Here is a 230,686-nt window from a genome sequence, read left to right on the forward strand (position 1 = left end):
CCGGGGGTACCGCAGAGTTGTGGTGCGATTACAACGGTCTCATGGTGCGGCAGCCTGTCGAACATGGTCCCTTCTTCACTGGAACCTCACCCGATGGGACAGATCATGACGATGCAGGTAGTTATCCTAGCCGCTGGTATGGGAACACGGCTCGCACGCCCCCACCCCAAGCCGCTGACGGAACTCCGCGACGGGCGCACCATCATGCAGCAGCAGGTGCAGAACATCTCACAGGAGTTCGGCAAGAAGCTGCGGCTCTCTGTGGTCGTGGGCTTCAAACTCGAGATGATCCTCGAGCATGTCCCGGACGCCTCCTTTGTATACAACGAGGCCTTCGACCAGACCAACACGTCCAAGAGCCTGCTCAAGGCCCTCCGGAACTCCGGCAAGGGCGGGGTGCTGTGGATGAATGGCGACGTCGTCTTCGCCCCGGAGATCATGGCGTACCTGCGCCCCTTCATCAAGCAGGACATTTCCTTCGTCTCGGTCGACATGTCCTCCGTCAGCGACGAGGAAGTGAAGTACACCGTCGACGAGAACGGCCACATCGACCAGCTGTCCAAGTCCGTCGAGAACGCTCTCGGTGAAGCCGTAGGTATCAACTACATCTCCTCCAAGGACAAGAAGAAGCTGATCAAGCGCCTGGCGGAGGTCGGGGACCAGGACTACTTCGAGCGCGGTATCGAACTGACGATCAAGAAAGACAGCGTCAGGTACAAGCCCGTCGACATCAGTGAGTTCTATGCGGTCGAGGTCGACTTCGCGGACGACCTCGAGCGGGCCAACGAACAACTCGACGAACTGAGCAACGCCTAGAACCGCTCCGCGTTCGAAAGCTCGACAACACGACGACGAAGGGTCCCCACTCAGGATGCCAAGTTGGACCAACCCGAAAGCCCTAGTGGATCTTCGCAAGACCGCCGAGAACCAGCTGCGTAAGGTGTGGCGCTCGCTGCCTGCCGAGCAGCGCACGCAGCTACGTGAAGCCGTGCATCCCGCCGATGTCGCCAAGGTGACCCGGACAGCGACCACAGCTCCCGCATTGCCGACGGTCAAACCTGTTGTCTCCGTTGTCGTGGTGGTGGAGGGTGCAGACCAGAGCCTCGACGCAACCCTCCGCAGCATCGTCAGCCAGAAGACTGTGCCGCTTGAGGTCCTCGTACTGGACATCACTGGTGAAGCCGGGGTTGCCAGGATCGCGGAAGGTTACGTCAAGCGAGACACCCGCATCCGCTTCCAAGCGGATGCGGGACTTACCGGCCAAGCAGCGAAGCTTGCAGGCGCCGATACGACGAAGGCCCCCTACCTGACGATGATCACCGCAGGCGATGTGCTCGAGAAAGGTTCGATCGACGCCGCGGTAAAAGTCCTGAAAGCCAGCCAGTCGGACTTCGCCGTCGGCACGGTGGGCGTGCAGAAGGCCGCGAAGTTCGTCACTCCAGGCTTCCAGGCTCAACTGCACACGTCTGAAGTGCAGACGCTCGACCTGGACTCGGCTCCCGCCGTACTCCAGGACACTTTCCTCAGCAACAAGGTCTTCACCCGGTCGTTCTGGAAACGGGCACTGGCAACGATTTCTCCCTTGGGTCGGTACTGGCAGCACGAATTGGTCCAGACGGCCTACCTGCGAGCCGCAACGTTTGACCTCCTCCCCCACAAATACTGCAACGCCGTGAGCGATACTGCGGCAATATCTCTTGCGCGTGAGGTCATCTGCAGGCGGGATACGCTGCAGGATCGTCTCGACCGCACCATTTCGCTCGAGAGGGCCTACCGGGAGTCGGCGACACCGGTCGCATACCGGGCCTGGCTCACACATGAATTGGCCTACGCGCTTTTCCCGTACTACGAGGTGGTCCCTCGGACCGACGACGTCTTCTGGACGCTCATCCGCACGAGCATCCAGGGCTTCACGCCGACCGCCACCATCGCCTGGGACGAGGTCCGCCTGCACAACCGGCTGATCCTGTCCGCCGTTCTCTCCGACAGCCGTCAGGACGTAGTCCGCATCTGCGTGTCACGCAGCGACCTCGGATCGAGCTTCGGAACCGTATTCACCGACGGCACGCTCCACGCCGCCCCGCCCTACCTCGCCGAGCTTGATACCCGTCCCGACGCCGCGCTCCTCGTTTGCCAGCCCGTGGACCTCCGTGTGGTCAGCGTTCTCAATGAGCACGAATGGCTCGACGACGGCACGCTGCGTATCGGCGGCTTCGCCTACATCTCGTCGATCGACCCGGACACCGGGGCGTTCGAGATCGAAGCGAGCCTTGTGGACGAGCACGGATCCGAGGTGGCCCCCCTCATCCTCGAACGGCACACGGACCCGCGGATCGACTGGGACGCGAACGACAATTGGACGAGCTATGCGTCCAGCGGGTTCCAGACCGTCATCGACCCTGCGTGGCTGCTGAATTCCGACCAGGAGAACATCAATACCTGGTCCGTGAAACTGGTGCTCCGGGCGTATGACCGTGAGCTGGAGGCTCGAATCACGAAACGTGATCTCACCGGCGCAACCGGCCGGCTGGCCGTGGGACCGATGATGGGCGACGAGCGCCTCGCCGTTGAGGTAAACGGGGCGTCGGGACTCACCCTGGTTCGCGTCCGTCCCATGTACACGACCTCAAGCATGAGCCTCGACGGGCGCACACTCACCATGACCGTCCAGGCACATTCGGCACCACTCGCCGCGAAGATCACCATCGAATGCACGAAGCTGGGCCTTAGCCGCACGGCGACATGTACGGACGTCCGTGGTAACACTGCGGACTACAGCATAACCATTCCCCGTCTTGGCCCGGACGCATCCCCAAGGGTCGAACACCAGTGGCAGGTGCGGTTGGAGAGCGGATTCAAGACGGCGCAGCCTATCGCTTGGGAACAGGACACCGTGGCCCTGGAAGAAGCGATCAATCCGGCCAGGCGACTGCGGGCGAAGCTCACGGGGTACGGATTCATTGCTCTCGAAGAGCGGAAATTCAGGATCGAAGCGACCGGATTCAGCCTCTCCGAAGACCGACGCGTCGTGACACTGGAAGGTACTGCGGATTTCGTCACGATCCATGCGCCGAAGTTCGTACTCTCCAGCGGCAAATCCGTCCTCGTGGCGGACGATGTCTCCCTGGACGTTCGGACGAACTACGGCAGCAACCGATTCTCTGCCCGGTTCACGCTTCCAGCCGACCCGTGGTCGGTCGGTGAGGTGATGCCAGAGGCCGGCGCCTACAGCGTCCGCTACATGCCGCTCAAGTCGGAGGACGCGCTGGGGTACTGGATCCCGGTCAGTCGGGGCATGCACGCCAGCCTCCCTGCGAGGATACGTGCGGAAGCAATCGAGATCGGCCTGAGTCGTACTGCGGTCGCAGGAGCACTGACAGTGCACCTCCGCTCGCCCCTGGCACCCGACGAGATCGGGCGGTTCAATCAACAGAAGATTCGGACCGAGGTTGAGGCAGCTCGGCGCCCGCTCCGTGATGCCGTGCTCTACATGTGCTTCGGTGGCAAACGCGCAACGGACAGCACACGACGTATCCTCGAGGAATTCCAGCGCCGAGGCTCGGACCTCGACATGTACTGGGCCATCGCCGACTACTCGGTGCAGGTTCCCGAGGGAACAACACCCGTGCTCATCGGCTCCCGCATCTGGTATCAGTTGCTCTCCGAAGCCCGCACGCTGGTCAACAACAACAATTTCCCGTTCTATTTCCGGAAGCGGGACGGCCAGACCTATATCCAGACCTGGCATGGAACCCCCCTGAAAAAACTGGGCAACGACGTCGCGGCGACAAACTTCTCGCTCTCCTACTGGAACCTCATGTGGCGTGAAGCCACCTACTGGGATGCACTTCTGGCCCAGAATGACTATGCAGCCGAGGTCCTGGCCAATTGCTTCGGGTTCGACGGCCAGGTGATCGTCGAGGGATATCCCCGGAATGACTCGCTGCGTTCGATCGACGCCGACGCCCGGCGAGCCCGCGTCCGGGAGCTGCTGGCAATACCGGAGGGCAAGACGGCGATCCTGTACGCCCCGACCTGGCGAGATGACGCGAAGAACGCGTCGAAGCAGTATGAATTGGTCACCTATCTGGATTTCGAGAAGGCCCAGAAACAACTCGGTGATGACTACGTCCTTCTGTTGCGTGGCCACCACAACATCGCCGGCCAGAGGCAGACAGCAGGCAACAAGTTCGTCATCGACGTGACCGAGTACCCCGAGGTGAACGACCTCTACCTGGCCGCTGACGTCCTCGTCAACGACTACTCGTCGGTGATGTTCGACTTCTGTGTGACGGGTAAGCCGATTATCTTCCTGACGCCCGACATCGCCCAATACCGGGACTCCACTCGGGGCTTCTATTTCGACCTCGAAGAGCAGGCTCCCGGCCCGCTCCTGACGACGACCCCGGAGGTCGTCAATGCGATCAAGTCCCTGCCGTCCATTCAGATGCGTTACGCAGATCGGTATCAGGCTTTTGTGGACACCTATGCGCCGATGTGTGATGGCTCCGCGACTGAGCGTGTAGTCGACTTGCTTCCTCTCGACGCTTTCGCACGGGTGCACACCTCCTAGCAAGCTTGCACAGCAACGCCGACATCCCTTCGCATCAGCCGGATCGAACAACCGATGATCCAAGCCAGTCCACCAGGAGATCCATGACCAACGGCACAGCCCGTCACGATGCCGTCCGTCATCCTGATGACGCACACGACTGGGTTGCAGTCGCACATGCCCTGACGTCCGGCTCCTCCGCCGGCGGGCCGGCAACGGCGGAAGCCCATTTCGAGTTGGGACACGCCCAGTTGCACCTCGGCAATCTCGAAGGTGCCGCGCGGCACATCACGGCGGCTCTGAAGCTCGATCCGTCCGTCGCCCAGTGGCACTACCGGCTGGGGTACATCAGGGAGAAGCAGCTCCTGTTCACCGTCGCCAGGGAGCACTACACGGAAGCTCTCCGCCTACAGCCCGAACATGAACGATGGCAGCACCGCCTCGATTCAGTCGTGGCAGCCGCGGAGCGCCAGCTGGCAGCGGAGCGGGCCGAACTGGCGGAATCGCGAGCGGTCTTCATCGAACGTCGGCGCACCCTGCGCGAGCAGAAGGCTCCGAAGTGGCAGGAGATCGATGTCCTCACCGCCGGAAAGCCTTTCTTCAAGGATGACCCCGAGTGGCTGGGCGCCCTCGCGGATGCGTTCTTCTTCATGAATCGCTTCCAGCAGGCGGCTGAGAACTATGCTGCAGCTGCACGCCTGACACCCGAAAACGCCCAGCTGCATTTCCAAGCTGGTTGGGCTCACGACCTGGCGGGCTCGGAACACCGAGTGGCGCGTCACTTCGAACGTGCGCTCGCAGCCGATGTCGAGCTGGAGTCGCCCCGTTACGGTATCGGTGTCTTCTTCCAAAAGAAGGGCCAATGGCAGCTTGCCGCCACCCATTACGAGAGCGTCTTCCGTGCTCGGCCCGACGACGCGGAGCTCGCGTATCGCTGGGGTTTCGCGCTTCAACGCTGCTACGACTGGGCGGGCGGCGCCGACGCCATCAGGATCGCGATCGGACTGAATCCGAACCAAGCGCAGTGGCACTACCGACTGGGGTTCTCGTTCGAGCGGAACGAACACTGGGCAGAGGCCGCTGATGCTTACTCCTTCGCACTCAGCCTATCCCCGGCGAGGAACGAATACTGGTCCTACCGTCTCGGCTATGTTCTAAACAAGGCCCGACGATTCAAGGAGGCATGCGCGGCCTTCACCGGAAATGCGACGTCTGCAGAAGGCGCGCTACTCGAGCCACACCGGGAGACACAGGTCGCTCCCTCCGAGTACGTCAGGAATCTCCTCACGGACGGGCTGCTTGCGGCGCGGGCGGCCCAGACGGCTCAGCAGTGTTCGCAGCTCGCGCAGTACGCAATGGATCGGGGGGCCCCCGATATAGCCGCCGCGGCGTACGAGGCCGCCGTCCACCGATCCGAAGTCCACGTACCCAGCCTGTACACCGCACTGGGGTCGGCCCTGTACCAGCTCGGTTTCTTCGAGCGCGCAACGGCTGCCTTCCTAGAGGCACGCCTGCTAAAGCGGCCTCACGGAGTGAACACCACCAAGTACCTCAAGGATCCACGCCTCAAGCAGTCCATGTTCTACGTCGAGTACCTGGAGACGCTCGCCATCCGGGACGACGTCATACTCTACGAGAGCAGTCAGGGTAGCTCGATAGGCTGTAACCCCCTGAACATCCTGCGGAGCACCCTTCGCGACGAGCGTTTCGCCGACAAGACCCATGTCCTAGTGATCAACGACCGGTCGCGCATTCCGGTGGAACTGCGCGGCCTTCCCAATGTGATCTTCACCGCGCGGGACAGCGATCTGTACCTCAGGTATCTCGCGTCCGCCAAGTACCTGATCAACAACAACACCTTCCCGCCCTATTTCTGCCGCCGTCCGGAGCAGCAATACCTGAACACGTGGCACGGGACGCCGATGAAGTCACTGGGGCGGGACATAAAGGGCGGCTTCATGGACCATCGCAATGCCACCCGTAACTTCCTGCATACGACGCATTTGCTCGCACCGAACGAGTTCACCGCCCAGATCCTCCTCGACAAGTACGAGATAGCCGGGCTGTTCGATGGCGCTGTGGCAGTCACGGGTTACCCACGGGTGGACGCAACCATCGCTTCCGCGTCCGTCGCCGGCGCGAAGCTTCGCGCCCGACTCCGGATCAGTCCTTCGGAGAAAGTCGTCTTCTACGCACCCACGTGGCGGGGATCACTAGCGGACAGGCAGATCGACAACGAGAAGCTTGTGGACGACCTCCGGATCATGGCCTCCACCGACGCTCATTTCCTCTTCCGTGGCCATCCGGTCACCGAGGCATTGCTCGACAACGCGGGTGTAGAGGGATATCTCGTCCCGTCCGACATCGACACAAACGATCTCTTGTCCATCGTCGATGTCCTGATCACCGACTACTCGAGTGTCGCCTTCGACTTCATGGCGACCGGAAAACCCATCATCTACTACGCCTACGATCTGGAGGAATATCAGGAAACCCGAGGGCTGTGTCTCGACATCACGTCGCTGCCAGGGACGATCTGCAGACAAGCACCGGAGGTCAGAGCGGTGATCGAGCAGGCGCTCGCCTCGCCCTCCGAGAACGATCTGTGCCCTGCGGAATATGTCGGTCTCGAGTGCGGTCAGTCATCGCAACGCGCTATCGAGTTTTTTTTCTTCCAGTCCTCCAAGTGGGAGATGCAGCGCGAGGCGAGAACCCGTCGGACGATGTTGATGTACCAGGGATCTTTCATCCCGAACGGCATCACCTCCTCGTACCTGAACCTCGCATCGCATCTCGACCCTGCTGACGTGGAGGTTTTCGTCGCGCTGGAGCCGTCGTCCGTCTCGTCCGATGAACGGCGGATGGAGAGATTTGGACAGAACCCGGAGCACGTCCGTATTCTTCCACGCGTAGGAGGCCAGCTGATCAGCGCCGAAGAACGCTGGATTATCGACAAGTTCAACGCGCAGGGAGACCTCCACACGGATGAGCAATGGAGCATCTACCACGCTGCATTCGCGCGTGAGTTTCGACGCATGTTCGGTACCGCCCACTTCGACGCGCTGGTCTGTTTCGAAGGATATGCCCGCTTCTGGGCTGCTCTCTTCGCAGCGGGACCGTCCGAGTCCACGACGAAGTCGATCTTCCTGCACAATGACATGCACAGCGAGTGGCTCCACCGCTTCCGGTACCTCGAGTCGATGTTCCGGTTGTACCCCCGCTATGACTCGCTGATTTCCGTCACCGAAAGTGTCGCGGAGGAGAACAGGAAACAGCTGTCGGACCGGTTCAATCTTGATCCGCGTAAGTTCGAGCACAGCAACAACCTCGTGAATGCCGACGCGACCGTTGCGCTATCGCAGGAACCAGTACCCGATGACATCGAAGAGTGGGTCGGCGAGTGCCCGACGGTCTTCGTCACAGCTGGGCGCCTCTCCCCCGAGAAGGACCACGCAAAACTACTCCAAAGCTTCGCCGTTCTCACTGAGCACCATGACGACGCGAAACTGATCATCCTCGGTGACGGGCCCTTGCGGAACCGTCTGGAGAGGCAGATAGTGGCACTCGGACTGTCGTCAAAGGTACTTCTCGCAGGACTCCGGCTGAATCCCTTCCCGGTCATCCGTAGAGGCGACTGCTTCGTTTTCTCATCGAACTACGAGGGACAAGGCCTGGCTGTGCTGGAGGCCCTCATACTGGGGAAGCCAGTTATTTCGACCGACGTCGTCGGTCCCCGGAGCATATTGCAGGATGGTTACGGACTGCTCGTCGAGAACTCTGTCGAAGGATTGAGAGAGGGCCTGACTATGTTCCTCGAGGACTGGCCGATCTATAAGCCCTTTGACTACTCGTCCTACGAGTTCGAAGCACTCCGGAAATTCACCAGCATCGCGCTTCGCGAGTATCAGAAGGAGCTCATTTGAGCGAGTTGAGCCTCACCCTCGATTCTTCATCAACGGATATGCTCGCCGAGCTGGAGGGAATGGCTGAAACCGTCAGCTACGCAGAAGTGGCACACGGTTCCGTCGGACTCGAAGGAGAGTCGCTCCTGCAGATAGCCCGCCGGGTGGAGGATGCAAAAGACATTCTCGTACGCTTTGCCATGGCCGGATTTTACGTGTATCGCAAAACGGAGAGCAGCACACGTCTCGTCAGGGACCACACCATCGGCAAACTATGGCATCGGGTCAAGGAGGGGGACTACTCGGTGAACTCTGAGGGACTAATTTACTCCTACACCCCTGCCCCGTGCCCGACCCCCATTCCCAAGCTCTTGGTGATCTTTTCGTCCATGAGTACTAGCATCTACGACACAAGCATGATGCGCTATTTCGAACAGAATTTCAGGTCTGCTCAGAAGTACATTCCCCAGGACGCTGGCGTACTGCGAATAGCGGATATCGGCGGTGTGGTTGGGGCATTCTATCTGAACACCTATAGGAATCCGGACAATGTGAGAAGGATTCAGCGACTTCTCAGCGACGTAATGATCCAGTATGCCGTCCCCACAGCTAATGTCGTCTTGTACGGTGCTTCCAAAGGAGGCACTGCCGCCCTCTTCCACGGCATGACAGGCGGCTATAAATTCATCTCGGTAGATCCGATCGTTTCCGATGACTACTACGTCCATCAATTTCGTGACTCCCACTTCACACGGGGGGGAATTTTCGAGCGGACGAAGGATGAAGTATTCGAAGAGTTGCTATCGAATAAGTTTCAATACACTGCCTTCGGCTCGCGGAACGGAGCCGAAGGGTCGGTCATCTTCTCGGAGCGATCACCACAATACTCGGCGATCGCATCGACGCTGCTGAAGCACCTCGCTCACCGCGTCGCGTTCTTCAACTCGATCAACCCCGGTATCAACGACCATCCTGATGTCAGCCCCAGGACCCTGAACATCGCCACGATGTTAATGAACCAGTTCTTTCTCGATGAACAGCTCACTCCCGGGCTGAGGACCATCGTCTAGTAACCCGTCCCGGCTGCTCCACCACCGCTCCACGGACGTCCAGCCTGCCCTCGAGGCCGTGCAGCCAGATTCCTGCAGCTGCAGCTGGTGTGAACCTTGCCTGGGCTTGTCTCAGTCATCCATTTCTGGGCATGTACCGGACCGAGGACCTGTCCACACGGACTGCTGGAGGACGAAAGCCCTCCATTCGCATCCTTCCTGCGGCGCAGCATTCCCCCTCCGTGGCAGCTGTTCTGGGACTCACTGCCCCTGAGGAGATTGAGGGGGCTTGAGGCCGAGTGACCGATGTCGATCGTCTGGCGCGCATTCACTGCTCTAGGTGAAAGATGGTGTGGCCGGTGGTTCCTGGGAACGAGGGCGAGGAAGACAGGTCGACATGATCGGCGTCGTCCGGCCATCGTTTGAGTCCAGGCAAGGTCAATAAAGCCTCTGAGGGCTCGAACTCCCTTTCGGAGTACGTCTGCGACGGTGTTGAGCAGCTCAGGCTGGAGCTCGAATCGTGAGCCCCTGTCCCAGGTCATCGAAGTGGAACAAAACGCACACGCTTACGAGGTACTGGCGTGCCGTCGCTTCTCGTGCGAGCGGCGCTTCCCACCTTCGGCATATTGGCCTACCTATTGCGCTGGCGACGAGACAGCACGATCCCGCTAACACGTCCACATTCGATGAGCGCACTACCGCTGCCCGCGCGCATCCCCGCCGCCCCGACGGGCCGTGGCTGAACGGCAAAAGTGCTCTGTTGCCCTACGCGGTTACTGCAAGGCAATCGGTATGCCCTTTCACTTGCCCTACTTCAAAGGCTTGCGGGACATCGCGGCCAGGAAGCGCCATGACACCTGTTTTCCGGGGAGGCCGTTGAGGCTTCCAAACAACTTGGCCCAACGTGCCCTTGAGTCTCGGAATCCACTGTGCTCCGCCTAGCGAGCTGGCCCGACGGAGGTTTCCGTCTGCGGTGAGACTTTGCATCTGCTGGCCACGCAAGAGTCCGCCCAGAGCTTTGTCCTCCTTGAAGTAGCGCGCAGTATTCGGGCAGCTTTCCCGCAGGTCAGGGCTCGCGTCGTGCAGCAAGTGGAATGATCTCGTCATGCCCGCTGGGGGCACTACCGTTTCTCCGAGGTCTCATCATGCGTCTACTTTCAAGCACGCTGCCACGGCCCGCGCCGGCAGCCCTCCTGAGATGGAGGATCAGGCGCAGAGCCTGTGCTAACCCTCATACACCAGTACCGTCCACGCTGGGATATTTCGGGCGTCTCATCAGAAGCCATCTGTACAGCACCTGTAGCGGCTGACCACCGTCGTATCGGCCGCGGAGCCTACCCCTGAAGGGGCGGCGTCGATCATCTCCGCTGGCTGAACGACCAACGCTGCCTCACTGCACCCTAGTCCCGAAGTTCCCTGAACGACTCATCCTGCGTACCTCCGGAATACCTAGCCCACGAGGAATCATGAATAGTCCCCTCTCACTCGATACTTTCGTCGCGAAAGCGGCCACCGTCGTATCCGCGTTGCTGATCCTCCTTCTGTTCATCGGGGCACAAAGCAGCGCCGCTGCCCCGCTGGCGCCTGCCACGACGGTCGTTCAGACGACGTCCGCGGCTCCAACTGGACTCGTCTCGCCCTCCCAGGACCTCACGAGCGTGAAGCTCACCTGGGACGCGTGGAACAACGCGCCGCGCTACCGCGTCCAGTTCTCCACGAACCCCGACATGTCCGGCGCCACGTACTACCGGTACGGCACAACGAGTGCGACCGTCACGGGACTCACGAAAGACACTACGTACTACTTCCGGGTTCGGGCGCTCGCGGCCGACAACTCGACGGCCCTCAGCCCGTACTCGAGCGCGATCAAGGTGAGCACAAAGACCGATTCCCCGTTCCCCACGGGCCTGAAGTTCACGGAGCAGAGCGAGTTCGGCATCAAGCTGGCCTGGGACGCATGGAACAACGCGCCGCGCTACCGCATCCAGTTCTCCACGAAACCCGACATGTCCGGCGCCACGTACTACCGCTACTACACCACCACCGCCGACATCCGTGGTCTCACACCTGACACCACCTATTACTTCCGCGTCTCGGCCATCTCCGCCGACGGGACCACCAGCCTCAGCCCCTACTCCAGCGCCATCACCGCCAGAACCGCCCCCGCAGCCCCCACTGCAACCCCCGCACCGACCGGCCTGAAGTTCACGGAGCAAAGCGAATTCGGCATCAAGCTGGCCTGGAACGCCTGGAACAACGCACCTCGCTACCGCATCCAGTACTCCACCAAATCCGACATGTCCGGCGCCACCTACAACCGGTACTACACCACCACCGCCGACATCCGTGGCCTCACACCCAATACCACCTACTACTTCCGCGTCTCGGCCATCTCCGCCGACGGCACCACCAGCCTCAGCCCCTACTCCAGCGCCATCACGGCGAAGACAACGCCGTCAAGCCAACTGGGCCCCATCAGCAATCCCCTCCGAGTGGCCAGCTACAACATCAAGTGCGCCAACTGTTTCGCTGGAGACCCCAACGAGCTTCCCTGGTCAGACCGCCGCGCCTCAGTCGTGACCAGCATCAAGAACCAGCATCCCGACGTCATCGGAGTGCAGGAGGCGTCCCAGGGCTGGCTCAAGGATGATGCCCGGCCGGGAGGCATTTCGCAGTTCGAGGACCTCGCCGAACGACTGAACAGTGCCGGAGCGCCGTACAAGCTCACGAACGTCAAGCGGAACAACTGCGTCAACCACGCGACCCCGACCAACTGTGTCTACCAGTACCAAGGCGCTTCACAGGGAACGAAGCTACTCTTCAATTCCACCACCGTCGACTTGCTGAATGAGGGCTCCTTGGCCCTTCCATCCCTGTCCGGTCAGGACAACGGCCGCTTTGTGGCCTGGGCGACCTTCAGGCAGAAGTCCAGCGGCAAGCGATTCTTCGTAGCCAACACGCACCTGCAGTCCGGAGGTGGCGCAGAGTACCAGGTGCTTCGCGACCAGCAGACCAGGAGCATTCTGGCGGAGATCAAGCTGAGGAATCCGGAGGGCCTTCCCGTTCTCATCACGGGCGACCTCAACTCCCACAAGTGGACGGATCCGGCCAACGTTCCTTACGACGTCCTCACGGCAGCCGGCTACGTGGACCCCCTGGGCAATACGTATGCGACGGACCTGCCAAGCTCCAGCGCAACTGTCGAATCGAGGATTGGCACCTTCTACGACAGTTTCAATGCCTTCAAGCGCTTGGCTAATGCACGGAACGACTACGGCAACGGAACCTACCTCGACTACATCTTCACCTCGAAGATGAGGGTCGCGCAGTGGGAGACCGTGGTGAACGTCGATTCCAGCGGCAATTTCATCGGTGTCATCCCTTCGGACCACAATATGATCCGGGTAGACGTCCAACTGCCGTAGGACCACACTGCTCCGCGGAGAACGCCGATGCGTCCTCCGCGGAGCAGCTATGGCTCAGAACATGCTCACGCTCTCCTCGAGCTTGCGGTCCAAGGCCAAGTGCATTTCTCGACTCCACCGGGCAGTGACGGCAGAATCAGAGAATCGCTCAGCAGTGGCACGCGCTGCCCGGCGCATGGTCCGCAACTCGCCGGCCGGCAGGGATACGATCGTCGCGATACGTTGCGCCACCGCGGCCACATCGCCCGGCGCTACCAGGAAACCGTTCACGCCGTCTTCGATGAGATCAGCCGGGCCGTAGGGGATGTCGTAGGCAATGGGCAGGCAACCTCCGCTCATCGCCTCCAGCAGAACCAGGGGCAGACCTTCGGTGGTACTCGTCAGCAGGGTGAACGAGGCGGACCACAAGTTATGCCGTGCGGTCTCACTGAACCCCGGCAGATGAACTGAAGCCTTTAGCTCCGTCTCGTCGACGAGTTGCTCCAGCCGGCCCCGGTCGGGACCGTCACCAAAGATCGTGAGACTGCATTCTGCTCCCGAATCCCTGGCCATCCGTACGGCCCTGATTGCGTGCTGTACACGTTTCCGTCCGTTCAGGCTCGCAAGCATGACGCCGACTTCGGGGTCGCGATCCTGATCCGGGTCGAACGGCACGAGTTCCGTACTGTTGGGAACTACTCCGGTCGAGGCCAGGGCGCCATACACCTCGTTGACGTCCCTCTTCTGCGCGGCTGTCAGTAAGATCACCGCGTCGAACGAGGACAGGCGCTCAAAAGTGTAGCGACGGACACGGCTCAGTTCCCCGTGCGGCGGCAGCTGACCGGCTGCCATGTGGGAGTTGTGCACCAGGTGCATGGTGATGACATTCGGCCTGCGATACCGCGTGATGAAGTTTGCTGTCGACTTGCTGTCGATGATCATGAAGGTTTCCCGATCAGCGACAACGACATCCAGCCAGAACAGATAAAGAGGCCACATCTGGTTCCAGGACGCCACGTGGCACCCGTCGCCGTCGCAGAGCGAGACAAGCCGGCCCCCCTCCGTGCCGGGTTCGTCCAGGTCCCGGCGGTCGGACACGTACACCGACCCGTCCGCCCTCAGATAGTCGATCTGAAGGACGACAGCGCCCGTCGCGTCGTAGCGTACTCTCCTCCGCGGTTCTCCCGCGAAGAGCTCAGCCTCGCCCTCGCCCGGGGCAATGCGTTGGTACGCGCCCTTCACACGCGGGGCGGATCGGGCTGAACCGAGTGTGGTGTCCGGCAGAGACCGGAGTTCGTCCCATAGATTGCGGAGCCGCATGCCGGGGATCATAGCCCCGCTCGCCTCCAGTTCGCAGGCGATGTCCGGATAGTCCGGCTGATAGTCGAACGTGAGCACGTCGACGTGCTGCCCGCCCTCCGTGACGAAGGCTCTCGACCGCCGGAGCATCGCGCTGGTCATTCCTCCGTAATCGAAGGGTATGCCCCAGGTGACCGCGCAGTGGTACCCGTCGGGTAGGACGTGCTGACGAGTGACCGAGCCGGAATGCAGCATAGTGGTGTGGTGCCTTTCGTGTTGGATCCTGACGTACGCTGCCGTAAGCGATCAGCTGAGAGTCATACTCATACTGCCGTGGCGGGTGGAGTAGACCCGGAGTGACACGGGGTCGCCGTGCAGCGGCATCCTCGTGGTGGCACGGCTGCCGGCACACCTTGCTTCCAGCGTGAAGTCGACCGTACTGGGTCCGAGAGATCGGGTCGCGGCAGGATCAAAGTCGAACAGGAGGCGGTAGGCGCCGTCCACGGTCGCGACTGCTTCGCTCGCCTCGACCCGGAAGAAGTCCTGCTGCTGCCGGGCCCGCACCGTGCAGAAGAAGGTGGGGACGGACGGAAGATCCGTATCGGCCGACGACACCTGCGCCAGGACTTCGATCCGCAGCCGCCCACCGGATCGAACGCAGTAGTCGGACGAAGGGATGGCAACAGTGAAGACGACGGGCGTCCGGTGCTTGCGTTCCCATACCTCCCGCATCACCTCGGCCCATCTCGAAACGACCGAGGAATCCGAGAAATCCTGAGCCCGCTCCAGGGCGGCCGTGCGGAGGGCGAGTTGCTCTTCCTCGGGCAGTGCCAGGAAGGCCTTGATGCAGTCAGCCAGTTTCTCGACATTCCCCTGCTCCACGATGAAGCCGTTCACGCCGGACTCGATGACCGCCGCCGGGCCGTAGGGCATGTCGTACGTGATCGGGACACATCCCGCCGCCATGGACTCGACAAGCACCAGGGCCAGGGCTTCGGACGTGCTCGTCAGGAGTGAGAATGACGCTCGCTGGAATGCCAGGCCGACCTGCTTGCTGTGGCCTCGCAGCCGCACGATGTCCCCGACCTCTAGCTCGCCGATGAGAGCTTCGAGGCTTTCGCGCTGGGAGCCCTCGCCGAAAGAATCGAGCTGTACCGGCAGGTCCGTGGACGTGCGGACGCGATGGACAGCCCGGATCGAGTGGTCAACACGCTTCCGACGATTCAAGGACGCTGCCTGGATGCCCAGCCCTGGTACCCGATGGGCGGTAGGATCCACCGTCCCCCCGATGCTCCGACCATTGGGGATCACGAAGGAATTGCCGACATCCGCATACCGCAGGTGCACGTCGCCCGCCTGCTGCTCGGTCAGGTAGACCACGCCGTCGAAACGGTCCAAATGAGGAAACACCTCCTTCGCTGAAGGCGTCAGCTCGGAGGCGAAACCGCCATTATGCGACATGAGATGAGATTCGTGGATGACATAGAGCAGCACTGCGTTCTCGCGCTTGAAGGTGGCCATGAACCGCGCCGTGTTCTTGTTGTCGACGACGAACCAGGCAGGCGAATTCCCGACGAGGAATTCCAGCCACGCACGGTACAGCCCCCACGATGAGCCGAACCGCCGGATCGGCCGGCCGTCTCCGTCACACAGGATCAACGACCGCCCCCCATGGGTGCCCAACTCACGGGCGTCGTGACGATCCGACAGGAGGAGTGAACCATCCGCGCGGAAGTGATCGACCTGCAACAGGGTCCCGTCCACCGCGTACCGTGCACGACGGGGGTGAGGTCCGTCGAGGTCGACCACGGGCCCCGACCATGATGCAAGCGGGGCGAACTCTTCGAAGGCCTGGTTGAGGTCGGGGCCGTCAAGGTCCTCGACCAGCGACGGCAGGTCCTCCCAAAGGTTCAGGACGGAGGTGCCCTCCGAGAGGAATCCATCCTCCGACAACTGCTCCCGGACCTGTCCGTAATCCCGGAAGTCGTCGAAGGTGAGGATATCTACCGGACGCCCGCCGGACTCGGCGAATGCGCGCGACCTGTGGAGCATCGCGTTGGTCCGCCCTGCGAACTCCGTCGGCAGGCTCCACGTGACCGCGAAGTGTCGCCCCGCCGGCAACACCGGTGCTATCTGCTCTCCGTCTGCTGCTTCAGGCATGTTTTTCCCCCCAGAATCCTCGTGTATCGACAATTACCTTGCCCTCGAGACTCTCGAGTGGAATCTCCCGGAACCGGTCGTGGTCCACCAGCAAGGCCACCAGGTCGGCTGCATCGACAGCGTCCTGCATCTCGCACCACTCCACATTGGCGATTCCCGAGACGACCGAGGGCAGATTCCGCCTGTCCCTCAACGGAGTTGCCACCAGGAGTCGAGCGTGGGGTGCAGCAGCCGCCAGGCGCTGCACGATCTCGACTGCCGGCGACTCCCTGATGTCGTCGATATTCGCCTTGAACGCAAGGCCGAGGCAGGCGACGACCGGCTCGGCCAAACCGTCGATCCCCGCGAGCACCTTGTGCACGACATGCCCGGGCTTGCTGTCGTTGACTTCGCGGGCGGTCCGGATCAGCGTCGAGTTCTCGGGGTCCGCTGCGACGATGAACCAGGGGTCGACGGCAATGCAGTGCCCGCCCACGCCCGGACCCGGGCTGAGGATGTTGACGCGCGGGTGATGGTTCGCCAGGCGGATGAGCTCCCAGACATCGATACTCAAGTTCTCGCTGATGATGCTCAACTCATTGGCGAACGCGATGTTCACGTCCCGGTACGCGTTCTCCACCAACTTGCTCATCTCGGCCGTCGCCGCATCCGTGATGTGGATCTCGCCCTGGCAGAACGTCTGGTAGAGCTGCCGGGCGGCCTCGGCCGCGTGCGGTGTCAGCCCGCCCACGACGCGGTCATTGGTGACGATCTCGATCATGATCCGGCCGGGTAACACCCGTTCCGGACAGTGCGCCAGGTGCACCACGGGCTTACCGTTCGTCCCGTCGAGGCTGAGGTCGGGTCGCAACTCGAGAAGGAAATCGCCGAGGCGCTGGGTGGTACCCGGAGGCGACGTGGATTCGAGGATGATCAGTTCCCCGCCCTCGAGCTGCGGAGCTATTCCTTCCGCCGCCGCATGGATGTAGGACAGGTCCGCGCTCTTGTCCGCCATGAACGGCGTCGGGACAGCGACGATGTAGGCGCGCGCCCGGGGAGTCGTCGTTGCGGCACTGAGTGCTCCCTGGCTCACGGCACCGGCTACGTGGACACCGAGGTCGGGTTCCACGAAGGGGACGAGTCCGTTGTTGACGGCATCGACCGTTCCCTGATTGACGTCCACGCCGACCACCGATAGGCCGGTGGTGGCGAGGACTGCTGCCGTGGGCAGCCCGATATAGCCGAGGCCGACGACGACGACGTCGGCCCGGTCCTGGTTGCCGGGGGTCGGGTCAGATGTCAACGTGCTCATATGGCCTTCCGTAGAACTTGAGATCGCCCGTCGCAAGCAGTTCGGCATCATCGATCTGCCAGGTGTGGCCGGACCCATTGCGCACCTGGACGTAATTGAACCGGTCTGCCGAGTAGATGGTCCCGCCGCCGGCTGACACGTTCCTCAGGAACGCTGTGTCCTCACCGCTTCGAAGGTCGGGGAAGGGATTGTTCCGCAGGAGTTCTGCGTGCGCCACGATGGTGGGGCCCATGACGAAGTCGGTGAAGCGGTGCTCCCGCTCCCCCGATCGCAGGATCACTGCATCGGACGCCGTGAGGTGCATGTAGTGGGCCTGCTTGCCCACCGCGTCCGCGCCCGAATACTCGAGCGCGAACAGCTGGTCGCTGAGGTAGTTCGGGCCGTAATGGTCATCGTCGTCCATCTTGGCCAGCACCTGCCCGTCCGCCGCTGCAACGCAGCGGTTGAGGCAGGCACCGAGAGTGGTCTCGGCCGGTTCGGCGAGGAACACGACGTCGTCGATCCCATATGCCGAGGCCATAGCACGGACTTTCGGCTCCGGAAGCGGAATGCCGTGGGCGAGGAGCACCAGCTGGGCACGGACCCCCGTCTGGCTGCCGATCATACGGCAGATGTGCTTCAGCTGTCCCTGGCGGAGGGTAGGCACGAGTGCCGACAGCGTGGGGCGGTCCACGGGCCGGCTCCTGGCCGGCACCACTGCCGCGACAACGCGTTCAGCGCGGTGGGCATAGGTGTGACCTGTCCAGATACGCCGCTGCGCCAGGTGGGACGTGCGGTCGTTGAGTTCGGAGTTGCGGACGAGGGCACGAACCAGCTGTGTGGCTTCGAGACGCGTCGCGGCGACCGGGACTTCCCCCGGTGCGAAGAACTCGGGTATGGCAGCACTGGGCGCCGAGATCACGGGCGTGCCGGAGGCCGAGATCTCGAAGATACGCCTCGCGCACATGCTCGGTGAGTCCACGACCGAGTTCGCGTTGAGGAACACCTTGTAGGCCTTGTAGGCGGTCAGCATCTGGTCATATCGGAGGCTTCCCACCACGCGGGTACCGAGCGGCGCAGGGAACTGGTACCTGACACCGCCGTTGAGCAACCGGGAGAAGATTTCCAGTCCGTGCTTCATGCCCGGCGAAGCGTCCATCGCCCCGCCCAGCAGGAGCTGCAACTGCTCCCTCCGCTCGGGGTACTTATGGGCGAAGTACGTGCCGGCGAAAGCGACATCCCTCGAGTGCCGCCCGTGCACGGGGCGGACGGGATTGTGGATGGCCGATTGAGCGGCGAAAGGCAGCACAGCGACGCGCTCGTGGCCCAGGTCCTCGCAATAGGACGCCATGCGTCCCTCGTCGGAGGTGAAGACCCAGTCAGCGAGCTTCGCCGCTGCCAGGAAATCCGCGTAGTGGGGCGGGTCCTCCTTGTTCCAGAACACCGTAGGAAGCCCGTGCGCCCGGCACCAGGCCATGAGCTCGCGGAACTCGGGAGCCGGACCGTCCGCACCTCCCAGCTTCCCGCGCCACAGGCGGTTGTTGCCGGACCAGGCGGACTCGACGAAGACGAAGTCGAGGCGCTCATTCTCGCATTGTTCCAGCCAGCGGCGCGGATCGAGGGGCAGGATCGTCCACTCGTAGGCGAAGGCGGATGACGAGAACTCGTCGAGGATGACCCCTACCCGGAGTTCGCTCCTACGGGGGGCCCTGCGGGCGGCGGTCGTTGGCGCGAATGAAAGATGCCTGCGGCTCCCCCGCCCACTCCAGGCTCCCTCTGCCCCGCGCAGTCCACCGGGGATCGATCGATGAAGGTCCGCCCTCTCCCGAGCACTCCAGGCCCGAAGTTGCTTCATCCCACCCCGGCGCAGGTGCCAGAGCCCGCGCCGCAGGCGCGCCACCGCGGCGGCAGTACCGCGGATCATGCCTTCCTGCGCCCCGAGCCCTGGGCTTCCACCTCGGTGACGACCAGCGAGCTTCGGGCTTCCTTGCGCAGCTTCGCCGCAGTGTCGAAGTTCCCCTTGGTGAGCTGGCGCGTGTACTCCAGGTAGGCCTTGGTGACTGAAGCAGGGTCACCGTCCATCAACAGATCACCCTGGTCCAGCCACAGTGTGCGGGTACACATCTCCTTGATGGTGCCGAGGCTGTGGCTCACGAGGAAGACGGACCCCGCTCTGGCGCGGAGCTCGTCCATCCGCTCCTTGCTGCGTTCCCGGAACTGGGCGTCCCCGGTGTTGAGTGCCTCGTCGATCAGGAGTATCTCGGGGTCCACACTGGCGGCGATCGCGAAGCGCAGCCGGGAGGACATCCCGGACGAGTAGGACCGCATGGGGAGGTGGATCGCCTTCTCCAACCCCGACAGGTTGACGATCGACTCGAACTTGTCGTCGATCTCCGCCCGGGTCAACCCCATGGCAAGACACCCCAGGATGATGTTGTGATCGCCCGACAGTTCGGGGACCAGTGCTGCGTTGACCCCGAGCATCACAGGAACGCTCGAGGCGTAGACCGCTCCTCCCGTCGGGTTGCTCTGCCCGCTGATGAGCCGCATGAGCGTGCTCTTCCCCGAGCCGTTGCGCCCGACGATGCCGATCGACTCGCCGTGCTGCGCTACGAGGGACAGGGTGTTCAGGGCATCCACCGCGACGAGCGGGGTCCGGCCGAGCACCTTCCGTGCCAACCCGCCGGCGCCACGACCGCGCGCCGCTTGGTGCTCCTCGGTGGAGGGAACGTGGTAGCGCATGCTGACTTTGTTGACGACCACGGTGGGACGGGTGCCCCGGCTGTCACCGTCCTGCCTATTCGCGTGCATAGGATTCCTCTGCCTTCCAGAAGAACACGATGCCGAGTACCAACAGTCCAAAGGCCCATGCCGAGAGGATCGCCCACGAAGTCCAGGACGGAAGCGTGGCATAGAGTACGCAGTTCCGGACGATATCGAGAACGTTGAACATCGGATTGAGTTTGACGATCGTCAGGAGTGCTTGGTGCTCGATGAAGCGGTCGTAGGAGAAGAACACCGCCGAGGCATACATCCACACGCGCAGCCCGAAGCTCAACAGGTGGGTGATGTCGTTGATGCGCGAGATCATCCGGGCGAGGATCAGTCCCACACCGAGGTTGAAGACCGCCTGGAGAAAGAGCGCAGGAACGATCAGTAGCCATCGCCACGTGATGTCCTCCGACGGAGGGAAGAGCAGGATGAGGATCAGCATGGTGATCAGTACCGGCACCGAGGCGAGGATCTCGCGTACGTTGACCGAGATCGGCAGCGTAGCTCGCGGAAAATTGAACGCCTGGATGACCGCCTTGTTTGCCTGGACGGACCGGGCTCCGTTGGTGATCGCCCTCGCGCTGATCTGGAAAAGGAACACGCCGATGATCAGGTAGCCGATGAAGTTCCCGATGCCCCGGCTGGTGTCGAGCAGCAGACCGAAGATGAGGTAGAAGGTCAGACCGTTGAGGATCGGGTTGAGGATCATCCAGGCACTGCCCAGGCGGTCCCTCCTGTTACCGGTGCTGACCCTGGCGCGCGCGTCGTAGACGATGAAGCCACGATGGCTCCAAATCTGCTTCAGGTATTCGAGGAGGCCGGGCCGAGCACCGATACGCAGCAACCCGGCCGTCGAGACAGGCACCACCCTCACTCCGGCTGGCTCCGGCGTCGCCTGCCCATTCTGCACACCATTCGCCATCAGGATGAATACTCCAAATGCTGGTAGGCGTCGGAGAGCTGCGAGGCGTTGTACGACCAGATGCGCGTCGCCAGTGCTTCTGCACGTCCGCTCTTGCCGAAGTCGACACGTTCCGACCCATCGTCCACCAGGTGCCTGATTGCCTCGGCGAGTTCCTCCAAATTCTCCGGCCCGACCAGGAGGCCGGTGACGCCGTCCCTGACGATCTCACGAAGAGCCGGGAGATCACTGGCGACGACGGCGCGCGCACAGGCCATCGCTTCCACGGGCTTGAGCGGGGTGACCGCGCTGGTCACGTCGAGGTTCATGCGAGGAACCACGAAGATGTCCAGGGCCTGGTGATAGGACCGTGCCTCGTGACGGGGAACACGACCGGTGAAGGTTACCTGCGACGCAATTCCCAGTTCGAGGGCCAGGGACCTCAGGGCGGGGGCAGCGGCACCGTCACCCACGATCAGGCACCGGAGCTCGGGGTGACTCGGAACAAGCAGCGCGACCGCATAGAGGAGCGTGTGCAGTCCCTCGTAGTCGACGAGGCTGCTGACGGTGCCGACGAAGATGCCGTCTTCGGGCAATCCCCGCAGGCGCCGTGCTTCGCCCGGGGACAGGGGCTCCTCCAAATACTCGTCGCCCACCGCGTTGCGGCTGAGCAGGATCTTTTCCTGCGGCACTCCCCTGCGCATAATCCCCTGCTTCATAGCCTCACCCAATGTCACCACGAGGCTGGCTTTGCGCATCACCTGTGCTTCACGATCAGTGAAGAGCTTATAGCGTTCGCTGGCTATCGCATGCGCGGGGCGATTGGAGGCCCAGGTGTCGGCCAGCTGGCCGCGCACTTCATACACCCACGGGATGCCCAGGGCACGCGCGACCTGCTCCACCACTATTCCGTTCGTGAAGGGCGTCGTGGCGTGCAGGATGGCCGGTTTGAGATCCAGCGCGAGCTTCAGGAGTTCCTCCGCCTGCTGCTGCAGGCGCTGGTCGAACCCCGCAGCCATCGGCACCGGGAGCAGGCGGTGGTAGCTCACGCCGTCGAGCACGTCCATGCCTCGGGCAAAGAGCTTTCCGACCTGTACCGGGTACCCCACACGGGTTGCCGCGTGTATGGTCCAACCGGCCTCGGTCTGTGCTTTGAGGAGGGAGTGGGTGCGCTGTGCGTAGCCGCTCCCGGTATGGGGCAGTGAGTTGGTCAAATGGTGGAGGACCGTTCGTCCCGCCGGTGCATAGCCTTCCACTTCGCCGAGAGTCGGCGTCCAGCCCTCGAAGACGCGCAACTCCCCTGCAAGCCGTTCCGCATGCCGGTCCTGTCCTGCCTCCCGGAGGACGCCGACGGCGCCAGTCATATCACCGTCATACCAGTGCCGGCGCGCCCGCAGCCCTGCCGCTGCGGCGCCGGACCCGGCAAGGGTCAGGAGCGCGTCGGCCTCACCGAGCAGGCCTGCAGCGAGCGCAACGTCGGCCAGGCGGCGCGCGCAACCGCTGTTGATGCCGCTGGCGGAGGCTCCGCTGAGGATGGAGCGCACGGTGGAGGTCTTACCGAGGAGGTGAGCGGAAAGCGCCTCGACGACCGGCATGCGGATCCAGGGAACCGCGGATAACCGACCGGTTGCGCCTGCGACCCGACGGACGATGCTGGAAGGAAGCCTGCGGCTGGCCTGGATGGCCAGCAGCACAGGATCATCCTGGAAATGCGTCAGGGCCGTCGACGCGGCGATCCGAAAGTTGCCGATGAGCCGGGTCATCCTCACAGACGGGGTCTTTCCGCCACCTCGGTGAGGAGGTCGATGTATGCCTGGCCGAGGGCTTGCACGTTCGCGTTGTTCTGCACCCAGGTCCTGCCCAGTTCCCCGACCCGCAGCAGCTCCCGATTCTCGGCGAGGGCATGCCACAGTTCCGCAACTGCACCTGCGTTGGACGCCACGACGTGCCCGGCTTCTGCTTCTTCAAGGATGCTACGGGCCTCGCCCTTGACGATTCCCGTGACATGACGGCCGACGGACAGCACCTCGTAGGTCTTGGAAGGAATGGTGGTATCGAAGGACTTCCAGTCATCCCTCAGGCTCACGATGCAGCTGTCGGCGCGCTCGTAGTAATCCATGATTTGCGGGCCGTGAATCGGCGCGTGGAACTCCACCGGAGCATTGAGCTGCCTGGCGAGGGCCATGAGGCCGTTCCGCTCCACACCGTGACCCACAAGCGTCAGGCGCATCTTCGGTCCCACCAGGGCGGCGGCGCGGATGGGAACGTCGAGCCGCTGGCTCTCCCCGTGGTTACCGAGGTAGAGGACCTCAAGGCGGTCCTGCCGATCGGCAGGGGGACGCAACTCGCGTACGGCCGACATGTCGATGCCGTTGGTGACGGTCGCAACGTTCTTGAGGCCGCGTTCGCGGAGCGTGTGGGCGAACCCGTAAGTCACCGTCACCACGAGGTCCGCGCGGTCCTGGATAGCGATGATCACCCGTTCGGCAAGACTTTTCGCGCTTCCGCGAACGATTCGAGCGTCCCGCGCGATATCCGGCCAGGCATCCCGCATGTCGACGACCAGCGGCCGCTGCAGCATGCGCGATACGACAAATCCCGCCCCGAGGATGGGAAGACTCGGCACTGTCACGATGACGACGTCGGGCCGGGGAGCGAAAGTTGCCACCGGAATACTCATGGCGGCCGAGAACAGGTGGTTGACGAGCCGTCCGCTCCGGGTGGTGCGGTGCCACAGGAAGGGCACCCGGCGAATGTACTCGCCGAAGTCACCGCGGTCCATCCGGAACGGGCGGCCCGCTTGGTGCTTGGCGAGGGTTCGCCTGCCGTGCGGAGCGTGCGCGACAGGTGTCACGACATCGACCTCCCAGCCCGTGGACCTGAACGAGCGGACGAGCTGGGTCCACCGGCGCTGCGGCGGGCTGTGTTCAGGGGCGTAGGAGTGCGTAAGGAGCATGACACGCAACCGAGCAACCCCCTAGTGAAGATCGAGACCAGATTATCCCGCTCATCCTAGCCCCCAACACTGCAACGCCTAGTATTTGCGAGCCGTGCCGCCCGACCGCAGCTTCCGGTAATAGACAACACCCAATCCAACCAGCAGGAGGATCATCAGGACGCGCGTAATCGGGTTCGTCCCGATCGTCTGGCGGTTTGAGGCCTGATCGGTGTCTGCAGGGCCCACCACCGACCCATTCGTCTCGGACGGAGTAGGCACTGCCGAAGGACGCGCAGACGCGGCCGACGCTGGCCTCTCCCTGGTCGGCTTCGCGGTCGCCTCCGTTGACGGCGAAAGCGACGGCGACGGCTTCGGCTCGCTTTCCGGCGACGTTGACTCCTCCTGAATATCCTCCACCAGATCCGACACCGAATCCCATCGGAACGATGTGTAGGTAAGCGAGCCGGGGATCACGAGGATGTTCGTTCCCGGCTCGATTAGGTACCCGGTGGGAGGGTGGATGAGCCATCCGGTCACGGGATCGATCTGGAAGCCTGTGACCGGATCGACATCACTTGCAGGTTCTTCCACCGGCGAAGGTTCAGGCGACGGCGTCGGATCAGGAGACGGCGTCGGATCGGGCGCGGGGGCCGGAGCCGGCGCGGGGGCCGGAGCCGGCGCGGGGGCCGGAGCCGGCGCGGGGGCCGGAGCCGGCGCGGGGGCCGGAGCCGGCGCGGGGGCCGGAGCGGGCTTGGGGGCCGGAGCGGGCGGAGTCACTACCGCGGTCGGACGAGTCGTCGGGACGACCACGGGCGGAGTGGGACTTGCCGACGGACTTGGGCCGGGGACCGGTGTGACGACCGGTTGCAGTGGAAAGGTCGTCGCCTCGGCGGGCACGGCCAGAGGCAGGAGAAGGACGGACAACCCGAGAATCGCGGACCAGGTGGTCCGCCGCACGGTTGTTCCCCCGCTCGTCATCCGCCCACCGGGCTTGTGGCCAGGTAGTCGTCCAGGGTGTCGCCCTGCAGCGCGTCGGCAACCTGGGCGACGGCCGCATCATCCCTCACCACGATCGACTGACCGTCCGCCGATGTTCCTGTCCCCAGGCTGGGCAGCGTGAAGAAGTCGATGTCTCCGCCCCGCACCCCGCGAAGCGACACCGCAAGCGAGCCGACCGCCCCGGCGTCGAGGGTCGCGTCCACGGCAACGAACGGCGAGACCTGGTCGACGACCTGATACACCTTCTTGGGATTGGTCAGAGTGTCCGCGGTGAGCACTTCGCTGATGACCGCCTTCACGAACAGCTGCTGGTTCTTCACCCGCTGGTAGTCGCCGTCGCTGAACGCGTAGCGCTCGCGGACGAATTTCAATGCCGACTCACCCTGAAGGGTGATGGGTCCTGCTGCGAAGTACTTGCCCTTGCTGCCCCGCGACTGGAATGCGACAGGATTAACCACCTGGACCCCGCCCAGCGCATTCGTGAGGCCCTTGAAGCCTTCGAAGTCGATACTCGCCACGTGATCGATGCGCGCGCCGAACAGGCCTTCGACGGTCTGGACCACGAGCGGCACACCGCCGAGTGTCATGGCAGCGTTGATCTTCGCTTCGCCGTGGCCCGGAATGTCCGTCCAGGTGTCGCGCATGATCGACATGACCTGGATGTTCTGACGGTCGGCGGGGATGTGCATCAGCATCATGGTGTCCGCACGGCCGTCCGAAGAATCGGTGGACGCCGTGTTGCCCAGTTCTTCCGGCGTCGCCTGCGAGTCACTCCCGAGCAGCAGGATGTTGACCGCACCCTCTGCCTCGGGCGCCACCGTGGGTCGCGATTCTTCCGCGGGAAAGGCCGTCTCGATCGTTTCGGACCCCGCATTGAAGGATCGTGCAAGGGAGAACAGGTACCCGCCGGCGACGAGTGCCGCTACGACGAGAAGCGAACCGAGGACCAGGAAGGTTGTGCGCACCGGGTGCTTGCGACGCCTCGGGGTCACTCGTCCTTCGGCTTCGGTGTCGAAGTCGTAGTCAGTCATCAGGCTCCCAATAGGTGTAAGAGTTTAGTCCATCGTACGGCGCCCAGTTGGTGAAGAGGTGAGGCGGCCGATCTGGTCGCCCACCGTGCTCGGCGAGATACCCTGCCGGCGGGGCGGCTTCGGGACTGCTGCTTCAGGACTGGTGCCGGCCCCGCCGCCGGACGGCGAGGACCGCGACGGCGACGAGCGCGACCGCGAGGATCCCCGCGCCGATCCACGCGGCCGGGGCCGGGGACGACGTCCGTGCCTCCTGTACCGCCTGCGCGGTGCTGCGGGCGGTGGGCGTGCCGGAGCGGCTCGCCGGCGGGGTCGCGGTCGTCAAGGACGTCTCGACCGGGGCCACCGGGGCGGGTGTCTCGCCGGCCGGGGCAGGCGTACCGGAGGGCGACGCGGAGGCGGAGGCCGTTGCCGTCGCCGTGGCCTTTGCAGTCGCAGTCGCCGGTGCCGTCACCGGTGCTGTCGCTGTTGGTGCCGGCATCGGCGCCGTCCCCCCCGGGCCCGGATTCGGAGCGGCGATCTCGCCGTCGACCTCTCCAACCTGGCCCGTGAGGGCGTCGTAGCGCAGGTTCGTGTAAATGAGGGTGTCAGGGAATACGAGGTTTCCGGTTCCGGGCTCGATCAGGTACCCGGTAACAGGGTGGACCAGGAATCCGGTGCGAGCGTTGATGGCGAACCCGGTCTCCGGGTCGATACCCGACGTCGCCGTCGGGTCGCCATCGGGTGGAGCCGGTTCGCCAAAGGTGGCGGCCGGCTGCGGCTGCTGTGCCACCACGGGTTGCTGCTCGGCCGGCGCAGGCAGGACGGGGGCCGGCTCGGATTCGACCGCGGATGCGGCCATCGGTGCGGCGAGGACCGAACCCGCGAGGAGGGCGGCAGCGGCCGCGGACAGAATCCTGGTGCTGGCGGTTGTCGGGGTGCGGCGGTGGGGCGCGTTCATGTGTCCTCGGCTCGGGCTCTCGCCCCCGACGGGCTGGAAGGCGACACGCGGGGTGCGGGTGGAACAGCAGCCTGAGACCGGCTGCGGCTCTCGAATCCTACTGTCAGCGGCCTTCCCCACCCTGCTTTCCAGGGAGGACGACACCGTCGTGTCGCTCCTGTGCACGGGCCACCTACTAGGGTGGAGCCATGCCTGCCCTCCCCCGTGTCGGAACCCGCCTGGTGCCTGCGGCGGTGCTGCTTCTCACGCTGTCCGGCTGTGCCCCGGCAGTGGATGTCGACCCCGCCGCCGATGCCGCGAACGCCCGGTGCGCCGACGTGATGATCGCCCTGCCACCGACGGTCGCCGAGAACGATCAGCGCGAGACGACCAGCCAGGCGACGTCCGCCTGGGGCGATCCCTCGAAAGTGGTCCTGCGGTGCGGGGTGACCGTTCCGGGACCCACCACCGACCCCTGCGTGACCGTGAACGACGTCGACTGGGTGGTCCGCGAGGGGGATCCGGCCTGGACCGCCACCACCTACGGGCGCGACCCTGCCGTCGAGGTCCTCTTCGACCCCGACGAGGTCGCGTCGAGCACGGTCCTCGTGGAACTCGGGGACGCGGTGTCGAGGATCGGGCAGACGCGGGCATGCGTGGGACTGTCCGACGCGACCCCCGCACCCTCGGGCGGCTGACCGTCCCGCCGGCCATGCACCCCAGCACGAACCATCCCGACCGTACCGACCAGCAGGAGGACCCGTGAAGGCCGAGCAAATCTCCGACGTCTGCACCTTCCACGGCGAAGGCCCGTACTGGGACCCACGCCGCAGCGAGCTCCTGCTCGTCGACATGATGGAGGGCGACGTCCTGGTACGCCACGAGGACGGCAGCATCGACCGCCACGACGTGCACCCCCGGCTCGCGGGTGTGATCCGGGGCCGGGAGTCGGGCGGCTACGTGGTCGGGGTCGAGCGGGGATTCCTGTTCGCCGACGACGCCTTCTCGGTTCTCGAGCACGGACCGGAGGCATTCAGCGATGCGGCCGTGCGCATGAACGACGGCGGCTGCGACCCGGCCGGACGCTTCCTCTGCGGATCGATGGGGTGGCAGGGCGGCTTCGGCCTGGGCACCCTCTACTCCCTGGACACGGACCTCTCGGTGTCCACCGTGCTGACCGGCGCCACCATCTCGAACGGCCTCCACTTCTCCCCGGACGGGGGGACCGCGTTCTTCAGCGACACCCCCACGGGGAGGATCGACGCCCTCGGGTACGACGTGGGGAGCGGGCGGTTCACCGATCGCCGCACGTTCGCCGTCGTCGAGCCCGCACTCGGTATGCCCGACGGCATGGCCATCGACGCGGAGGGCGGTATCTGGACCGCGCTCTACGGGGGCGGGGCCGTCGCCCGCTACGACGCCTCGGGCAGGCTCTCCGAGCACATCCCGCTGCCCGTCACGAACGTGACCGCGTGCGCTTTCGGTGGGACGGACCTCGGGACGCTGTTCATCACCACCACGCAGGAGAACATCCCGGCCGGGTCCGAGCCGACGGCGGGGGCTTTGTTCGCCGTCGAGCCCGGAGTCGCCGGCACGCCGCTGCCGATGTTCAGGGGGTAGGTTTCCTCCAGGCTTCCGAGTTCTCGCGACACACGGTAGTTAGTGCATACGCTTCCATCGAACCAGGCACTGAACCGGTCCATCCCCTGCGAGCCCATCCGGAAATCCGCGGGAAATCGACTTCTCAGGCTGCAGGCACAACGGCACCACGATCCTTCTCCCCGACATGGCACAGGAACTGGCCGAGCGGGCCCTGCCGGCTGACAGGCCGGGACATCAGACACAGTCTCCGGACCAACCAGGTACTGCAGGCCTTCGTTTTGGTTGTCGTCACGTGACGACCAGCGTCGACGCGACGCTGGGCACCCCGTTGCTGTCCACTGCGAACAGCATGTAGTTGCCCGGTACGAGGATCCCGGGGTCCGTAGGCAGCCTCAACGACGCCGTATTGCCGGACACCGATGTGGGGGTCAAAGGAATGCGCCGCTGGTCGGTGTTCACGGTGTGGGTGACGGTGCTCATGCGCATCAGGGCGAACGACTTCACCGGTGCACCGGTGGTCACCGCGATGGTGCTGCCGACAGTGGCACTGGTGGGCGCGCTGACGATCCCAGGCCGCGCACGCTCGCTGCCGTCGGCGTTCAGCAGGTACGGCGGCGTGAAGATCTCTCCGTCCAGATGGTTCGTCGTGGTGCAGTTGGTACAAAGCCCTCCACCGCCGACGAAGACCTTCCCGTCCGGGAGCAGCAGGGCAACGCTGTGATAGGTCCGGGGCACCGCCATCGGGGCCAGCATGGTCCACCTGCCGGTGACCGGGTTCCAGATCTCAGGAGACATCCGGGCATCCGTGTCGGTGAACGGAACGGGGGTGGCCTGGCCGCCGACCACGAACACCTGACCGTCGGGCAGGGCGACTCCGTTCGCGAACGACCGCGTAACGGCCATGTCACCGGTCCGCTGCACCCGCACCCCGTTGTTAATGTCGATGGTGTACGCACGCGCCGTCGCAGCGACCTTCTGATAGGCGGTCGCACCGCCCACGGTCAGGATCTTGCCGACGTCGTACATCACCGCATCCCCGTTCATGGCGTCCGCGCTGTCCGACCGCAGCCCGGCCGAGGTGATGCTGCCGTCGCCGGTAGTGGAGATCCAGTTCATCTGCCGGCTCGGACCGGCATGGAAGACGCGCCCTCCGGGGGCGGCGAAGAGCCAGGCGTGATTGTCCGCACGATACGGGCCCTGGGGATCCGCCGTCAGGATGCTGTCGACCCCCACGTTCGGCAGGATTCGCCAGCCGCCGGCGCGGGACCATACCTCCCCGCTCTTCGGGGTGGTTCCCCCGGACCAGGAGCCGCCGATGGCGAAGACCTCGCCCGTGGAGGTGGTCACGTTGCTCTGGTAGCCGCGCGCGATCTTCATGTCCGGTCCCGGCGTCCAGGCATCGGTTGCGGGGTTGTACAGGCTCGTCTTCGAGCTGTTGCTGCCGCCGCTGACCATGATGGTCCCGTCGGCCAGCATAGAGGTGCCCGGGCAGAACATGTCGTGGCCCGTGTTCGAGACCTGGGCCTTTGTCACCTTGCCCGTGGTGAGATCCAGAATGGATGTCTGGGTGTACCCCCTGCTTCCCCCGAAGGTGGTCGCGGAGTAGGCGGACCAGGTCAGCAACCTGTTGCCGGGCAGCAGTGCCGCGGCCGCCGGGACGAGGGGAAAGCTGATGGTGGGGCCCCAGGACCCCGCCGACGGACCGAGGATATTGATCTCCGCGGCACTGCTCCAGGGGCCGCGGTTGCCCGCTTCAGAACTCGCGGTCAGTCGGACGTACCGGGCCACGACCGGGGTGAAGGAGACGGTCTTCTCCGCGCTGGTGTCGGGCCATGTGCCGTTGGCGACCCTGCTCCAGATGATGCCGTCGGAGCTGGCCTCGATCGAGTACGCCCCGATCCGTCCGTTCGCACTGTCGGTCCGCGGACGGTAGCGCAGACCGGCCATGCTTTGCGCCGTCTTCGTGTCGATCGTGATGCTGTGCGGCAGCGGTGCTGCCGGTGCAGGCGACCACCTGCTGTGCCAGATCGTCGCCGTATTGCCGTCCAGGATGTTACCTACACGGCCGTTCGCGCGGGCGGTCTCTTCGTCGCTTGCCGATGCGGTCCAGCCTGTGCGAGGGAGGACCCCTGGGGCGGGCGGCGTTGCACCAGCGAGCAGGTTGATTTCCGCTGCGGTGCTCCAGGGACCGCGGTTCCCCGCCTCTGAGGTCGCGATCAGTCGGACGTAGCGGGCGTTGACGGCGGTGAAGCTCACGGTCTTCTCCGTGGCGGAGTCCGCCAGGGTGCCGTAGGCCACCGGCTTGCTCCAGGTGACAGCATCGGCACTCACCCGGATCTCGAAGCTGCCGATCCGGCCGTTCGAACCCGTCGACCGCGGAAGGTAGCGCAGGCCTCCGATACTCTGCGACGCCTTCGTGTCGATGGTGAGGGAGTGCGGCAGTGGTGCTGCGGGCGCGGGGGAATACCGGCTGTGCCAGATCGTCGTGGCACTGCCGTCGAGCACGTTGACAGCCTTTCCGTCAGTGACTGTGGTCTCCTCGTCACTGGCCGTGACCGTCCACCCGGTCCGTGGCAAAAGGGTGGCGGCCGGCTCCACCAGAGCGGCGGGCAGCACCGCATCGTGGATGTGCAGCCCGGCCGCCGGCACAGCCCCACTCTGCTGGGCCAGTACGGAAGCGTGCGCGTGCAGCGCGGCAGGACCGGAGGGCTGAGGGAACCTAGCCGTCCCACATCCCACGACGAGCAGGAGCGCCATCAGGAGGGCAGGCCAGCGACGAACGCGGGAACGTCGTACCGCGCCCGAACGCACCGGTCCGCCCCGCCGAGCCATATCGTCGGCCGGCGATGGGGCAGCGTCCATGAGGTGGGCTCGCCCTGCGGCGACGACCTTCTCGCCGGGCGACGCGGCGGTGTGACCACCCGACGCACGGATGACGCCGGTGATGAAAGCTTGCGTTCGCGAATCCACAGTGGTGCCGTCCTGTTCCCAGCAAATGCAGCGAAAGACCTGCATTCGACACTAGGAAGACGTGGTGTCGCGAGCACGAGTGGGATACACCGGAGATTTGAGACGGGATACTTCCTTCGGGAGAGAAAGATACCCGGACAGAAGTCGAGGCTACGCACATTGGTGGTTGCGCATACGTACTAAATGCTCAATCGGTGTTCGGCATTCCCCGGACCACCACTGTCAAGCGCCCGGGGAATGCCGAAAGTCCTTCGTCGCCGGTCCGGCCGCGGATGGGGCCGGGGGGACGTCAGAGGATCGGCTTGCCTCCGGTGACCGCGATGCGCGCACCCGAGACGTAGCTGGCCTCGTCGGACGCCAGCAGGACGTAGACGGCCGCGAGTTCGGCGGGCTGACCGGCCCGCTGCAGGGGGACCTGCTGGCCGAAGCTCTCCACCTCGTCCTCGGGCATCGTGGCCGGGATGAGCGGGGTCCAGATGGGACCGGGTGCCACCGAATTCGCCCGGATGCCGCGGTCCGCGAGGAGCTGGGCCATCGACGCCGTCATGTTCGCGATGCCGGCCTTCGTCGCCGAGTAGGGCAGCAGGGTGGGCACGGGGTTGTCGGAATTCACCGAGCTCGAGCCGATGATCGACCCGCCCGGCGGCATGAAGGGCAGAACCGCCTTCGTGAGGTGGAAGAACGCGCTGAGGTTGATGGCCAGGGTGCGGTCCCACTCCTCGTCCGGGATCTCCTCGATGGTCTCGTGCGTCATCTGGAAGGCGGCGTTGCTGACGAGGATGTCCACCTTCCCGAACTCCTGGACGGCCGTGTCGATCACGGCCCGGCACGTCGCAGGATCGGCGAGGTCTCCCGGGAACAGGACAGCCTTCCGCCCGGCCTCCTCCACCCACCGTGCCGTCTCCTGGGCGTCCTCGTCCTCGTTCAGGTAGCTGATGAGGACGTCGGCCCCCTCCCGTGCATAGGCGATGGCGACAGCCCGACCGATGCCGCTGTCACCACCCGTGATGACCGCCTTCTTGCCGGCGAGTCGTCCCGACCCGCGGTAGGACTGCTCGCCGTGGTCCGGGGTGGGCTCCATGGCACCGGTGGTTCCGGGCGGTTCCTGCTGCTGCGCTGGCTGGCTCACTGTTCCTCCTGGTGTCTACGGGCAATTCCACCCGCCGGTTCCTTGCACCCTCACCGTAAGCACGCTTAGTAATTGAAGGGAAGCGGCCGGCCGGTCGGAAAATCCGTTGCGCAAGGAGGACACCCACCGTCCATGCAGTACGCAGCCGAATACATCCTGCCCCTGAAGTGGAACGGCACGGGGCCCGTGACGGAACTGGCGCACTACCTGCGCGATCTCGTCCGCTGGATCGATGTCACCGTGGTCGACGGCTCCGACGAGCCCTCCTTCGACCGGCATTCCCGGGCCTTCCCGCCGGAGGTCCGCCATCTACGGCCCGATCCGGAGCTCGTCCGCCGGGGCGGCAACGGGAAGGTGCACGGCGTGCTGACGGGGCTCGCCGCGGCTCGGCACGAGCTCGTCGTGATCGCGGACGACGACGTCCGGTACCGGCGCCCCGAGCTCCAGGAGGTCCTCGAGCTCCTCGAGGAGTCCGACCTCGTGCGCCCGCAGAACTACTTCGCCCGGCTGCCGTGGCACGCCCGGTGGGACACGGGCCGCACACTGCTCAACAGGGCCTTCTCCTCCGACTATCCGGGCACGCTCGGCGTCCGCCGGAGCACGCTCCTCGCGGCGGGCGGCTACTGCGCCGACGCCCTCTTCGAGAACCTCGAGCTCATCCGCACCGTGAAGGCGGCCGGTGGCGTCGAGGCCCGCGCCGACGACCGCTTCGTGGCACGGCTCCCCTGCTCCTCGCGGCACTTCGGCCGCCAGCGGGTCCGCCAGGCCTATGACAGCTTCGCGCAGCCCGGACGGCTCGCCGTCGAACTCGGCCTGCTGCCCGCGGTCCTCCTGGCCCGACCTGCCCCGCACCACCTCGCGCTGGCGGGACTGGCGGTCGTCGCCGTCGCCGAGGTGGGCCGGCGACGGCGGGGCGGACGGCACGTCTTCGGGCCCACGGCCGCCCTGTGGGCACCGGTCTGGCTCCTCGAACGCGCCGTCTGCAGCTGGCTCGCCGTCGGGAGCAGGGCACGCGGGGGTGTGCGGTACGCCGGCGGCAGGATGCTCCTCGCAGCGCACTCGGAGCGGTACCTGCGCGCGCGGCTCGAGCAGCGCGGCATCGCCGGCGCGGCGCCGGCAGGAGCCACCTCTCCCCCGGCAGCGCCCCCACGCAGGGCACCCCGGGAAAGTAAGTAGACTGATGGCTCATGCTGGCCACGACCGATAGGAACCGACATGGCAGACACACTGGGAAGCCCCACCTCCGAGCCTGAGGGCGGTTTCGAACGGGATCCTGCGGACTGGGTCACCGGCGACGAGCCCATGACCGCCGCGCAGCGCAGCTACCTCGACACGCTGGCACGGGAGGCGGGCGAGGAGATCCCGGCGGACATCACCAAGGCGGAGGCCTCGGAGCACATCGACCGCCTGCAGAACAAGAGCAAGAGGCTCGGCGGCGACTCGTAGCCACCCCTCCTGCAGCATCCTCGGATGCTGCAGGGCGGGGCGCTGCCGCCCCGATGCTTGCTCCGGCAGGATCAGCGCACGGCGGCGAAGTTGAACTCGGTGCAGATGTCCTGGCCGAAGACGAACCGGCGGACGGGTGCCGTGCGGGCCTCCGCCAGCGCATCCGACCCGGAGAACCGGATACCGGGGACGCCGTCGCCCACCAGCACCGGGGCAGTGGTCAGGTACAGCCGGTCGAGCAGGCCGGCCTCCAGGAAGCGCGAGACGGTGTTGCCGCCTCCCTCGACCAGCACCTTCCACAGGTCCCGCGCCTGCAGGATGTCGAGGACGCGGCGCGGCGCGAAATCGTCCGCGGCCAGCCTCACCACCTCCACCGAGGCGGGCAGGGCCGCGGGCACCTCCGCATCGTGCCCAATGATCCAGAGGGTGGGCACGCCGTCGTCGGCCAGGACGCGCGCGCCGACGTCCACCCGCGCCGCGGCGTCGAGCACCACGCGGACGGGGCTGCTGCCCGGAACGTCCTCGACGGCGAGCGAGCAGTCCTCGGTGAGCACGGTGGACGCACCGACGACGACGGCGTCCACGAGGGCGCGCAGCCGCTGGAGGTGCCCGTGGTCGCCGCGGTCCTCGTGGAAGCCGGAGTCGCCGGAGCGCGACGCGATGAACCCGTCCAGGCTCTGGCGCAGCTGCCCGACGACGACCTGTCCTGACGCACCGGCCAGGTAGCCGTACCGGTGCGCGAGCTCCTCCGCCTCGCCCGGCGCGGGCGCTGCAGGGACGACGCCGTCGAGCAGGTCGCTCCACGCGTCGGCCGAGGGGGCCTCGTCGTGCCGCATCCGTGCCCGCTTGGTCGCGAGGTATCCCGCGTTCTCCGAGCGCTCGGACACGGGCAGTCCGCGGCGCTCGACGACCGCGATGCCGAGGTCCTCCAGCGCTTCCTCCTTGGCGGGATTGCCGGAGAGCAGGCGGACGGCGCCGATGCCGAGGTCCTGCAGGATTTCCGCGGCCTGGTCGTAGCGCCGGGCGTCGACGGGAAGCCCGAGGGCGGTGTTCGCATCGACCGTGTCCACGCCCCGGTCCTGCAGGGCGTACGCCTTCAGCTTGTCGAGCAGGCCGATGCCCCGGCCCTCGTGTCCCCGCACATAGACCACGACGCCGCGGCCCTCTTCGGAGATGGCGGCGAGCGCGGCGTCGAGCTGTTCCCCGCAGTCGCAGCGCCAGGACCCGAAGGCGTCGCCCGTGAGGCACTCGCTGTGGACGCGGACCAGCGGAGCTGCATCCTGCGCGGCGTGGACGCCGTCGTGGATCCCCTGCGCGAGCGCGACGTGCTCGGTCCCCTCGCCGTCCCGGTAGCCGATCATGCGGAACGTGCCGTGCCGGGTGGGCAGGACGGTCTCCGCGACCCTCTCGACCGTGGCCGGCACGGAGGCGGACTCAAGCTGGGTGGACTGGGTCATGCATCAACCTTAGGAGCGTGGCGTGACGACGCGAAAACGCGTGTCGTAGGAGTCAACAGGACGGGGGGACCATTTATTGCGGCACCCGGTCCGGACGGCTCACGCCTGCCGCGGCGCGTTCGAGGACCTCGCGGACGGCCAGGACGGCGGGCCGGCGGGCACCGGCACGGCGCGCCGAGGTGAAGATGGACCGGCGCGGGTTTTCGTCGAGGTCGAGCAATTGCACCGGCACGTTGCGGCCGGTCCACACGAGATCCGGCATCAGGGCGACGGCGTTGCCCGACTCGATCAGCCGGATCTGCGCCTGGAGGTCCGCCGTCTCGTACCGGACGTCGGGCTCGAACCCGGCGAGCCGGCATGCCTGCTCCGCCCAGTGCCGGGACGCCGCCCCCCGGGGCTCCATCACCCAGGCCGCTCCCGCCGCCCCGGCGACCGAGGAGATCCCGGCGGCGGGTCCGACCAGTGGGACGGCGAGGCGGATCGCATCCTCCGTCAGCGGCACGTGGTCGAGTTCCGGGTGGCAGGGAGCCGCGTGGCCCGGGTACTGCTCGGCGATCACGAGGTCGAAGTCCCGCGCGAACGTCTCGTACAGGGCCGTCTCGGGCTCCCGCTGCACCATCTCCACCCGGACGTCGGGATAGTCGCGCGTCATGACCGTCAGGGCATCGGGCATGAGCGCCAGGGCAGCCGACTGGAAGACCGCCACCCGGACGGTGCCGGACACCGTGGTCAGGGAGGCCGCCAGGTCGGCTTCCGCCCGCTCCAATGTCTCGAGCAGTTCGGCGGTATGCGCGACCAGCACGTCGGCCTGCGCCGTGAGGACCACCCGCCGGCCGGTCTTCCGCAGCAGCTCCACGCCCACTTCCTTCTCGAGCAGGGCGAGCTGCTGGGACACGGAGGAGGGGCTGTAGCTGAGGGCGGCGGCAACGTCGGCGAGGGTCCCGCGGATCTTGAGTTCGCGGAGCAGGCGCAGCCTGCGCAGATCGAGCACGGGGCCTCCCGGTTCGGTTCTACTGATGAATACCCTTCGGTAATCATCGCTTTTCCTAATCCTACGGCCGGACCGATACTGGACGGGAAGTCGCTGCTTCATCCTGTGACCGGCGGAAGCCGTCGAACCGAAAGCCGTTGCCATGACAACCCAGATCCCGCCCCTCGAGGGCCTCGCCGACACCCCGGCGCTCCAGAACGCGCACCCCACCCCTTACCCGGGGTCGGACCGCGCCCCCCGGTTCTCCGCCGCTCCCGGCGGGACGACGGACATCCCTGCAGGACTGCCGGACGCATCGGTCGCCCTCGTCCGGCGCTGGCTGACCGAGGCATCGAAGGTACCGGTGGACTCCTCGGCCAAGCAGCTCGCGGGCGTCCTCAAGGACCCCAACGGGCTCGCCTTCACGGTGGGCTTCGTCGACGGCGTCATCCGCCCCGAGGACCTCTCGGTGGCAGCCCGCAACCTCGGGGCCATCGCTCCGAAGGTCCCGGGCTTCCTCCCCTGGTACATGCGCTCGGCCGTGAAGGTCGGCGCCGCCGTCGCCCCCGTGCTGCCGCAGGTCGTCATCCCCATCGCCCGCCGCGTCCTCCGGGAGATGGTGGGGCACCTCATCATCGACGCCTCCGACGCGAGGCTCGGGCGGTCCATCAGCAAGATCCGGCGCGAGGGCATCCGGCTCAACGTGAACCTGCTCGGCGAGGCCGTCCTCGGCGAGCACGAGGCCGAACGCCGCCTCGAAGGCACGGTCCGGCTCCTCGAGCGCCCGGACGTCGACTACGTCTCCATCAAGGTGTCCTCCACCGTCGCCCCGCACCCCGCGTGGGCTTTCGAGGAGGCCGTGGAGCACGTCGCCGAGAAGCTCGCACCCCTCTACGCGCTCGCCGCCCGGTCCGAGAAGCCGAAGTTCATCAACCTCGACATGGAGGAGTACAAGGACCTGGACCTCACGATCGCCGTGTTCATGGCGATCCTCGACCGGCCCGAGTTCAGGGACCTCGAGGCAGGGATCGTGCTGCAGGCCTACCTCCCCGACTCCCTCGCAGCGATGATCCGGCTGCAGGAGTGGGCGGCAGCCCGACGCGCCAGGGGTGGTGCCGGCATCAAGGTCCGCGTGGTCAAGGGCGCCAACCTCCCGATGGAACACGTCGAGGCCTCCCTCCACGACTGGCCGCTCGCCACCTGGGGCACGAAGCAGGACTCGGACACGCACTACAAGCGCGTCCTCAACTACGCCCTGCAGCCCGGGCGCGTCGACAACGTGCGCATCGGCGTCGCGGGCCACAACCTCTTCGACCTCGCCTTCGCCTGGCTCCTCGCCGGCGAGCGGGGCGTACGCTCCGGCATCGAGTTCGAGATGCTCCTCGGGATGGCGCAGGGCCAGGCCGAGGCCGTCAAGCGCGACGTCGGGTCGCTGCTGCTCTACACGCCCGTGGTGCACCCGGGCGAGTTCGATGTCGCCATCGCCTACCTGATCCGCCGCCTCGAAGAGGGCGCGAGCCAGGACAACTTCATGTCGGCGGTCTTCGAACTGTCCGAGAACGAGGCTCTGTTCGAGCGCGAGAAGAACCGCTTCCTCGCGTCGCTGGCAGCGCTGGACACCTCCATCCCGGCACCGAACCGCCGGCAGGACCGCACCCTCCCCGAACCGGCCCACCCCGGGTCCGGATTCACCAACACCCCGGACACCGACCCGTCCCTCCCGGCCAACCGGGCCTGGGGCAGGGCGATCCTCGAGCGCGTGGCCACCTCCGAACTGGGCAACGACGTCGTCGCCGCCACCACGCTCACCCGGGCGGAGGACCTCGAGAACACTATCGCCGGCGCGGTCGCCGCAGCGTCCTCCTGGGGTTCCCTGACGGGCGCCGAGCGCGCGGCCGTCCTCCACCGAGCGGGCGACGCGCTGGAGGCACGCCGTGCCGACCTCATGGAAGTCATGGCCGCCGAGACCGGGAAGACCCTCGACCAGGCGGATCCCGAGATCTCCGAAGCCGTGGACTTCGCCCACTACTACGCCGAGCGCGCCCGTGAGCTCGACGACGTGGACGGCGCCTCGTTCTCCCCCGTCCGCCTCACGGTGGTGACACCGCCGTGGAACTTCCCGGTCGCGATCCCCGCGGGATCGACCCTCGCCGCCCTCGCCGCCGGCTCGTCGGTGATCATCAAGCCGGCCTCGCAGGCCCGCCGCTCCGGTTCCGTCATGATCGAGGCACTCTGGGCCGCGGGCGTGCCGCGCGAGGTCCTGCACCTCGTCCAGGTCGAGGAGGGCGACCTCGGGCGCCGGCTCATCTCCGATCCCCGGGTGGACCGCGTGATCCTCACCGGCGGGTACGAGACGGCCGAGCTCTTCCGTTCGTTCCGCACCGATCTGCCGCTGCTCGCCGAGACGTCCGGCAAGAACGCGATCATCGTGACACCGAGTGCGGATCTCGATCTCGCCGCGAAGGACGTCGCGCAGTCCGCCTTCGGCCACGCCGGGCAGAAGTGCTCGGCCGCCTCCCTGGTCATCCTCGTGGGCAGCGTGGGCACGTCGCAGCGCTTCCGCAACCAGCTCCTCGACGCGGTGACCTCGCTGTCCGTCGGGTACCCGTCGGACCCCTCCACGCAGATGGGTCCCGTCATCGAGCCGGCCACCGGCAAGCTCCTCGACGGGCTGACGACCCTCGGGGACGGCGAGTCCTGGCTCGTGGAGCCGCAGCGGCTCGACGATTCGGGCAGGCTGTGGAGCCCCGGCGTGCGCGACGGCGTGAAGCGGGGATCGACGTACCACCTGACGGAGTACTTCGGCCCCATCCTCGGCATCATGACCGCGCCGACGCTCGAGGACGCCATCGTCCTGCAGAACGACATCGACTACGGCCTCACCTCCGGCATCCACTCCCTCGACAGCCGTGAGATCGCCACCTGGATCGACGGCGTGCAGGCCGGCAACCTCTACGTCAACCGGGGTATCACCGGTGCCATCGTGCAACGCCAGCCCTTCGGCGGGTGGAAGAAGTCCGCCGTCGGGGCGGGTACCAAGGCAGGGGGTCCCAACTACCTCGTGGGACTCGGGACCTGGTCCCCCCGGGAATCGGTGGCCCAGGGTGCGCTCCTGCCCGCCGTGGCTCCGCTGCTGTCCGCCGCGCGCTCGGTAGGCCTGGCCGCAGCAGACCTCGCCCGGCTGGGCCGCGCCGCGGCGTCGGACGCCGCGGCCTGGAACGGTGAGTTCGGCCAGGTCAAGGATGTCTCCGGCCTCTCGGCCGAACGCAACCTCTTCCGCTACCTGGCCCACCCCGTGACGGTGCGCCTCGCGGACGGCGCCCCCGTCGCCGATCTCGTCCGTGTCCTCCTCGCGGCGAAGGCGGCCGGCGCCCCGGTAGCGGTCTCGAGTGCCGTGGAGCTCCCGGCGGCGCTCCGTACGGCCGTCCGGGAACAGGCCGAGACCCTCACCATCGAGGACGACGGCGCATGGCTGGCACGGGCCGCAGCGCTTCCCGTGCGGCGTGTCCGGCTCATCGGCGGGGGCATGTCCGCGCTGGCCGCCGCGACCGGCGGACGTCCCGACCTCGCGATCTACGCGCAGCCCGTCACCGAATCGGGCCGGGTGGAGCTGCTCCCGTTCCTGCAGGAGCAGGCCATCAGCATCACGGCGCACCGGTTCGGCACACCCAACGCGCTGACGGAGGGCATCGTCTAGGACCGGCGGCGGAAGGCACCGACGGCACAACGGCCCTCTGGCACAATCGATCCGGAGAGCACCATGCTGCCGCCGGGCGGCCGGAAGGATCGCGCCACCGATGAACAGCCGCAGCACCACCCCGAAGATCCGGGATCCCCAGCTCCGAGCGTGGATCCCGGGTCTTCTGGTGCTCGCGGCCGGCGTCGCCGGTGCCATGGGCCTGGCCAGCGTCCAGACCGTCCTCGGGGCCCTCGTGATCGCCCTGATCCTCGGGATCCTGCTGGGCAATTCCGGCCTCTACACGGCGACACTCCGCACGGGCATCAGCGGTGGGACGAAGCGCCTGCTGCGCGCCGGCGTCGTCCTGCTCGGGCTGCAGCTCGCCCTGCCGGACATCCTCGCCCTGGGCCCGCAGGTCCTCCTGCTCATCGTCGCGTGCGTCGCCGGAAGCTTCTACGCCACGCTCTGGCTCGGTGGGCGCCTCGGGCTGAGCCGGGCCGGTGCGCTCCTGATGGCAGCGGGCTTCTCGATCTGCGGCGCGTCCGCGGTGGCGGGGATGCAGGGCATCGCGGACGCGGACGACGACGAGGTGGCCTCCGCGGTCGCCATGGTCACGCTCTACGGATCCCTCATGATCATCGCCCTGCCCCTGCTGAACACGCTCCTCGGCCTCGACGCGACGGAGTTCGGCGTGTGGTCGGGCCTCGCCGTCCATGAGGTGGCACAGGTGGTGGCCGTCGCCAGTACGGCCGGGGCGACAGCGCTCGCCTCGGCGACCGTCGTCAAGCTGGGGCGGGTCCTGATGCTGGCGCCGGTCGCAGCGGCAGCGGGCCTCGGGGAACGACGACGCGCGGGCCGGCACGGCACGACGACCGCCGCGGACGGGAACGGGCGGGCGGCCGCACCCCTCGTGCCCCTCTTCGTCCTGGGCTTCCTGGCCCTGGTCGTCCTGCGCTCGCTCGGCATCCTGCCTCCGCCGGTCCTGGACGCCGGCCGCACCGTGGGCACCGTCCTGCTGGCCGCCGGGATGTTCGGACTGGGCGCGGGGATCGACGTCCGGCGCCTCCTGCGCACAGGGGGACGGTTCGCCGTGGTCGGCGCAGCCTCGACGCTGCTGCTGGCGGGAGTCTCACTGCTCGGCGTCGTCGTCCTGGCCTAGTCACGCCGGATCGGCAGGCCCTCCCTGCGACGGCAGGCACCTCGGGAATGACTCGACACCTCACCGTGTTGTAGGAATCGATGCATATGCATCTACTAGAGAGGGTGCCAGAATGAAGATCGCAGTTGTCACAGCGGGACTCGGTGTCCCGTCGTCGAGTCGAATGCTCGCCGATGTGTTGTCGGACGCCGTGAAGGGTGAGCTGTCCCGTTCCGGTTCCGCTGTCACCGTCGACGTCCTCGAGCTCCGCGACCACGCAGTGGACATCGCGCACCATCTGGTGAGCGGCTTCGCGCCCCCTGCCCTGGCCGCCGCCATCCGGAAGGTCACGGACGCGGACGCCCTGATCGTCGTCAGTCCTGTGTTCTCGGGGTCCTACAGCGGACTGTTCAAATCCTTCTTCGATGTCATCGACAACACCGCACTGGAGGGCATGCCCGTTCTCCTGGGGGCGACAGGCGGCAGCGCGCGTCACGCCCTGGTTCTCGACCACGCCCTGCGGCCCCTCTTCAGTTACCTGCGGGCACGGGTGGCTCCCACTGCCGTCTATGCGGCGCCCCAGGACTGGGGCGCCGGCACCGACGACGAACCGGCGCTGGAACAGAGATCACGCCGTGCCGCACGGGAACTGGCCGGAATGCTCGCCGGGCAGCCCCCGGCACGCCCTGCCCACCAGATGGAACCGTCCGCACCGTTCGAGGACCTCCTGGCGAGGATCCAGGGACCGACGTCCTGAACCCCCGCGCCACCCGTCTTTGACCCCCTACAACCGCTTTGGAGAAGAATCATGGAAATCGGTGTTTTCACAGTCAGTGACGTCACCCGGAACCCCCTCACCGGCGAGACGCCCACCGAGGGTGAGCGCATCAAGGCCGCCGTCGCCATCGCCAAAAAGGTCGAAGAGATCGGCATGGACGTCTACGCGACCGGCGAGCACCACAACCCGCCCTTCTACGCCAGCTCCCCGACCACCCTCCTCGGCTACATCGCAGCCCAGACCGAGCGCATCACCCTGTCCACCAGCACCACCCTGATCACCACCAACGACCCGGTCAAGATCGCGGAGGACTTCGCCACGCTGCAGCACCTCGCCGACGGTCGCGTGGACCTGATCCTCGGCCGCGGCAACACAGGGCCCGTCTACCCCTGGTTCGGCAAGAACCAGCAGGACAGCCTCGAACTGACCGTCGAGAACTACAACCTGCTGCGCCAGCTGTGGGACAACGACGTCGTGAACTGGGAAGGCAAGTACCGCACACCGCTGCGCAACTTCACCTCGACCCCGCGCCCGCTCGACGGCGTCGCACCGTTCGTCTGGCACGGCTCCATCCGCACGCCGGAGGTCGCGGAGATCGCCGCCTACTTCGGCGACGGGTTCTTCGCCAACAACATCTTCTGGCCGAAGGAGCACTACCAGCAGCTCATCGGCCTCTACCGGGAACGCTATGCCCACTACGGCCACGGCACCGCCGACCAGGCGATCGTGGGACTGGGCGGACAGTTCTACCTGGCGCGGAAGTCACAGGACGCGGTGAAGGAGTTCCGCCCGTTCTTCGACAACGCCCCCGTCTACGGCCACGGGCCGACGATGGAGAGTTTCATGGCCCAGACGCCGCTGACGGTCGGCAGCCCCCAGGAAGTCATCGAGAAGACGCTGTCCTTCCAGGAGTATTTCGGCGACTACCAGCGCCAGCTGTTCCTGATCGACCACGCCGGCCTGCCCCTGAAGACGGTGCTGAACCAGCTCGACCTCTTCGGCGAGCTCGTGCTTCCCGAACTGCGGGTGGAGTTCGCCAAGCGGCGACCCGCCCATGTCCCCGACAGGCCGGTGCACACTCCGCACAGGGTCGGCGCCGTCACGGCCGCCGGGTGACCAGGACCGGGAGGTCCTTGCCGGGTCCCGACCGGCAGGGACTTCCCGGTCAGCGCAAGCCGGTGCCGCGCTCGAGCGCCAGCCCGATCAGTTCGTCGATGAGCTCGGTGTAGCCGAGGCCGGACTTCGCCCACATCTGCGGGTACATGCTGATCGGCGTGAAGCCGGGCATGGTGTTGATCTCGTTGATGACCAGGCGGCCGTCGGGCGTGTAGAAGAAGTCCACGCGGGACAGTCCCTCGCCGCCGATCGCGTCGAAGGCCTCACCCGCGAGCCTGCGGACGCGGTCGATCACGTCCTGCGGGAGGTCCGCCGGGCAGGACAGCTCGGCGGCAGCGCCGTCGACGTACTTCGCCTCGAAGTCGTACCAGGCGTGCTCCCCGGGCTGGATGGCGATCTCGCCGGGCAGCGACGTGCGCGGGCCGTCCAGGCCCCTACCCTGCAGGACCGCCACCTCGATCTCGCGTCCGAGGATCCCGGCCTCGATGACCACCTTGGGATCGAACACGCGCGCGGCCTCGACCGCAGCCCAGATGCCGTCCGCGTCCTCGACCCTGCTGATCCCCATGGAGGACCCCGCGCGGGCCGGCTTGACGAACAGCGGGAATCCGAGCGCTGCGGCGCGCTGGATGCTCTCCTCGGCGCCGGTCCGCCACTGGCGGTCCGTCACCACCACGTACGGGCCCACCTCGAGGCCCGCCGCAGCGAAGACCACCTTCATGTAATGCTTGTCCATCCCGACCGCGGACGCCAGGACCCCGGCCCCGACGTAGCGCATGTCGGCCAGCTCCAGCATGCCCTGCAGAGTACCGTCCTCGCCGAACGGTCCGTGCAGCAGAGGCAGCACGACGTCGACGCCGCCCAGGCTCTCGGGGACGGACCCGGGAGCGGCGACGAGCAGTTCCTGCCCGTCGCTGCCGTCGGCGGCAGTGCCCATCACCACGGCCTGCTCGGTCGCGGTGACCTCGGGCAGCACGTCGGCGCGCAGGGACCACGAGGACGGATCGGCCGAGACGAGGGACCACTGGCCGGACTTGGTGATGCCCACCGGCACGACCTCGTACCGGGTGCGGTCGATCGCCTCGAGGACGCCCGCCGCGGTCACGCAGCTCACGGCGTGCTCGCTGGACCGGCCGCCGAAAAGGACGAGGACGCGGGGTTTGCGGGAGCGGACAGGAGAATCGGTGGTCACGGTGCGGAATCGCCTTCCGGCTTGAGGTTGCGGGCCAGCAGACGCGGCCCCAGGTCGTTGACGGACAGGCGTCCCTGGAGGACGGCCACGACGCTTTCGGTGATGGGCATGTCGACGCCGAGTTTCATGGCGGAATCGAGGACGGCCTGGGCCGACTTGATGCCCTCCGCCGTCTGGTTCATCCTCACCGTCACCTGGTCGAGGGTCAGGCCCTGCCCCAGCAGGTGGCCCGCCGTATGGTTGCGCGAGAGCGCGGAGGAGCAGGTGGCGATCAGGTCGCCCATGCCGGCCAGGCCCGCCATGGTCTCGGGCCTGCCGCCCAGCGCCACGGCGAGACGGGTCGTCTCGGCCAGCCCGCGGGTGATGACGGACGCCTTCGTGTTGTCCCCCATGCGGCGTCCCTCGCAGATGCCGACCGCCAGGGCGATCACGTTCTTCACGATGCCGCCGATCTCCACGCCGATGACATCGGTGGAGGTGTAGGGGCGGAAGTAGGAGGACGTGCACGCCGCCGCGATCCAGGCCGCCGTCCCGTGGTCGGGACACGCGACGACGGACGCCGTCGGCTCCTCGCGTGCTATCTCCATGGCCAGGTTGGGCCCGGAGACGACGGCGATGCGGTCGGCCGGCAGCGCGAGCTCCTCCGCGATCACCTCGCTCATGCGGGCGTCCGTGCCGACCTCGAGGCCCTTCATGAGGGAGACGACGACGGCGTCGGCCGGCAGGAAGGGCCGCCAGGCCGGGAGCTGGGTGCGCAGCGTCTGGGCCGGCACGGCGAGGACCACCAGGTCGCTTCCGGCCAGGACCTCGCTGACGTCCGCGGAGGCGGTCACGTTCCCCGGAAGACGCGTGTCGCCGAGGTACGGGGAGTTCCTGTGGTCAGCCGTGATCTCGGCCGCCACCTCGGGGCGTCGCGACCACAGCATGACCGCTGTGTCGGCTGAGGCGTCGGCGAGGACCTTCGCGAACGTGGTGCCCCAACTGCCGGAGCCGAGGACGGCGATCTTCGCGGGCTGCGCGGCGCGCGGCCCCACTGTCACGATTCCCCTCCGGTCAGTGGTTCCCTGGGGTTCCCGTCGTCGTCCTGCGCCCCGGCGTTACGGCCCATCCGCTTGTGCTCCTTCTCCGCAGGGTCCCACCGCTCGGCGGGGGGTTCCTCGCCCCTCAGCTCCGCCAGCAGTTCCGTGATGGCGTCGAGGATGCGGTCGGTCGCGGCGTCGAGCGTGGTCCTCGTCAGGGGCGCGTCCCTGAACTCGCTGAGGTCCACGGGGTGCCCGACGAGCACGCGGGCGCGCTTGCGCGGAAAGAGGTAGAAGCGCTTGGCATACCGCGGGAAGAGCTCGTGCGCACCCCACTGGGCCATCGGCACCACCGGCGCGCCGGTCTGCAGTGCGAGCCGGGCGGCACCGGTACGGCCCTTCATGGGCCACATGTCGGGGTCGCGCGTGAGGGTGCCCTCGGGGTAGATGATGATGCCGCCGCCGTCGGCGAGGGCCTCGCGAGCGGCTTCGAGCGAGCGGTTCGCTCCGGCCGAGGTGCGCTCCACGGGCACCTGCTTGATGGTGCGCAGGATCCAGCCGATCACCGGCACCTTGAACAGCGACGCCTTCGCGAGGAAATGCGGCATGACGCCCTGGTTGTACAGGAAGTGCCCGACCACGACCGGGTCGATCTCGGTGACGTGGTTGGGGCAGACGATCATGCCCATCCCCACGGGCAGCCTCTCCTGCCCGTGCCATTCCTTGCCCATCAGCCCGTTCATGGCCGGCCTCACCCAGAGGGCGAGGAACGTGAACATGGCGCGTGAGTCCCGTGACTCCCCCATGTGCCGGACCGCCTAGGAGAGTGCCACGGCGGCAGCCGGGGCGTCCTCCGTGATGTCGAAGTCGGCGCCCAGTCCCTCGAGCTTGTCCTGGAAGCGCTCGTAGCCGCGGTTGATCAGCTCGATTCCGGTGACCCGCGAGACGCCGTCTGCAGCGAGTGCCGCGATCAGGTGGCTGAAGCCGCCGCGCAGGTCGGGGATGTCGATGTCCGCACCGCGCAGCTGCGTCGGGCCGGAGATGACGGCCGAGTGCAGGAAGTTGCGCTGTCCGAAGCGGCAGGGCACGCTGCCGAGGCACTCGCGGTGCACCTGGATGTTGGCGCCCATCCGGACCAGTGCTTCCGTGAAGCCGAACCGGTTCTCGTAGACGGTCTCGTGGACGATCGATACGCCCGAAGCCTGCGTGAGAGCGACGACGAGGGGCTGCTGCCAGTCGGTCATGAAGCCGGGGTGGACGTCGGTCTCGAGGACCAGTGGCTTCAGGAGGCCGCCGGGGTGGTAGAAGCGGATGCCCTCGTCGTCGACGTCGAAGGCGCCCCCGATCTTCCGGTAGGTGTTGAGGAAGGCGGTGAGGTCGAGCTGCCGGGCGCCCTCCACGTAGATGTCACCCTTGGTGACCAGCGCCGCCGAGGCCCAGGACGCGGTCTCGTTGCGGTCGGAGATGGCCTTGTGGTTGTAGCCGGTGAGGGTCTTGACGCCCTCGATGCGGATCACGCGGTCGGTCTGCACCGTGATGATGGCGCCCATCTTCTGCAGGACGGCGATGAGGTCCATGATCTCGGGCTCGACGGCGGCACCGGAGAGCTCGGTGATGCCTTCCGCGCGGATGGCGGTGAGAAGTACCTGCTCGGTGGCTCCGACGCTCGGGTACGGAAGGGTGAGCTTCGCGCCGTGCAGGCCCTTCGGGGCCGAGATGGAGATGCCGCCGGGCCGCTTGTCGACGACCGCGCCGAAGTTGCGGAGGACCTCGAGGTGGTAGTCGATCGGGCGGTCGCCGATCTTGCAGCCGCCGAGGTCGGGGATGAAGGCCTCACCGATGCTGTGCATCAGGGGTCCGCAGAGAAGGATCGGGATGCGGGAATCCCCGGCATGGGCGTCGATGTCCTTGAAGCGGGCCATCTTGGCGTCGCTCGGGTCCATTGTGAGGTCACCGGTGACCGGGTCCTTGGTCACCGTGACGCCGTGCAACTGCAGCAGGCTGGTGACGACGTCGACGTCCTTGATCTCCGGGACGTTGCGCAGGACCGAAGGGGTGTTCCCCAGCAGTGCGGCGACCATCGCCTTCGGAACCAGGTTCTTCGCACCGCGGACGGATACCTTGCCGGCCAACGGAAGTCCGCCACGAATGGTCAGAACGCTACCCATGAATACCATTTTCCTTCTATGTTGAAACCCCACGGACGCCGAAATGCTCGTTCCAAGCATAGGAGCACAGCGGAGCAGACAGAAATACAAGGGTACGTCCAGCGTCCCCTGTTTGCTGTTAGCAACCCGTCAGGGCACGCCGGCATTCCTCGCAGGCGCCCGGGGAGTCCGTGACATGCATTACTGCCGGCGGCGCCGTCGCGGCGCGGGTAGCGCGTCAGGTGCGGACGGGCAGCGTGGTGGGCTTGTAGGACGGGCGGCTCGCCTCGAAGGCCGTGATGTGCTCTTCCTGCCGCAGCGTCAGGCCGATGTCGTCCAGTCCCTCGAGCAGGCGCCAGCGCGTGTAGTCGTCGATCTGGAAGGGGGCGCTGACCGAGCCGCACTGCACCGTCCGCGATTCGAGGTCGACCGTGACCGTGGTACCCGGCTCGTTCTCGAGGATCTTCCAGATGAGCTCGATGTCGTCCTGCGCCACCTGGGCGGCGACGAGCCCCTGCTTGCCGGAGTTGCCTCGGAAGATGTCGGCGAAGCGCGAGGACAGGACGGCCTTGAAGCCGTAGTCCTTCAGCGCCCAGACGGCGTGTTCCCGGGATGAGCCGGTCCCGAAGTCCGGCCCCGCGACGAGGACCGAGCCGCGGGAGTAGGGCTCCCGGTTGAGGATGAAGTCCTCTTCCTTCCGCCATCCGGCGAAGAGCGCGTCCTCGAAGCCCGTCCGGGTGATCCGCTTCAGGTACACGGCCGGGATGATCTGGTCCGTGTCGATGTTGCTCTGGCGCAGGGGGACGCCGATGCCGGTGTGGGTGGTGATCTTCTCCATGGCGTTCTCCTAGGCTGCTGGGATCGTGGGCTCGGCGGCATGGGCGCCGGTGCCGAGGGGAAGGGGCGCCAGGTCTGACGGCGAGCTGAGGGTGCCACGGACGGCTGTCGCGGCAGCGACCACGGGCGAGACGAGGTGCGTGCGTCCGCCCTTGCCCTGCCGTCCCTCGAAGTTGCGGTTGGAGGTCGAGGCGCAGCGCTCCCCCGGTGCCAGCTGGTCCGGGTTCATGCCGAGGCACATGGAGCAGCCGGCGAACCGCCACTCAGCACCGAAGTCCTTGAACACGCGGTCCAGGCCCTCGGCCTCGGCCTGCAGGCGCACGCGGGCCGATCCGGGGACGACCATCATCCGGATCGCGGGATCCTTCTCCCTGCCCCGGATGATGTCCGCGGCGATGCGCAGGTCCTCGATGCGGCTGTTGGTGCACGACCCGAGGAAGACGGTGTCCACCCGGATGTCCTTCATGGGTGTACCCGGCTCGAGCGCCATGTAGTCCAGCGCCCGGTTGCAGGCGGCCTTGTCGTTCTCGTCCGCGAAGTCGTCGGGCGAGGGGACGGCCTGCGAGAGGGAGACACCCTGACCGGGGTTGGTACCCCAGGTCACGAAGGGCTCGAGCTCGTCCGCGTCGAGGAAGACCTCCGCATCGAAGACGGCGTCGTCGTCGGTGCGCAGCTCGCGCCAGTCGGCGACGGCGGCGTCCCAGTCCGCGCCCTGGGGCGCGTGCGGCCGGCCCTTCAGGTACTCGAAGGTCGTGTCGTCGGGCGCGACCATCCCGGCACGCGCTCCTGCTTCGATGGACATGTTGCAGATGGTCATGCGGGCTTCCATCGACAGCGAGCGGATGGCCGACCCGCGGTACTCGAGGACGTATCCCTGTCCCCCGCCGGTCCCGATCTTGGCGATGACGGCGAGGATGATGTCCTTCGACGTGACGCCGGGCTTCAGCGTCCCCTCGACCGTGATGCCCATGGTCCGGAACGGCTTCAGGGAAAGGGTCTGCGTCGCCATGACGTGCTCCACCTCGGACGTGCCGATGCCCATGGCGAGCGCTCCGAACGCGCCGTGCGTGGAGGTGTGGGAGTCGCCGCAGACGACGGTCAGTCCCGGCTGCGTCAGGCCGAGCTGGGGCCCGACGACATGGACGATGCCCTGCTCCGCGTCGCCGAGCGAGTGCAGGCGGACACCGAACTCCCTGCAGTTGGCGCGCAGGGTCTCGATCTGCGTGCGGCTGGTCAGGTCGGCGATCGGCTTGTCGATGTCGATCGTCGGCGTGTTGTGGTCCTCGGTCGCGATCGTGAGGTCGGGACGCCGGAGGGGCCGGTTGGCCAGGCGAAGACCCTCGAAGGCCTGCGGCGAGGTGACCTCGTGGATCAGGTGCAGGTCGATGTAGAGGAGGTCGGGTTGCGCCTCGGCGCCGACGACGTCGCCCTTGCGGACCACGTGCGCGTCCCAGACCTTCTCTGCCAGTGTCTTGCCCATGACGATCGTCCTTTTCTGTCCGGCGGGCCGGGACCCGGTGGGGCGGCCGCTGCCGAGACTGATGCTCCGACAACTCAACCAGTGCTGTGCGGCGAGTGCCAGCCGCGCGGCTTGCGTCTCAGATAATGAGACGGCAATATCATCTTATGGACAATTCTAGCGGCGTTGGAGTTATCGACAAGGCCGCCCTCGTACTCGACGCCCTCGAGGCCGGACCCACCACCCTGGCGCAGCTCGTCGCTTCGACGGGCCTCGCGCGGCCCACCGTCCATCGCCTGGCCCTCGCCCTCGCGCACCACCGCCTGGTCGGCCGGGACATCCAGGGGCGCTTCGTCCTGGGGAGCAGGCTCGTGGAGCTCGCCTCCGCCGCCGGCGAGGACCGTCTCATCGCGGCGGCAGGCCCCGTGCTCCTCAGCCTGCGCGACGCCACCGGAGAGAGCGCCCAGCTCTTCCGCCGCCAGGGGGACTGGCGCGTCTGCGTCGCCTCGGCAGAGCGTCCCGTCGGGCTGCGGGACACCATTCCGGTCGGTACGCAGCTCTCCATGAAGGCGGGGTCCGCAGCGCAGTGCCTCCTCGCATGGGAGGACCACGACCGCCTGCTCAAGGGACTGCAGAGCGCGCGCTTCACGCCCACGGTCCTCGCCGGCGTCCGGCGGCGGGGGTGGGCCCAGAGCCTCGGCGAGCGGGAGGCGGGGGTGGCATCGGTCTCGGCTCCGGTACGCGGTCCTTCGGGGCGCGTGATCGCCGCCGTCTCGATCTCGGGCCCGATGGAACGCCTCACCCGCCAACCGGGGCGGATCCACGCGGAGGTCGTCTCCGACGCAGCACGCCAGCTGACCCTCGCCGTCGGCAAGGCGGAGTGATGCCGGGCCGCCCCGGAGCAGGCTCGGCAGCCGGTCCCGACGTCGGCCCCGACCCCGGCCAGCGATACGCCATCTTCCTCCGTGGAGTGAACGTCGGCGGGATCACGGTCCGGATGGCGGAGCTCCGCGAGGAGCTCGCCACCCTCCCCGTCACCGATGTGGCCACGGTGCTCGCCAGCGGCAACGTCACCTGCTCGTCCTCGCTCGGCGCTGCGGAGCTCACGGGGTGCGTGGAGGAAGCACTGAGGCGCCGCTTCGGCTACCTCGCCTGGGTGATCGTCGTCGGCCGTGCCGACCTCGTCGCGATTGCCGCGTCGGTTCCCCAGCCTCCGGCGGGGGCGGACGACGTGCACACCTATATCACCCTGTTCAAGGCTCCCGCGGACCTCGAGGCCTTCCTCGGCGAGGCTGACGCCCTCACCGGACGGCCGGAGGTGCTGGCGGGCGGAAGCGCCATCGGGTGGTTCTCCCCCAAGGGGCAGTCGACCGAGGTCCCGCTCGCGAAGCTGCTCGCGAAGGCACGCTACGCGGCGACGTCCACCACGCGGAACATCAACACGGTGGACAAGGTGGTACGCCTCCTCGCCTGAGCCGGGAGCAAGCACCGTCGGCAGCACGCTCGGCAGCACTGTCGGCAGCACCGTCGCGTTGGTAGTGTTCGACCAGCCTCTCCCCCGGATCAGCACAAGGACAGCCATGCGCCTCATCGCCGATGATTGCTACGAACTCGAGCAGCAGAAGGGCTCGCACGGCTTCGTCGTCTCGGGCGCCGGGCGCACGGCGGTGATCGACCCGGGCATGTCCTCCGGGTTCGACGGCGTCATCGCCGAACTCCGAGCCGGCGAGGCTCGAATCGGCCCGGTCACCGACATCGTCCTCACGCACTACGACGCCGACCATGCACAGGCGGCGCAGCGGCTCCAGGAAGTCCTCGGTGCGACGGTGTGGATCGGGGCCGAGGACGCCGATGTCCTCCGCGGCCGCACGAAGCCGAAGACGCTCTTCCGGAAGGTGCTGCAGAGGGTGGCCCGCGTCCCGTTCCCCGAGGGCGCGCGGGAGCTGAGCGGGTCCGGGGAGATCTTCCCGGGGCTCGAGTACCTGCCCACCCCTGGCCACACTCCCGGCCACTACGCGTACCAGTGGCGTGGCGTGCTGTTCACGGGCGACGCCGCCCGGGTCTCCGCGGACGGACGCGTCAGGACCTTCTACGCCGTGCTGAACAACGACACGCAGGTCGCGTCGCGTTCCGTCGGGGTGCTCGCGGAACGGATCGGCTCGGGAACCGTGGACTGGGTCTGCTCGGGCCACAACGCGGTCGCCCGCACGGCGGTCCGGGCCTCCTGACGATCCGGGCCTCCTGACGACGGACGGCACGTCCCGCCGGCCGGAGTTCAGGGGCGCTGAAGCGCCGCCCGGACCGCGGTGCGGAAGCTGTTGCAGCGTTCCACTTCGTCCTCCACGGGGCGCAGAACGACCTCGTGGGCGACGCGCGAACAGGACGCCAGGAGCCGCCGTCGCACCCGGGACGCCCTGCGCGCCGCTCCCCATCGCGCCAGCAGCGCCGCGAGAACGCCCAGCAGGATGCCGGTCACCACGCCACCGAGGATCAGGAGCGTGGGAAGCGGGAACCCCTCCACCCGTGGGACGTCGATCGCGGGGAGCTGCAGGAAGCCGAGAACGGCCAGGACGCCGAGCCAGGCCAGTCCCCCCGCGAGCGCGGCGAAGGCGACCCACTGCAGGACACCGAAGATCCCCCACCATGCCCGCCGGCCGGTTTCGAGGTCGGTGCCGGTGACGGCCGAGTCGAGGGCATCGGTGAGGTCGGCGGCCGTACTGCGCGCGGCATCCCGGATCGAGGTGTGCCAGGGCTGGACCGCTCCCGCGGCCGACGCATCCCCGAAGACGCGGAGGGCGTGGTCGACCTTCGCCCGCTGGGCCGGCTGACCCTGCGGCAGCGAGGACCGGCGCATGTCGGGGGCGATGTCCTCCCGGCGGAGGTTCAGCCGGCGGAGCGGATCCGGGCGGAGCCCGGCCAGCCAGCGCGTGACCGGCCAGCCTGCCACGGCGTGCGCATCACGGCGGTAGGCACTGCGCACGGCGTCGACCACCACCGGTACTCCCGCCGCGGATGCGAGTTCGTCGGACAGGGCGGTGGTCGCCTCCTCGGACGGCCTGGCCACCGGGTGCTCCCCGGCGTACGGGAGGAGGTCCGCCGCGGCGCGCGCGGCGTCCGCCGCCATCCTCCGCGTGGCTGCTGCCCGGCTCTCGGCGAGGGTCCGGATGGCGTCGGCGAGTGTGGTGACGCCGTCGCCGGTACGTGCGGACACCGGAAGGACGACGACGTCGGACAGTCCCTCGCCGGCCAGGATGCCCCTCAGCGACGACGTGACGGCCTCGAGGTCCTGGGGGTCCAGACGGTCCGCCTGGTTGAGGGCCACGACGGTGACGGCCTCGTGGGTCGCCAGCCCGCGCAGGAATCCGTGATGGAGGGCCGCATCGGCGTACTTCTGCGGATCGACCACCCAGAGGAGGACATCGACCTGCCCGGCGAGTCGCTGGACGATCTCGCGATGGGCGAGCGTCGTCGAATCGAAGTCCGGGAGGTCGAGGAGGATCAGGCCGGGGGCGTCGTCCGCCGCGACGGTCCGCGCTGCTGCCGCGACCTGGGGCTCGGGGGGAGCCTTGGGACGGCGCCGCCGCCGGAAGAATCCGCGGAGGCCCGTCGTTCCGTCCCGGGCCGGGCCGGCGGTCGGATCGCCGGTGCCCTGTGCGTCGCGCGCGTCCTGCCCGTCCTGCCCCCCGGGTGCGTCCTGTCGGTCATGACCCTCGTGCCCGTCGAGGACGAGGACGGCGACGCCCGTGGACCGGAGCGCTGCGGTACTTCCCTGCGACGCGAGGACGGGCGATCCGGCCACGAGGGGGGCACCCTCCGGCAGTTGGACACGCTGGCCGACCCCGAGCCAGTCGAGCAGCTCATCGCTCCCCCGACGTCCCCAGACCAGGGCGAGGGGTTCCGACGTCGTCGGGCGCCGTGCCGCCACCCGCGCGGCGTCCGTGCCACTCAGCGCGTTCACGAGGGAGGACTTCCCGCTGCCGGTGGGTCCGAACACACCCACGACCGTGTGGTCGGCGGACAGGGACCGCCGCGCGCCGGCACGCTCCAACGTGCCACGGAGGCGCTCGAGCTCGTCCTGCGGCAGTCGGTCCGTTCCGAGGTCGTACGCCTCCTGGAGACGGGTGAGGGCGGCCAGGAGGGAGGTCGCGAGCAGCGCGTCCGCCGCCGCTCCGGTGTCTCGGCTCATGCCCCGTCCTCCGCGGCCGCCGGCAGTCCGGTCGGAACCGCCGTGCGCAGATGCTGGGCCAGGACGCGCAGCGACTCCGCCGGTGTCTGGTGGGCCAGCGGCTCCAGGCAGCGGTCGAAGTCCTCGCGTTCGTGGCGGAACAGGCCGTCCACCCGCTGCGACAGGTTCTTCCGCGCTATCGCCGTGAGGCGCCGCACGGCATCATCACCGAACACCGCTTCCAGGAGCTTCTGACCCGCGATCGCCGACGCTCCGGCGATGCCGATCTCACCACCGGTCAGCCCTCCGGTGGAGGCGAACACCACCACCATCAGGGCCACCGCGACGCCGTTGACGCCGAAGGAGAGCATCCGCGCCGTGAACCGCTTGTCGGCCCCCTCGGCCTGGACCAGCTGCAGGAGGTCCTGCTGCCAGGCCCGGATCTCGCGGGCCACGCTGGAGGAGAAGTCCTCGGCACGCCAGGGCGGTACCCCCTCGAGCAGCACCCTGCCGGCCTGCTCCGCCCGCCAGCGCCGGCGGGTCGCTTCGTCCGCGCGCGCCGCCTGCTCCACGATGACGGTCTGCAGGCCACTGCCGAGGGCGTCTGCCACCGTCGCGGCAGGAGCCGGCCTGCCGGTGAAGAAGGCGCTGACCCGGTCCCGTGCCCAGCCGATCCTCGACTCGAGGCCCCGCATGAATTCACCGGTGCCGACGAAGTCCTGCCAGCGGGCCAGCACTTCGCCGCGCAGCAGCCTGCCGTCCTCGGTGGCGGCGAGGACGTCGGTCAGCGCGTCACGGTAGGCCCCGTCGACCGAGGCACGCAGGGCGTCACCGACCGCCTGCTCCTGCGTGGCCGCCTCGGCGATCGAATCGATGCGCCCGGCCAGCGCGCGCATGGCGCCCTGCACGGTCCGCCGTGCGATGTCCCGGCGGCCCTCGGCGTCGGCGGCGAGCGCCTGCAGCCACCGGCTGATCGGCACCACGGCGTCCGCGGGCAGCATGCGCGACGGGCTGAGGGGAAGTTCCGGGACGACGAAGATGGGAGCGTGTCCGAGGTTCTCGGCGGACAGGAGGTTCAGGAGGTCACCCCTGATCTCCTCCTCCACGCCGGGCGGGACGCGATCGAGGACGACCGCCACCAGGACGTCGCGCCGCCCCGCCTCGGCCAGCAGCTTCCACGGCACGGCGTCGGCGTAGCGGTTGGCCGTCGTCACGAAGATCCAGAGGTCCGCTGCCGCCAGCAGCTGCCCGGCGAGCTTGCGGTTCTCGTCCGCGATGGAATCGACGTCGGGGGCGTCGAGCAGGGCGAGGCCGGCCGGGAGTGTCCGGGTGGGCCGGAGGAGCAGGGTGTCCGCCCCGGCGGCGTGCCCCGGCACATCCAGTGTCGTTGCGGGATCCCCGTCCTCCGCGCCGTCGTCGCCCGCCAGCCGGACCCGGCTGAGCGTCGGCAGGACGCGGGCATCGTCGAACCAGCCTGCGTCATCGGGGTGGTGGAGCAGGAGCGGCTGGCGCGTGGTCGGCCTGACGGCGCCGGTTCCGGACACGGGACGCCCCACGAGGGCGTTCACGAGGGTGGACTTCCCGGCACCCGTCGAACCGCCGACGACGGCGATCAGTGGCGCGTCCAGGCTGGCCAGCCGGGGAAGGATGTAGTCGTTCAGCTGCGCACGGGCAGCTGCCGCCGCTTCCCTCGCATCGACCGAGCTCGGCAGGGCCAGGGGGAACGCGAGGTTCTCGAGCGCCCCCCGCACATCCCGCAACAGCGGGGGTAGCCCCCGGGCTTCGCTGGCGGTCGACGGTGCACTCATGGCTCCATCATGCCAGCCCCTCCCCCTGCGGTCAGGGCTCCACGCCAGCACGTCCCGGACTTACCTGACGACATCCGTCCGGAAAACAGAAAATCCCGGACATCGAACGATGTCCGGGATTTCCCGTTGTGTCCTTGCGGACGAGCGCCTGTTCAGGCTGCTGTGACCCCAGCGGGATTCGAACCCGCGTTACCGCCGTGAGAGGGCAGCGTACTAGGCCGCTATACGATGGGGCCAGTACTTTTCCATCCTACTACTGCTTTTTACTGCTTTGTGCCATCCTGCCCGTGAGGGCCGGAGTGCGCTGGGGTACCAGGACTCGAACCTAGAATGTTGGTACCAGAAACCAGTGTGTTGCCAATTACACCATACCCCAATGGCACTTCCCGAAGACCCGATCCTGCTGGGTTCTCGACCGCGTAACCGCTCCGCGCCGAGATATAACTTTACCGGACAGAGGGCAGGAACTGCAAAACGGCCGCCAGACCGGTGATGCGCGGCACCTCGACGGTGTCCTCGGCGGAGCTGGATCCCAGCGGATTCCCCGCCCCACCCGACAGTCCCACCGGGTCCCCCGAGGCATCCGGAGCCGATACCGTACCGGGCTCCCCGCGCATCCCCGTGCGGTCGAGCCAGACGCCGACGAGTCCTGCCGAGCGGGCCCCGACGGCATCGATCAGGCGGTTGTCCCCCACGTACAGGGTGCGTTCGGGAGCGGTGCCGATGAGCCTCGCGCCCTCCCGGTAGATGGCGGGATCGGGCTTCGCGACGCCGACCGCGTCGATGCCGACGAGGACGGCGATGCGATGGAGGCCCGCCCGATCCAGCTTGGCCCGCTGGTAGTCGTGCACGTTGTTGCTCACGGCTCCATAGGGGATGCCCCGCGCGTCGAGTTCGTCGAGCAGCGGCACCACGTCGTCGTACGCCCGGAAATGCAGGGGAAGCATCTGCTCGTACGCCCGGACCCATGCATCCGCCGTCTGGCCGAGGAAGGGTTCACGGGTGAAGCCCGCCCGCGCGTGGCGGATCCGGTGCACGCGCTGCTCCTCGAACGTGAGCTCGCCGGCGAGGAAGCGGTCATAGTGCCTCTGCGGGTCACCCGTGTACAGAGCCTTGTACCGGACCCAGTCGTCGTCGCTGAGGTGGTCGAGTGCAGGATCCGGGATGGACTGGAGCGTGTGCCCCATGGCCTGTTCGAGGTCGACGAGCGTCTCGTCGATGTCGAACAGCACGCCGTCCACGCCCGGGCCCCCCGCGGCCGCCTGCCCCGCCCCTGCCGGGGTCATCGGAACCGGCACGGCTCAGCCCACCGTGGCGCGGAGCGCCCGGACCCGGGCGAGCGAGGAATCCCGCCCGAGGATCACCATCGACTCGAACAGCGGCGGTGAGATCCTGCGACCCGACACAGCGGTACGCACCGGCCCGAACGCCAGGCGGGGCTTCAGCCCCAGCGTATCCACCAGCGCGGACCGGAGTGCGCCCTGCAGGGACTCCGCGTCCCACGACGCGACCCCCTCGAGGGCCTCCTGCGTCGCGTCGAGGACCTCGCCCAGGTTGTCGGGGAGTCCCTTGCGGGCGTCGTCGGCGATGTCGATGGCGTCGTCGGCCTTGAACAGGAATCCCAGCATCTCCGGCGCCTCGCCGAGGAGGGTGATGCGCTCCTGGATGAGGGGGGCCGCTTCCGCCACGATCCGCAGCTCCTCCTCCGTGGGATCGGCGCCGATGAGGCCGGCGGCGGCGAGGTAGGGCAGGAGCCGTGAGCGGAACTCGGCCGGGTCGAGCAGCCGCACGTGCGTCCCGTTGATCGCCTCGGCCTTCTTGAGATCGAAGCGCGCGGGGTTGGCGAGGACGTCGCGCACGTCGAACTTCTCGACGAGCTGCTCGACCGAGAAGATGTCCTCGTCGGCCGACAGGCTCCAGCCGAGCAGCGACAGGTAGTTCAGGAGTCCTTCGCGGATGAAGCCGCGCTCCCGGTGCAGGAACAGGTTGGACTCCGGATCCCGCTTGGACAGCTTCTTGTTGCCCTGGCCCATGACGTACGGCAGGTGCCCGAACAGCGGCATGTAGCGTGCGACTCCGATGTCGATCAGCGCCCGGTACAGCGCGACCTGCCGCGGCGTGGAGGACAGCAGGTCCTCTCCGCGGAGGACGTGCGTGATTCCCATGAGGGCGTCGTCGACCGGGTTGACGAGCGTGTAGAGCGGCGCCCCGTTGGCGCGTACGACGGCGAAGTCGGGCACACTGCCGGCCCGGAAGGTGATGTCACCGCGGACGAGGTCGGTGAATGTGATGTCCTCGTCCGGCATCCGCAGGCGCAGGACGGCGGGGCGACCGGAGGACCGGAAGGCTTCCTTCTGCTCCTCGGTCAGGGTGCGGTCGTGGTTGTCGTAGCCGAGCTTGACGTCGCGTCCTGCTGCGCGGTGGCGCTCCTCCACCTCCTCGGGGGTCGAGAAGGACTCGTAGAGGTGGCCGGCCTGGACGAGGCGTTCGATGACGTCCTGGTACAGCTCGCCGCGCTGCGACTGGCGGTAGGGCGCGTGCGGCCCTCCGACCTCGACGCCTTCGTCCCAGTCGATGCCCAGCCACGTCATGGCCTCCAGGAGCTGGTGGTAGCTCTCCTCGCTGTCGCGGGCGGCGTCGGTGTCCTCGATGCGGAAGACGAGCTTCCCCCCGGTGTGGCGTGCATAGGCCCAGTTGAACAGGGCCGTGCGGATCAGCCCGACATGCGGGGTGCCCGTCGGCGACGGACAGAATCGGACCCGGACGGGTGTGGCATCGGTGACGGTGGGGATATCTGCGGCAGTAGTCATGATGGTCCCAGTCTAAGTGCGACCACCGGGCCCGCCCTCGTGCAGCATCTCCGCCGAGGGCAGCTCGTCCATCACCCATGCGCCGTCGGGCACCGCGGTCCGGCGGCCCGACGACGCCTTGCCCCTCAGCGGCGTGCCGGGTTGGACAGCCGTCCGATGCCTTCGACGTCGACGTCGAACCGCTGGCCGTCGGTGATCATGCCGACACCGGCGGGTGTTCCGGTGAGGATGATGTCACCGGGCAGCAGCGTGAAGGCCTGCGACACGTAGGCCACCAGCTCGCGTGCCCCCCAGATCATGTCGCTCGTGGAGCCGTCCTGACGGAGTTCGCCGTCCAGCGTCCCGCGGATGCTGAGGTTCTCGGGATCGAGGTCGGTCTCGATCCAGGGCCCGATCGGGCAGGAGGTGTCGAAGCCCTTCGCGCGGGCCCACTGGTCGTCGGTCTTCTGGACGTCCCGCGCCGTCAGGTCGTTGGCGCAGGTGTAACCGAAGACGACGTCGTCGACGCGCTCGAGCGGGACGTCCTTGCAGATGCGCCCGATGACGACGGCCAGTTCGGCCTCGTAGGAGATCTGGTCGGAGAAGGAGGGCAGCATGATGGGGTCGCCGGGGCCGATGACCGAGGTGTTCGGCTTGAGGAACATCAGCGGCGCGGCCGGAGTCTCGCTGCCCATCTCCTGGATGTGGTCGGCATAGTTACGGCCGATGCCCACGACCTTGCTGCGCGGAATGACGGGGGCCAGGAGCCGGACGTCCTCCAGGGCATGGCGTGCGCCGGTGAGCTGGACGCCGGCGTAGAAGGGGTCGCCCTGGATGACGGCGACTTCCTCGCTCCCGGGGGCTCCCTCCACGACTCCGAACGTTGGGTCATCATTTACGACAAAGCGTGCGATTCGCATAGCGCCAGCCTAACGTGAGGTGTTGTCCGCGGAGCGCGCCCGAATATGCTTTGCTCACACCGAGGAGTTGACCCGCACCTGGACGTGAAGAGATACCGCGGGACTTAAAAGAGATACCGCGGGCACTCCCTCCCCAGAGACGAGGGTGCCCGCGGTATCAGTACTGCGGATCAAGCCGGATTGCTCAGATACCTGATGAGACGTCAGGTATCTGCCGAGTTGGCTAGAAGGGCCAGGCGCCGACGCGGTCCGTCGAGGAGACGGTGGAATCGGAACCGGCCTTGGCGGGAGCAGCGTTCGCAGCTGCGGCACCGCCGCTGACGAGGAGGGTGGCGAGCAGGAGGGCGGAGGTGAAGCGCTTCATGATGTACGTCCTTTTGGCTTGATCGACAGTGGTGGGAGTCCCGCTTAACTACCACGGCGTCCTCCGTATTTATCGTAAGCCACACCAGTCACTTCTGTAACAGAATTCCCGAAGTTATTTTGAACTATTTCCGCAGGATTGTCCCCTGAGCCTTTCCCCCCGAGAATGGTATGAGTCAGCCCGCCAACCGGAAGTCGAAGGTACGCATGTCCCATCAGCGCGATCCTGGCGAACGCATGCTGCTCGAGTTCCAAGCCCGTGACGCGTGGAACCAGCGGAATTATGCGGCCGCGCAGAAGCTCGCCGAGCAGTGGGCCGCAATGTCGTCTGCGCACCACGAAGAGGAGAGCTGGTGGAACGCCTCCTTCCTGGTGTCGGAGTGCCTCCGCAAACAGGACCTGATGGACGAGTCTCGGAAAATCGCTGATCAACTCGCGGCCCACCCCCTGACACAGCAGTCGGTGGCACTTCAGGCGCGGGTCTTCACCCTGCGTGCTTTCGCCGCACAGGGCAGCGGAGACCTGACCACAGCCGTTTCGGCAGCCCGGAGCGCGGCCGCAGCAGCCCTGACCGAGCCGGTCCACAGCGCGATCGCCATCGAGGCGCAAAACGCGCTCATCGCGTCTTTGGCCGAGAGTGTCCTCCTGGAAGATGCATGGCGAGAGTGCCTCGTGCTAGCCGACCTGCTGAGAAAAGACCCGGACAACAGGTATGCGGGCCAGTCCTACTGGGCCATCGGCAACGTAGCCTTCCTCCTTACACACATCACCGAGGGTGTCGCGTATCACCAGGAGGCCGCCAAGAACCTGTCGCCCACCAACGACCTCGACCTCTGGGCCCGCTTCAATCACGGCTCCGCACAGGTCCGCCTGGCCGCGGGAGTCGTCGAGCCCGAAACACTCGAGTGCATCGAGCGGGCCGAGCTCGCCAACTCCATCGTCGGTGGGACCGAACGTGACCGCCTCGAGTTGAAGCTGACTCGCGCTCACTGGCTCGTCCTGACCGGACAGTACGACGCCGCCATCGAGAAATTGAACGAGATCATCGAACAGAAGCACCTCCTGGCATCGCATGTCGCGGCCCAGGCTCACCTCCTGCTCGGACGAGCGCTGGCGGCACTCGGGAATGGCGGAAGCGCCGTCGCGGATCTCGAGCTGAGCGAGGATCTGTTCCTGCAGTCCGGGGCCGAGGACCGTGCCTCCAGTGCGCGGGCACTGATCGACAGCATCCAGGGCCAGTGAAAGTCGCGGTGCCGGCGCGGCGGAGCCGGATCGGTCGCCCTGACCACCGGGGGGAAGTCAAGCAAAAACCTGCCAAACCCGTGTTCGCAGTGGGGTGTGCCAGCCGAGGAATCTGGCATAGAGTCTTCAGCAGGCCCCGGTCGGGCCGGGCGTTTTCCCCCATTACTCCCACCCTGGCCGGGGCTTCTTCGTGCCCGGACCGGCCCAGTCGCAGTGCGGTACGCACGGACTCGGCATGTCCGCAGGATCCGGGGCGAGGAATGCTAACCTAGCCCCCGTCAGGTAGTGCGGAAGCATCATCGCACCGCCTGCTGCAGGACCTGCGCGACGGCAGAGGCCGATGCGCTCCATTCCTTGTTCGGCGGGGACAATTCGGGGGTAGTGCCATGACGACGGTCATCGTCCGCAGCATGCAGCCCTGTTCCGGTAACGCGGCCGGACCGGTTCCCGACGGTCGTCGTGCAGCGCGACCTCCCTCTGGAACGTACGCTGGGACCGATGAGCGCTGACAAGGACCCCCGGCTCGCGATGCTGGTCGAGAGCATCGTCCGGCTCTCCCGGGGAGAACTCAGCAGCCGCATCGAACCCTCGACCGCGAGGGACGAGGTGGACGCCGTCATCACCGGCGTGAACCTGCTCGCCGAGGAGCTCGAGCAGGTCTACGAGCAGTTCGAGAAGCGCGTCGAGAGCCGCACCGCCATGCTTCGCCAGGCACACCTGGACATGATGAAGATGGCGATGTCCGACGCCCTGACCGGCCTCGCCAACCGCGTCGCGCTGATGGAGGGGATCGAGGAAGCGCTCGGCCAGGCCGCGAACGGAGCACCACCCCCGGCTCTCCTGCTCCTCGACCTGGACAGCTTCAAGAACGTGAACGACCGCTTCGGCCACGATGCCGGTGACCGCGTGCTCCAGGAGGTGGCGAAGCGGCTCAACAGCGTGGTCCGTGAGAGCGACCTCGTGGCGCGCCTGGGCGGCGACGAGTTCGCGATCCTGCTTCCTGCCGCATCCAAGGACGTCGCCACACAGGTGGCGCGCCGCGCCCTCGAAGTCCTGAACGAACAGATCCAGCTGGACTCGCTCCACGTCACCGCCAAAGCGAGCATCGGCGTGCGCCTCGGCACGCCCGGCCAGACCGCCGACGACCTCCTGCTGGACGCTGACACGGCCATGTACGCGGCGAAGCGCGAGGGCCGCAGCATCATCAAGGTCTTCGAGCCCGTGATGCTGTACTCGCGGCAGCTCCGGAGCCAGATGGCCACGGAGCTGCGCGGTGCCATCAGTTCCGACGAACTCATCCTGCACTACCAGCCGGTGGTGGAGCTCGCCACGAACCGGATCCTGGGGGTCGAGGTCCTCGTCCGGTGGCAGCACCCCCTGCGCGGACTGATCCCCCCGGACACCTTCATCCCGTTGGCCGAGGAGATCGGGGTCATCCACGACCTGGACCGCTGGGTCATGTCCACCTCGCTGCGGCAGCTTGCCGAGTGGCGGAGGGACCTCGCGCTCGACGACGACTTCCAGCTGAGGGTCAACCTGTCCGCCGTCGAACTCAAGCAGCTCGACCTCGTCGACCACGTGCGGTCCCTCCTGCGGGCACTGGACCTGCCGGCGCACAGCCTCGTGATCGAGATCACCGAGACGGCGATCGTGACGCGGGGTGAGGTGGAGATGTACTCGCTGCTGAGCCTGCAGCAGCTCGGGGTCGGCATCGAGATCGACGACTTCGGAACGGGCTATTCCTCCATCAGCTACCTCCGTGAACTGCCCGTCAGCATGGTGAAGGTGGATCGCTCCCTCCTGGTGGAGCTGAACACGAGGGCCGGCCAGCTCGAGTTCGTCGCGGCGATCCTGCAGCTCATCCGGGCTGCCGGACTCGAAGCGGTCTTCGAGGGTATCGAGACGCGGGAGCAGGCGGACCAGTTGCGGGAGCTCGGCTGCGCCAGCGGCCAGGGGTACTACTTCAGCCGGCCCCTGCCCGCCGACGACGCGTCAGCGCTGCTCGCAACCACGCGTCATCTCCGCGCGGGCGAGGGTATCGACGGTTCGGAGATCGCGCCCTCCCGCTGACGGGCCGGGCGACTCCGAGGCGCAGGCACCCGATGATGCACTCGCGTTGATACGGACGGCGCCTGACGGACCCTTTCGGGGCCTGCCGGGCGCCGTTTCCAGCGATCGGTCTCAGACGAGGCGCGTCAGCCAGCCGTGCGTGTCCTCCACGACGCCGGTCTGGATCCCCAGCAGCTGGCTCCTGATCGACATGGTCACCTCGCCGGCCGGTGCACCCGCCGAGCCGATGAACTCGTCGCCGTCGCGCAGCTGCCCGATGGGCGTGATGACGGCGGCCGTACCGCAGGCGAAGACCTCGGTGATGTCGCCGCTGGCGACGCCGTCGCGCCATTCGTCCAGCGTGATCTTGCGTTCGCTCACCTGGAGTCCCCGGTCCCTGCCGAGCTGGATGATCGAGGACCGGGTGACACCCTCGAGGATGGTGCCGGAGAGCGCAGGAGTGACGAGGGAACCGTCACGGAACACGAAGAAGACGTTCATACCCCCGAGTTCCTCGACCGCGTTGTCGTTGAACTGGTCGAGGAACAGCACCTGCTTGCAGCCGTGCGCTTCGGCCTCGAGCTGCGCCGCGAGCGATGAGGCGTAGTTGCCGCCGGCCTTCGCAGCTCCGGTACCGCCGCGTCCCGCACGGGCGTAGTTGCGGGAGACCCAGATGTCCACGGGCTTCACCTCGCCACCGAAGTAGTTGCCGGCGGGTGACGCGATCACCCGGTAGGAGACCTCACGGGCGGGCCGGACGCCGAGGAATGCCTCGGTGGCGATCATGAAGGGCCGGAGGTAGAGGCTCTCCCCGTCGCCGGAGGGGATCCAGTCGGAGTCGGCCGAGACGAGCTGGCGCAGGGACTCGAGGAACAGTTCCTCGGGCAGCTGGGGCAGGGCGAGGCGGACTGCGGAGCGGTTCAGGCGGGCTGCGTTCGCGTCGGCCCGGAAGGTCCACACGGAGCCGTCGGCGTGCCGGTAGGCCTTCATGCCCTCGAAGATCTCCTGGCCGTAGTGCAGCACGGCGGCTGCCGGATCCAGCGCGATGGGCCCGTAGGGTTCGAGCCGGGCATCGTGCCAGCCCCCGACCCCGGACGCGTCGACACTGAAGTCGACGATGGCCGTGTGGTCGGTGAAGAAGTTGCCGAAGCCCGGGTTCGCCAGCACCGCCTCCCGCTCCTCGGCCGACTTCCGCTGCGTCGACAGGTGCTGGGCGAACTGGGTATCGGTGGCTGTCATGGTTCCTCCGCTGGAACGGACTGCACGCGCGGCATGGCCGCCGTCGCCCGTGGTGGTCAGTGCTCCGGCACTGGGTTAATGATGTGTAACCACCTTAGGACACGGCAGCGGCAATAGCATCGCCGATGGCCGAGGTGCTGCGGGCACCGGAACGCGACGCGATGTCCTGCTCGACGGCCTGCTCGATCCGCTGGGCACGGGTATCGAGGCCGAGGTGGCGGAGCAGGAGCGCTCCGGACAGGATCGCGGCCGTCGGGTCCGCGACCTGCTGGCCGGCGATGTCCGGGGCCGACCCGTGCACCGGCTCGAACATCGAGGGGGCGGTGCGGTCCATGTTGAGGTTCGCGGAGGCCGCGAGGCCGATCCCGCCCGAGACCGCTGCCGCCAGGTCCGTGACGATGTCACCGAAGAGGTTGTCCGTGACGATGACGTCGAAGCGCGAGGGGTCGGTGACGAGGAAGATCATCGCGGCGTCCACGTGCAGGTAGTCGTGGTGGACGTCGGGGAACTCGGCGGCGACGGCCTCGACGGTGCGCTTCCACAGGTGGCCCGCGTACACGAGGACGTTGTGCTTGTGGACGAGTGTCAGCTTCTTCCGGCGCCCCGAGGCACGCGCGAAGGCGTCGCGCACGACCCGCTCCACTCCATGAGCGGTGTTGAGGGAGACCTCCGTGGCCACCTCGTGGGGCGTCCCACCGCGCAGCGTTCCCCCGTTGCCGGTGTACGGCCCCTCCGTCCCCTCCCGCACGACGACGAAGTCGATGACGCCGGGATCGGCCAGCGGACTGGCTACGCCGGGGTACAGCTTCGAGGGCCGCAGGTTCACGAAGTGGTCCAGGGAGAAGCGGAGCTTCAGCAGGAACTCCCGCTCGATCAGCCCCGAAGGGATCCGGGTGTCGCCGGGGGCGGCCCCGACGGCACCGAAAAGGATGGCGTCGTGGCGCCGCAGCTGCTCCAGGGTCGCGTCGGGCAGGGTCTCCCCCGTGGCCAGCCAGTGCTCCGCCCCCAGCTCGTAGTCGGTCAGCGAGAGCTCGACGTCGTCGCCGACCGCCGCACGCAGCACCTTGACCGCCTCCGCGGTCACTTCCGGGCCGATTCCGTCTCCGGGGATGACGGCGAGGTCGATACGGTGCGGGGCATCAGTCATGGTTCCAGCGTAGGAAAGCCGCAGCATGCGCAACAATCCGTCCGCAGGATGAGACGACGCCTCCACCCTGGGTCGGATGTGCGACAGGAACCGGCCCGCCTAGAGTTGGGCCCCATGGACCTCCACCTGCGGCTGGCGCACTGGGTGCGCACGCACCCGGGGCGGGTCGACGCCTGTCTCGCCGCGGCGATCTTCGTCCTCCTGGTCCTGCCCTTCGCCGTCAGCGGTGTCCCGGGGTACTGGCTGATCGTCGTCGTGTCCACAGCCCTGGTCCTGCCCCTGGCCTGGCGCCGGTCGCGGGTCATGCTCTCGGCCGGCGCCGTCGCGGGAATCTCCGTCCTGCAACTCGTCACCGGCGTCGACCCCGTTCCCGTGCAGTTCGTCATCCTCATCACGCTTCACACCCTCGCCGCCCACGGTCCGCGGTGGGCCGGGCTGGCGGCTCTCGGACTCGCCATCGCCGGAGCCGCCATCGGCCTGGTGCGGTACGGCGACATGATCGGAGTGGGAGGCACCCCCTCGGTGCTCGCCACGGTGCCGTTGTTCCTGATCCTGCTCTTCCTCGTAGAATCACTCGTCCTCCTCGCCTGGACGGCGGGCGACCTCGCCCGGTCACGGAGGCTGACGTACCAGGCGCTGGAGGACCGGACCCGCCGCCTGGAGGTCGAGCGGCAGCAGGAGCGGGACCTCGCGGCGGCGGACGAGCGCAGCCACATCGCCAGGGAGATGCACGACATCGTGGCGCACTCGCTCTCCGTGATCATCACGCAGGCCGACGGTGCACGGTACGCGAGTGCGCAGGCACCGGAGCTCGCCGTTTCGACGCTCGGCACGATCGCCGACACGGGCAGGGGCTCGCTGCGCGAGATGCGGCGGCTGCTGGGCGTGTTGCGGGGCGACGAGATCGCCTCCACCCGGCCCCTCCCGACACTCGACGACATCGATCCCCTGATCCAGTCGGTGCGCAGGTCCGGAGTGCGGGTCACCTGGCGCCGCGGCGGCACCCCGCGCCGGCAACTCCCCCTCGGCGCGGAACTGACCGGGTACCGCGTGGTGCAGGAGTCCCTGACGAATGTCCTCAAGCACGCGGGTGCGGACACGACCACCGAGGTGGTGCTCGACTACGGACCGCGTGGCCTGACCATCACGGTGGACGACGACGGACGCGGGGCGGCCGCGGACCCCGCCACCGCGGGTGCGGGCCAGGGAATCAAGGGGATGACCGAGCGCGTGCGCCTCTACGACGGCAGCGTCTCCGCTGGGCCGCGTACCGGCGGCGGGTACCGTGTCGAAGCGTTCATCCCGTACACGCAGGCGTAAGCCGGCACGACAGCACACATCCGCCAGCATCGGAGAACGGAACCACCGTGGACAGCACTACCAGCAGCACTGTCGGTACCCCTATCAGCACCGCCATCAGCACCCCCGGCACGATCGGGAGCGACGCCACTCCGATCCGCGTGGCCATCGTCGATGACCAGCACCTGGTCCGCAGCGGATTCGCGATGCTCATCGGGTCGCAGCCGGACCTGGAGGTCGTCTGCGAGGCGGCCAACGGTGGAGAAGCGGTTCGGCTTCTTCCAGCCATCCCTGCCGACGTCGTCCTGATGGATGTGCGCATGCCGGGCATGGACGGCATCGAAGCGACGCGCCGCATCCTCGCCGCGTACGAGGGCGACCCTGGAACCACGGGACCGCGCATCGTCGTCCTGACGACGTTCGACCTGGACGAGTACGCGCTGTCCGCGATCCACGCCGGGGCAAGCGGCTTCCTGCTCAAGGACGCTCCGCCCGAGGAACTGCTCGAGGCGATCCGCACCGTGCACCGCGGCGACGCCGTCATCGCCCCGTCGACCACGCGGCGCCTGCTCGACCACGTGGCCCCGCTGCTGCGCCAACCCTCGGCGACCCAGAAAGCCCACGCCGCCGCGGTGGCACGACTGACGGCACGCGAACGCGAGGTCTTCGAACTCATCGCCCAGGGCCTGTCCAATCCGGAGATCGCCGGAAGGCTCGTCCTGTCCGAGGCGACCGTGAAGACGCACGTCGGGCACATCCTCGCGAAGCTCGAGGCCCGCGACCGCGTGCAAGCCGTCGTCCTGGCGTACGAGACGGGCATCGTCCGCCCCTGACCACGGGGCGTGGGTCGGACAAGGACCACGGTCCCCGCCGGTGACGCTGCCCCTCATCCCGCGGTATGAGGTTTCCGGCCGGAACCCCGGCCCTGGCGCCGATCCGCCGCAGCGCCGGGAAACCTAGCGTGGGAGCATGACGATCTCCACGAACTCCACCGACCTGCCCGGCCGCCTCCCGGTGCCGGCCTCACCCCCTGCAGCGGCCGCCGTGGCCGCGCGCGACGTCTCCAAGAGCTACGGGCGCGGGGAGACCGCCGTCCACGCGCTCCGGAACGTCTCGCTCGACTTCGAGCAGGGACGCTTCACCGCCATCATGGGGCCGTCCGGGTCCGGCAAGTCGACGCTCATGCACTGCCTCGCGGGTCTGGACAGCATCGATGCCGGGAGACTCTGGATCGGCGGGACGGATATCACCGGGCTCGCCGATGCCGCCCTCACGCGGCTCCGGCGCGAGCGCGTGGGATTCGTCTTCCAGGCCTTCAACCTCGTGCCCACCCTGACCGCGGAGCAGAACATCACGCTTCCGGTGGCGCTGGCCGGCGGCACAGTGGACACCGCCTGGCTGCAGCAGATCTCCTCCTCCCTGGGCCTGACGGACCGTCTGTCCCACCGCCCCCACGAGCTCTCCGGCGGTCAGCAGCAGCGGGTCGCCGTCGCGCGTGCCCTGCTGACGAGGCCGGACGTCATCTTCGGGGACGAGCCTACCGGCAACCTCGATTCCGCGACAGGGGCCGAAGTGCTGTCCCTGCTGCGCCGCAGCTGCCGCGAGATGGGCCGCAGCATCATCATGGTCACCCACGATCCGGTGGCGGCCTCCTACGCGGACCGCATCCTGCTCATGCGGGACGGCGCACTTGTGGGCGAACTCGACCAATCGACACCGGACGCCATCCTCGGCGCCCTGGCGAAGCTGGGGGCCTGACGTGCTGCAGGTAGCCCTCGCCCAGGTCCGGGTCCACGCACGGCGCCTCCTTGCCGTCGGCCTCGCCGTGATGCTCGGCGTGGCCTTCCTCTCCGCGACCCTCATGGTCGATGCGACCACCAGGGCCAGCCTCGGCCAGAGCATCGGCGCCTCCTACGCCAAGGCGGATCTCGTGGTGTCGGACCAGGACGGCGGCACCGTCCCCTCCGGCCTCGCCGACGAACTCGCCGCCGTTCCCGGGGTCGAGGCCGTCCATGGCCTGGAGCGCGCCTATGGTCAGCTGGCCACGGGGGCGGAGACGTCCCTCGCCGTCCTGACGTCGACGGCTCCGGCCCGGCTGGAGACCGCGCGGGTCGTGGAGGGCTCCTACCCGTCCGAGCCCGGCGACGTGGCACTGGACGACGCCTCGGCCGCGCGTCTCGGTGTCGTCCCCGGGGACACCGTCGCCGTGGACTCCGGCGCTCCCTCCACCTCCCTGGGCCATGCCCTGACGGTCACGGGTCTGACGGCACCGAGTGCGGACCCCACGCAGTCCGGCGCGGTGCAGGTCCTCGCGTCCGCGTCCGTCGTGCGCGAACTCGGCGGCGGGGAGACCGCCTTCCGCAACGTCCAGCTCGGCCTGCGGCCGGGAGCAGATCCGGCCGTGGTCGCCGCAGCCGCCGTTCCGGTCCTCGACGGCTCACCGACCGGTGCCGGGACGCTCTCGGTCCGTACGGCGAACGATCAGACTGTTGCGGATGTCGCGCAGCTGTCGAGCGGCAATGACGCCCTCACGGGGATCCTCCTGGCCTTCGCGGCCGTCGCCGTCCTCGTCGCCGGACTCGTCATCTCGAACACCTTCTCCGTCCTGGTGGCGCAGCGGACGCGGGAACTCGCCCTGCTGCGCTGCATCGGTGCCCAGCGGCGTCAGGTGCGGACGTCGGTGCTCGTCGAGGCGGCCGTCGTCGGTCTGGCGTCATCGGTGCTCGGGGTGGTGCTCGCCGTCGGGGCGATGTCCGCGCTCGTGGCCCTCGCACGGCAGACCGAGTTCGGCTCCTTCGCCGTCCTGGCCGTTCCGCCCTCGGCCGTCATCATCGGCGGGGTCACCGGTGTACTGATGACACTCCTCGCAGCACTCGTTCCCGCGCGGGCCGCGACCCGGGTCGCCCCGCTGGCCGCGCTCCGTCCCGTCGAGCCGCCGGCAGCAGGGACCAGGAGCGGTCGTGCACGGCTCACCGTCGGTTTCGCAGCCCTCGTCGTCGGCGGCGCGCTCCTCCTGCTCGGCGCCGTATCCGTCGCCCTCGTCCAGGCGGTCGTCGGCGGCGCCGTGTCCTTCCTCGGCATCGTCCTCCTCGCGCCGTTCTTCGTGCCCGCGAGCGTTGCCACCGTCGGCAGGATCGCCCGCCCGCTGGGAGTACCCGGCACCCTCGCATCGGTCAACGCCGTCCGGAATCCGGCGCGCACCACCGCCTCGTCGGCAGCGCTGATGGTCGGCGTGACGCTCGTGACCATGATGATGGTCGGTGCACAGACCGCGCGGACGTCGTTCGACCGCGAGCTCGACGAGAACTACGCGGTCGACCTCGAGGTCTCGGGACTCGGTGCCGCGTCCACCGCACTGGACGGAGCGGCGTGGACGCCGCGGAGGGCTGCCGTCCCGACGCTCCTGCAGGTCGACGGCGTGCAGTCCGTCGTCGAACTCACCCCGGTCCTGTTCACGAGCACGGACGACGGTGGAGCCCTCGTCTACGCCGTCGACCCCGCGGACGTAGCAGGAGTGCTCCGCTCGCAGGGCACAGCCCTGACGGACGGCATGATCCTGGCCCCGCAGACCTGGACGCAGTCGGAAATCACTCTGGAGACCCGCGACGGCTCAGCCACCCTGCCCGTCACGGCCACCGACGCCACGTTCTTCCAGCCGCTCATCACCATGGCTACGGCGCAGCAACTCGGCGGGGCCCCGGTCGGTGCCCTCTCGGATTTCCTCGCCGGGACAGGCACTGAGGACGCGCAGGGGCAGGCGGGGAGCAGCCTCGCCACCTACTTCGGTGCGACCCTCTGGTTGAAGCTCGATGACGGGCTCGACGCGCAGGCCGTTGCGGACGTCCGGTCGCGCATCACCGATGCGACCGGCATCTCCGAGTACCAGGTCACCGGAGCGGCGATCGAGAGGGCGTCCTACCACCAGATCATCGACGTCCTGCTGCTGATCGTCACCGCCCTGCTCGCCGTCGCCGTCCTGATCGCACTCATCGGCGTCGCCAACACGCTGTCCCTCTCCGTGCTGGAGCGGCGCAGGGAGAACTCGCTCCTCCGTGCCCTCGGTCTCACACGGGCCCAGCTGCGCGGGATGCTGGCGGTCGAGGCGGTGCTCATCGCGGGAGTCGCGGCGCTCCTGGGCTCCGGCCTCGGCGTCCTCTACGGCTGGCTCGGAGCGCAGGCGGCGCTGGGCGGGATCGCCTCCGTCAGCCCGTCCGTGCCGGCCGGCCAGATCGGGGCGGTCATCGCGGTGGCGGTCGCCGCGGGGCTGCTGGCCTCCGTACTCCCCGCCCGCCAGGCTGCACGGCTCTCACCCGTCGCGGGACTCGCGATGAACTGACCCTCCAGCGCACGGCGTCCTCGATTCACGCTCCGAGCGGCATATATTAGGGACATTGCAGCAGAGGGTCGGAGAGGACACCGTGGCGCAGGAGGCACAAGCAGGGGTTCGCGGTGAGGCATCTGCCGTCGTCGCGTCCCCGTCAGCGGAGGACTGCGCCGAGCTGCAGCGTATCCTCGCCGCCGGCGGCTATCCCTCCAGGGCTGCCATGACGCCGGAGGCGCTCCTCGACGAGGTGCTCGCGGCGCGACCGGATGTCCTGCTCGTGGACCTGGAGACGGCGCTCGCCTACGCAGGGTCCCTGGCCGACCTCGTCGCAGAGCACCCCCAACTCGCCCGCCTGCCCGTGATCCTCCTCCTGCCCGAAGCCGGTACCCACGCCTTGCCGGATGCGGTGACACCCTTCGTGTCGGACGTCGTCTTCCGCCCGGTCACCCCCGCAGAGCTGCTGCACCGTACGCACGCCGCGATCGCCCGGCAGCAGCGCCACCTGCAGCAGAGGACGTCATCGGCCCGCCTGCGCGAGGAGATGAGGCGGATCTCCGCCCGTATCCGTGCCACGAACGATCCGGCGGCGATGGTGGACCAGTTCCTCCCGGCAGTCGGACGGGCGCTCGGCGCACACCACCTCGTGCTGCAGATCTTCGACGACGAGCGCGTCGCCGCCCGGAGCAGCACCTGGACCAGCGACAGGCGCGAGCCTCCCGCCGCCCCGCTGCGGGTCCACCAGGAGGCCTCCCTCGCCCTCGCGCTGAGGCTCTGGGAGGAGTCCTCGAGTGCGAGGTTCAGCACCGGTGCGGCCGTCCCCGGTGTGCGCGACGTCGAGGCTCCCCAGTGGCTGTGCGACGTCGCGGGCAACGGCAGCACGGTCAGCGGGGTCGTTGCAGCGCTCGGTGAGGGGGACACCCCGTTCGGCCTGCTCTGGATCATTAGCGAGGAGACGCCGCTCGCCTGGTCCGGCGTCGAGAGCGCGCTGACGCAGCATGTCCTCGGCAACCTCGCCCACGGGCTGATCCAGGCACAGCTCATCTCCCGGCAGCAGCAGGCCGTCCGCAAACTGAGCGCCCTCAACCGGGCGAAGAGCGACTTCGTGGGGACCGTGAACCACGAGCTGAGGACTCCGCTCGCATCGATCGCCGGGTACCTCGAGATGATCCTCGACGGCGTCGGCGGCGAGCTGCCGCCGGAGGCCAGCACGATGCTCCAGGCCGTCGAGCGCAACACCGCGAAGCTGAGTGAGCTCATCGAGCACATCTCGGCGGTCTCCTCGCGGGACGCCGACGCATCCGAGCACGGCCCCGTGGATCTCGTCCACCTCGTCTCGCAGCTGACGGGCCGCGCCGTGCTGCAGGCCTCGGCCGGCGGCATCACGCTGGACTCCGTGCTGCCGGACCACTCCGTGACGGTCTCCGGCGACCGCGAGCAGCTCTCCGCAGCCCTGGCCATCGTGCTGTCCAACGCCATCAAGTTCACGCCGGAGGACGGCACGGTCTTCGTCGGCCTCACGCACGAACCCGACGAGGGACACGTGGTCGTCGTCGTGCGCGATACCGGCATCGGCATCCCCCCGGACGACCTGCCCCGACTGTTCGAGTCCTTCCACCGGGCGGCCAACGCGAACCAGGTCCTGCCGGGAGTCGGGCTCGGCCTGTCCATCGCGAAGAAGACCTTCGAGGCGCACCACGGGACTATCACGATCGAATCGAGCCTTGGCGTCGGCACCGCCGTCGCGATCACGCTACCGCTGTTGAGCCACGCTCCCGTAGGGTGATGAGCTGGACGAATCACGGAAGGACTTCCCTATGACGCCCGCCGCGAACGGCATCCCGGTACGCCAGCTGGACCTCGGGACGCTGCTGCCCTACCTCGACCTGCACCTCGTCGGCGCGACCAACGGGGTGCGCCTCTTCGGTGCGGCACGGGTCTCCTGGGCCGGGACTCCCTACGAGGAGGACTTCGCCCGCCTTCGCCGCGAGATCGACCAGGAGCGCGCCTTCCTCAAGCGCCTGATCAAGGCTCTGGGCCACCGGCCGAGCCTCCCGAAGATGGCGATGGCACGCGCCCTGTCCGTCGTGGCGGAACTCGATCCGCTCAACCCGACGAGGCGCAGGGCGAACGCCGGCGCCCAACTGGAACTCGAGGCCCTCCAGTCCCTGCTGAAGGGCAAGGAATCACTCTGGTCCACACTCCTCGCGCTGTCCGAGGATGCCTCGGCGTCCGCGGGCGACGCGGTGCTCAACCGCCCCGTCCTGGAGCAGCTGCTCGACGCCTCGAAGCGCCAGCAGGAGACCGTCGCCCGCGTCATGACGCAGACGGCCGCGGACCGCTTCCTGCGGCGCTGAGACCGCGGGAAGCGGGCCGCTACGGTCAGGACGCCGCGGGTTCCTCGTACTTGGGGAACACCGGCGACGGTGCGGGCAGGGCGGTCCCCGGCTCGATGCGCCGGCCGAGCGCACTGAAGAGACGCCGGGCGTCGTCGGCCTCCGTGCCCTGGCCGAGCGCCGTGAGGATCTGCCCGGCGCTGCCCGGCATGACGGGCTGGGCGAGGACGGCGACCACCCGGAGGACCTCCAGGGTCACGTACAGGACCGTGTTCATGCGCTCGGGGTCGGTCTTCCGCAGGACCCAGGGCTGCTGATCGGCGAAGTAGGCGTTCGTATCGCCGAGGACAGCCCATACGGCTTCGAGGGCACGGGAGAACTCCTGCCGGTCGTACGCGGCGCGGCTTGCCTCCAGCAGGGCATGGGCCTGGTCGAGGATCGCCGTGTCGGCCGGTGCGAACGCTCCCGGCCGGGGCACCGCGCCGCCGCAGTTCTTCGCCACCATGGACAGTGACCGCTGGGCCAGGTTGCCGAAGTTGTTGGCGAGGTCGGCGTTCATCCGCCCGACGACGGCCTCGTGGCTGTACGAGCCGTCGGCTCCGAACGGGACCTCGCGGAGGAGGAAGAAGCGCACGGAGTCGAGGCCGTACTGGTCCACCCAGTCCGCAGGCGCCACGGTGTTGCCGAGCGACTTCGACATCTTGACCCCCCGGTTGTGCAGGAAGCCGTGGATCATGACGCGCTTCGGCAGCTCGAGGCCCGCGGACATGAGGAAGGCGGGCCAGTAGATGGCATGGAAGCGCGAGATGTCCTTGCCGATCACATGGACGTCGGCGGGCCAGTACGTGCGGAACCGTTCCGAGTCCGTGTCGGGGAAGCCGACGCCGGTGAGGTAGTTGGTCAGGGCGTCCACCCAGACGTACATGACGTGCCGGTCGTCACCCGGGACCGGGACGCCCCAGTCGAACGTCGTGCGGCTGATGGAGAGGTCCTCGAGCCCGCGCCGCACGAACGAGATGACCTCGTTGAAGCGGGACTGCGGCGCACCGAACTCCGGCTGCGACTCGTAGAGGTCGAGGAGCTTCTGCTGGTAGGCCGAGAGCCGGAAGAAGTAGCTCTCCTCCTCGGTCCAGGTGACCTCGGTGTCGGTCTCCTTCGAGTACCGCACGCCGTCCTCGCGGACCTCGGTGTCGTCCTCCGCCCAGAAGGCCTCGTCCCGCACGGAATACCAGCCGGCGTACTTGTCGAGGTAGATGTCCCCGTTCGCCTCCATCCGCTTCCAGATCGCGGCGGCCGCGGCGTAGTGGTCCTCGTCCGTGGTCCGGATGAAGCGATCGTAGGAGGTCCCGACGACGTCGTTCATGTCCCGGAACGCCCGCGCGTTGCGCGTGGCGAGGTCCCGGACGGGGATGCCCTCCCGGTCCGCGGCCTGCTGCATCTTGAGGCCGTGCTCGTCGGTGCCCGTGAGGTACATGACGTCGAAGCCGTCGAGTCGCTTGAAGCGGGCCATGGCATCCACGGCGATGGTCTCGTAGGCGTGGCCGATGTGGGGCACGCCGTTGGGGTAGGAGATGGCCGTGGTGATGTAGAACGAGGGCTTTGCGTCAGCTGGGGAGGTCACCCTATGAAATTACCCCGGCACTCCCCGATTCACCCAAGCGTGGCGGCTGCCGTGCCGACGGCGTCGAGTGCGAGCACGGCGTGGACGCCCCACGTCTGGTTGGCGATCTGCGTGACCCGGAGGTCGACGACGGAGCTGGCCAGGGCCAGCGCGGCCGTCCGCTCCAGGCCGTGGAGCTGCTGGAGCCAGGTGAGCATGGCTCCGAGGGCCTCCGCTGTCGCCCGGTTGAGGTCCGCGTCGAACCCGAACGTGATGCGCGCGGTGGGCGTGACGGCGTGGATGGTGTGGAGCGGCGCGTCCCGCACGAGGCCGACCGTGACGGTCGACGTCATGCCGCACTCGATGGCCGTACCGCCGACCTCCCCGTCGCCCTGCGCGGCGTGCCCGTCCCCGAGATGCAGCAGCGCGCCGGGCACGGTCACCGGGAGGAAGAGCGTGGAGCCGGCCGTCAGCTCCCGGCAGTCGATGTTGCCGCCACCCGCCGAGCGCGGCGGCGTCGTCGAGTGCTCCCCCGGCTCGGCGGGCGGCAGGCCGACCACGCCGAGGAACGGGGCGAGGCGGACGACATGCCCGTACTGGTTGGTGCCGGTGCCGGCGGCGCTGTCGAGGTCCCACAGCAGCCACGCGGGCTCCGCACCCTCGAGGCCCAGGCTGCGGGTGAAGGCGTCATCCCGCCGTCCTGCGCGGGTCCAGCCCCAGTCCCCGGGCTCGAGGGACTCGAACCGGACGGCCAGCACGTCGCCCGGGACGGCCCCGGCGACCTCGATGGGCCCGGTGAGGGCGTGCCCCTGCCGGGAGGGGAACCGGTAGGGCGTGACCGCGCCCGGCGTCGCCTGCCGCTCGAGGTGGCCCCAGGCGTCGAGGGAGTCGACGACGACCCGGTCCCCCGGCTCGATCCGCAGGACCGGCGGGGTATCCCTGGACAGGACCTGCGTCGCCGTCGCAGGCTCGGCCGGTAACCGGTGCAGAGCCATTGGATCCCCTCGCCCGTCCTGGCCGCTCAGTCCTGGAGGTCCACTTCGCGGGCCACCGACGCGCCGATCTCGGAACGGATGGCGTCGAGGACGTCCTGGGGCACGGAGCTGTCCACGGTGAGGAGGGAGAGCGCCTGGCCGCCTTCCGTGTTCCGTGCCACCTGCATGCCCGCGATGTTGATGTCCCGTTCGCCGAGGAGGCGGCCGAGCGCGCCGATCACGCCGGGGCGGTCGGTGTAGAGCAGCACCAGGAGGTGGTCGCTGATGGGGATCTCGAGGTCGTAGCCGTTGACACCGACGAGCTTCTCCACCTGCTTCGGACCGGTCAGGGTCCCTGCCACGGAGATCTGCGTGCCGTCGGAGAGCGCCCCACGGAGGCGGAGCACGTTGCGGTACTCCTCGGACTCGGGCGTGGTGACGAGCCGGGTCGTGATGCCGCGCTGTTCGGCGAGGATGGGCGCGTTCACGTAGGAGACCTTCTCGGAGACGACGTCGGTGAAGACGCCCTTGAGCGCGGCGAGCTCGAGGGCCTTGACGTCGAGGGCGGCGATCTCACCGGCTACCTCGATGTCGATCTGGGTCAGGGATGCGTGCGTCAGCGCGGTAAAGATCCGCCCGAGCTTCTCCATGAGCGGGATGCCGGGACGGACGGCCGGGTCGATGACGCCACCGGCCACGTTGACGGCGTCGGGGACGAGTTCGCCGGCCAGGGCGAGCCGGACCGACTTCGCGACGGAGATGCCGGCCTTCTCCTGGGCCTCCTCGGTGGACGCCCCGAGGTGCGGTGTCACCACGACGCTGTCGTGGGCGAAGAACGGGAGGTCGGTGCTGGGCTCCCGGACGAAGACGTCGACGCCGGCGCCGGCGATCTGTCCCTGCTCGAGTGCGGTGTGGAGCGCGGCCTCGTCCACGAGGCCTCCCCGTGCCACGTTGACCACGTAGGCGGTGTCCTTCATGATCGCGAACGCGTCGGCGCCGAGCATCCCGACGGTCTCCGGGGTCTTCGGCATGTGGATGGTCACGAAGTCGGATTCGCGCAGCAGTTCGTCGAGGGACACGAGCCGCACGCCGAGCTGAGCCGCCCGGGCCGAGGTCACGTAGGGGTCGTAGGCGAGGATCTGCGTGCCGAAGCCCTGGAGGCGCGCCGCGACGAGCGCGCCGATGCGTCCGAGCCCGATGATGCCGATGTTCTTCTCGTACAGCTCCGTGCCGGAGTACTTGGAGCGCTTCCACTCCCCCGCCTTGAGGGCCGCGCTGGCCTGGGGGATGTTGCGGGCGAGGCTCAGGATGTGGCCGACCGTGAGTTCGGCGGCGGAGATGATGTTCGACGTCGGTGCGTTCACGACCATGACGCCGGCCCTCGTCGCGGCCTTGATGTCGACGTTGTCGAGGCCGACTCCCGCGCGGGCGATGACCTTCAGCCTGGGCGCGGCCGAGATGGCTTCCTCGTCCATCTGCGTCGCGGAGCGGACCAGCACGGCGTCGACGTCGGCGAGGGCGGCGAGGAGCTGGGCGCGGTCTGCGCCGTCGGTGCTGCGGATCTCGAAGTCGGGTCCCAGTGCTTCGACGGTGGCGGGTGAGAGTTCTTCGGCGAGGAGGACGACGGGCTTGGTGGTCACGGGAGAATTCCTTCTGCGGTGGGCTTGCGGGATCAGGACGGGATCAGCCGGGCACGGTCAGGACGGGAGGAAGCGGGCCCGGGCACAGGTCCGGCAGGACACCTGCTCGTCGCTGAGCGTCGATCACGTGTCCTGCCGGCAGTGGGGGCGCTAGCGCGCTACGGAACCCTCGGTGTAGTCGTCGTTCGTCTTGATCCACGAGAAGAGCTTGCGGAGCTCGCGGCCCGTGCTCTCGATCGGGTGGTCCTCGCCCTTCTTGCGCAGCTCGGTGAACTCGGGCGCTCCGGCGTCCTGGTCGTCGATGAAGCGCTTGGCGAAGGCACCGTTCTGGATGTCCGCGAGGACGGCCTTCATGTTCTCCTTCACCTCGGGGGTGATGACGCGGGGGCCGGAGACGTAGTCGCCGTACTCGGCCGTGTCGGAGACGCTCCAGCGCTGCTTGGCGATGCCACCCTCGACCATGAGGTCGACGATGAGCTTGAGCTCGTGCAGGACCTCGAAGTACGCGACCTCGGGCTTGTAGCCTGCCTCCGTCAGCGTCTCGAAGCCGTACTGGATCAGCTGCGAGGCCCCGCCGCACAGGACGGCCTGCTCGCCGAAGAGGTCCGTCTCGGTCTCCTCGGTGAAGGTGGTCTCGATGACGCCGGCGCGGGTGCCGCCGATCGCCTTCGCGTAGGACAGTGCGAGGTCGCGTGCCTTGCCCGATGCGTCCTGCTCGACGGCGATCAGGTCGGGGACGCCGCGGCCGGCCTCGAACTCGCGGCGGACGATGTGCCCGGGGCCCTTCGGGGCCACGAGGGCGACGTCGACGTCGGAGGGCGGCTGGATGTAGCCGTAGCGGATGTTGAAGCCGTGGCCGAAGAACAGGGCGTCACCGGCCTGCAGGTTCGGTGCGATGTCCTCCTTGTACACGTGGCGCTGTACCTGGTCGGGCGTGAGCACCATGATGAGGTCGGCTTCGGCGGTCGCCTCGGCGACCGAGAGGACCCGGAGCCCCTCGGCTTCGGCCTTGGCACGCGATGCCGATCCTTCCTTCAGGCCGACGCGCACGTCGACGCCGGAATCGCGCAGGCTCAGCGCGTGGGCGTGGCCCTGGCTGCCGTAGCCGATGACGGCCACGGTGCGGCCCTGGATGATCGAAAGGTCTGCATCGTCGTCATAGAACAACTCGGTCACGGGTGTTTCTCCTCTTGTGGGTGGTGCTGGGAAGGTCTGGAAGGGGTGCCGTCAGGCGCTGCGCAGGGCGCGGTCGCTCATCGACTTGGCGCCACGGCTGATGGCGAGGGTGCCGGACTGCACGATCTCGCGGACGCCGAACGGCTCGAGGACGGACAGGAGCGCCGAGAGCTTCTCGGGTGTTCCCGTCGCCTCGATGATGAGCGAGTCGATCGCCACGTCGACGACCGACGCGCGGAACAGGTCCGCGGCCTGGGTCACCTGCAGGCGCGTCGCCGCGTCTGCCCGGACCTTGATCAGGACGTGGTCGCGCTGCACCGACTGCTCGGTCGTCAGTTCGACGATCTTGATGACGTTGATGAGCTTGTTCAGCTGCTTGGTGACCTGCTCGAGGAGATCTCCCTCGGCTTCCACCACAACGGTGATGCGGGACATGCCCGCGACCTCGGTCGGTCCGACCGCAAGTGAGTTGATGTTGAACGCGCGCCGGGCGAACAGGCTCGCGACGCGGGTCAGGACGCCGGGCACGTCCTCGACGAGCACGGAAAGGGTGTGTCGTGCCATGATCAGTCCTCCTGTTCCCATGTCGGGGTCATGTTGCGGGCAATCTGGATGAGGTCGTTGCTGACGCCCGAGGGCACCATCGGCCAGACCATGGAGTCGCGGCTGACCACGAAGTCGATGACGACGGGGCGGTCGTTGATCGCCAGCGCCTGCTCGATCGTCGCGTCGATGTCCTCGTCCCGCTCGCAGCGCAGGCCCACGCAGCCGTAGGCGTCGGCGAGCTTCACGAAGTCCGGGACGCGCACGGTGTCGTGGCCCGTGTTGAGGTCGGTGTTCGAGTAGCGGCCCTCGTAGAAGAGGGTCTGCCACTGCCGCACCATGCCCAGCGAGGAGTTGTTGATGACCGCGACCTTGATGGGGATGTTGTTGATGACGCAGGTGGCCAGTTCCTGGTTGGTCATCTGGAAACAGCCGTCGCCGTCGATCGCCCACACCACGCGGTCCGGGTCGCCCACCTTGGCGCCCATCGCGGCCGGCACGGAGTAACCCATGGTGCCGAGGCCGCCGGAGTTGAGCCAGGCGTGCGGGCGCTCGTACTGGATGAACTGCGCCGCCCACATCTGGTGCTGCCCCACGCCCGAGACGAAGACGCCCTCGGGACCGGTCAGTTCACCGATCCGCTTGATGACCTGCTGCGGTGCCGACAGACCGTCCTCGGGCTGCGTGAAACCGACCGGGTAGGTCTCGCGCAGGTGGTTGAGGGTCTTCCACCAGGCGGAGAGGTCCGGCCGCTCCTGCGTCTCGAACGCGTCGCGGACGGCGGCGGTCAGCTCGGGGATGATCTCCTTGACGGACCCGACGATGGGCACGTCCGCGGCGCGGTTCTTGGAGATCTCCGCGGGATCGATGTCCGCGTGGATGACCTTCGCGTTCGGGGCGAAGCTGGAGAGGACTCCCGTGACGCGGTCGTCGAACCGCGCTCCGAGGGTGATCAGGAGGTCAGCCTGCTGCAGCGCCGTCACGGCGGAGACGGAACCGTGCATCCCGGGCATTCCCACGTGCTGGTCGTGGGAGTCGGGGAAGACGCCGCGGGCCATGAGGGTGGTGACGACGGGGGCGCCGACGAGCTCGGCCAGCTCCTTCAGCTCCACGGAGGCGTGGGCCTTGACCACGCCGCCGCCCACGTAGAAGACGGGGCGCTGCGCGGTGGTGATGAGGCGGGCCGCCTCGCGGACCTGCTTGGAGTGGCCGCGCACCACGGGCCGGTAACCCGGGATGTCCACCTTGGGCGGCCAGGAGAAGGTCATGCTGGACTGCTGGGCGTCCTTGGCGATGTCCACCAGCACGGGCCCGGGACGCCCCGTGGTCGCGATGTGGAAGGCCTCGGCGAGGACGCGGGGGATGTCCTGCGCGTTGGTCACGAGGTAGGAGTGCTTGGTGATGGGCATCGTGATGCCGACGATGTCGGCTTCCTGGAACGCGTCCGAGCCGATGAACGCACTGGAGACCTGACCCGTGATGGCCACCATGGGCACCGAGTCCATGTGGGCGTCGGCGATGGCCGTCACGAGGTTGGTGGCACCCGGACCCGAGGTGGCGATGCAGACACCGGGCCGACCGGTCACCATGGCGTAGCCCTGCGCCGCATGGCCTGCACCCTGCTCGTGCCGCACGAGGACGTGCCGGAGCTTCGTGGAAGCCAGCAGGGGGTCGTACGTCGGAAGGATCGCTCCCCCGGGAAGACCGAAGACGTCGTCGACGCCGAGTTCCTCGAGGGACCGGACGATCGCCGCGGAACCGAGCATCTCGGTGGGGCCCACGACGTTGTTGGGGCCACGGACGGCGCTCGCCGGGACGACGGGTGCTGTCTCACGCGCGGGTGCTGCGGGAGGTGCTGGCCTTGCTGCCAGCAGCGCTGGGCTGATGGGCGATCCCTTGGACATCTTCGGCTTCCTTTGGAACGGTCGCTGCACTGCTGCAGCTATGACTGCGGATTGACTTCCGCGCGCTTCTTCTGTGCCAACAAGGTGTGTCAACAAAAAAACCCCTCAGCCTTGTCGGGCTCTGTGAGGGGTTGCGCGTGACTGTAGTCGTCTACCGGACGGGCTTCAGGCCACGCGCTGGGTAAGGACGACGACTACTGGTTCGGGCTGCATACCTGTAGTTTCCACGCCCCCGCGAAAGGGTGTCAACCGCACCCCTGCTTGTCTCACATGATGGACACCGGCGTCCAGTGAGTGGACCCACCCCTGGTGTCGGCACTGCCCGGAACAGGAGGACATCCCGTCCCGGGCAGCGCCGGCGGCATCCCTAACCCGTGACCGCGCCCTTGGATGCGGAGTGCACGAGCTTTGCGTATTTCGCCAGCACGCCCTTCGTGTAGCGGGCCGGGAGCGGCTCCCAGCCCACCCTGCGCTGCTCGAGTTCCGCCTCGTCGACGAGGAGGTCGAAGCTCTTCGCCGCGATGTCGACGCGGATGCGGTCGCCGTCGCGCACGAAGGCGATGGGGCCGCCGTCGACGGCTTCCGGCGCCACGTGGCCGATGCACAGGCCGGTGGTGCCTCCGGAGAAGCGGCCGTCCGTGAGCAGGAGGACGTCCTTGCCCAGGCCGGCGCCCTTGATCGCACCGGTGATGGCGAGCATCTCGCGCATGCCGGGGCCGCCCTTGGGTCCCTCGTAGCGGATGACGAGGACGTCGCCGGCCTGGATCTCGCCGGCGTCGAGCGCATCGAGGGCGCCCTGCTCACGCTCGAACACGCGGGCGGTGCCCTCGAAGACGTCGGCGTCGAAGCCGGCACTCTTCACCACGGCACCCTCGGGGGCCAGGGAGCCGTGCAGGATGGTGATGCCACCGGTCTTGTGCAGCGGGTTGTCGAGCGCGCGAAGGATCTTGCCGTCGAGGTCCGGCGGGTCGATCTCCGCGAGGTTCTCCGCGAGGGTCTTGCCGGTCACCGTCAGGCAGTCGCCGTGCAGCAGGCCGGCGTCGAGCAGCGCCTTCATGATGACCGGCACGCCGCCCACCTTGTCGACGTCGTACATGACGTAGCGGCCGAAGGGCTTGAGGTCGCCGAGGTGCGGGATCCGGTCACCGATGCGCGTGAAGTCGTCGAGCGTCAGTTCGACCTCGGCCTCACGGGCGATGGCCAGCAGGTGGAGGACGGCGTTGGTCGAACCACCGAAGGCCATGGTGACCGCGATGGCGTTCTCGAACGCCTTCTTCGTCATGATGTCGCGGGCCGTGATGCCAAGGCGCAGCAGGTTCACGACGGCCTCGCCGGACTTCCGCGCGAACATGTCGCGGCGGCGGTCGACCGAGGGCGGCGCTGCCGACCCGGGCAGGGACATCCCGAGGGCCTCGCCGATGCAGGCCATCGTGTTCGCCGTGTACATACCGCCGCAGGCGCCCTCTCCGGGGCAGACGGCGCGTTCGATGCTGTCGAGGTCCTTGTGGCTCATCTTGCCGGCGGCGCACGCGCCGACCGCCTCGAAGGCATCGATGAGGGTGACTTCCTTCTCGGTCCCGTCCTCGAGCTTCGCGAACCCCGGCATGATCGTTCCCGCGTACAGGAACACCGAGGCGAGGTCGAGGCGGGCCGCCGCCATGAGCATGCCCGGAAGGGACTTGTCGCACCCGGCGAGGAGCACCGAACCGTCGATGCGTTCGGCCTGCATCACCGTCTCCACCGAATCCGCGATGACCTCACGGGAGACGAGCGAGAAGTGCATGCCCTCGTGGCCCATCGAGATGCCGTCGGACACGGAGATGGTGCCGAACTGCATGGGGAACCCTCCCCCGTCACGCACGCCCTCCTTGGCTCCCTCGGCAAGGCGGTTGAGGGACAGGTTGCAGGGAGTGATCTCGTTCCAGGAGCTGGCGACGCCGACCTGCGGCTTCGCGAAGTCCTCGTCGCCCATACCCACGGCTCGCAACATCCCGCGGGACGGTGCCGCATGGATGCCGTCGGTGACGACGCGGCTTCTTGGCTTGATGTCTGGCTTTGTTTCCTCGGTCATGGTAGAAGTCTAGGCCCGTGTAACAGGGGGATTTCGCCATGTGACCCGCCTGTTACAGCGGCCCCTGCGCCGACCGGAAGGGCCGCGCCTCCCCGCCCGGGTCCTCGTGCGGCGGCTCCCTGCTCCGGTACAGTGTGGATTTCGCGGGCGATCCTTTCGGCCCGCCGGCCGGGCACACCGCGAACCATCCCTTCGGGGACCAGTCCGACAGCCTCCTACCGCAACGGCATGATATGACTCCCGATGATCCCTCCGGAACCGGCCGACCGCTCCCTGGCGGGCAGGGACTGAAGAACGCCCTCCGCCGCGTGTTCGACGGGCAGATCCCGAACTACGGCGACTACAACCTCGTCTTCGCGGCGCCGTACGCACGGGGCCCCGAGGGCCCGGCGTATCCGATCGGCTACGTGGTGGGGTACCGCTGGAAGCCCGCCGAGCTGATGATCGCGCCGGTGGACCTCGCGGCCATCAGGGGCGCGGGCGTCCCCGTCGAGATCAACATGACCAATCTCGCGCACGCCCTGCAGTGGGTCGAGGACGGCAGCTACGAGGTGGGCACGAGCACCGGCCGGGTCTTCCGCTTCGGCGTCAGCGCGGACCCGGTCCTCGATATCGGTCCCGGCACCCCGATGAGGCTGACGCAGGACGACGACCTGGCCGACTTCGACTCCTTCATGGACGCCTTCATCGCCATGGCCTGAGCCCGAGCCAGGGTCCACGCCGAGCCGCGCCTAGCCCCAGGGTCCGCGCCGTACGAGGTTGGCGGGTTCCTGTCCGCGGCCGAGCAGTTCGACCTGGCGCCTCAGCAGCGCGAGGATCCGGGGTGGGAAGGCACCGGTGTTGCCCCCGACGTGCGGCGTGATGAGAACGCCGGGAGCACTCCACAGCGGGTGGCCCTCGGGCAGCGGTTCGGGGTCGACGACGTCGAGCGCCGCCTTCAGGCGGCCTGCCACGACTTCCCGGGTGAGGGCCTCGGTGTCCACCACCGCGCCGCGGGCGACGTTGACGACGAGCGCGCCGTCGGGCAGGGCCGCGAGCACGTCCTTCCCGATGAGTCCGCGTGTGGCCTCGGTGAGCGGCGTGATCACCACGACGACGTCGTGGTGGGGGGCGAGGTCCACCAGTTCGTCGCTGCCGTGGACGTGGCCGAGGGTGTCGTCGCGTGCGGCGCTGCCGACGCGGGTGACCTGCGCCTCGAAGGTGTCCAGGCGCCTGCGGATCTCCTCGCCGATGCCGCCGACACCCACGAGGAGGACCCGGCGGTCCGCGAGCCCGGGATAGCGTGCGCTGTGCCACCGGCCTTCGGCCTGCTGGCGGACGGCGTCGTCGATCCCGCGCAACGAGGCCAGGGCGAGCCCGACGGCGAGTTCGGCGGTGGCCGCCGCGTGCACTCCCGCAGCGGTCGCGATGGCCACATCGGGTCCCAGGAGGTCCGGGACGCCGTCGTACCCCGTGGACTGCGTCTGGACGAGCCGAAGGTTCCGCGCGGCGTCGAGCGCCCCGTCGAGGTGTGCGCGGCCCGTGTACGGCAGCACCGCGGCATCGAGGTCGGCGGGGTCGAGGCCCTCCGGTGCGCCCTGGAAGTCCCAGAGCACGACGTCGACGGCGGGGGAAGCGCCGGCCAGCGCGTCCCGCAGGTCGGCGGTGGGGACGCTCAAGGTACGGACGGTCGGGGCATCGGGGCTCGTTGCGGGAATCGTCATGGCGCCAGCCTAGGGGCTCCGGCGGAATCGGCCTCGCCGGACGGTGCGGACACGGTGCGGAGAAGGTGTCCCGAGCGGAGGTCGGGGAGCCGGTTTCATGTTTCGGGCGAAGTGCTGGTAGAGTTTCATGCTGTTGCGGATGAGCCAACCGAGTGAAATCGGGAGGCAAAACGGCACGCACCTCTAGCTCAATTGGCAGAGCAATTGACTCTTAATCAATGGGTTCCGGGTTCAAGTCCCGGGGGGTGCACAACAGAACCCCGTGTTCCAGGTCTCGCCGCCTGGGATGCGGGGTTTTGTCTTGCCCTGATACCGGCTTCCTCCAGCTCGTTCGGTCCGCCACTACACTGAGCGTGGCAGAGCAGCGTCGGAGACCGGAAGGGGCTGAAAGTGACAACACTGGTACCGGCACTCGTCGCCGTGCTCGGGGTGGTGCTCATGATCGCGCAGATCTCTGCGGACAGCGAACCCGGCGCCATCCCACTGGCGCTGATCCTGACGGGTGTCACCTGGCTCGTGGTGGCACGGGCCCGGAAGCGGCGGCACACCACGTAGCCGCGTCAGCGCTCCCGCCGGCCGGTCCCGGCGGTATCTGCCCTGGCAACGCCGGTGACGTCCTCCCCCGGGAACGCCGCCATGCCGCGCCCGGACAGTCAAGGCCCCACCCCTGCCCCGGACCGCATTGCACCGGCTTTCCGAATTCCTGCACGATGACTGGTATCCCACTCCCGGAGGACCACCATGTTCAGGAACGCGGCGGATGAACCGCCCATCATCGACTTCCACCCGTGGCCGCGCCCGGTCCCGGCACACTACCTCTCGGTCCTGCAGGCCAGTGTCCTGCTCGGCCTCGTGACGATCCTGCTGCTGACGGTGCTCCCCTTCCTCTCGTTCCTCCATCTCCTCGTCAGCGCGCTGGTCCTCGTGACGCTCGTGCGGCGCACCCGGAGGCGGCACCCCGGGCGCGAGGACGCGAAGGACTGACCGGTCCCCCGCGGCTACCGGCCGCTTCGCTCCGCCCGGGCCTACGATGGACCCGTGAACGAGATCCTGTCCTTCGCAGGGAACTACTGGTGGCTGGTCTTCCCGCTGTCGGGTGTGTTCGCGGTGTGGGGGCGGCAGTGGTCGGAGGCGGGCGAACGGCGCCACCAGCGCAGGATGGAGATCTACCGCCTCAAGCACCCCGGTGTCCTCCACGGCGCGCACACCTCCGAACAGCTCCCGCAGCAGGCACCCCGGCTGGAGCGGGATGTCCGGCACGTCGAGCGCATGCACGACGAGGTCGACAGGAAGTGGCTGTCCTACGAGCTCGACGCGGCGAAGCTGATCGACTACCCCACGATGACCGACGTGCGGGAGCCGCTCACCGTCGCCTTCCTCAGGGCCAAGCGTGAAGCGGACTCGCTGCGGCCGGAGGAACCCTCGGGTGTGTCCGCGGAGGACCTCGCCGCCTACCGGTCCGCCGTCACCTCGTACGACGTCGCTTTCCAGGTGGCGGAGACCGAGGCCCGACGCGTTCGAGCCAGCGGGTTCAGCGCGGAGGAGCGGCAGCGGCTCTCGACCGCCCGCAAGCTCGTCACGGTGGTCGTGGACGACGCGGCGACGGCAGCGGAACGGCAGACGGCCTACCGCCGGGCCCGCCGCGAACTGGACGGGCTGATCGTCCTGCCGGATGCCACCATCACGTCGCTGGAGGAGAAGGTCGCCGGGGAGATCGGCCCGCGTTCCGAGCCCTCCCCGTCCTGATACCGCGCTTCCCTTCCCTGCGCGCCGCGGCTGAACAATAATCGCCTACATACGGACGGCGTGGCGTGAGCCACCGGCAGAAGGCGGACACCATGGCGGCGACGATCAATTCCTATCTCAGCTTCCGCGACACGGCGGCGCAGGCGATGGACTTCTACCGGTCCGTGTTCGGCGGCGAACTCCAGCGCAGTACGTTCGCGGAGTTCCAGGTGAGCGAGGACCCGGCAGAGCAGGACAAGATCATGCATTCCATGCTGACCACGCCGTCGGGGCAGGTCCTGATGGCGGCCGACACGCCCAACAGCATGGAATACACCGCCCCGGCCGGGCATGCACTCTCGGTCAGCGGCGACGACGAGGCGGAGCTCCGCGGGTACTGGGACGCCCTGGCCGGCAGCGGCAGCGAGATCGTGCCCCTCGCGCAGTCACCCTGGGGCGACAGCTTCGGCATGTGCATCGACCGCTTCGGCGTCACCTGGATGGTGAACATCGCCGGGGCCCCCGCGGCCGGACAGGAGACCCCTGCAGCCGCCGCTGCGGCACCTGCAGGCGCCCCTGCGGACACGTCCGGCGACGCCACCGGCGTCTGAAGGCCCGGCGGCCCGTGTCGTCCGCCCCGCCCGGCGTCAGGCGCGTGCACCCGCTTCGAAGGTCAGCGTCGGCTCGTCCGGCGTGGAGAGCGTGAGTACGGCCTCCTCGATGCGCTCGTGATCCTCGATGTCCCGCTCGACGGCGCGGAGGGCGATGGCGACGTCGTGCTCCCGCCGGTCCCCCACCAGGTCCACCGCCGCCACCAGGTACAGGCGCTCGGGACCCACGTACTCGAGGTGCAGGTACGTCACGCGCTCGATGCTGTCGTGTGCTCCCAGCCGTCGGGCGACCGATTCGAGCAGGGCCGGGGACACCGCCTGGCCGACGAGGAAACGCCGGTTTCGGTCGATCAGGATCACGGCGATCACCCCGAGCAGCACGCCCACCAGGATCGAGCCGACCGCGTCGGGGACGGGAGAGCCGGTCAGCTGGTGCAGCAGGATCCCGAGGAACGCGAGGACGAGGCCGATCAGCGCGGCGGAGTCCTCCGCGAACACCGCGCGCAGCGTGGGATTCGACGTCGTCGACACGCTCTGCAGCGTGGTGGTGCCCCTTTCACGGCCGGCCTTCCGCGCCTGCCGGAAGGCCTGGGCGAAGGAGATCCCCTCGAGGACGAACGCGACCGCGAGGACCGCGTAGGCGATGCTGAAATCCCCGCCGGGTTCGGGTTCGAGCAGTTGCTGGACACCGTGCCAGATCGAGACCACGGCTCCCGCGGTGAACAGCCCGAAGGCCGCGAACATGGACCAGACGTACGCCTCGCGCCCGTAGCCCATCGGGTGCGCCCGGTCCCTGCGGCGCCGCGACTTGCGCTCGGCGATGAGCAGGAAGATCTGGTTGCCGGTGTCCGCCCACGAGTGGGCCGCCTCCGCTGTCATCGAGGCCGAGCCCGTGATGAACGCGGCAACCGTCTTGGCGCCTGCGACCAGGAAGTTGGCCACGAAGGCGATGATGACGGTCAGCACTCCCTCGCCGCCCGGTGGACGGTCCCGTTGCGCTCCGTCGCCCCGCCCGTCGCCGTCCGACCGGGCCCGGTCCTCCGCCTGCGATACCTGGTTCTTCATGCCGTCCTTCCGGAACGCCTCCGCGGGCGGCGGCATTGGCGGTTGTCACCGCCCGCCGCCACCCGCTACCTGCTACTTCGACGCTTCCTTGTTCACGTCCGTCGGCGAGTCGAACTCGCGGTCGGGAAGGTTGTTGAGCGTCTCGAGGACGGTGTCGTCGGCGCCCTTGTCCTGGGCGTGCTTGACGAGGTCCTCCTTGGAGGCCGGGTAGTTCATACCGCCCAGTGCTTTCTGGATGTCGATCGGACTCGGATCTGCCATGACTGCTCCTTCGTGTCGGTTCTCTTGCACGGTGCTCCGGGGACGGGCACCGTCACTGGCCCAGGATCACGTGGGCAGCGTCTATTGCGCGGTCGACCACCGTGGTGGGCGCCTCGAGATGTACGGCTCCGGAGGGGATGATGCCCGCCCCGCCGTGGCGTTCCATGACGCGCCACTGGGCGGCGACGTCCTCGCCGGCGTGCTCGGGCGGGAGCTCGTCCCAGAAGTCGAACCCGCCGCACTCCACGAGCGCCTCGCGGTCGAACAGCACGCATCCGCCCACCCAGGCGACGCGATACAGCCGCCAGCCCCCGGGCGGGATCGCCAGTTCGGCCGCGGCATGGGCGAGGTTCGCCGCGTTGTGGAGCGGCCAGCGGGCGAAGCCCTCCGACCCGGGGCGGATCCGCTCCGGCGTCACCTCGTCGTCCGGCCACAGCGCGAGCTCCGCCCGCTCGTGCGGCCTGCGGTCCTCGAGGTAGGACAGGCCCTGGACGGCGGATCCGATGAATCCGCACCGGGCCGCCCGGATCGCCCTCGTCATGCGGTCCACCGAACCGGGTTCCAGCCAGACGTCGTTGTCGACGAACAGGACGAGCGGGGCGCTCGCCAGTCCCAGCAGGTAGCTGCGGTGTTCCGCCAGCCCCCGGCGCGGCAGGTGGCGTTCGAGCCGCACCGGGCGGCCCTGGGCTTCGAGGACCCGCACCATCGCGCGGACGGCGGGGTGCTCGTAGGACGCCTCGGCCCCCTCGGTCTGGTCGCTCACGATCACCCGGAACGGCACGCCGTCCTGGGCCGCGAGCCCGGAGAGCGTCACGGCGAGTTCGGCGGGGCGGCCGAAGGACGGGATCAGCACATCGACGGCGGGCTCGTCCCCGGACGTGTCCAGGGCCCACTCCCCCGACCAGCGGCGGGTCACGGCAGGTCCCCTGCCAGCGGGCTCGAGCGGATCCGGCGCACCACGGCCGCGGTCGAGTGTTCCGGGACGTAGTCGAGGATGCTGACCCGGCCGCCGCAGGCCTCGACGGCGGGAGCCTCCTCGAGCATCTGCGTGGTGTAGTCACCGCCCTTGGCATACACATCGGGCTTCAGCAGTTCGATCAGCGGGACGAGTGTGTCGGAGCCGAAGACGGTGACGTAGTCGACGCAGCTGAGCGAGGCGATGACGCCCGCGCGGTCCGCGATCGGATTGATGGGACGGTCGGGGCCCTTCAGCCTCCGCACGCCGTCGTCGTCGTTCAGGGCCACCACGAGGACGTCGCCGAGCTGCTTCGCCTGGTTGAGGTAGCGGGTGTGACCGCGGTGCAGCACGTCGAAGCAGCCGTTGGTCAGGACGATGCGGCGTCCCGCCGCGCGGTCGTCCGCCACCTTCCGGAGCAGTTCCGCCGTCGACAGCGCGGTGTCCGCGAACTGCTGCAGGTGGCCCGTCAGGTCCGCCGTCGTGCAGACGGAGGTGCCCGGCCGATGGACGACGACGTCGGCCGCCGCCTGGGCGAGGTCGAGGCTCGTCGTGAGCGGCAGGCCCGCTGCGCGCGCGGCCGTGAGGCTCGCGACGAAGGTGTCGCCCGCACCGGAGGCCTGCTTCTCGGTGGCGGGCTTTGCCCACGTGCGGTGCTCCTCGCCGTCCTGGCTGAGCAGCACGGTGCCGTCGCGGTCGAGGGTCACGACGACGGCGGCCGCGTTCGTGGCCGCCAGGAGCTCGCTCCGCCGTTCGGTCACCGTCGCGGCGCGGTCCGACCGCGGGTCGAGGCGCATCGCGAGGACCTGGGCGGCCTCCTGCGCGTTGGGGGTGACGATGTCGGGGCCCAGCGCGGACCAGGCCGCGGTGTCGTGGGCGTCGACGACAACGAGCGTCTCCGGGCCGACCGCCGAGGCGCGCACCAGGGCGGCCCGGACCTCGTCCCCGAGGGCACCCGAGCCGTAGTCGCAGACGACGATGGCGTCGGCGCCCGCGACGGCATGGGGGATTCGAGCGGCGAGCGCGGTGACGGCCTCCGGGGGGAGCTGGTCGTGCGTGTCGTCGAGCCGGAGCATGACCTGGTCGCCACCGAGGATCCGGTACTTCGTGGTGGTGCCCACGCGGTCGTCCTGCACGAGGTCCGTCGTGTCCACCCCGGCGTCCTCGAGGATCGCGTGCAGGCGGCGACCGGCGTCGTCCGTCCCGATGAGTCCGCACATCCGCACCCGCGCGCCGAGGGCGGCGAGGTTCATGGCCGTGTTCGCCGCACCACCGGCGGCGTAGTCGCGCCGGGTGATGTCGACGACGGGCGCCGGAGCCTCGCGGCAGAAGCGCTCGATGGTACCGCTCCACCATCCGTCGAGCATGGCGTCGCCTACCACCGTGATGCGGGGTGCGCGGTCGGCGATGGCGGCCGGGACCCAGGCTGCGAGCCCACGGACCTCGGAGAGGTCCCCCGCACCGTCCGGCGTCGTGCTCCCGGCGGAGTCCTGCAGTGCGTCGTCCATCAGGCACCCTCCGGCGGTGCGCTGATGTGGACGACCTTCACCAGGGCGAACTCGTCGAGCAGTTCGGGTCCGTAGCCGAAGCCGGCCCCGCTGATGCCGCGGGGCTGGGCGGAGCCGCCCGGGGCGCCGCCGAAGACCGCGTTCACCTTGACGGTGCCGACGGCCAGTCCGGCGATGGCACGCTGGGCGTGCGCGATGCTGCCGGTGAGGACGGATGCGGCCAGGCCGTAGGGGCCGGCGGCAGCGAGGCGGAGGCCCTCGTCGAAGCTGTCGACCACGGTCACGGGCGCAACGGGCCCGAACGTCTCCTCCGTCATGATCGTCATGGCCTCCGTGCAGCCCGCCAGGACCGTGGCCGGGTACCGGGCTCCGGGGCCCTCGGGCACGCTGCCGCCCTCGAGGGGGTCGGCGCCGAGCTGGACGGCCTCACGGACCTGAGCGTCGACGGCGTCCCGCATGCGGCGGTCCACCAGCGGGGGGAACGTCCCGCTCGCGTTCCGGCTGCGCGCCTCCTCGGTGAGAGCGGCCAGGAACGGTTCGGCGATGGCCCGGTGGACGTAGATACGCTCCACCGACGTGCAGATCTGGCCTGCATTGGCGAAGGCACCGAGGGCCGCCTGGCCTGCTGCCCACACGGGGTCGACGCCGGCGTCGATGATCAGGGGGTCGTTCCCGCCGTTCTCGCGGAGCACGTGCGCGCCGGTGAGGGACGCGGCGCGTGCGATCCGGGCCCCGGTGGCGCTCGAACCGACGTGGGCGAAGACGTCGACGCCGGCCTCCATCGTGAGCATCTGGCCCACCCCGGCACCACCGGTGAGCGTGGTGAGGACGCCGTCCGGGAAGGCCGGCTGCAGCAGCCGTCCGAGCAGTTCGCCCACGTGCGGGCACCGTTCGCTCGGCTTGTGGATGACGGCGTTGCCCGTGACGAGGGCTGCACCGATGAGTCCGGCGGCGACGGCCACGGGGTCGTTCCAGGGGGTCAGGAGCACGGCCACTCCCCGCGGCTCGGCCACGGTGTAGTCGGTGGCGGTGACCGCTCCCCGCAGGCTGAGTCCACGGTGGACGGGGCCGAGTTCCGCGTACTGCTCCAGCGTGGAGATCCCGGCTTCGATGCCGCCGAGCGCGTCCTCGAGGGGCTTGCCGGTCTCCCGCGTGTTGAGTTCGGCGAGTTCGCGGGCACCGGCGCGGAGCGCACCCGCGGCCCGCCGGAGCGCGGCGCCCCGGTCCGCGGGGCTCGTGGCCGCCCACTCGGGCTGCACCGCCCGTGCCAGTGAGACCGCGAGTGCCACCTGTTCGCGGGCAGCGCCGGGAAGGGTCCCGACCTCGCTGCCGTCCCGGGGGTCGGAGATGGTGATCGACTCGTCCTCCTGCACATCAAGCGGGGAGTGTGCCTGGGAGTTGATGGACATTGCTCTCCTTGATGTCGTGGACCGCCGCGGCATGGTTCCACCGCACGGCTAGTGGTCCCGTACCCACCTGCCGTGCGTTCACACACGCCACCGGCCGATTTCTGCACCCGCATCCATCAGCACGCTTAGCATAATGTGGCAGGAGGAGGCGTGGCCGCCTCACCGCTTTTGTAGAAGGCATGGACAGCAGCAGCCCTGTCGGTGAAGGGGCACACCAGGAACACCAGCACATCAGGCACAGGAACGGGGACATACGTGACACAGCAGGACACGACGGCGGACTTCGGCGGGCGGCAGGACACGGCGCGGGCCGTCGGGCCCGTGCTCGCCCCGTTCACGGACATCCGGCGGATCGCCGTCCTGCGGGGCGGCGGACTCGGCGACCTCATGTTCGCCATGCCGGCCATCGCGGCCCTCAAGAACCGGTACCGGGATGCCGAGATCACTCTCCTCGGCATGCCCGGCCACGCCGCCCTGCTCGAGGGCAGGCCGGGGCCCGTGTCCGCCGTCCTGCAACTTCCGTCCTCTCCCGGTGTACGGCCGGGCGATGAGGACCCCGATGCCGTCGACCGGTTCTTCGACGGGATCCGCGGGTCCTTCGATCTCGCCGTCCAGCTCCATGGTGGTGGGCGCAACTCGAATCCCTTCCTGCTGCGCCTGGAAGCCCGGCACACGATCGGGACACGCACGCCCGACGCCGCGGAACTCGAACGGACCATCCCGTACGTGTATTACCAGCACGAGGTGTTCCGCGCCCTCGAGGTGGTGGGCCTGGCCGGCGCGACACCCGTCGACCTGGAGCCGCGGGTCCAGGTCCTGCCGGAGGAGGCCGAACGCGCGGCCGCACTGACCGGGGGCGGCGCCGTGATAGCGCTCCACCCCGGAGCCACGGACCCGCGCCGGAGGTGGCCGTCGTCGTCCTTCGCGGAGGTCGCCGTGAGGGCAGCGGCGGATGATTGCGAGGTGCTGGTGGTCGGGGATGCCACGGATGTCCCGACGGCGGAGGAGATCGTGCGCCTGGCGCTCGATCGCGACCCGACGGCGAACGTCCGTTCCCTGGCCGGGCAGCTGACGCTCGGCGAGCTGACGGGGGTGCTCGACCGCAGCGCGGTCATGGTCGGCAATGACAGCGGGCCGCGGCACCTGGCCCAGGCGGTCGGCACGCCGACCGTCGGCGTCTACTGGATCGGCAACGTGATCAATGCGGGAGCGATGGGACGATCGCTCCACCGCGTGCATTTCTCCTGGGTGGCCTCGTGCCCCGTGTGCGGGGTGGACGTCCGGCAGGTGGGCTGGACCGCCGAACGGTGCGAGCACGATGACTCGCTCGTTGCGGCCGTCCAGCCCGACGCCGTCTACGCGGACGTGGCGGAACTCAGGGCCACGAGCCTTCTTCTGCGTGGGCGATGACCATTTCGCGGATCTCGCAGCTCTTGGGCTGCGACAGCGCGAAGAGGATCGCCTCGGCGACGCGCTCCGGGTCGTTCAGCCGTGAATCGTCCTGCGGCTTGTACTGCTCGTCGCGGTCGTCGAAGAAGCGGGTCTTCATGCCGCCGGGGATGATCGTCGTGACGCCGATCTGGCCGGCGGTCTCCGCGGCCAGTGCCTGGGAGAACCCCATGACGCCGAACTTGGAGGCGCAGTAGGCCGTCGCGTCGCCGACGGCCTTGATGCCCAGCGTCGAGGCGATCGTGACCACACGGCCGTGGGTCTTCTTGAGGTACGGCAGGGCGGCGCGGGCGGTCGACGCGGTCCCCATGAGGTTCACCCCGATCACCTTCTCCCACTGCTCGGCAGGCACCGTGTCGAGGGCGCCGCACCGGTCGATGCCGGCCGCGGTGACGACGGCGTCCAGGCCGTCCATCATCTCCGCGGCCTCCTGGACTGCCGCCTCGACCTCCTCACGATCCGCCACGTCGACCTCGAAGGCCTTGACGCCCGTCACGCGGCTGATGTCGCGGTCGAGCACCACCGGGGTGCCTCCCGCGGCGATGACGCCCTGCACGATGGCAGCGCCGAGGCCCGAGCCTCCGCCGGTCACCAGGACCCGCCCGGGGTTGGAGCTCCCGGTTCCTGCGGCGGTTCCTGCGGTGGTTGATGCATTCTCAGTCATGCTGTTCCTTTCGTTGCGTGCACCCGGTCGACGACATGGACCGGGCGCGGATCTGCAGCCCGTCAGCCGACGCGGGCGAGCGCGGCTGCAAGTTTCGTGGTGGAGCGGGCCGGGATGTAGGGGACGGTGACCGTCCTGCCGCCCCAGCTGCTGACGAGGGCGGCCTCGGGCAGGTCCTCCGCGGCGTAGTCGCCGCCCTTGACCCAGATGTCGGGCTGCAGGCGCGAGATGGCGTTCTCGGGGGTGGACTCGCTGAAGATGAGCACCGCGTCGACGCATTCGAGGGCGGACAGCAGCTCGGCGCGGTCCTCCTGCCGGATGATCGGCCGGTCCTCGCCCTTCAGCCCGCGCACCGACTCGTCCGAGTTGAGGCAGACGATGAGGCAGTCGCCGAGGCGCCGGGCGGCAGCGAGCGTGCGGGCGTGGCCCGCGTGCAGGAGGTCGAAGCACCCGCCGGTCGCCACCACCGTCCCTCCTGATTCCCGTGTCCGGCGGACGACGTTGAGGGCGTCGAGGCCGTCGACGGGCAGCTGCTCGGGCGTCTCGTCCCGGCTCCTGCCCATGGCGCCCACGCCTCCGGACGCCAGGAAGTGCGCGGCGGCCTCGGTCGCCTGCTGCGCCGCGGCGTCGATCGGAGCTCCCTGCGCCAGTCCGACGGCGAGCGCGGAGGCGAAGCGGTCACCGGCCCCGCAGGGGTCGGAGGCACTCACGCGTGGCGCCGGTACCACCTGGGGCAGGAGGCCGGCTGCGGCGACGAGCGCCCCGTGCTCCCCCATCGTGACGAGGACGGCCTTGCTCTGCCAGGTGCCGATCAGCACCTCTGCAGCCGCGGCGGCCGCGGAGGTCCCCGAACCCTGGACGTCCGCGAAGCGGAGGGCCTCGCCGATGTTCGGGGTCACGGCAGCGACACCCGGGACGGGCTGCGCTCCGGCGGGATGGGGGTCCCAGACCACGGGGATGGAGGCGGAGAGCGCCTCGAGGCGGGCACGCAGGTCCTCGTTCGCGAGCAGCCCGCGGCCGTAGTCAGCGGCGATGATCGCGTCGGCTCCCTCAAGTGCCGAGAGCATGTCCGCTGCGCAGCCCGGGACGGGCGGCTTCGCGCACCCCTCGTCGAAGCGCACCACGGGCTGCCCGGAGGCGCGCACGCGCGTCTTCACGGGGGTGGGCGCGCCCGAGGGGCCGGCGACGACGGTGATCCCGTCGAGTTCGGCGCGCAGCAGCCCGGCGGCGTCGTCCTCACCGAGGACGGTGACCAGGACGGCGTCGTGCCCGTCGGCCTGCAGCATGCGGGCCACCAGGCCCGCTCCGCCCGCGCGGCGCTGGACCGCGTCGACGTCGACGACGGGCACGGGGGCGTCGGGCGAGAGCCGCCCGGCGCCACCGGACAGGTCCGTGTCCAGCAGTACGTCTCCGACCACCACGATCCTCATCGCTGCTCCTCCCGCCGGCGGCGCACCTCGGCGTCGAAGGCACGGCAGATGGCGTGGAGGGCGATCAGGTGGCCCTCCTGGGCATTGGCGGACTGCGCGTCGACCGCCACGTAGTCGTCCACGCACTCGGTCAGCGGATTGGGACCCACACCGGTGAGCGCCCAGGTGGTGATACCGGCCGCACGTGCGGCCTCCACCGCATGGAGCAGATTGGGGCTCTTGCCGCTCGTGCTCAGGAGCATGAGGATGTCCCCCGGACGGCCGTGGGCGCTCACCTGGCGGGCGAACATCCGGTCGAAGCCGTAGTCGTTGGCGATCGCCGTCACCGCGGAGCTCTCCGCGTGGAGCGAGATCGCGGAGAACGGCTCGCGTTCGCCGTCGAACCGGCCCACGAGCTCGGCGGTCAGGTGCTGCGCCTCGGCGGCCGAGCCGCCGTTGCCCGCTGCGAGGAGGCGCTGGCCGGCCAGGAGGCGGTCCGCCATCTCCACGCCCCAGGCCGCCAGGGTGGCGGTGCTGCCGAGGAGGGACTCGACCGCCGGTGCGACAGCGCGCAGGTGCTCACGGACGATCCGGTGCGAATCGGCCCGCACCTGGTCGGCCCTGGTGTCCGGGCCGCCCGGATCGAGGGCCGTAACTGCCGGTGCGATCGTCGGTGTCGCGGCCGGTGCCGCGGTGCGCGTATCCGGGAATACGTCGGAGAAATGCGTGGTCACAGTGCCCTGCCTCCCGTGCTTTCGAGTCGACGCGCGGCACTGCGCCGCGCTGTTGCCGGTTGTGCGGGCGCTGCCGCGCCCAGTGCCGTCTGGTAGGCCTTCTCGGTGTCGGCCGCGATGCGGCTCCAGGAGTAGCGGGCCCTGACGCGGCGGTAGCCGTTGTCGCCGAGTTCGCGAGCCCACTCGGGATCGGCGACGATATCGGCGATGGCCGCCGCGATGGCCGCCGGGTCCTGCGGGGGGACGTGGAGCCCGGTCTTGCCGTCCACCACCGTGTCCACGAGCCCGCCGACGGCCGCGGCGATCACGGGCACCCCGCAGGCCATCGCCTCGAGGGGGACGATGCCGAACGGCTCGTACCAGGGCGCGCAGACGACGGCGTCGGCGCTCCGAAGGACCGCGGGCATCTCGGCACGTGACATCTGGCCGCGGAGGATAACCCTGTCACCGATGCCGAGGTCGACCGCCAGTGCGCGGAGCCGCTGCGCCTCGGGATCGTCCTCGAGCCCGGTGGAGTTGCCCGCGCCGCCCACGATGACGAGTTCGACGTCGTCGCGCCCCATGTCGGCGAGCTCGCGCAGGGCGCGGATCGCGAGGTCCATGCCCTTGCGGGGCACGAGGCGGCCCACGCTCACGATCCGGTGGGCGCGTCCGCGCTCCTCCACCGGGCCGCGCGGCGTGAACAGGTCGAGGTCCACGCCGCAGGGGGCGATCGACACCCGGCTGCCCGGGACGCCCATGGCCTTGAGCTCGAAGACCTCGTCCGAGCAGGTCGCGACGATGCGGTCGGCGCTCCGGCCCACCATGGTCTCGAGCATGAGGCGCTCGGACGGGCTGGTGTCCTCGCCGCCCTGGTGACGGCGCTTGACCGTTCCGAGTGCGTGGAAGGTCTGGACGACCTGCACCGGCCGCCCGGCGGTCCGTGACTGTCCGGCGGCATCGAGCGCGGCGAGTCCCGACATCCAGAAGTGCCCGTGCACGATGTCCGGCGGCTCGGTGCCCCAGTCCTCCACGATGCCGGCGGCGAGCTCGCCCATGTAGGGCAGCAGCATGTCCTTCGGGACGCTGCGCACGGGTCCCGCGGTGATGTGCACGACCTCCAGCCTCGGGTCGGTCCGCACGCGGTCGGGCAGGGCCGGGTCGTCCCGGCGCGTGTACACCGTGACCTCGTGTCCCCGGCGGGCCAGCGCGAGGGACAGTTCGGCCACATGGACGTTCTGCCCACCGGCATCCACGCCCCCCAACGCCGCGAGTGGGCTTGCATGCTCAGACACCATCGATATCCTCACTGCGCTTTCCTTTCTGTTACCGCCAGGACCGGGTGCCGCGTCGGCTCCTGCTCCAGGACGTCGTCCCAGTCGGCGAGGAACCGGGCGAGCCCGTACCGTGCGAGTGCCGCCTCCCGGGCAGCCAGTCCCCGTGTCCGGGCTTCGTCCGGGTCCTCGATCAGGCGCGCCGCCATCCGCACGAGGTCGTCGACGCTGGTCGAGACGGCTCCGGCTTCGGGGGGCACCGCGCGTGCCGCCTCCGTCGTCGCGAGCGCCAGCACGGGGAGCCCCACGTGCATGGCTTCCAGGAGGGAGAGCCCGAGGGAGGTCCAGCGCAGGGGGTGGACGTAGGCCCGGGAGCGTCCGAGCCGGGCGTGCAGTGCAGCCATGGGAAGGTCTCCGCCGATGCGCAGCTCCCCGGGGCCGAGGTCGAGCGTGTCGGCAAGCTTGTCCGTGCCCATGCCGAAGACCTCCAGCGGGGCGACGCCCGCGAACCGCGGAAGGAGGTCCGTGCCGGTGATGCGTCCGCGGCGGACGGGCTCATTGATGACGACGGCGAGCTGCTCGAGCTCCCCGGTGTAGAGGTACCCCGGGTCGACGATGCCGTGCTCGATGACCCGGGTCCTCGCGGAGCCGTTGTCCCAGAAGAGTTCGTTGAAGTGGGTGACATGGACGACGGGGATGTCGGTCTGCCCGGCGAGCGGGTGCACGGTGCCGACGATGTCGCGACGCGGGGTGTTGTGCTCGAGGAAGACGGCCGGGAGGTCCCGCCCCGGCGTGCGCCCGAGGAGCCGCTCGCACTCGGCGATCTCCTCGACCCGCTGCAGGACCACGACGTCGATGTCGGCATCCCGGAGGTCGGAGGGCGCTACCTCGATGACGGACGCCGGCCAGTCGCGGCCGGCACGGCCGAGGCCCCACGCGCCGCCGTCGGGGGTGGTCGGCAGCACATAGGTGTGTGCACCCCTCACGAAGGCGTCGGTCCACCCTCCGTGGACGTGCCATAACAGGATCCTCATCGGTTTCCCCTCGTTGTTCTGCGGCCTTCTGTTCGGCCGATACTGCGGCGCGAGCCGAGTGACGATATTCCGGAACTGAGTCGGAGGACGGCGTCGACGACGTCCTCCGGGGAGACGTCGGACAGGCACGGGTGGCCCTGGACGGGGCAGATGCGGGCCCGGCTGAGCGCACACGCTGCCTGCTGGTCCCCCAGCAGCTCGACGGGCACGCGGTAGGGGGCCCAGCGGATCGCCGGGACGACGGGCGAGAAGAGGCAGACTACGGGGGTGCCGACGGCGGCCGCCAGGTGCGCGGGACCGGTGTTCCCGGTGACGACGACGGACGCTCCGGCGAGGACGGAACCCAGCGCGGCGAGGTCGGTCCGTCCGCCGAGGTCCAGGGCCTCGGGTCCGGCGACGGTGGAGGTCAGGTCGGTCTCGTTCGGTCCGCCCGTGACGACGACGCGGAATCCGGCCGCCGTCAGGAGTTCGACGGCGGCCGCGTGGTGCAGCGGCGGCCAGGCGCGAGCGGGCACGGACGCCCCGGGATGCACGACGACGTAGGGCCCCCGTCCCACGAGGTCCGACGCATCGGTGAGGTTGGTGACCTGGAGCCTGCCGTCGTCGCCGGGCGGCAGGGCGTAGCCCGCGGCTTCCGCGATGCCCAGCGCGCGCTCGGCCTCCGGCTGGTCCTCCGGGAAATCCTCACCGGGCTTGAGCCGCACGTCCAGGAGCGAGCCCGGGTAGTCGACGGACGCACCGGCGATCCGCCGGACGCCGGCCAACCGGAGGAGCAGTGCGAGCGGCAGCGGCGACTGGTGGAACGAGGTCAGGAGAACGGCCTCGTCAACGTCCAGGGCCAGCACCGCCTCCTGCAGTTCCCCGACGAGTTCGGGAGTGGCCTCGGGCGGGGGATCCACGATCCAGGGCGCGGCCCAGGTGAGAACGTCGACGACGCCGGGCAGGAGCCGGGCGGCCGCGGCCCCCTGCGGCCCGCACAGCATGACGACGTCGTTCGGGGAGTCCCCGTGGTCCCCTGCGGCGATCGCGCGGACGGCCGGACCGGCGAGGAGCACGTCGCCGGCGCTGTCGAGCCGGGCCACGAGCACGCGCCGCCTCATGGCGTCACCCCCAGGGACTCGACGGCATGGGCGAGATCGCGGGCGACAACCGGGGCCGAGAGGATCTCCTCCTCGAGCGTGATGTCGGTCGGGACCAGCACCCCGCGGGCCCCGGCGGCCGCGGCAGCACCCATGTCCGCACCGATATCCCCCACGACGGCGACGTCGGACGGGTCGAGGCCGAGGCGCGCACTGGCGGAGAGGACCATGCCGGGACCGGGCTTGCGGCAGGCGCACCCGTCGGACGCCCCGTGCGGGCAGACCTCCCAGACGTCGAAGGGGCCCAGCAGTTCCTCCACCCGGGCGTTGACGGCATCCACCTGCTCCCGCGTGACGAAGCCCCGCGCGATGCCCGACTGGTTGGTGACGACCCCCACGGGGATGCCCCGCGAGCGCAGGCCGTCGAGGACCTCACGCGCCCCCGGCATGGGCCGTACGAGCGCTGGGTTCCCGTTGTACGGGACGTCGACCACGATGGTCCCGTCGCGGTCGAACAGGACCGCCCGGGGGGCTGTCTGGGATCGTCCGGCCGAAGTGTTCATACAGGCTTAGTTCCCGGGAAAAAGCAGTACTAAACACTTTCTGCCGAACTTCTTCTCCTGCTCCTCCTCCTGCCCCTCCTCCCGCGGCTACTTTCAAACCGCGGTCCCGGCCCCGCGCCGGCGCACGACGACGGACGCCCGCCGATCCTCTGGCAGGATAATTCGCATGACTTCCGAGGGCACCAGCGCCGCGAGCGCCCACCACGCATCCCAGGCACCGCACCGGCACCCCGCCGCCGATCCCGCTCCCCGTGCCATCCCCAGCACGACTCCTCCACCCGACGGGCGTCCCGAGATCCTGGCCCTCCGCGCCCTGAAACTCGGCGACCTGCTCGTCGCCGTACCCGCCCTCCGGGGGCTGCGCCGCGCATTCCCCGACCACCGGATCTTCTACGCCGCGCAGGAATGGCTCCGCCCCATCGTCGCCCTCACGGATGCCGTCGACGACCTGCTGCCCACGCACGGGCTCGACGACCCCCTGCCCATCGAGCACGGGCGGATCGATCTGGCCGTGAACCTCCACGGCAACGGACCGGAAAGCCGGGGACGCCTCGAGGAGATCGGCGCGAAGCGCCTGATGGGCCATCGAGCCCCGGGCTGGGACGGGCCCGCGTGGGACAACGACGCACTCGAGCGGAAGCGCTGGGCCTCGCTCGTCGGCTGGCACGGCGTCCCGGCAGATCCACTGGACTGCCGCCTCCGGGTACCCGACGGCGAGAGCCCCGCCCCCGACGCCGTCGTCGTGCATGTCGGGGCGGCGTACGGCAGCCGGCTCTGGCCGGTCGAGCGGTTCGCCGACGTGGCCCGCACCCTGGCCGCCTCAGGCCATCAGGTGGTCTTCACGGGCAGCGAGAAGGAGCGGCCGCGCGCCCTCGCCGTCGCGGACGCAGCCGGGCTTCCCGAGGACACGGTCGCCGCCGGCACGCTCCCGCTGGACCGCTTCGCCCGGCTGATCGCGGGCGCGTCCCTCGTGATCTCCGCGGACACGGGCGCCGCCCACCTCGCGTCGGCCTACGCGCGGCCGTCGGTCATCCTGTTCGGGCCCGCGCCGGTGTCGTCGTGGGGGCCGCCGCCCGGACCCCACACGGTCCTGACCGATGAGTCCCTCCGCCTCGGTGAGACCTTCTCCCCCATGCCTGACCCCGCCCTGCTGGCCGTGACGGTCGAACAGGTGCTGGCAGCCGCGGCGGACCACGGCATCTCCTAGGTCCGGTCCTCCGGGGAGGCCCGTCCGCCCGCAGTCGGGCTCCTCCCCTGGAGGTCAGGCCGGTCCGGGCCCGGTCAGGCGATCCTGCGTCCTGCCGCCCGCTGGTCCTGGGCGGCAGGAGCGCCGAGGAGCCTCTTCTGCAGCTTGACGAGGATCCGTGCGAGGGTCCTGGAGACCTGCATCTGGGACATCCCGAGCTCGTCGCCGATGCACTGCTGGGTCTGCTCCATGAAGTAGCGGCGGTAGAGGAGTTCCTTCTCGCTGCTGTCGAGTTCGTTGACGGCACTGCGCAGGGAGATCAGGTCGTCGCTGCGTTCCATGCCGTTGTAGTCGGTGGCCAGCGTGTCCGCCCAGCTGCGTCCCTCGAAGGGCGCATCGAGGGAGTCGGGCCGCAGGCTCGAATGGGACGCCTGCGCCTCGCGGATCTTCTCCTCCGGCCAGCCGAGCTCCAGCCCGAGTTCGCGGGCCGTCGCCTCACGGCCGAGCCTCTGGGCCATGGCGGGTGCGGCCCGGGCGATCTCCGTGCGCAGGTCCTGGACCTCCCGCGGCGGCCGGACCACCCAGCACGAATCCCGCAGGTACCGCTTGATCTCGCCGTTGATCGTCGGGACGGCGAAGGAGGCGAAGGGGACGCCCCGTGCCGGGTTGAAACGCTGCACGGCCTTGATGAGTCCGAGGTAGGCGACCTGTCGAATGTCGGAGGCCTCCGGCCCCGACGCCGCGAAGGACCGCGCCACCGATTCTGCGATATCCATGTGCCGCAGGGCGATGTCGTCCTGCAGTGCCGCCTTGAGGGGACGCTCGGGGTACGTGCGGCCGGCTCCCTCGCCGCCGGTGCGATCGGCGTCGTCGAGGCCGTTCGGTCCGACGTCGTCCCGGTCGTCCTGCTCGACGTCGTCGCGCTCGTCCTGTCCGGCGTCGTTCGGCTCGACGTCGTTCTGGTCGGCGACGTACCCCGCAAGGGATTCGCCGGGCACCACGGGGGCGGCCGTACTCTGCATGCTGTTCTCCATCAAGCGTCGGGCACTCACGTCTCCCAACAAAACATCAGCTTGCTTAGTACGCAACCCCTCTTCTGCTCCGGAGCTTTTTGCGTCGGGGTCTTCCCCTTTCCCTGCCGCTCCTGTACAAAGCGGCTCCCCGGTCAAGGGAGGGTCAGGACATGCAAGAGCCCCTCGCCGTAGGCAAGGGGCTTCGACCGGACGCCCACCAGCAGCGCAACGGAAAAACTAGCCGACGACGGTCGCAGCGGGTCCTGCCGCTCCCGGCTCCCCGAGGGGCAGGTCGGCATCGGCCGTGCCGGTCGCCTGCGCCGGGTTCCAGCGTGGGGCCCCGAGTTCACGGATGACCGCCTGGAGATGGCTCCGCAGTTCCTCGGAGACGAGTCCGCCGCCCGCCACCAGGGTGCGTTCGATGTCGTCCGCGGCATCGAGGACTTCCCGCCCGGCCGGCGAGATGGACACCAGGTGGGAGCGTCGGTCGAGGTCGTTGCGCACCCGTGTCACGTGCCCCCTGGACTCGAGGCGCGCGAGGGTCTTGCCCATCGTCTGCGCCTGGACCCGCACGATCTGGGCGAGGCCCGCCTGCGTCATGGCCCCCTGGTCGGCGAGGACTCCCAGCGCGATCACGCCCGCATGGGTCACGCCGATGTCCACCAACCGCTCGTTCCAGGCGTGCTCCACCAGGCGCGCGGCCGTCGTCAGCAGTCGGCCGGTGGGCCATTGCTCCAGATTGGGCATAGGACAGTGCACTTCCTCTCGCTTGCGAGACCGGCGGCCGCCGTCGGCGTCGGATCTTCCACCTATGATATCTAGGCTGACTAGTCAATTCCTCCGGTCAGCGCGAGGGGGACCCTGCCGGGAGGCGGGCTCCTCACGCCCGTCCGAATCCTCAGGAGTATCCATGTCGCAACGACTAGCCACAGGTGACAGTGCCCCCGACTTTACGCTTAACGACGCCCAGGGCAACGAGGTGACGTTGTCCTCCTTCCGGGGCAGCAACGTCGTCGTGTACTTCTACCCTGCGGCGGCAACGCCCGGATGCACCACACAGGCCTGCGACTTCCGTGACAACCTGGCCTCGCTCGGCGCCGCGGGCTACCGCGTCCTCGGGATCTCACCGGACCCGGTGGACAAGCTGGCAGCCTTCGCCGGCAACGAGTCGCTGAACTTCCCGCTCCTGTCCGACGAGGACCACGCGGTCGCGGAGACCTACGGAGCCTGGGGCGAGAAGCAGAACTACGGCAAGACCTACGAGGGGCTCATCCGCTCCACGGTCGTCGTGGACGGGAACGGGAAGGTCGCCCTCGCGCAGTACAACGTGCGGGCCACCGGGCACGTGGCGAAGCTGCGTCGCGACCTCGGGATCGACCAGTAGGGACCCACCAGTAGGGACCGACCCGTAGGGATCGGAGGCCGTGCCCCTTTGGCGCTAGAGTGAAACCCGAAGGATGCCCTCCTGCCGGGCGGCATCCGAGCGCGAGTGGCGGAATTGGCAGACGCGCTGGATTTAGGTTCCAGTGTCTTCGGACGTAGGGGTTCAAGTCCCCTCTTGCGCACCACGAAACCAGGAGCACCCGGGCCGTAAGCCCCCGGGGACCAGCCCTGCCGGGCCCGCGCCCGGCAGGGCTTTTTCATGCGCGACCCATCCAACTCTCCACGGCGGCCGAACTACCTGTGGCATCGACACGATCGCCACCGATGTCCCTGGTCCGGTCCTCTAACCCGGGCCGGGGGTCACCGACGGACCCTCCCGCCCTCGGGCGAGGGGGTCCGTTCCCCGCGCTGATACACCCTCTTCCTGGGTGGCGCGGACAGGACCATCGCCTAGACTTGGGCTTTCCAGACACCCGGCTCCCGAAGGACCGGGCATCCCCCTGCCTTTCGGAGATCGAAGCCTGTGAAGACCCCTGCCGCGCGCCGCACCCGCGGACGGGCCAGCCGCCGCGGAACGCTGGCAGCGGTGCTGGCGGCCCTGGTGCCGCTCGTCTCCTGCACGCCGGCCGAGATCGCGCCACCGCCGCCGTCGGCGACCGCCACCACCGTGCCGGGCGCCTCGACCTTCACCTTCGGGACTGCCGCCGAGCCCCGCACGCTGGACCCCGCGCTCGCCAACGACACCGAGTCCTACCGCGTGACCCAGCAGATCCTGCAGGGCCTCGTCGGCGTCGACCCGCTGACGTCGGAACCGACAGCGCTGCTGGCCGAGTCGTGGGAGGAACAGGACAGCGGCCGGGCCTACGAATTCACGCTGCGGGACGACGTCGCCTTCTCCGACGGCCAACCGTTCGACGCGGAGGCGGTGTGCGCCAACTTCGACCGCTGGTACTCGCTGCCCCGGAGCGCCCGCTCCGGCACCTCCCGCCTTCCCTTCGAGAGCGTGTTCAAGGCGTTCTCGGACCAGCCCGACGTCAGCCTGTACAAGGGATGCACGGCGACCGCGGAGTACACCGTGCTCCTCCGCCTGAACGGGCGGATCACCGGCCTCATCCCGGCGCTGGCGGCTCCGGCGTTCGCCATCTCATCCCCTGCGGCACTCGAGGCGGGGGCGGCGGACGACCTCAGTGATTCGCGCGGCGGGGCGGCCGTCTCCCGCTACGGGCAGGCACCCGTGGGCACGGGCCCGTTCCGGCTCGTCTCCTGGGCCCGGGGCAACGTGGAACTCGAATTCGTCGAAGGGTACTGGGGTGAGCGGGGCGAGGTCGACAAGGTGGTGTTCACGACCATCTCCAATCCCGATTCCAGGGCGCGGGCGCTGACGTCCGGGCGGATCGACGGCTACGACTTCGTCTCCGTCGACAGCGCCGTCGACCTGGCCCGCAACGGACTCCAGTTCCTCCAGCGCGACCCGTACTCGGTGCTGTACCTGGGGATGAACCAGGACTTCCCCGGCGTGGACAACATCCTCTTCCGCCAGGCCGTGGCGCATGCCATCGACAAGGACGCGCTCATCGACGGCCGCTTCCTGAACGGGACCAAGCCGGCGCGCCAGTTCGTCCCGGAGAAGCTCGGGGTCAGCAACGACACCGTCGAGGACTACAACTACGACCTCGACCTCGCGCAGGAACTGCTCGCCGAATCCGGCTACGACGGGCGGGAGCTCCCCTTCTACTACCCGCGCAACGTGTCCCGCGCCTACCTGCCGTCGCCGGAGAAGGCCTACGCCGAGCTGAGCCGCCAGCTGACGGCAGCAGGGTTCAACATCAAGCCCGTGCCGATCGAGTGGAGCGACGGCTATGTGGCGACGGTCCAGGAGTCCGGGGCCAGGGCCTTCCACCTCCTCGGCTGGAGTGGCGGGTACCAGGATCCTGACAACTTCGTCGGCGCCCTCTTCGGCAGCTACAACGACGAGTTCGCCTACGAGGACCCCCAGCTGTTCAGCAAGATCAACCGGGCACGGGGCCTGCCGAACGGGGAGGACCGTACGGCGGCCTATGGCGACATCAGTGCGCAGATCTCCGACCGGATCCCCGCCGTACCGCTCGCCTTCCCGATCTCCGCGCTGGCGATGAGCGCGCGCGTGACGGCCTACCCCGTCAGCCCCGTCATGAACGAGGTCTTCAACCGGATCGACCTCGCCGATGTCGAGCCCCGGCCCGCCCCCTCGGAGTGACGCCGGACCAACGCCCGGGGACGCCGCGCTGATTTAAGTAAGGTCACTCCCAGACGCTAGGCTTTCCCTGCTAGAACCTCGCGACTGGAGACCACGTTGACCACAAACAGCCAGGGCACACCCGCCACGTCCACCGACGTCATCCTGATCGGCGGCGGGATCATGAGCGCCACACTCGGCGCCTTCCTCCGGCAGCTCCAGCCCGAGTGGGACATCTCACTCTTCGAGCGGCTCGACGTCGCCGGTCTCGAGAGTTCCGACCCCTGGAACAATGCCGGAACAGGCCACGCGGCACTGTGTGAACTGAACTACGCTCCCGCCGGCAAGGACGGGGCCGTCGATCCCGCCAAGGCCGTCGCGATCAACGAGCAGTTCCAGGTCTCGCGCCAGTTCTGGTCGCACATGGTGTCTGAGGGGCACATCGGCGATCCGCGCACGTTCATCAATCCCGTGCCGCACATGAGCTTCGTCTGGGGCCAGGCCAACGCCGACTACCTGCGGAAGCGCTACGAGGCGCTCAGCCCGCAGCCGCTGTTCAACACGATGGAGCACAGCGAGGACCACGACACCATCGCCGGCTGGGCACCGCTGGTGATGAAGGGCCGGAACCCCTCCCAGCCCGTCGCGGCGTCGCGTGTCGAGGGCGGGACGGACGTCGATTTCGGCGCCCTGACGCGCCAGCTCACCGGCTACCTCGAGGGAACCGGCGTCGACCTCCACTACGGCTTCGACGTGCTCGACGTCGCGCGCGCCTCCGACGGCCGCTGGGACGTCAAGGTCAAGAACAGGGCGACGGGCCAGACCACCACCGTGACCACGAGGTTCGTCTTCATCGGCGCGGGCGGCGGAGCCCTGCACCTCCTGCAGCGCAGCGGGATCCCCGAGGGCCGCGGCTTCGCGGGGTTCCCCGTGTCAGGCCAGTTCCTGCGCTGTACCGACGCCGAGCTGGTCAGCCAGCACAATGCCAAGGTGTACGGCCAGGCGTCGGTGGGCGCTCCCCCGATGTCCGTGCCCCACCTGGACACGCGCTTCGTCAAGGGCGAGCGTTCGCTGCTCTTCGGCCCCTACGCGGGATTCTCCACCAAGTTCTTGAAGCGCGGTTCCTACCTGGACCTCCCCGGCTCCATCCGGCCGTCGAACCTCGTGCCGATGCTCGCGGTGGCGAAGGACAACATGCCGCTGACCAAGTACCTCATCACCGAGGTACTGAAGAACCGCGATGCCAAGAACGAGTCGCTCAACGAGTTCCTCCCGTCGGCCGATGGGGGCAAGTGGGAACTGATCTCGGCCGGGCAGCGTGTACAGGTCATCAAGAAGGCTCCGAAGAAGGGCGGCGTGCTGCAGTTCGGCACCGAGGTCATCACGTCGTCGGACGGCTCGGTCGGTGCGCTGCTCGGTGCCTCTCCCGGCGCATCCACGGCGGCCCCGATCATGGTGGAGCTCCTGAAGCGGTGCTTCCCCGCCAAGATGTCCGACTGGGAGCCGAAGCTGAAGGAGATGCTCCCGGGCTACGGCGTTCGGCTCAACGAGAACCCGTCCCTGGCCGCCGAGGTGCTGTCCCTCACCGATCGGGTCCTCAAACTCAAGTAACGACGGCGGAGCCGGCCAGCCGGGCGACCGCCAGCACCGAAGGCAGGTTCCTTGTTCCGTCTGGCGCAGCTCTCCCTGGGCAACAGGGCGCTCATCGCGCTCATCACGATCTTCGCTTCGGTCTTCGGGGTCATCACGCTCGGATCCCTGAAGCAGGAACTCATCCCGTCGCTCGAGTTCCCGCAGATCACGGTGCTCTCCACGGTGCCGGGCGCCTCTCCGGAGTACCTCGACCAGCAGGTCAGCGAGCCGCTGGAGGCTGCGCTGAGCGGCGTGGAGGGCCTCGAGTCGTCGTCGTCCACCTCACGGACCGGGGTCTCGACCGTCAGCCTGGTCTTCGTGTACGGCACGAACCTGGACCGGGCACGCGCGCAGGTGGACCGGGCGATCTCGACCGTGCGCCCCGGCCTCCCGGACGACGTCGAACCCCAGGCCCTCGCCGGCAGCATCAGCGACCTGCCCATTGTCTTCATGGCGGTGTCCTCGGACCAGTCCCTCAGTGAACTGAACGGCGACCTCGCCCGACTGACCGTTCCGCGCCTGCAGAAGATCGACGGCGTGAGGACCGCGGACGTCTCCGGCGGCGCGACCCAGCATGTCGCGATCCTGCCCCGGGACGGCGCCCTGGAGGATGCGGGCCTGACGGTCGGCGACCTCGCCGGGACACTCGAGGACAACGGCGCCCTGTTCCCTGTCGGAAGCCTCGAGGAGGACCCCCGGTCCCTGACCATCCAGGCGGGCAGCCGGATCGGATCGCTGGAGGACATCGAGGCACTCCCCGTCCTCCCCTCCTCGGAGGACGGAGCTCCCGACACGTCCGCCCCCGACACCCCGGCGGGCCTTGGTACCCCGGGGTCCCCTCGCACCCCGGCGAGCCCCGCCGCACCGTCACCCAGCACCCCGGCGGCCCCTGCGCCCCGCACCGTCGTGACCATCGGCCAGGTCGCCGACGTCAGCCTCGCCGATGACGAGGCCACGTCGATCGCACGGACCAACGGGATCGAGACGCTCGCGCTGGCGGTGACCAAGGTGCCCGACGGCGACACCGTGGAGATCTCGCAGCAGATCGTCGATCTCGTCCCCGACCTCGAGGCCGAGCTCGGCAACGCGGCCGACATCACGGTGGTGTTCGACCAGGCGCCGTTCATCGAGCGCAGTATCGACGACCTCACCACGGAGGGCCTCCTCGGACTCGGCTTCGCCGTGCTCATCATCCTCATCTTCCTGCTGTCCGTCCGCTCGACGCTGGTCACCGCGATCTCGATCCCCCTGTCGCTGCTCGTCACCTTCATCGGGCTCTACGTGGCCGGCTACTCCCTCAACCTGCTGACGCTCGGCGCACTGACCATCGCCATCGGGCGCGTGGTGGACGACTCGATCGTCGTCATCGAGAACATCAAGCGGCACCTCGGGTACGGGGAGGAGAAGCGGCAGGCGATCCTGACGGCGGTCCGTGAGGTGGCCGGCGCCGTCACCGCCTCCACGCTCACCACGGTGGCCGTCTTCGCCCCGATCGCGTTCGTCGGCGGGCTTGCCGGGGAGCTTTTCCGGCCCTTCGCCGTCACGACGGGGATCGCACTGCTGGCGTCGCTCGCCGTGTCGCTGACCATCATCCCGGTGCTCGCCTACTGGTTCCTGCCGCGGACGTCGTCGCGCCGGCACGAGGCGCGCCACGCGGCCGCCGCGGCACCGGACGCAGCCGGCGGGAGTTCCCCGGCAGCCGCCCCGCCCGAGCGTCCATCGCTCCTCCAGCGTGGCTACCTCCCGATCCTCGCCGGGACGCAGCGGCACCCCGTCATCACGCTCATCAGCGCCCTGCTCGTCCTCGGCGGTACGGCGGCGATGATCCCGTTCCTCCCCACGAACCTGCTCGGCGGGTCCGGGCAGAACAGCTTCTCCATCACCCAGACGCTGCCGCAGGGTTCCAGCCTCGGGACGACCGCGGAAGCCGCCGGCCGGACGGAGGAGATCCTGGCGGACAACCCCGACGTCCGGGACGTCCAGCTCACGGTCGGCAACCCGGCGAATGCCTTCGCCGCCCGGTTCTCCGGGGGCGCCTCCGTCGCGACCTTCACCGTCATCACGCGCGAGGACGCCGACCAGGAGGCACTGCAGGAGTCGGTCCGCCAGGATCTCGAGGGACTCGAGGACGCCGGCACCTTCTCCCTGTCGAGCCAGCAAGGCGGCTTCGGGACCTCGAGCACCATCGACATCGACATCACGGCTCCCGCCAGCGCCGACCTCGATAAGGCCAACAGCGCCGTGCTCGACGGGATGCAGGGGCTCGAGGGCGCCGGTGAAGTGACCAGCAACCTGTCCGCGGCGCAGCCGCAGGTCCAGATCGACGTCGACCGCGCCGCCGCGGTCGCGGCGGGGCTGAGTGAGGGCCAGATCGCGGGACTCCTCGGCGGCAGCATCAGCCCGGTACCAGGGGGCACGGTGCGCTTCGAGGCGGAGGACCTCCCGGTGCTGATCGGCGAAGGCACCCCGATCACGAGCCTCGGCCAGCTCCGCGACCTGCAGATCCCGACGGCGCGGGGGCCCATTCCGCTGACGGACGTCGCGTCGGTCGAGGAAGTCGAGGTGCCGCTCTCGGTGACGAGCTCCAACGGAGAGCGGACGGCCAGGGTGTCCATCACGCCGTCGGGAGACGACCTCGGCACCCTCACCGGGGCGGTCAACGAGCGCCTCGCCGGCATCGACCTGCCCGCCGGGGCGACCACGACCGTCGGCGGCGCCTCGAGCCAGCAGGCCGAGTCCTTCGACCAGCTCTTCCTGGCGCTCTGGGCCGCCGTCGCGATCGTGTACGTCATCATGGTCGCGACGTTCAAGAGCCTCGTGCAGCCCCTGATCCTGCTCGTGTCAATCCCCTTCGCCGCCACGGGCGCGATCGCGCTGCTGCTGATCACGCGGATCCCGCTCGGGCTGCCCTCCCTCATCGGGATGCTGATGCTCGTGGGCATCGTCGTCACCAACGCGATCGTGCTGATCGACCTGATCAACCAGTACCGGCAGCCACGCGACGGCTCCCCGGGACTGCGCGTCGCCGACGCCATCCGCGAGGGTGCACGTCAGCGGCTCCGCCCGATCCTCATGACCGCGCTCGCGACCGTCTTCGCGCTGACTCCGATGGCCCTCGGCCTGACAGGCGAGGGCGGCTTCATCTCGCAGCCGCTGGCCGTCGTGGTGATCGGCGGACTCGTCTCGTCCACGGCGCTCACGCTCATCCTCGTCCCCGTCCTGTACCGGCTGATCGAGGGCCGCCGCGAAGGGCGCGCGCTGCGCAGGGCGGCGGCCGAGGGCGTCTGACGCCCGTTCGGATGCGGCGGGGACCGGGACCAGGCGTACAATAGATGCAAAAGCATCGAGTTTGCCGGCGGCGCCGGCAGGAGGCCGGAAACAGCCATGGCTGACCACGGAGAGACCGCCGTCGGGCGGACAGGACAATCGTCATCGGGTGAGGGCGACGCTGCGGCAGTTCCCTCCGTCCGCGAGGTGTCGGAGGCATGGGAGTCCCTCTTCCGGGCGCAGGTGGGGGTGATGCGGCGCATCCGGCAGGATCCGGTGTTCCGCGAGCTGCCCATCGGGGAATACGACGTCCTCTTCAACCTGAGCCGGTGCCCTACGGGCTGGACCCGTCTCAACGAGCTCAACAACGCCCTGCTCATCAGCCAGCCCAGCCTGAGCCGCATGGTCGACAGGCTGGAGGCGAAGAACCTCATCCGGAAGCGACCCGCGGAGTCCGATCAGAGGGGTGTCGAACTGGCGCTGACGGACGAGGGCAGGGCGGTTCAGCGGCGCATCGGTTCCGCCCACGTGCACCGCATCCACGAGGTCCTCGCACCCGCACTGGATCCGGCGGAGCTGGAGCAGCTGAAGGCACTCACGGATAAGCTCAACGCCCGCCTGCCGTGACCCGCCTGCCGTGACCCGCCCGGTGCCGACCTGCCGGCGTCGACCGGCGTGGCCGGACTGCGTCAGCGCAGGGAGAGCAGCGTGGCCGTCTGCTCCAGCGGGAGCTCGTCGACCGTCGCGGTGACGGACAGCCCGGTCAGCTGCAGCGACCCGCCGACCGTCGAGAGGAACGCCGTGTCGGCTGCGTCGCGACCTGTCGCGATGCGCAGCATCGAGGCGCGCGGCGCGAGGCCCGTGGCATCCACCAGGTGCCACGACCCGTCGACCCAGGCCTCGACCACGGCGTGGAAGTCCATCGGGCTCAGCCCCGGGGCATAGACGGATGCGAGCCGTGCGGGGACATCCCGAGCCCTCAGCAGTGCGATCACGAGGTGGGCGTAGTCGCGGCAGACCCCCCTGCGGGCCAGGAGGGTGTCCACGGCGCCGTCGGTGAAGCGGGACGAACCCGACACGTAGGACAGCTCGTCCGCCACCCAGTCCCGCACGCCCTGGACGAGCCGGGTGCCCTGCAGGGTGGGCAGCACCCCGTACGCCGTCGGCAGGATCCTGTCCGATTCGCAGTAGCGGCTGGGCCGCACGTACCGCACCAGGTCGACGTCGTCCCCTGGTGTCGGTGCGACGGTTCCCGTCACCGTCGCCCGGTAACGCACTTCCAGCGCCGACGCCCGCGGCGTGCTGAGCAGGTGCAGCCGGCTCCCGTCCCTGTCCTGCCGTTCGCGGAGCTGCGCCGGTTCACCGTCGACCAGCACGGTCAGGTGCTCGTCGACCGCCTGGTACGCCTCAGGGCTTGCGACGGCGATCGACAGGACCACCTGGGTACCCGCGATCGTCGTAGCACTGAGATCGGCGGAGACGGTGCGTTGCATGGTTCGTTGCTTCCGGTAGGCGGTGGGATCGCCTACAACTCTAAGCTGTTGAAGGCGGCGACCCTCGACGCCGGTCGGGTACTCCCCGACCGGGCAGGACACGCCGCCAGGGAAGGAATACCATGGGCGATTTTTCAGCGGACGCCATCGGCGATCTGACAGGCAAGCGCGTGGTCATCACCGGCGCGAACAGCGGCATCGGCTTGCAGACGGCCGTGGGACTGGCCAGGAAGGGCGCCGAGGTGGTGCTCGCCTGCCGCAACGAGCAGCGCGGCCGCGATGCCGAGCAGAAGGTACGCTCCCTGACAGGCAGCGGCCGGGTCGTCCTGCGCGTCCTCGACCTGGCGAGCCTCGAGTCGGTCCGCACGTTCGCCGCCGGGATCACCGATCCGGTCTCCATCCTCGTGAACAATGCAGGGGTCATGGCGACGCCGAGGTCGACGACGGCCGACGGCTTCGAACTGCAGTTCGGCACCAACCACCTGGGACATTTCGCGTTGACCGGCCTGCTGCTGGAGAACCTGCGCGACGCCGGGTCCGCGCGCGTGGTCACGCTCTCCAGCCTCGCGCATAAGCGGGGCCGCATCGATTTCGGCGACCTCCAGTCGGAGCGCGGCTACCGCCGGTGGGGCGCGTACGGGCAGAGCAAGATCGCGAACCTGTACTTCATGGTGGAGCTCGACCGGCGGGCGCGTGCCGCGGGCTGGGACCTGACGTCGGTGGCAGCCCATCCGGGCCTGGCGAACACGAACCTGACCGCGGGCATGCAGGTACCGGCGATGCTCGACGTGCTCGGCGGGTTCGTGAAGCTGATGAGCCAGTCCGATGCCGCAGGGGCACTCCCCACCCTGTACGCGGCGACCTCACCGGAGGTTCGGGGCGGGGACTACTACGGTCCGTCGGGCCCCGGGGAGACCCGCGGCGCTCCGCGGCTCGTCGCTCCCGTGCCGCGCGTCCTCGATCGGGACATCGCGGTGCGGCTGTGGAATCGCAGCGTCGAGCTGACGGGCGTCGACTACGGAGCCCTGAACCCCGTGGGCTGACCCTGCCCGGCTGCTACGCGGGCAGCGCGGACGGACCGGCGGGTGCCGCGCCCAGGGCGCGGACGGCGCTGACCGACGCGACGACGGCGCGGGCCGCCTCCTCGAGGTCCGCCCTCGTCGTGTCCGAGGTCCAGGACAGCCGCACGGCGCTGTAGGCGGTTTCGTCGTCGACGCCGAGGGCACGGAGCACGGTGGACGGCTCCGAGGAACCCGCCGCGCAGGCGGAACCGCTCGAGCAGACGACGCCGCGGCGCTCGAGTTCCAGGAGCACGGACTCGCCGCTGACTCCGGGGAAGCAGAACGAGGCGAGGTTCGGGAGGCGGTGCTCGGCATCACCGGTCAGGACCGCACCGGGTACGGCGTCCAGGACGGAGTCGGTGAAGGTGTCGCGCAGCGCGCGGGCCCTGTCGGCCGCAGCCGGCAGGGCGCCCTGGGCGAGTTCCAGCGCGCGTGCCAGACCGACGGCACCGGCCACGTTCTCCGTGCCGGACCGGCGTCCCCGCTCCTGGCCGCCACCGTGCAGCACGGGTTCGCAGCGCGTACCCGCCCGGAGGTAGAGCAGGCCGATACCCTTCGGCGTCCCGAGCTTGTGCCCCGAGATGCTGAGCGCCGTGACGCCCAGGTCCCCGACGTCGAGGGGCAGCCACCCCGCCGCCTGCACGGCGTCGGTGTGGAACGGGACGCCGGCCTTCCGGCAGACTGCCGCCAGCGCGGCGATGTCCTGGACGGTCCCCACCTCGTTGTTGGCGTACATGACGGTGCAGAGGGTCGTGCCGTCCTCGAGCGCGGCCTCCAGCTCGGCCGGTGAGATCCTGCCGGTCGCGGACACGGGCAGGCTCGTGATGCGGAACCCGTGGAAGTCCCGGAGGTAGGCCAGGGCCTCCAGCACCGCAGGGTGCTCGATCGGACTGGCGACGATGTGCCGTCCCCTCGGCGAGGCCAGCGCGATGCCCTTGAGGGCGAGGTTGTCGGCCTCGGTTCCCCCCGAGGTGAAGATGATCTCCGAGGCCCTGCAGCCGAGCAGCGCGGCGATCCGCGAGCGGGCGCGGGAGAACTCGGCCGCGGCAGCCTCACCGTAGGCGTGGTGGCTGGAGGGGTTCCCGAAGGTGGAGGTCAGCAGCGGCCACATCTCCTCCAGGACCTCCCGCCGCGCCGGCGCCGTGGCGGCGGCATCGAGGTAGATCATGCCCGCACCGCGAAGGCGCCCGGGGGCACGAAGTCGAGGCCGAGGTCGAGGGACCGCACACTGTGCGTCAGGGCCCCCGCCGAGATGATGTCCACGCCGGTTGCCGCGATGGCCGCTACCGTGTCGAGGCGGACATTGCCGCTGGCCTCGACGAGCGCGCGCCCGCCGACACGACGCACACCCTCCGCGAGGTCGTCGAGCGAGAAGTTGTCCAGCATGATGGTGTCCACCCCGGCGGCGAGCACCGGCTCGATCTGATCGAGCCGGTCCACCTCGACCTCCACGTGCACGGTGTGCGGCAGCCGGGACCGGACCGCCAGCAGCGCGTCGGTGAGCGCCGCAGGCCCGTCGACGGCGAGCAGCGCCAGGTGGTTGTCCTTCACCATCACGGCATCGGACAGGCTGGACCGGTGGTTCGAGCCCCCACCGCAGCGGACGGCCCAGCGCTCGAGGACCCGGAGGCCCGGGGTGGTCTTGCGGGTGTCGACGATGTGGGCGCGGGTGGTTCCGGCCGCCGCCACGAAGTCGCGCGTCATGGTGGCGATGCCGCTCAGGCGCTGCGTGATGTTGAGTGCCGTCCGCTCCGCCGTGAGGATGCCCGCCGCCGGTCCGCTGATCTCCGCGAGGACGTCGCCCGCGTCGAATCGGGCCCCGTCGGCATGCGGGAAGGAAACCTCGATGCGCGGATCCGTGAGCCGCAGGGCCGCCTCGATGGCCGGCGTCCCGCAGAGCACGCCGGGCTCACGGGCCGTCAGGGCCGCCGTCGCGCGCAGATCGGGGTCGATGAGCGCCTGGCAGGTGATGTCACCCCACGGCGCGTCCTCGGTGAGGGCTGCGGCGACGATGGAATCGATGAGGTGCTGCGGTGGTCGCGCCGGGCCCGCTTCGGTGCGCCGGGGGCGGCTGGTGGTGGAAGTCATGGCGTTCCTTCGGGGGCTCGTACGTAGGACCGGCTCGGGGCGGGCCGGCCGGCAGAGGTTTCGGGGTGGTCGGAGCGGTAGTGCGCTCCGCAGGACCCGGTCCGGTTCGCGGCCGAGTGCACGAGCAGGCGCGCGCACAGCAGCAGATTCGCCGTTCCGGGATCGGTGTCGCTGCGGTAGGAGGCGAGGTGCTTGCGGGCGACGGCGAGGCCGCTGCCCGTGCGCAGCACTCCCGCGTGGTCGGACATCAGCGCCTGCAGGTCCCTGCGCGTGAAGGACTCCGTGCCCGTCTCCTCCGCGTCGAGATCGAGCTGCTCGGCGTCGAACTCGGGCACCCGTCCCCCGTCGACGATCGCGGCCGCGCATCGCGCGCCGAACACGACGCCCTCGAGGAGGCTGTTGGAGGCGAGCCGGTTGGCGCCGTGCACGCCGGTGCGGGCGACCTCCCCGACGGCGAAGAGGCCCGGGACCGAGGTGCGTCCGTCCGTGTCGGTCCGCACGCCACCCATCCAGTAGTGGGCCGCCGGCACGACCGGCACGACGACGGTGGACCAGTCGTAGCCGTAGCGCGCGGTGAGGTCCGTGAGGGAGGGGAAGCGCCGGGCGAGGAACGTAGCGCCGAGCGCCGTCGCGTCGAGGTAGACCCGGTCGCGGACGTCGGCGGAGGGCCGGCGCGCCAGATGGCGGGCGATGCTGCGCGAGACGACGTCGCGCGGCGCGAGGTCGCCGTCCGGGTGGTAGTCCGGCATGAAGCGGCGCCCATCGGCATCGACGAGACGCGCGCCTTCGCCCCGCACGGCTTCGGAGATGAGCGGGTTCCCGGGGACGTCGAGGGAGGTCGGGTGGAACTGGAAGAACTCGAGGTCGGCGACTGCCGCGCCGGCCCGCCACGCCAGGGCCACCCCGTCGCCGGTGGCGATCTCCGGGTTGGTGGTGTGCTCGAAGAGCTGCCCCGCTCCCCCGGTCGCCAGCACGACGGCGTCGGCCCCGATCCGGTGCGCGGCACCGTCCTTCAGCACCTCGACGCCGGTGGCGCTTCCCACGCCGTCGAGCAGTATCCGCGTCACGACGCCGTGCTCCACGACGCGGATCCCTGCGTCGGCGTGTACCGCGCCGACGAGTGCGTCGACGAGGCCCGCCCCGGTCGCGTCGCCCCCCAGGTGGAGGATCCGCGCAGCGGAGTGGGCGGCCTCGCGCCCGCGTGCCGGCGACGAGGGCCGGCCGGGCGCGCGGTCGAAGACGACTCCGGTCCGCTGCAGGGCGTCGATGCCGTCGGCCGCGCCCCGGCAGAGGACCTCGACCGCACCCGGGTCGGCCAGGCCGGCACCCGCAGCGAGGGTATCGGCGATGTGCGCCTCGACGGAGTCCTGCGGGTCGGCCCCCGGGCCAGGGCGTGCTGCGCCGGCTGCATCCCCTGCGTCCGGAAGGACCGCGGCGATGCCGCCCTGCGCGTACCGCGTGTTGCTCTCGGTGAGGCCGGCCTTGGCCACCAGGACCACGTCGCAGCGCGGATCGAGCCGGCGCAGCACCAGCGCGGTCTGCAACCCGGCGATACCGGCTCCGACGACCACGACCCGCCGGGACGGGCGATCGGCCCGCATGTCCTGCGGGACGGGACGGGCCGGCGTCACGGCTGGACCGCGAGCATCCGGTTCAGGGCCACGCGGGCGGGCTCCGCCACGTGGTCCGGCACGCTGATCCGGTTGAGCACCCGGCCCTCGACGAGCCCTTCGAGCACCCAGGCGAGGTAGCCCGGGTGGATGCGGTACATCGTCGAACACGGGCAGATGACGGGGTCGAGGCAGAAGATGGTGTGCTCCGGATACTGGGCGGCGAGCCGGTTCACCATGTTGATCTCCGTGCCGATCGCGAAGGTGCTGCCCGGGGCGGCGGCGGCGATCGCCTTCCGGATGTAGTCGGTGGACCCGGATTCGTCCGCGGCGTCGACCACGGGCATGGGGCACTCGGGATGCACGATCACGCACACATCCGGGAAGTCGGCTCGGGCCTTCTCGATCTGCGCGACGGTGAAGCGCTTGTGGACCGAGCAGAAGCCGTGCCACAGGATCACCCGGGAGTCACGCAGGGTCTGCTCGTCCGTCCCACCCCAGGCCTTACGCGGATTCCACATCGGCATCTGCTCGAGCGGCACGCCCATGGCCTTGGCCGTGTTGCGACCCAGGTGCTGGTCCGGGAAGAACAGGACGCGCTGGCCGCGCTCGAACGCCCATTCCAGCACCGCGGCGGCGTTCGAGGACGTGCAGACGATCCCGCCGTGCTCACCGCAGAATCCCTTCAGCGCGGCGGAGGAGTTCATGTAGGTCACGGGGATGACGGGCTGCCGGCCGCCGGCGTCGGGCTCCGAACCGAAGAGCTCCGCCAGCTGGTCCCAGCACTCCGACACCGAATCGATGTCGGCCATGTCGGCCATGGAGCAGCCGGCGGCGAGATTGGGGAGGATGACGGCCTGGTCCGGCGTGGAGAGCATGTCCGCCGTCTCCGCCATGAAGTGGACGCCGCAGAAGATGATGGCCTCCGCGGCGCTGCGCTCGGTGGCAGCGCGGGCCAGCTGGTAGCTGTCGCCCACGAAGTCCGCGTACTTCACGACCTCGTCGCGCTGGTAGAAGTGGCCAAGGATCACCACGGAGTCTCCGAGTGCCTTCTTGGCTGCGAGGATCCGCCGGTCGAGTTCCTCCGCGGAAGCCGTGCGGTACTCCTCGGGCAGTTCGCCCTGGCGGGGGGTCGTGGGAGGGGCGGCGTCGTGCATCGAGGCGCCGGGCCCGTAGTCGGGCAGGGGAAGGGCGTCGAAGGCCCAGGGGTCGCGCGCGAGGTTCGGCGAGCAGGTCCCCACCGCGGGGGCCCCTGCCTCGCCGCGTGAGATGAGCTGGATGGCTGTGGGAACGGACAAGGCTTCTCCCTGGGATGGGTCCGGCGCGCGGGTTCGCACCGGAGGCGGGTCGTGGGGGTCGAGAACGGGGGGACGGCTATAACGGCGGACCGGCGGACTGCCTCTCCGCGGGGAGCCCGGCGGCGGGGCCGGGCGAAGGAGCTTCCTGGTGCGGGCCCGTGTACGTGTAGAGGCGCGGCGGGCGGTTGCGGCCGCCCTGGAGCACCTCGTCGGTCGCGGCGATGTCCCTCGCCGAGCGGAGCTGGCGCCGGAAGTTGGCCGGGTCGAGGTGTCGGCCGAGCACCGCCTCGTAGACGCCCCGCAACTGCGCGAGCGTGAACCGCGCACCCAGAAAGTGGTAGGCCACCGAGCCGTATTCGATCTTGCCGCGGAGCCGCTCGAGGGCGTAGGCGACGATCTCGTCGTGGTCGAAGGCGAGGCCGGCGGCGTCGGAGGCCCGGAACCATCGCACGTTCTCGGACTCGCGGGCGAGATCGGCCTGTTCCGGCCGGACGAGCGCCCAGTAGACGATCGACACGAGGCGCTGCGTCGCTGATCGGTCGAGCCCCCCGAAGGCGTAGAGCTGCTCGAGGTAGGTCGGCTCGAGCTCCGTGGTCTCGCGCAGGTTCCGGGCGGCTGCGTCCTGAAGGGATTCGCGGCCGCCGAGCGGGCCCCCGGGCAGTGCCCACTTTCCGAGGTGCGGTTGCCGGATGCGCCGCACCAGGGGGAGCCAGATCTCGGAACGGCCGGTGTCCGGGTCGGTGCGGAGCGCGAAGATGACCGTGGAGATGGCGAGCGAGGGTGCCTGCGCCTGGCGCTCCGAGACGTTGGCCGAGCTGTACATGGCGGCCTTCCGTCCGAAGAATGAGGGGCCCGTTGTTAGGGTCGAAATGACTATAACTCATTGGGGCTCCATGCCCTAGCCCTGCGCGCCCCTTCCAGGAACCCGGCGGAGTACGCCGGGTTGCTGCCTGCGGCAAAAGTGTCTAAAGTCACAGTCGTCGGCCGTCCAGGCCGCGCGGCGGAGATGTGTTCAACGGTGCACATGTCTCTGCCGCCCTTACGATGGGGGCATGGACCACCACGCCGTACATCCGGTCGAGGGCGTCGACCCCCACCTGGCCATCACGCGCAGCGACCCGGACTCGCCCCGTCCCCTCCCGCCGATCCTGCTGCTGCACGGCTTCGGCTCCTCGTCCCGCCGCAACTGGATGGACTCGGGCTGGGTCCGGTTCCTCAACGACGCCGGCCGGAGCGTGATCATGGTGGACCTCCCGGCCCACGGGGACAGCGCGGCTCCCGAGGACGCGGGCGCCTACGCGCCGAGCCGCATGCGGGCGGACATCCTCCAGGCACTGTTCGACGAGCGGGTCGTTCCTCTCCGCGACGGCGACCCGGCCTCCGGCGTCGACATCATCGGCTACTCCCTCGGGTCGCGCCTGGCCTGGGAGTTCGCTGCCACGCAGCCCGAGATCGTCCGCCGGATGGTGCTCGGCGGGCCGGGCACGGCCGATCCCCTTGCCGCCTTCGACCTGGACGGCGCGGAGCGCTTCCTCGCCGGCGGCCCTGCGTCGAGTGACCCGACCACCATGGACCTGCTGCGCATGGCACAGGCCGGCCCGGAGACGAACCTTCCGGCACTCCTCGCGATGGTCTCGGCCATCAAGACGGAACCTTTCGACCCGCAGGGCGCCGTACCCAGGATGCCGCTGCTGCTCGTCGCCGGAGACCAGGACGAGTACACGCAGGGCATCCGGGACCTCGCGGCCTGGGCTCCCGGCGCCGAGATCGCGACCCTGCCGGGCAGGACCCATGCGAACGCGGTGACGTCCCGGATCTTCAAGGAGGCCGCGCTCGCGTTCCTCGCCTGACGGGGTCCCAGTAGGGATCGGCCCCGCGCGGCGGGCGCTGGACGCTGCGAACGTCACGTTATACTGGGAACTGATCAGCAGCCTTATCAGGCTCCGTGATGATCGACACTCACAACCTGTAGCGGGAGGACACGCATGGATGTGCTCCTTGCTGACCGGTATCAGACCACCGAGCTCCTCGGGGTCGGCGGTGCCGCATCGGTGTACCGCGCGGTGGACAGGAATCTCGGGCGCGATGTCGCGGTCAAGATCTTCAACCCCACGACGTCGGACGATGACAACTACCGGCGCCAGCACACCGAGACGATGCTGCTGTCCACCCTGAACCACCCCGGCCTCGTGACGCTGCACGATGCGGGAATCCACGAGGACGAGGAAGGCCGGACCACGGGCTTCCTGGTGATGGAACTCGTGGACGGGGAGGATCTCCGACACCTGCTGAAGCGCGGCGCGCTTCCCGCGGAGGATGTCGCCCAGCTGGGTGCGGACCTGGCCGACGCCCTGGCCTACATCCACGCCGAAGGTGTCGTCCATCGTGACGTCAAGCCGGCCAACATCCTCATGTTCCACAGCGGGGACAACGGCACGCGCCTCTATCCGAAACTGACGGACTTCGGCATCGCCCGCATGGTGGATGCCACCATGGCGACGGCGGTCGGAGCGACGATCGGTACCGCGAACTACCTCAGCCCGGAGCAGGCCAAGGGCGATCCGCTGAATGAGCGCAGTGACATCTATTCACTCGGCCTCGTGCTCCTCGAGTGCCTGACCGGCGAGAAGGCCTTCCCCGGCCCGATCGTCGAGGCAGCGCTGGCGCGGCTGCTGCGCGATCCGGACGTGCCCGACTCGCTCGGACCGGACTGGAGCGACCTCCTGCGGCGGATGACAGCCAGGGACCCGGCTCGCAGGCCCCACGCTCATGACGTCGCCCTGCAGCTCCGGAGCTACGCGGACGAGCAGTTCGATGCGCATCCGGTGATCCAGGACCCGACGCGGGTGACCGGATCAGCGGCCGGTACCGATGAGACCGAGATCGTCACCGGTGGCGTGTTCACGGGCAACGTGCGCATCCCCGAACCGCCGGATCACGCCCCCAGCATCAGCTGATGCTCGCCGGGCCGGTGGCCCGAACAGCGCTGTCCCGCCGGGACGTACCCGACGGGACATAGTCCGGACTGCTGCGGGTCCGCGCTGTCTAGGACCCGCCGTCGTCGTCGCTGTCTTCCTCCGGCTCGAAGTTGCTCGCCTCGTCCATCGCACCCGCGGCCACTCCGTCGTCACTCACCGGGATCGTGCCGTCGGGCCCCAATCCCTGCGACGTGCCATCAGCGTCCTCGTGCTTGGTGCCTTCGGTGCTCATGCGCCCTCCTCCATCTCGGATGTCCTTTGATCCTATGCTCGGTCCAGGGGAATTGACAGCCGACTGATGATGTCCGGTCGGCGACCGTCAGGCCCTGTCACTGCGCTGCAGGGCGACGGCGGACACCGCTCCGAGGACGAGCAGGACGACGGCGGCCGCAGCGGGGACCACCGCGGCTCCCGATGCACCGGAGACCTCGGCGAGCGTGCCGGCACAAGCCGAACCGATGGCCGTCCCGGCGACGATCCCGCTTGCGAGGAGCGTCATGGCCGTGCCCAGCCGGTGCCCGGGAGCGACGGCGGACCCGATCGAGAAGATGGTGACCATCGTGGGTCCGACGAAGACCCCGAGGACGAACAGCACTGCCAGCATGCCGGGAATCGAACCGGGCAGGACGAGCGCCGCGGCGACCGCTGCCATGCCCGCGGCGGACGCCATCCACCGACCCGTGTCCCGGAAGCGCCGGGACCAGTAGGCGACCGACAGGGCTGCACCTGCCGAGCTCAGACCCATGACGGCGTAGAGCAGGCCCGAGGATTCGGCGATGCCGAACTGTCCTGCGAAGGCCGTGAGGAACGTCTGCGTGGAGCCGAAGAACGTTCCGATGGCGATCATTCCCGCCACGGGCAGCAGGACCAGGACCGGACGGGGATCCCGCGACGCCGGGCTGCGCTCCTGCCCGTCCCCGGCCTCGGCGGCCGTCGATCCCGCATCGCTGAAGGCGACGGTCCTGTGGACGGCGAACGCGCTGACGAGGGTGAGAGTCAACGCCCCGGCCAGGACCAGCGGAAGCCAAGGGGCGATCAGGGCGGCCAGCAGGCCGACCAGTGCGGGGCCGAGGACGAAGGTCAGCTCGTCGGCCGTGCCTTCGTACGAGAGGGCCGTGTCCAGGGCGGACCGCGAGCTCCGGCGGGTCATCGCCATCCAGCGCACCCGAGCCAGCGGACCGATCTGCGGGCAGGTGAAGCCCGTGCCGAAGGACGCCGCGAGGACGAGGGCGAGGGCACCGCCGGTGAAGCGTCCACTCGTCAGCGTCACCAGCAGGAGAGCGGCGATGGCGAGGGTGTTGAGGATCGCCGAGACGAGCAGCACGATCCGCTGCCCGCGCTTGTCGGCGAGGAAACCGAGCAGCGGCGCACCGAGCGCGGAGCCGAGACCGACCGCTCCGGCCGCGAAACCGCCGGCTGCGTAGGAACCGCTCGCTGCGGTGACGAGCGTCAGGGCTCCGACGGTGAGCATCGCGAGCGGAAGCCGCGCGAAGAGGCCGATGACCAGGAAGGAAATGCCCGCGAGCTGCGGGAGGACCCCGAACCTGCCGAGGCGTGACCACTCAGGGCGGCCGGACGGGGGATTCGGGGACGGGGAGGACTCCGGGGGGGCCGGGACGGGATTCGTGTACATGCGCTTTCCGGGTGCATCGAACGCGCATCGTCCCCCCTCCCGATGCGCCCGACCCGGTAACCCGACGATTTTACACGCTGGCGGGCTGCTCCACATAGCGGAGGCTGGAGCCCTGGCGGCCCTTCACGACTTGCAGTTGTGCGCTCACGCGCTGCTTCAGTTCGGGTACGTGGCTGACCAGTCCCACCACGCGCCCGCCGCTCCGCAGGCCCTCGAGCGCATCCATGACCTGCTCGAGCGCCTGGTCGTCCAGCGACCCGAACCCTTCGTCGACGAAGAGGGTCTCGATGTCGAGGCCTCCCGCTTCCTGCTGCACCACGTCGGCGAGTCCGAGGGCGAGCGCGAGGGACGCCATGAAGGACTCCCCGCCGGACAGCGTCGAGGTGTCCCTCCGGTTTCCCGTCCAGCCGTCGATCACGTTCAGGCCGAGGCCAGAACGCTTGTTGCCCGCGGTGGCGTCGCTGTGCACCAGCGCATACCGGCCGTCGGACATCTGCAGCAGCCGCTCGGTGGCAGCAGCGGCCACCTGCTCGAGGCGCGAGGCGAGGACGTAGGTGGCGAGGGACATCTTGTACAGGTTCTCCCCTCCCCCGCGGGCTGTGTCCGCCACGGCCGCGGCGAGCCGCGTCCGGTCGCGCACCGGCGCGATCTCCTGCTCGAGCTGCGCGAGCTGGAGCGCGTACCCCTCGAGCTGTGCGACCGAGTGTCCGAGCACCTCGGCGCTGACACCGGCCCGCTGTGCACGCCCCCGGAGCTCGTCGGCGGCAGCACCGGCGACGCGTTCGTCCTCGTCGGAGGGCGGCTCGACGCCGTCCTGCTCCTCGCGCAGCCCTTCCCGGACACGGTCGTCGTCCCACGCAGCGTCGAGGCGGTGTCCGCGGACCTCATGGTCCTTCACCTCCTGCACGACGCGTGCATGGCGATCGTCCGGCAGGAGCGCGGCGCGTGCCTCGTCCGCCGATGCGAACGGGGTGTCGAGCAGCGCCTCCTCGACGCGCCGTCGGTTGTCCTCGTGGCGTGCCGATGCCTGCACGAGGGCATCGAGGGCATCGCGGACCGCTTCGAAGTCGTAGTAGGCCTGCTGCACCTCCTCGATGCGCGCTCCCAGCGACGGCGCGGCCGCCTGCAGTCCGGAAAGCCGCAGCGCGAGCACTCGGTCCTGGTCCAGCAGCGAGAGCCGTCGCGCGTCGGCCGCGGTACGTTCCTCGCGCAGGGAGTTCCACTCCGCGCGCGTCCGCTCCTCCTCCTCGGTGGCACGGCGCAGGCGCTCCTCGACGGCTACGCACTCGGCGTGCGCTGCCTCGGCATCCTCCAGCCTGCCGCGTGCCGCCCGCGTCGACGCGGCTGCCTCCTCCGGAGCCAGCTCCCCACCGCGGGCAGCGAGTTCCGCCGCCTCGAGGCGCGCCCGGTCCCGCACCTCCCGGGCCTCGTGCAGAGCCCGTTCGGCGTCCGCCTGCAGCCGGCGTGCAGCCTGTTCCTCGTCCAGGGTGATCCGATCGCCGCCCGGGGACGTCACCGGGGCCGGATGCTCGGCGCTGCCGCACACCGGGCACGGCCGGCCGTCCACCAGTTGTTCGGCGAGTTCCTCCGCAGCCTGCTCGAGCCGGAGCTGCAGCTTGGCGAGCCACTCCTCCTTCAGCGCCAGGAAACGCTCCGACGCCGCGGCATGCTCCGCATCGGCTGCGGCACGACGCTTCTCGGACGCACGATAGTGCTCAACCGTCTCCTCCGCGGCGACTGCTGCAGCAAGGTCTGCGCGCAGGTGCGCGACGCCGTCCGCTGCCTCACGCAGGGACACCAGGCCCTCCGCATCGGCGATACGCCGGCGTTGCAGGACGCTGATGGTCTCGCCGGCGCGCTCGATCCGTTCGTCGAGGGCGGCGACGTCCGTGGTCCGGGCATCGAGCTCGGCACGGACGTCGAGCAGCCGCTGCTCATCGGGCAGCGCCGCACGGAGGACTCCCAGCGCGGACGATGACGCCGCACAACCGCTGCTCAGCACGTCACGTGGTACCTCGTCCTGGGAATCGAGGCCGGCGTCGAGGTACTCGGCGGATGCGGTGTTGTCCTGCAGGCGGCGAAGGGCCTTCCCGTACCGGGCGCGGGCGCCGTCGACCGCTGCGGCTCCCTCGTCCTCCAGGCGGAGCAGGGCAGCGAGTCCCTGCGCCTGGTCGTGGCGGCCGGCCAGCTCCACCAGCCGCGCGATCTCGTCCTCGCGGTGGTCATGGTCCTGCTGCTGCTTCCGCACCTCCGCGAGGGCTTCGGCGCGGCTCCGCCGCTGCCGCAGCGCCGCCAGCGAGCCGTCCGCGAGCGCGCTCCGCTCCGCGAGTTCGGTGCTCGCCAGCACTGCTGCGTCCCTGCGGTCCGTGAGGGCCGCGGTCAGTGCCTGCAGCGACGTCGCCCAGTCCTCCGAGGACTCCGGATCGATGCCGGTGTCCGCCGTCCCCAGGTCATGGCGGCCGGCCTCGTCGACCGCCCGCAGGAAGAGGTGCCGTTGCCTCGCCTCCTGCTCCGCGAGGCCCCGCGCCGCCCGCTGGCTCTCCTCGGCGAACAGTCGCTCGAGGTCCTCGAAGCGCGTCGTGGAGAACAGCCTCTGCAGGAGTTCCCGCCGTGGCTTCGCGTCCGCCCGCAGGAAGGCGGCGAACTCACCCTGGGGCAGCATGACCACCTTGGTGAACTGTTCCTTGTCCATGCCGAGCAAGGACTGCAGTTCGAGACCGGCCTCGTCGTTGCGTGCGGACTTCTGCACCCACTCGGTCCCGATCCGTTCGCTCAGGAGGGTGCGTGCCTGTTCGGTGGTGGTGCCACTCCCCCGCCGCGCGGGCCTGTCCCAGGCGGGGGACCGCACGACGCGGAAGCGGCGCTCCGCTACGGAGAACTCGAGGGCGACCTCCGGTGCAACGGATTCAGCCGCATGGTCGCTGCGGAGCCTCTTGGCCGCCTGGCGCGCGCCCGGGACCGAACCGTAGAGCGCGAAGCACACGGCGTCGAGCACGCTCGACTTCCCGGCCCCGGTGGGGCCGTTGAGGAGGAACAATCCCTGGCTCGACAGCGCATCGAAGTCGACGCTCTGCCGGTCGGCGAACGGCCCGAAGGCCTGGATCTCGAGCTGGTGGAGTCTCATGGGCCGGTCCTAGCGTTCGTGGGCGAGGCTCAGGGCCGCGTCCACCGTCGACCGAACCAGGGCATGCTCCTCGGGTGAGGCCTTCCGTCCGCGGACGTGTTCCAGGAAGCCGCAGCAGATGTCGGCATCGTCCCGCGCCTCGGCGATGCGCTGGCTGTACGTCCGGGTGTCCTCCCGGTTCCCGCCCTCCGGTGCGAAGACGAGCACGAGGGTGTCGGGGAACCGCGTCCTCAGGCGCTCCATCGCGCGGGCCGGGCGCTCGCTGTCGGTGAGGGTGATGTGGCAGTACGCCGCCGCGGCCCAGTCGAGGTCCTCGCGGCTCAGCAGGTCCTCGAGCGTCCCGGCGAGAACGGCGAGCTCGCGCGGTGCCGGCCACTCCACGGCGCGGATCTCCCCCACCCCGTCCGCGGTCACCTCGAGGAGCCAGGCGCCCTTGTTCTGGTTCACCTCGGAGAAGGAGTACGCAAGGGGCGACCCGGAGTAGCGCACGGTCTCCGAGAGCTTCTGCCTGCCGTGCAGGTGCCCCAGGGCGCTGTAGTCGAACCCCTCGAAGAGGGAGAGCGGGACGGACCCCAGTCCGCCGATCGCGAGGTCACGCTCACTGTCCGAGCCGGTCCCGCCGGCGGCGAAGGTGTGCGCCAGGACGATCGAGACGACCCGCCGATCCGCCCGCCGGTCGTCGAGGTCCTCGCGGATCCGGTCGAGGGCAGCGCGCGTCACGGCCGTGTGCGTGCTGCCATCCGCCTTCAGGACCTCCGCGACGACGCGTGGCTCGAGGTAGGGCACGCCGTAGATCGCGAGTTCGGCATCCTCGCCGAGGGAGAAGGTCACAGGGGTGCCGATGTCCTCGATGCGCGTCCTGAGGTGGACTCCGCCGCGGGAGAGGATGCGTCCACCGAAACCGAGCCGGGTCGCCGAGTCGTGGTTCCCGCTGCTGATGACCACGTGGGCACCCGCGACCGTCAGCCGGTCCAGCGCCTCGTCGAAGAGTGCGACGACGTCGACGGCGGGCAGCGCGCGGTCGTAGACGTCCCCGGCGACCACCACGACGTCGACGGCTTCCTCACGCACGGTCTTCTCGAGGTTGTCGAGGAAGATCCGCTGGGCATCGAGGGTGCCCGTCCCGTGGAAGGAGCGTCCCAGATGCCAGTCGGAGGTGTGGAGGATCCTCATGATTTTCACGCTACCGCCGCACGCCGACATTCCCTCAATCAGCGCGCGGCGGGCCCCGAAATGGGCTAGCGCACCGGTCCGGACGTTCCGGAAGCATCGGACGATGCTTCGCGCCCATGCGATGCCGGCTGGTCGAAGAAGGATGGGGCATCACGGGAAGGTTGCGCGGCCGCCGGCCCGGTCTCCTGCCCGGTCTCCTGGGTGATCACGTCGCCGGAGGCGGGAGCCTCCCCCGCGAGGACCTGCGTGGAGGCGCGCGCGGGACGCCGGGTATCGACGCTGCGGAAGATCAGTCCCGCGATCAGCGCTCCGACGATCGGCGCGGCCCAGAACAGCCACAGCTGCTCGAGGGCCCAGGTCTCTGCGAAGATCGCCGAGGCCGTGGCCCGGACGGGATTGATGCCGCCGTTGGTGACGGGCAGGAGGAAGGAGAGCAGGCCGGCGTAGGTCAGGCCGACGGCGAACGGCGCGAGGTCGCGCCTCGCACGGGGCGAGCCCGCCCCGAGGAACACGGCGACGAGGAGTGCCGACGCGACGACCTCGAGCAGGAAGGCGCTGGTCAGGGGGAACTGGGCGGCGGAGTGATCGCCGAAACCGTTGGAGGCCGAACTGAAGAACCCCTGGATGTTGGTGAGCTGCGCGTTGGCGCTGAGCACCAGCCAGATCAGTCCCGAGGCGGCGACGGCTCCGAGTACCTGCGCCACGACGTACGGGGCCACCGACTTCCAGTCGGTCCGTCCGGCGACGGCGGAGCCCACGGTGATGGCCGGGTTGAAATGGCCTCCGGAGACGTAGCCGAAGGCGATCATCGCGGCGACGACGGCGAAGCCGAAGACGAGCGCGGGCTGCAGGGCCGTCTCCGTGGCCAGCATCGTCGCGCCGAGCCCGGCGAGGATGACGAGGAACGAGCCGGCCCCCTCGGCGATCGAGCGTGCCGCGAGCCCGGGGGCGCGCACCGCGTCGTCGTACGTGGTCGTGGAGGCGGTGTCTGCCGTCGCTCCGGCCGTCGTGGTGGGGGTCATGAGTACGCAATCCTTCGGTCGTGCCTGGGAAACTGTCCGGTGGTGCACCGGGCCGCCGACAAGCCTTCCATCCTAGCCTGCATGCCGGCTGGGAGGAGCAGTGCGCGCAAGGAGCAGTGCGCGCGGAGAGCCGTGCCGGCGGGCGGGCAACCCCTCCATAGACTGGAGAGGTGACGACTGACAGCAGCACCGGCTCCAGCACCGACTCAAGTACCGGCTCCGGCACCGGGGACACCCCGGCGGACGTGTACGAGGACAGGGTCCTCGGCTGCCTCCTCGGCACGATGGCGGGTGACGCGTACGGCGTGCTCTATGCGGCGGGCGACGATCCGGCCGCCGCCCTCGATGACCCAGCAGCGATGGCCGTGTCCGCCGCGACCCAGCTCACCCTGTACACCGTCGACGGCCTCGTCGAGGCACTCGAATGGGCGAACGACGGGGTCGCCGCCGACGAGACGGCGTGCCTGTGGCTCGCCTACCTCCGCTGGCTCGTGCGGCAGGGCGAGCACCTTCCACCCGCCGCACCTGCGCCGCCGGCGAGATGGCTGGATCGACAGGACGACCTCCTGGCCGTGCACGACGCCGATGCCGACACCGTACGCGCCCTGCTCACCGGCGCGATGGGAACGCAGGCCCGGCCGCTGAATCCCGAGGCCCAGGGACCGGGGGCGCTGATGCGATCGGCCCCGTTCGGCCTGGTCCCCCGCATCCCGGCGGGCATGGTCGAGCGCCTCACCGTCGATGCCGCTGCCCTGACGCACGGGTCCCCCGCCGCGAAGGGTACGGCAGCCCTGTTCAGCGGCATCATCCGTTCCCTCACCATCGAGGGCCGCGACCTCGACGAGGCCGTTCGTGCCGTGCGCCGGGAGGAGAACCACCTGGCGAACGAGGCGGGGCACGATGCCGCCGCGGGCGTCTCGGCCGGAGGCGCGGTACCGTCGCAGGCTGCCGGCGGGATGCCACCCGGTGGGACGACGGCCGGGGGAACAACGGCCGGGGTGACGACGGCGGCGGGAACCTTCGAGGCGGCCCTGCAGGCCGTGCGCGAGACCGCGGGCTCGTCCCCCCGGGAGCACCTGGCGGCAGCGCTGGCCCACGCCGCCGCCGCGGGCCGCCCCGATGCGTCTCCCGTCATCGCCGCGTCGCTCGCTGGAGGCATCGTCGGTGCGCTCCATGGCACTGCGGCCCTTCCACCCGCCTACCTGACCGCACCCGGGGTGGCCGAGGTCGTCCGCACGATGGCGCGCACCCTGCTCGCCGCGACCACGGGCTCCTGACCCGGGCTCCGGAACACCGGCATACCGCCGCAGCCGGAACGGTGGGAATCGAGGGCGCGGCCGGGCTGCGGGGACGGCCTACGCTGGAGCCCATGTGGAATCCCGCCGACCTCCCCCTGCTGTCCGGCCGACGCATCCTCGTGACGGGCGGCACCGCCGGGCTCGGCTACTTCGCCTGCGAACAGCTCGCCGGCGCCGGTGCGGCCGTTCTTCTGGCAGCGCGCAGTGAGGACAGGGCACGGCGCGCCATCAGGGCCATCCACAGCCGGCATCCCGATGCCGACGTCACGTTCCAGCCCCTCGACCTGGCCGACCTGGCGTCGGTCCGGGCGGCCGCAGGGACGATCGCGGCGGGCCCACCCCTGTCCGGACTGCTCGCCAACGCAGGAGTGGTCGGATCGCCGCAGCGGCGTTCGACCGCGGACGGTTTCGAGTTGCAGTTCGGCACCAACCATCTGGGCCACTACGCCCTGATCGCACTCCTCCTGCCGGAGCTGAGCGCCGCCGGGACGAGGATCGTCCATCTCGGCAGCATCAGCCACCGCTGGGCGCGCCTGACGCCGTCGTCCCTCCAGCCGTCGTCGTACCGCAATGCGAGCGCCTACGCGACGTCGAAACTCGCTGTGATGGCGTTCGGCTTCGAACTCGCTCGGCGCCTCCAACTGACCGGCAGCGCGGCGACGAGCGTGGTCGCCCATCCCGGTCTCGCCCTCAGCATGTTCACGCCGGATCGGCCCGGAGTCGCCACGCACAGGGAGGCACCCCGGTGGAGGCGGCGCGTGATGGAGCCGGTTGCACAGGGCAAGGACGACGGCGCCTGGCCGCTCGTGCGGGCGACGGTCGACCCCGACATCCCGAACGGCGCCTATTGCGGGCCCGACGGCTGGTTCCAGCTCAGGGGCCGCCCCGCGCTCGTCCCCGCGAAGCCCCATGCGCGCGAGAGCAACGCGGCGTCACGGCTCATCGACCTGTCGGCCGACCTCACCGGGATACGGCTCCGTTTCCCGTAGCCGGGCGAGCCGCTACTGGCTGTCGGCTGGCCACCGGCCGCCGGTCATCTGCAGGAACTCGGCCTCGGAGAGGACCTCGATCGCCTGGCCCCGCTCATGGAGCTCCAGGACGCGGCGGGCCTTGCCGGTCACGCGCCCATTGCGCAGATCCGAGGCGACGAAGCCGTCGCCCACCACCAGTACGGTGGTCCGGCGGGTGACGGCACTCGCCGGTTGCGCTCCCAGGCTCGCGGCGCGTTCCTTCGCCTGCGGACGGGAGATGCCGAGGTTCCCGGTGAAGACGACGGTCTGCCCGTAGAGCGGATGCCGCGGATCCGCCTGCGCATTGGCATGCGGATTCTCGCCCTCTTCCGGCCAGCCGGACCAGCCCGTCGGCGACGAGCCGCGCCCGAGCGCCGTCCGCGTCGCCTTCGACAGTTCGTCCACGCCCGGAGCGTACGGCTCCGCCCGCGACAGCGGGAGGTTGTGGCAGCCGAGGGCGTCCTCCACGGTCGGCGCGTCGTACCGGCGGGCGATATCGATCATGATCCCTGCGCACGCACGCGCGTCCTCGACGGCGTCGTGATGGTTCAGGAGCGGTACTCCCGCGGCCTCCGCGACGAACGGGAGCGAGTAGGAGGGCAGCGAGTAGCTCTTACGCGCGAGCACGACGGTGCAGGCGTAGTCCCAGGCCGGACCCGCGAGCGCGGACACCTCGAGTGCGGACCGGATCACGCCGAGGTCGAAGGCCGCATTGTGCGCGACCAGGACGTCCGATCCGATGAAGCCGCCGATCTCGGGAAACAGCTCCCCGAAGCGGGGGGCGTCCTCGACCATGCCGGAGGTGATGCCGTGGATGGCGATGTTGCGGGAGTCGAAGTGGTCGTGCCCTACGGGCGGACGCATCAGCCAGGATGCCTCTTCCACGATCCGGCCGTCCCTGACCTTGGTCAGCCCGACGGCGCACGGGGAGCCGCGAAAGCCATTCGCAGTCTCGAAGTCGATGGCCGTGAACGCTATTCCCACGTCTCCCAGTTTACCGCCGCTCGTTGCATGCGTTCACGCAACGTTAACCGGGAACCCCGCGCGGCCCGGCGGCAGGGGGTCCTACGCTGAACCATGGCCCGTAATGACAGCTCCCGCCGGTGGTTCCTCTTCGACTACGGCAACGTGATCTCCACCGCCCCCACGCCCTCCGACTGGGAGGCGCTCACGGAGGCGACCGGGGTGCCGGACCTGGCGGCCCCGACCTCGGGCTACTGGCAGCACCGCCATGCCTTCGACGCCGGGGCGCTCACCTCCGACGAGTACTGGTCCCTCGTCCGCGCAGAACCCACAGGACCGGTGAGGGCGGCGTGGCTGGACATCCTCGACGGCAACCAGTGGTCGCACCTGAACCTCGAGACACTGGACGTCCTCGAGGATCTCGACGCCCGGGGCGAGCGCCTGGCGCTGCTCTCGAACATGCCGGCGCCCATGGTGTCCCAGTTCGCCTCCGCGCCATGGGTCCCGCTGTTCCGCCACCGCTTCTTCAGCTCGTCGCTGCGGCTCGTCAAGCCGTCGACCGCCATCTTCGACCACGTGCTGACCGAACTCGCGGTGGAACCGGGGCTCGTCACCTTCCTCGACGACTCACCGGTGAACATCGCCGCCGCGCGCTCGCTGGGGATCGACGCACGGCTCTTCGACCCGGCGTCCGACCTCTCCCGCCTGCTCGCCTCGCCCGCGGCGTCCGGCACGGGGCTGCACGACGCGGCGCAGGCATCCGGACCAGCGGTCAGTCGGGGCCCGGAGTGAGGAAGGCGAGCGCTGCCTCGGCACCCTGCACTTCGGCGGTCCAGTCCGGCCGCACGAAGTCCTCACGGACGAGCAGGACGTTCTGCTGCACCTGCACCTCGCCGTGGCGGGCTTCCACCAGGGAGGTACCGTTCGGGAGGTAGCCGAGGCGGCGTGACACCCCGAGCGATGCCCGGTTCCAGTCCGCGGCCTCCGAGGTCGCCGACGTCGCGCCGAGGTGGTCGAACGCAAACTGCAGCGCCGCCGCACGCATCTCGGTGCCGAAGCCCTGCCCCTGGAACGACCGCGTGAGCCAGGAGCCCGAGCGGACGCGGCGCAGCACCGGGAACGAGCGGGCCGCGAGGTCCTGGACGCCGATCACGCGCTCCTCGTGAAGCACGGCGAAGTTGAGTGTCCAGTCGGCGGCGGTGACTCCCGCCCGGACGCGCCACTGGTGCCTCGCCGTCTCGGTGACCAGGACGTCCCGCGGGGCGTCGGTCCACGGGATGCTGAAGGGCATCTTCGCAGGGTCATGGACACCGGCGAGCACCGCGTCGACCAGGCCCGGCAGGTGCTCGTCCCGCACCGGCGTCAGGACGAGGCGGGGTGTGGTGATGACCAGGCCGAACAGCGGCCAGACCCGCACCAGCGGGTCCTGCGTTCCGGGCGTTCCGGTCACTGCACCCTTCTCTTCGCCCGGTGCTTGCGGATCTTGGAGAAGACGAAGTAGGCGGCGAACAGGATGACGGCGACGATCACGATCTTCTGGAAGGTGTTCGCGTACTGCTCGACGACGTGCCAGTTCTCGCCGAGGTAGAAGCCCGCCAGGACGAAGATGGTGTTCCAGATCAGGCTGCCCGCCGTGGTGAGCAGCAGGAACTTGCCCAGCGGCATGCGCTCGATCCCGGCCGGGATCGAGATGAGGCTCCGGAAGAGCGGGATCATCCTCCCGAAGAACACGGCCCGGTAGCCGTGCCGGTTGAACCACGCCTCGACCTTGTCGACGTCCTCGAGGTCGATGAGGGGCACCCTGGAGACGAGCCGCCGCATGCGGTCGCGCCCGAGCCATGCGCCGAGGACGTACAGCGCGTACGCGCCCACGACCGAGCCGAGGGTGGTCCACAGGATGGCCTCGAACAGCGAGAAGTTGCCGCGACTCGCTGTGAATCCGGCGAGGGGAAGGATGACCTCGCTCGGGAGCGGGGGGAAGAGGTTCTCGAGGGCGATGGCGAGCCCCGCACCGGGAGCACCGATGGTCTCCATCAGGTTCACCGCCCAGTCCGTGACACTGCCGAGGGCGGAGCCGTCCGACGTCGTGGTCGCCGTTGCGACCTGGATCGCCTGGACTGTCTGGATGATGCTCACGGTGGTACCCGTCCCTCTCATGGTGTCCTGCTGGACGTTCGGTACTGGCTTGTCTTCGGTGGTTCGTGCCTGCGGGCCCGGCGGCGACGCCGGGTCCGCAGCGGTGCAGTCAGGAGAGCGCGTCGATGAGGTGCGGAAGCAGTGCCCGGAACGCGATACCGCGGTGGCTGATGGCGTTCTTCTCGTCGGGCGCGAGTTCGGCGCAGCTCCGGTCGAGCCCTTCCGGCACGAGGATGGGATCGTACCCGAAGCCTCCGGTTCCGCGGGGCGCCGTCAGCAGCGAGCCCCGGAGCTCACCCCGCTCGGCACGCCGTGCGGCCGGGTCGCCCGGTACCGCGAGGGCCGCAGCACAGACGAATGCTGCTCCCCGCCGCCCGGCCGGGATGTCCGAGAGCTGCGCCAGGAGGAGTTCGAGGTTGGCGGTGTCGTCGCCGTGCCTCCCGGCCCACCGGGCCGAGAAGATCCCGGGCGCTCCGCCGAGGATGTCGACGGCGAGGCCGGAGTCGTCCGCGACCGCGATGAGACCCGTGGCCTGTGCGGTCTCCTCGGCCTTGAGCAGGGCGTTCTCCTCGAAGGACACGCCGCTCTCGACGACATCCGGCGCGCCTGCTGCGGCGGCATCCACGACCTGCGTGTCGACGTCGAGCCCGGGCACCTGGCCGCGCAGCAGTTCGCGCAGTTCCCGCAGCTTGCCGGCGTTGTGGGTGGCGAGGACCAGCCGGGGAGCCTCAGGCACCGGAGGAGTCCCGGAGGGTGTCGATCTGGATCTGCGCGAGCTGCGCGGTGCCGAGCAGGGCGAGGTCCAGGAGCGCGTCGAGCTCGGCCCGGTCGAAGGGCGCACCCTCCGCTGTTCCCTGCACCTCGACGAACTTCCCCGACCCTGTCACGACCACGTTCATGTCCGTCTCGGCGCGGACGTCCTCGACGTACGGGAGGTCGAGCATGGGGACGCCGTCGATGATCCCCACGCTGATGGCGGCCACCGTGTCCGTCAGCGGGGAGGCCGAGGCCGGGATGAGTTTCTTGTCCTTGGCGTAGCGGATGGCGTCGGCGAGCGCGACGTACGCTCCCGTGATCGCTGCCGTGCGGGTGCCGCCGTCGGCCTGCAGGACGTCGCAGTCGAGCACGATCGTGTTCTCCCCCAGCGCCTTCGTGTCGATGATCGACCGCAGCGAGCGGCCGATCAGCCGCGAGATCTCGTGCGTCCTGCCGCCGATCCTGCCCTTGACGGATTCACGGTCCGAGCGGGTGTTGGTGGCGCGGGGAAGCATGGCGTACTCGGCGGTGACCCAGCCCTTGCCCTCGCCCTTGAGCCAGCGGGGCACTCCGCTTGTCAGGGAGGCCGTGCAGAGCACGCGCGTGTTGCCGAACTCGATGAGGGCGGAGCCTTCCGCCTGCTTGGACCAGCCGCGGGTGATGCTGATGTTGCGCAGCTGGTCGGGCGTCCTGCCATCCGCCCGCAGCACGGGCGTGGCGTTGCTGGCAGAGGGCGGCAGGGGTGTAGTCGGGGGAGTCATGATTTCCAGTCTAGACGGGAGCACATGGGAGATCGCTGGCAATCGCGGCGTGCGGACCGGCACGGGCCCGCCATTCACACCGTGTACGAGACTCCCGCGACCGCGACGGCGAGATGGCCGTCGTAGCTCTGGCGTGCCTCGCTCACGGCGAGGCTCGCGTCGTTCCAGACCGGGAGGTGGGTCAGCAGGAGTCGCTTGGCGGACGCCCTGGTCGCGACGTCCCCCGCCCGTTTCCCCGTGAGGTGGACCCCGGAGATGCCGTCGTCGCGGCCCTCGTGGAAAGCGGCCTCGCAGAGGAAGACGTCCGCGTCGCGGGCCGCGTCCACCAGTCCGTCGCATGCATCGGTATCGCCCGAGTAGGTGAGGACATGCGTGCGGACCGCGCCCTGCGCATCCGCTTCGGTCACCTCCACCCGCAGCGCGTACGCCTCCTCGATGGGATGGAGGACCTGGAACGGGGTGATCGTGAACGGACCGACGGTCACCGGAGCGCGGTTCTGCCAGGACTGGAAGTCGAAGTCCTCGTGCATGCCCGGGTCGGGTTCGAGCCCGTAGGCGCTCGCCATCCTGTCGGCGGTCGCGGCTGGTCCCCAGACCGGGATGCGGGGCAGCCCCCAGCCCGACGGATCCCAGTGCACGGCGACGTGGAGTCCGCACAGGTCCATGCAGTGGTCGGGGTGGAGGTGGGACAGGAAGACGGCGTCGATCTCGCGCAGGTCCATGTACCGCTGCAGGGCACCGAGCGAGCCGTTGCCGAGATCGAGCAGGACGCGCCAGGTGCGGCCCTCGTGCTGCGCACTGAGGAGGTAGCAGGAGGCCGGCGACTGCGGCCCGGGAAAGGACCCGCTGCATCCCACGATGGTCAGCTTCATGCGCGGGGGAAGCCGGCGGCGGCGATCATCTCGGGGGTGATCCGGGCGAGGCTGCCCGTCGGGTACTGCGCGGCGACGTGGTCCACGTGCTGCACGCTCAGGACTTCCGGACCGAGGAAGCGGCGCGCCAGCACCTCGAAGCTCCCGGCGTCGCCCGTCGCGATGAAGCGGTGCACTGCGGGGTCCGCGCTGTCCCGTTCGAGGCCGTGCGAGACGAGCGCGCGGTAGACGTCCTTGGCCGTCTCCTCCGCGCTGGACACGAGGGTGACGGCGTCGCCCATGACGTAGGAGATGACGCCGGTCAGCAGCGGATAGTGGGTGCAGCCGAGGACCACCGTGTCGACGTCGGCTTCCTTCAGGGGTGCGAGGTACTCCTCGGCTGTCCGCAGCAGGGCGGGCCCGCCGGTGATCCCGGCCTCCACGAACTCGACGAACGCCGGGCACGCCACGGACGTGACGTCGAGGTGGGGAGCGGCTGCGAACGTGTCGTCGTAGGCGCGTGATCCGACGGTCGCCGTCGTACCGATGACGCCGATCCTGCCGGATCGCGTGGACGCGACGGCGCGGCGGACGGCGGGCTGGATGACCTCGATCACGGGGATGCCGTAGCGGGCCGTGTAGCGTTCCCGCGCATCGCGGAGCACGGCGGCGGACGCCGAGTTGCAGGCGATGACGAGGAGCTTCACGCCCGAGTCCACCAGCTCGTCCATGACGCCGAGCGCGTGGGCACGCACCTGCGCGATCGGGAGGGGGCCGTACGGACCGTGAGCCGTATCACCGACGTACATGATCGATTCGTGGGGCAGCTGGTCGATCACGGCGCGCGCGACCGTCAGTCCCCCGACGCCGGAGTCGAAAATTCCGATGGGCGCTTCGCTGCGGTCCGTGTCTGCTGGCTCTGGGCTCATGATCCTCTGAGAATATGACGTGTCGCCGGGTAAAACTATCCGCCGTTCCGTGGGTTGTGTCACAGGCCGCGCGAAGTACGCTGCGCCCCGCTCCCCCGGCAGATGTCAGCGTTCCAGCCGGGCGGCCCTCAGCATGGCCTGCACGAGGGATTCCTGCAGCCAGGTGATGAAGTTGTAGACGAGGGCGAGGTAGGACTCGACGTCGTCGACGTCCTTCGAGTCCGCGATGTCGTGGAGCCGCTCGGCGTCCTCCTCCGTCTCGATCCGAAGCCGGTCGGCGAGGACCAGCCGGACATCGTTCAGCGCCTGCGCGAGGAGCCGGGCCTGCTCGTCGTTGAGCGTCATGGGGCTGGACTCGATCAGCAGGGCGCTGCTGCGCAGCGCGCCGATCTTCTGCTCCCGCAGGGAGCGCTCGGTCAGACGGCGGAAGGCCAGGGCTTCGTCGTCGTCGCCGCGCACTGCGTCGGGCAGGAGGCGCCGGACGGCGGAGTCGTCGGGTGCGGTGGCGTCGGCGTCGGCACCGGACATGCCGACGAGGGCGGCCAGCGGGTCCTCGCTCGGCCCCGTCTCGGGTTCGAGCATCGAGATGACGTCGTCGAGCAGGGCGCCCAGGAGCCGCGCCTCACCCGGCTCCAGCGCCCCGGTGATGCCGCGGCGCGTCGATTTGAAGTGTTTCGCCATGAGGCCTAGCTGCTCCCGGCTTTCTCGAAGGTGGCCCACAGCCCGTAGGAGTGGAGCGCCACGGTGTCCTGTTCGACCTTCTCGCGGCTGCCGGACACGACGGCGGAGCGGCCCTGCTCGTGGACCTCGAGCATCAGCGTGCGGGCCTTGGCCTCGCTGTAGCCGAAGTAGGTCTGGAAGACGAAGCTCACGTAGCTCATGAGGTTCACGGGGTCGTTCCACACGACGACCACCCAGGGCTGGTCGAGGTCCGTCTTCTCGCTCGTCCGCACCTCCTCCTGGATGTCGGTGCCGGTCGCAAAGCCTACTGTCATACCGTCCATTCTAAGTGGACGGTCCCTGCCCGGACGGCGGGTACTCACACAGCGGACGCCCGGCTATCGTTTTGAGGGTGACCAACGCCCTGACCACGAATCCGCCATCCGCCACCGGGCCGTCCCTGGTGAACGCGCCGAACAGTGCGCTCTTCACGGACCAGTACGAACTCACGATGCTGCAGGCCTCATTGCATTCGGGCGCCGCGCACCGCCGCGCGGTGTTCGAGGCCTTCGCCCGTCGCCTCCCCGCGGGCCGGCGCTACGGGGTCGTCGCCGGAACCGGGCGCCTGCTGGAGGCGCTGGCCACCTTCCGATTCGACGACGTGCAGCTCGGTTTCCTCAGCGACCACCGGATCGTCGATGACGCCACGCTCGCCTGGCTGGCCGACTTCCGCTTCTCCGGCTCCATCTCGGGCTATGCGGAGGGCGAGGCGTACTTCCCGAACTCCCCGATCCTCATCGTGGAATCGTCGTTCGCCGAGGCGTGCATCCTCGAGACCCTCATCCTGTCGATCCTCAACCATGACAGCGCCATCGCCTCCGCGGCCTCCCGCATGACGGGCGCGGCCGCCGACCGCCCCTGCATCGAGATGGGCTCGCGGCGCACGCACGAGGAAGCCGCCGTCGCCGCAGCGCGCGCCGCCATCATCGGAGGGTTCGCCAGCACGTCCAACCTCGAGGCGGGACGACGCTACGGGGTCCCGACCGTGGGCACCGCGGCCCACTCCTTCACGCTCCTGCACGACTCCGAGCGCGCCGCCTTCGAGGCTCAGGTCGCCTCCCTGGGGTGCGGAACGTCGCTGCTCGTGGACACGTACGACGTCGAACAGGGCGTGCGGACCGCCGTCGAGGTAGCGGGACCCGAGCTCGGCGCCGTCCGGCTCGATTCCGGCGACCTCGTCGCCCAGGCGCGCTGGGTGCGCGAGCTCCTCGACGACCTCGGCAACCACAACACCAAGATCGTGGTGACGTCGGACCTCGACGAGTTCGCCATCGGGCTCCTCGCCGCGGCTCCCGTCGACTCCTACGGTGTCGGGACCTCCCTCGTCACCGGCTCGGGCGCGCCGACCGCGGGCATGGTCTACAAGCTGGTGAGCCGGCAGGACGACGACGGCACCTTCGTCTCCGTCGCCAAGGCCGCCACGAACAAGGCGTCGGTCGGGGGGCTCAAGCACGCGCTGCGCCGCCTGGACGAGCACGGCACGGCGGAGGCGGAGGTCGTGGGCATCGGGATCAGCCCGGCGGACGACGGCAACGACCGGCCGCTGATGCAGGAGTTCGTCCGGGACGGGGTCGTGCTGCCCGGGTGGACCGGGCCCGAGGGCGTCGTCCGCGCCGCCGAGCGCCACCGCCAGTCCCTCGCGGAGCTGCCCGGAGCCGTCCGGCGCCTGCAGCGCGGCGAACCAGTCATCCCGACCGAGTACGAGGAGGCACCATGACGCGCGCACTGATCATCGTGGATGTGCAGAACGACTTCTGCGAGGGCGGCTCGCTCGCCGTCCGGGGCGGAGCCCAGGTGGCGGCCGACATCAGCGACCACATCGACGAGCATGCCGGCTCGTACGACTACATCGTCGCCACCCAGGACTGGCACATCGACCCGGGCAGCCACTTCTCCGAGACCCCTGACTTCATCGACTCCTGGCCCGTCCACTGCGTCGCCGACACGAAGGGCTCGGACTTCCACCGCGACCTCGACACCGAGAGCATCGACGCCGTGTTCCGCAAGGGACAGTTCGAGGCCGCCTACTCCGGTTTCGAGGGCGTCAAGGCGCCCGACGACGAAGTGCCGACGGGCGAGCAGAAGCTCGGCGGCGGAGCAGTGGACGTCGACGAGGACCCCTTGACCCTCGACGACTGGCTGCGCGACCACGAGGTCGACGACGTCGTCATCGCCGGTCTCGCCACCGACTACTGCGTTCGCGCCACGGCCCTGGACGCACTGCAGGCCGGATACTCGGTCACCGTGATGGCAAACCTCACCCGGGGCGTGCACGAGGACAGGTCCGAGGACGCGCTGGAGGAACTGGAGTCCGCGGGCGTCGAGCTCGTGCGCTAGCTCTCCGGACGACGAAAGGCCGGGCTGGTCTCCCAGCCCGGCCTTTTTCGTCTGATCCTGCTACTTCTTTCCGATGAACCAGTCCTGCAGCTTCTGCAGTCGCCGCTGGAGCTGGTCCTCGTTGGCCTGCGCCACAGCCGGTCCGCCGCACTGGCGGCGCAGCTCGGTGTGGACCTGGCCGTGCGGCATGCCGGTGCGGGCCGCCCAGGCCGAGACGTTCTTGGCGAGCTGCCCGCGCAGCTCCGTGAGCTGGCGGTGGTCCACCACCGCCGGTTCGGCGGCAGGCGCCGCCATCGGCCTGGCCTTCCGGCGGGACTGCTGTTCCTGCTGGCGCTGGCGCAGGAGCTGGCCCACCTGATCGGCATCGAGCAGACCAGGGATCCCGAGGAAGTCGAGTTCCTCCTCGCTGCCCATCTCACCGCCGGTGCCGAACTCGCCGCCGTCGAACAGGACCCGGTCGAAGGAGGCCTGCGACTCGAGGGCCTCGAACTTCTGCTTGGTCAGGGAGTCCGACGCCTTGTCCTCGCGGTTCGCCGCCTCCATGAGGCCGTCCTCGAGGCCGAACCCCTCGTCGTCCTTCTCGGGACGGTCGAGCGCGTGGTCGCGTTCGAGTTCGAGCTGGTTGGCGAGCGCCATGAGGTTGGGCACCGAGGGCAGGAAGATCGACGCCGTCTCCCCGCGTCGTCGTGCGCGGACGTAACGGCCGACGGCCTGCGCGAAGAACAGCGGCGTCGCGGTCGACGTCGCATAGACGCCGACGGCGAGGCGCGGGACGTCGACACCCTCCGACACCATGCGGACGGCGACCATCCATCGCTTGTCGCCCTCGGAGAACTCCTCGATCTTCGAGGACGCCTTCGCGTCGTCCGAGAGGATGACCGTCGGGGACTCCCCCGTGATCCGCTTGAGCTGGCCGGCGTAGGCGCGGGCGTCGTCGTGGTCCGTCGCGATCACGAGGCCACCGGCGTCGTGCACGGTGCGCCGCACCTCGGTGAGCCGCTTGTCCGCGGCGGCGAGGACCGCGGGGATCCACTCACCGGCGGGGTTGAGCGCCGTCCGCCAGGCCTGCGCCGTGATGTCCTTGGTGACCGCGGCCTCGCCGAGCGACGCGGCCATCTCCTCGCCGCCGCTGGTGCGCCAGCGCATCTGGCCGGAGTAGGCCATGAACATGACCGGGCGCACCACGTGGTCCCGGAGTGCCTGGCCGTAGCCGTAGGTGTAGTCGGCCCGCGAGCGGCGGATGCCGTCGCGGTCCTCGGCGTACTCGACGAAGGGGATGGCCGCCGTGTCGGAGCGGAAAGGCGTCCCGGTGAGCGCGAGGCGCCGCGCGGCCGGTTCGAAGGCCTCCCGGATGCCGTCACCCCAGGACAGCGCGTCACCGCCGTGGTGGATCTCATCGAGGATCACGAGGGTGCGGGCGGCTTCGGTCTTGGCGCGATGCAGCATCGGCTTGCTGGCGACCTGCGCGTACGTCACGGCGACGCCGATGAAGGCCCCGCCGTGGCGGCCGTCCGCGTTCTTGAAGTTGGGGTCGATCGCGAGGCCCACCCGCGCAGCGGCGTCGGCCCACTGGCGCTTGAGGTGGTCCGTCGGGGCTACGACGGTGATCCGGTTGACGATGCCGCGGTCCACGAGCTCCGTGGCCACCCTCAGGGCGAAGGTCGTCTTGCCGGCACCGGGGGTCGCCACGGCGAGGAAGTCGCTCGGTGATTCCCGGAAATACTTCTCCAGCGCTTCGCTCTGCCACTGGCGCAGCTTGGGGGCGGTCCCCCATGCTGCGCGCTCCGGATATGCGGGGGGCAGGGCTGCGCCGGCACCGAACAGGGTGTCACTACTCACGCCGGGACAGTACCTTCCATTGACTTGCTGGGGGTGAGGCCGGGGCCGGCATCAGAGAACCTGGCCCCTCTCAGACCCGAAACTATACCTGCTGTCGTGAACACCCACAGAGCCAGCCAGATCGCAACAAAGGTCGGCACGTGTCCCGGGTTCGAGGGGTCGTGCAGGAGGGCGAAGAGGGCTCCCGCGCCCGCTGTCCCCACGACGCCACCGAGCTGGTCGGAGATCTGAAGCGCTGCGGAATTGCGTCCCTGCTCACTCTCCGCCGAGAGCTTCAGCACCAGGACGGACGCGCTCGAGAGCGCCATTCCCATGGCGGACCCCGCCACGCCCCACGCCGCGACCAGGACCCAGAGGGGAGCTTCGACGGCCGTGGCGAGGACGAATCCGCCGAGCGACAGCGACAGCACGGACGATCCGGCGACGAGCAGCCACTGGCGGCCGAATGTCACCCGCGCCTGGACGAAGGACCCCGCACTCCAGCCGAGCGCCGCTGCGCTCAGGGTCAGGCCGGCGGTTCCGGGATCGATGCCGCGGGAACTGACCAGCATGAGCGGGATGAAGGCCTCGACCCCGAAGAACGCGACATTCACGATCCCGCGGGTGGCGATGATGCTGGGCAGTCCGCGCGCGAGGACCAGGGTGCCTTTCGGCAGGAGCGCCGGCAGGACGATGAGGACGAGGACGATCCCGGCGGCCGCCAGCAGCACGAGGCCGGTCACCGTTGCGGCGCTCGGACTCTCCGTGTCGGCGAGCCGGACGACAGCCCACTGCGCGGCGAAGACTCCACCGGCGAGCGCGAAGCCCCGCACCACGCGCGCCGCAGCGGAACCGGCCTCGGGCGACTCGATCGGCCCGATGCCCCTCGTCTTCGGCCACACGATGACGACGGCGGCAAGCACGATGGGTGACACGCCGAGGAACACCCAGCGCCAGCCGAACTGCTCCGTCACGAAGCCCGCGATCACCGGACCGATGAGCCCCGGTACCACCCAGGCGGCCGCCAGCCACCCGAACACCACAGGCTGCACGCGCTGGGGGAAGGCCCTGCCGATCACGACGTAGACCGCCACGATCATGAAGCCGCCGCCGAGCCCGGACACCGCGCGGCCGACCGTGACGAGCCAGAAGTCCGGCGCCGCTCCTGCTGCGAGCAGTCCGAGGATCATGAGGGACAGCCCGACGGCGAGGGCGGGCCGGGGCCCCTTCCGGTCACACCACGAGCCGGCGACGACGGTGCCCAGCAGCGAGGCCGTCAGGTACATGGAGAACGCGAGCCCATAGCTCGACTCGCCGGACAGTTCCCGTGCCACCGAGGGCATGGCGGTGACGACTGCCATCGCCTCGAAAGCGGCACACGTGATGATCGCGAGGATCCCGATGATGAGCGGGCGCAGCTCGGGCGACATCGCCCTGGTGGCCTTCTTCGCGGTCTTCTTCATGGCACCTTGTGTTCTGCTGGGCTGGAGCCGGGGATCCGGCCCCGCGGGGTCCGCCTACGCGCTGGGTCCTGCGGGGCAGGAACGACGGAAGCCCCGGCATGCGCTGTTGCTCGCGGGGCCGGGGCTCGTCTGCCTTATCGCCTCCCCGAGGACGGCGGGTCGTCAGCCCTTCGGTTTGTCGTTGCCCGGGCGGAGGCCGTTGTAGATCTCCTTGCATTCGGGGCAGACCGGGAACTTCTCGGGATCGCGTCCCGGGGTCCAGACCTTGCCGCAGAGCGCGATCACGGGCTCGCCGGTGAAGGCCGACTCCATGATCTTCTCCTTGCGCACGTAGTGCGCGAAGCGCTCCGAGTCGCCTGGCTCGACTTCCTGGCGTACTTCCTCACGTTCGATGGTCGCCGTGGAGCCGCCGGTATCGAGGGGATCGTTTGCGAAGGGATCTGCGGGCATAGTCATGGCTTCAGTCTATCGCTCGGCGGCTCGGCGGACAGGGGTGGCGGGCGATTCGCGGTCGCGGGAATTCCGTGGCGGGATGATGCCCGGGGGCCGGACGGGTATTCCCCCGTGCCGGTTCTCCGACCCTTCGTGACTCGCTTTCGACCCGTTTTCGACCTGATATCCACTTACTTCCGACCCACCCGACAATGTCGGTGGTGAACGGGATAATAGGAGTATGCGGACCCCGTTCGAGCAATTGATGGAAATGCAGCGGATATCCTCCCGGATCACCGAACTGAGCGCCGAGAAAGCACGGATCGACGCCGACATCGCCCGCGCCGCCACCGAACTGCGCGAACTCTTCACGGAACGCATCCTCCAGGGCTCCTACGCACCCCACCGGCACACCAACCTCGCCGACACCACCACCGCAAGCGAAATAGCGTGCCTGCTCCGCATCTCCGAACGCACCGCCCACCGACTCGTCCAGCACTCCGTGCTGCTGGTCCAGTACCACCCCAAAACCCTGGACGCCCTGCATGCAGGCACCATCTCCTGGGCTCACGCCACAACCCTCCTCTACGAATACGCCGCCCTGCCCTCCGGCACCGCAGCCGCCATGGAAGAAGCACTGCTGCCCATCGCAGCCGATACCACCGTCTCCCGCCTGGCCCACCGCGCCCGGAAACTACGCACCCAACTCCATCCCACCAGCCTCCAGGACCGCGCCCGCACCGCTGTCCAGGACCGCCGCGTGGATCTCGAACCCGCCGATGATGCGATGGCCTGGCTGCACATCCACCTCCCCGCCACCGACGCCACCGCCATCGACACCCGTCTCACCACCACCGCCCGGACCCTGCAAACACCTGCCGAACACCGCACCCTGCCCCAACTACGCACCGACATCCTCACCGACCTGCTCCTCACCAGGTACGGCCCCGCCGACGTGGGAGATGGCAAGGAGGACGCGTACCGGGTACAGGCCCACATCAACGTCACCGTCCCGGTCCTGACCCTGCTCGGTCTCGACGACACCCCGGCGGACCTCGAAGGCTACGGGCCCATCCCCGCGGACACGGCCCGCCACCTCGCAGCCCACGCCCCTTCTTTCACCCGGCTTCTCACACACCCCGAAACCGGAGCCGTCCTCAGCGTCGGACGCACCACCTACGCCGTACCCGCGGACCTCAAAAAATGGTTACGCGTCCGCGACCGCACCTGCCGACATCCCGGCTGCAACACCCCCGCCTCACGTTGCGAACTCGATCACACCACCCCTTGGTCCCACCACGGCACAACAGCCCACAACAACCTGTCCCACCTCTGCCGCAAGCATCACATGCTGAAAACCGAAGGCATCTGGCACTACACCCAGCCCACTCCCGGCACCATCACCGCTACCTCACCCGCCGGCAGGACCTATACGACCGCCTCGGACCCACCACCCTTCTGACCTCAGCGGGTAGGCGCCTCGCAGCCGATGCCGGTCGGGTTCTCGATGCAGTTCTGGCTCACGTTGTGCCCCTGCGTGCGCCAGATGCTCATCAGGTGCGGCACCGAGACGACTGCGGCCTCACCGGCAACCGGCTGGAACGGCCCGCCGTCCACGGAATAGTCGCCGGCGAAGAACGTGGTCAACGTGAGGTCGAAGTCCCCCGTCTGGGCGTACTGATGACTCGTGGGCGTCTCGGTGTCGAAGGCGTCACCCTGCACCGGACCGCCCGGCGTGGTGGTCGTCGCGCTCGTGCCGTCCCCGTAGTTCCACTGATACGCGACGGGACGGGCCTTCAGCACGATGGTGGCGTCCTGGAACTCGAAGGTGAACTCCTGCTCGCGCGCCTCTGCGTAGATGTTCGAATGTGCGTTCCTCAGACCGAAGTTCGACGGCTGGGAAATGATCACGGAGGCAAGGACCGGCTGCTTCTGGAACTCAGCGAGGGTGATGACGATGGGTGCCTCCTCCGGCGCTGCAGCTCCCTCGACGGGCGGCTCGAGCGGCTCGCCCGGGTACATGCACGACGACCGGCCCGTTGGTGTCCGGGTCGCCGGTTGGACGTTGTTGTCCACCGCGATCCAGTTGACGAGAATCCCATCGTCCTGGGCATCGCACTGGGCATTCATCTCCGGGCAGGTCACCGGATCCAGCGCGTTCTGCTCACCTGCGGTGCACGCGCGCTCGTAGACATAGCTGATTCCGTCGTCTTGTGGGAGCGCTGCGGGTTGAGCTGCTGGCGGAAGTGGTGTACCCGAAGGGGCAGAAGGGGCCGAGACGTCCCGGTGTTGGGACCGCAAAGAATTAAAAGCACCGAATTCGTTATGTTCAGCGAAGGCAGATGGGACCTCGCTTTCACCGAAAGCGGGGGACGCTGAGAAGAGGTTGAATAGAATGAGCGTCGTGGACAGTGGCACGCAGCCAGATAATCGCCTCATGTTCCCTCGGGTTTTCCAAAATCTAGCATAACCCAAGAGTCACCTTCGTATAGTGAGAAAGTCACATTGACTGACGCCCCCGGAGCTTCACTCTCGGAATTATTTCCATCATTCTGGTAGTACATAATGTCCGTCTGCTGGTAGTTCACGAACCCTTGGATCGATCCGGACGTATTTATACGAAAATCGGTACCGAAATCAATAAGTTGGAATTCGCCTCCGCTCATCCAACCCCCGCCAGCGTAGTAATCCTGCACTACTTGCCGTGTCTGATTGCACGTTCTGCATCCAGGGTCTGTCACCGCCTCGAAGGGCGCCCAATCATTCGTCTCGTAGCCGTAGGAGAACAACTCGAACCAGTACTTAGTGAAGGCCTCCAGGCCCTCCTTCGAATTCTCGTCCGCCAGTGCCGGCTTCACGGGAACAGGGATGTTGGCCGCCGGACCTGCCGAAGATGCAGGCGACGGCTCGGGACTCGACGAGGCCGTGGCCGACGCGGACGCCTCCGCGGTTGTCGGTGCTGACGTCGACGAGGGCGGGCTCTGCGTCTCGTTGGCGGACGGGTCACCGTCGCCTTGGCACCCAGTCAGGAGCATCAGCGCAATCGCGGCCCCCGCCGGCGATGCTGCGCCACGAGGACGGCCACTTGTACGCCTGAAGTACACGCAACTCCCCCGTCACCATCGACCAGCCACCCGGAATGGCCCCCAGCATAGTCCTCGGCCCCTTCGATCACGAGGGGTTATGCACAGCTCCGGGGAGGACGGAGACGTGGGCAGGCGGAAAGTGCAGCTGGAAGCAGGGAGAGCACGGCCGTCAGCGGTTGGCCGACACGGACAGCAGCAGTTCCGGAGCCCTCTGGTCGTACCAGCGGCCACCCGTCCGAATCCCGACGACCAGCAGGATCACGCCGAGGACCACTCCCGCCAGCAGCGTCAGCCAGCCGTACAGGGCCCGGTCGGTGATGAAATACGCGATGGTCAGGAGAATTTCGGGCAATGCCAGCAGCAACATCACCAACCACCCGACCATCTGCACTGCGAACATCGTGAAGCTCGTCCCCGGCGGCGTCTTGAAAGCGCTCTCGCCGGGCAGCGGGACGTTGTAGGTGTACCTCGCCGACACGACGCTGGACAGCCCCGCCCCGGTGAGCAGGAGGCCGATCGACAGGCCCAGCATCACCGGCAGATCCTCGGCGCGTCCCGTGATGAGCAACGGCAGCACCGTGAACACCAGCGTGACCGGCAGCGCGAAGACGAGAAGGGCCGCGGCACGGCCCAGACGGTCGTCGCGGCCCCTCACCCCCGTGGAGAGGTGCAGGCTGAAGGCCGTGTTGTCGTAGGAGATATCGGCGGCGATGGACCAGGCCAGGAGGAAGGCGGTGGCGGGACCGAGGAAGGCGAAGGCGCCGCCCGATCCTCCCCCTGAGAAGTAGAGAAGCACCGCCAGGAACGGGATCACCACGAGCGAGGCGAAGTATCGGGGATCCCTGAACCAGTAGGTGAGCGCCCTTGCTGCCACAGCCCCGGCGGGCGTCGCGGGGAACCGGCCGAACCACCCGATCCTTCCCCCGGCCCGCATGGCGACCGCGTTGTAGGGAGGGGTGACCAGGGCGCGGCTGAGCATGCGGCTCCACAGCACGAGGACCAGCGCGAGGGTGAGCACCCCGATCAGGAAGCGCACGACGGCGAGCACCGGGTTGCCTGCAGCCACGTCGGCAGGCGCTGCCCAGAGTGCGCCCAGCGGAGTCCATGCGAGGACCTCGGCGAGGGACACGGCGAAGCCGGGCGAATTCTGGAAACCCGCCGTCACTCCCCCGATGATCGGCCCGAGGAAGATGAGCGGGAGAAACGCGACGATGCCGTTCACGTCCTTGAAGCGACGCGATCCCGTCATCGAGGACACCGCCGTCGTGACGAGCCGCGACGCGACGACGCACAGGAGGACCGCGACGAGTCCGCAGACCAGCGCGGCCAGCGCGGCGGCCGGGTAGCGGATCCAGGTGGCCACCTGCGCCAGGGCGGCGATCAGCGTCACCACGCCGGGCACGCCCAGCAGACCACCGAGGACGAGCCCGGCGAGCAGCTGACGCTGAGGGATCGCGAAGGTCACGAAGCGCGCCGGGTCGAGGGTCATGTCGATGCCCGTGGCCGCGATGGGGATGATGATCCATCCGAGTACGGTGGCGGAGCCGCCGATCACCAGGACCGTCCGGATGAGCTCGACGTCCGCACTGCCGAGGAGCACGAGGCCCACGAGGATGAGCGACAGGACACCCAGACCGTACAGGCCGCCCAGGATCACGCCGATGAGCTGCGCCGTGCTCCGCCGAAGCGAATTGCGCAGCAGGAGGAGCTTCAGCCTCAGGAGGTGCGCAACCACGACAGCCCTTCCGACGTGGTGCGTCCCCCGACCAGTTCGACGAAGCGGTCCTCGAGTGTCGCATCGCCCCGGACCTCGTCGACCGTTCCCGCCGCGAGGACGGTGCCCGCCGCGATGACGGCGACGTGGTCGCACATGCGCTGCACGAGATCCATCACGTGGCTGGAGACGATGACGGACCCTCCGGACTGCACGTAGCCTCCGAGGATGTCCCGGATGTTGGCGGCCGACACCGGATCGACGGACTCGAAGGGTTCATCGAGCACCAGCAGCCTCGGAGCGTGGATGAGGGCGGACGCCAGGGCGATCTTCTTCGTCATACCCGCCGAGTAGTCCACCACCAGCGTCCCGGCGTCGTTCGTGAGATCCAGCGCATGCAGGAGGTCGCGGGTCCGCTCGATCACGGTCTCGCGGTCCATTCCCCGCAGCAGCCCGGCATACGTGACCAGCTGCTCACCGGTCAGCCGGTCGAAGAGGCGGACGCCGTCGGGCAGGATGCCCATCAGCTTCTTGGCCTCGAGCGGCTGCCCCCACACGTCCACCCCGTGCACGAGGGCCTGCCCGAAGTCGGGGCGCAACAGCCCCGTCGTCATCGAGAGCGTGGTGGTCTTGCCGGCACCGTTCGGCCCGACGAGCCCGTAGAAGGACCCGCGCGGCACCTCCAGATGGACGCCGTTGACGGCGATCTTCTCACCGAAGCGCTTGGCCAGCCCACGGATGCTCAGGGCCGCCGTACCCGGCCCCGCCTGGGCGTGGTTCGCGTCGGACGGCGGTGGCACGAGAGAACTCATGCTCCCAAGCTAGCAACGCGCGCTCGGCCCCCTCGTCATCCCAAAGGAGGAGGGCCCGTGTCAGAACCCGCCGGCGCGCTCGTACTGAGGGACGGGCGGCAGGTCGTGACCCAGCTCGTGCGCGGCACGCATCCACCAGTGGGGATCACGCAGCGCGGCCCGCGCGACCAGGACGACGTCGGCCCGCTCGTTACGGATCACCTCGTCCGCCTGCCGGGCGTCACTGATCAGTCCGACGGCGCCGGTCGGGACGCCGGAGGACCGCACTTCCTCGGCGAGGGCCACCTGGTAGCCGGCTCCCACGGGGATGGACGCCGACGGCACGGCCCCGCCGGACGAGACATCGACGAAGTCGACACCCTCCTCGGCCGCGCGCTTGGCGAGCCTCGCGGACACCGCGCCGTCGAGCCCGCCCTCGGTCCAGTCGGAGGCCGAGATGCGCAGCAGCAGCGGCATCGACTCCGGGATGGTCCGCCGCACCTCGCGGATCACCTCGAGGGTCAGCCGGAAGCGGGCCTCCTCCGAGCCGCCCCAGCCGTCCGTCCGGGTGTTGACCAGCGGTGACAGGAACTGGTGCAGCAGGTATCCGTGCGCGGCGTGGATCTCCATCGTGTCGAACCCGGCGCCGACGGCGAGCGCAGCGGCCGCACCGAAGTCACCGATCACCTTCTCGATGTCCTCCTCGGTCATGGCACGCGGCGCAGCGTACCTGCCGAATGCCTCGTCGGTGGGACCGAGAGTCTGCCAGCCGCCGTCCGACTCGGCCACCGAATCGTGCCGGCCGCTGAAGGGCCAGTAGGTGGACGCCTTGCGCCCGGCATGCGCGAGCTGCACCGCCGTCTTCGTCCCGACGGCACTGTGCTCGTGGATGAAGTCGTTGATGCGGCGCCACGCATCGGCCTGCTCCTGCGTGTAGATGCCGACGTCGCGCGGGCTGATCATCCCCTCGTGACTGACGGCGGCGGCCTCGGTGATGATCAGCGCGGCTCCGCCGGTCGCGAACTGTCCCAGATGCACGAGGTGCCAGTCGGTCGGCACCCCGGGAGCGACGGTGGGCTCGCAGGAGTACTGGCACATGGCCGCGACCCAGCCGCGGTGCGCGAGGTCGAGGGAACGGAGCGTGATCGGATCGAAGAGGCCGGAGGGTCCGGTCGATGCAGCTGCGGGCGTCATGTCATCCTTCGGAGCGACGGATTGGAACGGCGGGTGGATGGGCCGGAAGGGACGAGGGCCCCGACCGGCTTCTAGAACAGGGCGCGGGCGAGCGCGCTGCGGGCCTTGGTCACGCGCGGGTCGGTGACACCGACGACGTCGAACAGCTCCAGGACGCGCTTGCGTGCCGTCTCCCTGTCCTCGCCGGACGTCCGCCCGATGAACGCGATGATGCGGTTGAACGCATCCTCGACGTGGCCTCCCGTGAGGTCGAGATCGGCGACCGCGAGTTGCGCATCGACCGCATCGGGCTCGTCGGCCCCGCGCTGCCGCACCTCTGCGGCATCGAGGTCCTGGACGCGCTGCATCAGCTCCACCTGGGCGAGCCCGGCCTTGGCATCGGCGTCGGCCGGCTGTTCAGCGAGGGCGCGGCGGTACGCTGCCGCGGCAGCGGGGTAATCGCCCTTCTCGATGGCGTCGAACGCCTCCTGGTGCAGGGGCGGCAGCGGCGGCTCCTCCCCGGCGGCGGGGGCCGGCTGGGAGCCGTCGTTCAGCGTCCCGGTCACGCCGTTGGCCTCGGCGACCTTCATGAGTTCGTCGAGATACGCACGGATCTGCGGGTCGGGAAGGGCACCCTCGAACAAGGGCACCGGCTGACCCTTGACGACGGCGACCACGGTGGGCGCGCCCTGCGCCTGGAACGCCTGGGCGATCTGCGGCTGCGCCTGCAGGTCGACGTTGGCCAGCAGGATGCGGCCGTCGAACTCCACGACGGCGGCCTCGAGCACGGCGGTCACCTGGTTCGACTGCTCGCTCCAGGTTGCACGGAGGTTCACGACGACGGGCACCTGCGCCGAGAGCTGCACCAGCTGCGGGAACGTCTGCTCCGTGACCTCGACGATGTACGGGCTCGGGGCAGCGGGGGCCTGCCGTGCCGCTGCCGGGCGCGCTGCCGCGTCGGCACGCGCCTTGAGGGCGGACAGGTCCACCGCTCCCCTGAGGTTCATGCTCGACGGCGGCATTCCGCCCCGCTGTGCTGGTGTGGACAATGCTCTGCCTTTCTCTGACTGCTGCTGGTGGAAGCTCGGGGTGCGTCCGGCTCAGCGGAGCTTGGCGGACAGCAACTGCTGGGCGGCGCCGATGACCCGGATTTTATCGTCGCTGCCGGCCGGGGGTACGTACATCATCACGGCCTCACCGTAGTTGACGTCGATGCCCTTTCGGCTGCTCTCCTTGCCGGTCAGCGCCTTGTACACGGTCCCCTTGAGGTCGATGGTGCCGCCGGACTTCGGGACGCTGGAGTACTTGTGGGTGAGGTAGCCGAAGACCATCGCCCCGCCGTCGCCCGTCAGCAGTGCCTGCGTGCGGTCGGCCTGGGGCGCGTGCGTGAAGGTGATGGTGGCGGCCTTGTTGCCGGGATCGGCCACCACCCCGGCCTGGAACTCGGTGATCGCCTCGGCGAAGGAGTTCTGCTCGAAGGTCTTGGCATTGTCCCCGGACGGTTTGGTCAGGAAGTCGGCGATGGAGGCGACGGCGTCCTGGGGTGCGGTGGCGAGTGTCCCGGACTCGTCGAGCGGAACCGGGCCGGTGGCGCCGGGAGCGGGAGGCGAGGGGAACGTGCTGCCGGGCAGCATCTGGACGGCGGAGACCAGCCGGTAGTTCTCGCGCGGCGTGTCCTGGACCAGCAGCAGTGCCTGCGGCACGGGGTTCTCGTCGCCCTGGGTGAGCGCGACGATCGTCCGCGGCCACTCGGCGTCGGTGGGGATCATGTCGAGCAGGACGGGGTCGGCGGCCACCGGCGGCGGGACCGCGGCCTTCTTGTCCTTCGCCCGCACTGCGTAGGCACCGGCGCGGAGGTCCAGCGCCCCGCCGTCGACGCGCGTGGCGAGGCGCTTGGCGTCGGAGTCGGCGTCGCCGTCGGCCACCACGGCCGCGACTGCTCCCAGGATCCGCTCGAGCTGGCTGTCGAGGACGACGGGCGGGCCGCTGGCCTTGCTGCCGGCCGACGGGGCTCCCGCAGCAGCGGTGTCCGATGCGGTGGCTGATGCGGTGGGCGCTGCGGTCGGCGTGGCAGAAGGCGACGTCGTCGCCATTCCGGGCGTGATCCCCAGCAGCGATCCGGCGCCGACCAGACCCGCGACGACCAGGACGGAACCGGGAGCGGCGTATGCAGCCCCGCCCGGCCTGTCGGCCTGCCCGTTCCTGCGGGCGTGGGCACGCGTGCCCTCCACGGGGTCGGCGGTCCGGCCGCCGCGGTTGCGGGGGGTGAGGAAGAGGAGCGCGATGCCCAGGACGACGACGAGCGCACCACCGATGATCAGCGCGAGCGCGAACGGGGTGGACTGCTCGTTGGGGCGGGTGACGGACACCTGCGTCGGAGCGGGCGTTTCGCCGTCGGTGGCGAGGAGGATGGACCAGTCACCCTCGGCGGGCTCGCTCCAGCGGTAGGTCAGCGTGCCGTCACCGGGTTCCTCGCTGATCCACAGGTCACTGCCGCGGGGGTCGGGCACGGAGTCCTCGCCCTCGGAGTACTCCGAGGTGAGCGTGTCCTCGCTGGTGCCTGTGACGCTCAGGTGCGCGGCGTCGCCCACCCAGGCCTCGACGTCCGAGGACCGCCCGACGGCCAGGGTGAACGGAGCGTCCGCGTCCACCGTCACCTCGACCGGTCCGCCCGCACCGTCGCGCGCGCCCGGCTCGATCACCGTGACCGGCGCAGCCCGGGCATCCTGGGCGACGCTCGCGGTCACCGTCTCGGCGGGAGCCCAGACCGTCCGCTGGCCGATGCCGAGGAGCATCAGCAGGAGCCCTGCCACGATGATCGGTATTGCTGTCTTTCCGCGCACTGGTTGCCTATCGTCGTCCGTTACGGCGGACCACGTGGCCCCTTCCGCTCTGAGGCCGGCGCAGCGGATGCCGCGACACAGCGCACTCAGGAATAGCTCCTCAATGGTAACGAAGTTCGTCCGAGCACTACCTCCGGACGGCGCGAAGCACCGCGCGTCAAGAACCTCGCTGCCCTGCCACCGGCTGTTAGGGTTTCGCTAGTCGGACCCTAACAGCGGTAGCAGCACCGCTCACGTGAAAGCAGAGCTCTTCGTTGACAGACCACCAGGACGTTCCGCTCGATCAGCCGCTCCCGCGGCCCGAGCCCGTCGGGACCAACGACGACGGGCAGTCCACCGGCGGACAGCCGACCATCGTGACACCTCCGCCGTCGGCCCTGCGCTCGCTCTTCTCCCTCGCGCGCAGGTCGCTCCCCGCAGCCCAGCCACGGCCGCGCTTCGAATTCCCCCCGGAACTCGAGCCCGCCCCGGTTCCCGTGGATCCCGATGTTTCGCTCACCGACGAACGCCTGAAGTTCGGCGGCGCCTACCCGAGGACCATGCGGTCCCATCCCATCCACTTCGGCTTCATGATGAGCGTCGGCGTGGGCCTCGCCCTTCTCGCCTTCTTCATCATCACGAATGTGGGCCAGCTCCTCGTCTGGATCGGAGCGGCGCTCTTCATCGCCCTCGGACTGGATCCGATCGTGCGGTGGCTCGAGACCAAGGGCGTACCGCGTCCGGTGGGGATCGCCACGTCCCTCTCGATCCTCGTCGGCTTCGTGGCAGGCTTCTTCGCCCTCCTCATCCCGACGATCGTCAGCCAGACCTCGCAGATCGTCGACCGGGGACCGGGCTACGCACAGGACTTCCTGAACTCGGAGTTCTTCACCGGACTGGACGCACAGTTCCAGCTGCGGGACCGCGTCACCTCGGAGATCGACAAGTTCTTCACCAACAGCGCGGCAGTGGGCGGGATCTTCGGCGGCGTGCTCGGCGTCGGAACGGTGATCCTGAACGCCCTCTTCGGCACCCTGGTGATCCTGGTCCTCGCGCTGTACTTCCTCGCGTCACTGCCGGGGATGAAGAAGTGGGCGTACCGGCTCGCCCCCCGCTCGCGCCGGCCCCGCGTGGAGGTCCTGTCGGAGGAGATCACCCGCAGTGTGGGCATGTACGTCATCGGCCAGGCCTGCGTAGCCCTCCTCAACGGGACCTTCGCGTTCATCGTGATGACCATCGCGAACGTCCCGTTCTCCGTGCTGCTGGCGTTCGTCGTCGCGCTGCTGGCGTTCATACCGCTGGTCGGCGGAACGATCGCGGCGGTCCTCGTCAGCCTGATCGCGCTCACGGTCGGCTGGCACACGGCGCTCCTGTTCGCCATCCCCTACGTCGCCTACCTGCAGTTCGAGGCGTACTTCATCTCCCCGCGCATCATGCAGCGCGCCGTCGCCGTGCCCGGGGCGGTAGCGGTCATCGCCGTGATCGCGGGCGGAAGCCTGCTCGGCGTCCTCGGAGCCCTGATCGCCATCCCCACGGCGGCAGCCGTGATGCTGCTCCTCAAGGAAGTCTTCATCGCCCGCCAGGACGGCCAGTAGCACGACCGGTCCGCCCGCAGCCGAGCCCGAGGTCGAGCCCCGGCTCAGCCAGCTTTCAGCGGCGACGGGGCGACGGCGGCAGGTCCCGTCCAGTGGGAAGGCAGCGGAAGCGCGACATCGGGGCGCACCACGCCCACGATCTCGTTGAGCGCCCGGGCCGCGTACTTCTCCCCCACCCAGAGGTGCTTCGCACCGTCGATCCCCGTCACGTCGGCCTGCGGGACACGGGAGAACCGTGCCACCGCGTCGTCCGGCACCAGGTAGTCGTCGAACTCGGGAACCAGTACCTTCAGGGGAAGCCCGCTCGCGCCCCATGCGTCGAGGTCGGCGTCGCCTGCCCGGTGCAGCGGCGGTGAGAGCAGGATGGCCCCTTCGATGAGCTCGGCCACCGGGTCCTGGGCACCGTACTTGAGGCACAGCTCGGTGCCGAAGGACCAGCCCACCAGCCAGATGTTGTGGAGTCCCTGTGCCACGGTCCAGTCGACCGCCGCCTGCAGGTCCAGGCGTTCACCGTCGCCGCCGTCGAAGGTACCCTCGCTGCAGCCCCGGGGGGAACAGGTGCCACGCGTATTGAACCGCAGGACCGCGATGTCCGCGAGGGCGGGGAGCCGGAAGGACGCCTTCCTGTACACGTGGGAGTCCATGAATCCGCCGTGCGTGGGCAGCGGGTGGAGCGTCACGAGGGTGGCCTCCGGCGTCCGCCCCTCCGGCGTCGCGAACTCGCCCACGAGGGTCAGACCGTCCGCGGTGAGCAGTTCGATGTCGCGGCGATCGGCGGGCAGCACCGTCGACGCCCGGATCTCTATCGCTTCGTCGCTGGTCGTGAAGGTGTACTCGGGGGTATCGCTGGCCATTCCACCAGTCTAGGTCGGCCGCACGTGCGGCCCGGACGCGTCCTCAGTAGCGGAAGCTGCGCGTCTGCCAGCACCTCACATGCCAGTGCCGCCGGTCGGCGAGGGCCGTCTCGGGCCCGAACAGCGAGTCCTCGCGCCACACCACGAGGTGCGCGATCCCGGGCAGGATCGCGGAGTTGCAGCCGGGGCATGTGTAGGTCTTGGCCGCGTTCCGCTCGGTGATGCGCCGGACCGACCATTCGCCGTCGGGCGCGGACTCGCGCAGCGGCAGGCCGGCACGGGCCCGTTCGAGGTCGATGTCCGGCGGCGGGGCCCACTTGCTCCGCGCGCTGCTGCCGGGCCGGCTGGGTCGGTTGGAGCGGGGCACCGCTCCAGTCTGCCTGACAGGCGGCGGTCCACGGAAACGAGCGGAGCCTGCAGCGCACGCATGTCCCCCACAGGTCCGCATCCGGTCCCACCGACCCCTAGAATGGACAGGTCCTACCGCCGGCGGCTCGGCTGCCCATAGCGCGCTGTAGGGATGTCCCTCGCAGTAGATCCGAAGGTTGCCCGTGCGTTTAGTGATAGCCCGCTGCTCCGTCGACTACGTCGGCCGCCTCCGGGCGCATCTCCCGCTCGCCACGCGGCTCCTCATGGTGAAGTCGGACGGCTCCGTCCTGGTGCATTCCGACGGCGGCTCCTACAAGCCCCTGAACTGGATGAGTCCGCCCGCGACCCTCAGGGTGAGCGAGCCCGACGACGCCGACCGTGCCGAAGGCATCACCGAGGTCTGGACCGTCCAGCATGCCAAGAGCGACGACCGACTCGTCATCAGCATCCGCGAGCAGTTGCACGAATCCTCGCATGACCTCGGCGTGGACCCCGGGCTCGTCAAGGACGGGGTCGAGGCGGACCTCCAGCGGCTCCTCGCCGAGCAGATCGAGCTCCTCGGAGCCGGGTTCACCCTGATCCGCCGCGAGTACATGACGGCCATCGGTCCCGTGGACATCCTGGCCCGGGACGCGGAGGGCCGCACGGTGGCCATCGAACTGAAGCGTCGCGGGGACATCGACGGCGTCGAGCAGCTCACACGCTACCTCGAACTGCTCAACCGCGATCCGTTGATGTCGCCGGTCCGTGGGGTCTTCGCCGCACAGCAGATCAAGCCGCAGGCCCGCGTGCTCGCCACGGACCGAGGCATCGACTGCATGACGCTGGACTACGACGCCATGCGCGGCGTCGACGACAGCGCCTCCCGCCTCTTCTAGAACGCTCCGTTGCCGGCCGACCCGGAATCGGTCGGGCCGGAATCGGACGGGCCTAGAATCGGACCATGGCCCTCTCGAGCGGAACACCCACTGCCCTGTCCGGACGACTGGTGACCGACGCGGGCATCGTCGACGACGGCGTGCTGCGCTGGGACGGTTCACGCATCACCGAGGTGGGACAGACCGCAGGCGGCCCCCCTGCCGAGAGGCTTCCCGAGGGCTACCTCATCCTCCCGGGACTCATCGACCTCCATTGCCACGGTGCAGGCGGCGGGGACTTCACCTCGGGCTCCCCCGCCGACGTCGAGGCGGCGACGGCGTACCTCCACCGCAGCGGCACGACGACGATGCTCGCCAGCACCTGCGCTGCACCGCTGGAGGACCTCGAGGCGGCCTTCGAACGGCTCGCCGCGGCGACCGAGGCCGGGCTGGTGGCCGGTATCCACGCCGAAGGACCCTTCCTCTCCCGGGAGCGTAACGGCGCCCATGACCCGGCGTTCCTCCTCCTGCCGACGCAGGAGGACGTCGCACGGCTCGTCGCCGCGGGAAGGGGGCACCTCACCTCGATGACCTACGCCCCGGAACTACCCGGCAGCGACGTTCTCGTCTACGAACTCGTCACGCACGGCGTCATCCCGTCCATCGGGCACACGGACAGCTCGACGGAGGAGACCAGCGCGGCCCTCGACCTCATCAACGAGGAACTGGCCTCGACCGGATTCGCAGGGTTCAGCGGGCGGCCGACAGCCACGCACCTGTTCAACGCGATGCCGGCGATCCACCACCGTTCCCCCGGCCCCGTACCGCTGCTCCTGCAGCGGGCCCGGGCCGGCGAGATCGCCGTCGAACTCATCGCCGACAACGTGCACCTGCACCCCGAGACGGTACGCATGGCGTTCACCATCGCGGGCGCGGAGAACATCTGCCTGGTCAGTGACTCGACGGCGGCCGCAGGGTGCGCGTCCGGCACCTACCGGCTGGGACGGAGCGAGATCGCCGTCGTCGGGAATTCCGCCGTCCTGATCGCGTCGGGCGCGCTGGCCGGCGGCGCCGCGAGCCTGCTCGACGTGGTGCGCTGCGCCGTGGAGGCGGGAGTCGGCGCGGAGGACGCCGTCCGCTCCGCGACGGCGGTGCCGGCGGGCGTCCTGGGACTAGCAGACGAAGTGGGAAGCCTGCGGAGCGGGCTCCGTGCCGACGCCCTGGTGGTCTCCCCCGACCTGCAGCTGAAGGGTGTGCTGCGGGCCGGTACCTGGGTGCGGCCCCTCGAGGCGTGATCCGGCCGACGTCGTTCTCGGGCAGCCGTCAGCGCCAGGTGCCGATGCCGATCACCGGACCGGCTTCGATCCACGAGGAGAGCCCCGCGTAGACGTCGTACTTCATGGCGAGGTCGAAGGGCTCGCCCTCGTAGGCCAGCTGGACGATGATCGCCCCCGGCTGGATCCGCACACGCTCCGCTTCGGTGGGAGCCCGCCAGCCTTCCACCTCGAGGGAACTCCGGAGGAAACGGAACTTCGGGATGGGGCTCAGCGACAGAAGGCTGAGCCATTCCAGGTTCTTGTCCGTATAACGACAAACCCCCACCCGCCAGCCCTTGGGAGGGAGGCGGATGGAGGCGTCGAACGTGCCGAGGGCACGGTTGAGCTGGTAGCGACGAAGCAGGAAGGCGCCGATCACGAGCACGAGCAGGCCGAAGACGACCGCAAGGCAGATGAACGTCACACCCAGTGCCTCCATGCTGGGAACCCTAGACGGATTCCGGAGTCACCGAACCGCCGACCCTGGCGTTGTCCGCCACGATCACTACCCGGTTCGAGTCGACAGAGAAGAAGCCACCGTCCACACCGACCACCAGGCGTTCGCCGTCGACCGGGTCCACCGAGAGCTCACCCGCTTCAAGGATCGCCAGGATGGGAGCGTGGCCGGGAAGGATCCCGATCTGCCCGTTGGCGGTGCGTGCGTTGACCGTGCGCGCTGCGCCCGACCACACGAAGTGGTCGGCCGCAACGATTTCGACCTCGAGTTCGCCGTGCGATGCCATCAGCGTTACTTACCGGTCTGAGCTTGGATCTTGGCCCACTGGCGCTCGACGTCGTCGAGGCCACCGATGTTGAAGAACGCCTGCTCCGCGATGTGGTCGAGGTCGCCGTTGCAGATCGCCGCGAAGCCTTCGATGGTGTCCTTGATGGAGACCGTCGAGCCCTCGACGCCGGTGAACTGCTTGGCTGTGTAGGTGTTCTGGGAGAGGAACTGCTGGATACGGCGCGCACGCGCGACGATGACCTTGTCCTCTTCGCTGAGCTCGTCGATACCGAGGATCGCGATGATGTCCTGCAGTTCCTTGTTCTTCTGCAGGATCTGCTTCACGCGCACGGCCGTGTTGTAGTGGTCGTGCCCGATGTACTGCGGGTCCAGGATGCGCGAGGTCGAGGCGAGCGGGTCCACGGCCGGGTAGAGGCCACGGGACGCGATCTCGCGGGAGAGCTCGGTGGTCGCATCGAGGTGCGCGAACGTGGTGGCCGGAGCCGGGTCGGTGTAGTCGTCGGCAGGGACGTAGATCGCCTGCATGGACGTGATCGAGTGCCCCTTGGTCGAGGTGATGCGCTCCTGCAGGAGGCCCATCTCGTCGGCCAGGTTGGGCTGGTACCCCACGGCGGACGGCATACGGCCGAGGAGGGTCGACACCTCGGAGCCTGCCTGGGTGAAGCGGAAGATGTTGTCGATGAAGAGCAGCACGTCCTGGTTCTGCACATCGCGGAAGTACTCCGCCATGGTCAGGGCCGAGAGGGCCACGCGGAGGCGCGTTCCCGGCGGCTCGTCCATCTGGCCGAACACGAGGGCCGTGTCCTTGAGGACGCCGGCCTCTTCCATCTCGACCCAGAGGTCGTTTCCTTCACGGGTGCGCTCACCGACACCGGCGAACACGGAGGTGCCACCGAAGTTGCGGGCGACACGCGTGATCATCTCCTGGATGAGGACGGTCTTGCCGACCCCCGCACCACCGAAGAGGCCGATCTTTCCACCCTTGATGTAGGGGGTCAGGAGGTCGATCACCTTGATGCCCGTCTCGAGCATCTCGGTGGAGCCTTCCAGCGACGCGAAGGACGGAGCCTTGCGGTGGATCGGCCAGCGCTCGGAGATCTCGAGGGCGGACTCCTCGACGTCGAGGGGCTTGCCCAGGACGTTGAAGATGTGGCCCTTCACGCCGTCGCCGACGGGCACGGAGATGGGGGCACCGGTGTCCTGCACCACGGTGCCGCGGACGAGACCGTCGGTGGCCTGCAGCGAGATGGCGCGGACGAGGTTCTCACCCAGGTGCTGCGAGGTCTCGAAGGTGATCAGGCGGGTCACACCGTTGAGAGTGACCTCGGTGGTGAGCGCGTTGTACATTGCGGGGATTGCGTCGGCCGGGAACTCGACGTCGACAACCGGGCCGATGACACGTGCAATACGGCCGGTGGCGCCGGGGGCAACTGAGTCCGTACCGTGTTCAACAGTCTGGGCAGTCATCTCTCTCACTTCATTTACGTAGATGGCGTGGAAACAAGTCTAGCTGTGCACCCGGCGCCCGCGAGGACCCGGATGGGGTGTCAGGAGGCGTTCAGCGCGTCCGCGCCGGCCACGATCTCCGAGAGCTCCTGGGTGATCTCCGCCTGGCGGGCGGTGTTGCGCAGACGCGTGTACTTCTTGATGAGCTCGGTCGCGTTGTCGCCTGCCGACTTCATGGCCCGCTGGCGCGCGGCGAGTTCGCTCGCCGCTGCCTGCAGCATGGCGGCGAAGATGCGCGCTTCGATGTACCTCGGGAGGAGCGCGTCCAGGACCTGCTCGGGCTCCGGCTCGTACTCGTAGAGCGGGAGGATCTCGCCGTCCTGCGACTCGTCCTCGTCCACGACCTCGAGCGGGAGCAGCCGCATGACGGACGGCTCCTGCACGACCATGGACCGGAACTTCGTGTAGACGACGTGGATCTCGTCCACGCCACCGTCCTCGTAGTCCTTCAGGAAGGCGGACAGGAGCGCCTCACCGACCTCCCGGGCGACACTGAACTCGGGAGCATCGGTGCCTCCGGTCCAGATCCGCTCGTACGCGCGACCGCGGAAGTCGAAGTACGACTGAGCCTTGCGTCCGACCAGGTATGCCTGGATCTCCTTGCCCTCGGAGCGGAGCGTCTCGAAAAGCCCCTCCGCCTGCTTCAGGGCACTGGCCGAGTACGAACCGGCGAGGCCGCGATCGGAGGCCATCACCAGCACGGCTGCTCGCCGCACCTGACCGTGCTCGGTGGTCAGCGGGTGGTCGATCTCCGTCTGCGACGACACGGCCGAGACGGCACGTGTGATCGCGTTCGCGTACGGCAGCGCAGCGGCGACGCGCGTACGCGCCTTGCCGATGCGAGAAGTCGCGATCAGTTCCATCGCCTTGAAGATCTTCCGCGTCGACGTGGTCGAGGCGATCTTCTGGCGGTAGACCCGGATCTGGGCTCCCATTCTTGTCCTTTCCTTCGCTCCCGGTAGGGAAGCGATCAGGCCAGGGTCCTGCACGCCGGGAGGGGTCGGGCCCCTCCCGGCAGCAGATCCTCTAGCGCTTGTGCCTGACGATCTTTTCCTGCTCGACCGAATCGGCGTCGATCGCTTCGTGCTCCTCGTGGCCGGGGTGGATCCCGTTCGCGCCGGTACCGAAGAAGCCCTGCTTGAAGTTCGTGATCTGCGTCTTCAGCTCCTCGATGGTCGAATCCTCGAGCTTGCCCGTCTGGGCGAGCGTGGTGAGGATCGGCGAGGTGTGGCCGAGGTGCTCCAGGAACTCCGTCTCGAAGCGGTTGATGTCCTCGACCGGTACGTCGTCGAGGTGCCCGTTCGTTCCGGCCCAGATGGAGACGACCTGCTGCTCCACCGGCATCGGGGAGTACTGGCCCTGCTTGAGCAGTTCCATCAGGCGGGCACCACGGGTCAGCTGCTGGCGTGACGCCGCATCCAGGTCGGAGGCGAACATCGCGAAGGCCTGCATGTCGCGGTACTGGGCGAGGTCGAGCTTCAACGTGCCCGAGACCTTCTTCATCGACTTCACCTGTGCGGCACCGCCCACTCGGGACACCGACACGCCGACGTCCACGGCGGGGCGCTGGTTGGCGTTGAACAGGTCCGACTGCAGGAAGATCTGGCCGTCGGTGATGGAGATGACGTTGGTCGGGATGTAGGCCGACACGTCATTCGCCTTCGTCTCGACGAGCGGGAGTCCCGTCATCGAGCCCGCACCGAGCTCGTCCGAGAGCTTGGCGCAACGCTCGAGGAGGCGGGAGTGCAGGTAGAACACGTCACCCGGGTAGGCTTCGCGTCCCGGCGGGCGCCGGAGCAGCAGGGACACCGCACGGTAGGCCTCTGCCTGCTTGGACAGGTCGTCGAACACGATGAGGACGTGCTTGCCGCCGTACATCCAGTGCTGGCCGATCGCCGAACCGGCGTAGGGAGCCAGGTACTTGAAGCCCGCGGGGTCGGAGGCGGGAGACGCGACGATGGTCGTGTACTCCAGCGCACCCTTGTCCTCGAGGGTCTGGCGGACGGCTGCGATGGTCGATGCCTTCTGGCCGATCGCGACGTAGATGCAGCGGACCTGCTTGTTCACGTCACCGGAAGCCCAGTTGGCCTTCTGGTTGATGATCGTGTCCACGGCGATGGCGGTCTTGCCGGTCTGGCGGTCGCCGATGATCAGCTGACGCTGGCCGCGGCCGATCGGGATCATCGCGTCGATGGCCTTGAGCCCGGTCTGCATGGGCTCGTGCACCGACTTGCGCTGCGTGACGCCAGGCGCCTGGGTCTCGAGCGCGCGGCGTCCTTCGGCGACGATCGGGCCGAGGTCGTCGATGGGCTGGCCGAGGGGGTCGACCACGCGGCCGAGGAAGGCGTCGCCGACGGGAACGGAGAGGATCTCGCCCGTGCGGTGTACTTCCTGGCCTTCTTCGATTCCGTTGTAGTCACCGAGGACGACGACACCGATTTCACGGGTGTCGAGGTTCTGGGCGAGTCCGAGCGTGCCGTCCTCGAACCGCAGCAGCTCGTTGGCCATGACGGAGGGAAGACCCTCGACACGGGCGATGCCGTCACTGGCGGTGGTGACGCGTCCGACTTCGACGCGCTCCGCGTTTCCGGGCTCGTAGGACGCCGCAAAGTCGTTCAACGCACTACGGACGTCTTCGGCGTTGATGGTCAATTCGGCCATCTCAGTCCCTGCTCTCCTGTGTTGTGATCACCAGATGCGTGGCGACCGGGGTGTGATTCAGTGGGTGTGACAAGGCGCGCGCGCCTATCCCGCCAGCCTGCGGCGGAGTTCGGACAAGCGCGTGACCACGGTGGAGTCGACCATTTCGTCTCCGACGCTGACACGGACTCCCCCGATGAGTGAGGGATCGACGTTCACGTTGACCTTGAGCTCGCGGCCGTACATCGCGTTCAGCCCGGCTTCCAGCCGCTCGAGCTGGCTTGCCGTCAGCGGACGGGTAACGCTGACGTTGGCAATCCAGCGCTGCTGGCGTGCGGCGACGAGCTCGAGGAACCGCTCCACGAGGGCTGCGGGCTTCAGCCCGCGCGGTGCCCGCACGGCCTGTGCGATGAGGAGCCTGCCCGCAGGTCCTGCCTGCGGAACGAGCTTCAGGCCGAGTGCGACCTTCGACTCGGGCGTCGCCTGCGCTTCGGACAGGGCGCGCTGCAGCGCATGGTTCGAGGCGACTACCTGCATGAAGGAGTACAGCTCGTTCTCTAGCCGGTCCAGGCCTTCCACCCCGCTGCCCTGCTCGGCGACCGAGATCACCACGGTCGCCGCGAGGGTCTCCAGGGCGTCACCGATGTCGCGTGCGTTGGCCCAGCGCTGGCCGACGAGGTCCTTGACCACGTCGGCTGCCTCGGGCGAGACACGACCGGCGATGAGCTGGTCGACCAGCACGGCCTTGTCCTTGCCGGTGCGGGACGGATCGGTCAGCGCGCGGCGCAGCCCGGCGTTGCTGTCGAGGATCGCCAGCACGCCGAACAGGTCCTCGGCCAATGCGAGGGTTGCACCCGGCAGTCGGGACTCCAGTCCTTCACGGACCGTTGCCAGGGAGACGCTCGATACTCCTGCCATTACTTCGCTGCACCTGCGCTTTGCGACGACGTCTCGAGGTCGGCGAGGAAGCGGTCGATCACGCGTGCCGACCGGGCGTCGTCCGCGAGGGACTCCCCGACGATGCGGCTTGCGAGATCCGTGGCGAGCGTACCGACCTCGGAGCGGAGCGAGACCACGGCGGCCTGGCGCTCGGCTTCGATCTGCACGTGCGCCTGCTCCGAGATGCGTGCCGACTCGGCCGCTGCCTTCTCCTTGAGCTCCGCGAGGATCTGCGCGCCTTCGGCGCGTGCTTCCTCACGGATCCGGTTGGCCTCGGTGCGGGCCTCCACGAGCTGCTGCTTGTACTCGTCGAGCGCCGCGTTGGCCTGGGCCTGTGCGGCCTCGGCCTTTGCGATACCGCCTTCGATCGCTTCCGTACGCGCTGCGAAGGTCTTCTCGAACGCCGGCATGACGAACTTGATGACGATGAACATCAGCACGGCGAAGCCGGCAAGCGTCACAAGGAATTCCCACCAGTTCGGTGCGAGCGGGCTCGATCCCTCTTCTGCCGCCATAATTGCTGCCTTAAGCATTTTTCACCCGTCTTTCTTCAACGTGTCTTCGATCGATCCGGACGGGGTGTCAGGCGCCGATGACGAAGGCGAAGACGAGACCCAGGATCGCGAGGGCTTCGGTCAGTGCCAAGCCGAGGAAGGCGATGGGCTGGAGGACACGCTGTGCCTCAGGCTGGCGAGCTACGCCATTGATGTAGGCCGCGAACACGAGACCGACACCGATACCACCGCCGATTGCGGAGAGACCGTATCCAACGAGGTTGAGGCTACCCTGTACTTCCATTGTGTTCCTTTCAAGATGCCGCTTGCTGCGACAGGTTGTTTGGGATCATCCCCGACGGGGAAGACTTGTGTGAATCAGTGGGCGTCGGCGTGCAGTGCGCCTTCGATGTAGATCGCGGCGAGCAGCGTGAAGACGTAGGCCTGGAGGATCATGATCAGCGCCTCGAGCATGTACATCGCGACGGCCCCGACGAGGACCAGGACGCTCGTGCCCTGCAGCAGGATGTTGCCGGTGGAGACCATGTACTCGATCGCCGAGCCGGCCAGGGTCACGATGAGGTGACCGGCGAGCATCGTGGCGAAGAGTCGCAGCGAGTGGGTGACCGGGCGGACGATGAAGTTCGAGATGATCTCGATCGGCACGACGATCGGGAGGATGTACCACGGCACACCCGAGGGGACGACGGCCAGCTTGAAGTAGCGCAGGCCGTGCTTCTTGAGGCCGATGCCCACCCAGAGGATGTAGAAGATCGCCGCGATGGCGTAGGCGCTTCCCGGGTGCGAGAAGCTCGGCAGCTGGAGGAACGGGATGGCGCCGAAGATGTTGTTCACCAGCACGAAGAAGAAGGCGGTGAAGAGCCAGGGGACGTACTTCAGGAAGTCCCGGCCGCCGATGATGTCCTTGCCGATGGAGTTGCGGACGAAGCCGTAGGCCGACTCACCGAGGAACTGCACCTTTCCCGGCACCAGCTGCTGGCGGCGGGATGCGACGAGGAAGAAGGTTGCGATGAGGATCACCGAGAGGATGACCATGAGCATCTGCTTGCCGAAGCCGGGGTCGAACCAGACGCCGTAGTGGTCACCCCAGGGGAGGAGATCCCGGTAGTGGGTGTCCTCGATCGTCGGGGCTACGAATCCCTCTTCGGTAGTTGCGGCCGGGAGCGCAAGCGCGATCAACGCGTTTCCTCTCTGCAGTGTCCATCGTTGGGCAAGATCTGTTCGGTCGCAGTGGAACTGGTCCGACTCGTTAAGTTATGGGGATTCACTCGCGTTCAGCCTCGGTCCCGGGCACGGTCCGCCCGCCCTGCGGCTTCGGGGTGTGGTTCCGGGTGAGGTTGTGCATGTGGGAGAGGTAGAAACCCCCTGCTGCACCTAAGAACGCTCCCGCCAGCACCAACCAGCGCGTGTCGAGGAGATTATCCAGCCCCCAGCCTATCAAACTCCACACCGCGATCCCGCCAATCATGTAGCTGAAGACGGCGATGCCGGCGTTGTACCCGCCGTTGGAATAGCGCGCGTCCACGTCCTGGGGCGGCGTTCCGCGACCCTCCTCCGGACCGGGCGTGACGCCCGCCACGTCAGCGTCCTTCCAGCGGATCGGCGGACGGCGCCGCGCCCGCCGGGCCGTCGGGCGCCGCGTCGTCGTACAGGGGTGTCCTCAGGCGGGAGAACGCGACGACCTCCGCCACCTGCCAGGCGACGACGGTCGCGAGCGCCCCGGTGAAGAACCAGGTGCGGTCGAGCCAGCCCGGCGTCCCGAGGAGGAACAGGACGGCGGCGAACCCGACGACCTTGATCGCGTAGGTGACGGCGAACAGCCCGAGCGCACCGGACGGATTGGTCCTGCCGGTGAAGTGTCCGATCAGCAGGCTGATGCCGAAGAAGGTGACCACGAGCGCCGAACCGAACAGCACACTCGCGCCGGCGGCGGCGGAGGTCGCGAGGGTCGCGGCGACCGCGAGCACCAGGGCGATCGCCCCGCCCGCAGCGGCGCTCCGCGCGAGGATGCGCAGCCAGGGGGACGCGGTGGCCTCCGCTGCGGCCACGAGGGGCTGGGCTCCGTTCGCCGGGTGCTCCGGTCGTGGCACGTGCTGGTCCGCTCTGTCGGCTGCGCCGTCCGGCGCCCTGCTGGTCCTCCGTCGACGGCGTCGGGAGGGTGGTGCGGATGCGCGTGGAGAACACGCCGCACCGGCGCCTGAAATTCTACCGCACGGCGAACGGCACGCCCGGAGCGGTCAGGGCGTGGCAGCCGTGCGCCGACGGGCGAGCGCGCGGAAGATCCGCGGGGAGTAGAGGTAGAGGGCGACGACGGCAGCGGCGAACAGCGAGGCGGAGACCGCCAGTGGCGCCGGTGCGGTGGCGAGCACGAAGCCGGCCGCTCCGGTCAGCGCGGACAGGATGCTGACGAAGAGGGACACTTGGACGTGGCTGAGGCCGGTGTCGGTGAGCCGCTGGTACACGTGCTGCCGGTGGGCCGTGTAGAGGCGCTCACCGCGGCGGGCCCGGCGGACGAACGTGGTGAACGTGTCCGCGAGGTAGATCAGCACGGGCGAGAGCAGGTATTCGAGGTAGACCCCCGCCAGCAGGCCGGTCACGGCGATCGCGGCGACGGACGCCCCCAGGAGGTAGCTGCCGACGTCCCCGAGGAAGACGAATCCCCGGCCGAGGTTCCAGGGCAGGAACCCGGCGAACGCCGCGGCCACCACGAGCCCCGCGACCGTCAGCCACAGCTGGTCGCTCAGCACGCCGGCGTAGGAGTAGAAGAGCCCGACGACGAGGCCGTGCATGCCCGAGATGCCGTTGATGCCGTCCATGAAGTTGGCAGCGTTGATGTAGGTGGCGACGGCGATCGCGCCGATGGGCACCCACCAGTAGCTGCTCTCGTCGATGGTGGTGGCGAGCGCCGCGGTGCCGATGGCGCCGATGAGGAGCTGCGCGCAGGCGCGGACCCGGATCGGCAGACCGCGGAAGTCCTCCATCCATCCGAGCGCAGCCGATGCCCCCACCATGCAGATGATGACCAGGATCAGCGACCGGTCGACGGCGACGAGGCCGGTCGCGAGCGAGAGCACCAGCGCGACGAGGATCGCCACCGCTACCGCCACCCCCATCCCGCGGATCACGACGGTGCTGTGCGAGGAGCGGTGGTTGGGGATGTCGATGACGCCCAGACGCTTCAGCAGGGGCTTGACGACGGTGGGCAGCGCGAGCGACAGCCCCAGCGCGACGGCGGCGACGACCGCCAGGAGCGCCGTCACGAGTGTCCTCCGCCCGCCCGCGAGGGCGTCGGGTGCGAGGTCGACGGATGCGAGGTCGACGGGTGCGCCGCCGATGAGCCCTGTCCGTCGTGCCGGACGCCCCCCGGCCCGGGCGAACCCTCGGGGGGAGCCCCTGAGGAGCCGTCGGACGGAGCGATGCTGCGGCGGCCGTCCCCGAACCCGCCCTCGTCCTTCCACTCGGCGAGGCTGAGTTGCTGCGGATCGAGCGGCGCCACCGAGGTGTGCGAGATCTTGGGGTGCAGCGGCCGGGAATCGTTCTCCCCGACGCCGATCAGGTCCTCGTGCATCTTCTCGCCGGGCCGCAGACCCGTGAAGACGATGTCGATGTCCTTTCCGGACATGGCGATCATGCGCTGGGCGACGTCGAGGATCCGGACGGGCTCACCCATGTCGAGGATGAGCACCTCCCCTCCCCTGCCGATCGCCCCGGCCTGGACCACGAGCTGGCAGGCCTCCGGGATGGTCATGAAGAACCGGGTGACCTCCGGATCGGTGACCGTGATCGGGCCGCCCGTGCGGATCTGCTCGGTGAAGAGGGGAAGCATCGAGCCCCGGCTCCCGATGACGTTCCCGAAGCGGACGGACACGTACTTCTGGCCCGTCCGCTCCGCGTGCCAGGACGTGAGCTTCTCCGCGACGCGCTTGGAATGCCCCAGGACGCTCGTGGGGTCGGCCGCCTTGTCCGTCGAGATGTTGACGAAGTTGGTGACACCGACGGCTGCGGATGCCCGGAGGACGTTGAGGGAGCCCTGGACGTTCGTCTTCCAGGCCTCCTCCGGGTACTGCTCGAGCAGTGATACGTGCTTGAGCGCTGCGGCGTGGAAGACGACCTGCGGCCTGCGGTCCTCGAAGATGTTCAGGAGGGCGTCCGCGTCACGGATGTCGGCCAGCACGGTGTCGCGGCCGGTCAGCAGGCCGCGGCCCGTGAGGGAGATCTGCGTCGACTGGAGCCCGGTCTCGTCGCGGTCCAGCATGATGAGCTCGGCCGGCGCGAAGCCGGACAGCTGGCGGCACAGCTCGGAACCGATCGAGCCGCCGGCGCCGGTCACCAGCACGCGCTTGCCGGTGATGTAGCCGGCCACCTCGTCGGGGTGGATGTCGACGGGGCGCCGGCCGATGAGGTCCTCCACGGCGACCTCTCGGAAGTCGGCGATGCCGGCACCCGCCGCGCCGAGCATGTCGCGCAGGGGCGGCAGGACGAGCACCTTGATGCCGAGTCCCTCCACGAGGTCCGAGACCCGGCGCACCTGGGACGCCTCGACCTCGGCGAAGGCGATGACGAGGATCGAGGCCTGCGTCCGCGTGGCGATCTCCCGCAGGTCGTCGATCCTGCCGAGGACGGGCACGGTGGACAGCCGCAGGTGCTTCTTGGCCGGGTCGTCGTCGATCAGGCCGACGGGGAAGTAGGGGGACTCGGGATCCTGCATCATGCGGACCACGAGGGAGTTGCCGAGGAAACCGGCACCGTAGATCAGGGTGCGCTGCGCGTCCTCCCCCGGCTTGGCCTTGCCCTCCACGTACATGCGCTTGAGGTAGCGCGTCGCCGCGAGGAACATGCACGCGAAGGGGAAGGCGATGATGCCGATACTTCGCGGGACCTCGATCACGGTGAAGAACGCGACGCTGACGAGCACCAGGATCACGGCGACGAGGACGGCGACGATCACCAGCAGTCTCGCCTCGTGGAAGCTGCCGAAGCTGTATCTCCCCCGGTACAGCGCGAAGCTGAGGCCCACCACCAGCTGGGCGATGACGGCCACAGCGCAGAAGGTCGCGATACCGGCGACGTTGACTTCCTTCACCAGCAGCTCGTAGCGGAGGATCAGTGCGAGGACGATGGCCACGATCCAGGCCGCCGCATCGAGCAGGTACTGCGACCACAGCCAGATCGCCGGCTTGTCCCCGGCGGGAGTTCCGGCAGAGCCTGGTGTCCGGGCGGAAGCCCGGCCTTCGTTGAGTCCCATGATTCCTAACGGTGTCATGCAGGCCGCCACCGCGTTCCGCCGAGGTGCGGCCGCCGGGGGCCCGGCACCGGCAGGGCCGGTCCGGCCGGGGGTGGAACACGGTGTAATAGACTGCTATTACCCGAGAATACTAACTGCACCGCCTGTGCCAGGCCTGTTGCGCACAGCCCTGGCGCGGCCCGGAAGGAACACGTTGCACGTCTCCGACGCCGGTACTCCGCGCGTGTTCATCGTGATCACCACCTTCAACCGGGCCGCACATCTCGCGGAACTCCTCGACTCCATCGCAGCCCTCGACCCGGCACCGTCCGGCGTCGTCGTCGTCGACAACGCGAGCACCGACAGCACCGCGGAGATCCTCGCGGAGGCGGGTCTGCCGGTCCTCGTGCACCGGCCGGCACGGAACCTCGGAGGCGCGGGCGGCTTCGCGGCCGGCGTGGCACGCGCCCTCGACGAGGGGGCCGACTGGCTGTGGCTGATGGACGACGACGTCGTCGTCCTCCCCGACGCCCTCGCGTCCTTCGGCCCCTGGATGCACCGCTATTCCTGCATCCACGGCCGCCGGTACGACGCCGAGGGACGGCCGTTCTTCTGGCAGCACAGCCTCAACGAGTTCCTCGGCGTCCACCTGCCCGTCCGCGGGAACGTCTTCGCGCAGTCACCGGTCTTCCATACGAACGTGGGCTGTTTCGAGGGCATGCTGGTGGCCGCCCCCGTGGTGCGTGAGATCGGACTGCCCGACGCGCGGTTCTTCCTCAACGGTGACGACCTCACCTACGGCTGGCTCATCGCGCAGCGGTACCCGGTGGCGTATGTCGACGCCTTCGTCCTGCGGAAGACCCGCGCGCAGCGCCAGGTGGACCTCGGGGTGCGGCACCTGAACGATTCGAGCGACCTCTCGCGGTTCTGCGGCATGCGCAATCGCGGCTACCTCGCGCGCTACCTCCAGCTCCATGGCCGCTATCACCGCGCCGGATTCGGCGCCGGGACCGTCCTGACCGCGGCGAAGGAGCTCGTGCGGCTGGTCGCCGTCGAGCGCTCCCTCTCCGGTGCGTCCTCCCTCTGGCGCGGCTGGCGCGCCTCGCGGGTCATCCTGCACGACCCGGACTGGACGCCCGAGCCACCGCTTCCCCTGCCCGGCCCGTCCGGCTCCCTGGGAACCGCGTCATGAGCTGGCTGGTCCTCGGCGGCTCCGGTTTCGTCGGGTCCGCGGTGCTCCGCGCGCTCCGCTCCTCGGGGATCGACGCCACCGCCGCTGCAGCGCCGCGCCTCACCACGACGGCGGACACCGCGGATGCCGTCGGAGAGGCGGCGGCACGCATCGACACCGCGGAGCTGGAGGCAATCCTGCAGGGCCATGCGGTCGTGGTCAACGCAGCCGGTCTCGCCACTCCCTCCGCGGGCGGCGGAGCGGACCTCCTGGGCGCGAACGCCCTGCTGCCCGCCGTCGTCGCCCGTGCCGCGGCGGCCGCGGGAGTCCCGCGCTTCCTCCACCTCAGCAGTGCTGCCGTGCAGGGCAGGACACCGGAGCTCGACGAGACGGACACGGTCCGCCCCTTCTCCGCCTATTCACGCAGCAAGGCCCTCGGCGAGCAGGCACTCGCCCTGGTGGCGGCCGGCCACCCCGGCCTGTCGGTGGTCACCATCCGCGCCACGTCCGTGCAGGGACAGGGCAGGCCGACGACGGCGGCGCTGGCGCGGCTCGCCCGCTCCCCCCTCGCCTCGGTGGCCGCTCCCGGCAGCGCCCCGTCCCCCGTCACGTCCGTCGAGGCCCTCGCCGACCTGGTCCTCGCCGTCGGGCTGCACGAGGGACCCGTACCGCCGAGGGTGCTCCAGCCCTGGGAGGGGCTCACCGTCCGTAGCGTCCTCGAAGCCGCCGGGGGCCGACCGCGGGTGCTGCCGGCAGCGCTCTGCCGGTTCGCGGTCGGGAGCGGATACGCGCTGTCGACCGTGCTGCGCGGACGCCTCGACGGTTCTGTACGCCGCGTCGAGCTGATGTGGTTCGGGCAGGACCAGGTACCGGGATGGGCTGCGGCTCAGGGCATCGTCCCGGCGGCGCGGGCGCGCGACGTCCTTGCCGGGGCACAGCACGATCGGAACGGACAGGGTCCCCGGGGGTCCCAGGAGGATCCGGGACCACAGGACGCCTCCCGCACCTGAGCCGCGTCAGCGGGCGCCTGGCTGGCGCGGTTCCTGGCCGGCGCCGGTTCCTGCGTCAGGGGGCGGGCGGCGCCTGGCCGGCGTCGGTCCCTGCATTCCCACCCTGCCCGTCGATACCGATGACGTCCGGGACCACCTCCCGCAGGCGCTCCAGCGGGAGAGTTCCCTGACGGACGACGCGCAGGACCTCCCCCGTCGCGTCGACGATCGTCGATCCCGCACCCTCGGCGGCCGTCCGCGGTCCGGCGTCGAGATAGACGGCGACGGATTCGGCGAGCTGCGCGGCCGCGTCGGCCGCCGTGGTCGCAGCGGGCTGTCCGGTCCGGTTCGCGGACGACACGGCCAGCGGACCGGTGATCGTGAGCAGCTCGAGCGCGACGTCGTCGTCCGGCATGCGGAGGGCCACGGTCCCCATCGTGTCACCGAGGTCCCAGGTGAGGGATGGCTGTGCATGGCAGATCAGTGTCAGGCCCCCGGGCCAGAACGCCTCGGCGAGCCTGCGCGCGTCCGGGTGGACGTCCGTCGCGAGTCCGTCCAGCGTCTGGATCCTGGGGATGAGGACGGGCGGGGGCATGTTCCGGCCGCGGCCCTTGGAGGCGAGGAGGGTGGCGACGGCCTGCGGCGAGAAGGCGTCGGCACCGATCCCGTAGACGGTGTCGGTGGGCAGGACGATGCACTGCTTGAGCGACACCGCCCGCTGGGCGGCCGTCAGCCCCTCGCTGCGCTGGACGGGATCGGAGCAGTCGTAGCTGGTGGTCACGAGCCCATCTTTCCACCCGTGCACGGCGCTCCGCACATCGGCGGAGGGCGCTGCGTGCCCGGTCAGGACGACGGCGGCGGACCGAAGCCCGTGCCCCGGAGGCCCGCGGAATAGGCGGCGAACCAGGCGCGCAGTCCCTTGAGGTCACGCTGTGTGAGGAACCAGTAGGGGAAGCCGATGACGTCCGCGCCGAACCACCGGAGGTTGCGGTACTTGCGGGCCAGGTACGCCCGGTTGCGGAAATAGGAGAACCGCTTGAAGTCGCCCTCGGGGATGACCGGCGTGATGAAGCCACCGAAGATCGGCTTCATCTCCGACCAGGTCGCCGGGTGGCGGACGGCCACCGTCGCTAGCGTCCCGTACCTCAGGCCCGCCTTCCGCACGCGTGCCAGGAAGTCCACCTCGTCGCCGCGGATGAAGAACTTCATGTCGGGCAGTCCGATCTTCGCGAACACGTCGGCCCGGACCAGCGCACCGTTGAAGAAATGCACCATGCCGGGCAGGTAGCCCATCGGCTCCAGCTTCGCCCGGTCGTTCGTGAGGAGGCCGTTGATCCGGAAATTGAAGGACAGGCGCGTGGGATCCGAGGTCGCGGCGACGAGGGGACTCACGATGTCGAGGTCGTGCTCGTGCGCCGCGCGGAGCAGTTCGGCGAGGCAGCGCTCGTCCTCCGGGTGGCCGTCGTCGTCCATGAGCCAGATCCACCGGGCGCCGCTCGCGATCGCTGCGAGGATGGCGAAGGCGAAGCCACCGGCACCGCCGAGGTTGGCTTCCGAACGGAGGTAGTGGATGTTCCCCACCGCGGCGTCGACGACGGCGGTCGCGGGCTCCGTGCCCGAGTCGACCAGGGCCACGGTCGCGATCGGTGCGCGCTGCGCCGCCAGGGAACGCAGGAGCTGGGCGAGTTCCCCGTGCCGGTCGTAGGTGACGGCCGCGACCGCGACAGTATCAACAGACATGTCGGCGCCCGTGCCTGCACCGGCCGCTCCTCCGGCGTCCATCCCTCCGTCGTCCATGGCGGCTCCCGTCATCGGCTTTCCTTCCCGGTCGTGTCCAGCGACGCGCTGCCGAGCACGGCGCTCGTCGCGCGGTCCCGGCCGCTGAGGTCCTGATGCGTACGGATCGTGCTCCAGAGACCCGACTGCCGGAGGAAGGCGGCCACCCAGGGCGCCTGCACCTCCGCATGCTCCATCACGAAGTAGCCGCCCGGGCGGAGGAGGCGCGCTGCGGAGGAAGCAGCGGCCCGGGGCAGCTCCATCCCGTCCGCTCCCCCGCCGTAGAGTGCCATCTGCGGATCGTGCTCGGCCACCTCGGGCTCGTTGGGGACGGCGTCCGCGGGGATGTACGGCGGGTTGGAGACGACGATGTCGAACGAGCCGTCGTGCTCGGGGAGGGCCGTCGCGAGGTCGCCGCGGGTCAGGTGCACCCCGAACCGCTCCAGGTTGGGTGCAGCCCAGGCCAGTGCGAGGTCGCTGAGTTCCACGGCGTACACGTCGGCGCCGGGCACCTCGTCGGCGACGGCCGCGGCGATCGCGCCCGACCCGGTGCCCAGGTCCACGATCTTCGGGGCATCGAGGCCCGCCGCACGGTCGATCACGAGCTGCGCGACCGTCTCGGTCTCGGGCCGCGGGACGAAGACCCCGGGGCCGACCGCCAGGTCGATGCGCCGGAAATGCGCCGTACCGGTGAGGTGCTGCAGCGGAACGCGCCGGGCGCGCTCGTCGACGAGCGCCTCGAAACCGTCGGGTACCTCGGCACCGGTCAGGGCAAGGGCACGGAGCCTACCGCGGGAGACACCCAGCAGGTGGGCGGCCAGGAGTTCCGCATCGACACGGGGACTGGGAACACCCGCCTCCCGGAGCTGCCGCTCGGCCGCCCGCAGGGCCTCCTCCACGCCTACTCTTCCGAGCCGATGGCGTCCAGGCGGGCCTGCTCGTCCATCTCGATCGCGGACTGCACCACGGGCTCGAGTTCGCCGTTCATGACCGCGTCGAGGTTGTAGGCCTTGTAGCCGGTCCGGTGGTCCGCGATCCGGTTCTCGGGGTAGTTGTAGGTACGGATGCGCTCCGAGCGGTCCATGGTGCGGATCTGCGACTTCCGGATGTCGGAGTTCGCGGCGTCGATCTTCTCCTGCTCGTGCGCCAGGATGCGGGACCGGAGGACGCGCATGGCGGCTTCACGGTTCTGCAGCTGCGACTTCTCGTTCTGCATCGCGACGACGATCCCGGTGGGAAGGTGGGTGATGCGCACGGCGGAGTCGGTCGTGTTCACCGACTGCCCGCCGGGGCCGGAGGACCGGTAGACGTCGATCTTCAGGTCGTTCTGGCTGATCTCGACCTCCTCCGGCTCGTCGACCTCGGGCAGGACGAGGACGCCGGCGGCCGAGGTGTGGATACGGCCCTGCGACTCGGTGACGGGCACGCGCTGCACGCGGTGCACGCCGCCCTCGAACTTGAGCCGCGCGTAGACGCCCTCGGCGGGGTCGTTCGAGGACCCCTTGATGGCCATCTGGACGTCCTTGTAGCCGCCCAGGTCGGACTCGTTGGCCGAGATGAGCTCGGTCTTCCAGCCACGCGACTCGGCGTAGCGCGCGTACATGCGGAGCAGGTCGCCGGCGAACAGCGCGGCCTCGTCGCCACCCTCGCCGCCCTTGACCTCGATGATGACGTTGCGGCCGTCGTTGGGATCCCTCGGGATCAGGAGGCGGCGCAGGCGCTCCTGTGCGGTGGCGAGCTGCTCCTCGAGCACGGGCACCTCGGCGGCGAACTCGGGGTCCTCGGACGCCATCTCGCGGGCCGCCTCGAGGTCGTCGTTCAGCGTGCTCCAGCGGTTGTGGGCATCGACGATGCGGCCGAGCTCCGCGTACCTGCGGCCGAGCTTCCGGGCCAGCGCCTGGTCGGCGTGCACCGCGGGGTCGGCGAGCTGGTCCTGCAGCTCGGAGTGTTCGTCGAGCAGTCCCTGGATGGACTCAAACATCGGGTGTACCTCTTTCGGCTGTTACAGCCAGTCTACGAAGGACGGGATGGCAGACATGACCGGATTTCCTCGCGGAAGCCGGTCATCCGTGTCATCCCGGCTGTTTCATCTCGCCGCCGGATGCCCCGGCCGGGTCTTAACCAGAAAACCGCCCTGGAACGCGGCCACCGGGCCCGGCCCTCCCGCAGGCTCTGCGCCTGCGGGAGGTCCGTGCTTCGGGGCCGCGTTCCGGGCGGTTCCGGGAGGAACTAGTCGGAGTCCTTGGAGCCCAGGGTGGTCTTCTGGACCTGCATCAGGAACTCGACATTGGACTGCGTCTCCCGGATCTTGTTGGTGAGCAGCTCGAGCGCCTGCTGGGTCTCCAGACCCGACAGCACGCGGCGCAGCTTCCACATGATCTTGACCTCGTCAGGCGAGAGCAGGTTCTCCTCGCGGCGCGTGCCCGAGGCATTGACGTCGACGGCGGGGAAGATGCGCTTGTCGGCGAGGTTGCGCGAGAGGCGGAGCTCCATGTTGCCGGTGCCCTTGAACTCCTCGAAGATGACCTCGTCCATCTTGGACCCGGTCTCCACCAGCGCGGTGGCGAGGATGGTGAGCGAGCCACCGTTCTCGATGTTGCGCGCAGCACCGAAGAAGCGCTTCGGCGGGTAGAGGGCAGCCGAGTCGACACCACCGGAGAGGATGCGGCCCGACGCCGGAGCGGCGAGGTTGTACGCACGGCCGAGGCGCGTCATCGAATCGAGCAGCACGACGACGTCCATGCCCATCTCCACGAGGCGCTTGGCACGCTCGATGGAGAGTTCCGCGACCGTGGTGTGGTCGTCGGCCGGACGGTCGAAGGTCGAGGCGATGACCTCACCCTTGACGGTCCGCTGCATGTCGGTGACTTCCTCGGGACGCTCGTCCACCAGGACCATCATGAGGTGGACCTCAGGATTGTTGATCGTGATGGCGTTAGCGATCGACTGGAGGATGAGCGTCTTGCCGGCCTTCGGCGGCGAGACGATCAGGCCGCGCTGGCCCTTGCCGATCGGCGCCACGAGGTCGATCACGCGGGGACCGATCTTCTTGGGGTCCGTCTCGAGGCGCAGGCGGTCCGAGGGGTAGAGGGGCACGAGCTTCGCGAACTCGACGCGGTCCTTCAGGTCCTCGGCAGGCTTGCCGTTCACCGAGGTGACGCGGACGAGCGCATTGAACTTCTGGCGTGCGCTGGCCTGGGTCTCGCCCTCACGGGGTGCCCGGATGGCGCCGACGACGGCGTCGCCCTTGCGCAGGTTGTGCTTCTTGACCTGGGCGAGCGACACGTAGACGTCGTTGGGGCCCGGCAGGTAGCCGGAGGTGCGCACGAAGGCGTAGTTCTCGAGGACGTCGAGGATGCCCGCCACGGGCAGCAGGACGTCGTCCTCGGTGACCTCGACGTCGTCGACCTCGGGGTTCTGGTTGCGGCCGCGGCGGCGGTCGTTGCGCTCGTTGCGGTCCCGGAACCGGCTGTTGCGGTCCTCGGTGGGGGCGGAGCCGTTGCGGTTCGCGCGATTGCGGCGGTTGCGGCCGCGGCCCTCGTCGTCGTTCGCGCCGTTTCCGCGGTTGTCGCTGCGCTCGCTGCCGTTGCGCCCACCGTCGTTCTGGCTCTCGCCGTTCGCGGTGCCGCTCGAGCGGTCCTCGTCGCGTCCGTTGCGTGAGCGGCTGCGGCGGTCGTTGCGGTCGCCGCGGCTTTCGCCCTGGTCGGCCGGGGCCTCGCCCTGGGCGTCGCCCTGCTGCCCGTTCTGGGCATCATTTTGGGACTCGTTCTGCTGGCCGTTTTGCTGGCCGTTCTGGCCGGGCTGCGCGTCCGAACGGTCCTCGCCGCGGCGGCTGCGGCGGTTGCGCTGGTTGCGGCCACCGTTCTCGCGGTCATTGTCACGGTCGCCGCGGTCCTGCTGCTCGCCGTCGGTGGACGTCGCAGCGGCATCGCGCGAAGGGGCGGCGTCGCGCACGGGGGCTTCTGCCGGCTCGGCGTCGGGGGCAGGTGCGGTCACGACACCGTCACTGCCGGCCCGGCGGTTGCGGTTCCGGGTGCGCGGCTGGCGCTCGGCCGGAGCGGACTGCTCCTCGGAGGCGCGGTCACCGGCGGCCTCGGCCGGGGCCTCGGCTGCGGGACGCTCTGCGTCGGCGCTGCGCTCAGTGCGGACCGCGGCGACCTTGGGGCGGTCGGCGACGGCGGAACCGCGCTGGTGGTCGGAGATCGCGGACACGAGGTCGCTCTTGCGCATCCTCGATCCGCCGGTGATCCCGAGCTGGCCGGCCAGGGCCTGGAGCTGTGCGAGCTTCAGGCCCGCAAGGCCGCTGCTCTTGGAAGTTGTTGCGCCGGTTGCTTCAGCGTCTTGGGTGGCCACACCTGGTAACAGGTCAGTGGTGTCAGTCACGAAGGATCCTTCCCCCTCGTCGGGCGGCCACCTGATCGGTGGTCCGCGGTGGTTTGCCCCGTGCCGCAGGTCAAAGCAGGCGGGGTTCAGCCGAGCCGGAGACGATCCGGCAGGCCGGGGTGTGCTGGAAGCCTGAGGATGTCGATGGGCGAAAGGAGAAGTCCGCACGCACAAAGATAAGGTCGGAGGCTACACCGGAGGCTGTGCTACTGCTGATGGAACCTGCAGTGTCGCGGCGGTCTGAAGAAGAGGACGGCCGGCTCAACAGAAGCACACGATGCCTGTTGGAGACTTTCACGTTTCAACAGACGCGGTAATTCCGCCTTGGCGGTTACTACCCTTGGTGCACTCCCACTTTAGCACCTTCTCGCTCCACTGCCAGCCGGAGAACCCGCCACATCCCCGGCGTGTCGCCCTGCCCGACCAGCGCGCGCACGGCCTCTTCCGCCGCACGGGCCCCGGCCTCGCCCACGGCGAGGGTCAGGACGCTCGGCCCTGCCCCGGAGATGGTGCTGGCGAAACCGGCGGCCCGCAGTCCGCGCAGGAGGGTGGCGCTCGGCAGCATGGCCGGCGCGCGGTAGTCCTGGTGCAGCGAGTCCTGCGTGGCGAAGAACAGCAGTGACGGATCGGCACCGAGCGCGTGCACGAGCAGGGCTGCGCGCCCGGCATTCGCCGCGGCGCTCCGGTGGGAGACCGACGGCGGCAGGAGCGCCCGGGCGCTCTCCGTGGACAGCGCCAGATCCGGTACTGCGAGCACGGGGATGATGTCGGGGTGCACCTCGACACGCGTGCTGTGGTAGGCCCTGCCGCTCTCCCACGAGATCGCCAGGGCTCCCATCAGGGCAGGCGCGACGTTGTCCGGGTGGCCCTCGATCGTGGCTGCCCACTGCAGGAGGTGCTCGGCGTCGAGCCGTTCGCCGACGGGGAGCAGGGCGTTGCCGGCGAGGACTCCGGCGACGATCGCGGACGCCGAGGAGCCCATCCCCCTGCCGTGCGGGATGACGTTCGTGGTGTCGAGTTCGAGCCCGGGCGCACGGCGCCCCGCGCGATGCAGGGTGCTGATGAGCGAGCTCGCGACGAGGTGGGTCTCGTCGGTCGGCAGGGCTTCGGCGCCCTCCCCGGTGGCGCGCACCGTCGTGGATCCCGACGTCGTCGTGCGGACACGCACCGTGTCGTGCAGGGTCAGCGCGAGGCCCAGGGTGTCGAAGCCCGGCCCTAGGTTCGCGCTCGTGGCCGGTACCCGGACCACGATGTCCTGGCCGGCGTCAACCGTCGGGAGGTCGAGCACGTTCGACGACGCGGGTGCCGCGTGCAGCCCGGCCATGTCAGTCTTCGAGCCCGAGCGCCGCAGCGACGCTCACGACGTCGAACTCCACCTTGGTGGGTTCCACATCCGAACCGTCCGCCGTGCGCAGCGCCCACTGCGGGTCCTTGAGGCCATGACCCGTGACGGTGATGACGATCGTCTTGCCCGTCGGGACGAGTCCTTCCGCGTGCTTCTTGAGCAGCCCGGCGACACCGGCGGCGGACGCGGGCTCCACGAAGACGCCCTCCCGCGAGGACAGCCAGCGGTGCGCGGCGAGGATCTCGTCGTCCGTCACGGCCTCGATGAGACCGCCGGACTCGTCCCGCGCCGCGACCGCGAAGTCCCAGGACGCCGGGTTGCCGATCCGGATGGCGGTGGCGATGGTGTCCGGCTCGGTGATCGGGTGGCCCTTGACGAGCGGCGATGCACCCTCCGCCTGGAATCCCCACATGATCGGCGTGCGGGTCGCGACGGCGGGAAGCTCTCCGGAGTGCATCGAGGCGTAGGGCGCCGAGTACTCCTTGTAGCCCTTCCAGTACGCGCTGATGTTGCCGGCGTTCCCGACGGGCATGAGGTGGTAGTCCGGCGCGTCGCCGAGCGTGTCGACGACCTCGAAGGCCGCCGTCTTCTGGCCTTCGAGCCGTGCGGGGTTCACCGAGTTCACGAGGAACACGGGGTAGGCCTCCGCGAGCTTCCGGGCCACGTCGAGGCAGTTGTCGAAGTTGCCGTTGACCTGCAGGAGCTGGGCTCCGTGGGCGATCGCCTGGCTGAGCTTGCCCATGGAGATCTTGCCGTCCGGCACGAGGACGGCGCAGGTGATGCCGGCCTGCGTGGCGTACGCGGCGGCGGAGGCGGAGGTGTTGCCCGTCGACGCACAGACCACGGCCTTCGCCCCGGCGGCGACGGCGGCCGTCATGGCCATCGTCATCCCGCGGTCCTTGAAGGAGCCGGTGGGGTTCATGCCCTCGACCTTCAGGTAGACGGCGGAGCCCGTCAGCTCGGACAGGTGCCGGGCGTGCACGAGCGGCGTTCCGCCCTCGCCGAGGGTGATGACCTCGGTGGCGTCCGTGACTGGCAGGCGTTCGGCGTATTCGCGGATGACTCCGCGCCACTGGTGGGCCACTTAGATTCCCTCTACTCGAAGAACGGATGAGACGGCGGTGATGACATCGAGCGCTGCGACCTGCTTGACGGTCGCGGCGAGGGACGCCTCGGGTGCGCGGTGCGTGACGATGCGCAGCTCGGCGGTCGTCCCGCCGTCGGGGCCGCCCTGGTGGATGCGCTGGCGCATGGTCTCGATCGACACGCCGTTCTCGGCGAAGATCTGCGCGATGCGCGCCAGGACGCCGGGCTGGTCCGCGACCTCCAGGCCGATGCAGTAGCTCGTCCGCACGGTGTCGATGCTCAGCGCCGGGACGTGACCGGTGGTGGTCTCCGTGCGTCCGGGGCCGCCCAGCACCATGCGGCGCGCGGCGCTGACGACGTCCCCGAGCACGGCCGACGCGGTCGGGGTGCCGCCTGCACCCTGACCGTAGAACATGAGCTCGCCGGCATTCTCCGCCTCGATGAACACGGCGTTGAAGGCGCCGCGGACCGCGGCCAGCGGGTGGGACCTCGGCAGCAGGGTCGGGTGGACGCGCACGCCGGCGCCCGCGGATCCGGCGTCGTCGGTCAGCAGCTCGGCGATGGCCAGGAGCTTGATGACGTAGCCGTCCTCGGCGGCGGCCGCGATGTCGTCGGCCGTGACGGCCGTGATGCCCTCGCAGAAGACGTTCTCGAGGCCGAAGCGCGTGTGGAAGGACAGCGAGGCGAGGATGGCCGCCTTCGCGGCCGCGTCGTGGCCCTCGACGTCGGCGGTGGGGTCCGCCTCCGCGTAGCCGAGGTCCTGGGCCGCCTTGAGGGCGTCGGCGAAGGAGGCACCCGTGGTGTCCATCTGGTCGAGGATGTAGTTCGTGGTGCCGTTGACGATCCCGAGGACGCGCGTGATGCGGTCGCCGGAGAGGCTGTCCTGGATGGGCCGCAGGATCGGGACGGCACCGGCGACGGCGGCCTCGTAGGACAGCTGGACCCCCGCGGCGTCCGCCTTCTCGTAGAGTTCCGGTCCGTCCTGGGCCAGGAGTGCCTTGTTGCCGCTGACGACGGTCGCTCCGTGCTCGATCGCGCGGAGGATCAGGGACTTGGCAGGCTCGATGCCGCCCATCAGTTCGATCACGATGTCCGCGTCCTCGACGAGCGCCTCGGCATCGAGTGTGAGGAGGCCTGCGGGGAGCTCGACGTCGCGCCGGGCGTCGAGCGTGCGGACCGCGATCCCGATGAGTTCGAGCGGAGCGCCGACACGGCGGCCGAGGTTCTCCGCGTCCTCGAGGAGGATGCGGGCTACCTGCGAGCCGACGTTGCCGCAGCCGAGCAGGGCTACGCGCAGGGGCTGTGCGGGGGGCGTTGCTGGTGAGTTCATGCGGTCCGTGGTGCTCCTGAATCCGTGGCTGGCAATGCGGGTTCGCGCTGGACGTCCCTGCGGAACAGGTCCTCCTCGGTCTCACCGCGCACGATGAGCCGGGCAGCACCGTCGGCCACCGCCACGACGGGCGGGCGCGTCAGGTAGTTGTAGTTGCTCGACAGCACCCAGCAGTAGGCTCCGGTGCCCGGAACGGCGAGGAGGTCGCCGGCTCCGGTGTCCTCCGGAAGGTAGACGTCCCTCACCACAATGTCACCGCTCTCGCAGTGTTTTCCAACCACACGGGAGAGCACGGGGCTCGCCTCCGGCGTCCTCGAGGCCAGAACGGCCGAGTAATCCGCGCCGTAGAGCACCGGACGGGCGTTGTCGCTCATGCCCCCGTCCACCGACACATAGCGTCGCGGATGCGTAACGGAGGTGTCCTCCACCACCTCGGACCCGTTCGCGGCCGCGTCGACGCGCACCGTCTTCGTGGTGCCCGCGGTGTAGAGGGTGAAGGTCGTCGGGCCCACGATGGCGCGGCCCGGTTCGATCGAGATCCGGGGCACGCGCAGTCCCAGCTCATGGCAGGTCGCACCGACGACGGCGGCCATGGCGCGCGCGATCTCCGCGGCGGGGCGCGGCTCGTCGGCCTCGGTGTAGGCGATGCCGTAGCCGCCGCCGAGGTCGAGTTCCGCGAGTTCGACCCCGTGGCGGTCGCGGACGCCGGCCAGGAATCCCAGCAGCCGCTTCGCCGCGAGTTCGAAGCCCTCGGGCTCGAAGATCTGCGACCCGATGTGGCAGTGCACGCCGAGGAGGTTGATGCCGGGGTGGGCCAGGGCATCCGCGACGGCGCGCGCGGCGGGCGAGGAGGCGTCGCCGTCGTCCCCGTCCGCCTGCCCCGGACCCTGCTCGGTGGTCAGGGAGAGCCCGAACTTCTGGTCCTCGTGGGCCGTCGCGATGAACTCGTGCGTGTGTGCGTGGACCCCCGGCGTGAGGCGGAGCATGACGTTGGCCCGGCGGCCCCGCTGCAGGGCCAGGTCCCCGACGAGGCCGACCTCCTGGAGGCTGTCGACGACGATCCGTCCGAGGTCCGCGTCGATGGCGCGCGTGATCTCCGCTGCCGACTTGTTGTTCCCGTGGAGTCCGAGCCGTGAGCCAGGCAGGCCGGCACGGAGGGCCACGGCGAGCTCGCCGCCGGAGCACGTGTCCAGCCCGAGCCCTTCCTCACGGACCCAGTGCGCCACCTCCGTGCAGAGGAACGACTTGCCCGCGTAGAACACGTCCACTCCCCCGCACAGGTCGCGGAAGGCGTCGTCGAACGCGTCGCGGAACGTGGCGGCACGGGTGCGGAAGTCGCGCTCGGACACGACGAACAGGGGCGTGCCGTACTGCCGGGCGAGCTCGGTCACGGGGATCCCGTCGACCTGCAGCACGCCGTCCGGTCCGCGGTCCACGTCCTCGGCCCACAGCTTCGCGTCCAGCCGGGCCGCGTCGACGGGAACGGACAGCCACTCCGGGGCGAGCGGGGATGCTTCGGCGGCCACGGCTACATCCTCTCCGGCGCGGACACGCCGAGGAGGTCCAGGCCGTTCGCCAGGACCTGCTGCGTCGCGTTGTTCAGCCACAGGCGCGAGCGGTGCACGTCCTCGACGGCGGCGTCGCCGAGCGGGGCGACGCGGCAGGCGTCGTACCAGCGGTGGTAGGTCCCCGCGATGACCTCCAGGTGGCGCGCCACCCGGTGCGGCTCGCGGAAGGTCGCGGACTGCGCGACGACGCCGGGGAACTGGCCGAGCGCCGCCAGCAGTTCACCCTCGGTGGGGTGGCTGAGCGACGCGGCGTCGAAGGTGCTGGTGTCCACGCCGGCGGACACGGCATTGCGGGCGACGGCGTGCGTCCTGGCATGGGCGTACTGCACGTAGAACACGGGGTTCTCGTTCGTGCGCCGCGTGAGCAGGTCGAGGTCGATGTCGATGTTGGAGTCGGCGGAGAACCGGGCCAGGGTGTACCGCGCGGCGTCGACGCCCACGGCGTCGACGAGGTCCTCGAGGGTCACGACCGTGCCGGCACGCTTGGACATCCGGACGGGCGCGCCGTTCTGCATGAGGTTCACCATCTGGCCGATGAGGACCTCGACGGTGTCGGGGTCGTCGCCGAGAGCCGCGGCGGCAGCCTTCAAACGCGCGACGTACCCGTGGTGGTCGGCGCCGAGCATGATGATGTTGAGGTCGAAGCCGCGCCTGCGCTTGTTGACGAAGTAGCCGATGTCACCCGCGATGTAGGCGGGCGATCCGTCCGACTTGATGACCACGCGGTCGCGGTCGTCGCCGAAGTCGGTCGACCTCAGCCACCAGGCGCCATCCTCGTAGAAGAGGTTGCCGGAGCCCTTCAGCTGCTCGAGGAGGCCCCCGACGAAGTCGTTCTGGAACAGCGAGTGCTCGTGGAAGTAGACGTCGAAGTCGACCCCGAAGTCGTGGAGCGACTTCTTGATATCGGTGAACATGAAGTCCACGCCGACCACCCGGAAGCGTTCGACCGCGTCGGCCTCGTCGAGGGACAGGATGTCCGGCTCCGCGGCGACGACGCGCTGGGCGATGTCCTCGATGTACTGACCGCCGTAGCCGTCCTCGGGAGCGGTCTGCCCGGATGCGCTCGCGAAGAGCGAGCGGGCGAACCGGTCGATCTGCGCGCCGTGGTCGTTGAAGTAGTACTCCCGCACGACGGACGCGCCCTGCGACTGGAGCACGCGCGCCAGTGCGTCTCCCACCGCCGCCCACCGGGTTCCGCCGATGTGGATGGGGCCCGTGGGATTCGCGGAGACGAACTCGAGGTTGATCTTCTGGCCTGCGAGCGCATCGCTGCCTCCGTAGGCGCGGCCCGACTCGACGATGGTGCGGGCGAGTTCTCCGGCCGCTCCGGCGTCGAGCGTGATGTTGAGGAAGCCCGGACCGGCGATGTCAACGCTCTTCACGCCATCGATCGCGGCGAGGCGGTCGCTCAGGAGCTGGGCGAAGGCCCGGGGGTTCATGCCCGCCTTCTTGCCGAGCTGGAGGGCGATGTTCGTCGCCCAGTCGCCGTGCTCCCGGTTCTTCGGTCGCTCCACCCGCACCTCGGAGGGGAGGTCGATGCTGAGGTCACCCGCCTCGACGGCGGCCTTCAGGCATGCGGAGATAGCGGCAGAGAGTTCTTCGGGAGTCACCCGTCAAGCATAGCGACACGGGCCGGGGCACCCTGATTTTCGTGACGCGGCTCAACTCGTGCTGCCGCCCGCCCGGCTCCGGGAGAAGCCGGGACCGGGCGGAACAGTCCCCGGGGCTGCCGGAAACGAAGCACCGATGGAACCCGGGACCGGCTCCGCGCGTTACTTTCAGATTCAACCATTCCTGTGCGGGGTTCCCGCACCCGATGACCCCAGGAGCACACAGTGACCAGAACAGCCCCGGCCGGCACACCCGCCTTCCCTACGCACAAGCGCGTGCTGACGGCACTCGCCGCCGTCTCGATCCTCGGTGCCGCGGGCTGTGCGGGGGCCGAGGCCGGAACGCCGGCAGGGGCCGCTGCGGATGCTCCCGCAACCACCGGGCCGAAGGAGACTGCGGCCACCGGGCCGGAGGAGACCGGAGCCGCCGCCGGCGAGCAGGCCTACAGGGACGGCACCTACACCTCGACGGGTTCCTATCAATCGCCCGCAGGGCCGGAGGAAGTGGGCGTGACCCTCACGCTCGAGGCCGACGTCGTCACCGCCGTCGAGGTCGAACCGAAGCCCGACAACCCGACCACGAGGGAGTACCAGGGGCGCTTCGCGGGGGGCATCTCGGACGCCATCGTGGGGAAGAAGCTCGACGAACTCTCCGTCGACAAGGTGGCAGGATCCTCGCTGACCAGCGGAGGCTTCAACGACGCGACCGGCAAGATCAAGAGCGAAGCCCGGCTCTAGGCCGGCATGACAGGCTCCTTCAGCTTCGACGCGATCGGCACCAGCTGGCGCGTGGACTGCGCGGCGCCGCTGGCGCCGGAGCAGAGAACGGACCTGCTGCGCCTCGTGGAGGACTACGACGCGCTCTACTCCCGCTTCCGGGGCGACTCAGGAGTCACAGCGCTCGCGGCCGACGGCGGGCAGCTCGCCCTGCCGGACCACGGTGCACGGCTCGGCGGTCTCCTGCGCACGCTCCACGACCTCACCGACGGCGGTGTCTCACCCCTCGTCGGCGACCGGCTGGCGGCCTCGGGATACGACGCCGCTTACTCCTTCGCCGTGACGGCCGACCCCGCGCCGGCACGGGCGTGGGACGACGTCCTGCAGTGGACAGACCAGGGCATCACCCTGCGCGAGCCGGCCCTGCTGGACGTCGGCGCAGCGGGCAAGGGCCAGCTCGTCGATCTCCTGCTGGAAAGCCTCGTCGCCGCGGGCCACGAGGACGTGATCGTGGACGCCGGCGGGGACATGCGGCGGATCGGCTCCGGCGACATCACCGTAGCCCTCGAGCATCCCTACGATCCGTCGTCCGCCATCGGGACGGTCCGCCTGGGCTCCGGGGCGCTCTGCGCATCCGCGTCCAACCGCAGGGTATGGGGCGACGGGCTGCACCACATCCTCGACGCCCGCACCGGCCGCTGCGTCGACACGGTGGTCGCCACGTGGGTCCTCGCGGAGGACGCCATGACCGCCGACGGACTGTGCACCGCCCTCTTCGTCACCGACCCCGCAGTGCTCGCGGAGGCCTTCACGTTCGACTACGTCATGGTGTACTCGGACGGACGCGCCCGCTACTCCACCCCCCTCGCAGGAGCCCTGTTCCGATGACCACAGCACTCGACGCCCTGCTGAGCCGCCTGACCATGTACCGGCTGACGCTGGCCCTGCTCCTGGTCCTGACCGTCGAGGCCCTCGTGCTGTCGCTGGCGGGCCTCCTCGCCTTTTCGCCGGCCGAACTCGGCGGGACCCTCCTCGCGGCGGTCGGCGGAACGATCATCGGCACGCGGCTCCTGGCCCTGATCCTGCGGCTGCGTCCGCACGGGGACTCGTCGCTCATCACGGGGCTGATCCTGTTCCTCATCATGTTCCCGTCCGGCACCACGGCCGGCCTCGGCGGCATCCTGGTGGCCGGCATCGCCGCAGGGGCCTCGAAGTTCCTGCTGGCCTTCCGGGGGCGGCACATCGTCAATCCCGCCGCGGCCGGCGCCGTCGTCGCGACCCTGCTGGGAGTGGGTGCAGCGGGGTGGTGGGTCGCCAACGCCTACATGCTGCCCGTCGTCGCCGTCGGCGCCGCCCTCCTCCTCCACCGGACGCGGAAGCTCTCCATGGCCGCAGTGTTCCTCGTCGGCGGCATCGGCATCCTGCTCGTCGGATTACTGCAGGGCGGCATGACTCCCGGCGCGGGCCTGCAGCTGGTCCTCACGTCATATCCCCTCCTGTTCCTGGTCGGCTTCATGATGACCGAGCCGCTCACCCTGCCCCCGCTCCGCTGGCAGCAGTGGCTGTTCGCCGCGATCGTCGCCACCGTCCTCGCCCTCCAGCTGTCCATCGGCCCGGTCTTCCTGGGCCCGGAGTTCGCCCTGGTCATCGGCAACGCGGGAGCCTTCCTGCTGGGCCAGCGGCGCGGCGTGCGGCTGTCCTTCGCCGGCGCACGGCAGCTCACGCCGACCAGTACGGAACTCGTCTTCGAGCCCTCGCGGCCCGTGCGGTTCCGTGCCGGCCAGTACATGGAGCTCAGCATGCCGCACCGTGACGCCGACGGCCGCGGCAGCCGCAGGGTCTTCAGCATCACGTCCGCGCCGCAGGACACCTCCGCGGTCACCTTCGGCGTGCGGACCACGGCAGCGGGCAGCTCCTTCAAGAAGGCTCTCCTCGACCTGCCCAAGGAGGCACGCATCACGGGCACCCTCGTGGGAGGGGATTTCAGCCTGCCGCGCGACCGGTCGGTACCCCTGCTGCTCGCGGCCGGAGGGATCGGCGTGACGCCGTTCATCAGCCAGCTACGGGACCTGGCCGCGCGCGGCGAGGAGCGCGACGTCGTCCTCGCCTACGTCGTCCGGAACGAGGAGGACATCGCGTTCCGGGACGAGCTGGCCGACCTGGGCACCCGCGTGGTGCTGTTCATGCCCGGCGTCGAGCCCCTGGCCCTACCCGACACCTGGACCTACAGCGGCCCGGCCCCTGACGCGGAGAACCTCCTCGCCGCCGTGCCGGATCTCAGGAGACGCAGAGTGCTCGTCTCGGGCTCACCGAAGTTCATCGGCGAGATCCGAGCGGAAGTCCGCAAGGCGGGCGTCCCGCGCGTGCGCACGGACGCCTTCCTCGGCTACTGACGGCCCGTCCGCCGCTGTGTTTTCCGCGAGAAGCACTACCTGCTAAGCTCGATGAGTCCCTTACGGATGCGGGAGTTCCCGCGTCTGCCTTCGTAGCTCAGGGGATAGAGCGTCTGCCTCCGGAGCAGAAGGTCGTAGGTTCGAATCCTATCGAGGGCACCCCGACTCACGCAGAGTCCACCGCCGTCGGCCACCAGGCCGGCGGCGGTTCTGTTTTTGGTAGGCTCCACAGCACGCGGCCCCGCGGGGCCGCACTGGCACCTACCGGCAGGGGAATCGTGGGGACGAAGGGCACGATGCGGTCGAGCCGCCGGCGCACCGTCCCGGCACTCGCCGGCCCCGTGCTCACCGTCCTCGTCCTGGTTCTCGCAGTCATCGCAGCCGGCTACATGGGACAGCTGTCGGCCGAGCCTGTAGTGGACCCCTCCGTCGCCGGACTGGAGCAGCAGGGCCCCTCCGCGACGCAGACGCCGGAGGCGCTGCCCGACGACGGCGAGCGCCTCGTCATCACCGGCGACTCGGCCGCCGCCGCCCTGCTGATCCTGGTCATGATCGCGCTCGCGCTCCTGCTGCGGTTCCTGCTGCGGTTCCTGCCGCGATTCCGATCGCAGCAGCTGGACGGGTTCCCGGACCAGACGGAACTCCAGCGGCCGGGGACCTCCCTTCTGGCCGACGCCCTGCCCGCCTGGGCAGAGGCATCCCGCGCAGCACTCGCAGCCGGCACGGACACGTCCGATGCCGTGATCCGGTGCTGGCTGGACTTCGAGCGCCTGTGCGCTGCGGCGGGCGCCGGGCGCAGACCGGCCGAGACGACGACGGACTTCGCCGTCGCGGTGTCCTCGGCGCTCGCCCTTTCACCCCAGCCGCTGTCCACCCTCAACCGGCTGTACCAGCGGGCGCGCTTCGGGCAGGCGGGGCACGACCGCTCCCCCGGCCTTCCGCCGGCCGACCGTGACTTGTCCGACCGTGAACTGGCCGCCGCCAGCATCGATGAGCTGTCGGCCGCGCTGGCGTCGCGCGGGTCGCAGCGCGGCCGGAGGACTCCCCGGTGAAGCCCTCCGCATGGGCCGTCACCGGCGTGCTGGTCGGGCTCGCGCTGGTCGCCGACTGGTTCTTCGGGCTCGATGGTCGCCACGCCGTGGCCCTCGTGGGGGCGGCGCTGGCAGCAGGAATCGCCAACGGGCTCCTCGAAGCGCTCGACGTCCTCCGGCCCACCCTGCCGGCACTGCCCGAACCTGTCCGCGGCCTCGGAGACATCCAGGCACTCGAGTTCTCGCTGTCGTCCACCGAGCCCGGCACGCGCGCGGTCCTCGACGTGCAGGCCATCGCCGCCTCGGTCGTCGCGGCACGCCCGGACACCCCGAGGAGCGCTGCACTCGACGTCTTCCTCGCGCGGGCCGAACCGTCGGCCCTGACTCACCGGGAGATCAGCGCCGTCCTCGATGAGCTCGAGCGGATGATACTGGAACCGCCGGAGACCGGACCGGCCAGCACGCCCCGATTCCCCGCCGACGCGGCAGCCGATACAGCAGGCCGGCCGCGAGCGGACGCCGCCGTATCCGCACGCCAGGAGATCCATGACCGCCCCTGATTCCACCCGTTCCACCGGACCCACCACCGGACCGGGTGCCGTCGACAGTCCCGTCGACACCGCCGCCCACCTCGGCCGGACGATCCTCGAGCGCACCGGGACCGTCGTCGTCGGCGCCCGCGCACCACTGCGCCTGGCCCTGGCAGCGGTACTGGCCGGCGGCCACGTCCTGTTCGAGGACCTCCCCGGACTCGGGAAGACCCTCGCGGCCAAGACCCTGGCCCAGGCGCTCGGGCTCGACTTCCGGCGCCTGCAGTTCACGCCCGATCTCCTGCCGTCCGATGTGACGGGATCCTCCATCTTCAATCCGGTCACGCGGGAGTTCGAGTTCCGGCCGGGACCGGTCTTCGCGGGCCTGTTCCTCGCCGACGAGATCACCAGGACGTCCCCCAAGACGCAGTCCGCCCTCCTGGAAGCCATGGCGGAGGCACAGGTCTCCGCCGAGGGCACCACGATGCCGCTGCAGCGACCCTTCCACGTGTTCGCGACCTCGAATCCCATCGAGTTCGAGGGCACGTATCCCCTGCCGGAAGCACAACTGGATCGTTTCCTGGTCCGCCTGCGCTTCGGTTATCCCGGCCCCGGCGGCGAACAGGACATCATCGCCCGCCGCATCACGCGCCGGCAGGACGAGACCAGGGTGGAGAGCGTGACGACGGCCGACGGGCTGCTGCACCTCCAGGCCGTCGTCGAGTCCGTGGGGGTGGACGACGACGTCATCGACTACGCGGTGCGGCTCACGGCCGCGACGCGCAGGCATCCCGCGGTCGAGGTCGGCGCCTCGCCCCGCGGGTCCCAGGCACTCGTGCTGCTGGGCCGCGCCCTCGCCGTACTCGACGGGCGTCCCTTCGTCCTTCCCGAAGACCTCAAGGAGGGCGCGGTCGCCGTCCTCGCGCACCGGCTCACCCTCACGCCGTCGTCCTGGGCGCAGGGGGTCGCGACGGAGTCCGTGGTGCGGGAGGTGATGGCCGAGGTGCCCACCCCGCCGACCGTGCCCCGTGGCTAGGCGCGCCGAGGCACGGTCCCCCGCCTGGGCCCTGGCCGTCATCGTCACACTGGTCTGCATCGTGGCCGGGCTCGTGTCCGGCCGTCCGGACACGGTCGCCCTCGCCACCCCGTTCGCCCTCCTCGCCCTCGCGGGACGCACCGGCCCCGAGGCCACGGGGAACCCTCCGGTGCACATCACCGCCGACCGGAGGGCCGGAGCCGGCGGCTCCCGCCTCCGGCTCGTGCTCGCCCCGCGGCCACCCGGCGGAGATGCAGCCGGGCACCGGCTGGTCGCGGTGGTCCTCGCCGCACCGGGATGCCCGCCCGACGCGCTGGTCCTGCGGGCCGACGAGGACTGTCCCCTGCTGGTGGAGGCTCCGCTCTCGGGAGAATCCGACGTCCTGTCCTACGGCGCGGCCGCCTTTCCGTCCGACCTCTCGGGCGCAGCGCCGTTCGTGGCAGCCCCGCCCGTGCGTGTCAGCATCCTCCCGCCGGTCGGGCCGGCCCTCGCGCACCCCGTGTCCCGACGCCTCGTGGGCCTTGCCGGAACGCATGCGTCGCGGCGGCCGGGAGAGGGCGGCGAGCTCAGGTCGATCGCGCCCCTGCAGCCCGGTGACCAGCTGCGACGCATCGACTGGCGTGCCACGGCGCGCCGCTCGGCGGACCAGGACCAGCTCATGGTGCGCCGCACGTTCGCCGACGCCGAGGCCTCCGTCCACCTCGTCATCGACCAGGGACACGACCTCCCGGCGTCGACCGCCGCATGGTTCACCGCCGGGCCGCAGCGGCTCGTCCCGGGATCGCTCCACGTGGCGCGCGCGGCCGCCACGACGGTAGCCGCGTCCTATCTCGCCGCCGGGGACCGTGTGGGCCTGGACGACCTCTCCGGCACCCGCAGGGCCCTGCGCTCGGCGGCCGGCGCCCGGCACCTCGAGCAGATCCGGACCCGCCTCGCGGGCACGCCGGTCGTGCCGCGGCGGCACCGGCGCCGGGACCCCGCGCCGCCCCCGGGCGCCGTCGTCGTCGTGTTCTCCGCCTTCCTCGACGCAGAACCGGCGCGACTCCTGCGCCTGTGGAACGCACAGGGCCACCTCGTCGCCGGTGTCGACTGCGTACCGCCGCTGGACCGCAACGAGTCGACGGTGGCTCAGGCGCAGGCCGTGCGGCTGACGCTCCTCCGGCGACGCCTGCTGATCGAGGACCTGCAGCGCGAGGGCATCCCCGTGTTCCGGGGAGCATCTGCGGACCCCCGGCTGGACGGACGCACCGGCCCGAGCGGAGCGTCCGAGGACTTCGGGACCGATCCCGGCACGGACCTCGCCCTGGGTCTCCGGCTGCTGGCGCGCCGCGCCGGCAGACGCACCGGCGGTTTCGGACAGGGCTCCCGGCAGGGCTCGGGCGGGGAGGTCCCGTGAGCACGCGGCGCCCGGCCGCGAGTGGGCGGGCCCTCCCCGACCGCGGCGGACTCGTACCCCTCCCGGTGGTCCGTGGAGCCACGGCCCTGATCGCCGTCCTGCTGGGCTCCGTCGTCTGGAACGGTTCCCTCTGGGTCGTCCTCCCCGTGGTGGTGGCGGCGGGCGCGGCCTTTCTCGCATCGATCGGCATGGCATCGGTGTCCCTCCTCCTCCTGGTGGTGGCCTACGCGGTCAACATGCCGGCCGGGTCGCCGTGGCTGCCCGTCTTCGTGGCGGGGCTCCACGCCGTCTTCCTGCTCTATCTGCTGCTCCTGCCGCTGCCCCTCCGCGGCTGGATCAGTGGTGCGGCGCTCCGGGCGATCGCCTGGTCCTTCCTGCGCCTCCAGGCCGTGGCGCAGCCCGTGGCCGTCCTCGCCCTGCTGGTGGATGACGCCGGGTCCAGCGTCGCCGCCGTGCTCGCCGGCGTGGGGGCGCTTGCAGCGTGGGTGCTCTGGCTCGTCGGACGGCCGGCCCCGGGGACCCCGGATCGGTCGTGAGTCCCCCACGTCCTATCCGAGTGCCGTCCCGGCCGGAACAGGGCGGGATCGAGGACAGCTTTCGTCCGCTTCCCGTCGTACCGTGGTGGCATGATCGAGACCTCGGCCCGCCTGCTGCAGCTCCTCTCCCTCCTGCAGCTGCGGCGAGAGTGGACCGGCCCGGCCCTGGCCCAGCGCATGGACGTCACGGAACGCACCGTCCGGCGGGACATCGGGAAGCTGCGCACGCTGGGCTACCCCATCAACGCCTCCCCCGGCGTCGCCGGCGGATACCAGCTCGGCGCCGGCGCCCAGCTCCCGCCGCTCCTGCTCGACGACGACGAGGCGCTCGCCGTCGCGATCGGGCTCACGGCGGTCACGGCCAGCCCGGTCTCGGGCGTAGGCGAAGCCTCCGTCCGTGCGCTCACCAAGCTCGAACAGGTCCTGCCGCCCCGTCTCCGGCCCCGGTTCTCGGGGCTGCGGACCGCGGTGACCCGGATGGCGGCCGCGAGCACGCCCGTCAATCCCGAGGTGCTCACCGCCCTCTCGGCAGCCATCACCGAACGGCGCTGCGTCGCGTTCCGCTACGACCGGCACGACGGCGAATCGTCCCGGCGGGTCGTCGAACCGTACCGCCTCGTGGACACGGGCCGGCGCTGGTACCTCGTCGCCTTCGACCGCGAGCGGGAGGGCTGGCGGACGTTCCGGGTGGACAGATGCCAGAGCGTGCCCGTGGCGAGGGACCGGTTCGTGCCCCGGCCCCTGCCGGCGCCGGACCTTGCCGCCTACGTCCAGGAATCCATCACGCGGTCGCCCTTCTCCTATGACGCCGTCATCCGGTTCTCCGCGCCCCTGAGCGAGCTGGAGGCGCATGTCCCGGCAACCACGGGGACCCTCGAGGCGGACGGCGAGGAGCACACGCTGCTCCGGGCGGGCTTCGACTCCCTCGATTTCCCGCTGGCCTACCTCGCGAGCTGGGACATCGACTTCGAGGTCCTCGAGCCGGCCGCGATGCGCGAGCGCGCCCTCGTCGTCGCGGACCGCCTCCGCCGCTCCGCCCAAGGAGCAGGCCAGGACGGACCCGGACTGAATGGGACAGACCAGGACGGGACAGGCGCCGTCGGGAAGGCAAGCTCCAGCCGACAGTGAACGCAGGCCTGCCGGTCGGCACGACGAACTAGACTGGCAGGCAACTATGGCACTGACAATCTCCTACCCCGCGGACCTTCCCGTCTCGGAACGCCGGGCAGACATCATGGCTGCCATCGCAGCGAACCAGGTCACCATCATCGCCGGCGAGACCGGCTCCGGGAAGACGACGCAGATTCCCAAGATGTGCCTCGAACTCGGCCTGGCCGACCACGGGCTGATCGGCCATACCCAGCCACGGCGGCTCGCGGCCCGCACGGTCGCCGAGCGCATCGCCGAGGAACTCCAGGTGGACCTCGGCGAGGAGGTCGGTTATCAGGTCCGCTTCACCGGGTCGGTGGGCCGGAAGACGAAGATCAAGCTGATGACCGACGGCATCCTGCTCGCCGAGATCCAGCACGATCGGATGCTGCGCAAGTACAGCACCATCATCATCGACGAGGCCCACGAGCGCAGCCTCAACATCGACTTCATCCTGGGCTACCTCCGGCGCATCCTGCCCGAGCGGCCCGACCTCAAGGTCATCATCACCTCGGCGACCATCGACCCGGAGCGGTTCGCGGCCCACTTCGCCGCCGATGCCGCGATCGAGGACACCTCCCCCGCACCCATCATTGAGGTCTCCGGACGCACCTACCCCGTGGAGATCCGGTACCGTCCGCTCGACCAGCCGCCGGGCGGACTCGACGAGGGCGACGGCGGAGCGGACAGCGAGCTGGAGGAGGAACGCGACCCGCTCGACGCCGTGTGCGACGCCGTGGACGAACTCTCGCTCGAGGCCCCCGGCGACATCCTCGTGTTCTTCTCCGGCGAGCGCGAGATCCGTGACGCCGCCGACGCCCTCCGGGCCCGCATCCAGTCCACGGCACGCCTGCGCGGCACGGAGGTCCTGCCCCTGTTCGCCCGGCTCTCGCTCGAGGAACAGCACCGCGTCTTCCGCCCCACGGGCAGCCACCGCCGCATCGTGCTCGCGACGAACGTCGCCGAGACGTCCCTGACGGTCCCCGGCATCAAGTACGTGATCGACACGGGGACCGCACGGATCTCCCGCTACTCCCACCGCACCAAGGTGCAGCGCCTGCCGATCGAGCGGGTCTCGCAGGCGTCGGCGAACCAGCGGTCCGGCCGCAGCGGGCGCGTCTCGAACGGCATCGCGATCCGCCTCTACTCCGAGGAGGACTTCGCCTCGCGCAGGCCCTTCACCGAGCCCGAGATCCTGCGGACGAGCCTCGCGGCGGTCATCCTCCAGATGGCCGCGATGGGCGTCACCCGCGGCCCGAAGGACATCGCCGAGTTCCCCTTCGTGGAGCCGCCGGAGACCAAGGCCATCAACGACGGCATCGCCCTGCTGCGCGAACTGGGCGCCCTGAAGGACGACGGCAGCCTGTCCGCCGTGGGCCGCAAGCTCGCCCAGCTCCCCGTCGACCCGCGCCTCGGCCGGATGATCGTCGAGGCCGGCGGACGCGGCGCCGTCAAGGAGGTCATGGTCCTCGCCGCGGCCCTGACCATCCAGGACCCACGCGAGCGGCCCTCCGCGGACCAGCCGGCGAAGCAGCAGCAGGCCGCCGAGAAGCACAAGCGCTTCGTCGACGAGAACTCGGACTTCACCGCGTACCTCAACCTCTGGCGCTACCTGCAGGAGAAGCAGGACGAGCTCTCCTCCACCCAGTTCCGGAAGCTGTGCCGCACCGAGTTCATCAACTACCTGCGCGTACGGGAGTGGCAGGACCTCTTCCAGCAGCTGCGCCAGCTCGCGAAGCCCCTGGGTATCACCCTGCCCGCCGGGCCGGTGAACCCCGTGGGGCTGCACGAGCAGATCCACGTCAGCCTGCTCTCGGGCCTGCTCAGCCATATCGGCCTCTACGACCAGCGCAAGCGCGAGTACGCGGGGGCGCGCGGGACGCGGTTCGCCGTCTTCCCCGGGTCGGCACTCTTCAAGAAGTCACCGGACTGGGTCATGGCCGCCGAGCTCGTGGAGACCTCGCGGCTGTGGGCTCGCGTCGTCGCGCGCATCGACCCGCTGTGGGCGGAGCAGGTCGCGCCGCACCTGGTGAAGCGCACCTACAGCGAGCCCCACTGGTCGAAGAAGATGGGCGCCGTGATGGCCTACGAGAAGGTCACGCTCTACGGCGTGCCGATCGTGCCGCAGCGCCGCGTCAATTACGGCCGGATCGACCGCGAGGTCGCCCGTGAGCTGTTCATCCGGCATGCCCTCGTCGAAGGCGACTGGAAGACGCACCACACCTTCTTCAGCCGCAACCAGGCCCGGCTCGCCGAGGTGGAGGAACTGGAGAACCGCCTGCGACGGCGCGACCTGCGCGTGGACGACGAGACGCTGTTCGAGTTCTACGACCAGCGGATCGGCCCCGAGGTGGTGTCCGAGCGGCACTTCGACTCCTGGTGGAAGACGGCCCGGCAGGACCGCCCCGACCTGCTCGACTTCGACCCGGAGAAGCTCCTGAGCGAGGATGCCGCGGAGCTCGACGAGGAGGCCTTCCCGAGCGTGTGGCACCAGGCAGGCTTCGACCTGCCCCTGGCCTACGAGTTCTCGCCCCTGACCCCGGGTGCGCACGACGGCGTCACGGTGACCATCCCCGTCCTGTTCCTCAACCAGCTCGACCCGAAGCCGTTCCGCTGGCAGATCCCGGGCCAGCGCGTCGAACTCGTCACGGCCCTGATCAAGTCCCTGCCGAAACAGGTACGGAAGAACTTCGTGCCCGCTCCGGATGTCGCCCGGGCGGCAGTAGCGACCCTCGAGTCGGACTTCGACCCCGCGCAGGACGACCTCGAGGCATCCCTCGAGCTCGCCCTCCGGCGCCTGCGCGGACATGTCATCCCGCCGGGATCGTGGAACTGGTCGGCCGTCCCCCAGCACCTGCTGCTCATGTTCCGCATCGTCGATGCGGGCGGCCGGGTGCTCGACGAGTCACGCGACCTCGAGGCGCTGAAGGAATCCCTGGCACCGGCGGTGAGCCGCGCCATCGCGCAGTCCCTCGGCGCCACGCCGGGCAGCCGGCCAGCGGGCGGACCCGGGCGCGGCGGTCGTGCCGGTGGGACGGGCCCCGCCGGGCGCGACGAGGGACGTCCCGCCTCCGGGCGGGGCGGCCGCGGCGCCCCCGCCGCCGACATGCCCCGGACGGGCGGGCGCTCCGGCGCGGCCCCAGCCTCCCGCGGCGGGATCGCCGTCGCCGAGGCACCGGCCGTCGCCGAACGCACGGGAGAGAAGGCCTGGGTCTTCGGCGCCGTCGAGCGCGAGGTGTCGCGCACCGTCGCCGGCCACCGCGTCACAGGGTTCCCCGCCCTCGTCGACGAGGGCTCCTCCGTGGGCCTGAGGGTCTTCCCCACGGCGGGTGAGCAGGCGGCCGCGATGCGGGCCGGCATCATCCGGCTCCTCTCCCTGCGCATCCCGAGCCCGGCGAAGTACGTGCTCGAGCACCTGAGCAACACGGAGAAGCTCACGTTCAGTCAGAACCCGCACGGCAGCGTCGCGGAACTGATCCGGGACTGCTCCCTGGCAGCCATCGACAAGCTCGTGCCGGAGGAGCTGCCCTGGACCGAGGATTCCTTCTCCCGGTTGTACGAGGAGGTCCGCGCCGAGCTGATCGACACGGTCTTCACGGTGACGGCGACGGTCGAGAAGGTACTCTCCAGCAGCCGGCGGATCCAGAAGCAGCTCAAGGGCACCACGAGCCTCGCGCTGATCACGGCCCTCAACGACATCCGGAGCCAGCTCGAGCACCTCGTCTACCCCGGCTTCGTGGCGGCGACGGGCTATGCACAGCTCTCCCACCTGCCCCGGTACCTCAAGGCCATCGAGGTGCGGCTGGAGAAGCTGCCGACCAACGTGCAGCGCGACGGCGTCGGCACGGCCGCCGTCCAGCGGCTGGAGGACGAGTACGACGACGCCGTCGCGTCCCTCGCGGCCGGACGGCACCGCCCCGCCGCACTCACCCGCGTGCGCTGGATGATCGAGGAGCTCCGCGTCAGCCTGTTCGCGCAGGATCTGGGCACGGCCTACTCGGTGTCCGAGAAGCGGGTGCGGACAGCGCTCAACGAGGCGCTCGCGGCGACGCGCTGACGGGTACCCGTCAGCCGGGCACGGACTCGCCGTACCCGGCGTCCCGCAGCGCTCTGCGGAGAGCCACGGCGGCCCGGTCCATCGCCGCCGGATCGGGTGCCGGGTCCACGCGCTTGACGTCGAAGTCCTCCGGCGACTGGGTCGGCCAGACGTGGACGTGGAGGTGGGGCACCTCGTAGCCCTCGAGCAGGACCCCCACGCGCCGGGCCCCGAAGGCTTCCTGCTGCGCCTGGCCGATCTTCTGCGCGACGGCCATCACCGTCGAGAGGGTTTCGGGGTCGGCCTCCAGCCAGTGCTCGATCTCCCGGCGCGGCACCACGAGCGTGTGGCCGGGGGTGATGGGCGCGATCGTGAGGAACGCGACGACGTCGTCGTCCTGCCACACGAACCGCCCGGGCACCTCACCGTTGATGATCCGGGTGAAAAGCGTCGGCATAGGTCCTCCTGATCGGGATGCGGGACGGACGCCCTCACGGAAGGGGCGCCCGGGCAGGTGGACGCTGCCACGCAGGGGTGGCGGTACGGGGCGTCCTGGGGTCATGGACCCGACGCTACCGTGCCGTCCTGCAGTGGGCCAGCACGCACCGCATCAGGGACCAGGACCCACCCGTGGTTCCCGGGGCGCTCCTGCCGTACGCCATGTGTCCAGGGCGATCACCACTCCCAGGACGACGAGGGACAGTGCGACGGAGGCGAGCGCGTCGGTGAGCCAGTGGTAGCCGAGGTAGAGCCGGCTGGCCACCTGTGCGGCGATACCGCCCCACGCGGCAAGGAACGCCGCGACCAGCGGGCCGAAGCGCCGTCCGCGGGAGAACACGATGAACGCCCCGACGAGCAGGAAGTCGCAGGCTCCCAGGACATGGCCGGAGGGGAAGGAGTACGAACTGTCGCTGCCGAGCAGCATCCCACTCACCGGCGGGCGGGCGCGGCCGACGAGGTGCGTGATCACTTCGGCAAGGACCACTCCAGCACTCATGGCGCCGGCCAGCAGCAGGGGACGCCAGATGTGCCGCGCCTTGAGGATCCAGGCCGCGGTGACCACCACGACGACGATGGGCATGCCGATGGGTCCGAAAACAGTGGCCAGGACCACCATCACCACGGTCACCGCCGCTACGCGATGGCCGACGAACCACGAATGGACCGGTTCGTCCAGCGTGGCGAGGTCATCCTTCTGCAGGACATCGCCCAGGGTGAGAAGGAAGAAGCCGGTGCCGGCCAGCACCAGGACGATCGCAACGATGTAGAGCATCTTCCGCATGCGGGCGGTGACCTGCCGTTGCTCGACTTCGAGCTTCCCGTGGAGGATCGACCGCGTCTCTCCGGGAAGATGCCGACCGGTCATGGGGTTCCCCTTCCCTCAGGCGCCCGTCACCACGGGCAGCCCCTCCGTGGTCGACCACTGGGACCAGGAGCCGGGGAACAGGGCCGCGTCGATTCCCGCGATCTCGAGGGCCGCGATCTCGTGGGCGGCGGTGATGCCCGAACCGCAGTAGACCGCGACCCTCCCGCGGTCGGCGCCCAGCGCGGCGAAGCGGCTCCGGAGCTCCTGGGCCGGCCGGAAGCGTTTGTCGTCGCCGAGGTTGTCCGCCGTGGGTGCGCTGACGGCCCCGGGCACATGGCCGGCCCGCGGGTCGATCGGCTCCTGCTCGCCCCGGAAGCGTTCCCCGGCGCGGGCGTCGAGGAGGACATCGACTCCCGCCGGCTCGAGGAGGTCGGGGATCGAGACCACCGGCATATGGCCCGAGGAGAGGTGGACGTTGCCCACGCAGTGCCGCTCCTCCCCGCCCTCGACGTCGAACCCGGCCGCGCGCCAGGCCGTGAGGCCGCCGTCGAGAAGGCGAACCGATGCGAACCCGGCATCGCGCAGGAGCCACCAGAGGCGCGCGGCGGCGAGGTTGCCCGAATCGTCGTAGGCGACCACAGTGTCACCGTCATCGAGCCCCCACTGGCGGGCCGTTTCCTGGAGGGCGTCGCCGTCGGGAAGCGGATGGCGGCCGAGACCGGGCCCGCCGGGAGCGCACAGCTGCGTCTCCAGGTCCACGTACACGGCGCCCGGTATGTGTGCTGCACGGTAATGCTCGTGGCCGGAGGGGTCGCCCAGGGACCAGCGCACATCGAGCAGGAGAGTCTGCGCGCCGGAGGTCATCCGGTCCTGCAGCTCCTGCACATCCATCAGAGTCTTCATCGAGATCTCCTGTCGGGACGGGCGACCGGGGCGAAGTGGTGACCGCACCCGGTCCTGATGCAGGCCAGTCCACCACACGGCGCTCCGGACACCAAGGGGTCCGCCGGCCGACACGCAGCTCGTCACGTGTCCCCGTTCCGGGCACCGGGGCGTCCACCGCACCCGGAGCGCGCAGCTGCCCGTCCTGCCCTTCAGCGCGGTGATGACGGCGGGCGGCAGACGCCGCCTCAGACCTCGATGCTCTCCCGCACCGCGAGGTGGGCGAAGGCCGTGCCGTACCGCGCACCGAGGCGCGTCACGTGGCCCTCGACCATGCCCAGTCCCGTGTCGTTGAGGAGGGCGTCGTGGATCTGGAACGCGCGGGGCGCACGGACGGAGACGACGAAGTCCACCACTTCCGCCAGTTTCGACCACGGCGCATGCACGGGGACGAGGAGGGTGTCGACGTCGATGCCCTCCGGCACGATGAACGAGTCGCCCGGATGGTAGACGCCGCCGATCAGGAAGCCCACGTTGGCGACGAGCGGGATCAGCGGATGGATGAGTGCGTGCTGCCCGCCGAAGGTCCGCACACCGAACCCCGCGGCGGAGAACTCCTCGCCGCCGGCCACGGCGTGGACCCGCTCCCCTGCGGCGTCGCCCAGGCCCTCGCGGACCGCGTCGGCCACGCCCTGTGGCGCCCACAGGTCCACGGACGCGTTCCGGGACAGCGCCGCGACGACCCTGTCCACGTCGATGTGGTCGGGGTGCTCGTGGGTGACCAGGACGGCGCCGGCGCCCTCGAGGGCTTCCTCGACCTCGGAGAACGTTCCCGGGTCGACGACGAGTACGCGCCCGTCCTGCTCGAGCCGCACGCAGGAATGGGTGAACTTGGTGAGCAGCATGGGCTCAGACTACCCGCGGCGGCGCTGATAATCTTGACTCTGGTCCAGGGCCGCCGAGTGCCCGCGGAAAGGGTAGGACATGACGCCGAAGGTGACATCCGAGGCAGTACCGACGGCAGTCTCCGAGTCGGCCCCGGTGTCGAGCCCGAATCCGGACCCGGCACCGCAGCCCGCCCGCAAGGAGCAGCGCGTCACACGCCAGCGGCGGGCCGTCAGCGCCGCCCTCGACGCGCTGGCCGACTTCGTCAGCACGCAGGAGCTCCACCGGGTGCTGCACGACCGCGGGGAATCGGTGTCCCTCGCCACCACCTACCGCATCCTCCAGTCCATGGCCGACGACGGCCTGGTGGACGTGCTGCGCAACGGCGACAACGAGGCGGTCTACCGCCGGTGCGCCGTCGAGCACCACCACCACCACCTGCTGTGTCGGAACTGCGGACGGGCCGTGGAGGTCGAGGCACCCGCCGTCGAGCAGTGGGCCGCGCGCATCGCCGCAGAGCACGGGTTCACCGATGCCGCCCATACTGTCGAGATCCACGGTGTCTGCCCGGACTGTGCGGCGCTTGCCGCACGGTCCTGACGTCGCCGTCCGCTCGGCGGGACAGCCCCTGCACTCCGTGCCGCGGACGGGAAGGCCCACCACCGGTACCACCGCGGCGCGGACGACGTCGGTGCCGTCGACTAGGCTTGATCCGTGACGCCTTCCGACAGCTCCGCCCCCGTGGAGCCGAGCACGCTCGCAGCCCAGTCCGGTACCCGCGAGGACTCCGGTCGCCTCGATGGCCTGGTTGAGGCAGTGCGCAGCTACCGTAACGCGGAGAGCTTCATGCGCGGCAAGAGCCGCGATTCGATGCACCTGGGGAAGACGGACATGACGGCACTGCGCCTGATGCTCCGTGCAGGGCAGGCGGGACGCCCTCTCACAGCCGCCGCACTCGCGCGCGAGCTCGAGATCTCCACCGCCGCCACCACCGTCCTGATCGACCGCCTCGAGAAGAGCGGCCACGCCGAGAGGCGCCGGAGCGGAACCGACGGACGCTCCATCGAGATCTGGCCCACGGCCGCCACCGACGACGAGGTGCGCTCGACCATGGGCACGATGCACGAGCGGATGATGGAGATCGCCGCCGCCCTCTCGGCCGAGGAGAGCGACACCATCCGCCGTTTCCTCGACGCCCTGGGAGAAGCCATGCTCGAACTGGACTTCCCGTTCCCGGAGCGCCCCCGGGTGTGAGCCGCCATCCCGGACGTAGGGAATTACAGCGCTTACCTAGAGAGCTGAACTACTAGATGGTCTAAACTGTAGCCATGAGACCTTCGGATGCACGGCAGGGAGCCGGCTTCTGGTACCCCCCGTCCGGAAAAGGGACGGTCGGCAGGGCCGCGACCGGGGTCGATGTCCTCAACGCCCTGAGGGCCTACCGCACGGTGGAGAGCGGACTCCGCCGAAGCCTCAGCCAGCGGCTCAACGTCAACGAGACGGACCTCGCCGCCCTCCGCTACCTCCTCGCCGTATGGCAGCAGGACCAGGGCGCGAGCCCCAAGGAACTCGCAGCCGCACTGGGCATCTCGAGCGCATCGACGACCCTCGTGATCGACCGCCTCGAAAGGGCCGGCTACATCCGCCGGCGCCGTCACCCCGTTGATCGCCGCGCGGTCATCCTCGAGCCGGGAGAGAAGGCCACCGACGAGTTCCAGGCCGCCTTCGACATCGAGAAACGGGGAGTCCTGGCGGCGGCGGACAGCCTCACCCGCGAGGAGACGGAGACCGTCACCCGCTTCCTGCGGAGCATGGAGCAGGCTATCACCGACGCGGTGGGCCAGCCGGACCGCGTCCCCGGCTCCTGAGCCGGCGACCCCTCCTTCTGGTTCAGGAACCCGTCTTCAGGAACCCGTCGGCACCGCACGTCCCGGCACCGGTCCGGCGATCCGCGGATTCCTGGACCTCCGCGACGATCGCCGCGAACCGATGAAGCGGCACACGAGGTAGATCGCAAAGGAGATCGTGGTCACGTAGGGACTGATCGGGATGCGCCCGCCGAGCGCCAGCAGGATGCCGCCCACCACGGACGTGCACGCGAACACCACGCTGAGCAGGACGGCGGGACCGGGCGCCGAGGTGACCTTCAGGGCCGCGGCGGCCGGCGTGATGAGGAGCGCGAGGACCAGCAGTGCTCCGACGACCTGGATGGACAGCGCCACCGAGATCCCCAGCAGCACCATGAAGAGGATCGAGAGTCCCCGCACGGGCACCCCGCGTGCCTCCGCCAGGTCGGCGTCGGCACTTGCGAACGTCAGGGGCCGCCAGATCGCGGCCAGTGCGAGGACGACGACGACCGCGCACCCGACGAGCAGGTTGAGCTGCACGTCGTCGACCGAGACGATCTGGCCGGTGAGCAGGCCGAACTTGTTGGCGGCGCGGCCCTCGTACAGGGCGAGGAACAGGATCCCCAGACCGAGGCCGAAGGGCATGACGACACCGATAATGGAGTTCCTGTCGCGTGCCCGGATCCCCATCAGCCCGAGGACGAGCGCGGCGAGGACGGATCCGACGAGCGAACCGGCGACCACGTTGGCTCCTGCCAGGAGCGCGAAGGCCGCGCCGGCGAAGGAGAGTTCGGCGATGCCGTGGACCGCGAAGGCGAGGTCCCGCATCATCACGAACATCCCGATGAGACCCCCGAGCAGCCCGAGGACCGCACCGGCGATCAGCGAGTTCCGGACGAGGGGCAGCAGCTGCGCGTAGTTGTCGAAGGTGAAGATGGCGCTGAAGATCTCCTGGAAGTCCATGGCCTAGGCGCTCTCGTGGTGGGGAGTGGCATCGGGCAGTCCGACGATGACGAGCCGGCCATTGCTGTGCAGGACCTCGACGGGGCTGTCGTAGAGCTCGGAGAGCACCTCGCTGGTCATGACCTCGGCGGGTGACCCGACGCGGAACCTGCCGTCCGCGAGGTAGAGCACGCGGTCCACGTAGTCGATCACGGGATTGATCTCGTGGGTCACGAACACCACGGCGCTGTTCTTCTCGCGGCGCTGCCGGTCGATCAGGGCGCTGACCGCCTGCTGGTGGTTGAGGTCCAGCGACAGCAGCGGCTCGTCGCACAGGAGTACCGCGGGGTCGGTGGCGAGGGCCTGGGCCGCACGCAGCCGCTGCTGCTCGCCGCCCGACAGCAGCCCGACCGGGGCGTCCGCGTAGGACTCCGCGCCGACGTCGCGCAGGAGGCCGTGCACCTTCTCGTCGTAGTGGCGGCTGCGCATCCGCAGGCCCCACCGGTGGCCGTCGACACCGAGGCCCACGAGGTCCCGGGCCCGGAGCGGGGTCTCGGGCGGGAATGACTTCTGCTGCGGGATGTAGCCGAGGTCCCGGCTGCCGCGGGTGACGGGCCGGCCGGCGATGGTCGCCGTGCCGGTGTCGAGCGGCTGCAGGCCCAGGAGAACCTTCAGGAAACTCGTCTTCCCCGACCCGTTGGGGCCGAGCACGGCGAAGAATTCACCGGGCAGGATGTCGAGGTCCAGTCCCTCCCACAGCGTCCGGTCGCCGAAGGACAGCGCCGCGCCGCGCAGGCTGATCGCCGGCGTTCCGCCGGTCCCGTCCGGGGAGGCCTGGCGGGGCATCGTCGAGGTCATGCGGTGCGGCTTCCAGTCTGTCGGGGTTCAAGTGAGCGTGCCGGGGTGGTGCAGGTGGTGCAGTGCCGCGGGCCTCCCGGTCCTCAGGAGGCGAGGACGGCCTCGATGCTCTCCGTGTTGGCGGTCATCCAGGAGACGTAGTCCTCGCCCTCGGGCAGGGTCTCGGTGAAGTCGAGCACGGGGAGGCCTGCGTCGTCGGCCGCGGAGCGAACCGCTTCCGTCTGCGATCCTTCGGTCTGCCCATTGTAGGCAAGGAAGGCGAGGGTCCCGCCGGACACGAGCGCCTTCATCTCCTGCAGCACCGCGACCGGGACATCCGTCTCTTCCTCGATGGCCTCGCTGAATTCCTCCGGCGTCACGTTCTCGAGCCCCGCCGCCTCCAGGAGGTAGGCGGGGACAGGCTCCGTCACGGCCACCGCACCTCCGGGTCCGTCCGAGGCGAGGGCGGCGAGCCGGTCCTGGATCGGCTGGAGTTGCGCGGCGAAGGCATCCGACCGCTCGCGGTACGCTTCGGCGTTGTCCCCGTCCAGCCGGCCGAGCTCCTCGGCGATGGCGTCGGCGAGTTTCACCATGGACGGCAGGTCGTACCACACGTGCTCGTTGAAGGCACCGTGGGCGTGCTCCTCGGCCTGCCCCTCCCCGGCCTCGTCCGTGTGCTCCTCCGTCGACCCCTCGCCCTCCTCGAGGCCCGATACCTCGACGGCGCTGAGCACCGTCTCCACGCCCGTCTCGTCGGCGAGCCTGCCGAGGAATGCGTCGTAGCCTCCGCCGTTCTCGATCACGAGGTCGGCGCCGGACACGGACAGCTTGTCCTGCACGGTGGGCTCGTAGGAGTGGGGATCCTGGCTGAGGTTGGTGACGATGGCTGCCACCTCGACGTCGTCCCCTCCGACGGCTGCGGCGATGTCCCCGTACACGTTCGTGGGGGTCACGATCGTGAGCGCATCATCGCCGGTACCGGAGGCCCCCGCGGCCGCGGATCCGCCGCCCCCGCACGCGGCGAGGCCGAGGGTGGAGGCTGCCAGGAGGGCGGGCACGGCGAGACGGCGGGAAAGGGGCATCGGGACCTCGATCAGACTAATGAGAACAACTTACGTTAGCGAATCGAGCATAACCCGAATGCGAATGGTTCGCATCTCAACGGCGGAGAGCCGGTCCTCAGGCGACGGGGGTCTCCGTCCCGTTGACGCCCTCGCCCGTCCTCCGGGCACCCTGGTTCTGCGTCGCATCCCGGATCTCGCCGATGAGCTGCTCGATCACGTCCTCCAGGAAGAGCACGCCACGTGTCGATCCGTCCGCTCCGAGGACGCGCGCCAGGTGCGAGCCCGTCCGCTGCATCACGGCGAGGGCGTCCTCGATCTCATCATGGAGCGACAGGTTGGCGAGCGTGCGGACCTTGTTCTCCGTGATGGGCCTGCGGTACATCGCCTGAGGCATCGACATGATGTCCTTCAGGTGCATGTAGCCGGTGAGGTTGCCGTGGTCGTCCACCATCACGAAACGGGAGAACCCGGTGCGCCCCACCGCCCGCTCGAAGTCCTCGGGGGTCGCGTCGGTCCGCACGGTGACGAGCTCGCTGAGCGGGACCATCGTGGTCTCGGCAGTCTGGCCGGAGAACTCGAGCGCACTGGTGATGAGCCCGGACTCGTCCTCGACGAGCCCGCTCTTCGTGGATTCCTCGACGATCGACTGCACTTCCTCGAGCGTGAAGGTCGAGGAGACCTCGTCCTTCGGCTCCACGCCGAGTACGCGCAGGATGTGGTTCGCGGACCAGTTCAGCGAGGAGATCACGGGATGGACGACGCGCGCGATCAGGACGAGCGGCGGAGCCAGGAGCAGCGCCGCCTTGTCGGCGACGGAGACCGAGATGTTCTTCGGCACCATCTCGCCGAAGGTCACGTGGAGGAAGGTGACCAGCATCAGGGCCAGGCCGAACGCGACGCCGTCCGCCACTCCCTCCGGCACCCCGACGGCTTCGAACGGGACGACGAACAGGTGATGGATCGCCGGTTCGGCGACCTGGAGGATCAGGAGCGAACACACCGTGATGCCCAGCTGGGAGCAGGCGAGCATGAGGGACACGTGCTCCATGGCCCAGATCGTGGTCCTGGCGCGCTTCGAGCCCGCCTCGGCGAGGGGTTCGATCTGGCTGCGGCGCGCGGACATGACCGCGAACTCGGCCCCGACGAAGAAGGCGTTGCCCATCAGGAGGATCACGAGCCAGATAATTCCTGCCCAGTCGCTCATCGGTCGTCCTTCCGTACTGCCGCACTGCCGGCGAGGGCGGGCCGCGGCCCGTCATGCGTGCGGGCGCTCAGGGCGACCGACTGATGTTCGGGGACGACGGCGCTGTCGGCGGCCACCCCGTCCGGGCTGTCCACGTGATGGTCCCCCACAGGTTTCGGTGCGGGCCGGAACTGGACCCGGTCGATGCGGCGCCCGTCCATGCGCTCGACCGTGAGGGTGCCCGCCGGGAGCTCGACCCGGTCACCCGGCGCCGCGACACGGCCGAGTTCGGCCATGATGAACCCTGCGACCGTCTCGTAGCCGGCTTCGTCCGGTACGACGAGTCCCGGGATCTGCACCGTGACCTCGTCGGGACGCATGAGCCCCGGGAAGAACCAGTCGCCCGCGGCGCTCTGCAGCACGCCCGGCTTCAGCTTGTCGTGCTCGTCCTTGACCTCGCCGACGATCTCCTCGACCAGGTCCTCGAGCGTGGCGACACCGGCGGTGCCCCCGTATTCGTCGAGCACGACGGCGAGCTGGAGGTTCGCCTCGCGGAGCTCGCGGAGGAGCGAGTCGAGGTGCACGGTCTCGGGGACGCGCAGGACCTCGGTCATGATGGTCCCGGCGGGCAGCTCCGCACGCTTGTGGCGGGGAACCGCGACGGCCTTCTTGACGTGGACGACCCCGCGGATGTCATCGGCGGAGTCCCCGATGAGCGGGAACCGCGAGTAGCCGGTGCGCCGTGCGGCCTCGACGACATCGGCCACGGTCTGGTCCGAGTCGATGACCTCCATGCGGATACGCGGCGTCATGACGTCGGCCGCCGTCCGCTCCGAGAAGCTGAACGTCCGTGCGAGGAAGGTGGCCGTGCCCTGGTCGAGCGTGCCCATCTCGGCGGACCGGCGCACGAGGGACGAGAGCTCTGACGGCGTCCTCGCGCCCGAGATCTCCTCCTTGGCCTCGAGGCCGAAGATGTTGAGGATGCGGTTCGAGAAACCGTTGAGCACGATGATGGCCGGCTTGAAGACGGCCGTGAACACCAGCTGCGGGCGGGCCAGCGCCTTGCCGACCCGGAAGGGCAGCGAGATGGAGAGGTTCTTGGGCACGAGTTCACCGAGGAGCATCGACAGCAGAGTCGCCAGGGCCATCGCGATGATGAGGGACGTCGAGGCCACCAGCGCCTCCGACAGGCCGAGCGCGCCCAGCGGCGTTTCGAGGAGCCGCCCGACGGACGGTTCCATCACGTAGCCCGTGAGCAGCGTGGTGAGCGTGATCCCGAGCTGACAGCTCGAGAGCTGCGTGGACAGCGACTTCAGGCACCGCAGCAGTGGCTCTGCCTTCGTGTCGCCGTCGTCGACGGCGCGCTGCACATAGGTCTGGTCGAGCGCGACGAGCGCGAACTCGACGGCCACGAAGAACCCCGTCCCGAGGACGAGGAGGAGGCCGAAGGCGAGATAGAGCCATTCCACCGCTACATCCCCTCCTCGGTCACACCGGGTCGGGAATGCAGCGGTCCGCGTCTGAGGGGGTCCGCTGCGTCGGACTGGAGGGGCGCTGCGCCCTGGTCGGGACCGGCGTCGGCCGGGCGTCCCGCCGTGGGCTCGGGCAGCGGATGGTCAAGAGAGGAGGGTAAGCCGGCGTCGAGCCGGCCCCTAGAAGGTCTGTCCATAAGAAGGCCAGTTTACCGGCTCGGGCGCCGCCCGCCACACGAATTCCGGAGCTGTACGCCGATCGCGTACAGCCGGGCGCTACCAGCTCTGCTGGAGCGGCCGCCCCTCCTCGTAGCCCGCTGCCGACTGCACGCCCACGACGGCACGGTCGCGGAACTCCGCGAGGGATGCCGCGCCGGCGTAGGTCAGCGAACTGCGCACGCCGGCGGTGATCATGTCGAGGAGGTCCTCCACGCCCGGCCGGGCCGGATCGAGGTACATCTTCGAGGTGGAGATCCCCTCCTCGAAGAGGCCCTTGCGGGCCCGTGCGAACACGTCGTCGCGGCGCGTCCGGTTCTGCACCGCACGCGCGGAGGCCATGCCGAAGCTCTCCTTGTACCGGCGTCCGTTGCTGTCGGTCTGCAGGTCACCCGGGCTCTCGTAGGTTCCCGCGAACCAGGAACCGATCATGACCTGGCTCGCGCCGGCGGCGAGAGCCAGGGCGACATCGCGCGGGTACCGCACGCCGCCGTCGGCCCACACATGGGCGCCGAGTTCGGCCGCCGCCTGGGCGCACTCGTGCACGGCGGAGAACTGCGGGCGCCCGACGGCGGTCATCATGCGCGTGGTGCACATGGCACCGGGGCCGACGCCGACCTTGATGATGGACGCACCCGCGGCGACGAGGTCGCGCACGCCGTCGGCGCTGACCACGTTGCCGGCGACGATGGGGACCTTCGGATCGAGGCCGCGGACGACGGCGAGCGCGTCGAGCATCTTGCGCTGGTGGCCGTGGGCGGTGTCGACGACGAGGACGTCGACGCCGGCGTCGAGCAGCGCCGCGGCCTTGGCCTCCACGTCGCCGTTGATGCCCACCGCCGCCGCGACGCGGAGCCTGCCCGCCGCATCGAGTGCCGGCTCGTAGATCGTGGAACGGAGCGCACCGGTCCGCGTGATGACGCCCTGCAGGACGCCGTCCCGCACCACCGGCGCCAGGGAGGCGCGGGCACTGTCGAGTTCCTCGAAGGCCTTCTGCAGGGCCACGGCGGGATTGTCGTCGAACAGCGATGCCTCGAAGGCGGCCGGGGCCGGACGCATCACGGACTCGAGGGAGGCGAAGCGATCCACCTCCTCGCAGTCGCCCGCGGTGACCACACCCACGCAGACGCCGCCGTCGACGACGAGCACGGCGCCGTGGGCGCGCTTGTACATGAGGTGGAGTGCATCGATCACGGTGTTGCCGGGCTGCAGCTTCAGCGGCGTCTCGAAGACAGGGTGGCGGTCCTTCACCCACGACGTGACCTCGGCGATCACCTCGACGGGCACGTCCTGCGGCAGGACACCGATGCCTCCGCGCCGCGCCACGGTCTCCACCATGCGCCGGCCCGTCACCGCCGTCATGTTGGCGACGACCAGCGGGATGGTGGTGCCCGTGCCGTCGTCCGACGAGAGATCGACGTCGAAGCGGGAGATGACCTCGGACGCCGACGGTACGAGGAAGACGTCGGAGTAGGTGAGGTCGGTGGTGGGCGGGTTGATGAAGCGCATGGTTCTCCCTGGATCGACGGCCGCGACAACGGCCGCACAGAGTATAGTGCCTTCCCGCCTGCCGTCCCATTCCTCCGGCACCGCGGGCATCGCCGGAGGACGACCGTGGTCCGGCGTACCCCGCTCCGGGACACGCCCTGATTGGCTTGTTTGTTGCTCGTGTCACTACACTTGGACAGGGTCCAGACACGGCTTTGCGCCGATCCTGACGACCGCACCGCGCTCAGGGCAACTTACGGAAGAGGCGTATACCAAGTGCCAGAACAAACCAGCCACCGTCTACCTGAAGAGTTCGGCGGGAACGAGTGGCTTGTTGATGAACTCTACGAACAGTTCCAGAAGGACCGCCACTCGGTCGACAAGAAGTGGTGGGACCTGTTCGATTCGTTCGACGCAGACGATGCAGCAGGCACCACGCAGACCGGGAACGGCCAGAACGCGACCGACAAGCCCGCAGGCGCTGCCCAGGCAGCTCCCGCAGCTCCGCCGGCGGCTCCCGACAACGGCAGCACCCCTGATGCCCCCGCGCCTCCCCCGACGAAGGAACTCCCGGTCGTGAGGACCGAGGTCGCCGCGCCGAAGGCCTCGGGCGAGAGCCCCGCGAGCACGCAGCAGAGCAGCAAGCCCCCCGTGGCGAACGAACCGGCGAAGAAGCCGGAGACGTCCCGGGAGGACAAGTCCGCCACTCCCCCCATCCCGGCACAGCTTCCCGCCTCGGACCGCAATGCCGAGATGGAGGAGAACAAGGTCAGCGTGCTCCGCGGACCCGCCAAGGCGATCTCCACCAACATGGAAGCCAGCCTGAGCGTCCCCACCGCGACGAGCGTCCGGGCCATCCCGGCCAAGCTGCTGATCGACAACCGCGTGGTCATCAACAGCAACCTGGCCCGCGCCCGCGGTGGCAAGGTCTCCTTCACGCACCTGATCGGCTACGCGATCATCCGGGCCCTCGCCCAGTTCCCGTCGCAGAACGTCTACTACGACGTCATCGACGGCAAGCCCTCGGCGGTGCAGCCCGCCCACGTGAACTTCGGCCTCGCGATCGACATGCCGAAGCCCGACGGGACGCGGTCGCTCGTGGTGCCGAACATCAAGAAGGCCGAGACCATGAACTTCTCGGAGTTCTGGCACGCCTACGAGGACCTCGTGAAGAAGGCGCGCGCCGGCAAGCTCGGCGCCGACGACTACGCCGGCACCACGGTGTCCCTGACCAACCCCGGCGGCATCGGCACCGTGCACTCCGTCCCCCGCCTCTCCAAGGGCCAGGCCTGCATCATCGGTGCCGGCGCCCTCGAGTACCCGGCCGAGTTCCAGGGCTCCAGCGAGAAGACGCTCGCGAAGCACGCGATCAGCAAGACCATCACGCTGACCTCGACGTACGACCACCGCGTCATCCAGGGTGCGGGCAGCGGCGAGTTCCTGCGGATCATCCACCAGCTGCTGCTGGGCGAGCAGGGCTTCTACGACGAGATCTTCGAGTCGCTGCGCATCCCCTACGAGCCCGTGCGCTGGAGCGCCGACATCCAGGTCGATCCGATGGACGAGATCAACAAGGTCGCCCGGATCCAGCAGCTCATCCACGCGTACCGCGTGCGTGGCCACCTCATGGCGGACACCAACCCGCTCGAGTACGTCCAGCGCAAGCACGCCGACCTGGACATCCGCACCCACGGTCTCACGCTGTGGGACCTCGACCGCGAGTGGCCCACCGGCGGTTTCGGCGGCCAGCCGATGCTCAAGTTCCGCGACATGCTCGGCGTCCTGCGCGACGCCTACTGCCGCACCACCGGCATCGAGTACATGCACCTGCAGGACCCCGCCGAGCGGCAGTGGTTCCAGGAGGAGCTCGAGCACCCCTATCTGAAGCCGAGCCGCGAGGAGCAGCTGCGCATCCTGCACAAGCTGAACTCGGCGGAGGCCTTCGAGACGTTCCTGCAGACGAAGTTCGTCGGCCAGAAGCGCTTCTCCCTCGAGGGCGGCGAATCCCTGATCCCGCTGCTCGACGCCGTGCTCTCCGGTGCGGCCGACGACGGCCTCGACGAGGTCGCCATCGGCATGGCGCACCGCGGACGCCTGAACGTGCTCACCAACATCGCCGGCAAGACCTACGCCCAGGTCTTCCGCGAATTCGAGGGCACGCAGGATCCGCGGTCCGTGCAGGGCTCGGGCGACGTCAAGTACCACCTCGGCACCGAGGGGACGTTCACCTCCGACGCCGGGAACGAGACCAAGGTCTACCTCGCCGCGAACCCCTCACACCTCGAGGCCGTCGACCCCGTGCTCGAGGGCATCGTCCGGGCGAAGCAGGACCTCCTCGACCAGCACGAGGGCTTCCCCGTGCTGCCGATCCTCATCCACGGCGACGCGGCCTTCGCGGGCCAGGGCGTCGTGGCGGAGACCCTCAACCTGTCGCAGCTCCGGGGCTACCGCACCGGCGGCACCATCCACGTGATCGTGAACAACCAGGTCGGCTTCACCACGAGCCCGACGTCGTCGCGTTCCTCGGTGTACTCCACGGACGTCGCGAAGATGGTCCAGGCTCCCGTGTTCCACGTGAACGGCGACGATCCGGAGGCCGTGGTCCGCGTGGCCCAGCTGGCCTACCAGTTCCGCCAGCGGTTCAACAAGGACGTCGTCATCGACATGGTCTGCTACCGCCGTCGCGGCCACAACGAGGGCGATGACCCCTCGATGACGCAGCCCATGATGTACAACCTGATCGAGGCGAAGCGCTCGGTCCGGAAGCTGTACACCGAGGCCCTGATCGGCCGCGGCGACATCACGCAGGAGGAGGCCGAGCAGGCCCTGCGCGACTACCAGGAGCGCCTCGAGCGCGTCTTCGCCGAGACCCATGCGGCCCAGACGTCGCCGATCCCGGTCGTCACCAAGGATCCGAAGGCCGTCTCGGACCTCGAGCGGCCCTACGCGCAGCAGTCGTCGGACGGCGGCGAGGTCCGCGCGCCGCAGACGGCGATCAGCGCGGAGACGCTGGCGCACATCGGCGCGGCGCACATCGCGATCCCCGAGGGCTTCACGGTCCACCCGAAGCTCAAGGCACTGCTCGAGAAGCGTGAGCAGATGTCCCGTGAGGGCGGCATCGACTGGGGCTTCGGCGAGGTCGCCGCGTTCGGGTCGCTCCTCATGGAGGGCGTGCCCGTACGGCTCGCCGGTCAGGACTCGCGTCGCGGTACCTTCGTGCAGCGGCACGCGGTGTTCCACGACCGGGCGACCGGCCACGAATGGCTGCCGCTGGACGACCTCAGCGAGGACCAGGCCAAGTTCTGGGTCTACGACTCCTCCCTGAGCGAGTACGCTGCCATGGGCTTCGAGTACGGCTACTCCGTGGAGCGGCCCGACGCGCTCGTGATCTGGGAGGCGCAGTTCGGCGACTTCGTCAACGGCGCGCAGACCATCATCGACGAGTTCATCAGCTCCGCCGAGCAGAAGTGGGGACAGCGCTCCTCGCTCGTCCTCATGCTGCCCCACGGCTACGAGGGCCAGGGTCCCGACCACTCCTCCGCACGCATCGAGCGCTTCCTGCAGATGTGCGCCGAGGAGAACATGGTGGTCGCCAACCCGAGCAGTGCCGCGTCGCACTTCCACCTGCTGCGTCAGCACGCCTACCGCCGCCCGCGGAAGCCGCTGGTGATCTTCACCCCCAAGCAGCTGCTGCGCCTGAAGGCAGCGGCAAGTCCGGTGGAGGACTTCACGCAGGGCACCTTCCAGCCCGTCATCCCCGATACCCTCGGAACGCCGGGGAACGACGTCGAGCGCGTCATCCTCGTGTCCGGACGGCTCTACTACGATCTGCTGTCCTCCCGGCAGAAGCTCGACGACGGCAAGACGGCCATCGTCCGCGTGGAGCAGCTGTACCCGCTCCCGCTGGACGAGATCAAGGCCGCCCTTGCCACCTACCCCGACGCGGAGATCGTGTGGGCGCAGGACGAGCCGGCGAACCAGGGACCGTGGCCCTTCATCGGGCTCAACCTCCCCCAGGAGCTCGACCGGCGCGTGCGCCTGGCCTCGCGTCCGGCGTCCGCGTCGACCGCCACGGGATCGGCGAAGAACCACGCGGTGGAGCAGGAACTCCTCATCAAGAGGGCGTTCGGCCGGCAATAGTAGGCCATCAGTATGATGTTGGGTGGGGCTTTCGGCCCCACCCGATGTCTTTAAGGGCGTGCGCGGGTTCTCCGGCAGCCCGGCACCATCCGACGACCAGTACACCGAGGGACCAGTGGAACAACGCAGAATCCGGCTAGCAGCAGTGGGCGACGAACTCCTCGCGGGGCTCGGTGATCCGCGGGCTCTGGGCTGGATCGGACGCGTGATGGCCCGGACCCGGCCGGACAACGCCTTCGTCGAGGCCTACAGCCTCGCGGCTCCCGGCGAGGGGACGGAGTCGCTGGCGAACCGCTGGCTCCAGGAGGCCGGACGCCGCTTCGGCGACGGCTTCGAGAACCGCCTGGTCATCGGCCTGTCGGACCGCGACCTCGACCTCGAGCTGTCGACCGCGAGGAGCCGGCTCAACCTCGCCAACATCCTCGACGGCGCGGCACAGATGAGCGTCAAGGTCCTCGTCGTCGGGCCCCCTCCGGGCCTCGACGCAGAACGCAACCGCCGTCTCGCCGACCTGTCCGCGGCGTTCGGCGACGTGACCACGCGCCGCAAGCACGTCTTCGTCGACACCTTCACCCCCCTGCTGGCGCACGAGCAGTGGCGCCACGACCTCGCCGCGAACGGCGGGACGCCGGGCCAGGCCGGCTACGGGCTCATCGCCTGGCTCGTCCTGCACCGCGGGTGGTTTCAGTGGCTCGACGTGCCCGCTCCCGAGTAGCGGCACGCTGCAGGAAGCCCCCGGGATACGCATCCCGGGGGCTTTTTTCATGCCCGGCGGCCCCATGTTTCCCTCCGGTAACGGTTGGGTTATCACTGGCTCACTGAGTGTCCAAAGGCAACGATCTGTCGCTATGCTGGCCGGGTGTGATTGCCGTCACTGGCGCAATCCGCCTCGGGGGGCCTTCCTGCGTTCCTCGCGCCAAGCACAGTAAGGACTATCGAATGCGTAATAAGCGCACTATGACGCTCGCCGCACTGTCCATCGGGACGCTCCTGCTGAGCGCCTGCGGATCGGCGGGCGGTACCGCCGAGACACCGGCATCGGAGGGGGCGGAGGAGAACCTCGCCCCGACAATCAACATCGCGATCAGCCAGGCGCCGACCGGCTACAACGGCAACACCGCCAGCACCAATGCGGTCTACAACACCTACGTGGACAACCTGACCTCGAGCGGTTTCGCTGCCTTCGCCGCAAACGGCAACCTGGAGCCCAACGAGGAGTTCGGCACCTACGAGAAGACCAGCGACGACCCGCTGACGATCAAGTACACCATCAACGAGGATGCTGTCTGGTCCGATGGCACCCCGATCGACTACGACGACGTCCTGCTGAGCTGGGCGGCCCTGTCCGGTACGCACCCGAGCGGTGAGAAGGATCCCGAGACGGGCGCCGAGGCCGATCTCTTCCAGGCGGCCTCGACCAACGGGTTCGCCTCCATGGAGCAGATCGAGGGCGAGCCCGGGGCCAAGGAGTTCGAGGCCGTCTTCACCGAGCCCTACGCCGACTGGGAAGCCCTGTTCACGACGGGCGTCTTCATGCCGGCGCACATCGCCGCCGAGCAGGCCGGGATGTCCGCCGAGGGCGACGGCGCCGAGCTCGTCGAAGCCATCCAGAACGACGACACTGCGGCCCTCGGTCCGGTCGCCGAGTTCTGGAACAGCGGCTGGAACTACGAGGCGGACCTGCCGACCCTCCCCGACACGGCGATCCTCCCCTCCTCCGGCCCGTACAAGCTGGACAACGCCACCGACGGCACCCTGACGCTCGTCAAGAACGACAAGTACTGGGGCGAGGAGCGCGCCGGCAAGACGGACTCGATCGTCTTCAAGACCATCGTCGACGAGGAAGCCGTCCAGGCACTGCAGAACGGCGACGTCGACGTCATCGAGCCCTCCAGCCCGACCGTCGACACGAAGGCGGCCCTCGAGCAGATCGGCGAGACCGTCACGGTGGACACCGGGCAGTCGCTGACCTTCTCGCACGTGGACCTCGACCAGCGCGCCGGTGCCGTCTTCGAAGACCTCAAGGTGCGCCAGGCCTTCGCCAAGTGTGTTCCGAGGGCCGACATGGTCGACAAGTTCGTGACCCCCATCGATCCCGAGGGTTCGGTCATGAACCTGCACGAGTACCAGCCGGCGCAGTCCGACTACGAGACGGTCCTCGAGGGCGCTCCCGCCGCAGAGGGTGACGGGACCGCCGACATCGAGGGTGCCAAGGCGCTGCTCGCCGAGGCAGGGAAGACCGAGCCCGTCAAGGTCAGCCTGATGTTCGCCTCCACGAGCCAGTTGCGCGCCGACATGGTCGCCCTGATCAAGGACTCCTGCGACAAGGCAGGCTTCGAGATCGTTCCGCAGCCCGAGGCCGAGTGGAGCGCCAAGCTCTCGCAGCCCGGCGCCTGGGACGCGGTCGTCTTCGGCTGGGCAGGATCCGGCCTCGTGGCCTCGGGCCAGTCCATCTACATCACCGGCGGTGAGCAGAACTTCGGTGGCTACAGCGACCCCGAGGTGGACCGCCTCTGGGACGAGATCGTCACGAGCACCGACTCCGAGGCGGTCGTCCCGCTGAAGACCGAGCTCGAGCAGCGCCTCGCCGAGACGCAGTACAACGTGGTCCTCTACGCCAATCCGAACATCGCGGGCTACTCCTCGAAGCTCGAGGGCGTGGAACTCAACCCGACGCAGACCGGCATCACCTGGAATGCCTACAGCTGGACGAAGCAGGCCTGATTGCATTCTCCGGAGAACGCATGAGGACGGGCAGGCCCTCGGGCCTGCCCGTCCCTGTGCCCGGCCGCGCCACCGCCTGCATCGTTTCCTAGGAGCCCCTCCGTGTTCTACTTCATCGTCAAGCGAACCATCATCTCGTTCTTCATCATGCTCGCAGCCACCACGCTGATGTACTTCCTCACCATCTCGTCGGGCGACCCCTTCGAGGACCTCGGCGAGACCAGCGGCCCCGAGAAGGCCGCGACCATCGCGGCACGCACCGCGGCGATGAACCTGGACGTCCCGCCCATCCCCCGGTACTTCCTGTGGCTGCAGGACATCGGCCACTGCATCGTCCCCGGGGGCGTGAGCTGCACGCTCGGCCAGGACCGTACGGGCGCCGCGGTCCTCCCCCAGCTCGAGAACGCCATGGGTTCGACGCTGCGCCTCGTCATCGTGGCGACCGTGCTCGCCCTGGTCCTCGGCGTCGTCGTCGGCATCGTCACCGCCATCCGGCAGTACAGCACCTTCGACTACTCCGTCACCTTCCTCTCCTTCCTGCTGTTCTCGCTGCCCCTGTTCTGGCTCTCCACGCTGCTCAAGCAGTACCTGGCGATCGACCTCAACACCTGGCTGGCGAATCCGCAGTTCCCCTATCTGACGATCGCCCTCATCGGGGTGGTCTCCGGCGTTATCTGGGCCGTCGTCGTGGGTGGCGACCGCAGGCGCAGGGCGACCGTCTTCGGCGTCGCCGCGGTCGTCACCGCACTCGCCCTCTACCTCCTGCTCGTCACCGGATGGTTCGTCACACCGGGCCTCGGCGTCGTCGGGATGCTCGTATCGGCAGCAGGGATCGCTGTGCTCTGGACCGCCCTGCTGGCAGGATTCCGCCGCCGCCGCGTGCTGAACGCGGCCCTCGCGGCCGCAGGGGTGGCCTTCGCCGGCTACCTCCTCTCGATCCCCCTGCTCGACGATCCGAACTGGCTCCTGGTGCTCGCGCTCGTGGTGGGGACGGCCGTCGTCGCGTACGTCGTCGCCGGCGTCGTGGGCGGTCCGTTCCGGGCCCAGGCGGCGAAGATCGGGGCCGTGATCGCCGTGTCCGTCGGCCTGCTGATCGTGCTCGACCGCCTCCTCCAGGCCTACCCGACGCTCTCCGCGAAGGCGGGCGGACGGCCCATCCCGACCACCGGCTCCCAGTCGGCCAACCTCGCCGGGACCTTCTGGGAGATCAACCTGGACTACGCGCTGCACCTCATCCTGCCGACCATCGCCCTGACCCTGATCTCGTTCGCCACCTACACGCGGTACACCAGGGCCAGCCAGCTCGACGTCATGAACCAGGACTACATCCGCACCGCCCGGGCCAAGGGCCTCAGCGAGCGGACCGTCCTCGTGAAGCACGCCTTCCGCAACGCGATGATCCCCATCACCACGCTAATGGCCTTCGACTTCGCCGGCGTCCTCGGCGGCGCCGTCATCACCGAGCAGGTCTTCGGCTGGAACGGCATGGGCAACATGTTCGTCGAGGGCATCGACAACGTCGACCCGGGCCCCGTCATGGCCTTCTTCCTGGTCGTCGGAACGGCTGCCGTGCTGTTCAACATGCTCGCCGACATCGCCTACGCGTTCCTCGACCCGCGCATCACCCTGAGCTAGGACATCCCATGAGCACGAACGACAAGATGCGGGACGACTCCCGCACGTCCCTGGAGCTGTCCGAGCTGACGCTCCAGAGCCAGGACAACGACATCGCGACCGCCGCCCCCACGCGGGAGCAGACGGACCGCATCCGCACCACCGAGGCCAAAAGCCAGGGGCGCCTGATCCGCGAGCGGTTCTTCCGCCACAAGGGTGCCCTCGCGGGCATCGCCCTCCTGGTGCTGATCTTCCTCCTCGCCTTCAGCTCCATCGGGTTCGCAGGGATCCCCGGCTGGTGGAACAAGGACTACGACGTCCTCGCCGCGCGCTTCAACGAGGGACGCCCCACGCTGACGCTCTGGCCCTTCAGCCTCGGCGAGCACCCGTTCGGCCAGGACGTCCTCGGCCGCGACTACTTCGCGCTCACCATGCGCGGCATCCAGACCTCCCTCATCATCGCGTTCATCGTCGGGCTGGTGGCCATGGTCATCGGCACGACGGTGGGGGCGGTCGCAGGATACTTCCGCGGCTGGACCGAAGCGTTCCTCATGCGCATCACCGACGTCGTCATCACCATCCCGACGGTGGTCATCGCCGCGGCGGTCGCCGGCATCGTGGCGAAGAACGGCATCATCCCCTTCGCGATCTTCCTGGGCCTCGTCACGTGGACCGGCCTCGCGCGGCTTGTGCGCGGCGAGTTCCTGTCGCTGCGCGAGAAGGAGTTCGTCGAGTCCGCGAAGTCCGTCGGTGCGAGCTCGGCCCGCATCATCTTCCGGCACATCCTGCCCAACACGGTCGGCGTCATCATCGTGTCGACGACGCTGGCGATCTCCGGGGCAATCCTCCTCGAGACGGGCCTGAGCTTCCTGGGCCTCGGCGTCACGGCGCCGGACACCTCGCTCGGCAAGGCCATCAACGACAACCGCTCGGCCCTCACCGTGCGCCCGTGGCTGTTCCTCTGGCCCGGAGCGTTCATCATCGGCATCGCCCTGGCCGTCAACTTCATCGGTGACGGCCTGCGCGACGCGTTCGACCCCAAGCAGACAAGGGTGAAGCAATGAGTTCTCGATCCGTCATCATCTCGAACGAGCAGGCTCCGCTCGCCGACGGCCCCATCCTCGCGGTCCGCGGCCTCGGCGTCGAGTTCAACGTCGACAACGAATGGGTGATGGCCGCGGAGGACGTCTCCTACGAGATCCACCCCGGCGAGATCCTGGCGATCGTCGGTGAATCCGGATCCGGCAAGAGCATGTCCTCCATGGCCCTGCTCGGTCTGCTCCCCCGCAACGGCCGCTCGACGGGCAGCGCGAAGATGCTCGGCCGGGAACTGATCGGTGCGCCGCAGAGCACCCTCCGGCGGGTCCGCGGCAACGAGATCGCGATGATCTTCCAGGAACCCATGACGGCGCTGAATCCTGTACTGACGGTGGGTGAGCAGATCCGGGAGGCGGTCGAACAGCACACGGAGCTGTCTCCGGCCCAGGCGAAGAAGCGCGCCATCGAGCTGCTCCGCATGGTGGAGATCCCCGAGCCGGAGCGCCGCTACGACAACTTCCCGCACCAGTTCTCGGGCGGCCAGCGCCAGCGCGCGATGATCGCCATCGCCCTGGCGAACGATCCGATGCTCCTCATCGCCGACGAACCCACGACGGCGCTCGACGTCACGGTGCAGGCGGAGGTGCTCGACCTCCTGCGCAAGCTCAACAAGAGGCTCAACAGCGCCGTGCTGCTCATCACCCATGACATGGGAGTGGTCGCCGACCTCGCGGACCACGTCGTCGTCATGGAGCGCGGGCGGATCGTCGAGGCGGCGCCGACGGCGCAGCTGTTCGCCGCCCCGGCCGAGGCCTACACGCAGCAGCTCCTCGGCGCGGTGCCCCACCTCGGGTCGAAGGTGGGCGGCGTCCTCTCCGACGTCGAGGTGGTGGACGGGCGCCTGAGCATCCACGAGGAGTACGCGGAGGCGGCCGTGCGCGCGGAGGAGACGCACAGGGCGTCGGGCGTGGTGCCGGCGCTCGAGCTCCGGGACGTGGACATCGAGTACCCGGGCCGGTTCCGCCAGCCCCCCTTCAAGGCGGTCTCCGGCGTCTCGCTGACCATCCAACCGGGCGAGGTCCTGGGCCTGGTCGGCGAATCCGGCTCGGGCAAGTCGACGATCGCCCGTGCCGTGACGGGACTCATCAAGACCTCCGGGGGCAGGGTCAGCATCGGCGGCACCGACATCACGGACCTCAGCGCCCGCCAGCTCCTGCCGCTGCGCAAGAAGTTCGCGATCGTGTTCCAGGACCCCGCGGCGTCGCTGAACCCGAGGCTGTCCATCGGCGACAGCATCGGCGAGCCCCTGCTCCTCCACGAGAAGCCGGGCCGCGCCGAGCTGGACCGGCGCGTAGCGGCCCTGCTGGACGACGTGCAGCTGCCGGTCGCGTTCCGCAACCGGTACCCCCACGAGCTCTCGGGCGGGCAGCGCCAGCGCGTCGGCATAGCCCGGGCGCTGTCCCTCCGTCCGGACCTACTCGTGGCCGACGAACCGACGTCGGCCCTGGACGTCTCCGTGCAGGCCCGGGTCCTGGACCTGCTGCAGGAGCTGCAGCGGGAGCGCGGCTTCGCGTGCCTGTTCGTGAGCCACGACCTCGCCGTCGTCGAGCTGCTCGCAAGCCACATCGCGGTGCTCAACAAGGGCACCCTGGTGGAGCAGGGCAGCACGGAGCAGATCCTGAAGTACCCGCGCGATCCCTATACGCGGCGCCTGCTCGCGGCGGCCCCGGTGCCGGACCCGGCCGAGCAGTCGCTCCGCCGGGAGCAGCGCTCCGCCCTCCTCGCGGCAGGCGCCGAGTAGCGGCGGACACGGAAGGGAACCCTCGGCGGAGGGTCCCCTTCCGTGGCCGCGACGGGCCACAGGCTCGCCTCAGTGGCGGAAGACGACCTTGCCGAACACGTCGCCGTCGAGCATGCGCTGGAAACCCCGGGCCGCGTCGTCGAGGGGCAGGACCGTGTCGATGACGGGGCGCACCCCCGTGGCCACGAGGAAGCGGGTCAGCCGGACGAGCTCCTCCCGCGTCCCCATGGTGGAACCGAGCACGCGCAGCTGGAGGAAGAACACCCGGTTGAGGTCCGCCGACGGAGCCGGACCGCTCGTCGCTCCGCACGTCACCACGGTCCCGCCGGGCACCAGTGACTTGAGCGAGTGGGCCCACGTGGCCTCGCCCACCGAATCGAAGACCACATCGACGCGTTCCGGCAGCCGCGCCCCTGCGTCGAACACCTGCTCGGCGCCGAGTTCCAACGCCCGGTGCCGCTTCGCCTCGCTGCGGCTCGTCGCCCAGACCCGGAACCCTGCTGCGGAGGCGAGGGCGATCAGCGCGGAGGCGACGCCGCCGCCCGCACCCTGCACGAGCACCGTGGACCCGGGCGCTGCCGGCGACACCGTGAACAGCATGCGGTACGCGGTGAGCCACGCGGTGGGAAGGCACGCCGCTTCCTCGAAGGACAGTGCGGCGGGCTTGGGCACCAGGTTCCGCTCGGGCACCCACACGTAGTCGGCCATGGTGCCGGGGTAGCGCTCGGACAGGAGGGAGCGCTTCGGGTCGAGCGTCTCGTCGCCCCGCCAGTCGGGCGAGGACACGACGCCGTGCACGATCACCTCGTTGCCGTCGTCGTCGATCCCGGCGGCGTCGCACCCGAGCACCATGGGCAGGCGGTCCTCCGGCAGGCCCACACCCTTCAGCGACCACAGGTCGTGATGGTTGAGGCAGGACGCGACCACCCTCACCCGCGCGAAGCCCGCAGGGGCGTCGGGTACCTCGAGGTCGCCGACGGTGAGTCCGCCGAGCGGATCGTCTCCTGACTGGGTTGCTGCATAGGCGGCGCGCATACATAAGCTCCTTCGGTCACGGATGTCCACTCATCCTAGGGGCAGGCCGCGAAGCGCCGCCCGCCGCCCCGCGCGCCCCGCCTGCCGCTGTTTAGGTGACGCCCGTTGCAGTATGGGAGACTTGGGTGCAGTTCTGTACGACTACAGTGCCTGAAGAAAAAAGGAGGCAGCCATGAGCAAGCGAGCACGCAAGCGTCGCGACCGGAAGCGTGGAGGCGCAAACCACGGTAAGCGCCCCAACACCTGAGTCCAGGCGTTATCCGCTGCATCAGCAGCACACGAAAGAACCTCCGGGCCGTCACGGCACCGGAGGTTCTTTTGTCTCTGCAGCCAGGCAGCCGGGACGACGTCAGTGGTCGACGGTCCTGAGGTGGCTGATGCGGTCGAGGATGCTCGTCTTCAGGGTCGACGGCGCGACCTCGGTGCAGGACCGTTTCACGACCGACCGGATCACGCACTCGAGGTCATGTTCCTCGGCACACTCCGGGCAGCCCTCCAGGTGGTCCTTGATCTCCACGAGGTCCTGGTGGGACAGCGCGCCGTCCAGGTACTCGTACAGCCGTTCGATCCTCGAGTCGGCGCAATCGCCCATGCTCTCGCAATCGCTCATTTCTCCATCTCCTGTTCCTTGCCCGCTGCACCCGTCGCGACCCGGGTCCTGGCACCAGCACCTGCGCCGGTACCGAGGCCCCGCTCGTGCGCGTACTCGGCGAGGAGTTCGCGCAGCAGTTTGCGGCCGCGGTGCAGCCGGGACATGACGGTCCCGATGGGCGTGTTCATGATTTCCGATATTTCCTTGTACGCGAAGCCTTCGACGTCCGAGAAGTACACGGCGAGCCGGAATTCCTCCGGAATGGCCTGCAGGGCACTCTTGACGTCGGAATCCGGCAGGTGGTCCAGCGCCTCGGCCTCTGCCGAGCGGAGACCGGTGGACGTGTGTTCGGCGGCCTTCGCCAGCTGCCAGTCCTCGATGGTGTCCGAGTGCGACTGCAGGGGCTCGCGCTGCCGCTTGCGGTACAGGTTGATGTAGGTGTTCGTGAGGATGCGGTACAGCCACGCCTTCAGGTTGGTCCCCGGCTTGTACTGGTGGAAGGCGGAGAACGCCTTCGTGTAGGCCTCCTGCACCAGGTCCTCCGCATCACTGGGGTTCCGGGCCATGCGCATGGCGGCCGAGTAGAGCTGGTCGACGTACTGCATCGCGTCGCGCTCGAAGCGTGCCTTGCGGTCGGCTTCCGACTCCGTAGACACGTCCAACTGGTCGTCTTCGGCCTGGCTGCTACCTGCGGGGGCTGTTGTATTCATCGTCCCAAAGTCTACGCGTCCGCGCGGCCTCGCGGCCGGGGAAACGTCCCGCCGGACCGACGTCGAGAGCTGGAAATCCGGTCTTTCGACCGTGGCCGTCCGTACACCCGTCATGCGCACCCATCTCCCGTTCCGGTTTCCTCCACGCCTCTTCCAACCCGCCTGAGAGCGCCCTTATTCCTGCTGCCCTCCCTCCCGCCTGCCTCCTGCATTCCTCCTGCCTGCGTCCTGCATCCCCTCCCTGTTCTCCCTCGTGCGCCGCCCGTTGCCGCCGTCCTCCCCGCAACCCTGGCGTCCGGCACCACCGCGGGATCGCACCGTATCCGGAGGCATGCAAAACTAGTCCCAGCGTGCTCCGCAGAACAAAACCCGATGCCCGGCGAATCGCGCCGGCAACCAGGAGGCAGTTGTGACCCTTGTCCGCGTAATAGCCCGACCCTTGATCGCCAGCGGTTTCGTGTTCTCCGGTATCGACCGGCTCCGCACGGCGGGTACCACGGCCCCGCAGCTCAAGCCCGTCCTCGCAGGCATCACGAGGGTCGTCCCCTCGGCCGCCGCGGTCACCGGCAACGAGAAGCTCGTGGGCCAGGTGCTCGGCGGCACCCAGGTCGCGGCATCGCTCCTGTTCGCCATCGGTCGGTTCTCCCGGGTCGCGGCCCTCCTCCTGACGGTGACTGCAACAGTGAACACCCTGGTCGACTACCGCTCGGCCGACGCCTCGACGCCGGAGGGCAAGAAGGCACGCCGCTCGCAGCTGCTCAAGAACCTCTCGCTGATCGGCGCCGTCCTGCTGGCCGCCGTCGACACGAACGGCCGTCCGGGGATCGCCTGGCGCGCGGAGCACCTCGCCGTGGGTGCCCGGAAGAACGCCCTGGGCCTGGGCAAGGACGCGCGCAAGCAGCTGAAGAAGGCCGACAAGGTCGTGCGCAAGACCGCTGCCGACGTCGTCGGTTCCTAAGCTCCATGACAGCGTCTCCAGGCGGGGTGTCCGACCAGACCATGTGGCGGGCGCCCCGCCTGAGCCGTCCCGTGTATGCCGACATCTCGGTCCCCGGCTCGAAATCACTGACCAACCGCTACCTCGTGCTCGCTGCCCTCGCGGACGGGCCGTGCGTCATCCGGCGGCCCCTGCACTCCCGTGACTCCGCCCTGATGGTCGCCGCCCTGCGCGCCCTCGGCACGGTCATCGACGAGGTGCCCGGCGACGGCGACTTCGGCCCGGACCTGCGCGTCACTCCCCTGCCGGCCGGAGGCGGCGACGCGCATCCGCGGGCGGTCGACTGCGGCCTCGCCGGCACGGTGATGCGCTTCGTGCCGCCCCTCGCCGGCCTCGTCGCCGGCACCACCACCTTCGACGGCGATCCGCATGCGCGCCGACGCCCCATGGGGAGCATCGTCGCCGCGCTGCGCGGACTCGGCGTCCCCGTCGACGACGGCGGGTCCGGCTCGCTGCCGTTCGCCGTCCGGGGCGAGGGGGACGTCCGCGGGGGCCGCCTCGTCATCGACGCCTCCGCGTCCTCGCAGTTCGTGTCGGCGCTGCTCCTGGTGGGCGCCCGCTTCACCGAGGGACTGCACCTCGAACACGTGGGCAAGCCCGTGCCGAGCCTCGACCACGTCCGCATGACCGTGGAGACGCTGCGCTCCCTCGGGGTGGCGGTCGACGATTCCGTCCCGAACCACTGGCGCGTCTCCCCGGGCCCGATCGCGGCCTTCGACGTCGCCGTCGAACCCGACCTCTCCAACGCCGGGCCCTTCCTCGCCGCGGCGGTCGTCACCGGCGGTACCGTCCGCGTGCGGAACTGGCCCGAGGACACCACGCAGGTGGGCGACGAGTGGCGGCGCATCCTCCCCCTCATGGGTGCGACCGCGGTCCTCGACGGCGACGTGCTCACCGTCACCGGTGGAGCCTCGATCACCGGAGGAACCTTCGCCGACACCTCCGAGCTCGCCCCCACGGTCGCGGCGCTCTGCGCGCTGGCGGAGACGCCGTCGGTCCTCACCGGCATCGCCCATCTCCGCGGCCACGAGACGGACCGCCTCGCGGCACTCGTCGCGGAGATCAACGGGCTCGGCGGGGACGCCGAGGAGACGGCCGACGGCCTCGTGATCCGGCCCGCACCCCTCCATGGAGGGGTGTTCCGCACCTACGACGACCACCGCATGGCGACCGCCGGCGCCATCATCGGCCTGGCCGTCGACGGCGTGGAGGTGGAGAACATCGGCACCACGGCCAAGACGATGCCGGAATTCCCGGAGCTCTGGGCGGCGGTCACCGGAACCGCCGGGGCGAACGGGAACTCCGACACCCGGGGACCCGCGGCGGCACGCGCATGAGCGAGGCCGGCAACCGCCGCGGCTCACGGTCCTGGGACGAGTCCGACGTCCGGATCCGCCCCAACAAGAAGGGTTCCCGCCCACGCACCAAGAACCGACCCGCCTACGAGGACGCCGTGCTGGGCCGTGTGGTGACCGTGGACCGCGGGCGCTACACCACCGTGGTCGACGAGGACACCCCGGACGAGCGCACCGTCATCGCCGCGCGCGCACGGGAACTGCGCCGCAGCGCCGTCGTCGCCGGTGACATCGTCTCCCTCGTCGGCGACCTCTCCGGAGGACCCGACTCCCTCGCACGCCTCGTGCGCATCGAGGACCGCCGGACCGTCCTCCGCCGCAGCGCGGACGACACGGACCCGGTGGAACGCGTGGTGGTCGCGAACGCGGACCAGCTCGTGATCGTCGTCGCGGCGGCCAACCCGGAACCGAGGACCGGCTTCATCGACCGGGCGCTCGTCGCCGCCTATGACGCAGGCATCGAACCGCTGCTGTGCATCACGAAGGCCGATCTCCGCGATCCCGCAGCCCTGCTCGCCAACTACGAGCACCTCGACCTCCGTGTCATCATCAGCCGGACCGACGAGAGCGTAGGGATCGAGGCCACGTCCGACGACGGCGAGTCCGCCCGGCTCTCGCACGGGGCGGTCGACGCCCTGCGCGACGAGCTCGACGGACAGGTGAGCGTGCTGCTCGGCCACTCCGGTGTCGGCAAGTCCACCATGGTCAATGCCCTCACCGGATCCTCCCGGGCCACGGGCGGGGTGAACGCGGTGACGGGCCGCGGACGCCACACGTCCTCGTCGGCCCTCGCACTCAAAGCCGCCGACGCCGCGCCCGGGACGTGGATCATCGACACCCCGGGTATCCGGTCCTTCGGGCTGGCGCACGTGGACGCCGACCGGATCCTGAAGGCGTTCCCCGATCTCGAGCCGGGCACGGAGCGCTGCGAACGCGGGTGCCGGCACGACGACAACGCCGTCGATTGCGGGCTGGACAGCTACGTGGACGAGGGGCTCGGCGGGGAGTCGGGCCCGGTGCGGCTCGCCAGCCTGCGCCGGCTGCTCACCGCCGGGACCGCCGACCCGCGGGGCAGCGCCTCCGACGCCAAGGAGCTCGGCCAGCAGTGAGTGGTCGGAGGCGACCGGAAAGACTGTTAGGCTGAAGGCTGTTGTTGTTTGCGCATTAAATTTCAAGCCTTGACCCTCCACCTGGAGTTCGACAGCTTTTGACGAAAAGCGGGTAACGAACACCACGATGAGCCCCGAACGTCGGGACGCTCTCCCAGGTAAGGAAATACGACATGGCTACTGGCACAGTGAAATGGTTCAACGCCGAAAAGGGCTTCGGCTTCATCGCTCCCGAGGACGGCGGCGCTGACGTGTTCGCTCACTTCTCCGCGATCAACTCGAACGGCTACCGTTCCCTCGAAGAGAACCAGAAGGTCAACTTCGAGACCACCCAGGGCCCCAAGGGACCCCAGGCCGAGAACATCACCGTTCTCTAATTCTTTTCCGGTTGCTCCTGCAGCCCGGATCCGAAAGCCACCGCGCGGCGCGAGCCCGCGGTGGCTTTCTGCTGTCCGGGCCCGCCCGCGCACCCCGCGCCGCCGGGCGGGAAGTGCCTGCGAAGACGATAGGTTGAACGGTATGAGTTTCACGCAGGGCTACAACGACGACCTCCGCCTCGCCCACATCATGGCCGACTCGGTGGACGACCAGACGATGGCGCGCTTCAAGGCGCTCGACCTCCGGGTCGAGACCAAGCCGGACCTCACTCCCGTGACCGACGCCGACAAGAGCGCGGAGGAAGCGATCCGCGGCCAGCTCTCCCGGGCCCGGCCGCGCGATGCGGTGCTCGGCGAGGAGTTCGGGAGTTCGGGCTCCGGTTCGCGCCGCTGGGTCATCGATCCCATCGACGGCACCAAGAACTTCGTCCGGGGCGTGCCGGTCTGGGCCACCCTGATCTCCCTGATCGACGACGGGAAGCCCGTGGTCGGCGTCGTGAGCGCTCCGGCGCTCGGCAAACGGTGGTGGGCGGCGGACGGCACCGGCGCCTACACCGGCAAGTCCCTCGCGGCGGCGCAACGCCTGCGGGTATCGAACGTCTCCCGGCTCGGGGATGCATCCCTGTCCTACTCGAGCCTGTCCGGCTGGCGCCAGCGGGGATCCCTGGCCGAGTTCGTGAACCTGACGGACCGCGTCTGGCGCACCCGCGCCTACGGCGACTTCTGGTCCTACTGCCTGGTGGCGGAGGGCGCGGTGGACATCGCGTGCGAACCGGAACTGAACCTGTACGACATGGCGGCACTGGTGCCGATCGTGACCGAGGCAGGAGGCCGTTTCACCTCCCTCGACGGCGAGGACGGCCCCTTCGGCGGCAACGCCCTGGCCACCAACGGAACCCTGCACAGCGAGGTCCTGCGCACCCTCAACCCCGATGTGGATGACCTGCTCTAGCAGCACCGCCGGCTCCTGGAGCCCCTCGTGGTGAGGGGAGGGCCGAGGCTGGACGAGGAGCGGCGCCGCGACATGGCCCGCGCCTATCTCTCGGGAGCAGGGCGGTACGACCGCGTGCGTCCCGGGTATCCGGCAGTGGTCGGTGACTGGATCGTCCCCGACGGTGCCCGGCGCGCCGCGGACATCGGCGCCGGCACCGGACTCTTCACCGGCCTGCTGGTGGAGCGCGGACTCGGGGTGACGGCGGTGGACCCGTCGGAGAACATGCTCGCCGTCCTGTCGACCCGACTGCCGGAGGTCCCCGTCGTGCAGGGCACCGCGGAACACTCGCACCTTCCCGGCGGCTCGGTGGACCTGCTCACGCTCGCGCAGGCCTGGCACTGGTGCGACCACACGGCGACGGTGCAGGAGGCCGCGCGCGTCCTGGTGCCCGGAGGCCGGATCGCCCTCGTCTGGAACCAGCTCGACGTCTCGCTCCCCTGGGTGCACCGCCTGTCCCGCATCATGCACGCCGGGGACGTCTTCTCCCCGGCGTACCGGCCGGACTTCGGACCGGCCTTCGCCCCGCCCGAGGACCTGCTCGTGCACTGGACCCAGGAGCTGCGCGTTCCCGACGTCGTCGACCTCGCGCGGTCTCGCAGCTACTACCAGCGGGCCTCGCCGGTGTTGCAGCAGCGTGTTGAGTCGAACCTGCGGTGGTACCTGACCGATTACCTCGCCTTCGAGCCCGATGCCCTCCTGCGCATCCCGTACTACACGCATGCCTGGCGCGCCTCCCTGCTCCGCGTCTAGTTTTCGGCATGCCTAAACGCTACTTTTAGGTATGCCTCAAAATCAGCTCCGGAGGCGGGTGGGCAGGATCACCGCATGGTGCCTCGCCGTGGTGCTCCTCGCCGGATGCGCGGCCACGGCGGCGCCGGGCACACCGGTGGACGACCGACCGCTGGTCCTCACCACGTTCTCGGTCCTCGCCGACCTCGCCGACACCGTCGGCGGAGGCCACGTCCGGGTCGAGTCGATCACGAAGGTGGGCGCGGAGATCCATGGCTACGAACCGACGCCGTCGGACCTGGTGAGGGCGCAGGACGCCGACCTCATCCTC

Annotated in this window: 196 protein-coding genes and 5 tRNA genes (1 of these 201 only partly in view); 80 read left to right on the forward strand and 121 right to left on the reverse strand. The window is 69.1% G+C overall.

The genetic code is table 11. The annotated features are described in order from the left end of the window. Positions 1-105 precede the first annotated feature (105 nt). The 5 genes from ACX80J_RS12290 to ACX80J_RS12310 all read left to right on the forward strand — a co-directional run bounded on the left by ACX80J_RS12290 (position 106) and on the right by ACX80J_RS12310 (position 12,928). A complete protein-coding gene (locus ACX80J_RS12290; RefSeq protein ID WP_459348113.1) occupies positions 106-816 on the forward strand; it encodes a phosphocholine cytidylyltransferase family protein in 711 nt (236 codons plus the stop codon). Positions 817-901: 85 nt separating this feature from the next. After that, positions 902-4,573, forward strand: a complete 3,672-nt coding sequence (locus tag ACX80J_RS12295) for a bifunctional glycosyltransferase/CDP-glycerol:glycerophosphate glycerophosphotransferase (protein WP_459347965.1) — start codon at positions 902-904, stop codon at positions 4,571-4,573. Between the two features lie 83 nt (positions 4,574-4,656). Next, positions 4,657-8,475, forward strand: a complete 3,819-nt coding sequence (locus ACX80J_RS12300) for a CDP-glycerol glycerophosphotransferase family protein (RefSeq protein WP_459347966.1) — start codon at positions 4,657-4,659, stop codon at positions 8,473-8,475. Continuing rightward, positions 8,472-9,524 (forward strand): XcbB/CpsF family capsular polysaccharide biosynthesis protein, encoded by a 1,053-nt coding sequence (locus tag ACX80J_RS12305; protein ID WP_459347967.1) that lies wholly within the window; start codon positions 8,472-8,474, stop codon positions 9,522-9,524. Before ACX80J_RS12300 ends, ACX80J_RS12305 begins: the two co-directional genes overlap by 4 nt. A gap of 1,445 nt (positions 9,525-10,969) precedes the next feature. Further along, complete coding sequence (locus ACX80J_RS12310; protein WP_459347968.1) at positions 10,970-12,928, forward strand: fibronectin type III domain-containing protein; 1,959 nt, start codon at positions 10,970-10,972, stop codon at positions 12,926-12,928. Between the two features lie 54 nt (positions 12,929-12,982). On the opposite strand, the gene ACX80J_RS12315 is transcribed toward ACX80J_RS12310, so the two are convergent. The 11 genes from ACX80J_RS12315 to ACX80J_RS12365 form a co-directional block, all read right to left on the reverse strand. Continuing rightward, positions 12,983-14,368 (reverse strand): glycosyltransferase, encoded by a 1,386-nt coding sequence (locus tag ACX80J_RS12315; RefSeq protein WP_459347969.1) that lies wholly within the window; start codon positions 14,366-14,368, stop codon positions 12,983-12,985. A 144-nt stretch (positions 14,369-14,512) separates the two neighbouring features. Next, complete coding sequence (locus ACX80J_RS12320; RefSeq protein ID WP_459347970.1) at positions 14,513-16,366, reverse strand: glycosyltransferase; 1,854 nt, start codon at positions 16,364-16,366, stop codon at positions 14,513-14,515. Beyond that, positions 16,359-17,657 carry a UDP-N-acetyl-D-mannosamine dehydrogenase gene (gene wecC / locus ACX80J_RS12325; protein ID WP_459347971.1) on the reverse strand — a complete coding sequence of 433 codons (1,299 nt, stop codon included), beginning with the start codon at positions 17,655-17,657 and terminating at the stop codon, positions 16,359-16,361. The genes ACX80J_RS12320 and wecC overlap by 8 nt, the downstream gene beginning before the upstream one ends. Continuing rightward, complete coding sequence (locus tag ACX80J_RS12330; protein ID WP_459347972.1) at positions 17,638-19,560, reverse strand: glycosyltransferase family protein; 1,923 nt, start codon at positions 19,558-19,560, stop codon at positions 17,638-17,640. Before ACX80J_RS12330 ends, wecC begins: the two co-directional genes overlap by 20 nt. After that, positions 19,557-20,447, reverse strand: a complete 891-nt coding sequence (locus tag ACX80J_RS12335) for an ABC transporter ATP-binding protein (RefSeq protein ID WP_459347973.1) — start codon at positions 20,445-20,447, stop codon at positions 19,557-19,559. Before ACX80J_RS12335 ends, ACX80J_RS12330 begins: the two co-directional genes overlap by 4 nt. Beyond that, entirely contained in the window at positions 20,434-21,282 is an 849-nt protein-coding gene (locus ACX80J_RS12340; protein ID WP_459347974.1) for an ABC transporter permease, read from the reverse strand. The genes ACX80J_RS12335 and ACX80J_RS12340 overlap by 14 nt, the downstream gene beginning before the upstream one ends. 47 nt (positions 21,283-21,329) lie before the next feature. Next, positions 21,330-23,072: a glycosyltransferase family 4 protein gene (locus ACX80J_RS12345; protein ID WP_459347975.1), complete on the reverse strand. Its 1,743-nt coding sequence runs from the start codon at positions 23,070-23,072 to the stop codon at positions 21,330-21,332. Positions 23,073-23,074: 2 nt separating this feature from the next. Next, the gene (locus ACX80J_RS12350) at positions 23,075-24,265 is read right to left on the reverse strand and encodes a glycosyltransferase family 4 protein (RefSeq protein ID WP_459347976.1); all 1,191 of its coding nucleotides are present in this window, start codon (positions 24,263-24,265) and stop codon (positions 23,075-23,077) included. 78 nt (positions 24,266-24,343) lie between these two features. Beyond that, positions 24,344-24,838: a hypothetical protein gene (locus ACX80J_RS12355; protein ID WP_459347977.1), complete on the reverse strand. Its 495-nt coding sequence runs from the start codon at positions 24,836-24,838 to the stop codon at positions 24,344-24,346. A 383-nt stretch (positions 24,839-25,221) separates the two neighbouring features. Further along, positions 25,222-26,277, reverse strand: a complete 1,056-nt coding sequence (locus ACX80J_RS12360) for an LCP family protein (protein ID WP_459347978.1) — start codon at positions 26,275-26,277, stop codon at positions 25,222-25,224. 133 nt (positions 26,278-26,410) lie between these two features. Further along, a complete protein-coding gene (locus tag ACX80J_RS12365; RefSeq protein ID WP_459347979.1) occupies positions 26,411-27,214 on the reverse strand; it encodes a hypothetical protein in 804 nt (267 codons plus the stop codon). Positions 27,215-27,402: 188 nt separating this feature from the next. On the opposite strand from ACX80J_RS12365, the gene ACX80J_RS12370 reads away from it, so the two are divergent. Beyond that, complete coding sequence (locus ACX80J_RS12370) at positions 27,403-27,891, forward strand: DUF3515 family protein (protein ID WP_459343401.1); 489 nt, start codon at positions 27,403-27,405, stop codon at positions 27,889-27,891. A 64-nt stretch (positions 27,892-27,955) separates the two neighbouring features. Further along, the gene (locus tag ACX80J_RS12375) at positions 27,956-28,813 is read left to right on the forward strand and encodes an SMP-30/gluconolactonase/LRE family protein (RefSeq protein ID WP_459347980.1); all 858 of its coding nucleotides are present in this window, start codon (positions 27,956-27,958) and stop codon (positions 28,811-28,813) included. A gap of 270 nt (positions 28,814-29,083) precedes the next feature. On the opposite strand, the gene ACX80J_RS12380 is transcribed toward ACX80J_RS12375, so the two are convergent. Further along, positions 29,084-31,444, reverse strand: coding sequence for a discoidin domain-containing protein (locus tag ACX80J_RS12380; protein WP_459347981.1), 2,361 nt, complete (start codon positions 31,442-31,444; stop codon positions 29,084-29,086). A 610-nt stretch (positions 31,445-32,054) separates the two neighbouring features. Beyond that, positions 32,055-32,894 carry an SDR family oxidoreductase gene (locus tag ACX80J_RS12385; protein WP_459347982.1) on the reverse strand — a complete coding sequence of 280 codons (840 nt, stop codon included), beginning with the start codon at positions 32,892-32,894 and terminating at the stop codon, positions 32,055-32,057. A 132-nt stretch (positions 32,895-33,026) separates the two neighbouring features. On the opposite strand from ACX80J_RS12385, the gene ACX80J_RS12390 reads away from it, so the two are divergent. Together ACX80J_RS12390 and ACX80J_RS12395 are read left to right on the forward strand one after the other, a co-directional pair. Continuing rightward, complete coding sequence (locus tag ACX80J_RS12390; RefSeq protein ID WP_459347983.1) at positions 33,027-34,070, forward strand: glycosyltransferase family 2 protein; 1,044 nt, start codon at positions 33,027-33,029, stop codon at positions 34,068-34,070. A gap of 39 nt (positions 34,071-34,109) precedes the next feature. Beyond that, a complete protein-coding gene (locus ACX80J_RS12395; RefSeq protein ID WP_459343405.1) occupies positions 34,110-34,340 on the forward strand; it encodes a DUF3072 domain-containing protein in 231 nt (76 codons plus the stop codon). Positions 34,341-34,411: 71 nt separating this feature from the next. Here the strand turns inward: ACX80J_RS12395 and ribA are convergent, their stop codons facing one another. After that, entirely contained in the window at positions 34,412-35,797 is a 1,386-nt protein-coding gene (ribA, locus tag ACX80J_RS12400; protein WP_459347984.1) for a GTP cyclohydrolase II, read from the reverse strand. 73 nt (positions 35,798-35,870) lie between these two features. Beyond that, entirely contained in the window at positions 35,871-36,788 is a 918-nt protein-coding gene (locus tag ACX80J_RS12405; protein ID WP_459347985.1) for a LysR substrate-binding domain-containing protein, read from the reverse strand. 142 nt (positions 36,789-36,930) lie between these two features. On the opposite strand from ACX80J_RS12405, the gene ACX80J_RS12410 reads away from it, so the two are divergent. The 4 genes from ACX80J_RS12410 to ACX80J_RS12425 all read left to right on the forward strand — a co-directional run bounded on the left by ACX80J_RS12410 (position 36,931) and on the right by ACX80J_RS12425 (position 43,478). After that, entirely contained in the window at positions 36,931-40,464 is a 3,534-nt protein-coding gene (locus ACX80J_RS12410; protein ID WP_459347986.1) for a bifunctional proline dehydrogenase/L-glutamate gamma-semialdehyde dehydrogenase, read from the forward strand. Positions 40,465-40,564: 100 nt separating this feature from the next. After that, positions 40,565-41,605 carry a YeiH family protein gene (locus tag ACX80J_RS12415; RefSeq protein ID WP_459347987.1) on the forward strand — a complete coding sequence of 347 codons (1,041 nt, stop codon included), beginning with the start codon at positions 40,565-40,567 and terminating at the stop codon, positions 41,603-41,605. 112 nt (positions 41,606-41,717) lie between these two features. Then, the gene (locus tag ACX80J_RS12420) at positions 41,718-42,341 is read left to right on the forward strand and encodes an FMN reductase (protein WP_459347988.1); all 624 of its coding nucleotides are present in this window, start codon (positions 41,718-41,720) and stop codon (positions 42,339-42,341) included. A gap of 51 nt (positions 42,342-42,392) precedes the next feature. Further along, the gene (locus tag ACX80J_RS12425) at positions 42,393-43,478 is read left to right on the forward strand and encodes a CE1758 family FMN-dependent luciferase-like monooxygenase (RefSeq protein WP_459347989.1); all 1,086 of its coding nucleotides are present in this window, start codon (positions 42,393-42,395) and stop codon (positions 43,476-43,478) included. Between the two features lie 49 nt (positions 43,479-43,527). Here the strand turns inward: ACX80J_RS12425 and ACX80J_RS12430 are convergent, their stop codons facing one another. From ACX80J_RS12430 to leuC, 6 genes are all read right to left on the reverse strand, one after another. Then, a complete protein-coding gene (locus ACX80J_RS12430; protein ID WP_459347990.1) occupies positions 43,528-44,670 on the reverse strand; it encodes a D-alanine--D-alanine ligase family protein in 1,143 nt (380 codons plus the stop codon). Next, positions 44,667-45,704, reverse strand: coding sequence for an NAD(P)H-dependent glycerol-3-phosphate dehydrogenase (locus tag ACX80J_RS12435; protein WP_459348114.1), 1,038 nt, complete (start codon positions 45,702-45,704; stop codon positions 44,667-44,669). The genes ACX80J_RS12430 and ACX80J_RS12435 overlap by 4 nt, the downstream gene beginning before the upstream one ends. A gap of 2 nt (positions 45,705-45,706) precedes the next feature. Further along, positions 45,707-46,495: a lysophospholipid acyltransferase family protein gene (locus tag ACX80J_RS12440; RefSeq protein ID WP_459347991.1), complete on the reverse strand. Its 789-nt coding sequence runs from the start codon at positions 46,493-46,495 to the stop codon at positions 45,707-45,709. A gap of 12 nt (positions 46,496-46,507) precedes the next feature. Further along, positions 46,508-47,857 (reverse strand): UDP-N-acetylglucosamine 1-carboxyvinyltransferase, encoded by a 1,350-nt coding sequence (gene murA, locus ACX80J_RS12445; RefSeq protein ID WP_459347992.1) that lies wholly within the window; start codon positions 47,855-47,857, stop codon positions 46,508-46,510. Between the two features lie 217 nt (positions 47,858-48,074). Then, the gene (gene leuD, locus ACX80J_RS12450) at positions 48,075-48,674 is read right to left on the reverse strand and encodes a 3-isopropylmalate dehydratase small subunit (RefSeq protein ID WP_459310913.1); all 600 of its coding nucleotides are present in this window, start codon (positions 48,672-48,674) and stop codon (positions 48,075-48,077) included. Positions 48,675-48,683: 9 nt separating this feature from the next. Next, positions 48,684-50,153, reverse strand: coding sequence for a 3-isopropylmalate dehydratase large subunit (gene leuC / locus ACX80J_RS12455; protein WP_459347993.1), 1,470 nt, complete (start codon positions 50,151-50,153; stop codon positions 48,684-48,686). A 146-nt stretch (positions 50,154-50,299) separates the two neighbouring features. On the opposite strand from leuC, the gene ACX80J_RS12460 reads away from it, so the two are divergent. The 3 genes from ACX80J_RS12460 to ACX80J_RS12470 all read left to right on the forward strand — a co-directional run bounded on the left by ACX80J_RS12460 (position 50,300) and on the right by ACX80J_RS12470 (position 52,360). Then, positions 50,300-51,016, forward strand: a complete 717-nt coding sequence (locus ACX80J_RS12460) for an IclR family transcriptional regulator (RefSeq protein WP_459310915.1) — start codon at positions 50,300-50,302, stop codon at positions 51,014-51,016. Further along, a complete protein-coding gene (locus ACX80J_RS12465; RefSeq protein ID WP_459347994.1) occupies positions 51,016-51,606 on the forward strand; it encodes a DUF1697 domain-containing protein in 591 nt (196 codons plus the stop codon). The genes ACX80J_RS12460 and ACX80J_RS12465 overlap by 1 nt, the downstream gene beginning before the upstream one ends. Positions 51,607-51,712: 106 nt before the next feature. Further along, positions 51,713-52,360 (forward strand): MBL fold metallo-hydrolase, encoded by a 648-nt coding sequence (locus ACX80J_RS12470; protein ID WP_459347995.1) that lies wholly within the window; start codon positions 51,713-51,715, stop codon positions 52,358-52,360. Positions 52,361-52,407: 47 nt separating this feature from the next. Here ACX80J_RS12470 and ACX80J_RS12475 read toward each other — a convergent pair whose 3' ends face one another. The 8 genes from ACX80J_RS12475 to ACX80J_RS12510 form a co-directional block, all read right to left on the reverse strand. Beyond that, a complete protein-coding gene (locus ACX80J_RS12475) occupies positions 52,408-54,318 on the reverse strand; it encodes a GTPase (RefSeq protein WP_459347996.1) in 1,911 nt (636 codons plus the stop codon). Beyond that, positions 54,315-56,105, reverse strand: coding sequence for a dynamin family protein (locus ACX80J_RS12480; RefSeq protein WP_459347997.1), 1,791 nt, complete (start codon positions 56,103-56,105; stop codon positions 54,315-54,317). The genes ACX80J_RS12475 and ACX80J_RS12480 overlap by 4 nt, the downstream gene beginning before the upstream one ends. A gap of 163 nt (positions 56,106-56,268) precedes the next feature. Continuing rightward, positions 56,269-56,341 (reverse strand) — tRNA-Glu (locus tag ACX80J_RS12485). A 68-nt stretch (positions 56,342-56,409) separates the two neighbouring features. After that, positions 56,410-56,481: transfer RNA gene (locus ACX80J_RS12490), tRNA-Gln, on the reverse strand. A gap of 70 nt (positions 56,482-56,551) precedes the next feature. Beyond that, positions 56,552-57,403: an HAD family hydrolase gene (locus ACX80J_RS12495; RefSeq protein ID WP_459347998.1), complete on the reverse strand. Its 852-nt coding sequence runs from the start codon at positions 57,401-57,403 to the stop codon at positions 56,552-56,554. A gap of 3 nt (positions 57,404-57,406) precedes the next feature. Then, complete coding sequence (gene gltX / locus ACX80J_RS12500; protein WP_459343422.1) at positions 57,407-58,915, reverse strand: glutamate--tRNA ligase; 1,509 nt, start codon at positions 58,913-58,915, stop codon at positions 57,407-57,409. Between the two features lie 125 nt (positions 58,916-59,040). Beyond that, positions 59,041-59,814 (reverse strand): fumarylacetoacetate hydrolase family protein, encoded by a 774-nt coding sequence (locus ACX80J_RS12505; RefSeq protein ID WP_459343423.1) that lies wholly within the window; start codon positions 59,812-59,814, stop codon positions 59,041-59,043. A 223-nt stretch (positions 59,815-60,037) separates the two neighbouring features. Next, entirely contained in the window at positions 60,038-60,178 is a 141-nt protein-coding gene (locus tag ACX80J_RS12510; RefSeq protein ID WP_459343424.1) for a hypothetical protein, read from the reverse strand. A 170-nt stretch (positions 60,179-60,348) separates the two neighbouring features. Between ACX80J_RS12510 and ACX80J_RS12515 the strand changes: the two genes are divergently transcribed. Both ACX80J_RS12515 and ACX80J_RS12520 read left to right on the forward strand, forming a co-directional pair. Continuing rightward, positions 60,349-61,419 (forward strand): hypothetical protein, encoded by a 1,071-nt coding sequence (locus tag ACX80J_RS12515; RefSeq protein WP_459347999.1) that lies wholly within the window; start codon positions 60,349-60,351, stop codon positions 61,417-61,419. A gap of 498 nt (positions 61,420-61,917) precedes the next feature. Further along, positions 61,918-63,489, forward strand: a complete 1,572-nt coding sequence (locus ACX80J_RS12520; RefSeq protein WP_459343426.1) for a putative bifunctional diguanylate cyclase/phosphodiesterase — start codon at positions 61,918-61,920, stop codon at positions 63,487-63,489. Between the two features lie 111 nt (positions 63,490-63,600). Here the strand turns inward: ACX80J_RS12520 and ACX80J_RS12525 are convergent, their stop codons facing one another. Together ACX80J_RS12525 and ACX80J_RS12530 are read right to left on the reverse strand one after the other, a co-directional pair. Beyond that, entirely contained in the window at positions 63,601-64,707 is a 1,107-nt protein-coding gene (locus ACX80J_RS12525) for a branched-chain amino acid aminotransferase (protein ID WP_459343427.1), read from the reverse strand. Positions 64,708-64,801: 94 nt separating this feature from the next. After that, positions 64,802-65,854, reverse strand: a complete 1,053-nt coding sequence (locus ACX80J_RS12530) for a 3-isopropylmalate dehydrogenase (protein ID WP_459348000.1) — start codon at positions 65,852-65,854, stop codon at positions 64,802-64,804. Between the two features lie 114 nt (positions 65,855-65,968). Here ACX80J_RS12530 and ACX80J_RS12535 point away from each other — a divergent pair, with 114 nt between their 5' ends. From ACX80J_RS12535 to ACX80J_RS12560, 6 genes are all read left to right on the forward strand, one after another. Further along, positions 65,969-67,174, forward strand: coding sequence for a sensor histidine kinase (locus tag ACX80J_RS12535; protein ID WP_459348001.1), 1,206 nt, complete (start codon positions 65,969-65,971; stop codon positions 67,172-67,174). Between the two features lie 140 nt (positions 67,175-67,314). Then, positions 67,315-67,986, forward strand: coding sequence for a response regulator (locus ACX80J_RS12540; RefSeq protein WP_459343898.1), 672 nt, complete (start codon positions 67,315-67,317; stop codon positions 67,984-67,986). A 136-nt stretch (positions 67,987-68,122) separates the two neighbouring features. Further along, positions 68,123-68,911, forward strand: a complete 789-nt coding sequence (locus ACX80J_RS12545) for an ABC transporter ATP-binding protein (protein ID WP_459343430.1) — start codon at positions 68,123-68,125, stop codon at positions 68,909-68,911. 1 nt (position 68,912) lies between these two features. Further along, on the forward strand, positions 68,913-71,489 hold the full coding sequence (locus ACX80J_RS12550) for an FtsX-like permease family protein (RefSeq protein ID WP_459348002.1): 2,577 nt from the start codon (positions 68,913-68,915) through the stop codon (positions 71,487-71,489). A 55-nt stretch (positions 71,490-71,544) separates the two neighbouring features. Then, positions 71,545-73,260, forward strand: a complete 1,716-nt coding sequence (locus tag ACX80J_RS12555; RefSeq protein ID WP_459348003.1) for an ATP-binding protein — start codon at positions 71,545-71,547, stop codon at positions 73,258-73,260. Between the two features lie 31 nt (positions 73,261-73,291). Then, positions 73,292-73,831, forward strand: coding sequence for a hypothetical protein (locus ACX80J_RS12560; RefSeq protein WP_459343433.1), 540 nt, complete (start codon positions 73,292-73,294; stop codon positions 73,829-73,831). Positions 73,832-73,856: 25 nt separating this feature from the next. Here ACX80J_RS12560 and metG read toward each other — a convergent pair whose 3' ends face one another. From metG to ilvD, 7 genes are all read right to left on the reverse strand, one after another. After that, positions 73,857-75,431: a methionine--tRNA ligase gene (gene metG, locus ACX80J_RS12565; RefSeq protein WP_459348004.1), complete on the reverse strand. Its 1,575-nt coding sequence runs from the start codon at positions 75,429-75,431 to the stop codon at positions 73,857-73,859. A gap of 29 nt (positions 75,432-75,460) precedes the next feature. Further along, positions 75,461-76,405, reverse strand: a complete 945-nt coding sequence (locus ACX80J_RS12570) for an acetamidase/formamidase family protein (RefSeq protein WP_459348005.1) — start codon at positions 76,403-76,405, stop codon at positions 75,461-75,463. Between the two features lie 26 nt (positions 76,406-76,431). After that, complete coding sequence (gene serA / locus ACX80J_RS12575; protein ID WP_459343436.1) at positions 76,432-78,024, reverse strand: phosphoglycerate dehydrogenase; 1,593 nt, start codon at positions 78,022-78,024, stop codon at positions 76,432-76,434. A gap of 150 nt (positions 78,025-78,174) precedes the next feature. Next, positions 78,175-79,200 carry a ketol-acid reductoisomerase gene (gene ilvC, locus ACX80J_RS12580; protein WP_301227042.1) on the reverse strand — a complete coding sequence of 342 codons (1,026 nt, stop codon included), beginning with the start codon at positions 79,198-79,200 and terminating at the stop codon, positions 78,175-78,177. A gap of 51 nt (positions 79,201-79,251) precedes the next feature. Beyond that, the gene (ilvN, locus tag ACX80J_RS12585; RefSeq protein ID WP_087076134.1) at positions 79,252-79,764 is read right to left on the reverse strand and encodes an acetolactate synthase small subunit; all 513 of its coding nucleotides are present in this window, start codon (positions 79,762-79,764) and stop codon (positions 79,252-79,254) included. Between the two features lie 2 nt (positions 79,765-79,766). After that, a complete protein-coding gene (locus ACX80J_RS12590) occupies positions 79,767-81,647 on the reverse strand; it encodes an acetolactate synthase large subunit (RefSeq protein ID WP_459343437.1) in 1,881 nt (626 codons plus the stop codon). A gap of 367 nt (positions 81,648-82,014) precedes the next feature. Beyond that, positions 82,015-83,718: a dihydroxy-acid dehydratase gene (gene ilvD / locus ACX80J_RS12595; RefSeq protein WP_459348006.1), complete on the reverse strand. Its 1,704-nt coding sequence runs from the start codon at positions 83,716-83,718 to the stop codon at positions 82,015-82,017. A 233-nt stretch (positions 83,719-83,951) separates the two neighbouring features. On the opposite strand from ilvD, the gene ACX80J_RS12600 reads away from it, so the two are divergent. Then, positions 83,952-84,419 (forward strand): hypothetical protein, encoded by a 468-nt coding sequence (locus ACX80J_RS12600; RefSeq protein ID WP_459343439.1) that lies wholly within the window; start codon positions 83,952-83,954, stop codon positions 84,417-84,419. A gap of 30 nt (positions 84,420-84,449) precedes the next feature. Here ACX80J_RS12600 and ACX80J_RS12605 read toward each other — a convergent pair whose 3' ends face one another. Beyond that, a complete protein-coding gene (locus ACX80J_RS12605) occupies positions 84,450-85,421 on the reverse strand; it encodes a 2-hydroxyacid dehydrogenase (protein WP_459343440.1) in 972 nt (323 codons plus the stop codon). Between the two features lie 177 nt (positions 85,422-85,598). On the opposite strand from ACX80J_RS12605, the gene ACX80J_RS12610 reads away from it, so the two are divergent. The 5 genes from ACX80J_RS12610 (at position 85,599) to ACX80J_RS12630 (ending at position 87,757) form a co-directional block, all read left to right on the forward strand. Next, positions 85,599-85,671, forward strand: a tRNA-Lys gene (locus tag ACX80J_RS12610). 140 nt (positions 85,672-85,811) lie between these two features. After that, on the forward strand, positions 85,812-85,976 hold the full coding sequence (locus tag ACX80J_RS12615; RefSeq protein ID WP_459343441.1) for a hypothetical protein: 165 nt from the start codon (positions 85,812-85,814) through the stop codon (positions 85,974-85,976). A gap of 186 nt (positions 85,977-86,162) precedes the next feature. Further along, positions 86,163-86,405 carry a hypothetical protein gene (locus tag ACX80J_RS12620; RefSeq protein ID WP_459348007.1) on the forward strand — a complete coding sequence of 81 codons (243 nt, stop codon included), beginning with the start codon at positions 86,163-86,165 and terminating at the stop codon, positions 86,403-86,405. 54 nt (positions 86,406-86,459) lie between these two features. Next, positions 86,460-87,167, forward strand: coding sequence for a hypothetical protein (locus ACX80J_RS12625; RefSeq protein ID WP_459343443.1), 708 nt, complete (start codon positions 86,460-86,462; stop codon positions 87,165-87,167). Positions 87,168-87,232: 65 nt separating this feature from the next. Beyond that, entirely contained in the window at positions 87,233-87,757 is a 525-nt protein-coding gene (locus ACX80J_RS12630) for a VOC family protein (RefSeq protein ID WP_459348008.1), read from the forward strand. A gap of 36 nt (positions 87,758-87,793) precedes the next feature. Here ACX80J_RS12630 and ACX80J_RS12635 read toward each other — a convergent pair whose 3' ends face one another. The 5 genes from ACX80J_RS12635 to ACX80J_RS12655 form a co-directional block, all read right to left on the reverse strand. Beyond that, complete coding sequence (locus tag ACX80J_RS12635; protein WP_459343445.1) at positions 87,794-88,822, reverse strand: cation diffusion facilitator family transporter; 1,029 nt, start codon at positions 88,820-88,822, stop codon at positions 87,794-87,796. 72 nt (positions 88,823-88,894) lie between these two features. Further along, entirely contained in the window at positions 88,895-89,083 is a 189-nt protein-coding gene (locus ACX80J_RS12640; protein WP_087076149.1) for a DUF2795 domain-containing protein, read from the reverse strand. Between the two features lie 52 nt (positions 89,084-89,135). Then, positions 89,136-89,999 carry a glycosyltransferase gene (locus ACX80J_RS12645; protein WP_459343446.1) on the reverse strand — a complete coding sequence of 288 codons (864 nt, stop codon included), beginning with the start codon at positions 89,997-89,999 and terminating at the stop codon, positions 89,136-89,138. After that, positions 89,996-91,546, reverse strand: a complete 1,551-nt coding sequence (locus ACX80J_RS12650) for a PfkB family carbohydrate kinase (protein ID WP_459343447.1) — start codon at positions 91,544-91,546, stop codon at positions 89,996-89,998. Before ACX80J_RS12650 ends, ACX80J_RS12645 begins: the two co-directional genes overlap by 4 nt. Continuing rightward, entirely contained in the window at positions 91,546-92,955 is a 1,410-nt protein-coding gene (locus ACX80J_RS12655; protein ID WP_459348009.1) for an aldehyde dehydrogenase family protein, read from the reverse strand. Before ACX80J_RS12655 ends, ACX80J_RS12650 begins: the two co-directional genes overlap by 1 nt. 255 nt (positions 92,956-93,210) lie before the next feature. Between ACX80J_RS12655 and ACX80J_RS12660 the strand changes: the two genes are divergently transcribed. Continuing rightward, a complete protein-coding gene (locus ACX80J_RS12660; RefSeq protein ID WP_459348010.1) occupies positions 93,211-94,365 on the forward strand; it encodes a glycosyltransferase family 9 protein in 1,155 nt (384 codons plus the stop codon). Here the strand turns inward: ACX80J_RS12660 and ACX80J_RS12665 are convergent. The 7 genes from ACX80J_RS12665 to ACX80J_RS12695 all read right to left on the reverse strand — a co-directional run bounded on the left by ACX80J_RS12665 (position 94,331) and on the right by ACX80J_RS12695 (position 101,140). Then, positions 94,331-95,068 carry an SDR family oxidoreductase gene (locus tag ACX80J_RS12665; RefSeq protein ID WP_459348011.1) on the reverse strand — a complete coding sequence of 246 codons (738 nt, stop codon included), beginning with the start codon at positions 95,066-95,068 and terminating at the stop codon, positions 94,331-94,333. The genes ACX80J_RS12660 and ACX80J_RS12665 overlap by 35 nt on opposite strands. A gap of 62 nt (positions 95,069-95,130) precedes the next feature. Next, positions 95,131-96,498, reverse strand: a complete 1,368-nt coding sequence (rfaE2, locus tag ACX80J_RS12670) for a D-glycero-beta-D-manno-heptose 1-phosphate adenylyltransferase (protein ID WP_459348012.1) — start codon at positions 96,496-96,498, stop codon at positions 95,131-95,133. After that, complete coding sequence (locus ACX80J_RS12675) at positions 96,495-97,211, reverse strand: D-sedoheptulose-7-phosphate isomerase (protein WP_459348013.1); 717 nt, start codon at positions 97,209-97,211, stop codon at positions 96,495-96,497. Before ACX80J_RS12675 ends, rfaE2 begins: the two co-directional genes overlap by 4 nt. Next, entirely contained in the window at positions 97,208-98,500 is a 1,293-nt protein-coding gene (locus tag ACX80J_RS12680; protein ID WP_459348014.1) for a glycosyltransferase, read from the reverse strand. Before ACX80J_RS12680 ends, ACX80J_RS12675 begins: the two co-directional genes overlap by 4 nt. Continuing rightward, positions 98,497-99,498, reverse strand: a complete 1,002-nt coding sequence (locus tag ACX80J_RS12685) for a glycosyltransferase (protein ID WP_459348015.1) — start codon at positions 99,496-99,498, stop codon at positions 98,497-98,499. Before ACX80J_RS12685 ends, ACX80J_RS12680 begins: the two co-directional genes overlap by 4 nt. After that, positions 99,495-100,598, reverse strand: coding sequence for a glycosyltransferase family 9 protein (locus ACX80J_RS12690; RefSeq protein WP_459343455.1), 1,104 nt, complete (start codon positions 100,596-100,598; stop codon positions 99,495-99,497). The genes ACX80J_RS12685 and ACX80J_RS12690 overlap by 4 nt, the downstream gene beginning before the upstream one ends. Further along, positions 100,595-101,140 (reverse strand): D-glycero-alpha-D-manno-heptose-1,7-bisphosphate 7-phosphatase, encoded by a 546-nt coding sequence (locus ACX80J_RS12695; RefSeq protein WP_459343456.1) that lies wholly within the window; start codon positions 101,138-101,140, stop codon positions 100,595-100,597. Before ACX80J_RS12695 ends, ACX80J_RS12690 begins: the two co-directional genes overlap by 4 nt. Positions 101,141-101,306: 166 nt before the next feature. On the opposite strand from ACX80J_RS12695, the gene ACX80J_RS12700 reads away from it, so the two are divergent. Then, on the forward strand, positions 101,307-102,347 hold the full coding sequence (locus ACX80J_RS12700; protein WP_459348016.1) for a glycosyltransferase family 9 protein: 1,041 nt from the start codon (positions 101,307-101,309) through the stop codon (positions 102,345-102,347). Between the two features lie 74 nt (positions 102,348-102,421). Here the strand turns inward: ACX80J_RS12700 and ACX80J_RS12705 are convergent, their stop codons facing one another. Both ACX80J_RS12705 and ACX80J_RS12710 read right to left on the reverse strand, forming a co-directional pair. Further along, the gene (locus ACX80J_RS12705) at positions 102,422-103,348 is read right to left on the reverse strand and encodes a sigma-70 family RNA polymerase sigma factor (RefSeq protein ID WP_459343458.1); all 927 of its coding nucleotides are present in this window, start codon (positions 103,346-103,348) and stop codon (positions 102,422-102,424) included. Positions 103,349-103,576: 228 nt separating this feature from the next. Then, a complete protein-coding gene (locus ACX80J_RS12710; protein WP_459343459.1) occupies positions 103,577-104,086 on the reverse strand; it encodes a MarR family winged helix-turn-helix transcriptional regulator in 510 nt (169 codons plus the stop codon). A gap of 163 nt (positions 104,087-104,249) precedes the next feature. Here ACX80J_RS12710 and bcp point away from each other — a divergent pair, with 163 nt between their 5' ends. The 6 genes from bcp to ACX80J_RS12740 all read left to right on the forward strand — a co-directional run bounded on the left by bcp (position 104,250) and on the right by ACX80J_RS12740 (position 112,463). Further along, positions 104,250-104,723 (forward strand): thioredoxin-dependent thiol peroxidase, encoded by a 474-nt coding sequence (gene bcp / locus ACX80J_RS12715; RefSeq protein WP_459343460.1) that lies wholly within the window; start codon positions 104,250-104,252, stop codon positions 104,721-104,723. Positions 104,724-104,822: 99 nt separating this feature from the next. Beyond that, a tRNA-Leu gene (locus tag ACX80J_RS12720) sits at positions 104,823-104,907 on the forward strand. Between the two features lie 338 nt (positions 104,908-105,245). Further along, positions 105,246-106,958, forward strand: coding sequence for an ABC transporter substrate-binding protein (locus ACX80J_RS12725; RefSeq protein ID WP_459348017.1), 1,713 nt, complete (start codon positions 105,246-105,248; stop codon positions 106,956-106,958). A 96-nt stretch (positions 106,959-107,054) separates the two neighbouring features. Next, positions 107,055-108,548: a malate:quinone oxidoreductase gene (locus ACX80J_RS12730; RefSeq protein WP_459348018.1), complete on the forward strand. Its 1,494-nt coding sequence runs from the start codon at positions 107,055-107,057 to the stop codon at positions 108,546-108,548. A 51-nt stretch (positions 108,549-108,599) separates the two neighbouring features. Continuing rightward, on the forward strand, positions 108,600-111,857 hold the full coding sequence (locus ACX80J_RS12735; protein WP_459348019.1) for an efflux RND transporter permease subunit: 3,258 nt from the start codon (positions 108,600-108,602) through the stop codon (positions 111,855-111,857). Between the two features lie 96 nt (positions 111,858-111,953). Then, the gene (locus ACX80J_RS12740) at positions 111,954-112,463 is read left to right on the forward strand and encodes a MarR family winged helix-turn-helix transcriptional regulator (protein WP_459348020.1); all 510 of its coding nucleotides are present in this window, start codon (positions 111,954-111,956) and stop codon (positions 112,461-112,463) included. 62 nt (positions 112,464-112,525) lie between these two features. Here ACX80J_RS12740 and ACX80J_RS12745 read toward each other — a convergent pair whose 3' ends face one another. Beyond that, positions 112,526-113,329: a transglutaminase-like domain-containing protein gene (locus ACX80J_RS12745; RefSeq protein ID WP_459348021.1), complete on the reverse strand. Its 804-nt coding sequence runs from the start codon at positions 113,327-113,329 to the stop codon at positions 112,526-112,528. Positions 113,330-113,451: 122 nt separating this feature from the next. On the opposite strand from ACX80J_RS12745, the gene ACX80J_RS12750 reads away from it, so the two are divergent. Beyond that, entirely contained in the window at positions 113,452-114,372 is a 921-nt protein-coding gene (locus ACX80J_RS12750; RefSeq protein WP_459348022.1) for an oxidoreductase, read from the forward strand. 13 nt (positions 114,373-114,385) lie between these two features. On the opposite strand, the gene ACX80J_RS12755 is transcribed toward ACX80J_RS12750, so the two are convergent. From ACX80J_RS12755 to ACX80J_RS12775, 5 genes are all read right to left on the reverse strand, one after another. After that, on the reverse strand, positions 114,386-115,558 hold the full coding sequence (locus ACX80J_RS12755) for a cysteine desulfurase family protein (RefSeq protein ID WP_459348023.1): 1,173 nt from the start codon (positions 115,556-115,558) through the stop codon (positions 114,386-114,388). After that, positions 115,555-116,478: a carboxylating nicotinate-nucleotide diphosphorylase gene (gene nadC, locus ACX80J_RS12760; protein WP_459348024.1), complete on the reverse strand. Its 924-nt coding sequence runs from the start codon at positions 116,476-116,478 to the stop codon at positions 115,555-115,557. The genes ACX80J_RS12755 and nadC overlap by 4 nt, the downstream gene beginning before the upstream one ends. Further along, positions 116,475-118,079 carry an L-aspartate oxidase gene (gene nadB / locus ACX80J_RS12765; protein ID WP_459348025.1) on the reverse strand — a complete coding sequence of 535 codons (1,605 nt, stop codon included), beginning with the start codon at positions 118,077-118,079 and terminating at the stop codon, positions 116,475-116,477. Before nadB ends, nadC begins: the two co-directional genes overlap by 4 nt. A gap of 26 nt (positions 118,080-118,105) precedes the next feature. Continuing rightward, on the reverse strand, positions 118,106-119,386 hold the full coding sequence (nadA, locus tag ACX80J_RS12770; protein WP_459348026.1) for a quinolinate synthase NadA: 1,281 nt from the start codon (positions 119,384-119,386) through the stop codon (positions 118,106-118,108). A 76-nt stretch (positions 119,387-119,462) separates the two neighbouring features. After that, positions 119,463-120,209, reverse strand: coding sequence for an NUDIX hydrolase (locus ACX80J_RS12775; protein WP_459348027.1), 747 nt, complete (start codon positions 120,207-120,209; stop codon positions 119,463-119,465). Positions 120,210-120,438: 229 nt separating this feature from the next. On the opposite strand from ACX80J_RS12775, the gene ACX80J_RS12780 reads away from it, so the two are divergent. Next, positions 120,439-121,236, forward strand: coding sequence for an alpha/beta fold hydrolase (locus ACX80J_RS12780; RefSeq protein ID WP_459348028.1), 798 nt, complete (start codon positions 120,439-120,441; stop codon positions 121,234-121,236). A gap of 135 nt (positions 121,237-121,371) precedes the next feature. Continuing rightward, entirely contained in the window at positions 121,372-122,343 is a 972-nt protein-coding gene (locus tag ACX80J_RS12785) for a serine/threonine-protein kinase (RefSeq protein WP_459348029.1), read from the forward strand. An 88-nt stretch (positions 122,344-122,431) separates the two neighbouring features. On the opposite strand, the gene ACX80J_RS12790 is transcribed toward ACX80J_RS12785, so the two are convergent. From ACX80J_RS12790 to ACX80J_RS12810, 5 genes are all read right to left on the reverse strand, one after another. After that, a complete protein-coding gene (locus ACX80J_RS12790; RefSeq protein WP_459343474.1) occupies positions 122,432-122,596 on the reverse strand; it encodes a hypothetical protein in 165 nt (54 codons plus the stop codon). An 87-nt stretch (positions 122,597-122,683) separates the two neighbouring features. Further along, positions 122,684-123,997, reverse strand: coding sequence for an MFS transporter (locus tag ACX80J_RS12795; protein WP_459348030.1), 1,314 nt, complete (start codon positions 123,995-123,997; stop codon positions 122,684-122,686). 70 nt (positions 123,998-124,067) lie between these two features. Continuing rightward, positions 124,068-127,121: an AAA family ATPase gene (locus ACX80J_RS12800; RefSeq protein WP_459348031.1), complete on the reverse strand. Its 3,054-nt coding sequence runs from the start codon at positions 127,119-127,121 to the stop codon at positions 124,068-124,070. Between the two features lie 9 nt (positions 127,122-127,130). After that, positions 127,131-128,294, reverse strand: coding sequence for an exonuclease SbcCD subunit D (locus ACX80J_RS12805; protein ID WP_459348032.1), 1,164 nt, complete (start codon positions 128,292-128,294; stop codon positions 127,131-127,133). A 65-nt stretch (positions 128,295-128,359) separates the two neighbouring features. After that, the gene (locus ACX80J_RS12810) at positions 128,360-129,316 is read right to left on the reverse strand and encodes an aquaporin (RefSeq protein ID WP_459348033.1); all 957 of its coding nucleotides are present in this window, start codon (positions 129,314-129,316) and stop codon (positions 128,360-128,362) included. Positions 129,317-129,486: 170 nt separating this feature from the next. Between ACX80J_RS12810 and ACX80J_RS12815 the strand changes: the two genes are divergently transcribed. Next, positions 129,487-130,593 carry an ADP-ribosylglycohydrolase family protein gene (locus ACX80J_RS12815; RefSeq protein ID WP_459348034.1) on the forward strand — a complete coding sequence of 369 codons (1,107 nt, stop codon included), beginning with the start codon at positions 129,487-129,489 and terminating at the stop codon, positions 130,591-130,593. Between the two features lie 92 nt (positions 130,594-130,685). Continuing rightward, positions 130,686-131,603 carry an SDR family NAD(P)-dependent oxidoreductase gene (locus tag ACX80J_RS12820; RefSeq protein ID WP_459348035.1) on the forward strand — a complete coding sequence of 306 codons (918 nt, stop codon included), beginning with the start codon at positions 130,686-130,688 and terminating at the stop codon, positions 131,601-131,603. 12 nt (positions 131,604-131,615) lie between these two features. Here the strand turns inward: ACX80J_RS12820 and ACX80J_RS12825 are convergent, their stop codons facing one another. Further along, a complete protein-coding gene (locus tag ACX80J_RS12825) occupies positions 131,616-132,608 on the reverse strand; it encodes an exonuclease domain-containing protein (protein WP_459311004.1) in 993 nt (330 codons plus the stop codon). A gap of 93 nt (positions 132,609-132,701) precedes the next feature. Between ACX80J_RS12825 and ACX80J_RS12830 the strand changes: the two genes are divergently transcribed. Further along, on the forward strand, positions 132,702-133,379 hold the full coding sequence (locus ACX80J_RS12830) for an HAD family hydrolase (protein ID WP_459348036.1): 678 nt from the start codon (positions 132,702-132,704) through the stop codon (positions 133,377-133,379). Here the strand turns inward: ACX80J_RS12830 and ACX80J_RS12835 are convergent. The 8 genes from ACX80J_RS12835 to clpS all read right to left on the reverse strand — a co-directional run bounded on the left by ACX80J_RS12835 (position 133,360) and on the right by clpS (position 139,015). Then, positions 133,360-134,037, reverse strand: coding sequence for a GNAT family N-acetyltransferase (locus ACX80J_RS12835; protein WP_459348037.1), 678 nt, complete (start codon positions 134,035-134,037; stop codon positions 133,360-133,362). The two genes, ACX80J_RS12830 and ACX80J_RS12835, sit on opposite strands and share 20 nt — an antisense overlap. Then, positions 134,034-134,714: a DedA family protein gene (locus tag ACX80J_RS12840; protein WP_459348115.1), complete on the reverse strand. Its 681-nt coding sequence runs from the start codon at positions 134,712-134,714 to the stop codon at positions 134,034-134,036. The genes ACX80J_RS12835 and ACX80J_RS12840 overlap by 4 nt, the downstream gene beginning before the upstream one ends. A 118-nt stretch (positions 134,715-134,832) precedes the next feature. Continuing rightward, on the reverse strand, positions 134,833-135,459 hold the full coding sequence (gene rdgB, locus ACX80J_RS12845) for an RdgB/HAM1 family non-canonical purine NTP pyrophosphatase (protein ID WP_459348038.1): 627 nt from the start codon (positions 135,457-135,459) through the stop codon (positions 134,833-134,835). Beyond that, complete coding sequence (gene rph, locus ACX80J_RS12850) at positions 135,452-136,240, reverse strand: ribonuclease PH (protein WP_459343484.1); 789 nt, start codon at positions 136,238-136,240, stop codon at positions 135,452-135,454. Before rph ends, rdgB begins: the two co-directional genes overlap by 8 nt. 74 nt (positions 136,241-136,314) lie before the next feature. Continuing rightward, positions 136,315-137,112, reverse strand: coding sequence for an MBL fold metallo-hydrolase (locus ACX80J_RS12855; RefSeq protein WP_459348039.1), 798 nt, complete (start codon positions 137,110-137,112; stop codon positions 136,315-136,317). Next, on the reverse strand, positions 137,109-138,020 hold the full coding sequence (murI, locus tag ACX80J_RS12860; RefSeq protein ID WP_459348040.1) for a glutamate racemase: 912 nt from the start codon (positions 138,018-138,020) through the stop codon (positions 137,109-137,111). Before murI ends, ACX80J_RS12855 begins: the two co-directional genes overlap by 4 nt. A gap of 105 nt (positions 138,021-138,125) precedes the next feature. Then, a complete protein-coding gene (locus tag ACX80J_RS12865) occupies positions 138,126-138,701 on the reverse strand; it encodes a DUF2017 domain-containing protein (protein ID WP_459343487.1) in 576 nt (191 codons plus the stop codon). Between the two features lie 5 nt (positions 138,702-138,706). Beyond that, positions 138,707-139,015, reverse strand: coding sequence for an ATP-dependent Clp protease adapter ClpS (clpS, locus tag ACX80J_RS12870; protein WP_459343488.1), 309 nt, complete (start codon positions 139,013-139,015; stop codon positions 138,707-138,709). Between the two features lie 125 nt (positions 139,016-139,140). Between clpS and ACX80J_RS12875 the strand changes: the two genes are divergently transcribed. Together ACX80J_RS12875 and ACX80J_RS12880 are read left to right on the forward strand one after the other, a co-directional pair. Next, positions 139,141-140,457 (forward strand): nicotinate phosphoribosyltransferase, encoded by a 1,317-nt coding sequence (locus tag ACX80J_RS12875; protein WP_459348116.1) that lies wholly within the window; start codon positions 139,141-139,143, stop codon positions 140,455-140,457. After that, positions 140,454-141,077, forward strand: a complete 624-nt coding sequence (locus tag ACX80J_RS12880; protein WP_459348041.1) for an isochorismatase family protein — start codon at positions 140,454-140,456, stop codon at positions 141,075-141,077. The genes ACX80J_RS12875 and ACX80J_RS12880 overlap by 4 nt, the downstream gene beginning before the upstream one ends. Before the next feature lie 60 nt (positions 141,078-141,137). Here ACX80J_RS12880 and ACX80J_RS12885 read toward each other — a convergent pair whose 3' ends face one another. The 3 genes from ACX80J_RS12885 to ACX80J_RS12895 all read right to left on the reverse strand — a co-directional run bounded on the left by ACX80J_RS12885 (position 141,138) and on the right by ACX80J_RS12895 (position 144,814). Beyond that, a complete protein-coding gene (locus tag ACX80J_RS12885) occupies positions 141,138-142,916 on the reverse strand; it encodes a DEAD/DEAH box helicase (RefSeq protein ID WP_459348042.1) in 1,779 nt (592 codons plus the stop codon). Next, entirely contained in the window at positions 142,913-144,358 is a 1,446-nt protein-coding gene (locus ACX80J_RS12890; RefSeq protein ID WP_459348043.1) for an MFS transporter, read from the reverse strand. The genes ACX80J_RS12885 and ACX80J_RS12890 overlap by 4 nt, the downstream gene beginning before the upstream one ends. Before the next feature lie 162 nt (positions 144,359-144,520). Beyond that, the gene (locus ACX80J_RS12895; RefSeq protein WP_459348044.1) at positions 144,521-144,814 is read right to left on the reverse strand and encodes a DUF3039 domain-containing protein; all 294 of its coding nucleotides are present in this window, start codon (positions 144,812-144,814) and stop codon (positions 144,521-144,523) included. 217 nt (positions 144,815-145,031) lie between these two features. Here ACX80J_RS12895 and ACX80J_RS12900 point away from each other — a divergent pair, with 217 nt between their 5' ends. Then, a complete protein-coding gene (locus ACX80J_RS12900; RefSeq protein WP_459348045.1) occupies positions 145,032-146,252 on the forward strand; it encodes an HNH endonuclease signature motif containing protein in 1,221 nt (406 codons plus the stop codon). 2 nt (positions 146,253-146,254) lie between these two features. Here the strand turns inward: ACX80J_RS12900 and ACX80J_RS12905 are convergent, their stop codons facing one another. The 7 genes from ACX80J_RS12905 to ACX80J_RS12935 all read right to left on the reverse strand — a co-directional run bounded on the left by ACX80J_RS12905 (position 146,255) and on the right by ACX80J_RS12935 (position 154,397). Then, entirely contained in the window at positions 146,255-146,920 is a 666-nt protein-coding gene (locus ACX80J_RS12905) for a PKD domain-containing protein (protein WP_459348046.1), read from the reverse strand. 305 nt (positions 146,921-147,225) lie between these two features. Next, positions 147,226-147,825, reverse strand: a complete 600-nt coding sequence (locus tag ACX80J_RS12910; protein ID WP_459348047.1) for a DUF6318 family protein — start codon at positions 147,823-147,825, stop codon at positions 147,226-147,228. A 220-nt stretch (positions 147,826-148,045) separates the two neighbouring features. Then, positions 148,046-149,611, reverse strand: coding sequence for a transporter (locus ACX80J_RS12915; RefSeq protein WP_459348048.1), 1,566 nt, complete (start codon positions 149,609-149,611; stop codon positions 148,046-148,048). After that, positions 149,593-150,402 (reverse strand): ABC transporter ATP-binding protein, encoded by an 810-nt coding sequence (locus ACX80J_RS12920; protein ID WP_459348049.1) that lies wholly within the window; start codon positions 150,400-150,402, stop codon positions 149,593-149,595. The genes ACX80J_RS12915 and ACX80J_RS12920 overlap by 19 nt, the downstream gene beginning before the upstream one ends. 60 nt (positions 150,403-150,462) lie before the next feature. Then, positions 150,463-151,575 carry an NADH:flavin oxidoreductase/NADH oxidase gene (locus tag ACX80J_RS12925; protein WP_459348050.1) on the reverse strand — a complete coding sequence of 371 codons (1,113 nt, stop codon included), beginning with the start codon at positions 151,573-151,575 and terminating at the stop codon, positions 150,463-150,465. A gap of 71 nt (positions 151,576-151,646) precedes the next feature. Continuing rightward, a complete protein-coding gene (locus ACX80J_RS12930; RefSeq protein WP_459348051.1) occupies positions 151,647-152,603 on the reverse strand; it encodes a co-chaperone YbbN in 957 nt (318 codons plus the stop codon). 51 nt (positions 152,604-152,654) lie between these two features. Further along, entirely contained in the window at positions 152,655-154,397 is a 1,743-nt protein-coding gene (locus tag ACX80J_RS12935) for a hypothetical protein (RefSeq protein ID WP_459348052.1), read from the reverse strand. Positions 154,398-154,651: 254 nt separating this feature from the next. Between ACX80J_RS12935 and ACX80J_RS12940 the strand changes: the two genes are divergently transcribed. Beyond that, positions 154,652-155,971 carry an AI-2E family transporter gene (locus tag ACX80J_RS12940; protein WP_459348053.1) on the forward strand — a complete coding sequence of 440 codons (1,320 nt, stop codon included), beginning with the start codon at positions 154,652-154,654 and terminating at the stop codon, positions 155,969-155,971. A 44-nt stretch (positions 155,972-156,015) separates the two neighbouring features. On the opposite strand, the gene ACX80J_RS12945 is transcribed toward ACX80J_RS12940, so the two are convergent. After that, a complete protein-coding gene (locus ACX80J_RS12945; protein ID WP_459348054.1) occupies positions 156,016-156,825 on the reverse strand; it encodes an alpha/beta hydrolase in 810 nt (269 codons plus the stop codon). Positions 156,826-156,868: 43 nt separating this feature from the next. Further along, entirely contained in the window at positions 156,869-157,192 is a 324-nt protein-coding gene (locus tag ACX80J_RS12950) for a hypothetical protein (RefSeq protein ID WP_459343502.1), read from the reverse strand. Positions 157,193-157,376: 184 nt separating this feature from the next. Here ACX80J_RS12950 and nucS point away from each other — a divergent pair, with 184 nt between their 5' ends. Both nucS and ACX80J_RS12960 read left to right on the forward strand, forming a co-directional pair. After that, entirely contained in the window at positions 157,377-158,072 is a 696-nt protein-coding gene (gene nucS / locus ACX80J_RS12955) for an endonuclease NucS (protein ID WP_459343503.1), read from the forward strand. Between the two features lie 65 nt (positions 158,073-158,137). Next, complete coding sequence (locus ACX80J_RS12960; RefSeq protein ID WP_459348055.1) at positions 158,138-159,346, forward strand: N-acetylglucosamine-6-phosphate deacetylase; 1,209 nt, start codon at positions 158,138-158,140, stop codon at positions 159,344-159,346. A 28-nt stretch (positions 159,347-159,374) separates the two neighbouring features. On the opposite strand, the gene ACX80J_RS12965 is transcribed toward ACX80J_RS12960, so the two are convergent. The 13 genes from ACX80J_RS12965 to ACX80J_RS13025 form a co-directional block, all read right to left on the reverse strand. Then, on the reverse strand, positions 159,375-159,806 hold the full coding sequence (locus tag ACX80J_RS12965) for a DUF2550 domain-containing protein (RefSeq protein ID WP_459343505.1): 432 nt from the start codon (positions 159,804-159,806) through the stop codon (positions 159,375-159,377). A 10-nt stretch (positions 159,807-159,816) separates the two neighbouring features. Then, positions 159,817-160,110, reverse strand: coding sequence for a F0F1 ATP synthase subunit epsilon (locus ACX80J_RS12970; RefSeq protein WP_459311051.1), 294 nt, complete (start codon positions 160,108-160,110; stop codon positions 159,817-159,819). Positions 160,111-160,115: 5 nt separating this feature from the next. Next, positions 160,116-161,579 (reverse strand): F0F1 ATP synthase subunit beta, encoded by a 1,464-nt coding sequence (gene atpD / locus ACX80J_RS12975; protein WP_459311053.1) that lies wholly within the window; start codon positions 161,577-161,579, stop codon positions 160,116-160,118. An 80-nt stretch (positions 161,580-161,659) separates the two neighbouring features. Beyond that, the gene (locus ACX80J_RS12980; RefSeq protein WP_459343506.1) at positions 161,660-162,553 is read right to left on the reverse strand and encodes a F0F1 ATP synthase subunit gamma; all 894 of its coding nucleotides are present in this window, start codon (positions 162,551-162,553) and stop codon (positions 161,660-161,662) included. Positions 162,554-162,644: 91 nt separating this feature from the next. Next, the gene (atpA, locus tag ACX80J_RS12985; protein ID WP_459343507.1) at positions 162,645-164,279 is read right to left on the reverse strand and encodes a F0F1 ATP synthase subunit alpha; all 1,635 of its coding nucleotides are present in this window, start codon (positions 164,277-164,279) and stop codon (positions 162,645-162,647) included. An 84-nt stretch (positions 164,280-164,363) separates the two neighbouring features. Further along, the gene (locus tag ACX80J_RS12990; RefSeq protein ID WP_459348056.1) at positions 164,364-165,176 is read right to left on the reverse strand and encodes a F0F1 ATP synthase subunit delta; all 813 of its coding nucleotides are present in this window, start codon (positions 165,174-165,176) and stop codon (positions 164,364-164,366) included. Continuing rightward, on the reverse strand, positions 165,176-165,730 hold the full coding sequence (locus ACX80J_RS12995) for a F0F1 ATP synthase subunit B (RefSeq protein ID WP_459343509.1): 555 nt from the start codon (positions 165,728-165,730) through the stop codon (positions 165,176-165,178). The genes ACX80J_RS12990 and ACX80J_RS12995 overlap by 1 nt, the downstream gene beginning before the upstream one ends. 49 nt (positions 165,731-165,779) lie before the next feature. Further along, positions 165,780-165,995 carry an ATP synthase F0 subunit C gene (locus ACX80J_RS13000; RefSeq protein ID WP_019481292.1) on the reverse strand — a complete coding sequence of 72 codons (216 nt, stop codon included), beginning with the start codon at positions 165,993-165,995 and terminating at the stop codon, positions 165,780-165,782. 74 nt (positions 165,996-166,069) lie between these two features. Beyond that, a complete protein-coding gene (gene atpB, locus ACX80J_RS13005; protein ID WP_459343510.1) occupies positions 166,070-166,891 on the reverse strand; it encodes a F0F1 ATP synthase subunit A in 822 nt (273 codons plus the stop codon). An 85-nt stretch (positions 166,892-166,976) separates the two neighbouring features. Beyond that, positions 166,977-167,237 (reverse strand): hypothetical protein, encoded by a 261-nt coding sequence (locus ACX80J_RS13010; protein WP_459348117.1) that lies wholly within the window; start codon positions 167,235-167,237, stop codon positions 166,977-166,979. A gap of 55 nt (positions 167,238-167,292) precedes the next feature. Continuing rightward, positions 167,293-167,802, reverse strand: a complete 510-nt coding sequence (locus tag ACX80J_RS13015; RefSeq protein WP_459348057.1) for a hypothetical protein — start codon at positions 167,800-167,802, stop codon at positions 167,293-167,295. Between the two features lie 147 nt (positions 167,803-167,949). Beyond that, the gene (locus tag ACX80J_RS13020; RefSeq protein ID WP_459348058.1) at positions 167,950-168,972 is read right to left on the reverse strand and encodes an MraY family glycosyltransferase; all 1,023 of its coding nucleotides are present in this window, start codon (positions 168,970-168,972) and stop codon (positions 167,950-167,952) included. Continuing rightward, a complete protein-coding gene (locus ACX80J_RS13025) occupies positions 168,969-170,957 on the reverse strand; it encodes a polysaccharide biosynthesis protein (RefSeq protein ID WP_459348059.1) in 1,989 nt (662 codons plus the stop codon). The genes ACX80J_RS13020 and ACX80J_RS13025 overlap by 4 nt, the downstream gene beginning before the upstream one ends. 193 nt (positions 170,958-171,150) lie before the next feature. On the opposite strand from ACX80J_RS13025, the gene ACX80J_RS13030 reads away from it, so the two are divergent. Together ACX80J_RS13030 and ACX80J_RS13035 are read left to right on the forward strand one after the other, a co-directional pair. Continuing rightward, entirely contained in the window at positions 171,151-172,128 is a 978-nt protein-coding gene (locus ACX80J_RS13030; protein WP_459348060.1) for a glycosyltransferase, read from the forward strand. After that, the gene (locus tag ACX80J_RS13035; protein WP_459343515.1) at positions 172,125-173,117 is read left to right on the forward strand and encodes an NAD-dependent epimerase/dehydratase family protein; all 993 of its coding nucleotides are present in this window, start codon (positions 172,125-172,127) and stop codon (positions 173,115-173,117) included. The genes ACX80J_RS13030 and ACX80J_RS13035 overlap by 4 nt, the downstream gene beginning before the upstream one ends. A 55-nt stretch (positions 173,118-173,172) precedes the next feature. Here ACX80J_RS13035 and ACX80J_RS13040 read toward each other — a convergent pair whose 3' ends face one another. From ACX80J_RS13040 to argS, 10 genes are all read right to left on the reverse strand, one after another. Continuing rightward, complete coding sequence (locus tag ACX80J_RS13040) at positions 173,173-173,877, reverse strand: L-threonylcarbamoyladenylate synthase (RefSeq protein WP_459348061.1); 705 nt, start codon at positions 173,875-173,877, stop codon at positions 173,173-173,175. A gap of 62 nt (positions 173,878-173,939) precedes the next feature. Next, on the reverse strand, positions 173,940-174,908 hold the full coding sequence (locus tag ACX80J_RS13045; protein ID WP_459348062.1) for a glycosyltransferase: 969 nt from the start codon (positions 174,906-174,908) through the stop codon (positions 173,940-173,942). After that, positions 174,905-175,771: a peptide chain release factor N(5)-glutamine methyltransferase gene (gene prmC / locus ACX80J_RS13050; RefSeq protein WP_459343518.1), complete on the reverse strand. Its 867-nt coding sequence runs from the start codon at positions 175,769-175,771 to the stop codon at positions 174,905-174,907. Before prmC ends, ACX80J_RS13045 begins: the two co-directional genes overlap by 4 nt. A 2-nt stretch (positions 175,772-175,773) precedes the next feature. Further along, positions 175,774-176,853, reverse strand: a complete 1,080-nt coding sequence (gene prfA, locus ACX80J_RS13055) for a peptide chain release factor 1 (RefSeq protein ID WP_459343519.1) — start codon at positions 176,851-176,853, stop codon at positions 175,774-175,776. A 248-nt stretch (positions 176,854-177,101) separates the two neighbouring features. After that, on the reverse strand, positions 177,102-179,255 hold the full coding sequence (gene rho, locus ACX80J_RS13060; protein WP_459348063.1) for a transcription termination factor Rho: 2,154 nt from the start codon (positions 179,253-179,255) through the stop codon (positions 177,102-177,104). Between the two features lie 334 nt (positions 179,256-179,589). Further along, positions 179,590-180,579: a homoserine kinase gene (gene thrB / locus ACX80J_RS13065; RefSeq protein WP_459343521.1), complete on the reverse strand. Its 990-nt coding sequence runs from the start codon at positions 180,577-180,579 to the stop codon at positions 179,590-179,592. Position 180,580: 1 nt separating this feature from the next. Beyond that, positions 180,581-181,684 (reverse strand): threonine synthase, encoded by a 1,104-nt coding sequence (thrC, locus tag ACX80J_RS13070; RefSeq protein ID WP_459348064.1) that lies wholly within the window; start codon positions 181,682-181,684, stop codon positions 180,581-180,583. Next, positions 181,685-183,016, reverse strand: a complete 1,332-nt coding sequence (locus tag ACX80J_RS13075; protein ID WP_459343523.1) for a homoserine dehydrogenase — start codon at positions 183,014-183,016, stop codon at positions 181,685-181,687. Then, positions 183,013-184,542, reverse strand: coding sequence for a diaminopimelate decarboxylase (gene lysA, locus ACX80J_RS13080; protein WP_459343524.1), 1,530 nt, complete (start codon positions 184,540-184,542; stop codon positions 183,013-183,015). The genes ACX80J_RS13075 and lysA overlap by 4 nt, the downstream gene beginning before the upstream one ends. Positions 184,543-184,544: 2 nt before the next feature. Then, positions 184,545-186,194 carry an arginine--tRNA ligase gene (argS, locus tag ACX80J_RS13085; RefSeq protein ID WP_459343525.1) on the reverse strand — a complete coding sequence of 550 codons (1,650 nt, stop codon included), beginning with the start codon at positions 186,192-186,194 and terminating at the stop codon, positions 184,545-184,547. A 225-nt stretch (positions 186,195-186,419) separates the two neighbouring features. Between argS and ACX80J_RS13090 the strand changes: the two genes are divergently transcribed. The 11 genes from ACX80J_RS13090 (at position 186,420) to hrpA (ending at position 199,039) form a co-directional block, all read left to right on the forward strand. Then, a complete protein-coding gene (locus tag ACX80J_RS13090) occupies positions 186,420-186,932 on the forward strand; it encodes an FMN-binding protein (RefSeq protein WP_459348065.1) in 513 nt (170 codons plus the stop codon). A 6-nt stretch (positions 186,933-186,938) separates the two neighbouring features. Then, the gene (locus ACX80J_RS13095) at positions 186,939-187,799 is read left to right on the forward strand and encodes an FAD:protein FMN transferase (RefSeq protein ID WP_459343527.1); all 861 of its coding nucleotides are present in this window, start codon (positions 186,939-186,941) and stop codon (positions 187,797-187,799) included. Next, a complete protein-coding gene (locus ACX80J_RS13100; RefSeq protein ID WP_459348066.1) occupies positions 187,796-189,304 on the forward strand; it encodes an FAD-dependent oxidoreductase in 1,509 nt (502 codons plus the stop codon). Before ACX80J_RS13095 ends, ACX80J_RS13100 begins: the two co-directional genes overlap by 4 nt. 86 nt (positions 189,305-189,390) lie before the next feature. Beyond that, positions 189,391-189,463: transfer RNA gene (locus tag ACX80J_RS13105), tRNA-Arg, on the forward strand. A 119-nt stretch (positions 189,464-189,582) separates the two neighbouring features. Continuing rightward, a complete protein-coding gene (locus ACX80J_RS13110; protein ID WP_459348067.1) occupies positions 189,583-190,356 on the forward strand; it encodes a DUF4129 domain-containing protein in 774 nt (257 codons plus the stop codon). Beyond that, the gene (locus tag ACX80J_RS13115) at positions 190,353-190,895 is read left to right on the forward strand and encodes a hypothetical protein (RefSeq protein WP_459348068.1); all 543 of its coding nucleotides are present in this window, start codon (positions 190,353-190,355) and stop codon (positions 190,893-190,895) included. The genes ACX80J_RS13110 and ACX80J_RS13115 overlap by 4 nt, the downstream gene beginning before the upstream one ends. Continuing rightward, positions 190,882-191,901: an AAA family ATPase gene (locus ACX80J_RS13120; protein WP_459348069.1), complete on the forward strand. Its 1,020-nt coding sequence runs from the start codon at positions 190,882-190,884 to the stop codon at positions 191,899-191,901. The genes ACX80J_RS13115 and ACX80J_RS13120 overlap by 14 nt, the downstream gene beginning before the upstream one ends. Then, complete coding sequence (locus ACX80J_RS13125) at positions 191,894-193,297, forward strand: DUF58 domain-containing protein (protein ID WP_459348070.1); 1,404 nt, start codon at positions 191,894-191,896, stop codon at positions 193,295-193,297. Before ACX80J_RS13120 ends, ACX80J_RS13125 begins: the two co-directional genes overlap by 8 nt. After that, positions 193,294-193,833, forward strand: a complete 540-nt coding sequence (locus tag ACX80J_RS13130) for a hypothetical protein (protein WP_459348071.1) — start codon at positions 193,294-193,296, stop codon at positions 193,831-193,833. Before ACX80J_RS13125 ends, ACX80J_RS13130 begins: the two co-directional genes overlap by 4 nt. A gap of 90 nt (positions 193,834-193,923) precedes the next feature. Then, the gene (locus ACX80J_RS13135) at positions 193,924-194,961 is read left to right on the forward strand and encodes a helix-turn-helix transcriptional regulator (protein ID WP_459348072.1); all 1,038 of its coding nucleotides are present in this window, start codon (positions 193,924-193,926) and stop codon (positions 194,959-194,961) included. 46 nt (positions 194,962-195,007) lie between these two features. Then, complete coding sequence (gene hrpA, locus ACX80J_RS13140; RefSeq protein WP_459348073.1) at positions 195,008-199,039, forward strand: ATP-dependent RNA helicase HrpA; 4,032 nt, start codon at positions 195,008-195,010, stop codon at positions 199,037-199,039. Positions 199,040-199,049: 10 nt separating this feature from the next. On the opposite strand, the gene ACX80J_RS13145 is transcribed toward hrpA, so the two are convergent. The 4 genes from ACX80J_RS13145 to ACX80J_RS13160 form a co-directional block, all read right to left on the reverse strand. Beyond that, positions 199,050-199,475, reverse strand: coding sequence for an HIT family protein (locus ACX80J_RS13145; RefSeq protein WP_459348074.1), 426 nt, complete (start codon positions 199,473-199,475; stop codon positions 199,050-199,052). A gap of 153 nt (positions 199,476-199,628) precedes the next feature. After that, positions 199,629-200,384, reverse strand: coding sequence for a phosphatase PAP2 family protein (locus tag ACX80J_RS13150; protein WP_459348075.1), 756 nt, complete (start codon positions 200,382-200,384; stop codon positions 199,629-199,631). A 15-nt stretch (positions 200,385-200,399) separates the two neighbouring features. Continuing rightward, positions 200,400-201,227 (reverse strand): sulfurtransferase, encoded by an 828-nt coding sequence (locus ACX80J_RS13155; protein ID WP_459343538.1) that lies wholly within the window; start codon positions 201,225-201,227, stop codon positions 200,400-200,402. Positions 201,228-201,454: 227 nt separating this feature from the next. Beyond that, a complete protein-coding gene (locus ACX80J_RS13160; protein ID WP_459343539.1) occupies positions 201,455-202,111 on the reverse strand; it encodes an MBL fold metallo-hydrolase in 657 nt (218 codons plus the stop codon). 79 nt (positions 202,112-202,190) lie between these two features. Here ACX80J_RS13160 and ACX80J_RS13165 point away from each other — a divergent pair, with 79 nt between their 5' ends. The 3 genes from ACX80J_RS13165 (at position 202,191) to ACX80J_RS13175 (ending at position 203,959) form a co-directional block, all read left to right on the forward strand. Further along, entirely contained in the window at positions 202,191-202,691 is a 501-nt protein-coding gene (locus ACX80J_RS13165; protein WP_459348076.1) for a Fur family transcriptional regulator, read from the forward strand. Positions 202,692-202,805: 114 nt separating this feature from the next. Then, a complete protein-coding gene (locus tag ACX80J_RS13170; RefSeq protein ID WP_459348077.1) occupies positions 202,806-203,345 on the forward strand; it encodes a MarR family winged helix-turn-helix transcriptional regulator in 540 nt (179 codons plus the stop codon). 74 nt (positions 203,346-203,419) lie between these two features. Continuing rightward, on the forward strand, positions 203,420-203,959 hold the full coding sequence (locus tag ACX80J_RS13175; RefSeq protein ID WP_459348078.1) for a MarR family winged helix-turn-helix transcriptional regulator: 540 nt from the start codon (positions 203,420-203,422) through the stop codon (positions 203,957-203,959). Between the two features lie 36 nt (positions 203,960-203,995). On the opposite strand, the gene ACX80J_RS13180 is transcribed toward ACX80J_RS13175, so the two are convergent. The 6 genes from ACX80J_RS13180 to guaB1 all read right to left on the reverse strand — a co-directional run bounded on the left by ACX80J_RS13180 (position 203,996) and on the right by guaB1 (position 211,161). Beyond that, on the reverse strand, positions 203,996-204,901 hold the full coding sequence (locus ACX80J_RS13180) for a metal ABC transporter permease (RefSeq protein ID WP_459348079.1): 906 nt from the start codon (positions 204,899-204,901) through the stop codon (positions 203,996-203,998). 3 nt (positions 204,902-204,904) lie between these two features. Continuing rightward, entirely contained in the window at positions 204,905-205,738 is an 834-nt protein-coding gene (locus tag ACX80J_RS13185; protein WP_459348080.1) for a metal ABC transporter ATP-binding protein, read from the reverse strand. A gap of 83 nt (positions 205,739-205,821) precedes the next feature. Next, on the reverse strand, positions 205,822-206,799 hold the full coding sequence (locus tag ACX80J_RS13190) for a metal ABC transporter solute-binding protein, Zn/Mn family (RefSeq protein ID WP_459348081.1): 978 nt from the start codon (positions 206,797-206,799) through the stop codon (positions 205,822-205,824). 97 nt (positions 206,800-206,896) lie between these two features. After that, positions 206,897-207,985: a hemolysin family protein gene (locus ACX80J_RS13195; protein ID WP_459348082.1), complete on the reverse strand. Its 1,089-nt coding sequence runs from the start codon at positions 207,983-207,985 to the stop codon at positions 206,897-206,899. Beyond that, entirely contained in the window at positions 207,982-209,433 is a 1,452-nt protein-coding gene (locus tag ACX80J_RS13200; RefSeq protein WP_459348083.1) for a hemolysin family protein, read from the reverse strand. The genes ACX80J_RS13195 and ACX80J_RS13200 overlap by 4 nt, the downstream gene beginning before the upstream one ends. A 279-nt stretch (positions 209,434-209,712) precedes the next feature. After that, positions 209,713-211,161: a GMP reductase gene (gene guaB1 / locus ACX80J_RS13205; protein WP_459348084.1), complete on the reverse strand. Its 1,449-nt coding sequence runs from the start codon at positions 211,159-211,161 to the stop codon at positions 209,713-209,715. Between the two features lie 255 nt (positions 211,162-211,416). Between guaB1 and ACX80J_RS13210 the strand changes: the two genes are divergently transcribed. The 6 genes from ACX80J_RS13210 (at position 211,417) to ACX80J_RS13235 (ending at position 222,457) form a co-directional block, all read left to right on the forward strand. Next, a complete protein-coding gene (locus ACX80J_RS13210) occupies positions 211,417-215,280 on the forward strand; it encodes a multifunctional oxoglutarate decarboxylase/oxoglutarate dehydrogenase thiamine pyrophosphate-binding subunit/dihydrolipoyllysine-residue succinyltransferase subunit (RefSeq protein WP_459348085.1) in 3,864 nt (1,287 codons plus the stop codon). A 115-nt stretch (positions 215,281-215,395) separates the two neighbouring features. Then, the gene (locus ACX80J_RS13215) at positions 215,396-215,995 is read left to right on the forward strand and encodes a GDSL-type esterase/lipase family protein (RefSeq protein WP_459348086.1); all 600 of its coding nucleotides are present in this window, start codon (positions 215,396-215,398) and stop codon (positions 215,993-215,995) included. Between the two features lie 224 nt (positions 215,996-216,219). After that, on the forward strand, positions 216,220-218,004 hold the full coding sequence (locus ACX80J_RS13220) for an ABC transporter family substrate-binding protein (protein ID WP_459348087.1): 1,785 nt from the start codon (positions 216,220-216,222) through the stop codon (positions 218,002-218,004). Positions 218,005-218,106: 102 nt separating this feature from the next. Then, entirely contained in the window at positions 218,107-219,639 is a 1,533-nt protein-coding gene (locus ACX80J_RS13225; protein ID WP_459348088.1) for an ABC transporter permease, read from the forward strand. An 8-nt stretch (positions 219,640-219,647) separates the two neighbouring features. Next, positions 219,648-220,682: an ABC transporter permease gene (locus ACX80J_RS13230; RefSeq protein WP_459343552.1), complete on the forward strand. Its 1,035-nt coding sequence runs from the start codon at positions 219,648-219,650 to the stop codon at positions 220,680-220,682. After that, a complete protein-coding gene (locus tag ACX80J_RS13235) occupies positions 220,679-222,457 on the forward strand; it encodes an ABC transporter ATP-binding protein (RefSeq protein WP_459348089.1) in 1,779 nt (592 codons plus the stop codon). Before ACX80J_RS13230 ends, ACX80J_RS13235 begins: the two co-directional genes overlap by 4 nt. 69 nt (positions 222,458-222,526) lie before the next feature. Here the strand turns inward: ACX80J_RS13235 and ACX80J_RS13240 are convergent, their stop codons facing one another. Then, on the reverse strand, positions 222,527-223,492 hold the full coding sequence (locus tag ACX80J_RS13240) for a zinc-binding dehydrogenase (RefSeq protein ID WP_459348090.1): 966 nt from the start codon (positions 223,490-223,492) through the stop codon (positions 222,527-222,529). Positions 223,493-223,664: 172 nt separating this feature from the next. Between ACX80J_RS13240 and ACX80J_RS13245 the strand changes: the two genes are divergently transcribed. Next, positions 223,665-223,739 carry a 50S ribosomal protein bL37 gene (locus tag ACX80J_RS13245; RefSeq protein WP_369299106.1) on the forward strand — a complete coding sequence of 25 codons (75 nt, stop codon included), beginning with the start codon at positions 223,665-223,667 and terminating at the stop codon, positions 223,737-223,739. A 102-nt stretch (positions 223,740-223,841) separates the two neighbouring features. Here ACX80J_RS13245 and rsrA read toward each other — a convergent pair whose 3' ends face one another. Then, on the reverse strand, positions 223,842-224,102 hold the full coding sequence (rsrA, locus tag ACX80J_RS13250) for a mycothiol system anti-sigma-R factor (protein ID WP_087076341.1): 261 nt from the start codon (positions 224,100-224,102) through the stop codon (positions 223,842-223,844). Further along, positions 224,099-224,794 (reverse strand): sigma-70 family RNA polymerase sigma factor, encoded by a 696-nt coding sequence (locus tag ACX80J_RS13255; RefSeq protein ID WP_459343556.1) that lies wholly within the window; start codon positions 224,792-224,794, stop codon positions 224,099-224,101. The genes rsrA and ACX80J_RS13255 overlap by 4 nt, the downstream gene beginning before the upstream one ends. A gap of 409 nt (positions 224,795-225,203) precedes the next feature. Between ACX80J_RS13255 and ACX80J_RS13260 the strand changes: the two genes are divergently transcribed. From ACX80J_RS13260 to ACX80J_RS13290, 7 genes are all read left to right on the forward strand, one after another. After that, positions 225,204-225,752, forward strand: a complete 549-nt coding sequence (locus ACX80J_RS13260; RefSeq protein ID WP_459343557.1) for a DoxX family protein — start codon at positions 225,204-225,206, stop codon at positions 225,750-225,752. A gap of 5 nt (positions 225,753-225,757) precedes the next feature. After that, on the forward strand, positions 225,758-227,128 hold the full coding sequence (gene aroA / locus ACX80J_RS13265; RefSeq protein ID WP_459348091.1) for a 3-phosphoshikimate 1-carboxyvinyltransferase: 1,371 nt from the start codon (positions 225,758-225,760) through the stop codon (positions 227,126-227,128). Continuing rightward, entirely contained in the window at positions 227,125-228,255 is a 1,131-nt protein-coding gene (gene rsgA / locus ACX80J_RS13270; protein ID WP_459348092.1) for a ribosome small subunit-dependent GTPase A, read from the forward strand. Before aroA ends, rsgA begins: the two co-directional genes overlap by 4 nt. A 173-nt stretch (positions 228,256-228,428) precedes the next feature. Then, positions 228,429-228,632, forward strand: a complete 204-nt coding sequence (locus ACX80J_RS13275) for a cold-shock protein (RefSeq protein ID WP_043446208.1) — start codon at positions 228,429-228,431, stop codon at positions 228,630-228,632. 142 nt (positions 228,633-228,774) lie between these two features. Beyond that, positions 228,775-229,584, forward strand: a complete 810-nt coding sequence (gene hisN / locus ACX80J_RS13280; protein WP_301226796.1) for a histidinol-phosphatase — start codon at positions 228,775-228,777, stop codon at positions 229,582-229,584. A 72-nt stretch (positions 229,585-229,656) separates the two neighbouring features. Next, positions 229,657-230,376: a class I SAM-dependent methyltransferase gene (locus ACX80J_RS13285; protein ID WP_459348093.1), complete on the forward strand. Its 720-nt coding sequence runs from the start codon at positions 229,657-229,659 to the stop codon at positions 230,374-230,376. A gap of 31 nt (positions 230,377-230,407) precedes the next feature. Continuing rightward, on the forward strand, positions 230,408-230,686 hold the beginning of the coding sequence (locus tag ACX80J_RS13290) for a metal ABC transporter substrate-binding protein (protein WP_459348094.1). The gene runs 642 nt beyond the window's last position; only the first 279 of its 921 coding nucleotides appear in the window; it begins with the start codon at positions 230,408-230,410; its stop codon lies off the right edge, out of view.

The sequence above is a fragment of the Arthrobacter rhamnosi genome, assembly GCF_054510975.1.

Excerpts from the sequence above, each read along its gene's own strand:
- ACX80J_RS12290 (WP_459348113.1), top strand. The coding sequence starts at position 106 with ATGACGATGCAGGTAGTTATCCTAGCCGCTGGTATGGGAACACGGCTC.
- ACX80J_RS12300 (WP_459347966.1), top strand. The coding sequence starts at position 4,657 with ATGACCAACGGCACAGCCCGTCACGATGCCGTCCGTCATCCTGATGAC.
- ACX80J_RS12310 (WP_459347968.1), top strand. The coding sequence starts at position 10,970 with ATGAATAGTCCCCTCTCACTCGATACTTTCGTCGCGAAAGCGGCCACC.
- ACX80J_RS12315 (WP_459347969.1), bottom strand. The coding sequence starts at position 14,368 with ATGACCAGCGCGATGCTCCGGCGGTCGAGAGCCTTCGTCACGGAGGGC.
- ACX80J_RS12320 (WP_459347970.1), bottom strand. The coding sequence starts at position 16,366 with ATGCCTGAAGCAGCAGACGGAGAGCAGATAGCACCGGTGTTGCCGGCG.
- wecC (WP_459347971.1), bottom strand. The coding sequence starts at position 17,657 with ATGAGCACGTTGACATCTGACCCGACCCCCGGCAACCAGGACCGGGCC.
- ACX80J_RS12330 (WP_459347972.1), bottom strand. The coding sequence starts at position 19,560 with ATGATCCGCGGTACTGCCGCCGCGGTGGCGCGCCTGCGGCGCGGGCTC.
- ACX80J_RS12335 (WP_459347973.1), bottom strand. The coding sequence starts at position 20,447 with ATGCACGCGAATAGGCAGGACGGTGACAGCCGGGGCACCCGTCCCACC.
- ACX80J_RS12345 (WP_459347975.1), bottom strand. The coding sequence starts at position 23,072 with ATGACCCGGCTCATCGGCAACTTTCGGATCGCCGCGTCGACGGCCCTG.
- ACX80J_RS12350 (WP_459347976.1), bottom strand. The coding sequence starts at position 24,265 with ATGCTCCTTACGCACTCCTACGCCCCTGAACACAGCCCGCCGCAGCGC.
- ACX80J_RS12360 (WP_459347978.1), bottom strand. The coding sequence starts at position 26,277 with ATGACTGACTACGACTTCGACACCGAAGCCGAAGGACGAGTGACCCCG.
- ACX80J_RS12365 (WP_459347979.1), bottom strand. The coding sequence starts at position 27,214 with ATGAACGCGCCCCACCGCCGCACCCCGACAACCGCCAGCACCAGGATT.
- ACX80J_RS12370 (WP_459343401.1), top strand. The coding sequence starts at position 27,403 with ATGCCTGCCCTCCCCCGTGTCGGAACCCGCCTGGTGCCTGCGGCGGTG.
- ACX80J_RS12390 (WP_459347983.1), top strand. The coding sequence starts at position 33,027 with ATGCAGTACGCAGCCGAATACATCCTGCCCCTGAAGTGGAACGGCACG.
- ACX80J_RS12395 (WP_459343405.1), top strand. The coding sequence starts at position 34,110 with ATGGCAGACACACTGGGAAGCCCCACCTCCGAGCCTGAGGGCGGTTTC.
- ribA (WP_459347984.1), bottom strand. The coding sequence starts at position 35,797 with ATGACCCAGTCCACCCAGCTTGAGTCCGCCTCCGTGCCGGCCACGGTC.
- ACX80J_RS12410 (WP_459347986.1), top strand. The coding sequence starts at position 36,931 with ATGACAACCCAGATCCCGCCCCTCGAGGGCCTCGCCGACACCCCGGCG.
- ACX80J_RS12415 (WP_459347987.1), top strand. The coding sequence starts at position 40,565 with ATGAACAGCCGCAGCACCACCCCGAAGATCCGGGATCCCCAGCTCCGA.
- ACX80J_RS12420 (WP_459347988.1), top strand. The coding sequence starts at position 41,718 with ATGAAGATCGCAGTTGTCACAGCGGGACTCGGTGTCCCGTCGTCGAGT.
- ACX80J_RS12425 (WP_459347989.1), top strand. The coding sequence starts at position 42,393 with ATGGAAATCGGTGTTTTCACAGTCAGTGACGTCACCCGGAACCCCCTC.
- ACX80J_RS12440 (WP_459347991.1), bottom strand. The coding sequence starts at position 46,495 with ATGGGGGAGTCACGGGACTCACGCGCCATGTTCACGTTCCTCGCCCTC.
- murA (WP_459347992.1), bottom strand. The coding sequence starts at position 47,857 with ATGGGTAGCGTTCTGACCATTCGTGGCGGACTTCCGTTGGCCGGCAAG.
- leuD (WP_459310913.1), bottom strand. The coding sequence starts at position 48,674 with ATGGAGAAGATCACCACCCACACCGGCATCGGCGTCCCCCTGCGCCAG.
- leuC (WP_459347993.1), bottom strand. The coding sequence starts at position 50,153 with ATGGGCAAGACACTGGCAGAGAAGGTCTGGGACGCGCACGTGGTCCGC.
- ACX80J_RS12460 (WP_459310915.1), top strand. The coding sequence starts at position 50,300 with ATGGACAATTCTAGCGGCGTTGGAGTTATCGACAAGGCCGCCCTCGTA.
- ACX80J_RS12465 (WP_459347994.1), top strand. The coding sequence starts at position 51,016 with ATGCCGGGCCGCCCCGGAGCAGGCTCGGCAGCCGGTCCCGACGTCGGC.
- ACX80J_RS12470 (WP_459347995.1), top strand. The coding sequence starts at position 51,713 with ATGCGCCTCATCGCCGATGATTGCTACGAACTCGAGCAGCAGAAGGGC.
- ACX80J_RS12475 (WP_459347996.1), bottom strand. The coding sequence starts at position 54,318 with ATGAGCCGAGACACCGGAGCGGCGGCGGACGCGCTGCTCGCGACCTCC.
- ACX80J_RS12480 (WP_459347997.1), bottom strand. The coding sequence starts at position 56,105 with ATGAGTGCACCGTCGACCGCCAGCGAAGCCCGGGGGCTACCCCCGCTG.
- gltX (WP_459343422.1), bottom strand. The coding sequence starts at position 58,915 with ATGACTACTGCCGCAGATATCCCCACCGTCACCGATGCCACACCCGTC.
- ACX80J_RS12505 (WP_459343423.1), bottom strand. The coding sequence starts at position 59,814 with ATGCGAATCGCACGCTTTGTCGTAAATGATGACCCAACGTTCGGAGTC.
- ACX80J_RS12510 (WP_459343424.1), bottom strand. The coding sequence starts at position 60,178 with ATGAAGCGCTTCACCTCCGCCCTCCTGCTCGCCACCCTCCTCGTCAGC.
- ACX80J_RS12515 (WP_459347999.1), top strand. The coding sequence starts at position 60,349 with ATGAGTCAGCCCGCCAACCGGAAGTCGAAGGTACGCATGTCCCATCAG.
- ACX80J_RS12520 (WP_459343426.1), top strand. The coding sequence starts at position 61,918 with ATGAGCGCTGACAAGGACCCCCGGCTCGCGATGCTGGTCGAGAGCATC.
- ACX80J_RS12525 (WP_459343427.1), bottom strand. The coding sequence starts at position 64,707 with ATGACAGCCACCGATACCCAGTTCGCCCAGCACCTGTCGACGCAGCGG.
- ACX80J_RS12530 (WP_459348000.1), bottom strand. The coding sequence starts at position 65,854 with ATGACTGATGCCCCGCACCGTATCGACCTCGCCGTCATCCCCGGAGAC.
- ACX80J_RS12535 (WP_459348001.1), top strand. The coding sequence starts at position 65,969 with ATGGACCTCCACCTGCGGCTGGCGCACTGGGTGCGCACGCACCCGGGG.
- ACX80J_RS12545 (WP_459343430.1), top strand. The coding sequence starts at position 68,123 with ATGACGATCTCCACGAACTCCACCGACCTGCCCGGCCGCCTCCCGGTG.
- ACX80J_RS12560 (WP_459343433.1), top strand. The coding sequence starts at position 73,292 with ATGACGCCCGCCGCGAACGGCATCCCGGTACGCCAGCTGGACCTCGGG.
- ACX80J_RS12570 (WP_459348005.1), bottom strand. The coding sequence starts at position 76,405 with ATGGCTCTGCACCGGTTACCGGCCGAGCCTGCGACGGCGACGCAGGTC.
- ilvN (WP_087076134.1), bottom strand. The coding sequence starts at position 79,764 with ATGGCACGACACACCCTTTCCGTGCTCGTCGAGGACGTGCCCGGCGTC.
- ACX80J_RS12590 (WP_459343437.1), bottom strand. The coding sequence starts at position 81,647 with ATGTCCAAGGGATCGCCCATCAGCCCAGCGCTGCTGGCAGCAAGGCCA.
- ilvD (WP_459348006.1), bottom strand. The coding sequence starts at position 83,718 with ATGACCGAGGAAACAAAGCCAGACATCAAGCCAAGAAGCCGCGTCGTC.
- ACX80J_RS12600 (WP_459343439.1), top strand. The coding sequence starts at position 83,952 with ATGACTCCCGATGATCCCTCCGGAACCGGCCGACCGCTCCCTGGCGGG.
- ACX80J_RS12605 (WP_459343440.1), bottom strand. The coding sequence starts at position 85,421 with ATGACGATTCCCGCAACGAGCCCCGATGCCCCGACCGTCCGTACCTTG.
- ACX80J_RS12620 (WP_459348007.1), top strand. The coding sequence starts at position 86,163 with ATGTTCAGGAACGCGGCGGATGAACCGCCCATCATCGACTTCCACCCG.
- ACX80J_RS12635 (WP_459343445.1), bottom strand. The coding sequence starts at position 88,822 with ATGAAGAACCAGGTATCGCAGGCGGAGGACCGGGCCCGGTCGGACGGC.
- ACX80J_RS12640 (WP_087076149.1), bottom strand. The coding sequence starts at position 89,083 with ATGGCAGATCCGAGTCCGATCGACATCCAGAAAGCACTGGGCGGTATG.
- ACX80J_RS12650 (WP_459343447.1), bottom strand. The coding sequence starts at position 91,546 with ATGGACGACGCACTGCAGGACTCCGCCGGGAGCACGACGCCGGACGGT.
- ACX80J_RS12655 (WP_459348009.1), bottom strand. The coding sequence starts at position 92,955 with ATGTCCATCAACTCCCAGGCACACTCCCCGCTTGATGTGCAGGAGGAC.
- ACX80J_RS12665 (WP_459348011.1), bottom strand. The coding sequence starts at position 95,068 with ATGACTGAGAATGCATCAACCACCGCAGGAACCGCCGCAGGAACCGGG.
- rfaE2 (WP_459348012.1), bottom strand. The coding sequence starts at position 96,498 with ATGAGGATCGTGGTGGTCGGAGACGTACTGCTGGACACGGACCTGTCC.
- ACX80J_RS12685 (WP_459348015.1), bottom strand. The coding sequence starts at position 99,498 with ATGAGGATCCTGTTATGGCACGTCCACGGAGGGTGGACCGACGCCTTC.
- ACX80J_RS12690 (WP_459343455.1), bottom strand. The coding sequence starts at position 100,598 with ATGAGGCGGCGCGTGCTCGTGGCCCGGCTCGACAGCGCCGGCGACGTG.
- ACX80J_RS12695 (WP_459343456.1), bottom strand. The coding sequence starts at position 101,140 with ATGAACACTTCGGCCGGACGATCCCAGACAGCCCCCCGGGCGGTCCTG.
- ACX80J_RS12700 (WP_459348016.1), top strand. The coding sequence starts at position 101,307 with ATGACTTCCGAGGGCACCAGCGCCGCGAGCGCCCACCACGCATCCCAG.
- ACX80J_RS12705 (WP_459343458.1), bottom strand. The coding sequence starts at position 103,348 with ATGCAGAGTACGGCCGCCCCCGTGGTGCCCGGCGAATCCCTTGCGGGG.
- ACX80J_RS12710 (WP_459343459.1), bottom strand. The coding sequence starts at position 104,086 with ATGCCCAATCTGGAGCAATGGCCCACCGGCCGACTGCTGACGACGGCC.
- bcp (WP_459343460.1), top strand. The coding sequence starts at position 104,250 with ATGTCGCAACGACTAGCCACAGGTGACAGTGCCCCCGACTTTACGCTT.
- ACX80J_RS12740 (WP_459348020.1), top strand. The coding sequence starts at position 111,954 with ATGGCTGACCACGGAGAGACCGCCGTCGGGCGGACAGGACAATCGTCA.
- ACX80J_RS12745 (WP_459348021.1), bottom strand. The coding sequence starts at position 113,329 with ATGCAACGCACCGTCTCCGCCGATCTCAGTGCTACGACGATCGCGGGT.
- ACX80J_RS12750 (WP_459348022.1), top strand. The coding sequence starts at position 113,452 with ATGGGCGATTTTTCAGCGGACGCCATCGGCGATCTGACAGGCAAGCGC.
- ACX80J_RS12755 (WP_459348023.1), bottom strand. The coding sequence starts at position 115,558 with ATGATCTACCTCGATGCCGCCGCCACGGCGCCGGCGCGGCGGGAGGTC.
- nadC (WP_459348024.1), bottom strand. The coding sequence starts at position 116,478 with ATGACTTCCACCACCAGCCGCCCCCGGCGCACCGAAGCGGGCCCGGCG.
- nadB (WP_459348025.1), bottom strand. The coding sequence starts at position 118,079 with ATGCGGGCCGATCGCCCGTCCCGGCGGGTCGTGGTCGTCGGAGCCGGT.
- ACX80J_RS12775 (WP_459348027.1), bottom strand. The coding sequence starts at position 120,209 with ATGTACAGCTCGGCCAACGTCTCGGAGCGCCAGGCGCAGGCACCCTCG.
- ACX80J_RS12780 (WP_459348028.1), top strand. The coding sequence starts at position 120,439 with ATGGACCACCACGCCGTACATCCGGTCGAGGGCGTCGACCCCCACCTG.
- ACX80J_RS12785 (WP_459348029.1), top strand. The coding sequence starts at position 121,372 with ATGGATGTGCTCCTTGCTGACCGGTATCAGACCACCGAGCTCCTCGGG.
- ACX80J_RS12790 (WP_459343474.1), bottom strand. The coding sequence starts at position 122,596 with ATGAGCACCGAAGGCACCAAGCACGAGGACGCTGATGGCACGTCGCAG.
- ACX80J_RS12795 (WP_459348030.1), bottom strand. The coding sequence starts at position 123,997 with ATGTACACGAATCCCGTCCCGGCCCCCCCGGAGTCCTCCCCGTCCCCG.
- ACX80J_RS12800 (WP_459348031.1), bottom strand. The coding sequence starts at position 127,121 with ATGAGACTCCACCAGCTCGAGATCCAGGCCTTCGGGCCGTTCGCCGAC.
- ACX80J_RS12805 (WP_459348032.1), bottom strand. The coding sequence starts at position 128,294 with ATGAGGATCCTCCACACCTCCGACTGGCATCTGGGACGCTCCTTCCAC.
- ACX80J_RS12810 (WP_459348033.1), bottom strand. The coding sequence starts at position 129,316 with ATGACCCCCACCACGACGGCCGGAGCGACGGCAGACACCGCCTCCACG.
- ACX80J_RS12820 (WP_459348035.1), top strand. The coding sequence starts at position 130,686 with ATGTGGAATCCCGCCGACCTCCCCCTGCTGTCCGGCCGACGCATCCTC.
- ACX80J_RS12830 (WP_459348036.1), top strand. The coding sequence starts at position 132,702 with ATGGCCCGTAATGACAGCTCCCGCCGGTGGTTCCTCTTCGACTACGGC.
- rph (WP_459343484.1), bottom strand. The coding sequence starts at position 136,240 with ATGACTCCCCCGACTACACCCCTGCCGCCCTCTGCCAGCAACGCCACG.
- ACX80J_RS12855 (WP_459348039.1), bottom strand. The coding sequence starts at position 137,112 with ATGAAGCTGACCATCGTGGGATGCAGCGGGTCCTTTCCCGGGCCGCAG.
- murI (WP_459348040.1), bottom strand. The coding sequence starts at position 138,020 with ATGAGCCCAGAGCCAGCAGACACGGACCGCAGCGAAGCGCCCATCGGA.
- ACX80J_RS12865 (WP_459343487.1), bottom strand. The coding sequence starts at position 138,701 with ATGGCGAAACACTTCAAATCGACGCGCCGCGGCATCACCGGGGCGCTG.
- clpS (WP_459343488.1), bottom strand. The coding sequence starts at position 139,015 with ATGACAGTAGGCTTTGCGACCGGCACCGACATCCAGGAGGAGGTGCGG.
- ACX80J_RS12880 (WP_459348041.1), top strand. The coding sequence starts at position 140,454 with ATGACGCGCGCACTGATCATCGTGGATGTGCAGAACGACTTCTGCGAG.
- ACX80J_RS12890 (WP_459348043.1), bottom strand. The coding sequence starts at position 144,358 with ATGAAGAAGACCGCGAAGAAGGCCACCAGGGCGATGTCGCCCGAGCTG.
- ACX80J_RS12895 (WP_459348044.1), bottom strand. The coding sequence starts at position 144,814 with ATGACTATGCCCGCAGATCCCTTCGCAAACGATCCCCTCGATACCGGC.
- ACX80J_RS12900 (WP_459348045.1), top strand. The coding sequence starts at position 145,032 with ATGCGGACCCCGTTCGAGCAATTGATGGAAATGCAGCGGATATCCTCC.
- ACX80J_RS12905 (WP_459348046.1), bottom strand. The coding sequence starts at position 146,920 with ATGAATGCCCAGTGCGATGCCCAGGACGATGGGATTCTCGTCAACTGG.
- ACX80J_RS12910 (WP_459348047.1), bottom strand. The coding sequence starts at position 147,825 with ATGCTCCTGACTGGGTGCCAAGGCGACGGTGACCCGTCCGCCAACGAG.
- ACX80J_RS12920 (WP_459348049.1), bottom strand. The coding sequence starts at position 150,402 with ATGAGTTCTCTCGTGCCACCGCCGTCCGACGCGAACCACGCCCAGGCG.
- ACX80J_RS12925 (WP_459348050.1), bottom strand. The coding sequence starts at position 151,575 with ATGACGCCCGCAGCTGCATCGACCGGACCCTCCGGCCTCTTCGATCCG.
- ACX80J_RS12945 (WP_459348054.1), bottom strand. The coding sequence starts at position 156,825 with ATGGCCAGCGATACCCCCGAGTACACCTTCACGACCAGCGACGAAGCG.
- ACX80J_RS12960 (WP_459348055.1), top strand. The coding sequence starts at position 158,138 with ATGGCCCTCTCGAGCGGAACACCCACTGCCCTGTCCGGACGACTGGTG.
- ACX80J_RS12965 (WP_459343505.1), bottom strand. The coding sequence starts at position 159,806 with ATGGAGGCACTGGGTGTGACGTTCATCTGCCTTGCGGTCGTCTTCGGC.
- ACX80J_RS12970 (WP_459311051.1), bottom strand. The coding sequence starts at position 160,110 with ATGGCATCGCACGGCGAACTCGAGGTCGAAATCGTTGCGGCCGACCAC.
- atpD (WP_459311053.1), bottom strand. The coding sequence starts at position 161,579 with ATGACTGCCCAGACTGTTGAACACGGTACGGACTCAGTTGCCCCCGGC.
- ACX80J_RS12980 (WP_459343506.1), bottom strand. The coding sequence starts at position 162,553 with ATGGGAGCCCAGATCCGGGTCTACCGCCAGAAGATCGCCTCGACCACG.
- atpA (WP_459343507.1), bottom strand. The coding sequence starts at position 164,279 with ATGGCCGAATTGACCATCAACGCCGAAGACGTCCGTAGTGCGTTGAAC.
- ACX80J_RS12990 (WP_459348056.1), bottom strand. The coding sequence starts at position 165,176 with ATGGCAGGAGTATCGAGCGTCTCCCTGGCAACGGTCCGTGAAGGACTG.
- ACX80J_RS12995 (WP_459343509.1), bottom strand. The coding sequence starts at position 165,730 with ATGCTTAAGGCAGCAATTATGGCGGCAGAAGAGGGATCGAGCCCGCTC.
- ACX80J_RS13000 (WP_019481292.1), bottom strand. The coding sequence starts at position 165,995 with ATGGAAGTACAGGGTAGCCTCAACCTCGTTGGATACGGTCTCTCCGCA.
- ACX80J_RS13025 (WP_459348059.1), bottom strand. The coding sequence starts at position 170,957 with ATGGGACTCAACGAAGGCCGGGCTTCCGCCCGGACACCAGGCTCTGCC.
- ACX80J_RS13035 (WP_459343515.1), top strand. The coding sequence starts at position 172,125 with ATGAGCTGGCTGGTCCTCGGCGGCTCCGGTTTCGTCGGGTCCGCGGTG.
- ACX80J_RS13045 (WP_459348062.1), bottom strand. The coding sequence starts at position 174,908 with ATGACGGGAGCCGCCATGGACGACGGAGGGATGGACGCCGGAGGAGCG.
- prfA (WP_459343519.1), bottom strand. The coding sequence starts at position 176,853 with ATGTTTGAGTCCATCCAGGGACTGCTCGACGAACACTCCGAGCTGCAG.
- thrB (WP_459343521.1), bottom strand. The coding sequence starts at position 180,579 with ATGGCCGGGCTGCACGCGGCACCCGCGTCGTCGAACGTGCTCGACCTC.
- ACX80J_RS13075 (WP_459343523.1), bottom strand. The coding sequence starts at position 183,016 with ATGAACTCACCAGCAACGCCCCCCGCACAGCCCCTGCGCGTAGCCCTG.
- ACX80J_RS13095 (WP_459343527.1), top strand. The coding sequence starts at position 186,939 with ATGACAGGCTCCTTCAGCTTCGACGCGATCGGCACCAGCTGGCGCGTG.
- ACX80J_RS13100 (WP_459348066.1), top strand. The coding sequence starts at position 187,796 with ATGACCACAGCACTCGACGCCCTGCTGAGCCGCCTGACCATGTACCGG.
- ACX80J_RS13120 (WP_459348069.1), top strand. The coding sequence starts at position 190,882 with ATGACCGCCCCTGATTCCACCCGTTCCACCGGACCCACCACCGGACCG.
- ACX80J_RS13135 (WP_459348072.1), top strand. The coding sequence starts at position 193,924 with ATGATCGAGACCTCGGCCCGCCTGCTGCAGCTCCTCTCCCTCCTGCAG.
- hrpA (WP_459348073.1), top strand. The coding sequence starts at position 195,008 with ATGGCACTGACAATCTCCTACCCCGCGGACCTTCCCGTCTCGGAACGC.
- ACX80J_RS13145 (WP_459348074.1), bottom strand. The coding sequence starts at position 199,475 with ATGCCGACGCTTTTCACCCGGATCATCAACGGTGAGGTGCCCGGGCGG.
- ACX80J_RS13150 (WP_459348075.1), bottom strand. The coding sequence starts at position 200,384 with ATGACCGGTCGGCATCTTCCCGGAGAGACGCGGTCGATCCTCCACGGG.
- ACX80J_RS13155 (WP_459343538.1), bottom strand. The coding sequence starts at position 201,227 with ATGAAGACTCTGATGGATGTGCAGGAGCTGCAGGACCGGATGACCTCC.
- ACX80J_RS13160 (WP_459343539.1), bottom strand. The coding sequence starts at position 202,111 with ATGCTGCTCACCAAGTTCACCCATTCCTGCGTGCGGCTCGAGCAGGAC.
- ACX80J_RS13165 (WP_459348076.1), top strand. The coding sequence starts at position 202,191 with ATGACGCCGAAGGTGACATCCGAGGCAGTACCGACGGCAGTCTCCGAG.
- ACX80J_RS13175 (WP_459348078.1), top strand. The coding sequence starts at position 203,420 with ATGAGACCTTCGGATGCACGGCAGGGAGCCGGCTTCTGGTACCCCCCG.
- ACX80J_RS13180 (WP_459348079.1), bottom strand. The coding sequence starts at position 204,901 with ATGGACTTCCAGGAGATCTTCAGCGCCATCTTCACCTTCGACAACTAC.
- ACX80J_RS13185 (WP_459348080.1), bottom strand. The coding sequence starts at position 205,738 with ATGACCTCGACGATGCCCCGCCAGGCCTCCCCGGACGGGACCGGCGGA.
- ACX80J_RS13190 (WP_459348081.1), bottom strand. The coding sequence starts at position 206,799 with ATGCCCCTTTCCCGCCGTCTCGCCGTGCCCGCCCTCCTGGCAGCCTCC.
- ACX80J_RS13195 (WP_459348082.1), bottom strand. The coding sequence starts at position 207,985 with ATGAGCGACTGGGCAGGAATTATCTGGCTCGTGATCCTCCTGATGGGC.
- guaB1 (WP_459348084.1), bottom strand. The coding sequence starts at position 211,161 with ATGCGCTTCATCAACCCGCCCACCACCGACCTCACCTACTCCGACGTC.
- ACX80J_RS13220 (WP_459348087.1), top strand. The coding sequence starts at position 216,220 with ATGCGTAATAAGCGCACTATGACGCTCGCCGCACTGTCCATCGGGACG.
- ACX80J_RS13230 (WP_459343552.1), top strand. The coding sequence starts at position 219,648 with ATGAGCACGAACGACAAGATGCGGGACGACTCCCGCACGTCCCTGGAG.
- ACX80J_RS13235 (WP_459348089.1), top strand. The coding sequence starts at position 220,679 with ATGAGTTCTCGATCCGTCATCATCTCGAACGAGCAGGCTCCGCTCGCC.
- ACX80J_RS13240 (WP_459348090.1), bottom strand. The coding sequence starts at position 223,492 with ATGCGCGCCGCCTATGCAGCAACCCAGTCAGGAGACGATCCGCTCGGC.
- rsrA (WP_087076341.1), bottom strand. The coding sequence starts at position 224,102 with ATGAGCGATTGCGAGAGCATGGGCGATTGCGCCGACTCGAGGATCGAA.
- ACX80J_RS13255 (WP_459343556.1), bottom strand. The coding sequence starts at position 224,794 with ATGAATACAACAGCCCCCGCAGGTAGCAGCCAGGCCGAAGACGACCAG.
- aroA (WP_459348091.1), top strand. The coding sequence starts at position 225,758 with ATGACAGCGTCTCCAGGCGGGGTGTCCGACCAGACCATGTGGCGGGCG.
- rsgA (WP_459348092.1), top strand. The coding sequence starts at position 227,125 with ATGAGCGAGGCCGGCAACCGCCGCGGCTCACGGTCCTGGGACGAGTCC.
- ACX80J_RS13275 (WP_043446208.1), top strand. The coding sequence starts at position 228,429 with ATGGCTACTGGCACAGTGAAATGGTTCAACGCCGAAAAGGGCTTCGGC.
- hisN (WP_301226796.1), top strand. The coding sequence starts at position 228,775 with ATGAGTTTCACGCAGGGCTACAACGACGACCTCCGCCTCGCCCACATC.
- ACX80J_RS13285 (WP_459348093.1), top strand. The coding sequence starts at position 229,657 with ATGGCCCGCGCCTATCTCTCGGGAGCAGGGCGGTACGACCGCGTGCGT.